Below are 230,686 nucleotides of genomic sequence, written 5' to 3'. Positions count from 1 at the left end.
TCGCCCCCGGGGAATTACAAGGTCAATCTCAATTTGATTTTTTCAACAACGACATGAGCAAACTAGCTAGTGCAATTAAAGAAAATGAATCAAACCCGAACTACTACGTTATGTTGGAAATTCTTTTCCCGCCACAACAGTCTGAAAGTGTGAATGTATTTGGCATTCATATTTTCGTATTAAACAATAAGGGTGAAAATGCATTCTCGTTTTTACTAAATGGTCATCATGACTATTTTTCATACAATAACCTGTTTGCTGAAAATTCTAACACAGAAAATTTAGAAAAATTGAAACTTAAATGTACGAGTGTTGCTATCGAAGCATTGAAAAAACAAATTAAATATGCAGAAAGTGAAATTGTAAAATAAGTACGGCAAACTCTGCTCCTAAATTCATTCATTGATAAAAAACTGGAGAAATTAACCATGGAAAAGAAAATTCTTTGGCATCGTATGTTATATCTAAGTGTAGGATTAATAACTGCAGTAGTACTTATTATTACCCTTGTGATAATCCCCATAATTTTATTCAACCATTCACAAAATACAGAACCGGCATCGGCTATCGTAGGATTTTCCTTAAATATAGTTTTTCAGCTACTAATTGCATATGGATTAATTTGGATTGTTAGAATTTACAAGCGTACCAAGGAAGAAAAAAAAGAACTACTCATCATTTTGGGAGTTGGTGCCCTGATTATGGGTCTCTTTTTGTCGGATGCAGCTTTCGCATTTATCGATGACTCTGATATGTTTTTTGCAAGTGTTGTAATCTTTATATGTGTTGCACTCGATTTTCTTGCCAGCTTGTTTGTTTTTATAGCACGCATTTTGTGGAAACGTAAACTGCGTTAAAACAAAAAAACAGGACAACTGACTATTTTTTGTTCCCACGAAAGAAAAAGAAACAAAGAAAAGTATCGGAATATTTAAATTCATCTTTATAATAATTATCTCAACGGTTAAGGTTCATCGTTATTTTGATTGTCTTTAATGCAATTTAGTGAGTGCTTTTAAAATTTTAACTGTATTTATTAAAAGGACTAATAACTAGATGCGACAGTTGATGAGCACTCCAAAATCCAAATAGGCTCGAACACTGAATATGAAACTTCAATAAATAAGAACTATAAAGAATTAATAAAATGAAATCTCTTATTATCTATTCCATCATTTTGTTCTGCGCAATGAATCTGACAGCGCAGGAAAAGCAAGAACTATTTTTTGCAGACCCAACAATCTATGTTGAAAATGGCACCTACTATTTGACTGGTACAGGAGGACAAAGAGGGGGACCATCTGGTTTTTCTGTTCTGGAATCTACTGATCTGAAAACATGGGCTCCACCTGCCGGGGCTAATGAATCAGTATATATGATATTGACAAAGGGGGATCATACATATGGTGACCGGGGCTTTTGGGCACCACAAATTTTCAAGGTAGATCATACTTATTATTTTACACATACGGCTAATGAACAAACCGTATTGACTGAATCAAATTCGTTATTGGGTCCATACAGACAAAAGGAAGTTGCCCCAATTGATGGCTCAGAGAAAAATATTGACTCATTTGTTTTCAAAGATGATGATGGCAAATATTACCTCTATCACGTTCGATTTAACGATGGAAACTACTTATGGGTAGCAGAATTTGATATGGGAAAAGGTAAAATCAAGCCAGAAACGCTAACAAAATGCTTCGATCAAACAGAGCCATGGGAAGCAACTCCTAATTATAAGTCAGCTCCAATCATGGAAGGCCCGACAGTTATCAAATTAAAGGATAAATACTATCTTTTCTATTCAGCCAACCATTTCATGAATATTGACTATTCTGTTGGCTATGCAGTTGCTGATTCCCCCTACGGTCCTTGGGTAAAACAAAAAGACAGCCCAATCATTCATCGTTCAATCGTTGGCGAAAATGGTTCCGGCCATGGAGATTTATTTACTGGACTGGACGGTCAATTGTACTATGTGTACCATATTCACTATGACCAGGAGAAAGTGAGTCCCAGGAAAACACGAATTGTTCCGGTAATAAAAGAGTGGAATCCTGAAACAGGCCTTTATAAATTCAGCGTAAATAAGAATAAGGTTATTGTTCCGGTAATGTCCGAATAACGAAAACCTGAATAAAAAAAACGACCAAAATACCGCATACAATACAAAAGGAGGCACTCGCCTCCTTTTGTTATATAGATATGTTCAAAAACAAACTTAATCCAATGGGCATTTAATCCTCTTAAAAAATGGTACCGGTTCGCTGCTATTTTCATCATTAACTTCCCAGGTATTCCCTGACTTCAATAAATCCTCAACTTTTGAAACCTTGCGATTTGCCTGAACAGCCTCGATCTGCTTGGTCATTTCTTCATCATAAATAGGGGCGTCAACACTCCTGATAACACCCATAGCTACTGGCAAATCAGGCAACGACATATTTATCAGAGAAAGATGCAAACTAGGGTCAAGTTCTTTGGCATCATGCACCAAAACATCATCCATCTTGTAGCCATCCTGACCAATAGTAACAGCTTTTAATCTGCCCTTCTCCATCACGATTCCCTTTTCATTCTCTTGTCCAAAAATCATTGGCTTGCCATGCTCCAGGAATAATTGACGTTCTGCTCTGAACTTTGGATCTGCAATCTCAGCATGAATTCCTTGATTGTAAATCACACAGTTTTGAAGTACTTCAACCAACGATGTACCTTTATGCTTTGTGGCTTCAATCATTACCTGCTGCGTATGCTTCACATTGGAGTCAACTGCTCGGGCAAAGAATGTTCCACGGGCGCCAATCACTAATTGACCAGGTACAAACGAATCTTCGATGGTTCCGAAAGGTGAAGTTTTTGTCACCTTACCTCTGTCAGATGTTGGGGAATATTGTCCCTTCGTAAGACCGTAAATTTTATTATTGAAAAGAACGACGTTTAAATCGATATTACGACGAACCAAGTGAATAAAATGGTTTCCTCCAATTGCCATTGCATCACCATCACCAGTGATCACCCATACATTTAAATCTGGGTTCGCAGTTTTAACACCTGATGCGATTGCACTTGCACGACCATGAATAGTATGAAATCCATAGGTACTCATATAATATGGGAAACGCGATGAACAACCAATACCGGAAATAACGGCAAACTTCTCGTGTGGAATATTCAATTCGGCCATTGCACGCTGCACGGAATTCATAATGGCATAATCACCACATCCCGGACACCAGCGAACTTCGTTTTCGCTCTTAAAATCTTTTGCTGTATATGTAAATTCTGTCATGATTAGTCCTCCAATAATTTTTCAAAGTTCTCTTTCAATTCAAGCACTGTAAAAGGAAGTCCTTTTACTTTATTTACCTGGTGGTACGTAAACTCAGGCAACTTATCGCGCAAGTATGAAGCAAATTGTCCAAGGTTGAGTTCGCAAACCACAATCTTTTTGAATTTACTGAAAACTTCTTTTGTATTTTTAGGAAGAGGCTTAATGAAGTTGAAATGAGCCAAACTCACTTTCTTACCTTCTTTACGCATCTCACGAACCACGCTGATCATGTGTCCATAAGTACCACCCCAACCAACAACTAATAAATCACCATCTTCATCGCCACAAACTTCCAATTCAGGAATCATATTTGAAACCCTCTCTACTTTTTCAGCTCTGATCTCACAGTTTCTTTGGTGATTTTCCGGATCGTGACTCACCGTTCCCTGAATATTTTTCTCCAACCCACCAATACGGTGTTGGAAACCTTCCATTCCAGGGAATGCCCATTCACGAGCTAAAGTCTCAGGATCGCGTGCATAGGCATTAAAACCTTCACTGTTCTTTGCAACTCTTGGAGTGATTGATGGCAGTTCATCCATTGATGGAACACGCCATGGTTCGCTACCATTTCCTAAGAAACCATCAGTAAGTAATACAACCGGAACCATACGTTCCAGAGCTATTTTTGCGGATAAATATGCATAGTAGAAACAATCTGAAGGAGTACTTGCAGCTAATACAACCACAGGGCTTTCACCATTTCTTCCGTATAATGTTTGAAGCAAATCAGACTGCTCAGTCTTCGTAGGAAGACCAGTAGAAGGACCACCACGTTGTACATTCACAACAACTAATGGAAGCTCAGTCATAACAGATAAACCAAGTGCTTCCGACTTCAATGCAAAACCAGGACCGGATGTATTTGTGATTGCTAAATCACCAGCAAAAGCGGCTCCAATAGCAGTACAAATACCGGCAATCTCATCTTCTGCCTGAAAGGTTTTAACCCCTAAATCCTTACGTTCTGAAAGTGCTGAAAGAATATCTGTAGCAGGAGTGATAGGATATGACCCAAGGAAAAGCTCCAAGCCCGCTTTTTCTGCCGCAGCTAAAAATCCCCAAGCTGTTGCATGGTTACCATTAACGTTGCGATAAATACCTTTTTCGATAGCAGCAGGATGAACAATGTATTGCGGCGTCATGTGCTGCATGTTCATTCCATAATTATAACCATCGTGTAATACCTTTAGGTTGGTTTCAACAACAATCGGTTTTTTGGCAAATTTAGTTTTTATAAAATTCTCGATATAGTCAAGTGGACGACCAAACATCCAACAAACCAATCCTAAAGCAAACATATTCTTGCTTCGGAGTACTGATTTGTTATCCAATCCATATTCTTTAAGACTTTCACGTGTTAAATTTGTAATCGGAACAGGAATCTTAAAAAAATCTTCCAAATTACATTCCGCAAAAGGATCATCGGTTGTAAATTTTGCCTTTTCAAGATTCTTTTCGGTGAAGGAGTCCACATCATAAATAATCGTTCCCCCTGGCTTCATAAATGTTGAATTAGCCTTTACAGCTGCTGGATTCATCGCAACCAATACATGGGCATAATCACCCGGAGTATTAATTTGCTTGTGTCCAAACTGCACCTGAAACCCTGATACTCCACCTACGGTACCTTGAGGGGCACGTATTTCTGATGGGTAATCGGGGAAGGTTGAAATATCATTTCCAAACAAAGCAGAAGCATCAGAAAATAAAGTTCCTGTCAACTGCATACCATCTCCTGAATCACCGGAAAACCGAATGGCTACCTCTTCAAGTTCAATTACTTTAGCATCTTTCATGTAACATATATTTTTATTACCTACAATTTCGTTGATAATTTTCCCTGAAATCGATTCCAAAAATAACGAATTATAATTTTGAATTCATTTTTTACTAAATGATCCAACAACCTAAACAAACAAAAATAACCATTTATTAATAAGGTTTCCATGACTCATTTACATTATTTAAAGCTTTTAATATCTTTGCGAATAATTTATAAAGAATACAGATAATGGCTATTATAAAAACACTAAACGGGAAAACTCCTGAGATTGGCGAGAACTGCTTTTTGGCGGAAAATTCGGTAGTTATCGGAGATGTTATCATGGGAAAAGATTGCAGTGTTTGGTACAGTGCAGTTTTACGCGGTGATGTTCACTACATAAAAATCGGAAATAATACCAATATACAGGATTGCGCAGTTATTCATGCTACCTATAAAAAATCACCTACAAATATTGGCAGCAACGTAACCATTGCCCATGGTGCAATTGTTCATGGATGTACCATAAAGGATAATGTGATGATTGGAATGAATGCAGTTGTGCTTGACGATGCAGTTATAGAAAGTAATACCATTATTGCAGCTGGGTCTGTTGTAACAAAGGGTACGAAAGTTGAATCTGGAAGCGTGTATGCAGGTATTCCCGCTAAAAAAGTAAAATCCATCAGTACCGAACTACTGGAAGGAGAAATTAACAGAATTGCCAACTCATACGGGATGTATGCTGGCTGGTATAAAGAATAGATAGCCTGAATTTAAAATTAGAAATTACAAAAATCGATATAGATATGAAACCAACCCTATTAATATTAGCTGCAGGAATGGGAAGTCGTTACGGCGGACTTAAACAAATAGAGCCTGTTGGCCCAAATGGAGAAACAATCATTGAGTACTCAGTTTTTGACGCGATAAGGGCTGGTTTTGGAAAGGTGGTTTTTGTGATCAGAAAAAGCTTTGCAGATGAGTTTAAGGCTATTTTTGATGAGCGATTGAGCGGTAAAATTGAGGTAGAGTATGTTTACCAGGAGTTAGATAAATTACCTGATGGATATACCTTACCAGAAGGGCGTGAAAAACCGTGGGGAACTGGCCATGCTATCTTAATGGCAAAAGATGTGATTAATGAGCCTTTTGCTGCTATTAATGCTGACGATTTTTATGGAGCCGCAGCTTTTCAGGCAATTGCCGATTTTTTCAAAAATGAAGTATCTGCAAACCAATATGGAATGGTTGGATACCAACTAAAAAATACTTTGTCAGACTTCGGGACAGTATCACGTGGTGTTTGCAAAACAGATGGTAACGACAATTTAATCGAAATCACCGAACGCACCAAGATTGCACGTGAAGACAGTGGAATTTACTTCACCGATAAAGATGAAAGTAAAACAAGTTTGGAAGAAAATGAAAAGGTGTCCATGAACTTCTGGGGTTTTCACCCGACCCTATTTGCCCATCTGGAAAATCAGTTTAAGACTTTTCTGAATGAACAGATCCACCTGCCAAAGTCTGAGTTTTACATTCCTTCAGTAGTTTTTGAACTTATAAAGACTGGTGAAGCACAATCAAAAGTTATTCAGGCAGATTCACCCTGGTTTGGAGTAACCTACCCCGAAGACAAAGAGTACGTAGTAGCACAAATTCAAAAATTAACTGAGGCTGGAGTTTACCCTGAGAATCTTTGGTAAAAGTCAAAAATGCATTTTTATTGACTTGATCTCTTCTTCTAAAAACTGCTGGGCACGAGAATCAAACAACTCGGGCTGCTCTGTAGTAAAATATTGAATAGTTCCGTTTTTCGTGCAATTTGCATCTATCTCGGGATGTCGCTGAAGGTAATCCTGTAATTTCCCTGCAACAATTTTCCCTTGCTCAATAATTTTTATTGACTGATTTGGCAAAAAATCTCGGATACTATCAATTAAAAGAGGGTAATGCGTACATCCCAATATCAGGCTGTCTATTTCAGAATCTGAATCAAAAAGCTGCCTGATATTCTTTTCCACAAAATAGTTGGCTCCAGGAGTTCCAATTTCATTGTTTTCAACAATTGGAACCCACATCGGACACGCTTGCTGAGTAGTTACTTTCACTTTGCCTTCGGACCATTTTTGAAGCTCAACAGGATACGATTCAGATGACACCGTTCCATTGGTTCCAAGGACGCCAACATGACCATTATTTGTCATTTCAGCTGCTGCTTCAATACTAGGTCGAATCACTCCAAGCACTCTCCTATCTGGAGCAATTAGAGGCAAATCCTTTTGTTGAATGTTTCTCAACGCTTTTGCGGATGCAGTATTACAGGCAAGAATCACCAGGTGGCAATCCATTTCAAATAACCGCTTAACTGCTTCCAGAGTATATTCATATACGACATCAAACGATCTCGTTCCATATGGAGTGCGTGCATTATCTCCAAGGTAAACAAAATCGTAATCCGGCAATGCCTTAACAATTTCCTTTAAAACGGTTAATCCGCCATAACCAGAATCAAAAACTCCTATAGGCTTTATCTTCGACATGAATTACATTTTACACAAAGGTAAAAAAAAGCCATCTGTCAAATGACAAATGGCTTCCCTTGAAACATAATTTCAGTATTATTGAATTCCTAATTTTGCTTTTACCAAAGGAAGCAAATCAGTACTTTCTGTAGCTTTATAAAGCAATGCATTTGCATCGAAAACATAAGTTACACCTTGTTCTTTTGCAACTGCTTCAATCGCATCATTTGCTTTTTTCAATATTGGCTGCATTAACTCACCTTGCTTTTGTTGCAATTTTTGAGATGCAGTTTGTTGAAAATTACGAATACGCTGTTCCAAATTTTGTAGGTCTTCAATTTTTGCCTGACGTACAATCTCTGACAATGAATCTCCTTTTTGAGTAAACTCGGCAAGTTTTGTTTGATACTCTGTTTGCATAGTTCCCATCAACTCTTCCATATTACCAGCTTCTTTTTCAACTGCAGTTTGTGCGGTTGCTGTTTCTGGCATCACTGCAATTAATGCTTGTGAATCAATATGCGCAAATTTTTGTGCTTGAGCACCTGTAAAACCGGCAGCAACTACGAATATGGCTAATAAGCAAATTTTTAAAGCACGTTTCATGATCTTTCTCGGATTTTAAATTTTGTGTGACAAATATAGAACATTAATTCTTATAACCAAGCTTTTCAAGCACCTGATCACTAAGATCGAATTTGGGGTTTGTATAAAGCATTGTAAGCCCTCCGGCTTTATCAAAAATAACAGCGTAACTGCCATCATTAGCAATCTCCTGCACTGCATTAAAAATGTCATCCTGAATTGGTTTCACCAATCCCTGACGCTTTTTAAACAAGTCTCCATCAGGTCCAAAATATTTCCGTTGAAGTCCTTTGTATTCTTTCTCTTTGGAGATAATAACATCTTCACGTTTCCTTTTCATATCTTCTGAGAGCAATACTGCTTCAGCCTGAAAATCATTATACATCTGCTCAATCTCAGCATGCATTGTTTCAAGCTCTTTCTGATATTGTCGGGAAATTTGATCCAACTGCTCCTGTGCTGCATTGTAAGCAGGAATATTATCTAATATATATTCGGTGTCAACAAATGCATACTTTTGTGCCATTGCTATTGAAACGGCAAAAAACAACGCTGCGATTAATACTATTCTCTTCATGGCATTTATTTTAAAAGTTTTTACTGATTTCAGTTTAAACAAATACTAAGCCAAATTTATAACTATCAGAACTGCTGGCCGATAACGAAGTGGAATTGACTTCCTCCAACCGATGCATCTCCGTTAACTTCATCAAATCCATATCCCCAATCGATTCCCATCAGCCCAAACATTGGCAGGAAGATGCGAACACCTAAACCAGCAGAACGTTTCAAATCAAAAGGATTGTAATCTTGAAATTCATCCCAGGCATTACCAGCTTCCATGAATCCAAGCACATAAATCGTAGCTGAAGGTTTCAATGTTACCGGATAACGTAATTCCATCGTCAATTTGTTATACATGTCAGAGCCAGTTGTCCGGCTCAGACTATAATCCTTATAACCTCTCAATGAAACGATATCTGCCCCGTAAAAATTATATCCTGACATACCGGATCCACCAACACGGAATTTTTCGAATGGTGAACGACGGTTCTTATCAAAATATCCTAAGAAACCATACTCAACTTTGGTATGAAGTACCAGGTTATTATTTTTAGAAACAGGAGTAAATAATGCTCCCTTAAATTTCCATTTGTGGTATTCAATCCATTTATATTTTTCCTGATTTGAGATATCCGGATCACTATAATCAATGTCATTAAATAATGAGAATGGAGGCGTAAATTGAAGTGCCAATGAAAACTCTGAACCAGTTCTTGAATACAAAGGATTATCAACTGAGTTTCTTCCAAAAACGGTTTTGAAACTTAAGTTGTTAAAACCACCATTACCACTACTATTTTCGCCATCACTTAAAAAGTAATAGTAACTGGCCATGTTTTGCAGTTTATAGTGTTCCAATGATGCTTCATGATATACAGTAAAGTAGTCATCAGGCCAAGATAAACGATAACCATAACCTAAAGCTACCGCAGTTGTAATCTGTATTTGGTCTTGTTCCGGATCACCAGTGTCATACTGGTAATAATCTCCCGGATCATAACCACCATAACCGTAAGGTGAATAGCCACCATAGCCATAAGGAGAGTAACCATATGGGGAATAACCACCATAGCCACCACCATAACCTCCATAGCCATATGAGCTGCCATAAGGAGAATAACCGTAACCAGAGCCATAAGGACTGGAATAGTTGTTATAATAATTATTTGCTGAATAATTTACTTTTGAATGTGAGAATGAAAGTGAGAACGAATTCGGTTTCTTTCCACCCAACCATGGTTCAACAAATGAGAAACTATATGATTGATAAAACTTACCACTTGTTTGCGCCCTCACACTTAAAGTCTGTCCATCACCTGTTGGTAAAGGCCTCCAGGCTTCTTTATTCATGATATTTCGCACTGAGAAATTTGAGAATTTCAAACCGACAGTACCAACAAACATATTTGCTCCCCAACCACCTGATAGCTCAATCTGGTCGTTTGCTTTTTCCTGTAATTCGTACTTAATATCTACCGTTCCATCCTCAGGGTGTGGTATTGGCACAGGGTTAATTGCTTCCGGATCAAAGTGTCCAAGTTGAGAAAGCTCCCTCACAGAACGAATAATATTAGTTTTGCTGAATAAGTCACCTGGCAATGTGCGAAGTTCCCTTCTTGCAACATGCTCATGTGTTTTGGTATTTCCTTCAATAATTACCTTGTTAATGGTTGCCTGACTTCCTTCAAAAAGTCTCATCTCGTAATCGATCGAGTCTGTGGTCACATTTACCTCAACAGGGTTCAAGTTAAAAAACAGATAACCCTTATCCAGGTATAAATTACTTACGGCATCATCGTCCTCATTCAAACGTTTATCAAGCAATTTCTGATCAAACACATCACCTTTCTTAATTCCTAAAACAGCTTCAAGAAATGATTCAGGATATACTGTGTTTCCGATCCAATCAATATCTCTGAAATAATACTTATTTCCTTCATCTACCCATATATCAATACGTACACGATCGTCTTCCAAACTCGTCACAGAATCTGCAACGATCGTAGCATCCCGGTATCCTTTTTCATTGTATTTTTTAACGACGTTGATTTTGTCCTCGTCAAACTTATCTTCCAGGAACTTTTTGGTTTGAAAGAAGTTTCTCAGCTTACGGGCATTCGTTTTCTTCATGGCACGGTCGAGCATTTTAGGTTTTACTTTTTCGACACCATGGTAAACTATTTCCTCAACTTTAACTTTCTCTTTCTTATCAACATAAATATCAAGAATCACACTATTATCCTGTATAGTATCATCCTTTTGTACAATATTCACATCGGTATTCAAGAAACCTTTTTCAAGAAAGATGCCTTTAATAATACGCTCTGCATTATTAAGTTGGTTTTCAGTAACCTGACTTCCTTTCAATAAAAGAACCTTTTCCGTTATATCATCTTTTTCTGATTTACTGACCCCATAAAAGTTTACATCGGCCAATCGGGGCATCTCCTGCAAATGGATATTTAACCAGATTTTGTCCCCTACAATTTTTTGCGCCTCAATTTTCACATCGGAAAACATTTGGTGGCTCCAAAGTTTTTTAATGGCACCAGAGATTTCATCTCCGGGAACACTAACTTCATCTCCAACACTCAGTCCTGAAATTTGAATCAAAACATCAGTATCCAAATAGCGGATTCCCACTACTTTAATACCGGCTATCTCATATTTCTTCGGACTAGAATAATAAATTGAGAAATTAGTACTGTCTGCAACCTGCGCAAAGGCACCCACACTTACTAAGATCAGAATAAAAAAAAGTTTCAGTTTACGCATTTTCTACGAATTGTTTAGCTCACTAATTGTTGACTGGTTTTACCAAACCGACGTTCTCTACTTTGAAAATCACAGATAGCTTCAAATAAATCTTCTTTTCTAAAGTCAGGCCATAATTTTGGCGTGAAAAAAAGTTCTGAGTAAGCGATCTGCCATAATAAAAAATTGCTTATCCTACTTTCCCCACTGGTTCGAATAAGCAACTCTGGGTCTGGTATTCCTGCGGTGGCAAGGTGTTTATCAATTAGTTCTTTGGTAATTTCTTCCGGTTTCAATTCGCCGCTTTGTATTTTACGGCCTATTTTTTTCATTGCTTCACTAATCTCCCAGCGTGCGCTGTAGCTTAAAGCAAGTATTAATGTTAATCCATCACATTCTTTCAATTCATTGATTGACCAATCCAGTTTTTTCTGGACATCGGCAGGCAAGCTCTCGTAATCACCAATCATCTGCAACCTCACATTTTTCTCTTTAAGCTTGTCTGTTTCATCATTGATTGCCTGCACCAACAACCCCATCAATGCATCAATCTCTTCTTTTGGTCGACTCCAGTTTTCAGTTGAAAAAGCATAAAGGGTTAGATATTTAACACCAACCTCGCCTGCTCCTTCCACAACAGAACGAACTGATTCAACGCCATGCTCATGGCCGAAAATCCGCTCGTTGCCGTGCTGGGCTGCCCAGCGCCCATTTCCATCCATAATGATGGCTATGTGGCTTGGTAACTTACTTGCAATGATATTATCTTTTGTAATCGACATTAATCTAATTTATACTTTCATAAACGGGGCATGATTTGTTCTTCATGTAAAATTTATAGGTCACATGAACTCCCCAATAAACAGTCCAATCGTTGTTATGCCATTTTTCGGTGTACATTGTCCAATTTAACATTGTTGGATCAACTTCATCCCTGACATAACTTTTTCTTGGATCATCCAAATTATCCAGCTTATCGTTGTAATATTTCCTTAGTTGCCCTTCAAATCCAACACCCATCCGTTCTCCAATATTAAACTTGAATCCGAATCCTAAATTCGTATTAAAAGCAAACAGGTTTTCCTCATACGGAATGAATAAATTCTGAACAGGATCGGCTGCATTTGGCAAAGTTACCACTGAGCCCGGTATTTCATTCAGATATCCAACCCTACGATACAACATACTTGGCATGTAATTGTATTTATAGATACTTCCTCCAATTCCACCTAACAAATAGGTTGTGATACTATTCTTCGGGTCACCGATTGTATATTTAAAGAAGTTAAACTCACCCATTAGATATAAGTCAGTTACTGCTTTCTGAAACAACCAGGCTTTTCCTTCAAATTCACCATCACCTCGAATATCACCTGTCAAAAATCCTCCCCGCAAACTTGCTCGCGGATTGAAATTGTATCTTACAAATCCACCAATTGCTGGCTTCAAAGAACGTTGCATTTCAATTTGTGTCATGTCTCCAAAATAACTACCAACGCCTGCCCAGATTCCAATATCAGCAGACTCCTGTGCACGTGTCTGACTAAAAACCAGCAAACTAAATGCAATAAGCACTATTTGTTTCATTGACTATCTTTTTTCGTGAAACCATTTTTACAAAAGACAGCCCGGCAATTAATTCTGAAATAATAAATTATATTCCTAAACATAACACCTTTCAAGAGCTACAAAAGTAATATAATTCTCAAAACATCGTACCGACTGCCTATTATAAAACCGAAATAGAGGTTAAAAATTGTTAAGCAGAATTGATTAATTTCTCTTGTCAGCGCCCCACATCAATTTATTGCGCAAGGTACTGAAAAAGCTGTGCTCTTCAAGCTTTAATGTTTTAACATGAAAGTCAGCTTTATAAATCATCAATTCGCCAGGAAAGTTCATCGCTTTTGACCGAGAATCCAAAGAGGCCAAAAACTGAGTACCGCGACCTTCTACACGCAATTTTAAGCGATAATGATCAGGCACCACAATTGGACGAACGGTCAGGTTGTGCGGAGCAATTGGGCTAATCACAAAATTTTGTGAATCGGGAGTAAGAATTGGCCCTCCAACACTCAAGGAATATGCTGTTGATCCGGTTGGCGTTGAAATAATGATTCCATCAGCCCAGTAGGTATTTAAAAATTCATCATCCACATAAGTGTGAATATTGATCATCGCTGATGTATCTAATTTAGTTACCGTAATTTCGTTTAAAGCATAGTTGAAATCACCAAATAGTCCGTTTTGCCCTTCAACTTTTAATACTGATCGTTTTTCGATCTCGTATTTTTCATTTAAGATCAAGTCGATAGCATCGTCCATTCCATCGCGAGAAATGTCAGACAAGAAACCAAGCCGTCCCAGATTAATCCCAACAACCGGAATTGATTTATTTTTTAAAGACATTACAGATTTTAGAAAAGTTCCGTCTCCACCAATACTAAAAAGCAAACGCACACGATCCGGCAAATCATCACCAGAAGTAAAAAATCCATCCAAATCCGGTTGAATATGGCAGTTCCTTTTTACAAAGTCGTAAAACGGACGATACATAAAAACTTTAATTTTCCGTTCTTTTAGTGCTAAAAAGATTCGGCCTAAATCGGTAGAAAAACCGGGATCTATACTTGTTCCAAAAATGGCAATTATCATATTTTTCTTCTAAATGTCCATGTACTTTAACAACTGATTCAGTCGGTCATCATACATATTATTAAGGATCGATTCATCCATAAATACAGCAGCAATGGAATAATCGTACCTGACAAAGGTTTGGATGATTGGTGACAAATCAATCTTATTAACTTTTAGGGTGACGATCATTTTTTTTGAATCTTTATCGCGATAGACATACAAACTCAAAATCTTGGCATCATTCCCTTCCACAATTTGCGCAATCTCGGCAAGTGAGTATTCAAGTGGCGTAAGCTCCAAAAGAATAACGCCGCCGGGCTCATGAACGGCTACCAGGTCTGCAAATTTTTGTGCCAAATCTGATACCGTAATTACCCCCATGTACTGATGATGCAAATCAAGTACAGGAACGATACTAATTTTCAATTCTGAAATGACTGATACAACTTCGTAAATATGCTGATTAGTGTGGACGTGAGGGGTCATCATATGTTCCCGGCAATCATCCATGATTTTTTCTGTCAGATTCAGATCATAAATACTTTTATCTGCAATCAAACCGATATACTCATGTTCATTCACCACCGGCAAATGTGATATCCGGAAAACCTCCATCCAATTCAACGCCTTTTGCCCGGTATCATTGAGTCTTAGAGATGGAATCACTTCTGATATGAGTTGTTTTGCTATCAAAACTTTTCAATTCGTTTACGATTGTTTCAATTCTAAGTTGTAACTTGCAGCCCAATTTATGAGAACATGACCAGACTTAGTGTAAATATAAATAAAATAGCAACATTAAGAAACTCTCGTGGAGGTAATATCCCGAACGTTATGGAGGCTGCTATCAACTGTCAAAAATTTGGTGCTGAAGGCATTACTGTTCATCCCCGCCCTGATGAAAGACATATTCGCAGGCAAGATGTTTATGACATTAAACCACACATTCGCACCGAGTTAAATATTGAAGGATACCCCAGTGAAGATTTTTTAAATTTGGTGACTGAAGTGAATGCTGATCAGGCAACATTGGTTCCCGATGGGCCAGGACAATTAACTTCGGATCATGGGTGGAATACCTGGGAGCACGCTGATTTTTTAAGAGATGTTATCTCCAGATTACATCAGGCTGGAATTCGCACTTCTGTTTTTGTTGATCCCGACTTAAAAGCGATTGAAGGAGCAAAATTGGCTGGGGCCGATCGAATTGAGCTCTACACAGAACCCTACGCAACTATTTATCCGACAAACCCTGAAAAGGCAATAGCTCCGTTTGTTGAAGCTGCCGAATTTGCCAAGGAATTAGGATTGGGAATCAACGCAGGGCACGACCTCAGTTTAAAGAATTTGAAATACCTGATTGATAAGATTCCTTACATTGAGGAAGTTTCAATTGGCCATGCGTTAATTGCTGATGCTCTTTACCTAGGACTTCGAAATACGATTCATGAATACCTTGAATGTATAAAACCCTGATGAGGGATTGAAAGATTCAAGGACTGAAGGATTGAATAAATAAAGGATTGTTTGAGTCACAGCAATTTTACAATACCCCAAATATACCTTAACATGAAACTCTTTTTTCGGGAAGAAGGTAAAGAAAATAAATCAACCATTGTGATTGTCCATGGTCTGTACGGATCATCTGACAACTGGCTGACGGTTGGAAAAAAATTGGGGCAAAATTTTCATGTTTACATGGTTGATCAACGCAATCATGGTCGATCTCCGAATGCCGACTCTCACACCTACGAAGATATGACTGAAGATTTGGCCTCCTTTTTTGAGGAGCATCATATCGAAAAAGCGACAATTGTCGGGCACTCCATGGGCGGAAAAACGGCGATGGCATTTGCTGCAGATTATCCCGAAAAAGTCAATAAATTAATCGTAGCTGACATTTCACCAAAAAACTATTTTGAACTGGAAGAAAAAAGCCAATATTATTTGCATCAATATATTTTGGAATCCTTAAAAGAAGTGAGGAACCAGCAATTTGAAAGTCGGGAAGAAATAGCTGATTTTTTGAAGCTGAAGCTTGATGTCGACAACCTGGTTTTATTCTTATTAAAGAACGTTTACAGAAACAAGGAAACTAAAAAATTCGACTGCCGAATTAATGTTGATGTATTATTTGATTACCTCGATGAGATAATTAGTGGCGTAAATTATCGATGGTTTGAAGACAGAATGCCCATTTTCAATTATCCCACTTTATTTATCAAAGGAGCCGATTCTGAATACATTACAGATACGGACATTATTAAAATCAAAGAAATTTATCCTGAAGTTCAGATTTCCACGATCCCCAACGCAGGACATTGGCTTCATGCCGAGCAACCAAAGCTTTTTATGGAAGCTCTCGAAAGATTTATATAATCAGAAAACAAGCAGAGCTAAGATTCAACTTATTGGAATGGCAGGAAGCGAACAAGTTGCTTTTTCAAAAAAAGCATAGTACATTCAATCGCACTAACTAAATCTGCAATATGAAGCGAATAATTCTGCCCATCGTTACTGTTATCTTTCTAACAATTAGTCTTTTTGCTCAAGACAGAATCAACGGAAAACTTTTTGCAACCCGATCAGAAGTTATTGCCCAAAATGGAATGGTAGCAACCAGTCATCCATTGGCAACACAAATAGGGCTGGATATTCTCAAAAAAGGCGGAAATGCAGTTGACGCAGCCATTGCAGCCAACGCAGCACTTGGACTAATGGAACCGACCGGAAGTGGCATTGGTGGCGATTTGTTCGCGATTATTTGGGATGCTAAAACCCAAAAACTTTATGGATTAAATGCAAGTGGACGCTCACCTCAAAAACTTACGCTTGAATATTTTGAAGAAAAAGGGATGGATAAGATTCCTGCATACGGCCCACTTCCTATAAGTGTTCCAGGTGCCGTTGACGGCTGGTTTGAGCTAAACAAAAAGTTTGGTTCTTTAAAAATGAGCGAACTTCTGGAACCTGCAATTGAATATGCCGAGAAAGGATTTCCGCTAACACAACTCATTAGTTATTACCTTGAAATTGGCACGAGAGTTCATAAAAAGTTTCCCAATGTAATTGACACCTATATCAATCAAAATGGAGGAACTCTCCCAAAGGAAGGGGAAATTTACAAGAATCCTTACCTTGCTGAAACTTATCGACTTATTGCAAATAAAGGACGAGATGGCTTTTATAAAGGTGAAATAGCCAGCACAATTGCGGATTTTATACAAAGTCAAGGTGGATTTTTATCAAAGTCAGATTTCGGTAATCACCATTCAGAATGGGTTGAACCAGTATCTATTAACTATCGGGGATATGATATTTGGGAGCTCCCACCCAATGGTCAGGGAATAGCTGCCTTGCAAATGTTGCAGATTCTTGAAGAATTTGATCTTTCAGAAATCGATTTTGGAAGCACTCAACATCTCCATTTGTTTACCGAGGCTAAAAAACTTGCTTTTGAAGATCGGGCAAAATATTATGCAGATATGGATTTTGCGAAGGTACCCGTATCTGAATTAATCTCAGACCAATATACAAAAGAGAGAAAGATGCTTATAACCAACCGCGCAGGAAAGTACAATGCCGGAGAAATTAGTACTGGAGAAACTATTTATCTAACAACTGCTGATCAATATGGGAATATGGTTTCCCTAATTCAAAGTAATTACAGGGGCATGGGTTCTGGCATGGTGCCACCTAAACTTGGTTTTATGCTGCAGGATCGGGGCGAATTGTTCAGTTTAAAGAGAGGACAGGCAAACACTTACGAGCCGGGTAAAAGACCATTTCACACGATCATTCCTGCATTCATTACAAAAAACGGAGAACCATTTGTGAGCTTCGGTGTCATGGGGGGAGATTTTCAACCACAGGGCCACACGCAAATCATTATGAATTTAATTGACTTCGGTATGAACCTACAAGAAGCTGGTGATGCTCCAAGATGGGAACATACCGGCTCATCTACTCCGACAGGTGAAAATCATTCGAATTCAGGCGAAATAAAAGTTGAATCAGGTATCCCTTTTGAAACCGTCCACGAATTAGTTTCGAGAGGACACAAGGTTGGATTCGGAGGCTATTATGGTGGTTACCAAGCCATCATGTGGGATGCAAAGAACAAAGTCTACAGGGGCGCCTCAGAAAGTAGAAAAGACGGACAAGCTGCAGGATATTAAGTTGTTTTTTATTGATTGCACCTCCCAAAAAATTGATGCTAAAAACTTTATGCTATATCAGATCATTCACTTCTAAATGACGAAAGCAGGAAACTAAATGATCATTAACCATCCCAGTGGCCTGCATATGTGCATAAATCACCGTTGAGCCTACAAACTTAAAACCTCTCTTTTTTAAGTCTGCTGAAATAGTATCTGACAAGGGAGTTTTTGCAGGCAATTGATCCAGAGAAGTGAACTTATTTACAATCGGCTTATAATCTACAAATGACCAAATGTATTTATCAAAGCTTCCAAACTCTTTTTGCACCTCCAAAAAACGTTGAGCATTATTGATGCACGCAGCTATTTTAGCTTTATTTCTGATTATTCCTGCATCACTAATCAGTTCGTTGTACTTTTTCTCATCGTATGCAGCAACTTTTACAGGATCAAAATTATCAAATGCCTTCCTGAAATTTTCCCGTTTATTTAAAACGATTTGCCAACTTAGGCCCGCTTGAAAACCTTCCAATACAAAAAATTCAAATAACTTTTGATCATCATGTAGAGGTACACCCCACTCTTCATCATGGTACTTTATCATTAGGGAGTTTGAAGTACTCCAATTGCATCGTTCTGTCATTGGTTCAATTTTTGTTAAAAAATCAAAATTTCAATAAAATTACGAAAAACTAATCCATCCCAGCTAAAATATTATTTTTGCTCTTTGTAAATTGCGCCTCATGAAAATTAAACTAGCTCTCATTTTGTTACTGATTGGCAGTGTCGCACATGCCCAGTTAAATATAAGTCACTATATGCGTGTGGGGCGTACCCGCATTCAAATTGGAAACTATGTTGGAGCCATTGAGAATTTCAACATTGTCATCAAATTTAAACCGCAATTACCGGAGCCTTATTTTTATCGTGGAGCTGCTAAACATCAGCTGGAAGATTTTCGTGGTGCCATTGAGGATTACAACAAAGCTATCAGCATAAAACCCTATTATCCTGATGCTTTCATGTACAGAGGCTTGGCTTTCCTAGAGTTGAACAACTATGAAGAAGCAATTTCAGATTATAACAAAGCATTGGATTTAGATCCGTCAAACCCGGCAATTTATAACAATCGGGGTATTGCCAAGTTTTCACAAAAAGACGTTGAAGGTGCAATAGCTGACTACAACAAAGCATTGGAGATCAATCCTCAGTTTATAAATGCTTTGATAAACCGAAGCAATGCAAATATTTTGAAAGGCGATACCAAAGAAGGTATTCGTGATTTAAATCGGGCAATTATCATTCGCCCGCACTTTGCCAATGCTTATTTACTGAGAGGATTAGCACGTTTTGAATTGGAAGACTACGCGGCTGCCTTGCGCGATTTTGACCAGACACTTAAACTTGATCCGCAAAATGCATACGCATTCAACAACCGGGGAATTGTGAAGCAAAAGCTGGAAGATTATGAAGGTGCTATTATGGATTACAACATGGCACTTGATCTGAATCCAACGCTGCCGAATGCCTATTTCAACAGGGGAATTGCTAAGGAAATACTAAAAATCCCCGGCTTTGAAAAAGACTATGAATATGCAGCTAAGCTGGATCCTAAATTGGACATCAGGCAACGTATGATTGACGAAGATGCGTTAGCACAACAACAACAACAACAACAACAACAACAACAACAACAACAACAACAACAACAACAAGCTGGATCAAACACACAAAATCAGAATACCCAAAACCAACAACAAGCGCAAAACACACAACAGAAGCCACCAGCTCAAACGCAAAACCGTCCTTCAACACAGAAAAAAGAACCACAGGAAGAGACAAAGGAACAACGTGATCGTCGCAGGTTCAGGCTTTCATTGGCGGACACCCGTAATTTACCAACAGATGATACCGAAGAATCGGAAGATGGCCGAATTCAAAACCGAAACATTGTTATTGATTTGCAAGACATCTTTGTAATATCCTCCTTCAGTTCGAGTATTGTTGATTTTGATCGACTGCAATATTACAACCTGGCTTTGGAACGCCTGAACAGTTTCAACAACTACACCCCTACCATGACCATTTCCAACCAGGAAGAAAAACAATATCAAAGCGAATTCAATAACAACATTCTGTATTTCAATGCCAAAATTGAACAAAACAAAGTAACTGAAAACTACCTGAGTAGAGGTATTTTTAAATTACTCACAAACGAATATAACGATGCTTTGATTGACTTTAACAAAGCAATTGAGCTCGACGAAAAAAATACGCTGGCACACTTTAGTCGTGCAAATTGCCGGGTAAAAATGGTCGAGCTACTTGAATCGTTACCAGACTATTCTGAAGACATTACAATTCCAGTTGGTAGCTCTCAGCAAGATCAGAAAAAGCAGGTTAAAATTATAACTGACTACCAAGATATATTGAATGATTACCAGGTTTGTATTTCAATCAATCCAAAATTTCCTTTCGCATATTTTAATCAAGCCTACATTCTTTGTAAATTAGAACGTTATCAGGAAGCAATCACTCATCTAAATAAAGCAATTGAATATCAGCCAGATTTTGCAGAAGCATATTTTAATCGTGGATTGACAAAAATTTACCTGGATGATGTTGAAGGTGGAGCGATCGATTTAAGCCGGGCCGGAGAGCTTGGAATTCAAGATGCATATAATATTATTAAACGTTACTGTAACTGATATGAAAAAAGTTAAAGAAATGACCAATGATGAGCTGATGAAAAGCATGGCCTGGTACCGACCAATAATTATTTTTTTGGTTGTACTGATGTTTTTAACATTGATAACGCTAATGCTACTTCACATCAACCATCTTCTTACCCTTTTTATCCTTATTCCTTTTACTCCGGTTTATATCCGGTTTAATAAGCTATACAAGGAAAGTAGAAATAGAAATATCTAACAATGAGTTCGATTCCATTAGCAGAACGGCTTCGTCCAAAAACACTGGACGATTACATTGGACAGGAACATCTGGTCGGAGTAGGTGCTGTTTTGCGCAAAATGATCGAATCCGGTAATATTTCATCCCTTATTTTATGGGGCCCTCCCGGCGTTGGAAAGACAACTTTAGCAAAGATTATTGCCAATACGCTCGAAAGACCGTTTTATATTCTTAGCGCCATAAGTTCGGGCGTGAAAGATGTGCGCGAAGTTATTGACAAAGCAAAAAAGCAGCAGTTTTTCAATAACCCCAACCCAATCCTGTTTATTGACGAGATTCACCGTTTTAGCAAAGCTCAACAGGATTCGTTGTTGGGTGCTGTGGAACAAGGCTTAGTGACCTTAATAGGCGCTACTACAGAAAATCCATCCTTTGAGGTAATTTCGCCCCTCCTCTCCCGCTGTCAAGTATACGTACTTAAACATTTGGAGAAAGATAGTTTATTGAAAATCCTTGATCTGGCCGTTAATAAAGATATCGATCTTAAAGAGAAAAAAATCGTATTCAAGGAACATGAATCATTGCTTCGTTTTTCAGGTGGAGATGCCCGTAAATTGCTAAATGTATTGGAGTTGGTCGTTCATGCGGAGGAAAAAGAAAAGATAGTAATAACCAACGAGATTGTAACTGAACGCCTGCAAAATAACCTGGCGATCTACGACAAAAACGGGGAAATGCATTACGACATCATTTCTGCATTTATTAAAAGTATTCGCGGAGGAGATCCGGATGGTGCGGTCTATTGGCTGGCTCGCATGATTGAAGGTGGTGAGGATGTGAAATTCATTTCCAGAAGGCTTGTTATTCTGGCTGCGGAGGATATTGGGCTGGCAAATCCAAACGCCTTGTTACTGGCTCAAAGTACTTTTGATGCCGTGCATCAAATTGGTCCACCAGAGTCAAGAATAATTTTGTCCGAGTGCACAATCTATTTGGCAACTTCTCCGAAAAGTAATTCGGCTTACGAAGCCATTAATAAAGCTCAACAATTAGTGAAGGAAACCGGCAACCTTCCAGTTCCTTTGCACATTAGAAATGCACCAACCAAATTGATGAAAGATTTGGGCTATTCGAAAGATTATAAATATGCCCATGCGTACAGCGGTAATTTTGTTGAACAGGATTTCCTTCCAGAGAAAATTAAAAAAGTGCGTTTTTACACTCCTCAAAACAATGCTGGCGAGCTAAAAATAAAGGAGCGCCTTAAAGCTTGGTGGGGTAAACGATTTGAAAAGTAAACAAAGTTTGACGCTAGACGCTGGATGTTTTATTCTCTCACTCTCTCATTTTCACACCTTCACACCTTCACACCCTCCCGATTTCTCAAAAACTATATCCATGCCCGCAATTTATAATAAGACATTGCCACTATTTCTCTGGCAACCATAATTTCATATTTCAAGTGATTCCAGAATTGGTACCGAATTGAAATGTTACTTCCAACATCAGGAACCAAAAACCTATTTCCACCCAATTTGTCATCCGTAAATACCAAATTGGCTTCCAATGCATTTTCAAACGCAGGCAAAGCATTTACCCGTTCAAATCCGGCCTTCTGAAAACTCAACACAGCCCTTCTCAGATGTTCGGGAGAAGACACCAACAAGATCGATTTATTTACCATCACCTCTCCATTAAACATCCGCAAATTCAATGCTTGAGAACGAGTATTGGTGCCATTGGCTTCAAATACGATGCGAGCTGAATCCACGCCATGAACCTGCAGTTCCTTTCCGACCAAAACAGGTGTACTTTTCTCATCCCACAACTTTCCGGGTATGCTAACAATCACTTTACTTTCAGGAAATATTTCAGCGGCATGTGCCGTATAATATATCCGCATTAAGTTCGATTCGCTTGGCATTCCACCACCTCCCAACAAAACAATATATTCAGGTTTTTCAGCAATCTCAGACACACTTGTTCCCAGCCAATGGTAAGCATAATAAGGAATTGTAGTGAAACTCAATATCAGTGACACAACAAATACAAAACCGAATGTTACCAATAGTACATGAAAAGTCGCAATTAATCGGTGATAAAACACTTTCATAATGAAGTCCTTATTTTTTGATAAATATAGAAAAACACTCAGGTATTATCACAATAGTCCAAAAATGTTTTCTGTAAAGCCTGTATTTTTCTTTTATCTTTGTTTCTCATCAAAAATACGGACCGTTTTGGAACTAAAAATAAAAGAAGAATTAATTAAACTTTATGAAAGTCATTTTAATGAAGAAATGACTGCATTTGAGTTACTGCCACCTTCTGGCTCATATCGCGAATATTGCAGAATAAAAAGCAATCATCATAAAGCAATTGGTGCTTACAACCAAGACATTAAAGAAAATATTGCTTTCATTGAGTTTTCAACTCATTTTAAAAAGAATAACATTCCTGTACCCGAAATATTTGAAGTTAACCAAACCAAAACATGCTATTTGCAGGAGGATTTAGGCTCGACTACCTTATTTGACTTTTTAAGTAAAACACGCGAACTGGAGGAGTTTTCTCCCACCATTGTGAATGAATACAAAAAAGTACTCAAAGAACTTCCGCGTATTCAAATATTGGCTGGTAAGGATTTGAATTACGAGGTTTGTTATCCTCGTTCTGCCTTTGACAAGCAATCCATGATGTGGGATTTGAATTACTTCAAATACTACTTTCTTAAGCTCGCAAAAATTGCATTTGACGAGCAAGCTTTAGAAGACGATTTTCAAGCTTTTAGTGACTACTTGCTGGCAGCCGATAAGGACTTTTTCCTATTCCGAGATTTTCAATCCCGCAACATCATGCTAAAAGGAGGGAAAGTCTATTTTATTGATTACCAAGGAGGACGAAAAGGTGCGCTTCAATATGACCTTGCGTCTTTATTGTATGATGCAAAAGCAGATATTCCTCAAGCGGTAAGAAATGAATTACTCGAGTTTTATCTGGATGAACTAGAAAACTACCAGGAAACTGACCGGGAGGAATTTAAAGCATATTTCACCGGTTACGTTCTTATTCGGATCATGCAAGCGATGGGCGCTTATGGATTTCGTGGATTCTATGAAAAGAAAGAGCATTTCCTTAAAAGTATTCCATTTGCGTTATACAACCTGGCATGGCTACTTGAGAACAATAATATCCCAATTGAGTTACCCGAACTTTTCAATGTACTAAAAAAGGTTTGTCAATCAGAGTTTCTCAAATCCATTAGCACACAGAAAGGCTCTTTAACTGTTACAATTACCAGCTTCTCTTATAAAAAAGGAATTCCGGAAGACACCTCTGGCAATGGTGGAGGATATGTGTTTGACTGTAGGTCCATTCATAACCCCGGACGGTATGAAGAATACAAACAACTTACAGGTAGAGACCAACCAGTAATTGACTTCCTGGAAGAAAAATCAGGCGTCAGCTCGTTTCTTCTACCAGTTTTTTCTTTAGTTGATCAATCTGTAGAAAAATATCTTTCAAGAGGTTTTTCACATCTTAGTGTAAGCTTCGGATGCACTGGCGGTCAGCACCGTTCAGTATACTCAGCAGAGCAGTTGGCAGCTCACCTGAAAAACAAATATCCGGTAAATGTTGTTCTAAGCCACAGAGAACAACATTTCAAATAAAATGAGTAAGACAGCTTGCAAAAAGAAAGACTATAAAACTCCTGAGAATCCGAAGTATTATTGCAAAAAATGTGAGGCAACTGCGAAGAAAGAAGATAAACTTTGTAAGCCCAAAAAGATAAAATAACCGATTTGGAAATGCTATGAAAAAACTTTTCCCGGTTCTGCTTTTTTGTTTATGCCTTTTCAATTCGGCAATAGGGCAAGATCTAACTGAGAAATCAGTATCAGACTCTGTTACTATTGATGAGATAACAGTAAGTGCCTTTAGGTTTGAAAAGAAATTACTGGAAACGCCAGGTGCAATATCGCTTATCACCCTGCAACAAATTCAATTGAATTCAGAAGTTTCTATTGATCAATTAATCAATCAAACGTCCGGGGTTTATATGCAAAGTGGCACGATGAACACAAACCGTTTAACAATTCGTGGAATTGGCAGCCGATCACCCTACTCGACCAACAAGATAAGGGCATATTTTGAAGGAATTCCGCTTACCAATGGAGTCGGTGAAACAAGCATCGAAGATCTGAATTTACTTACCTTTTCAAAGGTTGAAATAATCAAAGGGCCTGCATCTGGTTATTATGGGAGCGGATTAGGCGGCACGCTGCTTTTTGCTGCAAGACGGCAGCAAGGTGATGTGGCTGAAGGTTCTGCAAGTTATGGCTCATTTAATACATCAAGGCAACGAATTTCATTACAGCTTGATCGGGACGCTTTTAAACATGGATTGTATTACGAGAATTTCACATCAGATGGGTTTCGTGATAATAATCAAACGGATCGATCAAACCTCAGCTATATCGGACGACTTGACAAGGATAAACATCATTTCAACTTACTCATCAATCATACAGGAATGATGGCCTATATTCCAAGTTCCATCGATAAAGACACTTATCAGAATAGCCCGGAAAAAGCCGCTGCCAACTGGGCTGCAACAGAAGGTTTTGAAGATTATCAAAAGCTGTTGGGTGGTTTTTCAGTTTCATCTGAATGGAAAAGAAACAAAAGTAGCCAAATCAGTCTTTTTGCGAATCAATACAAAAACTACGAACTGCGCCCTTTTAATATATTGAAGGAAGATAGTTACTATTGGGGCGGACGGTTTATCTTCGAAAAACTGCTTATTAATCAGAAAGCGGAGTGGAAATTCACCATAGGAAATGAAAGCTTTTTTGAAAAGTACAATTGGCTCACATTTGAAAATAATGATCGACAACAAGGTTTGCTACTTTCCAAAAACCGGGAAAACCGGAACTATCTCAATAATTTCGTGCAGATAACTTTGACAGCTAATCAAAAATTGATTGCCTCGTTTGGAACTAACTTAAATACGACAAACTACAAGTATACGGACAACTATCTAACTGATGGAGATCAATCCGGCCAGCATCAATTTAAAACGATTGTTTCACCCCGATTGGCAGTAAGCTATCCGTTAACAATCAACCAGCGAATTTACACAACAATAAGCCATGGTTTCTCGCCACCAAGCTTGGAAGAAACACTGCTTCCAGATGGACAGCGAAACAATGACATACAACCGGAAAGTGGCTGGAGTTATGAACTGGGGAGTCGCGGAACACTTTTCCCCGGAATGTATTATGACATTTCTGCTTATTATATGGATATCAGAAATTTATTAGTGGCCAGACGCGTTTCGGAAGATGCCTATTTGGGAATAAATGCAGGGCAAACCGCCCACCCGGGATTTGAATATTCATTAAAATCAAATTTCTTAAATTCGTCTGAAATTAAGGCAGACATTTCGCACAGCGGGAGCTTTTCGCCATATTATTTTGTAGACTTTATAGATGGTGACGAGGACTACTCCGGTAACGAACTAACCGGCTCACCTCGCTTTAGCTGCAACTCAGCGTTATCATTTCTGGTTAAACGCAAATATACATTATCCCTAAATCACCGATACACAGGCAGTATGCCTTTACGTGATGATAATTCTATATATAGCGAATCTTCTTCTGTTCTCAATTTCATAGGAAGATATCAAAAACAATATGGCAAAGTGTTATTTGATTTTGGCGTAGTTGTGAATAATATAACCAATGAGAAGTATGCATCAATGTATGCAATAAATGCCTCTTCTTTTGGAGGTAGTTTACCCAGATACTATTATCCGGGAATGCCCAGAAATTTTAATCTTTCGCTTAAAGCCTATTACAAATTTTAAGGGAAGTCTGTCTGTTAAATAGAAAAGGTCATATTCAATCCAAGTATGTCAGCGGTAATCCAATCGTCACGTTTTAATTTCTGCCATGCGTAATACATATCCAAACCAAACCAGTTATTTTCCCAAATATGCATTCCTCCATAAATTCGTCCCAGATGCATACCAACACTATTCAATTTGGTAAATACTTCTTCTCCAACATAGGTTTTTGGTACCACACCAAATAACGCTGGAAAATCAACAAAGAGATTGTGATAATATCTGAAATGCCCATCTTGGCTATTAAAAAACCGATACTCCAGGCGATTGGTTGAATGATATTTTATCCCATTTTTCTCCAGAGAAAAATTAACGAAACTTTGAGGCCGGTACTCCATTACCTTTTCAACTGAAGAAACAAGCTGTGCTCCACGAAACGCAACTCCCAACTTCATCCAGCTATTCATTTTTCTGGATACACTCAAGTCCACATAACTCATATCACGCATTTCGTTTGTTACCAGGTAATGAGTTTTTGTGCTGACTTTCAAATTCATTTTCTCCGACAACCCAACGTTTACGGCTGAAGTGTTCCACAAGTAAAACTCTCGCTCACTCTGTCCTGAAGCGTAAAACACCGCCACAACAGCAAAGAATATAACTAAAACCAGATTCTTCATGTAGCCTTTATGACCATTTTTTGATCGAACAAAGTTAAAAATTGATCTGTTAAAAATTAAATTTTAATACCTTAGCACTCAAACCTTAACAAACTATTCCAATTAATCATGAAAAAAATAAAAGTACATTACCTGTTTTCATTTTTTCTAATATTTGTCTCCGGAACAGCTATCTCACAATCAAACAGCTCTTTAAAAAACATACTGAAAAAGGATGCTGAAATAACTATGATTCAAACTGGCTTCTCATTTACTGAAGGTCCAGCTGTGGCTCCGGACGGCCGCATATTTTTCACAGACCAACCGAATGATCGCATTTACATTTGGAATGAAAATGACGAAATCACTGAATTTGATGTCGATGGAGAACGATCAAACGGCTTATACTTTGGAATTGACGGAGAATTAATTTCGTGTGCCGACTATCGAAATAAGCTTATCAAAATTGACATGAACGGTACAAAAACGGTATTGGTAGATAATTACAAGGATATGCATCTAAATGGCCCCAACGATCTTTGGCAACATCCAAATGGCAATATATATTTTACTGACAGCTATTATCATCGTCCTTGGTGGCCGGAGGGGCAAAAGCAAGTGCAAGACGAGCGAGCGGTATATTGCTATACGACCGACGGAAATTTGATCAGAGTTGCTGATGGCTATAAAATGCCGAATGGCATCATCGGATCACCTGATGGCAAAAACTTATATGTTGCTGACATCAATGATGGCAAAACCTGGAAATACAATATTCAGGCTGATGGGACTCTTACTGACAAAACCTTTTTTGCACCTGAAGGATCGGACGGGATGACCATTGATAAAAAAGGGAATGTGTATCTAACCAACAATGGAGTATCCATCTTTGATAAATCCGGCAGTAAAGTGGGTGTAATCGAAGTACCTGAGCGCCCTGCCAATGTATGTTTTGGTGGAAAAAAAAGGAATATACTTTTTATTACCGCTCGCAAATCAGTCTACAAAATCGAAACAAAAGTAAAAGGAGTTCAATAATCACTCACAAAAAAAAGCTGCTCCCTTGAGCAGCTTTTTTCATATAATTTGATTGAGTTCTATCCATTAATTGCTTGCGTGCAGGCATCTTTCAATTGCTTAGCAGTAGCATCAGTAGGATCAATTTCCAATGCTTTTTCAAACAATGGCAATGCCTTCTTAAATTCTACTTTTGCATTTGCAGTAGCTTGCTTGTACTGGTCGTCTGTTGTTTTGTATTTCCCAGCTGTTACGTCAGCTGCTGCCTGAGAAAGAATTGCTGCACCTTTTTTATAAAATGCATTACCTTCCTTCAAATAATATTTAGTCAAACGATCTTTAAATTTAGCATCATTCGGGCTTTTCGCCAACCCATCATTCAAAGTTGCAACATAGGCTTCCTCATTTCCTAACTTCAATTGCGCATTCGCTTTATACAACAATGCAGTTGAAGTTTTATAGTTAGTTGCTATCGACATATCAAAATACTTAACAGCCTTGTCATACGCCTTCACTTTATAAGCACAGTATCCTGCGTTATAAATCATTGCATTATCAGCTTCATTATCGCCCCAATTCGCAACAGCTTTGTCAAACAATTCAAGGGCCTTTTTATAATCTTTTGCCCTTAAGGCTTCATTTCCATCATTTTTTAATTGAACAGCATCAATTGCATCTTGCGCAAAACCAGCTACCATCCCAAAACAAAATGCAATCACTAAAAAAAATCGCTTCATAACTTACAAGTTTATCAGTTTTATATTTAAAAAAGTTAAAATTCTTATCGTTTTTTTCCGATGAACCCCAAAAATAACAATAATGATTTAAAAAACTATAAGAAAAACAATTTTGTACCCTCCTTATCGAATATATCTGAGGATGTGTAACTTGAACCTAGTAAATTATAAAACTTTAACGGTTAAAAAATTCACAAAAAAAATAATTGTGAAAAAGTGGTAGATGTCAGCCAAGTTAACACGCTAAAACACTTATTTCTGTTAACAAGTTAATGACTAGCGTATTCGATCAATTGAACGAACCAATGCTTCGTCCTTACCAATATTTCGAATAGCTAAATAATCTAAAACAATGGCTACCAAAGGAAAAGAAACTGTAACATTAAAACTTACATCAGCTCCGCTAAAACTATAAAAAGTGAAGAAGTAGAACATACCAAACAAACCTACCAGCAATAAAATCGCAAATACCAGAAAACGTATTTGACGAATTCTCTTTTTATAAAGAAAGATTGCTACCAGGTGTATTAGTAGAATAATTCCAACAAAAACGGCAATGGGGATGCCACTATCGACAATTTCATTATTTCGAACAATACCTCTGATATCAAATAAGAAAAATTGATTGTCACTTGCTATTTCAGCGAAGGGCAATGCAAATAATAAACCAATAAGAATGGCAGAAATTAGTATGTAAACTGTTTGTATTCTTTGTATCATGACTGTATTTTTTTGAAGCAAAATTACATTTTTGACAAGAAGTAACAAGTCAATTTCTTAAAAACAAGCAAAGATTATCCATCAATTTTGACTCGTTTATTCGACTTGGTATACCAGATACATCCGCTAACATTTTTAAAACCACAAGCTTTCAATGCTCGAATATAAGATCTGAGTTGGTAAGTATATTTTTCCAATTCAGTATCACCAGACTTATAATCAACAACTATCGTTTCACTTTCCCCAATCATAATCCGATCTGGCCGCTTAATTCCTTTTTGCCCCGTCAAAATTGATCGCTCATTCACGACCTCAAAGCTTCCATCAAACCAATGATTAATAGCCGGGTCTTTAATCATTGTTTCAAGCTGATTGCGTATTTCTTCACCTTGCTTTTCACTAACGACTCCCTGCAATATCAGCTCCTTTACTGCAAAAGGTAATTCTTCGGTATTTCTAATTTTCGCTAAAACTTCGTGAATAATTTTTCCCAAATTGATCTTAACTTCATAGTCCTTCTGCTCAATAAAGAAATTTTCATTGCGCTTTTTTAGATGAAGAAACTTATTGAAATCGGTGAAACGAAATTCATCAAGAAAGATACCACCGTCATTTTCGTTTCTTTGGTCACTCTCAATTGACAGTTCGCCATATTGAAACAATTCATTTTCTTCGTCAAAATTCTCGACCAGATTAACATCCAAACCACTAACCATAGTTGATCCACCACCCTCAACAGTGACACTATGCCGGAGTAAGTCTCCAACCGTATTCATTTTCCCTGTGTAAACCGACCATGTATAAAGTACTGATCTGGCACGGGTAAATGCCACATAGAGCATATTCAAGCTATCGATATACGAACTGATCTTTTCCTCAAAATATTCTCGCTTAAACTCTGAATCGGCCATGGATGCTTCATACTTTACGGGAACCAATTCCAATTGCTTAAAAGGTTCGGTTGTTGGTTTGCACCAAATTATTGGAGCATGCTGAGCCGATGAAATTCCAATTTGCCAATCGCAAAACGGGATCATCACATATTTATATTCAAGCCCTTTTGCTTTATGAATGGTTTGTATTCTGATGGCGTCAAAATCTTCCGACACTGCGATCGTTTTCTTTTGTCCCTGCACGTTCCACCATTCCAAGAATGAAGAAAGACCAGCTGATTTTGATTTCATAAAACCTCCCACCTGATCAATAAAAGCCTGAAGATAAGCTTGTTCATCCTTCAACTCAAACAAGTTGAAAATATCACACAATCGAAAAATGACTTCCTGAACATTTCGGAAGGATAATTCCTCCTGATAAAAGTCGCTTTTCAGAAATGTCGTAAATTCATTTTCCTCAGACTTCGCCTCTTCAAACTGCTCATCATTTGTCGGTTGATAGACCTCTTTAAACAGCATCTCTAGTTGACCTTCACTTGTATATGAACTGAAGTTTGGCTCAAAGCCAACTTTTTTCACTAGTGGTTGAATATCATTATAAAACAAATAATTTGCTGTGGCTATCAATAAATCATCCTCAGGAGTTAAAACCAATTCCAACAAAGCAATTAGAAAACTAACTAAAGACGAACTTTTCACATAAAGTGACTCACTGGACAAAACATTAAAATTGAAACTAGAGTCAGCGAGCTTTTTCTCTTCCAGCAAACGATCAGCAATAATCTTGGCCTCATCCTTTTTTCGCACCAGAATCGCAATTTCATTGGCTCTCGCTCCTTTGCTCTGAACTCCTTTTATAGTGTCAATTAACTCCCCTAACACTTTTTCGTCTGTAGCATCAGCCAAATCCTTTTCTTTCACCAAGAAGCGCATTTGAACAAATCCTTTATCGGCTAATTCGGCCTTCCCGATTTTCTGAATGCTTTCCTTATAAATATTTTCAAATGTTGGGAATTCAGTGTCATCCTCAAAAGCCTGCTCAGTTTCTCCAGCAAAGTGATTATCCATAACTTCCGGAACTACTTGAAAAATCCGGTTATTAAATCGGATAATGTTTCCATCGCTTCGCCAATTTTTATCTAAAACCTGGTCATTCACTCCATTGAACGGAAAATGATCATTGATTTTACCGGCAAGCAGTCGCCAGTCACCATTTCGCCATCTATAAATAGCTTGCTTCACATCTCCAACCAGCAAGCTAAAGTTATCTTCAGACAAGGAATTATTAATTAGAGGAAGAAAGTTATTCCATTGCAAACCTGAAGTGTCCTGAAACTCATCAATCATGAAGTGATTATAGAAGACACCTGTTTTCTCATATATAAAGGGGGCATCGGCATCTGAAATAATTTCTTTCAATAAATAACCCGACTCTGAAATCAGAATAACACCTTTTTCCCGAACCAGCTTTCTCATAGTTGACTGCAAATCAACAAGAATCGCCAGTGTATAAAGTTGCTTATTAATCAATTTTGCTGTATTGTATTCCGACAATTTCTTTTGGTAGAAATCCACCGCTTCAACCAATAAAGGATGGAGTTTCAATGCTGTTGGTTCAACGCTATTTTTATCAGGTTGCTTATATAAATTACCAACATCCTCAACAACAGCTAAAAGTCTGGCCCCTATTTTAAATTGTCCTTGCAGCAATATATTGAAAGTGTTTGCCGCACCACTTTTCCCATACTTAAAATCAGCAACAGTTAGCCCGGCATTACTCATCACGTTTAGTCCGGCTTGTCCTAAATGCTTTAATTTATTTTCAAACTGAAAAATAATCTGCTGAAGTTCTCTCCGATAATTCCGGATAAAAACCCGGTCATTTAATTTTTGATAAAGTTGCTCGTTCTGGTCTTTAAAAGTTTCATTATAAATCTGCCTCCCCAAGTTTAAAATATCCCTTTTCAGATTCCAACCATCACCTTCCAAAATTTTATCTCGGGCAAATTGCTTCAGCCATTCCAATAAATCAGGATTTTCATCAATTGACAACAAAAGCTGGTCAACAGCTTCTTCCAGAATTAAATCTTCCTCAAGATCAACCTGATAGGCTGTATTAATGCCCAGCTCTCGATTAAAAGCCTTAATTACCCGTTGAAAAAAGCTATCGATTGTGCTAACCGAAAACCTGGAATAGTCATGCAGAATATGCTTCAAGCTTTTCTTTGCCCGGTTTGCAATTTCCATCTCTTGTAAATTCAGCTCATCTACAAGTACGTCCAAATAAGCAGTTTTTTTACCATTGGCCAGTTCATAAAGCTCCTGAACAACGCGTTGCTTCATCTCAGCAGTTGCTTTATTGGTAAAAGTAACCGCCAAAACATTCTTATAATTCCATTCTCCTGAAAGAATAATTTTAAGATATTCAACTGCTAATCGAAAGGTTTTTCCGGAACCGGCAGATGCTTTATAAACCTGGAGCTGCGACATGAAATTCTTTTTGTTAAAAATAGGAAAAATGATCAGACAGCTCGCCAGCTTTTGTCGTGTTTTTTTGATTTGAAAAGCCCTTTACCGTTTGTACCTTTGCAAACACCACTAACTCAATAGTTATGATTCTTCAGGTTTTATTGGTCGTCACAATTATCCTTCAATTTTTTGCTGTCGGGGTCGCAATTAAGCTTACTAAGGTAACCAAGTTTAACTTTTCGTGGATACTACTCACCATTGGATTTGTTTTAATGGCAATACGAGGATTGGCTGAATTTCTTCCATTCATCAGTAACCTTAACCGGCAGGAGCTTGGCGACTTTTACGTATGGATAGGGGTGATTATTTCCTTGTCTTTTGCAATTGGGGTATTTATGATTCAACGTATTTTTAAGTACATGAAAAGGGTAGAAGATTCCAGAAGGCTTACCGAAAAAATGTTCTTAAATGCAATTATACAAGCTGAAGAAAAAGAACGTAAACGCTTTGCCAAAGACCTTCATGACGGTTTGGGGCCACTACTTTCTACCGTAAAAATGTCTGTTTCGGCGCTTGCCCAAATCGAACATGATAAAAATTCAAAAGAGATTGTAACAAACACCGAAATGGTTATTAATGAAGCTATAAAATCACTGAAAGAAATCTCGGATAATTTAAGCCCACACGTATTAAATAACTTTGGATTAATTCGGGCACTAAGAAACTTTACCAATAAAATAAATACTACGAAAGCGATTCACATTTCTTTGGATTCAAATTTGGGAAATGATCGTTTCAACCAAAATATCGAAGTGGTGTTATATCGGGTGGTTTGTGAACTGATCAACAATACGATTAAACATTCTGGTGCAAAACAAATACAGATTAGTCTCAATCAGTTGGAAGACAAACTAAGAATCTCGTATCATGATGATGGAAAAGGATTTGATAAAAAGATACTCATGGAACAACCGAGCAGTGGCGGTATGGGATTTTCAAATATTTTTTCAAGAATTAATTCGCTAAAGGGAGATATTCAGGTTGAGACAGAACAAGGAAAAGGAACAATGGTATACATTAAAGTAAACACGAACGATGAATAATAATAAACGATCCATAATTATAGTTGACGATCACACCTTGTTTAGGAACGGATTGCGGATGTTAATAAACAACCTGCCAAACTACCAGGTAATTGCTGAAGCTGCAAATGGTGAAGAGTTTCTTGATCTACTGAAAATTCAGCTGCCTGATCTGGTATTATTGGACATTGAAATGCCCGTAATGAACGGTTTTGACGCAGCCAAACAGGCTACCTCAACTTATCCCGATATAAAAATCATTACTTTATCAATGTATGGTGAAGAAGACTATTATTACAAAATGGTTGATGCCGGTGTAAAAGGATTTGTTTTAAAAGATTCAGATATCACCGAGGTGAAATCTGCCCTGGAAACTGTTTTTGAAGGGGGAAGTTATTTTTCTTCTGAATTACTACAGACACTTGTTAGCAGTTTAAAAACCCGTCCATCCAGTGCTGAAAAACAAAACCTACTATCTGAACGGGAAACCGAAATTCTTATACTAATCTGTCAGGGATTTTCAAACCAGGAAATTGCGGATCAGCTGTTTATATCAAAACGTACGGTTGATAAACACAGAGCTAATATTCTCGAAAAAAGTGAATGCAAAAACACGGCTCAATTGGTCATGTATGCAATAAAAAACCAATTGGTGGAAATTTAAGATGTTACCCTTGTAACTTTACTTCCAATTTCGAAAGGATTGCTAATTCGTTGTCTGCGAGCCATCCAGGCAGCAGCAACAAACAATGGAATTGATACCGTAAAAGGACTTAGTTTTTCTGGTAGCCTATTCTCATTTATCTCAAAACAGGCTGCACCCACCTGCTCAATCTTCTGTCGAAGTTTCTGAACACGCTCATTTTGTTTTCCGTCCGGATTAATGAAAACAACCACAGACTTTGCGGCTGATTCCTTCGGGCCATGATCATATTGAGACAATGACATACCGGTAAATGGGATTTTGGTACTTTCCGTCATTACCAGGGCAGCTTGTAAAGCTGTTCCTAGATTTGGGCCACTCCCAATTATAAAAAACCCTTTATATCTGCTTCGTTTAGACAAGCGATATAATTTTCTCCCAAGCATTTCTCCCTCAGCAATCAAGCTGGAAAACTTCTCATTCAAGACATCAAAAGCAGGTTGTGGACTTATGCCAAGGCCAGTATACAATACAACTAGGGTATTAATAAATGTTTTTGTGGAAGAAAAAATTTCAACCCCTGCACCAACATCAACAACAAAATCGGTTTTTGGATGCTTTGCCAAAGAAGATGCCGTATCGTTTGTAATGGAAACAAACTGCTCAAAACGATCAGCACACCACAAAGTCTCGGAACTCATCCCTGACTGGGAAATTAAAACTGCTCGTTCAAATTGCTTTGTTTTCTCCAGGTAATTGAAATATTCTGAAGCCAGTTCCGGATATATTTTAACTCCTTGATAGCGCAGCGAAATTGCTGCATAATAAGATGATCCCATACCGATATATGGAATTTTCTCAGGCAGAACCAAACCTTTGTTTTTTTCGAAACAAGTTCTGGCTAAATGCGGGATTTCAAGAATCTCTGTGTACAAATCCATCTAATTTATTGCTTCCTATCAATAATACGAATATTCTACGGATTTAGAGATATGTTACACGAACTTTTTTGCGATTGAAAAGGCCTGATTTCCGTATGAACCGCCGAATAAATGATAGTGATTTAACACATGATAAATTTGGTATAATTGCACCCGTTCTTCCCAACCTTTTTCAAATGGAAAAGTATACTGATAAGCATTCCATGTCGTTTGCGAAAATCCACCAAACATGGTCATAATTGAAAATTCCATTTCCCGATCCGCATAATAAGTTGCAGGATCGATAATTGCCGGACCATTGGTTGTATACATGTAATTACCCGACCATAAATCGCCATGAATAAGCGATGGTTTATGGTCTTCACCAATTAAGTTCGGTAAGCGATCAATCAAACGGTGGTAGGTATTCAGCTCTTTTTCAGACAAATGTCTATTCTTCTGAATTTCCTGAATTAGAAATAATATTCTCTTTTGCCCAAAAAACTCAATCCAACTATCAGTCCAACCATTTAATTGCAGTGTAGAACCACAGTAGTTGTCATTGTAAAATCCGAAACGATCAGCCGATTTTTTGTGCAGCAAAGCAAGACCAATGCCCAAGTTTTCATCCTCATTTGAAGTATGTCCGGAAGGTAGAAAATTCATTAAAATATATCCCGGATGGTTATCAACATCCCTGGAAAGCACCACTTTTGGAACTGTTAAATAAGCATTGGTTACCGAAGCCATTTCATTTAACGATTCGGCCTCACGAATGAAAAGATCGGGTTCAACAAACCTATTCCACTTAAGAAAATACTCTCCCTGATTGGTCAATAACTTTAAGGAATGACTTATACATCCACCTCCAACAGGTCTTTTTTGTTGAATAATCAATTCATCTCCAAATTTGTTTTGATAGTCATCACATACAATTTGAATCACCTTTTTTTCCATACGATTAAAGTTCCGTAATCATTCATAAAAATACAATATATCACTTTTGGAATTTTAGAGATATAATCTGCGCATGTAATTGTTCAATAATAAAAGTTCTATTTTTACATTTATGAGATTGATTTTAACCATTGTATTTGTTGCTCAGCTTGTTACTGTTTCATATCCACAAGAGATCTATTTTCCTCCCCAAAATGGTGATGAATGGCAAACTCTTTCTCTCGAAGATTTGGGATGGTGCAACTCCGAAGTTGATGAACTTTATCAGCTTCTGGAAAACAACTCTACCAAATCATTCATGCTTCTGAAAGATGGGAAGATTGTCCTTGAAAAATATTTTGGCACCTATACAAAAGACAGCAGCTGGGTGTGGTTTTCTGCAGGAAAAAGCCTTACGTCCATGTTGGTAGGAATTGCTCAACAAGAAGGATACTTGGACATTGACGAATCATCTTCCACCTACCTTGGAAATGGATGGACAAGCATGAGTTCGGAACAAGAGCGTGCTATAAAAATCAAACACCAACTTACGATGAGCACAGGGCTGAACGAAACTGATATGTTTTGTACCGATCCGGAATGTCTCACTTATAAAGCTGATCCGGGAACCCGCTGGTTTTATCACAATGCTCCCTATTCATTACTTCGGAATGTCGTTGAAAATGCAACAGGCAAAGGGCTGAATATATTTACTTATGAAGCGATCAATAATAAAACAGGCATGAAGGGACTTTGGGTTCCGGTTGGTTATAACAATTTTTATTTCAGCACAGCGCGAGACATGGCTCGCTACGGATTGCTCATTCTAAATCGGGGAGTTTGGCAAATTGACTCAGTGTTAAAAGATGAAGAATACTTTGGGGCGATGACAAACAGCTCGCAGGAAATGAATCCGTCTTATGGCTATTTATGGTGGCTAAACGGCAAAGAATCATATATTCCTCCGGGAGTTGCGGACTCTTTTCCCGGATCAATTGCACCAAATGCACCTGACGATTTGATTCTTGCCGCCGGAGCACAAGGCCAGTTTATTGCTATTTCACCTAAAGAGAAACTAATAATGATTAGGCAGGGGACTCTTAGAAGTCAGGAAAATGTTCCGATAGATTTTCATAATGAAATCTGGGGGAAGATCAATCAATTAATGTGCCCAACATCTTCTCCTTCAATTGAAAGCAATAAATTCCGAGTATTCCCAAATCCGGCCACTGATTATATCCGTATTGAAACGAGCAATCAAAAGTCATTTCAACTTGAGATATATTCCTCAAATGGCAACTTAGTCCTTCATGTAAAAAACAATAGAAATATTGATATAAATGATCTTCCTGCAGGCATTTACTTCATTAAAATGCAAACAGGAAATAATTCAGAATATCAGAAATTGATAATTAAATGATCAGTGTAGTTTTTTATTTCAACTCTGCTTCCTCAACAATTAAATCATAGAAATAACCAGCTCCAAAATCTTTATCGATGGCTACAATTCCCTCAAATGTTACAATGTCATTTACATTCACATCAGCTTGAGTTGTCACTGTTAAATCATAGTGGCTTTCATCACCGCTGCCATCTTGAATATGCACCCAATTGCGACTCATGATCCCTTTGTTCACTTTCACAACTTTACCACGAACGAGCACCTTTTTACCGCTATAATCACTTTTGCTATTGTATAAATCTGCAATTGAGATTCCGCCTTCAGCTGGTGCTATGTCAATATCATCCTTCACCTCTACTGACTTTTTGCCAGCATGAGCATGGGGATCCATTCCCATCATCGAACCTTTTTCAGCAATAGGGACATCACTAAATTCGCTGATAAATAAAACCGATTCAAATTCGCGATCAAGATCTTTACTTTTAAAGTTCTTCATCTCCATCGCACCTTTATAATAGTAATTTTCGCCTTCCTTTGCATCAAGCTTTGTTACAGCTACCCAATAATCAGATCCATTTTCAGCAACACGCAAATAGGTGTATTGATTTGCCTGTAAAACCTCCAAAACTTTCACCTGATGTTGATCCACGAGTGTTGCCGTATCAATAGGTTGAACCGTTTCTTTTGGTTTGCGAATACAAGATGTCATCAACCCAATTGCTAAAATAAATATCAAACTTGATCTCATAATTTCCCCTTTTTATCTTTTACATTAAACAACTATTCAAATATAACTAAAACAATCACAAACCTGCATGTATCTACATAAGTATAAAACGATAAACATTAAGAATATTGTGGCCAAACCCGATAAGCCAACACTCCCCCGCAAACCATCAGCAAAACCTGGTATCCGGTACCAAGTTCAACCGGAATAAGCTGCCCCAATGCAAAGAGCAAAATAACCATCATCATAAACGCAATGAAACCGGAAAGTTCTTTTGCCTTTATATCAACCCGTCTGTTAAAAAATACTTTAGCCATCAGCCCTCCATAAAAGAAGCTGAACCAGATCAATTCAGTACGATTATCTCTGATCACCTTGCTAAATGTAGGAAAACCCTTCCCTTCCAAATTGACTAAAACAATATCAATAATAATCATCAAACCAAACAAGATACCTGCTATGGTGCGTATTATTCGAATTGTCCTTCGGTTTCGCTGTAAAAAGGCTTTCATAACAATTAGCTTTGATAATTCATTGACCAAAATAAATGCCCATATAAAAACCCAGCTAACAAGAGCGTGCTCAGCAGAAATTTTGATTTTTTAAATGAAACCAGGTAGGTCAAAACGACCATTAATGCAGCCACCCCAAAAAGGATTATCACCGGATACAAGCTGCTGCTCATTTGAAAAAAATCATTTTTGGTTCCCAAAAAAAGATGGCCTCCAATTGCTCCAAGTGCAAAAGGAATAAACACCAATCGCCCCTTTGACCATTCCAAAAGAAAAACATTTGAGGTATCGTTATCGATGTCATTTACGTTTAGCACAATCTCAAAAATGAAGTAGATCGCCGCAAACGAAACCATTATTATTGTCACAATTCTATAATATTCGGGATTCATATAAGAATACTAGATTATTGCAAAACAAAACATTAACTATCGAAACAACATTTACGGCTGGGATTTTGTTGCCTTGATATTGAAATCCCTGATTCAATTAAAAACGTTTAACTAAATTCAGATACACCGTGTTATAGAGAGAAGAGTTCTCGAAACTACCTTCATAACTGCCCGACACTGACCACTTTTTACTAATTCTCCATGTGAGGTCGAGTTCGGCAATGTGCTGTTTCATAGTCGAAGAATTTACAAAATCATAGTCAACATAGCGATACCCGACACTACTGTATAATTTGCCATCCCATAAATCTTTATAAAACGTCGCTCCGAAAATCTTCCCATCCAGATAGCTGGTTTGAAGCATGTTCGCAGAAAATGTTACGCTGGAGTTTAAACCTGGAATTTGATTTACAGATACAAATCCCCGAAAAGTTTTGGATGGACGCGCATCACCGTCCCTGTTGCGATAACTCACATTTGCACCAACATTCACCAGTTTTACCGGACGGTAGTTCACTCGAAAATGCACCCCCTGACGGGTTGCTTCCTCCAATAATCGGTCAGCTAAATTCTTGAAAGTTTCAAAGTAAATAACATTTTTGCGGGCATCATAGGAGGCATAAACTGACAGTTGTTTTAAAATCCTATATCGAAGTGAAAGATACAAACTAGTCAAGCTGGCAGAACCGGAATAAACGCCATTTTCCAATTTATACAGATCAATTTCACTGGAAACAAAAAAGAACAGATCATTCAGCAAGTTATTGCTGTGCTGAAAATATAGGAACCTTCGATCAATATTTCCATTGTTTTGCTGTTCAAAAAAAGCCAGCGAACTTCTTACACTTCCTGTTTTAGAATGGTATTCATGGGCAAAATACGCTCCATACTCCAGTAAATTTGCATTAAAACCATAATCTCCATAATCCGGGCGAAAGCCCAGGGCAGCGCCAACACTAAAATTCTTAAACCCAGTCTCAAACTGCACACCGTCAATTGCTCCAATATTTGAAAGGTTCGGATTTATTTTTCGTCCTACCCATAATGAAGATCGATCTCCCGGTTGATACCTGACAACCAGACTATAAATTTTAAGTGCATCAAATAGCTTGTCCTCCCCCCCATTTTCTTTTTCCAACCGATGATTATAATTGATATATGCATCAGCGGAAAAACGGCTATCACTAATATGATCGGCTTTCAATGAAAACGAGTACCTCATTCTGTTATAATCGTTCGTAGTTTCATTGGAGAATGCTGAATATGATGATGCCGAGACTCTCCCTTTTATCTTTTCCTTAAATGGGTTTTCAGTTTTTTCTTTTTTCTCCGTTTCGTTTTCCCTACGTTTTTCCGCTTCAGCAATGGAAACTTCTTTTGGAGTGGATTTTTGAACGGCCACTGCCTGTGCGAACACTTCTTCTCCAACAGATACCTCTATTCCCGGGAATGGCTTTCCCATGCATGAAATAGATGATTTCGATTCTACAATCAACAAAGGTTTTATTTGCTCATCTTGATTTATAAAAATGGTATCGCCTTCCTGCACGTTATTTGTTCCATCAAAACGAACGTAAATATTTTGAGCCGTCAGATAAGACACCTTTCCAGTTACTTTCTCTTTTCCTGTTTGGGCAAAGCCAAAGCCAACAAGCACTATCAAAATCAATGTAAAAACAATCTTTTTCATCCCTTTAACTTTAATCATCTTCTGCGCGGCCGCTTGGATGACATTCGAAACAAGAAACGCCATTGTATACGTAATTTCTCACTTCGTTATGCCTTCCGTCAGTGTTTGACTGACTGTGTTCATGGCAGGTAATACAACTGAAAACACTGTAATTCCCGGCGTTCGTATGGCAATCTGCACAATCATTCCACTCATTCCGATGTCGCCCGCTATAAATTGGGAAATACTGGTTATCATGATCAAAAGTGGCCGGCTTCCATCCCGGATTCAACTTATGACATTCTGCACAATCATTGGAGAAATTTTGTTGCTGATGATTCGGACTCGTTGTTGAGTTATAATCCGACTGATGACATGAAATACAATCACTGGCGATTTTGCCAAAGGTACCAGATGTGTGACATTGGGTACAGCTAATGGAATGTCCTCCTGTCAGTGGGAAGAAATCATGTTCAAAATTCGCAGATGACCAGCCAACTGACCTCACACCATGGCACTCCAAACAGTCTGTTGAATATCCAGACTCCTGATGATTTGGAGATGTAGTCGCCAGATAATCTGCCTGATGACAATCCACACATTCAACACTGAGTGGTTCAAATTGCAGGGAACTGGCATCTTCATGACATGAAAAACAATCAGCAGTTGCATGAGCCCCAATCAAAGGAAAGCGTGTTTGTCGATGCATCTGTATCGGATTCTTTACAATCCAGGAATTCGGAGTGTGACAGCGCTCGCAATCTGTCCCCACCGAATTTTGATGCATATCCAAATGGCAGGAGACACATTCGTCTTTTGCAGCTGCAAAATTCAAATTGGTATGGCAGCTTCTGCAATCAACAAACTGGTGCTGCCCTTTCAAATCAAAACCAGTCTCAGAATGAAAAAAGCTCATTTCTTTTTGAAGCAATTCCCAGCTTTCTTCGGAGTGACATTTGGCACAGTCCATTTCAAAATCATCGCCATGAGGCGATTGTCCCATCAACTGAAAAACGGATAAACTTAAAATAATCAGGAATGACAATTTGCGCATTTAATTTGCTTAAAAAGTTTATACTTCACATACGTGCCCTGCTTATCGTCAACAGGTTTATGACACTTTTCACAGTTCACCTCAACATGGGCCCCTTCCAACTTGAAACGGGTTTTATCGTGATCAAATTGCCCAATTTCCCAATTATCAAAGCTATGGCAACGATCACATTCGGTTTGAGATTTCACTTCAAATTGCTTACGATGTACATCTGCGTGGCAGGATTCACATTTCACAGAAAGGTCTTTGAATTTTTGAGAGAAGTTCATCTCATCAATCAGAGCAAAGTGACACTCCCGGCAATTAGTCTCAGCATGTTTCCCTGTTAAATTGAAATTCGTTTTCCGGTGATCGAAACTCACCTGGTTCCACGCTTCAATGTTGTGACAGGTTTCACATCGATTCTCCGGAATGTATTTTTCGGAAATAAAACCCTGGTGGATATTTTCATGGCAATCCACACATTGCTTGCCAACATTTCTGAATTCCCATCTTTCATTTTCTTTTTGATGACAGGCAAAACATGGGGTCGCCAGATGTGACGCTTCTAGCTTAAAATTACCCTTATTATGCTTTTCAACGGTAAAGAATGAAGGAGTAAACCCATCTACCGTATGGCACTCTTCACAATCGGGCTTTACGCCATTTTCAATGAATTGCCCTTTGTGGTAATCGGCATGGCAGCTTGAGCATCGGTTATGAGCAATTGGTTCCGTATACGATCCTTTGTGACATCTTCTACAATCCACCTTCTGATGTTTTCCTTTTAGCGGATATCCCGTTTGATTGTGATTAAAATCTGCTAATCCCGCTACCTGGTGAAACGACTGTTCGCTGTGACACTGCCTGCAATCCTGACCAAATTTATTGTCGTGCACATCTTTATGACATGCTGTACAGTTGGCAAATTCCAAGTCTGAAAACTGTTGAAACTTCTGCCCATTTTGTTGCCCAATTTTATGACATTTACTGCAATCCACTTTCTGATGCTGACCAATTAGAGGATACTCCGTTTGCTGATGGTCAAACTTAATCGCCGGAGCAAAAGAATCAAATCCATGGCAGGAAGTACATTTTTGATCCATGGTTTTTTGGTGGTAGTCATCATGGCAAGAAAGACAGCTAGTTTCCAATCCCAGAAATGTGTCGCCTTTCTTTTGGGAGATTTTATTATCGATATTCGCCGATTGGTGACATTTCATGCAATCTGTTTTTGCATGTTTACCTTCTAAAATATACCCGGTTATGGCGTGGTTAAAATTGCTGGTATCCAATCGGGTTATCTGAAATTTCCTTCCATGATGCTCACTGTGACATGCAAAACAATCTTTGCCCTCAACTTCATTTGAGGCATGATATCCCTTGCTTTTCTTAATTAAGGCATCAATTTCAGTATGACAAGCCAGGCATTTCTGATTAGTTACCTTTTCTCCTAAAACGTGGCATTCAGTGCAATTGGAAAGTCCTTCCAAATGCTGATGAGCCTGCGTAAGATCACCAGGAGAAAGCTGTGCCATGGTTGACAATGACCACAATAACAAGCAAATTATTTGAAAAAGGTTTTTCAATTGCGAATTTGATTTACTAACTAAATTAACGAATTTGATGATTACATTCCTTAATCGATACCCGATCCGTTTCTAATGTTTCAAAACGGCTTCCCCAAACTTCCTGGTAATGCGGATTCCTGCTTTCTCCAGAAACTGAACCGGTAGTTCCCCTCCGGCAAACACATACACCAAATCATTTTCAAGTTCCGTATTTTCACCGCCCACGTTTATATGCACCTGGCCACTTTCTATTTTTGTAAGTTTGGAATTAAATAAAACCTTCAGCTCATTGGCTTGAATCGCTGATTCTATCTTCTGCCTATTCTTCGGTTTTAAGCGGCTAAAAACATCCTTTCGATAAGACAGACAAACTTCATTTTGATCTTTCAAAAGCAAGGCTGCTTCAACAGCCGAATCGCCCCCTCCTACTACCACTATTTTCTTATTTAGTATGTTTTCCGGCTCCAGTAAACGATAAGCGACTTTTATACTCTCTTCGCCTGTAACACCCAATTTACGGGGTGTTCCTCTCCGTCCTATGCTCAATAAAACCTTCCTTGACCGATACACATCTCCGGTATTCGTAATCGTTTCAAAATGCCCGTTCACGCGGGTGATTGATTCTACTTTCTGACGTTCCTTGATTGATATTTCGTTTTTCGTTAACACATCATTCCATAAATCCAGCAGTTCGGACTTACTGGTTTCAAATAATTTCACTTTGCCATAAAGTGGCAAATCCATTGGCGAAGTCATCACAATTTTGGCTCGTGGAAAAGTATAAACCGTTCCTCCCAACGAATCCTGCTCTAAAGTAATGGTCGAGAGCTTTAGTTTCTTTGCCGTCAATGTTGCTGAAATTCCGGCTGGCCCAGCTCCAACTATTAACAAATCACAATCGGCCTCCACTTCTTTATCTATTGTTTTTGACAAATTTTCAACAGCCTGCTTGCCCTGTTCCACGGCATTCCGAATTAATCCCATCCCTCCAATTTCACCCGCAATGTATATTCCGGGCACATTGGTTTCGAAAAATTCATTCACATGAGGAAGATCCACCCCACGCTTTTCAGTACCAATAAACAAACTAATAGCATGTGTCGGACAAGCATGGAAGCAGGCTCCATGCCCCACACATTGCGATGCATTAATTGTAGTTGCCTGTCCGCTGCGAATTCCTAAAATATCTTTCTCCGGGCAAGCCGTAATGCAGGCTCCTGTTTGAATGCATGAATTTGGATCAACCACCGGATGAAGGGAAACCGGCTCGTGCAATCCCTCCTCTTTTGCCAGCTTTATTTTTTCTTCGACAATTTGTGAATTTCGTCGCATCTTTCTCAAATAGAACCACACGATCATCAAGAACAGTAGTCCGACCGTTGAATAAATGACGATATTTTCAATCAGTACTTCCATGGTTTAAAAGATCCATTTGTAGCCAAAGACTAAAGTAACTGCAACATGCACCAGCATAATGACAAGCATCACCAGAGCAAAAGGCAAATGGGCAACGTGCCAATAACGAAAAAGGTTTTGCATGTTCCTCAGTCGATCAATCTTTCGATTTAGGTTGATTTCTGATACCAAAATCTTCTTTATCTCACGTGAGTTTTCCTTTGAAAGTTGCTGAGTCTTTAATTCATATTTTATGCGACGCTGAAGAGCCATTTCAAACTTAAATTTCACCCAAAACCTCATTGCCATATTTTTATCAGCCGAATCCGGACGTTCTTTCACTGCATCCAACAACTTTCGTAAAACCAATTCATCCAAATTGTATTTTTCTTTTAATACTCGATGAAGTTCGTCTTTCTTTTCATCCAATTCATTCAAGCTTAATTCACGACCTTCAATAGACCGTGGAATTTGGAGGTATATATAACGACCAATCACACCACTTAGAACCACCGCTACCATACTCCAAAAACTAATGGCAACCAAGCCGCCAAACTTAAATGCAGTGTGTAAAAGAACCAACGCAGGCCCCAAAGTGCATAGGAAAATATGAAACTCCAACCAATACTTTAGCACGCCAATTCGTGAAAATCGTCTCACTCTTTTTCTCAACATATAAAGAGAAACACCAACCAACATCATTAGCGAGCCAATTATGCCAAATCCATGTCCCCACGAGCCACTAGGTTTTAGTGACTGATGTTGATCGTGAAAAAAGCGATCTTCAAGTTGCAATTGGTAGTAAGAAAATCCTGAATAGGAAAGATAAGCAACCACGAAAAAGACAGCGATTACCATTATCGAAAGATATATTTTGTGTGTAATCGGCCTCATCTTCAATCGTTTTTCTAATAACGAAAAATAGTGATTTTATTGCGTTAAAAAGCTCTTTATATTTTGTGATCACATTTCCTTTTGTCAGATCCTGAAGCAGGTTCAGGATGACTTCATGGGCTTTACAGACATCTCCAGTCCATCTTTTTACTCCCGACTCGAATAGAACCGCTTTAAAATAGAGCCATCATTTGCTTCTTTTGACAAGGATTCAATGGTGTTTTTAGGAACATCATAAACATCCAGTAGAATCAGTCCATCCAGGCAATTATTGAATTTCGGGTCCACATTGAAACCAATGATCTTCGCATTCAGCTTAATGTATTTTTTTAATAAGACAGGTAATCCGCTGTTCATTTCATCAGCATCTCCAATAAAGCGATCCAGTTTGTTAATATCATCCATATTTTCCAGAATCACATTCATATTTGGATCCTGACTTTTGAATTTATAGGATTTTCGTGGACGGATGTTTTTAGCCTGATCCCAGTCAAAATGCTGCGACATGATGAATTTTATGATTAACTCTTTGGAGGTTTTTGAATAATTATCGCTGATACTAACCGGACCAATCAAATATCGATACTCCGGATTTTTCAGCAAGAAATAGAGAATGCCTTTCCAAAGCAGAAACAAGGACATGGGTTGACGCTGATATTCCTTGATAATAAAGGAACGCCCCAGTTCCAGCGATTGCTCCAGAATAGGTTCAAAGCCCTCCTTAATTCGAAATAAACTCTGCGTGTAAAAACCGCGAACTCCAAACTCGTGCAAAATATCAGCCCCTTTACCTATTCGGTATGCTCCAACCAGTCGTTGTTCGGCATCATCCCAAATAAAAAGCTGGTTATAGTATAAATCAAACTCATCCAGATCGATGCTGCGATTGGTTCCCTCTCCTACTTCGCGGAAAGTAATTTCCCGTTGACGCCCAATTTCAGTAAGTATATTTGGAATTTCGTTGGAAGGAGCGCAATAAATAGCAAAGTTCTTCAACTTAAATACCAGGCGATTTTCAGTAAGTCCACCAATCTCAGCCACTAAACTTTCGCTTGGTACCGGTGGTGCTATTAACTCAACTTTCTTCTGCCGCTTAAGCGAGTAATTAAAGAACCGTCGCACTTCAATGGGACTTTCCAAACTATAGGTTTTGGCACGCAAATAACGACCAAATTGATATACCTCCGGAAAGCTTTCCTGCTCTTTAACTGAAATGGCTGAACCCAACCGAACTTTAACGACCTTCTTCTTCTTATTTAGAAACTCTGAAGGAAGCTTCACCGTTTGCAAATTTGGATGAATACGACCAATCAAATGAAACAAGCGGCTGTTTTTTCCAATAAAATGAACGGGGATTACCGAAACTTCCGAGCGTTTAATGAATTTCAATATGGAATATTGCCACTGCCTGTCGGTAATTTTGTTGTGTGCACCATAACCAGAAACTTCACCCGCAGGAAAAATACACAGAGCACCTCCACCTTGAATATGCTTCATCGCATTCTTCATTTCTCCAAACCCCGGAGATGTGTCTTTTCTGCCTTCCAGAGGATTTGCATCGAGAAAAAACTGGCTGATCGGATCAATCTTCTTCAATAGAAAATTGGCCATCACCTTTACATCAGGACGAATCTTGCTTAAAATTTTAATGAGCAAAATGCCATCCAGCCCGCCAAAGGGGTGATTGGAGACGACTATAAAAGGTCCTTGCTTTGGAATTTTCCGAAGTTCTCCCTCATCAAACTCAAAATTGATTTCCAGAATCTTTATCAATTCATCAATAAACTCAACACCTTCCTTATCGGCAATTTGCCCGTAGATTTTATTAAGCTTATTAAAACGAAGTACATACATGATAAATTTGGCGAGGTTTTCACCGCCCAGAAACGCCAGGTAAGGATTGGCCTTGAGAATATCCTTGGGTTTTACGATATCCATATTTTTCGAATCTATATGATGTTAAAAATATAAAACCAATACATACCATTTACAGAAACCAGTGTTTTTTTTAACATTTGAAGAAATATGCAAACTTTTAAACAAAAAAGACCCGAAAGTCTTTTTAATTCATAAAAGCTAAATACCTTTGTACCTGAATATTGATTTGATTGACGAAGCATGAATTTTTTATACCAGAAATATAAACCAACAGACTGGTTACCAACCACAAAAAAGGAAGTTGAACAACGAGGCTGGGATCAGCTGGATGTGATTTTATTTACAGGTGACGCCTATGTAGATCATCCCTCGTTTGGCGCAGCTGTAATCGGACGCATATTGGAAGCAGAAGGACTCAGGGTTGCTATTGTTCCGCAGCCCAATTGGCAGGATGACTTGCGTGATTTCAAAAAGTTGGGTGAGCCAAGATTATATTTCGCGGTAACGTCCGGCAACATGGACTCCATGGTCAATCATTACACGGCCAACAAACGCAAACGTTCCAACGATGCCTATACTCCCGGTGGACAAAGTGACAAACGCCCCGATTACGCAGCCACCGTCTATTGTAACATCCTGAAGAAATTATATCCGGATGTGCCATTGGTAGTCGGAGGAATTGAAGCTTCTTTGCGCAGGGTAACGCATTACGATTACTGGCAGGATCAATTAAAACCTTCCATTTTAAAAGAAGCACAGGCCGATTTGCTTTTCTATGGAATGGGTGAAAAATCAATCCTTGATTATACTCATTTAGTACAAAAAGGTGTTGATCCAAAAAGCATCACCAACCTTCCACAAACGGCTTTTCTGGTTGATCAAAACGAAAAGTTTGCCACCCAGAAGAAATGGAATAGTTTGGATTTGTATTCGCATGAAGAATGCCTGAGCGATAAGAAAAAGTTTGCCAAAAACTTTATGCACATCGAGGAAGAATCCAATAAGTCAGAGGCAAATGTTATTGTTCAAAAAATTGGGAAACAGCAGGTAGTTGTTAACCCGCCATGGCCACCTCTGGAGGAAAAGGAAATCGACAGCTATTATGATTTGCCGTTTACACGACTTCCTCATCCAAAATATAAAAACAAGGAAACGATTCCTGCATACGAGATGATTCGCCACTCCATCAATATTCACCGTGGGTGTTTTGGCGGCTGTACTTTTTGCACCATCTCGGCGCACCAGGGAAAATTTATTGCCAGTCGTTCTCAAAAGTCAGTTCTAAAGGAAGTGGAGCAGGTAACACAAATGCCCGACTTCAAAGGATATATTTCTGATCTGGGAGGCCCATCGGCAAACATGTACAAGATGAAAGGCATCCACGAGGAGATTTGCCGAAAGTGTAAACGCCCGTCCTGTATTTTCCCGGATGTGTGTAAAAACCTGAATATTGACCACCAGCCGATGCTCGACCTGTACCGGGAAGTGCGCAAAAACCCAAAGATCAAAAAGGCATTTATTGGCAGCGGTATCCGTTACGATATGATCTTGCATAAAACAAAAGACGAACAGGTCAATAAGAATAATATGACCTACCTGCGTGAGGTTGTCAAGCATCATGTTTCGGGACGTTTAAAAGTTGCGCCGGAGCATACTTCCGATGATGTTTTAAACATCATGAGAAAACCTTCGTTTTCACTTTTCTTTAAATTGAACAAGGTTTTTCAAGAGATCAATAAACAGGAAGGACTCAATCAGCAATTGATTCCGTACTTTATTTCGAGTCACCCGGGATGTAAGAATGTGGATATGGCCAACCTGGCTGCCGACACAAAAAAACTGGATTTCCGCCTGGAGCAGGTGCAGGATTTCACACCCACACCAATGACTTTGGCAACCGTGATTTTCTACACCGGATTTCATCCTTATACCATGGAGCCCGTGTTTACCGCCAAGTCGAAAAAGGAAAAGCTGGCCCAGCGCAAGTTCTTCTTTTGGTACAAACGCGAATATCGCCAGCAAATCAAACAGGAACTGCAAAAGCTAAAGCGGAAGGATTTGATTGAAAAAATACTTGGGTAGCTGTGAGCTGATAGCTATTAGCCATTAGCTTTTAGCTTTTAGTAAAGGAGAACGGAATAAGGAAACAGGAGACGGGTGAACGGAGACCGTCAATCGATAATTCGGTCATTCAGTATTTCAATCCTTCAGTAATTCAATCCTTCAGTAATTCAAAGAGAGTGAGCGCTGTGCTCTGCGAGCCGTGAGCTGTTAGTAAAGCAGAACGGCAAAAACAGAAGTTTAGGTTTAACTTGCCTTCGCTTTTAGAAACGTGAAAGACAACTTTATCATTTATCAGGATTTAAAAAACAGGACGCATAAAAAAGCAGTAATTAAAATCTTATTAGATTTGAAAACCAGTAAATGAGAAAATAAGCATTTACATCCTATTAAATTAAGTATAAATCTGTCAAGCTATTTTAGGAAAGGTCAAAAAGGGAGACGGGATTCTGTCAAGCTATTTTAGGAAAAGTCACTCTGTTGTATTTTTTTCACTTTCTGCCATAATTTTCAAACTTCAGTCTCATTTTTGGACATTTCTGCTGCAATTTTCAAGATCCTGTCTTATTTTTTCGCATTTCTGCCGTCTTTTTTTGTGTCCTGTTTCAAATTTATTGCGCCCTGTCCAACAGAAATCCGAAAATTTTAAACTGGAAAGGGAAGAAACAAACTGGACGACAAAATACCTTGCAGGGAAAGTAAAAGGTCAGCAGGATTCTGGGTATGGGTTGCAGAGTAATAGCTTTAGGTCTTAGATTTGAAAAACAACGCTAGGATTGCAAAGCTGTGCTAACGGGGGATTTCCAATAGAGATCCTGTCTGACTCGCAAGAATTGACAGTACCGGTTCGATTTGTCAAACCGAGAGGAACCCCGCCTGCCATATACAAATTGTAGTGTTTTCGTGCTTTTTCACTCAATACATTTTCATTTTTCTTGCTAGTATATAGCTTGTAACCATTACAATAAACAGTATTGAGGTTTTGACGAGAATCCAAATATTGGATGTATTTCCTTCCAAGTATCCAATAAGGGCCACAATGAACAGCCCAAATACTACAGGAAATGCTGTTATAAGGATTACAACTCTTCGCTCAATTGGTTCTTTAACAGCCCATAAAAGAAGAAAAGTCCAGCCTGTCATCAAAGTCCCACCAATTGCCATTATAAGCCTTGTTTGTATATCGGGATTGTAATTTGGTATTCCTACCATTGTACCGAACAATTTAGGGGATAGAAGTACAATTGCCCATAGCAAATCTGCACCGATACCCAACCAATATGCAATTTTTATCAAGAATAAATTTTTATTTTGTCCATTCATTATAAATGATTTTAGATTAGTAAGTTCTACAGTCGCATATTTTGTCGTTTTTGCATGACGGTCACTTGTAAGTTGTCGTTGCGGATTTCGGAGCTCGTTCCTATCCGGCAGGACGGAACGATGTTGCGAGAATCCAGCATACGATACACCACGAACCCCGCAATGCAATTCACAATTTGTTACAGGCAGTTTTTTATTCATTTTTTTGTTCTTCATCATGGACTATTTCCTGAGTTTCAGCTATAACTTTTTCAACCGTCTCTGTTTTCTCATCTTTTGTCCCTAATGACTTTTTATATGCTCTGTAATCTTCGCTTACCCAAATTTTATCTAATTCTAATTCAAGAATTTCGGTCAACTGTAGGCATGCTTCATAAGTTTGAAGAAAATATTGAATATCAACAGGTAGAAACTCGCCATTTTTTACTCTTGCAAGTGTTGCAGCCTTAGTAAGATAAATCTCATTTGCAATTCCGCTATTATGGATATGGATGTCTCTTGTTGCTTTTAATTCAATATATTTATGAAACGGAGGATGTTCAAGTAAATTTACGCCTACATATTTGTTAAATTCTTCCGAATAATCTTTAGGTGATTTATATGCTAATTCATTAAGGATATTATTTACAATTGAAATTTTAATTTCTTCAAGAGATTTTGCGCCAAGCGCAACTTCTACATCAACTTTTCTTTTGTTTGATATTTTATTAGGAAACTCCATTAAAATATTTCTAAATATTTCATTTTGTAAAGTATCCATAATTGTTACAAGTTGATAAATTCCATCCACAGGTAATTTTATTAAACTCAAATGCTTATACCTATTAATCAATTCATCTTTTGTGAAATCCCTTGTTGAATTTATTGGTGTATTGTCTGCTCTATAACCAACAGGATAAGTTATTGGTATTTTTTCTGCTTTCTCTTCATTTACCAATTCAATGAATTTTTCATATGCGATAAATGTCAATTGAGCCATTTCTCCTTGCAGAAAAAGCAAACTTCTTGAATCTGAAATTGATTTAAATAATCTGTCACCAAAACTTTTCATTTGTTTTCGTTTTTAAAATTGCCTGTAACTAGTTTATCTGTATACTAAAGGTTTACAATACTTCTTCGTGAGGGAAATATTGTAACCCTCCGGTATATTATATTTAAAAACTATCAAATGGATTTTAGCTCTTATTGCTAGCATCGATGTATGTTTCAGTTGTTTTAGTCAGGGCATGTTGTTGTAACCAAAAATCAGTTTCCTAATTTACAAAAACGATCAGAAATAATAGTTATGTACAGCTAATTTGGATTGGTTATAAATGGGGAAAGGAAACTCGAAGACAGAAGAAAGGAAAACGGAGACTGGAGACCGGAAGGTCAGTAGTTCAGTAATTCGGTCATTCTGTATTTCAGTAATTCAATTCTTCGGTAATTCAAAGAGGGTGAGCACTGAGCACCGGGCGCTGAGTGTGTAGAGGAGAAAGGAGACCGGAGGTAGCTTATTAGCTCTCCAATCAGTCATTCAGTATTTCGGTAATTCAATCAATCAGTGATTCAGTATTTCAGTCCTTCAATTAGTGAAACGCATAGCCGGCAGCCAATCCAATCCAATATTGAAACTCGTCATCGGAAAATACATTGGGCGCTGAGTAGTTTATAATTGGTCCCATGTTGAATTTAAACATAAAGCCATCGGTTTTAGGCTGAAACCGCATTCCAACCGGCAGATAGGAGACCACAAAATTTCCCGACTCTTCGGTGTAGGTATAATCGGAATTGAAAAAACGAAATTTTCTATTTTCAGTTTCGGAGGCATAGGTCAGGGAAAAACCAATTTCAAATTTCGTGTTTCTTTTACCCAACAGGTAATTTATTTCAAGAGGCACGGAAAACAGCTTGGTTTTTGTATATCCTTCACCTAAAAAAGGTTCCGTTTGTAAGGACTCCCAGCCAATCCCAATTCGCATCCCCAGTCCATCAGTTCGTCCTTTACGAAACCGAAAATCGTAATTTGCCGAGGTAACAGCTAAACCGGCACCTCCAAATTCAATAAAGACGCTCTTGTTAACGGTGTTTATGGTATCGTTTTCCTGCGAACTGGCAGTTACTGCCACTAGCATTGCCAAAATGAACGACAGCAGGTAGGAAGTAAAATTTCGTTTCATTGCCTGAATGTTAACTGGTATGATTGAATGCTGATTTTAAATACCGGGAACCTGATATTTTAGTAATTATCTACATTGGTTTTGTAGATGTGTTAAAAGAGAGTCTTGATCTACAAGACGATAAGGGGTCTGCTTTTTCGTTGTGTCACTAACTGTAAAAATGCAAAAACCGGCTTAGAATTTTTGCAATTTCAATTTACGAAAGTTATCAGAATAATTTTTACGAACTAATGATTTTGATTGGTTAAAAATGGGAAACACGGAGATGGGAGAAGGGAGCAAGGAAAACGTCATTCTGTAATTCGGTCATTCAGTAATTCAGTATCTCAGTATTTCAATCCTTCGGTAATTCAAAGAGAGTGAGCGCTGGGTAATGGGCATAGAGCAATGAGCATGGGGCGCTGGGCACTGAGTATGCACTGGAGAAAGGAAAAGGGAGAATGAAAAAGGGAAAGCGGGAGTAGCTTATTAGCTCTCCAATCAGTCCTTCAGTAATTCAATCAATCAGTCCTTCAGACACGAGTGATTGTTTTTCGATTTACCCCCAAAACCAGCATCCGTAAAATAAATAAGCCTGAAATTCTCAGTTACAGCTTATGCGTGCATAAAAATCGGCTCCGTGGTTGTTGACAATTTTGCCAAGGTTTTCTCTTCTTTTTCAGTAATCGGTTCAAAGTTATTCATAAACTCAAGAGCCTTTAAAAATAAGGTATTCTTTCCTGGAGGAACAGCCGCAGTAATATCTTTTGAAAGCGTAAACTTTAAGGCCATTTTCATAATTTCCTCATCCTGGATAGGGCGATACCAAACATTTTTAAATAGTTTTTCTTCACCTTCTTTCAGTCGGGTAAGCGCCATGGCTTTTAGGGCAAGAACACCCATTCCACGACTTATTGCCTCATCAAAAACCTGTGGGCCAAAATTTCCGGCATTCCAACAAGCAAAATTTAATGGAAAAAGAATGGAATCGAAATCGTAGTTTTTCATTGCGAGCATTGCTGCGTCAACCGAGTGAGCCGAAAATCCAACATGTTTTATTTTACCATCCTTTTTTGCTTTTACAACGGTTTCCATTGCACCTCCGGGGCCAAATACTTTTTCAACTTCCTCAACAGAAGTCAACGCATGTAATTGGTACAAATCGAAATAATCGGTTTTCAATAATCGAAATGATTCTTCCAGGTTTTTCTGTGCACCCACCGCATCGCGCTCATGAGTTTTACAGGCAAGAAAACAGTTTTTACGGTAAGCTTTCAATGCTGGCCCGAGCTTCTCCTGCGCATTTCCATAATTCGGTGCGACATCGTAATAATTAACACCTAAATCGTATGCCTTGGCAACAAGTTCATTGGCAAAATCCTGAGGATTATCGTTCAGCATGATTCCACCAAATCCAATAATAGAAAGCTTTTCGCCTGTTTTTCCGAGCTTTCTTCTAGGAATTTTATAATCGGGTGAGAAATTGTTCCCAAAACTCCTAATCGTGGGAATGCTAAGTGCCAGTCCGCTTAAAGCACTGTTTCTGATAAAAGATCTACGTTTCATTTTTTGTGTTTTTAGATTTGTTTCAAGTTGGCTCTTACTAAGTTAGTGATAATCTGAAACAAATAAAACCATTGATTTTACGCCTCGAATTAGCAATTGAGAAGCGCGATCTCATCATACATGAGTAGCCATTGTGCTTAAATTTTCAGAGTCTCAATATTCGAATTGCACCCTGTATAACCAACACGAAAACGATGGTTCCGATAATCAAGTCAGGTTTGTTTGAGTTGAGCCAGTTAACCAGCAAACCGGCTACAATCACTCCAAGGTTAATAATCACATCATTGGAGGTGAAAATCATGCTGGCTTTCATATGTGCCTCCTTGCTTTTGGATTTTTGCAGCAAATAAAGGCAAATGCCGTTTGCAATAAGTGCAAATATTGAGATGACAATCATGGTGGTAAAATCGGGTAATTCCTCCGCTCCGAAGAATCGCCTCAACACCTCCACAAACCCGATGACGGCCAGTGTTATTTGAAAATATCCAGCGAGCCTTGCAATCCGCTTTTTTCGTATCAACGTGCCACCAACCGCAAAAAGGCTGATACCGTAAACAAACGAGTCGGCCAGCATATCCAGACTATCCGCAACCAATCCCATTGATTTTGAAAACAGCCCGGTTGTCATTTCAATGATGAAGAAAGCGAAGTTAATCGCCAGTACCGACCACAAAAGCTTCCTTTGTTGTGAATTCTCTTCAAAATCAACCGGATCAGCGTGATCGGTTGTCAGCTTTTTGCCACCCAAATTGAGCTCGTAAATGGACTTTTCAATCTGCTCAATTTCGCCACTGTGAAAGACAGTTAATTTTCTATTCGGAATGTCGAATTCAAGGTTTTTAATACCTGCAATTCCGTCCAGTTTCATTCGGATCAGGTTTTCTTCCGATGGACAATCCATTTTAGTGATTTCAAATATGGTCTTTTCCATATACGTTTTGTTTTCTTGTGTTGGCAATCGCATGAGCATCAACGCTTTTTTCTTTAACAAGACTAATTAGGTTTGGTTCTAAATGAGCAAAGCGCGGAGAAAGGAGAAGGAAGAACGGAGAACGGAGGCGGGAAAACGGAATAAGCAATTTAGGACTACAGTGATTCAGTAAATCAATAAATCCTTCCTTCAGTTATTAACCAATCGACTGTTCAATCAGACAGGTAAATACTGTGAAATGAAATTTTGATGACTAGATATTAAGACTGCTAACTCAAGATTCGGCACTCTCCTCCTCTTGCACTCCTTTGCAGCTTTTACTGGCAAAGAAAGCAATCACAATAAAACTAACGATGAGGACGATGCGATATTCTTTTAATGGATTATTGGCGATAAAGTTAGTGAGGGCAATCACTAACGCAACAAAGTTGATGACTAATACGATGAGCAAAATTTTACGAATACAAGTCTTTTTCATAAAAGCGAAATAATCAATTAGCGACAATCGGTATTTAGTGATTTAATTTTCATTTTTCAACAAGTGACTAAATTACGAATTATCCAAGATCTTAACTGTTAAATTCAAAGTTTTATTATCAATTTCCCATCTCAAACAATCCTCAGGCATCGCATGTTTATAATTCTTAGATCATTAAAACTTTTATCATGGCCACAGTAAATATTTATCTGACTTTTAACGGGAACTGCAGAGAGGCATTCAATTTTTACCAATCGGTTTTTGGTGGTGAATTTCCATATGTTGGAACTTATGGGGAAATGCCACCCCAGGAAGGAATGCCGCCACTTCCCGAAGATCAAAAAGATCGTATTATGCATATCTCTCTCCCAATTAGTAAAGAAACCTCCCTCATGGGAAGTGATACCGGAGGTGAATGGGCTGCAAATTATAAAGAAGGGAACAACTTTTCGATTTCAGTGAATGCCGAAAGCAAAGAAGAAGCCGATCGTATTTTTGGTGCATTAGCGAAAGGCGGAGAAGTAAGCATGCCAATGGATAAAACCTTTTGGGGCTCCTACTTTGGAATGCTTACCGATCCTTTTGGAATTAATTGGATGGTTAGCTTTGAACTATCTAACCCGCAATAGGTAATTCGCCGAAATTGTAAAAAATGGTCATTCAGTTATTTGCCCGCTAACAAAAATGGGCAAACAATATTTTCTTGTATCTTGTCGAAAAAAAGATGAAGTTTAAATTATCCATATTCGCACTGGTTTTAACATTGTTCGCCAGTTGTGCCGAAATGCAGCAACTAGCAAAAACAATTTACGACGAGCAACAACCCCTCAGTCAGTCTGAAATTATTGCCGGACTTAAACAGGCTTTGGTGGTTGGAACTGACAGTTCGGTTGCTAAACTTTCAGTTGTTGATGGCTACTTAAAAGACGAAGCTGTAAAAATTTCACTTCCTCCCGAGGCGGATGCAATAACCAATAACCTAAGCAAGCTTCCGGGTGGGCAGGCATTGGTTGACAAAGTAATTACCAACATTAACCACGCAGCATCGGATGCGGCCAAAGAGGCAGCACCAATCATTATCAACAGCATTAAATCGATGACTATTCAGGATGCTGCAGGGATCTTAACTGGAGGAGATTATGCTGCCACTGAATACCTGAAAAAAACCAACTACGATGCGTTGGCAAACCTTTACGCACCTAAAATAAAAGTTTCGCTGGAGAAAAAATTGGTTGGCAATATTTCAGCACAACAATCATGGGATGAAATGACGGGAAAGTGGAATCAAGTTGCTGGTTCATTCGTTGGCCAAATAGCAAATCTCGAAAAAGTTGAAACGGACCTTAGCGCCTATCTCACGCAAAAAGCACTGGACGGACTTTTCCTAAAAATCGCCGAAGCTGAAAAAGATATCCGACAAGATCCGGCAGCCCGTGTAACCGATTTATTAAAAAGGGTGTTCGGGCGGTAAATTATCGTAAGATTGATTGATTGATTGAGATACGATCGTATTGGATGCATTGTTGGATGAACGATTTTTAGTTTCTGTTTCTTTTCATCGGAAAAGAGATGAAAGACTAAACCTAAAAACTACTAAACGTTCAAAGATGCGGTGCATGAATTGATTTCCATTTAATTAATCTATGCAAATGCACCTAATAATAACATTTTAACTTCTATCTCAGGGGTTTCATTAGATTCCACCCCGGGCTATTAATGGATCACTCCTTCAGAGTTACTTCCCATCGGCTATTATTTCATTTGAATCGTAAAAATCAAGAATGAATTGGCTGGGTTAACTCTTTCAGAAAGGTCTTTTTCTTATCATCCAGCAATGGAGATAATTCATCGAAAACCCGTTGGTGATACTGATTAAGCCAATCAATTTCGAAGGAGTCCATTAATGAAATAGTTATTGCTTTTTGATCAATCGGACAAAGTGTGAGCGTTTCGAACCCAAGGAACTTCCCAAAACCAAGCTCCCCCTTTTCCACACAAACAATTAAATTCTCGATGCGAATGCCATATTCACCATCCCGATATAAGCCAGGTTCGTTTGAAATCACCATTCCCGACTGAATAGCATACTCGTTAAACTCCTGCCGAATACTCATGGGACCTTCATGCACATTCAGAAAATAGCCAACTCCATGGCCCGTTCCATGACCATAGTTCAAACCATGCTGCCACAGTGCTTTTCGTGCCAACAAATCTAAATTACACCCTTTGGTTCCCTCAGGAAACTTAGCAGTTGCCAAGGCAATCATTCCTTTTAAAACAAGGGTGAAATCTTTCTTTTCCTGCTCCGTAGGTTCCGATAAAGCGATGGTTCGGGTAATATCGGTAGTCCCATCAAAGTATTGACCACCCGAATCAACTAGCAAAAAGCCATTTGGCTGAATATTCTTGGCAGTTTCATCAGTTACATGATAATGAACTACCGCCCCATGCTCACGATAACCGACAATTGGGAAAAAGCTGTCGCCAAAGAAATTGGCTTGCTTCGAACGAAAGTCATGCAGTTTCCGAGCAACATCCAATTCAGTAATTTCTTCGTTTCCAACGGTTTGATTTAACCAATATAGGAATTCAACCATCGCCACACCATCTCTTCGCATGGCATGGTGAATGTGATCAATTTCTATACCCATTTTTTTTGCTTTCAACTCGGTAGGAATTGAATTTCTATAAACCGGATGACACTTATCTGATAAATTATTAAACAACTGCTGATTGGTCTTTGACGGATCAATGAGCATTTGCGAGCTAACGGAGATTTCATTTAAAAATGAATTGACTTCATTATATGGTTTGAGAAGGATTTTCTCATAGGTCAACTTTTCTCTCAAAGGTTTCTCCAGCTTAACTTCATCAACAAAAAGCCAAACTTTTTCTAAGCCAATAACTCCATAGCCAAGAAATACCGGGTTAAAATCGACATCAGTTCCACGAAGGTTTAATGTCCATGCTAAATCATCTAACGCCGTAATCAGCAGATAGTCTGCCCCACTCTTTTTCATCTCTTGGCGAAGATGCTCAATCTTGTCACGCCGGGTTTGACCAACAAATTTTTCATCGTGCTCGAATATTTTGTCAACAGGAATTGTCGGACGATTCTCCCAAACGTTCATTAGCAAATCCTCAACAGGAGATACTTCAATTTGAAATTTTGAAAGCTCCTTTTGAAAGCTATTGAATTGATTAATTGATAGACAACTTGCATCAACACCCAACTTTTCGCCCTTGAACAATTGATTGCCAATCCACTCAACAGGTGATGGAGTTTCTGCCATACCAAGTTTCATTAACTGTATGCCTGTGCCCTCCAATTCTCTTTCAGCTTGTAAAAAATAGCGTGAATCCGTCCACAGAGCAGCTTCATTTTGTGAAACTAACACGGTTCCTGCAGAACCGGTAAAACCAGAAATAAACGCCCTACCCTGCCAATGATCAGGAACATATTCGCTTTGGTGAGGATCTGTTCCTGAAATATAAAAAGCCTGAACTCCCGCAGCTTTCATTTCTGTTCGCAATGATTCAATTCCTTTAGCTATTTTGTTCATCTTGAATTAACTTTTTAATTACTTGCTGAATAGAATAAGAAGGTATTTTTTCGACATCAATTTCATGGGGATGGTAAAACTCAAATCCGGAAATATCATCCATTGCCTTCAACCCTTCTATAGTTTCGAGTTCCACTTTGAATATTAAATCGAGTGTAAAAACAGAAAAGCCTGAAAATGGATATTCGTTTGGAAATGAGCACCAGTAGGAAAGGTTTTTCACTCCCACTCCCAATTCTTCTTTTATCTCCCGGGCAATCGCTTGTTCTGCAGTTTCCATAGGTTCAATAAAACCACCGGGCAAATCCAGCATTCCAAAATGAGGTTCAATGGCGCGACGAGTGAAAAGTAGTTTTCCTTCGTCATTGAAAATCAAACCAGCAGCAGCTGCCGACGTATTAAAGAAATAATGAAAGTCGCACTCCTTGCACTTTTTAGAGCGATCACCAGTTGCAATAAAATTAGCTGATCCACAACGTGGGCAAAATTGAAAAACATGAACTGGCAGAGTATCTGAAAACATAGATAAGTTTTACTTAGTAATTTCCATTGATTGTAGCCATTCTTTAAATAATTCGGGCCACTGTATTACGGGCAAATTTGAATCTTTTTTCATCCCAAAACCATGACTTCCCTTATGAAAGATGTGTAACTCTGCCGGAATATCGTACTTTTTTAATGCCATGTAAAACTCAATAGAATTTTGTGGTGGCACCGCTTTATCATCATCTGCTAAGATGAAAAAGGTTGGTGGTGTGTTTTTATCGACCCATAACTCGTTGGAATATTTTTTTGCCAGATTCCAATCATTGGTTTTGCCTATCAGATTGATGCGAGATCCCATGTGACCTACTTTTTCGTCGAAACTGATCACAGGATACAACAAGAGCATAAAATCAGGACGGCTACTCAATTTGGCCAGCTCATTATCAGCATCCGGATTTCCCATATCAAAATGAGTTCCAATGGTAGATGCCAAATGCCCACCAGCCGATGAACCTGCCACGCCGATTTTATTTATATCAAGGTTCCATTCCTTCGCTTTTGACCGCACCACACGCATGGCCTGCAATCCATCAGTGACAGGTATTTCGTGATTTCCATAGGGTAAGCGATATTTTAAAACGATACCGGCGACACCAATCGATTTTAAATATTCAGCAATATCAAATCCCTCATGTTCAATTGCCTCAATCCAATAACCGCCACCGGGGCAAATAACAACCGCTGCACCTGTGCTTTTTTCTTTTTCAGGAAGGTACACAAACAGTTCTGCTTCTGTTATATTCTCAACCCGGGTTATTCCGTCGTGGGTATACTCTTCCTTTCCCGGTGCTTCATTTTTATTTGGCGCGCCATTTGGCCAAAGTTTTAATGTTAAATCTTGCGCCATAACTTGTGAAATAAATAGTAAGCTAAATAATGCGAAAGTGATTTTCTTCATTTCTGGATTTTTTGTGGAAGAGTAAAAGTACAAATAAATCAAATTACCGTTATTCATTCGATAAGTTTATATATTAATTTTGAACGCTAACAATGAATTTCTTTATTTTGCATCATGTTTCTTTCACTATTTATTGAGGGATTTATCGTTGGATTTGCGGTCTCGGTACCGATTGGACCGATTGGCGTATTAGTGTTACAGCGAACTGTGAATAAGAACCGTTTATCCGGTTTCTTTTCAGGGATTGGTGCCGCTACATCGGATACTATTTATGCCGTTATAGCTGGATTTAGTCTTTCATATGTTATTAATTTCATTAAACAATACCAGTTCACATTTCAACTTGTTGGGACATTGATGCTTTTGATACTGGGTATCTTTATTTTTACGAAAAATCCGGTTAAAGACCTGCGGAATTATAGACGAAAAGGTAGCTCTCACTTTCAGGACATGATGTCCACGTTTCTTGTTACCTTTACGAATCCATTGGTTGCTTTAGTATTTCTGGCAGTTTTCACAGGTTCAGGAATTGTTTTGGATATCGCAAAACCCTATCAGGCTTTATTTATGCTTTCAGGCGTATTTCTGGGAGCCAATTTCTGGTGGTTCATTTTGACAAGTCTTGCCGACCTGTTTAAACACAAGTTTAACCTGAGAGTGCTTTGGTGGTTTAATAAAATTGCGGGAGCAATGGTTTTGGTATTTGTACTGGTAAGCCTTATAATAACGCTCACCTCACACTTTATGAATTAAAATTCTTTTCAATTGCAGAAAGAAACGCGTCAGGTATTCTGCATGGTTTATTTGTATTACCATCAAAAAAGACAAGGACCACTTCACCTTCATTAATTAGCTCCCCGGCTTGATTATATATTTCCGTTTTTATTGGAAATTTCACCTTGGGTATTTGATCAACAATTGTACGAACGGTTAATAAATCATCGTAATAAGCAGACTTTAGGTAGTTTATTTTAAGACTTCGAGCCGGAAGCAGAATATTACTATCCTCAATTTCCTTATAGGTCACGCCGAGTTCACGAATCATCTCTGTTCGTCCAATTTCGTAGTAACGTGGATACACTCCATAATAGACAACACCCATCTTATCGGTGTCTTCGTAGTAAACTCTAATTTTTGTTTCGCTAATCAACATAGAAATTACTTAAATGGAGAATCCGGTTCTTTGGCCATATGATTATAGGTAAGTTTGTCCAATAATTTAGGCATGAATTTACCAAGAAATACAGTAACCTTTCCTTCCACAAAAGTTAGTATTAAATGGCGCTTCCTTTTTTCAACTGCCTTCCCAATTAATCTGGCACATTCTTCAGCAGTCATCATACTACCTTCATTGCGAGGAGTTTTTCCTTGCTGAGAGCCATCTCCTATTAGCGCAGATTCTCGAACCTCAGATGCCGTAAATCCAGGTGCTGCAACCAGTACATGCAATCCTTTTTTAAGATTCTCTATTCGAAGTGCATCCAGGAAACCACGGATCGCATATTTTGATGCAGAATAACCGGTACGACCGGGCAACCCGACATAACCGGCGATTGAAATAACTCCGACCAGTGATCCTTTGGTTTTTAATAAATACGGCAAAGCATATTTTGAACAATAAACAGTTCCCCAGAAATTGACATCCATTAATCGTTTAATAACATTTAGGTCCGTTTCTTCAAATATCGAACGCATAGAAATACCAGCATTATTAATCAAAATATCGATCTGCCCAAACTCCTTAACCGCAGCTTCAATCAATTGCTCGCAATCTTTTTCCTGGCTAACATCAACTTTTACAGCGAGTATTTCAACATCAGGAAGCTCTTCTTTCAATTGCTCCAAACGCTCTAGCCGTCGAGCAGCTAAAACTAAACTGGCTCCCTTTTTTGCAAACTCAATTGCCAAAGCTTTACCTATTCCTGAAGATGCCCCGGTAATTATTACAACCTTTTTATCCATATCTACGTTATTTCAAAAACAAAAATAGTTCTTTTTTAGAGTGATCGGCAAAGAAGCATTTAACATCGGGTTGTTAATAAGTAACAATGAAGAAAATCCGATTATTTTTTGTGATAATTTGCAATTAAAAATAGAGTTTTTACCTTTGCACCGCCTTTAAACAAAAAGGCTACATACGAGGATGACTCAGTAGCTCAGCTGGTAGAGCACATCCCTTTTAAGGATGGGGTCCTGGGTTCGAGCCCCAGCTGAGTCACCAAGAAATTTCAAAAGCCTTACAAGCACAAAACTTGTAAGGCTTTTTCTTTTTTAATCATGCAGACATTATTTTGATATTTTATCGATGATAAATTAATTCTGAACGAAATAGAAGTGCACCACCATCATAACGATTCTCATTCACTGCCATCCAACATATTTTTCAAAAAGTTCCATCTCTCGCATATTTACTTGCCCTTTTATTGCGATTTTCTAATTTTATGCTGAAATTGAAATGTAATAAGAGACAGAGCTAATGCCTAAAAGTGATTTAATCATATGGAATAAATTTAAAAATGGTGACGATTTTTGTCTATCACTTATATATTCAGAACATGTAAAATCACTATATATCTATGGTCTGAAATTTACAACCAACAGTGATCTTGTAGAAGATGCAATTCAAGACCTGTTTCTTGATTTGATAAAAAATCGCAAAACCATTGGAACAACAGACAATATTCAATTTTATCTTATCAAATCATTTCGAAGAAAACTAATTAGACGACTTAAAAGAGAACTTCGGTACAGCGATAACAAAATAGATGATTTTTTCTTTGAGTTAAATTACTCGCTGGAAACTAATTTGATTCAGGAGGAAACTTTAAACAATAAAAAAAGACGACTGACCGAGGCTATAAAGAAATTAAGTCCACGACAAAAAGAGGCTATTTATTTAAAATTCGAAAAAGATCTGGATTATAAAGAAATTTCTGAAATACTTGGAACCGGGATTGAAGGCGCCAGAAACCTAATTTACAGATCCATCAAATCCCTGAAAAAACTATTCAAGCAAGATAGCATCTCATCCGTACTACTGCACATTTTTAAAAACTCATCAAACTTTTTTGAAAAAAATCTAATTTAGTTGATGATGTTTTTCATTTGCCTGCCTTTCTATATTGAAAGCAAATTAAAATGGAAACGTATCAATATTTCACATTAGAAGATTTTGTTTTGGATGATGATTTCAGAAAGTGGGTCCTGTCCCCTACTACAACTTCTGAAGAATCATGGAATAATTTCATAAAAAACCACCCGGAAAAAGAAAAAACACTTGATCAGGCAAGATCTATCATTCTATCTTTAAAACCAGTTGAAGAAGACGTACCAAGCCAAAGAATAGATCATTTATGGCAAAGAATCAATAGAAACCGGAACAAAAAACTCTATGGATTTTCAAGTCAATTAATAAAAATTGCTGCTGTTTTTGTATTAGCATTTCTACTGGGTGCTGGTACCCTGTTTATCGTGAATCAATCGAGCAACAATTATTCAGAGATTTACACTGAAGTTAATGTTCCTTTTGGGGAGAAATCTGAAATTACTCTTTATGACGGAACAACAGTTTGGTTAAACTCAGGGACCAAACTTCGCTTCCCTGTCGTGTTTAATTCCAATATCCGAAAAGTATATGTCGAAGGAGAAGCTTTCTTTGATGTCGCAAAAAATAAGAAAAAACCTTTTGTGGTCGTTACTGGTGATTATGGAGTTGAAGTATTGGGAACTCGATTTAACATATGCGCATATCCTCAAGACAATGAATATTACGCAACCTTGGAAGAGGGTAAGATAAAAGCTTACAACCTCACATCCAGCAAGATGACCGAATTAAATCCGAGTGAACAAGCAGTAATAAACCTGCAAACAAAAAACATAAATCTTCGTAAAGTTAATCCAGAGCTATATACATCATGGAAAGACAACATATTAAGATTTGAAGATGCCGAATTCTCTGATCTCATAAAGAAAATGGAGCGTTGGTACGATGTAAAAATAGAAGTTAAAGATATTGAATCATACACGAAGAAGTATAACATGTCGATAAAGACAGAAAGTCTTAGAGAAATGCTAAAATTAATTTCATTAACAACACCAATAAACTATGAAATAAACGAGAACAAAGTATTCATTACCAGACAGTGAAAATAGGAAAGTGCTGGGAACACTTTCCTGTGATTCTTCATGCTGCGCATGAATTAAGATAACTAATCCCTCGCATGGGAAAAAATTAACCTTAGAAACGCAAATCTATGAAAAAAAAATGGTTTAATGATTGGAGAGTCACATCTCCAATTCAAAAATGGTTACGAATTATGAAACTGACCTTGCTTATTTTTTTAGCGACATTCATGCATCTAAGTGCCAGTGTCTACTCTCAACAAACCAAGCTAGACCTAACACTGCAAAATGCAACGATCCGGGAAGCTCTTCGCTCCATAGAGGATCAAAGTGGATATTACTTTCTGTATACCAACGAAGATGTTGAGATAAACAGAAAAGTAAACATCGATTTAAAGAAGATGTCCATTGAAGATGTGCTTGATAATTTATTCAAAGGAACAGATGTTGTATACAAAATTGCTGATCGTCAGGTTGTATTATTAAAAGAAAACCAGACAAACGCTAATGTTAATCAACAAACCTCTGTTTCCGGAAAAGTAACCGATGTTTCCGGAGCACCTCTACCTGGAGTTACAGTAATTATCAAAGGTACTACTCAAGGTACAATTACGGATTTTGAAGGAAACTACACCATCTCCAATGTCCCGGGAGATGCAACCTTAATTATTTCTTTTGTAGGTATGAGGACTCAAGAAATTCTTGTTGGTGGAAGGTCTAATATAAACGTTAAACTGGAAGAGGAAACAGTTGGTATTGAGGAGGTCGTAGCCGTAGGATATGGTACGTTGACCAAACGAGAATTAACAGCTGCTGTTAGTTCGGTAAAGAGTGAGGATCTGGTTGACAGAACCAATGCCTTCAACGTTATGGAGAGTCTTGCAGGAAAGGTAGCCGGGGTGAAAAATATATCCTTCTCGGGTAAGCCAGGTGGAGCTTCTTCATTAAGAATTCGTGGTATGGGATCGATTAATGCCGATAGTAATCCGATATACGTTTTGGACGGTGTTGTTGGTGTGGATCCTCAAATTATCAATGCCTCGAATATCGAATCTATTGACGTATTGAAAGACGCTGCCGCTACAGCAATGTACGGGGCTCAAGGATCGAATGGTGTTGTTATTATTACGACTAAAAGTGGAAAGAAAGATCAGGGAACTTTAACCTACAGCGGAAAATTAGGTGTGGGTTATCTAGGTCGAAAAATAGATGTTTTGGATGCAGACGGATTCATGGAAGTCCAAAAACGCGCTTATGGATATAGTGGAAAAGTGATGCCCCATTTGATTAATCCAATGGAAAACCTTTTCTACTATTCAAAGGACGCATCTGGAAATTTTTTAAGAGATGACGCAGGAAATTTAATTGCTTCACCCAAATACGACACTGACTGGCAGGATGCAATTACTCAAAATGCAATTACAGAAGACCATAATCTTGCCTTTTCAACCAGAAACGATAAAACAGCTGTTTATGCAAGTTTAGGTTATCAGGATTTCCGGGGATTGGTTAAATACACGTATTCAGAACGTTTTTCAGGAACCGTGAATTTACAGAGTGAAATTAATGATTGGCTGAATATACAAGCTGTGGTCACTACAGGTTCTCGTAAAAGTAACGACATGGAAGGTGGTTTTGGTCAAGGTCCAATCCGAAATATGATTGAAATGCCGCCTATTGTTCCCGTACAATATGAAGATGGCACATGGGGACGTAAGAGCGATTATCCACTCGGAGAATCCGGAGAAAGTCCGATTCGTTTATTGCAGAACCAAAAAAATATTCAGGAGAGAAATTTCACGGTATTCAACTTAGTATCAACATTTAAGTTGCATGACAACCTTTATTTTACTGCCAAAGGTGATATGCAAACCACTAACGGACGAAATATCAGGTATGCAAAAGCTGGACTGTTAGACGTTAGTGAAACCAATAACGGTTTTGCTGATATCTATAATTCTGTTAGCAGAAAAATGTCGAATGAGGATTATTTCACCTACAGCAACAGCTTCTTTGACGACCAGATAAAGTCAAATTTTGTGTTAGGTGCCAGTTGGTACTATTATCGCAGTGAAAGCTCCTCAAGTGGTTCAGAAGATTACTTTGATGATTATTTCCAATATTACAATTTAGGAGCAGGTACTACCTACCATGCACCATCATCAGGCATGACTCAAAATACCATCAGTTCCTTTTATTTTAGGATGAACCATAGTTTTAAAGACAGGTACTATCTTGGAATAACATTAAGGGCAGACGGAGCATCCAATTTCGGTGCAAATAATAAGTATGGGTATTTCCCATCTGCTTCTGCTGCTTGGGTTATTTCTGATGAAGACTTTTTCGGTTCTGCTAAAAATGTATTTAATAATATGAAATTAAGGTTGAGTTATGGCGCTGTAGGAAATGCGTCAATACCAAACTACCGAACTATTTCTTCTTACAGCAATAATTCGTTGATTTTCAATAAAGTTCTGCAGCCATATGTTATTCTTGGAAATCTTGGGAATGCAGATTTAAAATGGGAGACTTCAAAACAGTTTAACCTTGGGTTGGACATGGGACTTTATGATAACCGTTTCGAACTATTGGTTGATCTCTATCATAAATCAACTCAGGATTTATTGTTCTCAAAACAGGTACCATATACAACAGGTTATGCAAGTACATGGACCAACCTTGGCGAGATCGTAAACGAAGGACTTGAAGTAACTCTAACATCAAGAAATATTGCTACCAGAAACTTCAACTGGACAACAAATCTTATTTTTTCCAATAATAAATTAGTTGTTAAAGATGTAGGTGGCGAGACAATTAACACTGGTAATAACACCGTTGCAAAAGAAGGTGAAGAGTGGGCGACTTACTACGTATACAAGCGAATTGGAACTTGGGGATTAGATGAGATCGAGGAAGCTGCCGTTTTTGGCAAAAAACCTGGAGACTTAAAATATGAAGATGTAGATGGTGACGGTGTAATTAATGATAACGACCGACAGCCTTTTGGCAATGGACTTCCAAAAGGGGACTTCAATATGGTAAATACCCTTAGCTACAAAGGATTATCTCTTATGGTTGATTTAAACCTTAGCTATGGAGCTAAATTGATGGGGATCACAACAACAATGATGGAGAACCGCCAGATTTATGGAAACTCGATGGTTTCAGTTTTAGATGCATGGACACCTGAGAATCAAAACTCTATGATTTCAGCGATTCGCCTCCCTTCTGATGTTTATTTTGGAGAAAATGAGAAGGATAGCCGGATGTTATATAATGGTGATTTTCTCAGAATAAGAAATATTGCATTGACTTATGATTTTAATTCTAAGACTCTCAATAAGATCGGGTTTATTAAAGGATTAAGTGTAGGAGTTAATATTGAAAATGCATACGTATTTACCAGTTTCCCGGGATTCGATCCAGAAATTGGAGCTTTTTCAACTGATTCAGGTCAGGGAATAGAATTCTATTCTTATCCAAGGCCTACTACGGTTTCTGCAAATCTCAATGTTACATTTTAAAATCTTCAGAAATTATGAAAAGATATATATTTAATATAAGTTGGCTAATTGCATTAATCGTTATTTGCACTTCGTGCGATGACTTTTTAACAGAAGAGCCAAAAACATTTTTGTCTCCTGATTTTTACTACCAATCAGAAGCACAGGTGCAAGCTGCAGTAAACGGGCTTTATACATACTTAGATGACCGTTTCTCTTCAGACATTGGACCAGGAACTCAAACCTATCTGTTTTTAGAATATCTACATGGATATGCCGTTAGACCTTACACTTCAAGTAGTCAAGATCTTAATCAGGCGGTTAATTTAAATGTAAAAGAAGATAATGGGTATGCGCAAAAACTATGGTCAACTCATTATGTCGCCATTGAAAACTGCAACAGTGTACTTGAAGGAATAAAGGACGTTACCACCGAAATCATTGCTGACAATACAAAAAACGTCCTATGGGGAGAAGCCTATTTTTTACGTGCTTACAATTACTTCAATCTAGTTCGGTTATTTGGAGAAATTCCATTAAAACTGGAAAGCACCAAAAGTCTGGCAGATACTGAAATCGAACTATCATCTGTGGATGCGGTATATACACAAATAGAAAAGGATCTTCTAAAAGCAGATTCATTAATGGTCAATAACTCATGGACTAGTGTAGAAGGTCGTGTTGCTAAAGGAGCTGTAAAATCCATGCTTGCCAAGGTATACTTAACAATGGCTGGTTATCCGCTTCAAAAAGGCAATACCTATTACCAGAAAGCATTTGATCAAGCAAAAGCTGTTGTAGCAAGTTCAAAATATTACCTGTTTGACAACTATGCAGCTTTGAGAGATCCCGCGAACGAAAACACAGGCGAATATATTTGGATGATTCAACGTCAAAGCCAATATGCAGGTTCGCCAGTACATTTTAACTTACTACCTTATCCTGAGCCAGAAAAACCAATTTCTTCTGCCGGGGCAAACGGAGGAGCTTTGGCACCTGCACAAGCATTCTACGATTCCTATACTCCAGGAGATAAAAGGTTAGAAGAAAAAGGATTTTATTACACGCAACACGAAGCATTGGGTGATCCTGGTACGATCGTACAACTCGCACAACCGTATATTTATAAATTTTGGGATAGCGCTGCTGCTCAATCAGGAAACTCAGGTAAAAATTTTCCTTTAATTACTTATGCAGATGTATTACTAACGCTAGCCGAAGCAAAAACTCAAGTAGATGGTGGTAATACCAACAATGCAGAGGCTATTGACGCATATTTTGAAGTAAGAAGCAGAGCAAATCCTGTTGAGACAAAACCCTCGCTCCTTTCTGTGGATGACATTTTAAAAGAAAGATTCTGGGAACTTTGTTTTGAAGGACACACTTGGTTCGACATGCTGAGGACAAGAAGAGCACTGAATGTCACTTCCAGAAATATGGTGAACATGATTGGGTATAATGCACCTGCTCATCCTGAAGGACACCAATTTGCTGAAGACGATTTGTATTTCCCTTATCCAATCAGAGAAAAGCGGTTGAATCCAAATCTGGTACGAAATTAATACGTACAACTATCAGCAACATGGTTGTTTGATGAGTTCATCCTGACATAGCAAAAAGATTTGAAGCATTTTGCATTAATTATTGAAACAGTTACTTAATGAATTTACAAATAAAATCAATGATTCTCCTAGGTATAATATTATCGATGCTTATATCCTGTAAGGATGATGATGGTACCAATTTGAGACCAAATATTTTTAACGAGGATAATGAGAATAGTACCTTATTAAGCGTAAAGTACACATCAAATGCAGATTCTGTTATTCTTACATGGGAACTATTAACTGATACAGTAACATTTGATCATTTTCAGGTTTCTGAAGAGAAGTCAAACAAAATTGTACAGCTTGGTCATGATGATACTAAATGCATCTTGACTCATTTTCCCTACCAGGAACTGGTCCCAATATCCATTTCCTTTATGAAGAATGAAAAGGCCATTAATACATACACGCTAAATGTAATGATAGATGGACTGGATACTATTTTTGCCCACACATTGATCCCTGACAGAGGGAGTGTTACAGGTGGAGATGGTACATATTCCATTGCATTGCCAGATGGTCGATCTATTTTTCTAATGGGTGATTCCTTTATAGGACCTGTTACCGATGGAGCACGCTCCATGCAGGATCATATGTTTCGGAATACATATATCTTATATGACGAGGGTCAGGTAAGTGGAATATACAATGCAAATGGAGATAAAACTTCTGCTGCCGTACCACCAGGTGTAACCGACGAAGGTCAAAAATGGTACTGGCCCGGACATGGTTTTGTAAATGACAACAAACTGTACATTTTCCAAACATTAATGTACCAGGGAGAAGCAGGAATGTGGGGATTTCGGTATGAAAAGACAGATATATTGGAATATAATTTACCCAATATTGAACTCGTTCAAACGGTCGATATTCCATTTCAAGGTTCACCAGATATCCACTATGGAATGGCCGCCTTAAAAGAAGATGACTATGTATACATCTACGCCCAAGTGGACATTGAAAATGGATTGAATACAATTTCAGATGTATTAGTTGCACGAACTACCATGGAAGATCTCTACACCAAGTGGGAATATTTTGACGGTTCCGGCTGGAGCCAGAATTCCTCTGATGCAGTGAAACTGGAAGGCCTTTCAAGCGTTCCTGTCTCTTCTCAATTTAATGTTTTTAAACTCAATGGGAAATACGTTCTGTTGACTCAGAAAAAACAATTTTTATCTGGAGAGATTTACACTTTTATCGCAGATAGTCCGCAAGGACCATGGTACAATAAGCAACTGATCTATAATACTCAGGAACAAAACACTCCTGATATATTTACCTATAATGCTATGGCACATCCTCAATTCACAAAAGATGGAATGATATTGATTAGTTACAATATCAACAACGGAGATTTTGTGAAACAACATGAGGATGTCTCTACTTATCGACCCAAGTTTTTTTGGGTAGAAATTGATAAGATACTTAACAATTAAAGTAGTTGGTGAAAATGCGTAAACTAATTACAAACTTTTAAAACATTCAATTATGAAAAATAAAATAATAAAAATATCGATTGTATTGTTGATTTTTTCACTCTTTGCCTGTGACGAAGAAATTTCAAACAAGATGACAATGGATTATCCGCTGAATTATGACATCGAATATGGCATAAGGCAGGTCTTACAATACGATCCAATGAATATCAACGGGATCAACGTCTCTGATAAATTAGATTTCTTCAGTACGATAAAGTTTACATTGCATTACAATGATGGCAAACTTACAGGATTAACTTATTCTAATGGCGATGTTCCTTTTTCTCCTTTCGGTTTTGAAGGTGGTGAAGAACTTGATGTTGACTGTGAACTGGATTATGACGTTTTCCCAAATGAACTACGCATCCTTGGCACGAACCAGGTAGTAGCGTATTTCCAAAATGGAGAATTTATAATGCCATTCCAATTGGACTGTGACTTATTGAGTTACAAATACACATTCAAGAATATTGAATAGTTTGGATATTAATGAAGTTTAATTTTAAAAAGTACAAAAATGAAATACTTGAAAAAATATAGAGCCTTGATGATGATTTTCATCTTTCCATTACTAGCAATAATGTGTATGACCATTGAGAATATCATTTATCCTGATGATCCACAGGTTAACAGTGACATTCAAATTGGAGTCGACATAAAACTGGTACCGGAAAATGATGACAATACTCAATTGACTTTTGCAGTACTGGCACCAAAAAGCTGGAATCTTGCTGATAATGCCGAGTTATTTATAACCACTACTGGTTATACAAAAGGAGATATTTCAAATGAAAAAATGGTTTTAATGCCAGAATCAGAGATTGAACCAACAACCGCCCTTCCCTGGTCAACTGCTTTACAAAGTGAAATTGGACTAATGGGCAACTTAGGGCCAGTTGAGTGGGTTGTCTTTCATACTCAAACAACCTTTATTATCACCGATGAAGATGAAAAACTCATCACTGCAAACGTAAAAATCAATCTGACCACAGGTAGCGAGAATATTAAGCTGTTCATGGGGTACTTCTTTTGTGGAAAAAACAGAGGTCTTCATGACGAATATTACGAACCAAACGCAAAAACAAAAGTGCTGACAGTTATGGGTGGTTCAAATCCATTGTTAGATTACACAACTGTAAGTTTGGTATCAACAGTTCCCGCAAGCTATGGCTGGGGAGATATCTTTTCCTTGAAATTTGAAACTGTTGCCGGTGCAGTGGAAACTCCATTAAAGGATGCTGCAAAGGTTTATCTTTATGGAAAAGTTTTTTATGCTGATGGAAATGACTCTACCGTTGTAGATGTTATAAGTGATAAAACACTGATGGAAAAGGTTGGAGAAACTACCTGGCAAAAATACATTTATCCTAAAGATTTCTTCAACTTACCGGATGATGCAGTTATAACAGAGGCAAAGTTCCATTTTTCAAACGAAGACCAAAGTATAATTGTTAAGCAAGCTTCCGGAGATGATTTTGTAATCATGGAAACCTGTAATTAACCTGATTAGTTAAGGGTATTTAAATTAACTAAATCAGTGAAGTTTTACTTTGAAAAACTTAATTATTCAATCAACCCTGTGCCTTTTAGGGCATAGGAAAACTTAAAGACTAACCGGGGTGTCTCATGGATTATACTTGCCTGACTAAAGGCAGGCTTATTGTTCCACAAAACAATTTGAAAAATTTTTCCATAGAGATACCCCGGAAGCTTGAGATCTGGAATTTCATTGATCACATTGAAAGGTGGCGAATGAATTTGAAGGTGACTGTCTTAAAAAATAAACCTAACAATGAAATTTTATATTCTGATAGTAGTATTAAGCTTCACCTTTTGTATAGCGTGCAAAAAGGAAGAAGCACAAAAAAGTGATCAGGCAGAAATAGTCAGTTTTTCTATTGGATCATTTCAGGATGGTGAAGCTGAATTTAGCTTTGAAAATGACTCTGCTAAAATAAAACTGTGGGCAAATGACGGAATTGACCTTTCGACACTAAAACCTACTATTGTCGTTTCAGATTTCGCCACAATAACTCCTGCCTCTGGCGAAGTAGTGAATTTTTTGTTGGATAATGGAAAATACGTTTATCGGGTAATCTCCGAATCCGGGCTAGTCAAACAATGGTATATTCAAATTATTTATAATTCTTCATTGGTTTTAATTCCCAACAATGGGGAATGGGACTCCAATGTTAAAGTTTACGAAGCTACTGAATACAACGATTTCTTAACCAGATATGAAGGTTGGAATGGAGGAGACGGATGCTATTCCGTTTTACTTCCAAATGGTGATATTCTATGGACCTTTCAAGATAGCTTTTTTGGGCACATAGAGAGCAACAGATCAAGAGTTGACAACACTTTTGTGCGCAACGCAGCATTCATTCAACAGGACATGTCCCTTGATGATATTGTCCAGTTAAATCCGGGACAGGGCAATCAAGCTGAAACCTGGACAAAATATGCCGGATCTGCTGATGATGAAGATTGGTATTGGACAGGTGACTCACACGTACATAATGGAAAACTACAAGTGTTGATGGGACATATTACAACAACAGGGAACGGTGCATGGGACTTCAAGCAAGTTTCAACGGATGTAGGTGTATTCTCATTGCCCGATCTTACGCTTGAAAAGATTGTTAAAGACGTTGATAAAAGTAGCGTGCCTTATAGCTCTGGACTGTTTGACGCTTCCGATGGTTATACCTATTTGTATGGGAATGAAAATGGTTATTTAACTTCTTATTTGCGAATAGCCAGGGTTCAAGCTGGAGACCTGACAAGTCCTTGGGAATACCTTACGAAGAGTGGATGGTCGCAAGTCCGCGATGATCATTACATCCTACAAAATGTTACCGTACCTAATGTCTTTGAGAAGGATGGAAAGTATTATTTGGTTTCCCAGGAGATTATTTTTGGTAGGGACATTTATATTTGGGAAGCCCCCAGCCCGATTGGACCGTGGACAAACAAGCGAACAATCTATAAAATTCCGGAGAAATATACCCATCCGGAGTTTATCACCTATAATTCTACGATTCACGCGCATTTGTCAAAAGAAGGTGAGTTAGTCCTTGCTTACAATATTAACCCAACAGATTTCTGGTCAAATTTCAATAATCCAGGAAGTGCCGACCGATACCGACCGTATTTTGTTCGAATCTATAATTGGGAGTAAGAGGAACAATTATTGCTTTAAAATAACCTAGAAAAAACAACATGAACTTGAAGAAGTATATTCGTGTAGTCATTGCCTGGATTGGGATTTTATCCATTCAGGCTCAAAATAGTATTTCAATTTTAAAAAAAGGAGAACGAGCAGTTTTTATTGGAAACAGTGTCACACATGGCTGCCATTACCATTCATTTATATGGTTATACTGCATGACCCGATTCTTTCAATAATAAAGTTAAATTATACGGTTTTCGAACGAAGGATTATTGTTCAATTTTAAAAGTTGCAGATAATATCACGATTTCATAGATCCAATTAAATTTAATAAAATTGTGAATCTTTGAAGAGACCGAATGAATAACTCGACGCAGACAAATTTGATTTTGACTAATGTTTCTTCTTTTGAGAACTTTTTCAAAAGAAATTATGCTTTAGCCTGTCTGGTTGCCATGAAATATTTAAAAGATGAGCAAAAAGCTGAAGACATCGTGCAAGAGGTTTTTATAAATCTATGGCAAAAAAGAGATGAATTGAATATTCATTCCAACCTTAAACAATATCTGCTGAATGCAGTACGAAACAAAAGTCTGAATCTATTGCAAAGAGAACATAAATTTGACGATTTAACTTCTCAAAATATGGATGGTGCTATCCTGGAAGAACCAGATCTCAAATTTTCAGATGAAGAATTATCAGTCAAAATTTCGGAGTCGATCGATTTGCTACCCCCACAATGCAGAAAGATATTCATGATGGCTTATTTAGATAATTTGACTTATAAAGAGATTGCAAATACTTTGAACCTTTCTAAAAACACGATAAAGACACAAATGGGAATTGCTTATAAAATTTTAAGGGAAAACTTAAAAAATTATTTCATTGCCCAACTTATTGTATTATTCAGAAAATTAGACAGATAATCCTGCGACAACTACTCTTTTAAAGACATCTATCAAAAAATGAATAAAAATTTTAAGTTTCTATTCACCCTACCTGATAAAATCTGTGTCTAAAGGATAAAATGAAACAAGAAGAACAAAATAAATGGGAACATTGGGCGTCTATTCTTCATAACGAAGAGAAGGTAGATCCCGATCTACAAAATGAAGTTGATAGAAAAGACTTTGAAGCAGCTCAAAATATTTTTGACGTTAGAGAGAAAGTCAAACAATCATCCAAATTTAGATCGGCTGACACCGTTTGGAATGAAATAAATCTTCAGATTCAAACAAAAACCAGAAGACTGGAATTCATAAAATATGCTGCTGTTTTTCTTTTTTCAATCCTGCTCACAAGTGCCACATTCTGGTTTGTAAACAGTCGAGATTCCTACCAGAACGAATATGCGACCATCGTTTCTCCAAAAGGTCAAATCTCAAATATTACTTTATTTGATGGAACCAACATTTGGCTAAATGCCGGATCAAAAATCAAATACAAACACTCCTTCAATCAAAACAACAGAGAGATCATCCTGGAAGGAGAAGCCTTATTTTCTGTTACCAAGAATAAAAAACTGCCTTTTATTGTCCACGCAGGAAAATCGCAGATAAAAGTGTATGGAACTGAATTCAATGTAAAAGCATACAAAGAAGACTCAAAGATTGAGACCGTCTTAATTGAAGGGAAAGTTCAATTTTCTGCCGATAAAAAATTAGTCATGATGACTCCGGGAGAACAAGTGGTATTCTCGGAGACGAGTGGACAAATAACCCGACGAAACGTTAATCCAAATGACTATACCTCATGGAAAGGCGGAAAGATATACTTTAACAACGAGCCGCTGTTGGATTTGGTGCATCAACTGGAACGCTGGTATGAAGTGAAATTTTCTTTTGAAAATGATAAAATAAAATCATACCGCTTTTCAGGAGTAATTAATAAAGAGAAATCAATCGCTTATACGCTAAATATTATTCAGGAAATAAATAAAGTCGAATTTAAAATTGAAAAAGAACAAATTAAGATTATGGATAAATAAAAAAAGGCCGGATTATGCTGGTAACATAGTCCGACCCCTAAATAATCTAATACCATTTCTAACACAAAGGTATTAGTAAGTTTAACACTCAAATACAAACTTATGAAAAAAAAACAATTCTTTCCGCGAAAGCGGTGGTGGAATTTTTCACCCAAACTTGTGTTGTGTATGAAACTAACAGTCTTTTTATTTTTGATTGGAATTTTTGCTGCATCAGGGAAATCATTTTCGCAGCAGACAAGGTTTGATCTTGATTATGTTGATGTTACGATTAAAGATGTTTTTAATCAAATTAAATCTCAAAGTGATGTCCAATTCTTCTACAGCAATGATGATTTTGATGTCAACCGAAAGGTAAATCTTAAAGTTTTAGATGCAAGTATCGAAGATGTACTCGATAGGATACTTGACTCATCAAATGTGAAATATAAAATCGTAGACAATGTCGTTATCATATCCAAGGCAGATGTAACTTGGTCGTTTGATAAGACACAGCAACAAAAGAGTCTATCCGGGATAGTTACCGATACCTCCGGCGCTCCTTTACCGGGAGTTACTGTCGTTATCAAAGGTACAACCAACGGTGCAATTACTGATATGGATGGTAATTATAATCTGGGACAAGTACCCGTTGATGCCACGGTCATTTTTTCATTTATCGGAATGAGAACTCAGGAAATACCAGTTAACGGTCAGTCAAAAATCAGCGTTACGATGGAGGAAGAGACTGTAGGTATTGAAGAGGTGGTTGCTATTGGTTATGGTACCATGAAAAAAAGTGACTTAACTGGTTCTGTAGCGCAGGTAAAAGGAGATCAATTGCAATCACGTACAGCTGAAACTGTAGCTCAAGCGTTACAGGGTAAAGCAGCAGGTGTTGTGGTTATGAATTCATCAGGTGCACCAGGAGCTGGTTCTTCCATTCGTGTGCGCGGTTTTAGTTCAAACTCTACTTCTGCATCTGAACCGTTGTATATCGTCGATGGTTTAAAAGTGTCGAATATTGATTACCTGGATCCGAACTTGATTTCATCACTTGAGATTCTAAAGGATGCTGCATCAGCTGCTATTTATGGTGCTGAGGCCGGTAACGGTGTTATTCTTATCACTACCAAACAAGGAAGTAAACAAGATGGAAAAATATTCTATAACCTGAACTATGGTGTAACTTCGGTAGCGCATGGTGCAGATTATATGAATGCAGAGGAATATGTTGCTTATCAGAATGCATCCGGGTACGAAACACTGATGTCTCAGTGGGACGGTGTTACCGATACTGACTGGTTAAGTGAATTATATAAAACAGGTACCTTCCAACGACATACAGTCGGTTTTGAAGGAGGAAATGAAAAAGGTTCGGTTTATACGTCAATTTCCTACTTGAACAACGATGGTATGTATGTAAGTGATCGCGATTATATGAAACGTTTAACGTTCCAGGTTAATGCGTCTTACAAGGTCAAAGAGTGGTTAGAGATCTCAACAAATAATTCAATAGAAAAATCGGACTATCAAGCTGAGAGTGGTTCACCTTACCACCAGGATCCTTTAAGTCCTATTTCTTACCCTGCAGACAATTTACCAGAGTATATGCAGTCACTGATTACTGCCTGGGGTATTGATATGTTTATGAAAGATAGCCAGGGAAATTTGTATTCTATCCCTCGTTACACAACCGATTCTGTAAATCCATTTACTACGCTTTACAGGAACGAGGATAAAACTCAGAAATTCAACATTCGAGGTGTTGCATCTGCAAACTTAACACCAATTAAGGATCTTGTGTTTACATCACGATTTGGGTACCGTATTGGTTCAGAAGATTTCGGTTATTATGGTGTTCCTTACTATGCCGCAGTTGGAAAACAACTTAAGATAGATTTGAATTCAAAAACAACTGTAAGGCATTTTTACAACTGGGAAAACTTTGCCAATTACATGAAGTCAATCGGCAAACACAATTTATCATTGATGGCTGGTATGTCGTATCAAGAGTCTTATGCGAATTTTACCGAAGGCAGAACAGATGAATTGTCCAATGAGGCTTATAATTTCCGATATCTTGATTATTCAACAACTGGTGCAACCGATGCAATTGGCGGTATCGTTAGTGAAAATTCAAGTATCAGTTACTTCGGACGTTTCAATTATTCATATGACAATCGATATAATTTGCAGGTTAATTTCCGTGCTGATGCATTCGATTCATCTAAATTATCCACCACTTCACGTTGGGGTTATTTTCCTTCAGTATCATTAGGATGGACTCCTACCAACGAAGCATTTATGCAGGGTATTAATAAGGAAGTTTTGTCATCCTTAAAAATACGGACTTCGTACGGTACCAATGGTAACGTTAATGTATTGAGCGGTTATGCTTATGCAGCGACAATGAGTTCTGGTGATTTATACCCTATCAATGGCAACCTTATCACTTCTTTGAGACCTTCAGATGTACTGGCAAATCCAGCTCTACAATGGGAAAAATCAAAACAGGTTGATGTTGGCATAGACGCAGCAATGCTTAAAAACCGTTTGACTGTTGCAATTGACTATTACGATAAAAACACAACTGGTTTGTTAGTTGAAGCTACTCCAACTTTAGCAACAGGAGCAACTAAGGTTTTCAAAAATGTTGGTAAGATTAACAATCATGGTTTTGAATTTGAATTAGGATGGAAAGACAAAATCGGTGATTTTTCATATGGCATTAATGCAAACCTTGCAACTCTTAAAAATGAAGTGGTTGATTTAGGTGGTGTAGCACGTATTGGTGGTTCTCAAATTCAAGGTGCTTATATAACTTATTTTGACGAAGGACAATCTATCTGGAGTTATTATGGTTGGGACTATTTAGGTGTTGCTGATGATGGAAGTGCTATTTACCGCGATGTAAATGATGACAAACTGATTACTGAAGCTGATAAATCATATTTTGGAAGCGCGATACCTGACTTCACTTACGGTATTACTCTAACAGCAGAATACAAGAACTTTGATTTAACAATTTTTGGTAACGGAACAAACGGTGGTCAACAGTATTTGACATCAAGCCGTCCTCACTGGAACCGCTTGTCAACATACTGGAATGACAGTTATGCTGTAAAAGGAGCAGATGCAAAATGGCCTTATCCTGATCTTGGAGATACTAACATGCTACATTCTTCGATGTTCTTGTTTAACTCCTCTTATTTTAAAATCAAACAACTTCAACTGGGCTATACAGTTCCTGAAATCCTAACTAAGAAATTTGCTATCGCAAACTTCAGAGCGTATGTATCTCTTGAAAATTATTGGACTATAACTAAGTATCCTGGAATGGATCCGGAAACAATTAGTTCAAATAATTCAATGGGGCTTGATGGTGGTGCTTTCCCAGTGCCAAAGACCTTGTCATTTGGCTGTAATATTACGTTCTAACCCTTAAAATTGAATGATTATGAAAAAATATATAATTATATTATTTACAGGTTTGATAATCTTTTCTTGTTCGGAAAGTTACCTTGACATTCCACAGAAAGGTGTAATGGATCTTGAAACGACCTATGCTAATGCTGACGATGAGCAAGCAGAACAGTTAATTGCAAATGTATATGCATACTTTAAATTAATGATTGGTGATTGGGGTGCTGATTATTTTATTGGAATGAGTACCAAAGGTGGAGATTTTTGGAGTGGTGGATCTGATTCAGGTGATGGTCCTCAATATCAGGCTATGATGATGATGACTGATGACTCATCCAATAAAATGTATAAAGAGATGTATTCCAAGTTCTACCAGATTATTTATAAAAGTAATGCGATCGTTGAGAAGCTTCCAGCAGATACTCCACTAAAACAGCGAGTAATTGCAGAGGCTAGAGCTTGTCGTGCCTGGGCGATGATGTACCTTGTTCAGTTATGGGGCACTCCTCCCTTAGTAAGTCACACTCTTAATGGCTCTGCAGAATATCCATACGAGCCTATGAACACGTCAAAAGAAGAAAGTTGGGCATGGGTAATGAACGAATACGAAGAAGCTGCCAAAGGTCTTCCTTCTAAAAGTGGATTAGGTGGTCAACAAGCCATTGGTGGGCGCTTTACAGCTGAAGCCTGTTACGGTTTCATGGGAAAAGGTTATGCATGGCAAGGAGATTGGGATAATGCCAAGAAATACCTGGCTATGGTAATTAACTCAGGAAAGTATGCTTTGTGGAATGGAACCACAACTCTTGGAACCTATGGACCTAATGTTGCCGACTCCAAAGCAATTGCACTTGCTGAAGGAAAAAATTGGATTGACGGAAGTGATGAGTATGAATATTCAACACTGTTCAGGGCAGCAGCTGACTTCTGTGATGAAAACCTGCTAGAAACGGATGTTGATGGCGATGCCACAACAGTAACCAATACGGAACCTTGGTGGTTCTATGCTTATACAGGTTGGCGTAATGATGAAGTATATCTACCCGGCAACTCTGTTAATGGTGCTAGTTGGGGCTTCCTGAATCCAACTGGAAACTTTGGTCAGGCTTTTTGCAAACACGATGGAAATGGAATCAGAAGACGAGGTTCAATGGCTACTTATGACGAAGTTTACTATGACTTCCCATATTCAGATAGCGCTGTAAGAGGTATCATGTCGGGTAAAAGATTGTATGGTAACCAGGGATTCTTCCGCCTGAAATTTTACAACTGGGCTGATGATATTGATCAAGACCGTTGGGCTGCCGGAAATAAAACAGAAGGTAATCACACTAATTTCAAGTGGTTGAGATATGCAGATATTCTTTTGCTTTATGCAGAGGCTGTACAACAATCGTCTGAAGGAACTGCTAACATCACTGGGTTACAGGCATTGAATATGGTGCGTGATAGAGCCGGTTTAGATCCAGCTCCTTCATTATCAGCAGACGATTCTAATTATGGAATCAAAGCTGAAAGACGTTTTGAGCTTTGTGCTGAAGGTTGTGACCGTTACATTGACCTCGTTCGTTGGGGAGATTACAAATCAACATGGACAGACCCAACCGAGACCGGAGTAGGTCCTGACTGGGGTAAACGTCATCCATGGCTTGGTGGATTCATTGATCCTGACAAAGGAAGAGGAACTGATCCTGCAGATGTAAGCAATTACAACGTCACCTATGATGTAATCCCATCGCAAGGTAGTTGGAATGATAAATTCCTAGTATTCCCATTCCCATACGATGAGATGACCAACAACAGGAATCTTGTCCAAAACACGGGATGGTAGAAGTTGTTCTTTGAATTTCAATAGATAAATGATAATAATTCCTCAGGTAGGTTGTCACTCAATACATTGTTCGCTCAGAGTGCACACCTGCCAGAGGTTTTACAAATAGCCAACATCATTTTTCATACTGACGATTTGCGCCTTTCCCTGACAATAAATAGCTGACCAATTAAATTCAAATAAAAATGAAGCAGTAAAGACCATCATGAGAAATTAAGCCTAACTAACGAATAACCAACCAACTATAATTCATGCGAAATATAACTCTACTCCTCCTATTTGTTTTGGCAACATCTTTAGCTTTTGCCCAAACAAAGTCTATTCAAAAATCTCCGCCTCTTACTCTTTCTACCCCTGAAAGCGTTGGAATGAGTTCTGAACGTTTGAAAAGGATTGATACCCTGCTCGAAAATGCAATTGAATCCGATGAAATTCCCGGAGCTGTTTCTCTAATAGCAAGAAATGGCAAGATAGTTTACTTCAAAGCATTCGGAAAAGCCGAAAATAAAACACAAAGAAATTTTGAAACAGACGATATTTTTAGAATTGCGTCACAATCAAAAGCAATTACTTCCACCGCAGTTATGATGCTGTGGGAGGAGGGTCTTTTTAATCTTGACGATCCAATATCAAAATACATCCCCGAATTTAAAAATCCCAAAGTTTTGGATACATTTAATGAAACGGACTCTTCATATACATACAAACCTGCTGACAAAGAAATTACCATTCGTCATTTATTAACCCATACTTCCGGAATTGGATATGGATTTATCGATGACGAACGATTTCAAAAAATATACAAGAAAGCTGGAATCATCGAAGCATTTACTACCGAACCGGTTTTAATCAAGGACAATATCAAAAAACTGTCAAAATTACCTCTACATCATAATCCGGGTGAAAAATATACCTATAGCATGGGACTGGATGTTCTGGGGTATTTCATCGAGGTAATATCCGGAATACCATTCGACAAGTTTTTAACCGAGAGAATATTCAAACCTCTTGGAATGAATGATACGTATTTCTATCTGCCCGTAAATAAAAGCAATCGCCTGGTTCCCGTTCAAACGCAAAAAGACGGTGATTGGGTAAAATACACAACGGATCATTACGATATAGATTACCCGATTAATGGCGCTAAAATGTTATTCTCAGGAGGCGGTGGACTATCGAGTACAGCAAAAGATTATGCAACATTCTTGCAAATGTATTTAAACGAAGGAGAATTGAATGGAATTCGCCTGCTAAGCAGAACTACAGTCAATTTGATTAAAAGTGCCCAGGTAGTCAATTTTCTGGATTTCTGGGGCATTAACTACGGTTTAGCCTTTGGAATAGTTAGTGACAAAGGAATGAAAATGGGATACAAAGGAAGCGAAGGAACTATTGAATGGAGCGGATATTTCAACACTCAATATTTTGCTGATCCAAATGAGCATCTCATTGGGATTTTAATGAAACAAACACTGAATATTAAAAATGATAGCACAAGCAAGAAATTCCGACACCTTGTAGAACAGGCAATTGACGATTAGCGTATAAAAATTAACGAACCAGTTTTACACGAATATTTCTCAGCTAATGTACTGGTTAATACGCAAAATGAATGGTAACTTTAGAATAAGCTAAGCAATTCTCAATGAAAAACTTAGAGATGTGATGGAATAATTTTTTATAAAAAACATTCAACAAATGAATTTTAAAGAACTCTTTCTCTTCATATTTTCTTGTGTACTTTCTGAATTGTCACAGGCTAAACAGACAATACCTGCCTTAAAAAAAGGTGAACGAGCTCTATTTATTGGAAACACTATCACTTATGGCGGCCATTACAAATCATCTATATGGTTATACCGCTTGGATTCAATTGTCAAAACGATTTACGAAATAAACCGACCAATGACTCATAGATTCACCCTGGTAAAGATTCATTAACGATTTCAACTTTAAAAAAATGAAAAAACCTAAGCTGTATCAAAAAATTCTTTTGCTTTTTATTCTTCTAGTTGGGGGAACAACATTACATGCTCAAAAAACATGGTTTGTTGATGGCTATCATGGAGGTGTTTACGGACATTACCCCGAGTGGCAGGCTCGTTTCATGGTAGATAAGCTTACCGATATTCCTGATTGGAAAATCTGCCTTGAAATTGAACCGGAAACCTGGGATACTGTAAGTGTTAGTGATGCTGAAAACTTCAAAGCACTTCAAGAATATTATGCGAATACTGGAAGATTTGGAAGAATTGAATTTGTCAATCCGACCTGGGCTCAACCCTATTGTTACAATATTTCCGGAGAAAGTATTATCCGCCAGTTCGGTTATGGGATAGCAAAAATTATAGAATACTTTCCTGATGCAACATTTACAACTTACTCAGTTGAGGAACCTTGCTTTACCAGCAGCCTACCAATAATTTTGAAAAACTTTGGATACAAATATGCGGTTTTAAGAAATCCGAATACCTGCTGGGGAGGATATACAAGTGCATTTGGAAAAGATCTTGTTAATTGGATTGGCCCTGACGGTACTTCGATGCCTGCTGTGCCAAGATATGCATGTGAGGGATTATCAACAATCAATTGCTATGCAACAAATTCAAATGCAAACTCCGAAGAATTTATTGCCGCCAGTTTTGATGATGGAGTTAAATATCCTGTTGGTATGACTTTTCAGGATGCTGGTTGGAGACACGGACCATGGCTGGGAAATGCGGTTAAAGAATATTACAAGCCTTCGATTTTCGCTACGTGGACTGAATACATCGAAATGGTTAAAGATAAAGTGGAACACACCGACTGGGCTTTTTCTTTAGAAGATGTTAAACCCGGCTTGGTTTGGGGTTCACAAGTTCTGCAAAAGCTTGCACAAGAAGTACGAGTAAGTGAGAACAGAATGATAATGGCAGAAAAAATGGCTTCGTTAAATTACTTGTATACAGGTGAAAATTGGCCAGCTCAAGACTTTGCCGAAGCATGGAGAACTTTGATGCTCGCGCAACACCACGATTGCTGGATTGTACCTTACAACGGAAGACCCGGGCATACATGGGCTAACAATGTAACTCGATGGACAAACTCTTCAAACCAGATTGCCGATGAAAAAATTGACAAGCTGTTTTCATCAAATGGAAATTCAAACAACAAATTTATCCGGGTTTTCAATACCTTAGGCTCAATTAGAACTGACTGGGTTGCAATTTCTCTACCTGAGAACCTAAAAGGTAAAGATTTAAGCGTTCTAAACAAGCTTGGCAAGGAGCTTCCATCCCAATTGTCAACGGATGCCAATGGAAATTCCATCTTTCAATTTGAAGCCACTGTTCCAGGAATGGGATATGCTACATTTCTTCTGAAAAAAGGTAAAAACATCAAATCAAGTGCAAATAAGCTTTCAGATAGAATAATAAAAGTTGAAACTGATTTCTATGTTGCAAAAATTGATCCTTCAAAAGGTGGAACAATAACCAGCCTAATTGATAAAAAACACGGGAACAAACAGTTGGTGGAAGAAGGAAAATATTTAAACGATCTTCGTGGATATTTTTACCAGGAAAAACAATTTCACCAGGGATCTGATTCCAACGCAAAAATCTCGATCATTGAAGACGGTGAGCTTTTTACCCAAATAAAGGTTGAAAATGAAATTGCCGGACAGCCTTACTATCAGTTAATCACTTTTGCAAAAAACAGTCCTCGAATAGATTTTGAACTTCACATTGATTGGGATGGACAACCTGGTATTGGAGCATACGACCAAAGCAAAAACTACAAAGCCGAGGTACGTGCTAAAGCTTTCTACAACGATAATTACAAACTGCTCCTGCAATTTCCTTTAAAAGGGATGACTGATAAACTTTACAAGAATGGTCCATTTGATGTATGCGAAAGCCAATTGGAGAACACCCTCTATTCAAGTTGGGACAGCATTAAGCACAATGTGATTTTAAACTGGGTGGATGTTGAAAATGTAAGCGACAACTATGGTGTTGCACTTCTGGCAGATCATACAACAAGTTATCTTCAAACTGAAGATCTTCCATTGGGTTTAACTGTGCAATATGTTGGTAGAGCGCTATGGGGAAGGAATTATCGAATTCATGGACCAACGCACATGAGATACGCCCTGATTCCTCATGCGAATAATTGGGAAGAAGCCGAAATAGAATCAGAAAGTAGCAAGTGGAATGAGCCATTAATTGGACAAATTATTACCTCCTCCAATGAACCTGCTCAGCGATCTTTGTTAGATGTTGAAGACAAAAATTTGCATGTTTCGGCAACAACTGTTGATGGCAAAGATTTACTTGTTCGCTTTTACAACACTTCATCTGATAATAAGAAACAAAAAGTCACCTTGAATTGCAATGCTGATAAAATTGAACTCGTTGACCTAAACGGAAAAGTTATTGACTCAATTCAAGCTAAAAAAGAGGGAAATGGGAAATTGGTTACCACCCTATCAATGCCACAATTCGGATTTCAAACCTTAAGACTGGTAAATGCAAAACTATCAAACAATTAAACCCAATTTCAATATGAAAACGATCTTTTTAGCATTCACCTTACTCTTGTTTATTGGATCATCCTTTAAAAGTTGGTCACAAAGCGCTGAACTTTTGGAGGCTTACCAAGCCAACAATTTCATCAGTGAAAAAGGTGATACACTTCCTTATCGAATTCTCTACCCGGAAGGATATGCAGCTAATAATAAAGAGAAGTATCCTTTGATCCTGTTTTTGCACGGTGTTGGGGAACGTGGCAGTGATAATGCCAAACAGCTTGTACACATTGGCTCGTTCTTTACAAAGCCTGATGTCCGAAAAAATTATCCTGCAATTGTGGTTTTTCCACAATGCCCTGAGAGTAGCATGTGGGCTGATTACCGAAGAATTCTAAAACAGGAGGATAAAGACCCTCCCACGGCTGCTATGAGCTTATTGCTTGGTCTTCACAAACAACTAACGAAAAATTCGAAAGTGGATAAATCCCGCCAATATTTGATGGGGCTTTCTATGGGTGGATTTGGCACCTACGACATGCTATCCAGGTTACCTAAAACATTTGCTGCAGCAGTGCCTATTTGTGGAGGAGGTTATACGCAAGATGTTCCTAAATATGCATCATTTACTGCCATGTGGATTGCACACGGAGCCAGTGACAATGTGGTTCCCGTGGAGAATTCTCGGCGAATGGTTGAAGCACTAAGAAAACTTAAAGCAGATGTTCGCTACACGGAATTTCCGGGAGTCGGACATAATTCATGGGACGCTACTTTTAAAATACCAGAGCTAATGCCTTGGGTTTTTGAAAAAACTAAATAATCACAACCACTATTATTAAACCAACTAAACCGACAAATCATGAAAAAACTTAATTGTTTAACGGTACTTCTTGTGCTTTTACTTTCAGTTTCAGCATCTGCACAAACTGGAGGTAAAGTCTATGATAATCTTTCAGTTGAAAGTAAAATCTTAAAGATGGAACGAAAATATGCCATCTATCTTCCAGCAGATTATGAATATTCAGAAAGAAGCTATCCTGTTTTATATTTATTGCATGGAGGTGGGGATGATCAAACAGGTTGGGTGCAATTTGGAGAAGTAAAGCACATTGCTGACAAAGCTATTGCTGATGGAAAATCAACATCCATGATAATCGTGATGCCCGATGCAAATACGGGCCAACGAGGATATTTTAACAGCCCCAAAGGAGATTGGAATTATGAAGATTTCTTCTTTAAGGAGCTTATGCCACACGTTGAGAAAAACTACCGAATCAAAGGAGAAAAAAGATACCGGGCTGTTGCCGGTCTGTCAATGGGTGGTGGCGGAACTTTAATGTATGCCATGCATCACCCTGAATTGTTTTCAGCAGCCTGTCCTATCAGTGCAGGAACAGGGCCAATCTCGGAGGAAGATGCAGCCAAAAGATGGAAGAAACAATATCCCGGTATATCAGATTCTGAATTGAAAAAATATTACAAGACCCACAGTGCACTGGAGCTGGTAATAAATATGCCTGAAGAACAGAAAGGTGCTGTGCGCTGGTATATTGATTGCGGAGATGGTGATTTTACATACGAAGGAAATAGTTTGCTTCATATTGCCATGCATAAAAATGAAATCAAACATGAATTCCGTATTCGTGATGGTATCCACAACTGGGCATATTGGCGAAGCGCTTTACCTGAAATCCTGGATTTTGTATCACAGGGATTCCATCAATTTTAACAATTAAGCATTGATTAAAACAACGATACTCGATAGGACAGAATGTCCATAAAGGCAAATAATCTCAACAATTAGGAATAACACATCAGCATGAAAAAGAATCTGATTTTAATACTTCTAATATTTTGCTCAATTGTAAGTGTAAATGCAAAAGTTAAGTTACCGGCATTGGTTGGCGACAATATGGTTCTGCAACAAAATACCGATGTAAAAATCTGGGGATGGAGTGAACCAAAAGCGACAATTGAAATCGCACCATCATGGTGTGATGCTGTTAAAGTTAAAGCTGACAAAGAAGGTAACTGGAGTGCTATAGTAAAAACTCCGGCCGCATCTTTTGATGTTCAAACCATGACAATCAGTGATGGAGAAGCAGTTACTCTGAACAATATCTTGATAGGTGAAGTCTGGATCTGTTCAGGACAGTCAAACATGGATATTCCTGTACAAGGAGGGCGAGATTGTCCAATTGAACACTCACAGGAAATCATTGTGGAAAGCGCTCAATATCCCAATATAAGGCTATTCTTTGTGAAGATTGATGCAGCATTGGAAAAGAAATCAGATGTTACAGGAAACTGGAAATCCGCATCACCTTCTGTTGTGAAAAAATTTAGTGCGATTAGCTATTTGTATGGCCTTAATCTCCACAAGGCGCTGAATATTCCGATCGGAATTATCAATAGTAGTTGTGGTGGTACCTGGATAGAAGCCTGGTTTCCTGCAGAACTGCAAAAAGACTTTGAAGATTTCGATCCGGAATCAGTTGGTCGAAAAGAAATGAGTGGTTTCAACACTCTCGAAGTTCAGTACAATGCGATGATCTATCCACTGCATAACTACGCTATAAAAGGTTTCTGCTGGTACCAGGGTGAATCTAATGTTGGCCGAGGTAGCAGTAGTAGCAATTACGCTGACAAGATGGTTGCCATGATAAATAATTGGCGCAACATATGGGGTGGAGATAAAAAACCATTCTACTATGTTGAGATTGTTCCCTATGAGTATGGTGAAAACGATATCAATGGGGCATTACTTCGCGAGCAGCAGGCAAAAGTAATGTCCATGATCGATAATGTCGGAATGGTCTGCACCAACGATCTTATTTACGATTATGAAACCAGCAATATTCACCCCTCGCAAAAAGTTCCGGTTGCAAAACGATTGGCTTATTGGGCACTTAGCAAAGACTATGGCTATGGAGATGCGATCAAACCCATCGGCCCAACATTCAAATCAATGGAAGTTAACAATGGAGTCGTTAAAGTCTCTTTTGACGGAGGCGACTATGGTTTTGTTATTAAAGGAGAAATTCCGGGATTTGAACTTGCCGGAGCCGATAAAGTATTCCATCCGGCCAAAGCTGTTCGCATGCGACCCGATGCCACCGTGTTGTACTTGTCAACGTACGATGTTGCCAGGCCAATTGCTGTTCGTTACAATTTCAAAAACTGTAGTCCCGGAAAACTTTGGGATGCCTTTGGACAACCGGTAGTCCCCTTTAGAAGTGATGATTTTTAACCTAAACCAATAAAATAAAAAAGTAAATTATGAAAAGATATTTAACGCTGTTAGTAACACTATTTTTTGTGGGATATTCATACGCACAACAAGATCTTGTGCAATATGTAAACACCTTGCAAGGCTCACATAATACTTCTGATTTTTCACATGGCCGTTGCTCCCCTTTAGTTGGACTTCCTCAGGGTGCGAATTTTTGGTCGCCAAATGGATTTTCTATAATCAATAAAACAGTAAGAGGTGCAGGTGGTGGCGGATTCTCTTTGACTCCATTAGTGAGCAGAGCAGATTTGCAAGAAGGGAATTTCTCATCCGGATTTGATCCTGACCAGGTAGTAGGTAGTCCTCATTATTTCAAGGTAGCTACAGAAAACGGGGTAACTACAGAAATGACAACCACAGAGCGTTGTGGCTATTTCAAATTTACTTTTCCTCGGTCAAAAGAAGCATTCCTTTTATATGGAGGCGGCGGGAAAACCGATATTTGTATCAATCCTGAAAAACAACGAATAACAGGTTTTGTAACTAATCAATCGTGGCATTCACAGGCTCGTTATAAAACTTATTTTATTATGCAATTCAACCAACCATTTGTTGCATATGGGACCACACAAAATCAATCGAAAGTGATTTTGGATCAAAAGCAAATGGATAGTGGAAACGGGGTTGGAGCTTACCTAAAATTTAAAAATGGTGCGAGTGTTGAAGTTGTAACTTCTATATCTAAAATTAGCGCTGAGCAAGCACAAGTTACGCTCGATCGTGAAGTTGGAAGTAAACGTTTCAATGAAATAAAAGAGCAGTCTTATACTGTCTGGAATGATTTACTGAATAAAATCTTGGTTGAAGGTGGAACCGAAGAGCAACGAAAAACCTTCTATTCATGCATGTTCCGTGCAAATCTTCGTCCGGGGAAAGAATATGAAGTAGATAAAGAAGGCAATCCTCATTATTTCTACGGGGGCAAAATATATGATGGGAAATATCACTCAAATCCTATTTTGTGGGATGCCTACCGTTCGCTATTTGCTCTGCAAAACATTATCAATACAGAAGGAGAAAAAGAATATGTGCAATCTTTGATGAAGACAAAAGAGCTCAGCGGTTGGTGGCCAAGTGGCCATGTGATGATTGGCAACCATGCAATTTCAGTATTGGCTGACGCGTGGGCAAAAGGAATTCGCACATTTGATCCTGAAACAGCGCTGAAATATTATTACCACGAAATTACTCATTCGGTTCTCGATTCAATAAACAACAGTGCCTACAACATTGATCATGAAAGAGGATATGGAAGAATGGGCTTCGAAAATTATTTTTCACAGGGCTACATTCCATACCCACAAAATACAAACCGGGTCATGGAAACTACCTCCAAAACTATTGAGTACAATTATGACGATTTCTGTGCCTATAAACTGGCTCAAATGACGGGCAACAAATATTATGAAGATCTGTTCGCCAAGCACATTTTCAACTATAAAAATGTGTTCGATCCATCTGATGATTTCTTTAAAGGAAGGGATGTTGAAGGTAATTTTGATATAGATTTCAATCCTTACGAATGGGGTGGAGCTTTTGTTGAAGGTAATGGATGGCAATGGCGCTTTGCAGTTCAGCAGGATGCTCAGGGAATGATGGATCTGATGGGCGGTGAGAAAGAATTCATCGAGAACCTTGATGAGCTGTTCTCTGTTCGCTCTGATTCTGTTTTGCATGGAGGTTATGGTTATTGGATCCACGAGATCAATGAAGCGGTTGCCGGAGGTCAGGGACAATATGCTCAGGGAAATGAGCCTTGCTTCCACAACATCTATCTATACAACCATGCTGGCCAACCTTGGAAAGGTCAAAAGCTTCTTCGTGAGTCGTTGACAAAACTATACAATTCAGGCCCCAAAGGATTTCCTGGTGATGAAGATGGAGGTGCAATGTCATCGTGGTATGTATTCAGTGCAATGGGATTCTATACGGTAACTCCGGGAGTCGCTCAGTATTCATTAGGTAGTCCTCTGTTTAATAAAATCACGATAACCCTGGAGAGCGGTAAGAAATTTACCATTGTTGCAGATGATAACAGTGCGGATAATGTGTATATCAAATCAGCGACTTTGAACGGCAATTCCTACTCTAAAAACTGGATTACTCACGATGATATTATGAATGGTGGAGAACTTCATTTTGAAATGAGCAGTAAGCCAAACAAACAACGTGGAACTGGCGACCAAGACAAGCCTTACTCGTTAAGCAAGCACAATTAAACCAACCAGAATGAAACGATACATACTATTAATCGCAATAATATTTTCAATTAGCTATTTACGTGCTCAAGAGCAGGATCTTGTGCAATATGTAAATACATTGCAAGGATCTCACAATACTTTTGAGTTTTCTCATGGTCGTTGTTCTCCGATGGTAGGTATTCCTATGGGAATGAATTTTTGGGCACCGGAAGGATATCCATATAATTTAGATACCATCTATGGTTTTGGAAGCAGGGGTGGTTTTTCATTTGTCCCAATGGTTGGCAAATTGACCACTAATGGCAAACGATATGGTGCTGCTTTCAATCCCAATAAAGTAATTGCCAAACCGCATTATTACAAGGTTACATTTGAGGATGGCATTTCAACAGAGATAACCTCGACCGATCGGTGCGGCTATTTCAAATTGGAATATCCTCGTAGCAATCAGTCCTTTTTGGTGATAAAAGGAAATGCAAGCAACCTTAAAATTGATTCTGAAAAACGAACAATTACCAGTAATGGACGCAACTATTTTGTTGCTCAATTTGATCAGCCATTTGTAACATCCGGGAATATAGTTGGCAATCAGGGCAGTGGCGTTTATGTAGAATTTAAGAAAGGTGCCAAAGTACAGTTTAAAGTATCAACTTCTCGCATTAGTCTGGAGCAGGCACAAATTACGTTTGACAGAGAAATTGGGCCATTCAGCTTTAACGAGGTCAAAGATGCCTCTTTTAAAAAATGGAATGAATTATTAAATATGATTGTGGTTGAAGGCGGAACGTTGGAACAGAAAAAAACGTTTTATTCATGCTTGTTCCGGGCAAATACGCGTCCCTCAAAATTGTATGAAATAGATCGGGATGGAAACCCACATTTCTACTATAATGGTAAAGTGCATGAGGGGAAATACCACTCCCACCCTACTTTCTGGGATAATTTCAGATCTCAACTTCCATTGCAAAACATAATCAATACGGAAGGACAGAAAGAGTATTTGAAATCGCTTGAAATGTCCAAACCTCTCACTGGTTGGCTTCCAAATGGAATGATCGGAAACCATGCAATTTCTGTCTTTGCAGATGCTTGGGCAAAAGGAATTCGCACTTTCAATCCTGATAGTGCTTTAAGCTATTATTATCACGAAGTAACTCATTCCAGACTTGATGAATCCAATGGATATTTTATCGAACATCAAAGGGTGTCGGCCGATTTGGACACACTGACTATTTCGCCATGGGATTCATTCCATATCCTAAAAATTCAACCAAGGTAACAGAAAGCACTTCAAGAACACTGGAATATACCTATGATGATTTTTGTGCCTATAAACTGGCGCAAATGACCGGGAATAAATTCTATGAAGATCTGTTTGAAAAGCACATGTACAATTACAAAAATGTGTTTGATCCTTCCGATCATTTTATGAAAGCGCGCCATGCGGATGGAAGTTGGGATAAAAATTTCAATCCATATGAATGGGGTGGCGCATTTGTAGAAGGAAATCCGTGGCAATGGAAATGGACCGCTCAACATGACCCTCAAGGATTAATTGATTTAATCGGTGGAGATGAAGAGTTTATAAAAGAACTTGATGAGCTTTTCGAAGTGCCATCGGATTCTGCTCCTCCGGGAGGTTATGGTTTTAAAATCCATGAAATTGCGGAGGTTGAAGCAGGTGGACAAGGACAATATCAAGGTGGAAATGAGCCTTGTTTCCATGTACCTTATTTGTATGACTATGCGGGACAACCCTGGAAATGCCAAAAGCTTATTCGCGAAACTTTGACAAAGCTTTTTAACTCTGGACCTGACGGATTCCCCGGTGATGAAGATGGTGGATCAATGTCATCATGGTATGTTCTCAGCGCCATGGGATTTCATAGTGTTACGCCCGGAGTGGCTCAATACGCTTTGGGTACTCCTTTATTTGATAAAATCACTCTTACGCTGGAAAACGGAAACAAATTCATCATCGTTGCAGATGGCAATAGCGCAGATAACATGTACATCGATTCAGCAACACTCAATGGAAAAGCTTACTCAAAAAGCTGGATAAGCCATGATGATATAATGAATGGTGGCAAACTTCTTTTCAAAATGAGTGCTCAGCCCAATACGCAAAGGGGAATTGAGAAAGAAGATAGACCCTATTCTGTAAGTGTAAACAAATAGAAAAATAAAAATAACCAACACTAATAAATAAACTAATAACTATGAATAACAAGTCATTGTTCCTATCTCTAAGTCTTCTTTTGACAATTGTTTTTTCCTCTTGTCAGGTCAAAACAGAACAAACAAAATCGATTTATGAAGAACCAACTTCTGAAGTTCCAGCGTCACGCCTGTATCCAACGATTAAGGTACCAACAAAATCCCTTATTGTTGTCGATTTAAAAGATGACAAAGTTGAAGGACAAGTAGCAGCATGTGCATTGCAGGGTATTGTAAACCGCACCAGTGAGGAAAAAATATATGTGAAGAATACCATCTGTAATGATAACCATGGAGGCTGGTATCAGAATGATGCCAAAAGGTCTCCGCAAGCCCAAATGGGTGATCTGTGGTTGAAAGAAATATTCAGCGATATTCCACAAAAAGATCTCTCAATTAATTCTTCAGAGGTAAATCCGGGCTTTATGGCTTTGGTGGAACATGCTCTTTCGTATATCAAAGGGATTATTATTTGGGATCCAAAGCTCGAAGAAGCAACGATTGAGGCTGCAACAACTATTGCTGCCCAAACTGATGGGATTATCGTCTCGCCGGATATGGCAAAACAGTTAGAAAAATACAACTTCAAGGTAATTGAAGATTTACGTGGAAAATTCAGTTCTAACATGGATTGTCTGGATTGGTTGGTAGCCAACTATTTTGAAGGAGCAAACAAGCAGGTTGCTTTTACCTGGTCGCATATGACCACTGACCCAAAAGACACTTGGGGCGGTGCGAATAAAGACTATGTAGTTGCAAATAAATTGTTTACTTATTTTCTGGACATTCAAATCCCGGAAGAGTGTCATTATTACGAAACTGTAGTGAAGAAATACCCGGCAGGAACACCTATTATGGGGTGGACTGATGAACTGAAAGCAGATAAATTATTTGCTGATTACGGTTACATAATGGTTCCCTATATTTCCGTGGAAAACCTGACGGTGATGTCATCTTTCCCTTCAGTGAAAGGGAAAAAAGGAACTCCTAAAGCCTATCCGGTTGAGGATAATGCCGTTTATATTACACTGCATATTTCAGACGGAGACAACCTGTTGCATACAATGGTTTATGAGGCATATACGATTATGCATACGAAAGATTTAGATGCAATTCCAACCACCTGGGTGATTAACCCGGCCATTGTAGACCTTGCTCCACGTGTGTTTGAGTGGTACGAGAAAAAAATGCAAATGCATGAATTAGCAGGTATGATGGGAGATGGTTCTCCAATCCCGGAACGATTTGCAGGCTTTTCTTTCTATTGCGACTGGACCAAACATTACATGGATAAAGCAGGATTACTTACAATGAAACAAATGATTGGTGGCGAACCTGTTGCATGGAGAGTAAAACCATATTGCATCAATGGTGGATACGCGGGAACTGATTGGCGAGGCATTGGTCGCTATGAATACCACATGGATGATGAGACTTTCCACATCGGAACGACCCACAGTAGCGATCGATTCCTGAATCATGCACTTGATAATGCACCAGAGGGCGAGCCTCTATTCTTATCTGTATTTATTGGTGGAGCACATCACGATGCTCCTAAAATGATGAAAGAGTTGGCTGAAAATGTTAAAGCCCGCAATGATGGGAAAAAGTATTATTTCGTCCGCAGTATGGACTTAGCAGCAACTTATCGTGCATATAAAGGACTACCAATTGAATAACTAAAAAAAAAAATTGTTTTAAAATAGGGTATTTGGATGTTCATGTATTATCTAATTAAGAAAGCATTATGAAGAATATCTCAGAGATATTACAAATAATCCTTGGGAAGCTAGATAAATTGGAAATGGACAAAATATACCGAGAATCGGAAATGAATTTACTGAGTGTTTATAGTTCTGCCGGCAGTTTATTGTTGAAATACTGCCGGTAGATTTCCTAATTGAAAATTCGCTTATAAACGAAATAAAAACAACCTTCCAATACCTAAACTAAACCAAATGAAGAATCGAATATTACCATTGTTATTCTGGGGACTCGTAGCAATATTCCTGTTTAATTCCTGTGCAAGTAAATCAGTACAAAAAGCAACAGAAGAAAGCAGTCAGATGGAATACGACTGGATGATAGGTCCATTTGTAAAAAGACTAGATATTAATCCTTGTTTGAAACCTGACAAGAATGCGAAGTTCTTTGATCCAATCAGGAAAAAAGAAGTGCATTGGCAAAATGTAAATGCCTATAACCCTGCAGCAATTGTTAAGGATGGTAAAGTATATTTGCTTTTCCGTGCTGAAGATGATCTTGGGAAGTACAATGGCACATCACGTATCGGCCTTGCAATTAGTGAGGATGGCTATAATTTCGTTTGTGAACCCGAGCCTGTTATCTACCCGGACAATGATGAATTCAAATCCGTTGAATGGGAAGGTGGTTGTGAGGACCCTAGGGTTATCGAGTCAAGGGAAGGCAAGTATTACATTTATTATACAAGTTACGAAGGAACAACTGCCCTTCTGTGTTGTGCGGTAAGTGATGACCTGAAACAATGGAAAAAATACGGACCGATTTTCCGGAAAGCACTCAATGGAAAATATGCCAATTTGTGGTCAAAGTCAGGCGCTGTTGTTTGTAAACAGGAAGGCGAACATTTTTATCCGGTAAAAATCAGGGAGAAATACTGGATGTACTGGGGTGAAAGTAACATTTATGCCGCTACCTCAGACGATTTGATCAATTGGGAACCTGTTGAATACTTGGCAGACGGCACAGATTTAAATCGCAGTCGGAGAATTGTTGATGACCAAATTCCTGAAAACGCGACTGATGATCAGAAAGTGTTGATGCCGGTTATTACTCCCAGAACAGATGATTATGACGGATACCTTTGCGAGCCGGGCCCACAGGCGCTTTTAACCGATGATGGAATTGTACTTATTTATAACGGAAAGGGAGATAATCCTGATCGCGACGGTATTTTTTATGCAGGCGGACAGCTTCTTTTAGATCCCCAGAATCCAATTCATGTCATCATGCGCACTACGAAGCCTTTCATCTGGCCTACCGAGAGCTATGATATTTGGCGTTGGTCTCCCAATAAGAAATCAGGCAATTGCTTCCTGGAAAATCTGGTGTATTTCAAAGGAAAATACATCATGTACTATGGAGCTGCAGATCATGAGGTAGCTGTAGCAGAAGTACAGTAGCATAAATGACAATTTGAGGACGCCTGAATTTTCATGGATAAAATGTCCCTCAATTATTAACCTCACATAGATTTAAGTATTGCCCTACAAAAAATTATAACACTGTTTTAAATGGATATAGCAAAAAGATTTAGTCAGAACCCGTTATTGAGTCCGAATGATCTGGCTCCTGGGATTGAAGGGATGGAGATCACATGTTTACTTAATCCCGGAGTTTTTCAATTCAATAATAAAACCTGGTTGTTACTGCGTGTGGCAGAACGGCCAGCCCAACAGGAAAATGTGATCAGTTTTCCTGTTTATAATAAAGAAGGCAAAATAGAAGTTGTTTCGTTTCCTGAAAATGACCCTGAACTGGATGCTTCCGATCCCAGGGTAATTGGTTACAAAGGAAAAGACTACCTCACAACCATGTCTTATTTGAGGCTTGTATCAAGTGTTGACGGGATAAATTTTCAAGAAGATCTGGAGTTTCCGCCAATTTTTGGACAAGGAGAATTAGAATCATTTGGGATTGAAGATTGTCGGGTTGCAACGACTGAAGATGGATTCTACCTAACATTCACAGAGGTTTCATCAGTGGCCGTTGGAGTGGGATTGATGAAAACCCGCGACTGGAAGCATTTTGAAAGGCATGGTATGATTTTTCCTCCGCACAATAAAGATTGTGCTCTTTTCGAAGAAAAAATCAACGATAAATATTACGCATTGCATCGCCCAAGCAGCCCGGAGCTGGGAGGAAATTATATTTGGGTAGCCGAATCTCCTGATCGTTTACATTGGGGAAATCATCAATGTATTGCCACTACACGAGATGGAATGTGGGACTCAGCCAGAGTTGGTGCAGGAGCCTCTCCAATTAAAACAAAAGAAGGCTGGCTGGAAATCTATCACGGTGCTAATTCCGAAAATCGTTATTGCCTCGGTGCTCTTCTTCTTGATTTAGAAAATCCTTCAAAGGTAATTGCCCGAAGCAATGACCCGATTATGGAGCCAATTGCAGACTATGAAAAGACAGGTTTCTTCGGAAATGTTGTTTTCACCAATGGCCATTTAGTTGATGGAGACAAGGTAACCATCTATTACGGAGCAAGTGATGAAGTGATTTGTGGGGCTGAATTTTCCATTCAGGAAATATTGAATTCCCTCAAATAAATTTTAGGTGCTATGAATAAGTTGAGAAAAGAGTATGCTTTTTTTAAACAGCAGGAAAAAAACATGCGGGTTTTGTTGATGACCAACATGCTTTATGCGCTAATCCTTCCTGTTGTGGAAATATTTGTCGGAGCTTATGTAATGCGGTATACCAGTGATCCTGTTTCTGTCGCATTTTACCAGCTCTTTATGTACGTTGGAGTGGTTACTACTTCACTGGTCAATGGTTTTTTGTTGAGATACATCCATGTGAAGTCCCTTTATGCGGGGGGCATATTAGTGAGTGGTCTGTCTATGTTTGCGATGATGCTGGTAAAATCATTGGGGATAGTTGAGCTTGGGGTAACTGGTTTTGCGCTTGGTGCAGCTTCCGGTTTTTTCTGGACAAACAGGTACCTGCTAACTTTAAACAATACAACAGATGATAATCGCAACTACTTTTTTGGGCTAGAATCTTTCTTCTTTTCAATCGCATCCATTTCTGTACCTCTGGTTATTGGAGCTTTCATTAGTCAAATGGATGGAAAAGAAATTATGGGCTTTGTTATAGATATCACCCAAGCCTATCAAATGGTAACTATTGGAGTGATTGTTTTAACAATTGTTGCTGTATTGGTACTGTGGAGGGGTAAGTTTAAGAACCCTGTAAAAAAGGATTTCATCTATTTCCGCTTTACGTCCCTTTGGAAAAAATTACTACTTCTTTCATCATTAAAAGGAATGGTGCAAGGTTTTTTGGTTACAGCTCCGGCAATTCTTGTATTGAAATTGGTGGGTGATGAAGGAGCACTTGGCCTAATACAGGGGATTAGCGGAGCAATAACAGCTATCTTGGTTTATGTGCTGGGACGAATTGCGAAACCTGGTGATCGATTAAAAATTTTTGTAGCAGGTCTGCTGGTATTTTTCCTGGGAACACTGTTCAATGGTGTCCTGTTTTCAGCCACTGGAGTGGTTCTTTTTATTCTTTGTAAGGTGATTTTTCAGCCCTTGTTTGATTTAGCCTATTACCCAATTATGTTGCAGACAATCGACGCTGTGGTAAAGATTGAAAAGCGCAATGAATACACTTACATTTTGAGCCACGAAGTTGGTTTGTTCCTTGGCAGGGCATTTGGACTTGTCCTGTTTATAGCACTTGCCTATGGTTTGTCTCAGGATTTTGCATTGAAATATGCATTGGTCATCGTTGCAGGTCTACAACTATTGTCGTATCCATTGGCAAAAAATATTACTAAACAGACTGAATCGGTGAATAAGGAAGAGGGAATAGGGTCTGCACATGAAACGCTGGTTTTGGAAAAGGTTGATGATTCAGATCAAAAAGAAATGGTTTCCGAAGTTGTGTAATTCACTTTGGATTGGCAACTTTTATTCAGAGACTTAAACGATAAAATTATTAACCAAAAATAACATTAATGAAAAAAACATTCATAACCGGGATTATTCTTGCGCTGAGCTTATTCTCCTTTGCACAAGATTTATCATTTAGCGATGTGTTAAAAGATCACATGGTTGTTCAGCAGAATAAGCCATTTAAAGTGTGGGGAACTGCCTCTCCTGGAACTCAGGTGGAAATTAACGCCGATTGGATTGCAGCTCCTGTAGTTACAACGACTGATGCTAATGGAAATTTTATTGGTATTGTTCCTGTTCCAAAAGCTAAGGCGGGAGATTATTCCAAACACTGGATTAGTATTGCAGACAGTGAACAGGAACTGAAATTACAGGATGTATTAATTGGTGATGTTTGGTTTTGCAGCGGGCAGTCCAATATGCAATTCGGGATGGATGAAGTAATAAATTCAGAGGAAGAACTTAAAAAAGCCAATTATCCCAATATTAGATTGTTTTATGCCGGTTTGAATTTTAACAATGAACCCATTAATACGATTCGCGGAGAATGGAAAGTCTGTAATCCAAAATCAGCCTATAAATTCTCTGCAGTAGCTTTTTACTTCGGGAAAGAGATTCATGAAACGCTGGATATTCCTGTGGGAATAATCTTTACCGGAATCGGAGCTTCTTCTGCACAAGCTTATGTGTCTAGGGAAGTTTTAGCCTCTGATCCATTGTTGGATGAAACTTACCTGCAGCCTTATCTTCAATCAAAACGATCAAAGGAAAAGATTGATGGTGGTTTCTCATTTGAGAAAGTAATGAGACCTTACTTGTTGTACAATGCCATTATACACCCTTTTGTAAATCTGTCCATTAGTGGTGTTGCCTGGTACCAGGGCGAAGCTAATCGACATGAACGCGATAAATATACCCACTTAATGTATAAGATGATTGGAAGCTGGAGGGATGCTTTTGGGCAAGGTAATTTCCCTTTTTACTACGTACAGGTCGCTCCATTCTTTTACGATATTGAAGATCCTCTAATGGCTGACTATGCCTTTTTTAGGGAAGCTCAGGAGAAAATTTCATTGTTGGGAAATACTGAAATGGTGACAACAATGGATGTAGGAGAAGCAAAAGATCTTCATCCGAAAAATAAGAAACCAATAGGAAGTAGATTAGCAAAAACGGCACTAAACAGGCACTACGGATATCTGGATGTGAATTATCAAGGGCCAATCTTACATTCTGTTGACTTCGAAAAGAAGTATGCGATGGTAAATTATGTTCCGTCGTCAGTCGTAAGTGGGTTAAGAACAAATGATGGAGCTGCACCAAAGTTTTTTCAAATAGCCGGTGAAGATCAGATCTTTCATACGGCAGAGGCTGAGATTGTTGGCAACCAGGTAAAAGTTTGGTCTAAGAAGGTTAAGAATCTGGTGGCTGTTAGGTATGCATTTACAAACTACCCGGTTACAAATCTTGAAAATGGAGATGGGATTGCCGCTGTTGCATTCAGAACTGACCATTGGAAAGAGCCAATAATTGAGAAAAAATAATGAGGTTATTGACTAACAACTAAATCATAATATCATGAAAAAAATAATTCAAATCTCACTTATGCTTGTGACCGTTCTTTTTGTTGAAACGGGAATTGCTCAGCAAAATAATACGATTGCGGTTCAAACTAAAATTGAAAATGGTGTTATTGAAGGGGCCTATGACGTAACCACAAAACTACAGTGTTACTTCGGCATACCGTATGCATTGCCGCCGGTAGGTGAATTGCGTTGGAAAGCCCCGAAGCCCATGACAAACTGGTCCGGCGTGAAAGAAACCAAGAAGTTTGGACGACGTCCTGTTCAGGGCGAATTATGGTTTGATACCAGCACACGCTCGGAACTGGGCTTTAGTGAAGATTGCCTCTACCTGAACGTTTGGACACCTGCCAAAAAAGATGAAAAGGGACTTCCGGTGTATGTCTATTTCTATGGTGGAGGTTTCAATAGTGGTGATGGATCAGAACCCCGTTACGATGGGACAAAAATCGCACAGGAAGGCGTGGTGGTAGTTACCATCAATTACCGTTTGAATGTATTTGGTTTCTTTGCTCATCCAGAATTATCGGCTGAAGCGCCATATCATGCTTCAGGTAATTATGGACTTTTAGATCAAAACGCAGCCCTTAAATGGGTCAAAAATAATATTGCTGCTTTCGGAGGGGATCCAAACAGAGTAACTATTGGAGGGCAGTCGGCTGGTTCACTTTCGGTAAGTGTTCAGATGACATCACCGCTCTCAAAAGGATTGGTTCATGGAGCCATTGGGCAAAGTGGCGCAGCTATCATTCCTACTTTGGCACCAGTGCCACTAAAAGAAGGAGAAAAAACGGGATTGGAATTTGCCAAAATAGCAGGAGATCTTTCACTTAAAGAGCTGCGTGCACTTAGTACAAAAGACTTATGGGAAATCTACACAGAAAAAGCGAAAAGCATGCGATTTCCGCTTCTTGTTGATGGATATGTGTTGCCTGAAGATCTTGTAGGAATTTACAAGGCAAAGAAACAAGCTCAGATTCCGGTATTATTGGGTTGGAATTCTGCAGAAACACCCGGATTCTACTTTATGGGCGGAAAACCCTTTACACCTGAAAACTACAAAGCCAAATTGAAAGAAGCTTATCCGGAAATGTATGATGAAATGATCAAAGTTTATCCGGCACAAAACGATAAAGAAGCTGAGCAGTCAGCTACAGCAGTGGTTTCCGACCGCTTCATTGGTTTCTGTACCTGGAAATGGTTCGATCTTCAACGAAAATACAGCAACCAGCCTGTTTACAGATACCTGTTTAACCGAGTTCGGGAGGAAGATCAGGATTCGCGAATAGGTGCAGGACATTCCTCCGAATTGGAATATTTTTTTGGTAGCATGGATTTGGTTAAGAATATCAATTGGACTGATGATGATCGTAAGGTTTCCGAAACCATTCGCTCTTACCTGGTGAATTTTATTAAAACCGGGAATCCAAATGGCGAAGGTCTTGCCGAATGGAAAACATCGTCAACTGATGACTCTAACCCTCCGGTAATGATAATTGATGTGGACTCCAAGCTCATTGATACTCCCAACGATGATCGTTATCGCTTTTGGGATAAAGTGTTTTACAAGGGAAGATAAATCCAATACATTCATTATGAAATACATGCTATTACTCGTCTTTGTCATTGCAGCCAACGTTTCGTTTGGCCAAGTCATGTATCGCGACAGTATTTATTCCAAAGTCATAAAAACTACAAGTGAATATACCACTTACAATAATGAGAAGATTGGGTTCGATTATTATGTGGCTGAAGGTGCAAAAGGGAAGCGTCCTCTAATACTTTATATTCATGGAGGTGCATTTGCTGAAGGGATACGGGACTTCTTTACCATTGCAGATTTCGCCAATGATGCAGCTCATTTAGGCTACGCCGTTGCATCGATTTCATATCGTCTTAATTTGAAAGGTGTAGGCTTTGGCTGCGATGTGAGTAAAGAAATGAAAATAGGAGCCATTGATACTGCTTCGATTGATGCAAACCGGGCAATAAAACACATGCTTGATAATCCGCAAAAATACGCTGTAGATCCAGATAAAATCATCCTTATTGGGTCCAGCGCCGGGGCACTAACAGTGCTTAATATGGCCTATGCACACAAGGATAATGTTTTGCCAGCTGGTTTCAAATATGCAGGAGTCATATCAATGGCCGGGGCAGTAACAACACTCGATAATATAACCTTTGAAACAGCTATTCCCACCCAGCTATTTCATGGAACAGGAGATATACATGTTCCTTACTATACAGCTCCTAATGGCTATTGTAATTCAAGTAAGGAAAACTTTCTCATGCTGTATGGCCCGGCACCAATAGCAGAGCGATTAAAGGGACTTGGTAAAACGTACTATTTGTTTACTGCTCAGGGTGGCTCACATGCCTGGTGCGATATTCCTACCGTAAAATACTTCGGTGACATTGTAGATTTTATGTACAACGATTGCATAAAATCAGGGTCAATGCGGCAAACGGAGCGGATAATAAATAGTAATGAGTAAACAGTAACTGAGTCAGACAGTAGAAATATAAAATTCTAGTGGATGCTAGGTTAATACAATAGTTTAAATTAAAAATGAAATCTATGAATTTAATATCTAACCGGTCTTTTGTTCTTCCCAAAGGTATAATAGGTGTTGTAAAATTCATCATATTTATTTGCTACATACCAAGTGTCTGTGCCCAGTCGCTTGAACCTGTTGATTACGTGAATCCGCTTATTGGTACTGCTTCAATGGAAGATGTAGAATACCTTGGAAATAATCCGGCGCCGGGTGAAGAATTGTATTATGGCTGTTTAATTCCCGGAGCCATGGCTCCGGATGCATTGGTGAAACTAAGTCCGATAAGCGGCTGGCATGGTTGCTGCTTCCACGTACGGGGATCTGGTTATAAAAATACGGATTCGCTAATTATAGGATTTACTCATCGTAATCATGTGCATAACAGGTATGGAAATATTCTTTTTATTCCAACTGTAGGATCCATTTTTACATCTCCTAAAACCGAAACGAAGCAATGTAACAGCTATGGTTCATACAAAGATTTTCAGACTGAAAAAGCGACAGCGGGTTATTACACGGTTGATTTAGTTGACTACGGGATAAAGGTGGAGCTTACAGCAACGAAAAATTGTGGTTTCCATAGATACACATTTCCTCAGTCAAATCAGGCTAATATTCAAATAGATTTAGGGATTGCTGCTAAGATGGACAATTTCGAGCTATTAGAGAAAAATGGAAATTATGAAGCGAAAATTATTCCAAACCTGAATTCCCCTGTAAAAGATGCCAGGCTACAAATATTGGATAGTCACACACTTGCAGGATGGCAGTTATCTAATAATTCTGATACTATCTTTTTTTACGCAGAATTCAATAAAGCCTTTTTATCATCGGGTACCTGGAAAAATGATATAGTAGAGCCTTCTTCAAAATCAGAGTCCGGCTCCCAAATTGGTGCTTATGTCTCATTCAACACCTCTGAAAAGGAAGAAATCCTTGTAAAGGTCGGTGTTTCTTTGAATAGTGTTGATGATGCAAAAATTAATATGGAGAAAGAGTTGGCCGGATTGGATTTTGATACGGTCAGGAATGGGACTCAGCAAAAATGGAATAATATCTTGAATAATATCGAGGTTACCAGCAGTGATGAAAATGATCTGATTAACTTCTATACATCGCTTTATCGTGCTTACGATGGAGGTTTTTCATTAGGTTGGGCCCGCCCCATTGCTGTTGATATATTTCTTAGAGGTTCCAAATGGATTGAAGATTGGTTATGCCAGCATCCTATTTCCGGGAGAAGTGGATTTTGGGGACCAGGTGAGGCAGCCGGAGTAATGGGAATATATGCAAGGAGCTTTAAAAATTTTGATGTAGATGCTGCATACGCCTCCTTACGTGCAGGTGCGATGGAAAGATGGGTTGGGGCGGAGGACTACCGCAAATACGGATACTTACCAGGAATATACCCGACAGACAGTGAGTTTATTTCTGGCCGTGGACCTAATTGCGATATCGTTAACAGGACGCTTGGATATGCCTTTGATGATTTTGCTATCGGAACACTTGCCAAAATTCTTGGGAAGGAGGAGGATGCTGATTTTTTTATTAAAAGCTCCAAAAATTACAAGAATCTTTGGGATGACTCAACAAAGTTTTTTCGCCCTAAACGACAGGATGGTACATTTGTGGATCCTTTTGATCCGGCACAACCATTCGCTGAACAAAACTACCGTGAAGGAACAGCCTGGATTTATCGTTGGATGGTAATGCATAACGTTCCCGAACTTATCAATATGATGGGAGGTAACGACGCTTTTATCAGTGAGCTTGACAAATTCTTTTCAACTCCATACAATCCGAACCTAGCCTTGCGGGATATAACAGGAATGATTGGTCAATACTGCCATGGAAACGAGAATGACCGCTATGTCCCATACTATTATAATTATGCCGGAGCACCCTGGAAGACACAGGAAATTGTAAATAAGGTCATGACCCTTTTGCACAGACCTTCTCCGGATGGCCTTTGTGGAATGGATGACCCTGGATTTTTAACGGGATGGTATGCTTCAAGCGCTCTTGGATTCTATCATGTGAATCCCGCTACGGGATACTATGATATAGGCAGCCCGATTTTTCCAAAAGTAAAGATTCATCTGGATGGTCCGAGTGAAGGATTTTTTGTAATCGAGGCACACAACGTTTCGGACAAAAATATATATATCCAATCAGCAACACTCAATGGGAAAAACTTGAATGTTCCAAGATTTCATCATTCTGATATTAAACCCGGTGGTAACCTGATTTTTGAAATGGGCCCTTTACCGAATAAAGAATGGGGAACAGGGAAATAATGACTATGAATACTAATTAATCACATAACTAATTTATGACGATGAATAAACTTAAGATTTTAATTGCTCTCTTTCTGTATGCATCTTCTGGTGCATTGTTTGCGCAAAACGGTTCAAAAGCTACGATTGATGTTGATATGCAGGAAACAATTGGTGAAATCTCCCCTCTTGTTTACGGACAGTTTATTGAGCATCTCGGACGAGCTATTGATGGTGGTATTTACGAAGAAGATTCTCCGCTTAGTGATGAGAGAGGATTTCGAAAGGATGTTTTGGATAAGATGAAGCGACTTAATGCGCCGCTCTTGAGATATCCGGGAGGTACCTTTACCAAGATTTATCATTGGGAAGATGGGATTGGCCCCAAAAGCGACAGACCTGCTAAGAAGAATTTAATTTGGGGTGGAATAGAAGATAACCATTTTGGAACAGCAGAATTTATTGAATATTGCCGAGAGATCAATGCCGAACCATTCCTTGTGGTCAACATTGCAACCGGAACTCCGAAAGAAGCAGCAAACTGGGTTGAATATTGTAATGGAACCGGTGATACCTACTATGCCAACCTTAGAAGAAGTCATGGTTATGAACAACCTTTCAATGTGAAGTTCTGGGGAATTGGAAATGAAGAATCAGCTGATCCTGATTGCGGACGTCATCAGGATCCTGAGTTTTATGTGAAAGATACCTGGCAGTTTGTTAAGTTGATGAAACTTACTGCCCCTGATATTAAATTGGTAATGGTTGGGGACTACGATATGCACTGGGACAAAACAGTTCTGGATGGTATGAGTTCCGTTTGTGACTACCTGGCTGTGCATCATTATGCGAATTCACGAGATTACATTAGCCTTTTCGAAAATATTGAAGGATTCGAAAAAAGGGTTGTCATGATTGATTCGTTGATTCGGTCTTATCCTGATAAAGTGGAAAATTTCAATGGATGGTATCGATTCCCATCGAGGCAAGAGCCCATAAAAATAGCACTCGACGAATGGGGCATTTGGGAAGGTGGAGGCACCGGAACTTATGACCTTGAAGTAACCTATGAGTGGCGACATGCTCTCGGAACCGGGGTTTTTCTAAACATCATTCAAAGAAACTCTGATAAGATTGGTCTTGCTACCTGGGCGCAAACTACAAATGTATTGGCTCCAATCATGACGGATAAAGAAGGTTCTGTTTGTCAAACCGTCTTTTATCCGTTGGAATATTTTAGAAAGTATTGTGGTAATATTTCCCTGAAAACAAAAGTCGAGTCACCTGTTGTTGAAAATCAGATTAAATCGTTGGATGTCGCAACAAGTTTTGACGATGCTGAAGGCGTAATGACTTTTACAATAGTGAATAAAAACAAGGAGAAAAGCATTGAAACCAGCATTAATCTGAAGAATGCGAAAATTCAGAAAGGCTTAAAATTAATTACCATGTCTTCTGATTCGGTAGATGCCAAAAATGAATTAAGCAAAAAATCTGAAGATGTAGTAAAAATAAAGGAAGCAGAAAAAATATCTGATAAAAATAAGCTGGTAATTCCACCTGCTTCAATTGTAATTTATCAATGTAAAGTCAATTAATTCAATATTTAATAATTTTTAAAGGAGGTTATTCTGTCAAAATAGCCTCCTTTTTTAGTATAAGAAAGTTTCATAGATTCATGCTCTACCTGGAAACAGTTCCCTGAAAATTAGAATAATTATAAAGCGGATTACGTTTAGGTTCATACAATTCCTGGTTGTAAATTGGATTATCTTCCTGCGTATAAATCCAAACCTCATGTGGATCCCAAACAACAATTTCATCCCTTACATCACCAGTAATATCCATAACGGCAAAACACATATCCGGATGACCATCATCTGGAAATTCCAAAACTTTTCGTCCATAGCCATCCCAGGCTCCACCTTCTTTGGAATTCGCATTTAAAACAAAAAACTCTTCTGACTTTCCTGTCCAATTTAATGGTGAACAAACACTTCCGTATTGATTTGGCTCAAAAGTCTTATAAATATCTCCATTTTTATCAAAAAGGTGAATGACTCCCTGACTTCCCCAAAAGTTAATTGAAAGACTTTCAAGGCCAGGTAAATCATCCCTAAAATTGGCAATTATCGGATTTTGAACATGCCCTATATATTCTTGCTTCAGAATATTACCTTCCAGGTCTGCATAAAAAATTCCCTCATCACTTGCAGTACAAAGTATTTTGGCATTTTCGCCTTCATCAAATGGCGTAATCGCAACCGCATCAGCATGATCGTACAAAGTTTTATCCAGACTCCAAAGTACTTGTCCATCATCATCGATTAACGAATATCCTGCTAAAAGCTCATCTTTTCCATCGGCATCCGTGTCATAGGCGTATGGATAATGACCAGTCCGGCATTCTGTATCCCAACGTAATTTCAAATCCTTGTCATAAGCCCATAAATGAGTATATCGATCTTTCAAAATCAAATCCGAGGCATAGCCATCTCCAGCCAAATCAAGGAAGTAAATACAATCACCTAAAATTCGCTTAAACTTGTTATGTCCTGATTCCAGTGCTTTTCCTCCGGGAGTATGCGGATTGGAAATCTTTTTGATAGTTTTGCCGGTCCTACCATCAGCAATTATCAATTCCTGATTCATGCAATAAACAACTTCAGAAACTCCATTTTGATCAATATCGTGAATTTGAAATGCGACATCAGTTGTCACCATTGTTTTCCATGGATCAGGTTCACCTATCTGCCAAAGTATTTGGCCATCAAAAGTCATCGCTGTTAAACAACTTAACTCACTATTTCGATCCTTTGGGCCATGATGAACGACTTGTCCAAACAACATATCCACTCTCCCATCACCATCCAAGTCACCAAAACGAACGCTTCGGCCAACACCAAAGTTGCCTAATAGCATTTTGCGATGAACAGCCATTTTAGGATTCTGTGCAATCAGAGAATCCTGCTCCAGTTTCAAACTTTTCTCAAGTGTCACAGCGTTTTGATATGCTTTTTCGTCGCAAACGACACGTATGTAATGAAAACTGGTTTGACTATCGGATAATAGTCCAATTTTACCATTCTCAAATTCATTATCAGTTGCCGACATAATTTCAACATCTCGGGACTTCACAGTCATTTTATTCCCCTGAACATCAATGGTCAAATCAACTTGATCATTAGAATTAAAAATGAAAAAAGATTCCGCGAGTATGATTTCATTCGACTCTCTGAAACCAATGCCATTATTAACTTTCAACAAAACCAACTTCCCATTGTCAACACCCAGAAAATAGTATTGTTGATCATTTTGGTATCGAAAAACAATCCCATTTCTGCTATTTAAATTTTTTGAAGAAAAACTGACCTCAATCGTGTAATCACTCCAAAATTCAGACCCTGTAATTACCATTGGATGCCAATATGAATTTGCATTTTGACCAGTCTGAACCAATGAACTATCTCCTACTTCATGCCTAATCTCCCAGGATACAGGCAAATTATACCGATAAGTCGAAACAGCCCAATCTGAAAATGAACGAGCTTCAGGTAAATAGTGAAATTCGGCAAAGGCACCAACATCATTTGCTATCGGACCTTGAGAAATTTGTGAAAAATTTTCATCAACTAAAACTTTTACCTGACTTTCTGTTTTGCAGGAAATATAAATAATGGTAAATAAAAATAGGGGTAACAGATATAAATAACACTTTTGACTAAAGGTTTCCATTGGTTAGCTGTTATGTGATGGTTTTAAAGGTACAATTCTTGAAACCGAAAAAAAAGAAACTTTCCCAATTTTACAGGTGTTCTTTAACAATAAATCAGTTCATCCTTATTCCTAAAATGATCTAATACCAACATCAATTGAAATAAACATATGTCACTATTTCTATTCAAACAATTGAAAATCTATGCTAATTTCCAGCAGAATAATCTTAAATAATTCAATGGTCAGCATGATTCATGCAAAGGAAAGTAGATCTAATTAGTCCTAAAAAAAGAGCGATTGTTTCCAACCGCTCTTTCTACAATAATATATTGTTGAAATACTATTTCTGAACTTTAATAGCAAAAGCAGCATACATTAAATATAAAGCGCCTGCTAAAATAATAAGAACAGCTCCAACTTGAGAGCCAATAGCGTCAGAAGCGATACCCATAAAGAATGGAATTATCGCACCACCAAACACACCTGTAATCATCAATCCTGATATCTCGTTGGCTTTCTCCGGACGTTTTTGAATTGCCATTCCAAAGATGATCGGAAAAACATTTGCAATTGTAAAACCGATCACACCAAACAGGGCAAAGATCAAGAATTTCTCACCAGCAAAGATCAAAGCAACTAATGCAAAAACGGCAATAATTATATTCCACCGATAAAACTTTGATGATGATAATTTTGCCAATAAGAAGGCTCCTAAGAATGTACCCAAGGTACGCAGTGCAAAGTAAACACTTGGTCCATAACCAGCATCAATTGAGGTCATTCCGACACGTTCCATCAGAATTTTACTTGAAGTCGTATTAATACCAACATCAACACCAACGACAAATAAGATACCCAGGAACAGAAGAAAAATAGTTTTATCCTTCAAGAGTGCAAATACACTTCCGAAAGATGTTGCATTACCAACAATGGGTTCTTCTTCAATGGATGTAGCCAGCAACCAAACTGTTGAAATTAATGTAACTATCGCAAAGATTGGGAAAATATACTGCCAATTCCCAAACTGGGTGGCAGCAAAAGCAGCAATAAATGGTGCACTGAATGCCGTGATTGCCTTAACAAACTGCCCGGCAGTTAAACTACTGGTTAATAACTTCTCTCCCTTAACAACATTCGTCAGAAGCGGATTAAGTGATACTTGCAAAATCGTATTCGCAATTCCTAACAGGGCAAATGCGACCAAAGACATGATAAATGTGTATTCAATCAATGGAATAAACATCGCCACTATGGTGATTACATTACTCAAAATGACCGTTTTCTTTCTTCCTATCCGATTCATCAACATTCCTGTTGGAATAGAAAAGAGTAGGAACATAGAAAACAACACCACCGGAATTAGGTTGGATAAAGTGTCTCGAAACTCAGGGCTGTAAGCTCCCAATAAATCTTCTTTGACGTGTGCCGAGGTTATCCCAACAACATCACAAAATCCCATCACAAAGAATCCAAAAAGTACAGGAAGAACTTTTGATACAGATGTTTTATTTTCCATTCTTACTAGTTTAGGTTAGTATATTGATCACATATCTTTCAATAATGAATTTACTTTTACCCAATAAGATGACTCAATCAAACGTGCGCTACCAATAATCGACGCAGTTTCTTTCAACTCCGAAATTTCAACATTAACATTCAAGCCTTCTTTCTCCAAGGCGCTTTTCATTGATGGCCAGAACAAATCATAAGCTCTGCTAATATTTCCGCCAATTACCAAAGTCTCTACATCAAATTTATGAAACCATTCTTTCAATAAATCTACCAACTTAATACCGAAATCGATGAAAACTTCTTTTGCTGCGTCTTCTGTTTCAGCAGCCATTGCAACATCCTTTGCACCAGTGACAGAATTACCAGTTTTTTCATTGTAACGATTTACCACTCCACGGGTTGAGAAATAATCATCTGCAATTCCTGTTTCAAAAGGTAAATGCCACACACATCCTTGATCAGGCACTGTATCTCCTGATGCTACAGGAAGACTTTCCTTAATGAATGCTGAGCCAAAACCAGTACCCAATGTGATGGACAAAGATGCCTTTGAACCACTCGCTTTACCAATCCATTCTTCGCCAATAGCAAATGCCGTTGCATCATTTATAAACCGAACTGGAAAATCTGCAGGAAGATCAAGAAATTGACGCAATTTTTCCGGTACATTCAATCCATATATATTTTCATACTTGTTATTCTCTCCAGTGAAAAGAGGAATACCTTTTTCGTAATCAAAAGGTCCGGGCATCGCAAATCCAATTCCTACAACATTGTCTTTACCAATCTTCTCAATTGTTTCGCTGATTGGTTTCCCCCAAGATGCAATGACAACATCAGCCTCAGCATGGTTATCCAAATCAGTTTCTGAAAATGTATTTTCCAGGTATTTTTTTTCATTTAAATCAAACGCGGCACAGCTCACATGACTTCCGCCTACATCCACTCCAATAGCAAATTTAGTAGCCATTTATAATTCTTTTTAGGTTTTTTAATTAAAAAATTAAGTCGGTCCCAAAATGGTCCGACTCAATTTCACAATCTAGTCGTATTTTTAATACGACTAAGATAATCTATTTACTCAACTCCCCACGACTTATTTGCTTTCGATCCCATTTCAAACACCAATTTTCCACCATTCAGAATGGATTCATGTGAAATCCATGGTTGTGCAAGCGTTTCACCATTCAGAGTTGCTGATTGAATGTATTTATTTTCATCGGATGCGTTAGTTGCTTCTATCTCAAACGTTTTACCATTTTCTAAAGTAATTGACACATGCTCAAACATAGGACTTCCAATGGTATAATTCGGACTTCCCGGTGTTACCGGGTAAAATCCCATGGATGAGAATACAACGAATGAAGACATTCCGCCACCATCCTCATCTCCTGGAACGCCCATTAAATCGTTGCGGAACCATTCGTGCAATAATTTACGAAGACGTTTCTGAGTTTTCCATGGTTGACCGGCATAATTATACAAATATGGAATATGCAAAGACGGTTCATTAGCCATTGAAAACTGACCAACATTTCCGGTATGATCCGGCAATTGAGCATAAAATGCATACTTTCCACGCCCCAAAGGTTCAGTGAACATCGCATCCAGATTTTTCACAAACTCCTCATCTCCTCCCATCAAATTAATTAAATCGGGAATATTGTGCTGAACATCCCAACGGTAAACCCAGGCATTGTTTTCTCCATAATACTGACGGGCTCCCATGCCTCCTGAAAACTTATAGCTGAATGGTTCTATAAATTTTCCATTTTTATCTTTTGGATGAAAGAACTTTGTGTCCGCATTAAATATATTTCGGTAGTTGAATGAAGCCTTTTCAAAATATTCGGCATCATCCTTTTTTCCCAGCTCTTCAGCAATTTGAGACAAACACCATTCATCATACGAAGTTCCCAAAGTAACTGCCACCGGCTGACGACGTTCGAAAGAATGCACTTCAGGAATCGTTTCCTTTTCGTCTTCGTACAGCGCAGGAATGTAACCGTGATCTTTATAAAACTGATCCATTTTACCCGCAGGCATTCCCGACCACGGAGCTAAGGTTTTTTCAGTTATCGCACCTTTACAGGCCTCATAAGCTTTTTCCAAATCAAAGTTTCTCAGCCCTTTGCGATAAGCATCAATCACGGAAGCAACACCATGATTGGAGTTCATACGGCGGCTATCACCGGTTATCTCAGGGAAAGTTGGCCACCAGAAATTATCCATTTGCTCGGACATTTGTACAAATGAATTCAGAATATCCTCTTCCTTTTTAGAATCGATCAACACTCGTAATGGATGGTGTGCGCGGTATGAATCCCAAATCCAATCATCGGTATAAAACGGACGTCCATTATCTTCATGAACTGCTCCATCAAAAGCACTGTAATAACGGCCACCTTCTGAAATACAAACCGGGCGTTCGAAACAACGATACAACGAAGTATAAAAAACAGTTTGTTCATCATCACTTCCGCCATTCACCTTGATTTTACCAAGTGCCTCATTCCAAATTTCCCTTCCGGTTTCAACAAGCTCAGCAACCGATTTACCTGCAACTTCACGTTCCATATTAGCTTTGGCCTGATTTTCATCAATAAAGGAAATTCCATACTGGACTTTCAAACTGCCGGTTCCTTGCGGATATTTTAATACCAAACAAGCATTTTGCCCTTCAGCACTGGTTGACTCAGACAAAGTTCCAGCATCCAATTTAGAAACTTGCTGAGGTAATTCTTCGGGAACCAGGTACATGTAAACCCTGGTATTATTTTCAATTAGCTGATAACCGCTAATTGCTTTCCCGTCCCAGGTAAGTCCACCTCTTCTTGAATTCAAAATTAAATAAGCAGGTGCATTTTTTTCAAATTGTATTTCATATGCAGCAGCCTGATGCGAAAGTCCAAAATCAACCTGAATCTGCTGGTCATCCAGATATACGGAATAAGAATACGGCGTCAGTTTTTCCTGATCGTAGGCAAACTGAACAACTGGCTTCAACTGGCTTTCATCACCTTGGAAAGGACTCAGATTAAATGCCGAACTTCCGCGGTGACTGGTAACGATAAGTGGCAATCCGTTCAACTCTATTTCGGTATAATCGCGGCGCTCCGGATAAACGCGCAACAAGCTATTGGGTAAATGAATTGTTGGAAAAGTTGGAACCAATAAATGGCTGATGTTCCCCATGTATGGATTCACATAATCGACCGGTTCTTTTGTTGCTGTGCAGTTTTCAGTCTGTGTTGTTACGCAAGATGTAAACAAAACAACAGCAAGTGCGAATAATGTACTTCTTAGATTTAGTTGCATTTTATTTTTCGTTTAATGATTGATCCAAAATTATTATTTCATTCTTACTTGTCAATGTATTGTATTGATTTTTGCTATCAGATACATGTAATGGATTCCCGTTTTCTGATAGTATTTTCACATTAGTTACTTGTCCATCTTTCCAATCGATGTCTACCACAAATCCTCCCCTGGCTTTCAAACCTTTTACCGATCCATTTTCTAATGCAGAAGGCAGAGAAGGTAACAATTGCAAATTATAACTTCCATCTTCGTTTTGCGATTGGCTTTGCAGTAACATTTCAGCAATCGCTGCTGTTGCACCAAAGTTTCCATCAATCTGAAAAGGTGGGTGATTATCGAACAGGTTCGGCAATGTTTTCGATGCCAGTAGAACTGAAAGCAGTTTATAAGCATGATCGCCATCCTGCAAACGGTTCCACATGTTTATTTTCCAGGCCAGTCCCCAACCCGTTCCGTCATCGCCACGGGCAATTAATGTTTTGCGGGCAGCCTCTGCCAACTCCGGAGTTCCCAAAGTGGTGATCTGGTTTCCGGGATGTAATCCAAACAAATGTGAAGTATGACGATGATGCGGTTCAACTTCCTTGTAATCCTCTGCCCATTCCATAATTCGTCCTGTTTTTTCGCTGATGCGAATGGGTGCAAGGTTGGCCAGTGTCTCTTCGCATTGCCTTTTAAATTCCGGATCAATTCCTAAAATATCACAAGCTTTAATACAATGTGTAAGTAAGTCATGAATGATCTCCAAATCCATTGTTGCACCATAGGTAAAAACGGTAGTGCTCCCATCGGGTAAAAAGAATGCATTCTCAGGTGAATAAGAAGGATTGGTTACCAACTTTCCGGGACAAGCCGTTCCTTCGGGCGCTTCTATCAGAAAATCGAAAAAAAACTCAGCAGCACCTTTCATTAGTGGATAAGCACGATCTTTCAAAAATGCTTTATCTCCTGTGAAAGCATAATGTTCCCACGGATGTTGAGCCAACCAGGCAGCACCAACCGGCCAGATTCCCTGCGGACCATCAGCAGGAGTTGTGTATCCCCAAGGATCTGTCAGGTGATGCACCACCCAACCATCCGCGCCATAAAGTACTTTAGTTGTTTTCGATCCCGGGTCCACCAGTGCATCCATTAAATCGAACATCGGTAAGTGCAACTCGGAAAGGTTGGTGATTTCAGCCGGCCAATAATTCATCTGAAAATTGATATTGGTGTGATAATCAGCGTTCCATGGCGGGTTCATTTTCCAGGCCCAAATTCCCTGCAAATTCGCAGGCATAGTTCCCGGACGCGAGCTACTAATCAGTAAATATCTTCCGTATTGGAAAAAAGTCTCCACCAAACCGTTGTCTGGCGTGCCATTTTCTTTGGCCAATTCTAACCGTTTATCGGTTGGAAGAGCCAACGTTGATGCAGGTGTTTCTCCAAAATGAAGCTCGACCCTGTTAAACAAACGCTGGTGCTCTGCAATGTGATCAGCTTTTAGTTTTTTATAGCTTTTTGATTCAGCTTTAGCAATTGTTTCGGCACAAACAGCAGCCGGGTCAATAGACGAATCTGCACCATTTGCCATTTTATCCAAGCCCGGATAATTGGTAGCGCCACTTACAAACAAAGTAACTTCTTTGGCATCCGAAACTTTCAGAATATCATCTGCAACTTCTACTTTTCCGCCTTTTGCCACAGCCTTTACCTGGGCGGCAAAACTTAATCCGCGCTGCTTTCCGCTTTCGTCTTTGCGATCGATCTGACCTTTAAGTAACAATGAATTCGCATCGCCTGAAACAGCTTTACAAACCGCATCTTTTTGTCTTTTCAACGTGAGATTGAAACTAATCTTACCTTTTCCTGAAGCACTGAAATGAACAACCATCACTTGGTCGATTGGAGAAATAAAAACTTCTCGGGTATATTCTGACCCCTCACCAGAAAAACTGGTTGTTGTTATTGCTGTTGACAAATCCAAACTCCTGGCATAATCCGAAGCATTCAAAATTGGCGTATCAAACCAAAGTTCGCCCAATGATTGAAACGGTTTCACACCGCGTGGACGCCCCATCATATGTTGCTCGGCCAATTTGACTGCTTCGTTATTTTTACCTTCAAACAACAATCGTTGAACTTCGGGTAAATTTTCAAGCGAAGTTGGATCATTTGGATCGAGTGGGAAACCATCCCAAAGCGAACTTTCATTCAACTGAATACGCTCATCAGCCACTCCACCAAACACCATTGCACCCAGCTTGCCGTTTCCCAGAGGAAGTGCTTCTTCCCAAACTTTTGCAGGTTGTTGGTACCATAAAAGATATTGGCCGTCAAGTTTCGACGCACCGTTTGCAATTTCTGCACGATCAGTCCAGTTGGCAGAGATTTTGCCTTTCCGCTGACTGGCAGGCAACTCTGCATTCTGAGCACTTACGGCCCAGCTTATGAGCAAAAATGTAATGATGATTAGATTATTCTTCATTCTTATTTTTGATTTGGTTTCTCAATCGGTAAAGGTTGTTTGTCTTTCAGCATCTGTCCTGCTTTTCCGGTCAACCATAAATAGTGGTCAGTTGGAGTGTCTGCATCCATAGGAATGAAAACACTTTCACCAACAGGAACGCGATGGGCTGTTTTGAAAATGGCCGTCCCCTCATCAATTTCATCGAACATGGCTACATAAATCATTTCGGCACCTTCGTTGGCTGCTCCGCTCAACTGTTTCCAAAAGAACTTCCCTGAATTTCGTGGTATTGTGCTACTTGGAGCACCCGGTCTCATATTGTTCCAGCTAAAACCAGGAAAAACAACGGGCATATATTTTAATCCGTTTTCGTCGCACCATTTTTGATCTTCGCCGACCAAGGATTTGAATTTATCGTATCCATTTTCGTTAAAACGCCCTACAAACCAGGGATGCACCACATCAGCCATTTTAATCAGGGCATGTAACTTTTCGTCTTTTAGACAATCACGACCAAATTCTCTCCAGTATGTTGGCACTCCCAATAACACGGAACAATTACCTCCTTCGTCCGATTTCATAAAATTCACAAGCTTTTCAATGGCATCGAGATTATAACGACGGTTATCATTGAACCCAACACCCCAGATTGCGACCAATGGACGATCGTTACAGAACAGATAATTGCCATATTTCGAGCGTTTGTCGAACCCAAATTTTTTCAGCAAATTTTTCCAATCTTTGATAACAATATCCACTTCACCAGAAGTAATGCCTGACAAATCATACATTACAGCAATGGTTCGGTCGTATTCGAGTGCAGCTTTACTTGCTGATTCCAACACTCCTGTAAAATGATTCATTCCCGATTCATTGCGGATTTCAGAAACAAAACGCTGCATAAAAACACCATCAATTTTGTAATCTTTCATCCATTTAAAATGAAGGCGCACACTGCTTTCATCAGCCGACGAAAATACTGTTGCAGGTGTTCCGTCTTCAAATTTGAAAGCCGTTTCATATTGCTTTTCATATTCTCTCATATCCGGCCAAAAATCAATTGTACAGTAGCCGGGTTCAAACTTTCCACGACGCTCGTAATGGTGCCAACCGCGCCCTTCTCCGTCACTCGGTGTATTAAACCACCCCTGATAACCTGCCATCACCAACCCCGGAGAGATTGTATGCTTTTCAAATTGTCCCTTTTCTTTCTTTTCATCTGTCTCTCTGCCTGTTACTCCTGAATACACCTGCTGAGTAAAGAGCAAAATAATTACAGAGACCACTAAATATGGAATTACTTCTTTTCTCATAATTTCTAATTGTTTTATTTCTTTCTTACAATTAAGAACGTATTTAATTCCCGTTTAAAATTTCGAATATTTTAGTTCCTTTTTGGTTGAGATAAACTCAATGGTTTTTCTTTTCGCAACATTTTAGCAGCTTCACCTGTCAACCACAAATAATGATCTGAAGGCTTTCCATCTAAGCCAACAAACTCTAGATGATCACTTACCGGTGGGTTATCGGATACTTTAAAGATTGCTGTCCCCTCATTCACTTCGTCAAACATAGCTACATAGATCATTTCGGCCCCCGAACGAATAGCCGTTGACATTTGCTGCCAGTAAAAGCGTCCTCCCTGTCTTGGAATAGACCCCGAAGGTTTTATATCATCTGGAAATTCATGAATACTCAAATTATGCCAACTAAAACCTGGGCAAACACACGGTACATAATCGATTTTGTTCTCTTTACACCAAGTTATATCATCCAAAACAAGATCCCGAAATCGGTCCATATCGTTGTGTAAAAGTGGAGTAAAACGTTGCACCATCCAGGGTAAAACAATATCCACTTGCTTAATCAGCTCATGTAAATATGGATCATGAATACAATCAGCATTCAAATCGCGCCAAAAAGTAGGAACACCCATCATGATGCTACAACCACCATATTCAGGATCATTTTTTAGAAAATCGAAAAAACGCTCCAATCCAATATTGCGAATATCGTATGGACGATCTGGAAAACCTACTCCCCATATTGCCACTAAAGGTTTTCCATTGTGATGCAAATACGTTTTTGCCCCCTTTTGATCAGTAACTTTTAAGGAATCTACCAGGTACTTCCAGTCTTCTATTAATGAAGAACAATCTTCACCAGCCCCTTTTAAACCTGAGAGATCGTACATAATTGCAATGGCACGCTCATATTTGGAAGCGGCTTCAAAAGCATGGGTTAGCACATCTGTTGAATGTCCGCGTCTAGCACGTGGTTTAGCAGCATTGAAGAAACGTTGCATAAAAACTCCATCCAGTCCATATTCTTGCATCCAGCGAAAATGAGTGTCCACTGTACTTTGATCAGCTGAATTAAAAAACCGGGCAGTGCTTCCATCTTTGTGCTTCAATCCTGTTGGATACGTTTTTTTGTATTCACTTACGTCCGGCCACATATCAATGCGAACCTTATTCTCATCAGGATACATTACCTGATCTTTTGGCAAGCGGAACCATCCCTGATACCCTGCCATTACTAATCCTTTATAAGATTGATATTTTGTACTTTCTGTATGTTTCGATCCTGCAAAAAGAGAAGCAGTCAACAAAAAAAAGGTAATAAACAAAAGTGAAATCTTCTTTCTCATAGTTATCTAATTAAGTTGGTTGTCATTAGAATATTCAAATTATAGTAGTTTGTTACTTTTTGTCGCTGCTAATATGAAATCTATAATTGGCGAGGGATTTGGGAAGCTATGCGGATGATGCTTAAAACCTGGCTTATGTATCACCTTTATTTTTCCACCAGCGTCCAAAATTTTTTGCTCAAAGGGCAATGTATTTTCATCTGGCAAAGCTGCCTCATCTTCATCGGCACATAAAATCAAGATCGGATATTTACCCTTTACAATCTCCTGAATTTTGTCGATTGGACTGTTTTTAAATGCCTGCAACTGTTCGTTTGAAGTGACGTTATAATCATTTTTGAAAGCTTTAAATTCTGCGGGACTTGGATCACGTCGCCCTAATCCACACGGCCAACTTTTCATATCCAGCAATGGATTGTCAACATAAACGGCATTCACTGATTTTGGATTCCGTGCGGCCCAATTCAGGGCATAAACACCTCCCCTGCTCATTCCCTCCAAGGTAGCTTTGTTAGCCAACCCTCCCTTATTCAACAGGCTGTAAAAATCATTACAGATTTGGATACACTCCTCATTTCCAAAGAGCTCTGCCAGATCAATGTAAACCAAATGGAAACCTCTTTCCAACAATGCAATGTCTGTTTGTGGTTCATGCCCCCAAAATCGCATTCGCCACATCCATGGATGTCCCGGCGCTGACCATTTAGGTTTAACTACTTTTGCATTTTTTCCTCTGAAGCTGAAATCGATGCATTCATATCCCATGAAATTTTCAACTTCGCTTTCTGGAAGCTTTGAAAAAAGGTCAAATTTCTGATCACGTTTCTGAGAAATAAGTTCAAACAGGCGATTGGCCATAATTGCCGATCCCTCCTTATTCGGGTGAATTTTATCGGGCATCAGTTCTTCATGGTTAATCAATAAAGGATGCATATCCATCACTTCAACTCCTTTTTCATATGCTGCCTGCCTTAATCCGGGACTAATCGTCTTCAAAATTACCGGATCCCAAATACCGCTTGTATCCTTAACGAAAGAAACAACAGGCAACAACACAATCACCCGCGGATGCGAAGGCAATTGCTGAAAGGTCGCAATCATTTCCTGACAATCGGCATCAATTTCGTTTAAATACGGCCGGTTGATCAATTTGGCATCATTACCTCCAAAATCGATAAAAATGATATCGGGATTGCTGTCTAAAGCCTGCTGATATTGTTTGGTATTCCAATAAGGCAAATTGCCTTTTTTAATCATAGTGGTTCCACCCACACCCCAGTTGTCCACGGTGAAATCATCGCCTAACAACGTTTGTAACTGCCCAGGGAATGAAAAGTGCTTCTTATCCTCGATGAACGCTCCTTCTGTAATACTGGCACCAACACATGCAACACGAGTAATTGATTTTACCGACATTGTCGCAAAACACAATATCACCAGAGTATATAATTTCAGCAAGGATTTCATTTTATAGCTTATTTTTGATTAGTTAATTCTCTATGGAACTGGTCATCTCCATTTCCAGAACGCCCCCATTTACAATCTCATCATGCAGAATCCAAAATCGATTTAACGGTTTTCCATTCAACTTGATAGATTTGATGTAAACATTCTCTGGTGAATTATTATGGGCAATGACAGAAAAAGTTTTGCCAGAATAATAATCCGGATCGAGCTGAATATCAACGCTATTAAAAACTGGACTGGTAATTTCGTACTTGTTATCACCCGGACAAACTGGATGAATTCCTATTGCTGCCAACACATAGAATGCCGACATCTGTCCAACATCTTCATTTCCGCATAATCCGAAAGCATCGGTTCCATATGCTTTATCACAAATTTTACGAGTCCACTCTTGGGTTTCATGCGGCAAACCAACTTCGTTGAATAAAAATGGAATATGATGAACCGGCTCATTTGCATGGTTGTAGTAATCATTCCAAAGAAAATCATCAGGAGTATTGGAAAAGAAATTCAGCAACTCACTTTTAAAATTTTCTTTTCCTCCCAGAAGCTTCATCAAACCATCCATATCATGAGGAACAAACCATCCTTGTTGATAAGGATTGCTCTCAACACAACCTTGTCCATGAACCGTTTTCCCTTGCCAGGGAATCCAATTGCCATCTGCATCTTTTGCCCGGAACCAGTTCACATCCTTGTCCCAGATGTTTTTATAGTCTGTACTTCTATTGTAATACTCTTCAGCCAGATCATCTTTATTTAATGATTCAGCAAAACGTCCTACACACCAGTCAGTATAAGCATATTCCAAAGTATGTGAAAGGCTGTTAGGTGTATATCCCAAAGGTTGGTTTCCAAACTTGTCCACGCTGTTTTTAGCAAATTGAAAAGCCTTTTCTATATCATAATTTCGTATTCCTTTTTCGTAGGCATCCACCACTACAGAAACCGCCGGATTTCCGATCATACAACCAGAAAAGGCATTCAGTAATTCCCAACGCGGATAATAATTATTTCCGCTCAATTCAGCCAGTTGAATCAATGAATTTACTTCATCATTTACCAATGACGGATTGATAATTGTTTGCAATGGAAACTGGGAACGGAAAACATCCCAACCGCTAAAAATAGTACGGTAAGTAAAATCATCAGTAACATGCACCTGATTGTCGGCCCCAATATATTGCCCATTTACATCTGAGCTTGCGCGAGGATCAATCATTGTATGATAAAGAGAAGTATAAAATTTGATTTTATCCGCTTCCGTTCCACCAGTCACCTTAACCCGATCAATTGCATCGCGCCAAAGTCCACGCGCATCGGCCAACACCTGCTCAAAATTCCAGTCAGCAATATCGTGTTCCAGGTTTTCTTTAGCACCTTCGATACTAACAAATGAAATCCCACTCTTCAGTAAAATCTGTTCTCCGTCCTTGGTATTATAGTTGGCATAAAAACCAAGATGTTTTCCTTGCATTTCATTTTCCTGAGGAAGTAATTTCGCTTTTGAAATCACCTCTTGATATTCTGGACTTTGAACTTCCTCATTTTTACGCACCCAGTCTTCAGGAATCTCGGCACTCCATACTCCAAAATCTTCCAGTGGCTTGCTAAACTGACAATAGAAATAAACCGTGTAGTCTGCCTTTCCATCGCCATTTCCCCAACCACCACCTTCAGGTGGGCATTTCATCCACCCCTGAATTGTATAGTCGTCAACAACCTGAATAAACTGTTCGGTTGAGGTACCTCCCCGTCTCCGAGCTAAATCAATTTGAATATGAGACTGTTCATTCTCAGGGAAAGTAAACCTCATGATCCCCGCTCTTGGGGCTGTCGTTAATTCTGCACGAATATCATAATCTGTTAAATTAACTGCATAATATCCTGCTGATATTTCCTCCCCATCATGCGTAAAACGGGATCGACACCCCTGTTCGGGATGCTCATCGTCTCCTTTATTGGTATAAATTTCCCCCGTTGTGGGCATGACCAAAAAATTCCCCAAATCACCATACCAACCAACACCACTCATCGAAGTGAAACAAAAACCTTCAATGGTTGTGTGATTGTATGCATAGCCACTTTCATCACCACGAGTACGGGTTACGGGGCTAGGTTGAACCAAACCAAAAGGAGTAGTAGGTCCGGGAAACGTTTTCCCAAAACCATGAACATCATCCGACTGATCTGTATATTTTACAGCTCCAATCACCGGACGAATAAAATCAACATTATTGATCTCAGGTTGCTTTGCGCAACCAGTCATAGTTAACACTACTATTACAAATAATGAAATATGTTTCATGAGATTTAATCGTATGATAGTCAAGGTTAATTTACTATTTCAAATAAACCGTTTTCCCTATTTTAGCAGATTGCCTTGCAGCATCAAGAATCTCGACCACACGAACATTATTTTCCAAGGAATATAGGCCATAAGGCTCCACTTCAATTTTTCCGTTCAGTACATCTGCGAAATAGGCAAATGGGTCTTCATAAACAGCCACATCATCCGCTGTAACAGTTTCCTTCTTTTCTTCTCTCATTTCAGCTCCCCGAATTCTCATCACATGGTTATTATCTGCTTTTATGTAGCCGGTAGCTCCATAAATCTCCATGTCTTTTCGATTGAAAGGCCAATTCCAAGATGCTTGAATAATACATTGTGATTCCGGATAGGAAACGATAATGGTAGCGTCGTCATCAACCTTTGGATAAACATCCGGTTTATACTGCCGGGTTACAGCAGTAACAGAAATTGGTTTCTCTCCATTGGTCAATTTCGTCATTAAATTGGCTCCATAACATCCAAAATCAACAATGGCTCCTCCACCATTTAAAACCGGATCTGTCAACCAACCCAAAAAGTATTTGTCGCAACCAATTTCTTTTGGTCCTTTATGACCATCATGAATGACAACCTTTCGAAGTTTTCCTACAAAATTATCCTCATGCACCAATTTCATTGACTGAGCCGTTGTTGGATACCAGGAAGTTTCATAATCAGTTAAAAGTTGAATGTTATTCTTTTTGGCCAATTCTTGCATTCTGGATGCATGTTTCATACTTACAGCCAACGGTTTCTCAACCATAACATCAATACCGCGTGGAGCGCAAGCTTCAACTACCGACAAATGATCATAGATTGAGCCAAAAGCAACAACTGCATCTGGTTTTACCTCATCCAGCATCTTCTCTAAATCAGCATAAAATATTTCTGGATCCAGTTTATATCGACTGATAATCCTTTCTGTTAACTCCTGGTCAGGATCTGAAAGACCGACCAGCTTGAAATCACTTTTATCGGGTCTTCCCAAAATGAAACCAAGATGACCATGTGACATCCCGGCAACTGCCAACCGGATAGGTTCTTTTGCATTAGCAACTGTAGAAAAAATTGGAAGCAAAAGACAAACAACAACACTAATAATGATACTTTTTCTCATAACTTTTTTAAGACTAAGATACTTCTTTCAAGCCCAAAAACTTACTGAATAGCAGTTCTCTTTGACATCTTTTCAAAATTGGCATTTGGAGTTGCTCCCATTACAAACTTCAATGTTCCTCCATTTTGAATATCTTGATGGGTAATGAAATTCTTAGCATAAGTCTCACCATTCAACTCAACAGACTGGATGTAAATATTTTCATCGCTATTACCTTCCACCTCAACAACAAAATTTTTCCCCTCGGGTAATTTAATTTCAGCATGATCAAACAAGGGGCTTCCAAATACATATTCGCAAGATGCCGGAAATACAGGATAAAATCCGAGTGATGAGAAAACATACCATGCAGACATTTGACCACAGTCTTCATTCCCAATCACTCCATCCGGATCATCGTGGTAAAATTCGTCCATAATGTAGCGTACCTTTTCTGCCGTTTTCCATTGCTGGCCAGTGTAGCTGTATAAATATGTTATGTGGTGACTAGGCTCATTACCGTGAGCATACTGCCCAATTAGTCCTGTCAGGTCAACCAAAACCTCGGATTCATCTTCTGGTTTAAGTACGAAGAAACTATCCAGCCTCGCATTGAAGGTATCCTCTCCTCCCAACAACTCGACCAAACCGGGAACGTCTTGTGGAACCAACCACAAATACTGCCACGCATTTCCTTCAGCATAATCAGTTGCTTGGTTGTGTTTTGAAATTAACGGATCAAAAGGCCGACTCCAACTTCCATCTTTATTAATCCCGTGGAAAAATCCTACTGCTTTTTCATAAAACAACTTGTAATTTTGAGCCCGCTTTGTAAAATATTCATAATCCGCATTATGCCCCAACGCTTTTGCCATCAACGCAATACTCCCATCAGACATGGACAATTCCAAAGCCTGAGCGACTGCCCGATGAACACTTTTATCATCCGAAGGAATTGGCTTAAAATCACGTAAATAATTCAATCCTCTCAAATCAGAATTGGCTGTTTTCACAAGCGCTTCATAAGCCTTTTCCACATCGAAATCCCGATATCCTTTTAAATATGCTTCTGCAATTACCTGCATACTGCTAATTCCAACCATAGTGCCGGTTTCATACCCATTTAAATGCCAAATGGGCAAATGACCTTGTTGGTCATAAATTGCAAGCATCGAGCTGATAAAATCATTTACCCGCTCTGGTTGCGTGAGTGTATATAGAGGATGAGCAGCACGATAGGTATCCCACAAAGAGAAAATAGTATAATTAGAGAAGTCTGAATTTGTGTATATTTTATTATCTGTCCCCTGGTAATCGCCATTATTGTCATTAAACAAAGAAGGATGCATATAGGAATGGTACGCCGAAGTGTAAAAAATTCGCTTATCAGACTCATTACTGGTTTCAACAGTTATTTTACTTAACTCATTATTCCACTTTTCCCTTGCGGATTGAACAACCTTATCAAAATCCCAATCAGGTATTTCAAAATCAATATTGTTAAGCGCATTTACTGTACTTACAGGTGAAATACCAACTTTCCATTCAACTTTTTCAGGCGTCTCAACAAAACTGACAACCCCCTTCAATGCAACACCCTCAGCACTAATCCCATCCAATAATTCATCATTTTCAAACAATCGAAAACTTTCAATTGGTACAGAACTTCTGATTGCAAAATTAACTTGCTGCTCCTTTGCCCAACCGGAAGAAAAACGAGTTCCTACCAAAGTATACTCATTTATTTGTCTCAACGTAGTTTTAGTTGAACGGTCGTTAATTCCTTCTTTCAAATCGATGATGATGTTTGCTTCTTCGTTTTTAGGGAAATAATAGCGATGAAATCCTACACGCTCGGATGCCGTGAGTTCAACCTTTACTCCATTATCCATTTTAACAGAATAATACCCAGGCTTTGCCTCTTCATTTTCGTGGCTAAACGTTGACAAATAGCCTCCATGAGGATATTCCTGCTTCCCCTTATCGGTTCTAATTTCCCCGGTATAAGGCATAATTAACACGTCTGCCAAATCTCCAATACCGGTTCCACTTAAATGAAGTTGTGAAAAACCAATAATTAAGCTGTCAGAGTAATGATATCCGGAACACCAATCCCATCCTTTATAAATATTGTTTGGCCCAACCTGAACAGCTCCAAACGGCACATTTGCACCAACAAAAACATGTCCATGTCCGCCAGATCCAATCAATGGATCCACATAATCGACCGGTTGTTTTGTTTCCTGAGAAGTTTGCTTTGGGGAACAGCTGCTCAACGATATTGCAAATGAAAATGCAATAACCACTGCGTATAAACAATTTTTACAAATCTTTTGGTAGTCCATTTCTTCGGTTTTTCCGGGTATTATTCCTTTTTGTTTATGGTATTATTTAGTTTGAATAACGGTTTGAATTGTACCATCTTCGTTGAAGTACAGCTTATCCACACAAACGGAGCGCAGATTACCCTGCCCTGAAATTGATTTGTTGTGATAGAAAGCATACCATTGTCCTTTGTATTCCACAACAGAGCCATGGCTGGTGTCACATCCTGTTGGTTCAAGGTATATCCCCTTGTATTCCCATGGGCCCAATGGATTTTTACTCATCGCATAACGAAGTTGATTATTTCCTCGATTGTTATCGGCATAAGTCAAATAATAAATACCTTTTCTTTTGAATATCCATGCTGCTTCGTGGAAATCTTCCAATCCTTCCATCGGTTGCAGTTTGCCATCCAATTCCATCATATTGTCTTTCAACTTGGCAGCTTCACATTTACTTCCACCACCATAATAAAAGTAAGCCTGACCATCATCGTCAATAAATACACAAGGATCAATCATTGCAAAACCACCAACGCCTTCAATAAACCCTTGATCTTTAAAATTCTTAGCAGGTTTTTTACTGGTAGCGACACCAACTTTCCAGGTATTGTTCCAATCAGTTCCGCTGGGATGCGGATAGTAGAAATAGTAAACACCATCTTTATACGCACAGTCAGGGGCCCACATGAATCCTCCTTCCGGACGTCCCCATTCCACCTGCTCTGAACTTAAAATTTCACCATGGTCTTTCCAATTAACCATATCATCGGTTGAAAAAACATGGTATTTGTCCATCAAATCACATCCTCGAGGTGGATCAACATCATGTGATGCATATACAAACAAACGACCATCTTTCCACACATGCGCTGATGGATCAGCCGTGTACATGTGAGTAATAAAAGGATTCTCTTGCGCAAAAACGCCAATAGAAAAGATCATAAACAATGCTTGAATGCATACAGCTAACAGTCGGGAAATTTTATTCATCGGTTATTTAGTTTTATTAATTTCTGAAATAAAATACCAACTAAACCTGAAGCCTTATCCAACAGAGAAGCTTTTAAGTCTGGCTGGTGAGATTTACTATTTAGTTTGTTTTACCATTTTGATTGTTCCGTCCGGATTATAGTATAGTTTATCTACACAAATTGATCGCAACCAATCGTGATTTGAAAGAGAACTGTTGTGATAAAATGCATACCATTGTCCCTTGTATTCTACAATTGAGCCATGGTTGGTGTAACTATCTGTTGGTTCCATATAAATACCCTGAGGTTTCCATGGTCCCAGCGGACTATCACTGGTAGCATATCTCATTCGATTATCACCTTTTACACCTTCTTTGTCGTTACCTTCATCATGGTTATCTGAATACGACAAATAATAAACACCATCACGTTTATGCACCCAGCTTGCCTCATGAAAATCAACCAAGCCTTCCATCGGTTTCATCTCACCATCAACTTCCATCATGTTATCTTTCAATTTGCCACCTTCGCATTTACCGCCACCACCATAATATAGGTAAGCCTGACCATCATCGTCAATAAATACACAAGGATCAATCATTGATTTCAGCCCTTTGATGTATCCCATAACTTTAAATTTCTTAGCAGGGTGCTTACTAACCGCAACGCCTATTTTCCAGGAATCATTCCATTTAGAATCACTTGGATGAGGAAAATAGAAATAATACTTTCCATTCTTATATGCACAGTCAGGTGCCCACATAAATCCACCTTCTGGTCGTCCCCACTCCACATCATCGGAGCTTAAAAATTCACCATGATCTTTCCAGTTTACCATATCATCTGTAGAAAAAACATGGTATTTATCCATTAAATCACAACCACGAGGTGGATCAACATCATGAGATGCGTATACATATAAGCGACCATCTTTCCATACATGAGCAGAAGGATCGGCAGTATACATATGAGTGATAAATGGATTTTTCTGAGCGTATGAAGACAAGGCACTACATACTGAAATCAGTATAATAAAAATCACTGATTGTGTTTTTGAAATTTGATTAGTCATTTTAATAATTTTACAATTGAATAATTAATACTGAAAGACCACATTAATCAATCAACTTGATCAGTCAAAGTAAAGAGTAGCCGCTTAACAAGAGAATTAATTTTGACTAAATGCGGTCAAAATTTTGCACAAAATTTCAGGTCTATGGAATAATTAGCTTTTTAGAATAATTGGTTGTACCCAGTTTGGCTCGCAAAAAGTAAGTTCCGGTTTTTAATCCCTGAACATCGATTGATGCAGTTTCATTCCTGTCAATATTCATTTTTGAGAAACTGCGAACTTTCAATCCTGTTAGAGAATAGATATCTATCCATAATTTTCCCGAATCAGACGCTGGAAAATGAATCTGCACTACTTTCGTTGCTGGATTCGGATAAATACGAAAGTCCACTTTTGGATTGCTAAGTTCGTTGGACGAAACCGCACCTGTTTTTATAAAAGTCATTTTATCGGCATTGAATCCGCCGGTCTCTTCAAAAAACTGAATAATGTGCTTGCCTTCTTCTATTACAAATGAACCCGACGAAAAGGTTTGGTAAGTTTGCCAACCACCCGTAGCTGGAATAGAAATCGCCCCGGTAACATCTTCCCCATCTACTTTTAGGTGCACACTGCAATTGCCATCCGGTGATGCGGCAGCAAGCTGCATTTGATAGTTGGCTGTTTCTGCTACATTCACCGTATATTCCATCCACTCGCCTCCATTAGTAAAACCAATATTGTAATTTCCAGAGCTATTCTCTTCCACATCCACACCTTCAGATTCGCGATAAGAATTGCCAGCATTCTGCTCATCTTTATCACTATAAGCAATCCCCTGACCACCTACATCGAAATCTTCCAACTGAATTATTCCCGGAATGGAGTGAGCTTGATCTAAATATGCTGTACCATGCTCTCGGGTTTGTTCTACCATCTGAATTGTGCCGTCCTCGTTATAATACAACGAATCCACACAAATTGAACGCAGCCAATCATCCCCGGAAAGCAAACTATTGTGATAAAAAGCGTACCATTGTCCTTTGTATTCAACAATTGACCCGTGATCTGTCGAACTTCCGGTTGGTTCTATATATACTCCCAGAGATGTCCATGGGCCCAAAGGATGATCACTGGTTGCATAACGCATTTGGTTTCCACCACTTGAATTGTTATCCGCATATGACAGATAATAAACGCCGTCACGCTTATGCACCCAGGTTGCTTCATGAAAATCAACCAGTCCCTGCATTTCCTGCATTTGTCCGTCAATTTCCATCATATTCTCTTTGAGCTTCCCCCCTTCACAATGATTTCCACCACCATAATAGAAGTAGGCCTGCCCGTCATCATCCACAAACACACACGGATCAATCATCGATTTCAGTCCTTCAATATATCCCTGAACTGCGAAATTTGCAGCCGGCTCGCTACTGGTTGCAACACCAATCTTCCATGTACTATTCCATTCATCCCCGCTAGGATGCGGAAAATAGAAATAATAAGTTCCGTCTTTAAAAGCACAATCCGGTGCCCACATAAATCCACCTTCAGATCTTCCCCAATCCACATCCTCAGCCCTTAGGATTTCTCCATGATCAGTCCAGTTTTCCATATCGTCAGTTGAAAAAACATGATACTGATCCATTAAATCACAACCACGTGGTGGAGCAATATCATGAGATGGATACACATACAAACGGCCATCAGCCCAAACATGAGCCGATGGATCCGCTGTGTAAATGTTTCGCACAAATGGATTTTGTGCTTGAGAATAAATAACTAAAACTAAACATATCAAGGTCGTTCCCAATTTAATGGTTAACAGCCCTGAAAAACTAACCATATGATGTAATTTATTATGCAATTTCATTTTTAGTATCTCCTTTAAATCCTGCTACCTTACGACCAATCGCTTCGTTTGATTTCCATTTTCAGAAACTAAACTGACGAAATATACTCCAGGAGAAACTCCATCCATATTAAAGCCAATTTGATTAAAACCAGCATTTGCATTCACAGATTCGGACTTTATGCAAACACCATTCATATTCATCAAATTGAGCGAGATATTTTCTGTTGTTTCAAGATTGAAACTGAGATTTACATTAAACTCAGCAGGATTTGGATACAAGTTCAAACCAAAATCTGCTTCAGCCAACATACCTGCGGAAGTAGTTCCGTCCTCACTCACATAAGCTTGTAATGACGATTTTTTAATTCCATCCATTGTAATTGCAGTAATTTTTGCAGTCCCGGTCGAAACTCCTGTTACCAAACCAATCTCATCCACAGTAGCCACAGAATTATTACTGGATTTCCAGAAGATTGTTTTATTATCAGCATCTGCTGGCAGAATAGTCGGATTAATCTGATAAGTGCTGTCAAAAGCCAAGCTAATTTTATCCGTCTCCAAAGAGATGCCATCCAAGCTAATAGCAGATTCATCTCCAAAAGCGTTCACCTCATGCATGGACCACCAGTTACCTTTAGCTCCGGTTTGAACCACCCGCACATATTGAACCGTAGTTGTAGGAAAGCTAATGATTGTCATTACATCTGCACCAGATCCGGAAACAGCTGGCCCATACCAATCAGTTCCATTATCAGAAACTAAAAAGTCAAATTTCTGAGGTGAATCCGAAGGACTCGCAACCACATCCAGCAAGATTTGCTCAATTTTTTCAGGCTTTCCGAAATTAATAGTAAACCATTGCCCTGGTTGCTGTGATCCGTTGGTATCCCATCGACTGGAAGCAAAACCATCAACTGCATTATGAACAGCACTATTATTTGTTGACGCAGAAACCGTCCATGAATTCCGGCTAATTGCTGAAGCCGTTGAAACAACTGGTGCATTGCTCAAATTATTCTCCCATAATGCACAATTCCCTTTTGTTATTCCAGATGGATCAACGATCGAAGAATGAATAGACAAATGAGATTCTGTACCATAAGTAAGCAAATTATTAACTGGCCATACTGCTGAACTTTCAATATTCAGCGTTCCATTTGTAATCGTTGCCAGACGTTGTTGTCCCGGTTGGTTAAAATTAGCCTGCTGAAAATTCAAGGTTCCCCCTTCTTGCAGAATTCCCTGGGTTGGATTTCCCCATAAATCAAGATTGAAAAAATTAATTTCAGAACTAAATCCAGCTGTTGCATGAATATACTTGGTATTTTGATCACCAATAGAAACAATCTGTGAATTGATAAAATCAAATCCTCCATTGCCAACACCATCCACAATTAAGGCATTTCTTGAACCATCTATTCCATAACCAATGCTCATTCCTGAAGGACCAATACCATCTTCCGATGTTAACTCCAACCCATTATGTGATCCATAATGAAAGTCGTTGTATAAAAGCTGGTTTTGGCAATCACCTAAAATCATAAAATTGAAATGATCAAAGCCATAATCATAAGCCGCTGAATTTCCTGCATCTGGAGAGTTCGGCCAACCTCCATATTTCGACTCACTTCCACAAGCATAAGCAATCACGTTAAATTGAGTATTATAAATCTTACCATTCATGGTACCACCACCTACACGAATGCCAATATTGAAAGCATGCCCGGCAAGAAAATCGATATAATGATTATGACATGGATGTGTGAACAGATCAACTCCTTTATCAACACCACGCATCCCAATGTTAATCATATAAGTATCACTCCCGGTGGCCTGCACACAATACGGATACGTTGCAATATTTGGCAAATCGGTCGATACCTGTTCAGGATAGTTAAATACAATGCCCCGAACTCCACTATTTTCAGATAGCTTCATAAAAGGTTCTGCATCAGGGTTGTTTCTTCCATCATAAATTTCCAAAACACTTCCCGGGCCTGTTGGAGTCGTGCTAACATCCACCGCACCTTTCAATTCCACACCTGACGGGATTACTAAATTTCCAAGTACTTTATATTTTCCGGGAGGAAGAAAAACAATTCCTCCACCATCGGTTGCTGCCTGATCCAGTGCCAACTGGATTGCATCCGTGTCATCGGTATAACCATTTCCAGTTGCATTAAAAGGTGAGTCTGTTGCCAAATACAATTCCAGACGAAGGGGTTTATGTGTTTCTGGCTTCAGCTTAACGACTTCCGGCATCTGATTCATAGTAACCGGCGTATGATCAATAATATTTTCAAAAATTGAACCTTCTTCAATCTGTACCTCCTGTGCAAAGCGATTACCGGTAATAATGGCTTTTGCATTTTTCTTTATACTGATTTGGGGTGCCAGGTTATTAAAATCACAGTCAGTTACTGTAAATGTGCCACCTCTAACATCAACCGAGCCATTATTAATCTCAGATTGCAAAAACATTAAACGAGTGCTGGCCGCTTCATCTACAGCAATTGCATTTTTAGTAGCGTCCAACTCGCAAGTGTGAAATTGAGCCACGCCCGAAGCATCTTTTGCTATGCCTATTCCAGTTTCACAGTCCATTGTTTTAATTCCAGTAAACATCAAACCAACAGAGTTGGCGCCGCTAATTGCCACACCTGTCTTACAGTTGGTAAATGTCATGGAATAATTGTGCCCGTTGGGCTGGGCTCCCGGACTGGTAATTGACTCCACAGCATGAAAGCCTTTGTTATAACCACCAATATTGACAAAGCAAGTATATGACCAATCGTTGCGTCTCATCACGATGCCAGTGCCATTCTCATAAATCCAGTTTTCATGATCACCTCCTTTTGAAGGAGCATTCTCCAGTCCTGAACCGGACCAATAATCGGGAGAAAAATCAATCCATTCAATACGACCGACATCTACAATGTTGTCAATTTCAACTCCCCTAAACAAAGGCGTTCCGTAAACTCCATTTATTGTGGGACAGGTTCCTCCATTTTTACGAGAAAAAACGATGCCGGCATACGAATTTACCAGCGTTATATTTTTTGCATTACAAAATTCATTGCCAAAATAATTGGGTTTTCCAAAAACCACAGAGGGTGGATATGGAGTAATATTACCAGGGGTTTGTTCTGGATACCAAATAGCCAAATCCATGACAGCGGCAGAGGTTTCCATAGTAATGAAGGGCGTTCCGTCCTCTTGGCCCCTGCCTGCATAGGCCATCAAAATTGTACCAACAATTGGCTCACCCTTTACAGGTTTCTTCCACTCACCACGCAAGGTAATACCTTTAGGAAGCAACAAGTTTCCTTTTACAACATATTTTCCTTCGGGGACAAACAAAACGCCTCCCCCTATTTCACTCAGCTGGTTTAACAGATTCTGAAAATCCTGAGTCACATCTGTCACTCCATCGCCTGTAATTCCAAAATCGGCAACTGAATACGCGATTACAACATCATCAATTGTTGGATATTTAGGTTCTATTAATTGCCAATTTTGGGCAACTAAAGAACTATGAAGCAGCATTCCAAATATGAATGCTGTAAAAATTTTAAAGTGTTTTATATTTTTCGTCAATTCAGGTAGTATTGTTTTCATAGTAATTATAATCAGGAAAGTATTTCTGAACTCATTGCCAAACATAGTGGTTAAAGGTTTCTACAAAACCTTAAGAAAAAGTCATCGAAGAAAAAAGATAAAGCATGAACCCAACGGTTGTGTATTCATGCTTTATTCGATTTGAACTTAATCACTAAAACGATCTTAAATAGAATAAGGCCACCGGATAATTTTTCCAGTAGCCTCATTCTTATGTTCTAATCAAGCTTTTCGAGTTTAAGCCATGAAGGTCTCACATTTTGCTCTGTACCAGTAAAGCTGGCTACAAAACCAACAGAAACTTTGGCAGGAGCGTCTAAAGAGAATTCAATACTTCTTGATCCGTCGTTTCCAAGATCCTGGAACGATGCAGAAGCCAATGCAGAATCAATATTCTCAATGTCAGGAACTGTTTCCCCAACTGCAGCAACAATGTATCTTGGATCGTCACCATTATTGCTAATGATCGGATTCTCACCGGCCATACTCAAAGTAAACCTGAAATCACCAGCAGGGAGATCAATTGTTTGATACAATTTACCGTTTACAATAGCAGTTTCTCCTTCACCCCAACGTTCAAAACCAAGGCTTTGCTTGTCATTGTCCGGACCTTCCCAGCCACCATCATATCCACCTCTTCCATCACGGGTACGCATCGCTTCATTGGTAATCCATCCACCAGACAGGTTGCCCCAACGATTGCCATCCCATTCAGAACGAGCAAATGGCCATTGCGCATTGGAAAGATAGTTATCAGGAACTTCATTAGGATCATTCACCGCATCAGCAGGAACTTCAACCTTAATAATCTCTGAATAATTATATTTTCTGTTTGCGTCATTTACGTTAGCCCCCAAACGCACATAGTAGGTATACCCAGCTTTCACAGGCATAGGTCCAATGCGGTAAATATCACTCGACTCAACATCTCCAACTTCTTCGATCCATGATCTGTTGATCTGTTTCCGTTGGTTGTTATACTCACCAATATTAATGTAGTTTGTTGCTCCACAGAAAGTAGTAAGACTTAAAAAAGGTTTGATCTCAACAAGATTTGGAAGTCCTTCACGAATAGGCGCTTTTAAGCGACATTTCAATGTCAGTTTCAAACCATTCAATGATGTCTCGAAATCAGTTAATTGAAGATATGGAGTAACAGTAAAATCCTGTTGTGCACTTCCATCAAATACCACACCCTTAACTGTATCAACTGGCCAGAAAGGACCACCATATGGAAGCATGTCGTATGTTCCTGCAAACAACTTACTGTTATTGTATGAACCATCCTGTTTGACAGTCAGAGACTGATGATTTGGAACAGATTCCGTCCAGGTTCTTTCCCATACACGAATCCCCCAGTCGCCCTGTGATGAAAGTAAATTTTCGCCTGTATATGAGTCAATCACACGTCCGCTGACTTGTGCATCGGGCTCGTCCCAGTTGTCGATCTTCATACATGAAGTAACCGACACCAGTATTACTCCTAGAATTATATATAATATTTTCTTCATGATATTAGTATCAATGGTTAATAATTAATAAAGTGGATTCTGTGGTAAGAGATTTTCATTCTTGCCAATTTCTCCCCATGGAATCGGTTCGTAATAACACGACTTGGAAGCTGTCCAACTCCTGTTCCATCGGTTGGTTTCATCCAGGTAAATGTATTTTCCTTCATCTGCAACAAAGTAACAGCTAAGGACCCTGTGACGGAACTCATTCAACACCTGGTCTGCAGTTCTCCAACGACGAAGATCCCACCACCAATGATTCTCTCCATAAAGTTCACGTTCGCGTTCATCGCGAATGAATTGCAATGATGCTTCAATTTGATAACTGTAGTTTGCAGTATTTACCGTACCTATGTTTGAAGTAGTCACATCAATTGCAGGACGAACCACTTTTGCACCTGCACGTTCACGAATCATTTCAACATAGTTGAAAGCCTGGTCTCTGTTACCCAATTCGTAAAGCGCTTCTGCTGTGTTCAAATAGATTTCACCTAAACGGAATACTACCCAATGCTGACCACTTCTGTATTCGCGAACATCACTTGTAGCCATATCCGGATTTACATATTTCCGAACGAAAGCTGCTCCCCAGCAATTGTTTTCACCACCCTGATCATCGAAATGTCCATGAGCACCGGTAATATTATAGGTAACACCATCAATTTCTGTAGTCCAGCCTCTACCGCCTAAAATGCGATTATCCGCACTGTTCACAGGAGCCGCATTACTACCCATTTCTGCATCTGTTGCAGGCCCGTCAAAACTTCTGTAAATACCTTTTTGTATGCTGAATGTTTTGCCACGCAACTCATCACCGTCGAAATACATAGTACCTTTCATTCGAGGTTCCATATCATTTTTAATATCGCTGCGATTATCAAAACGTACCGGAGTTCCATCAGGATTCGTGATGGCTGGCATGTCATACAATTCCATGAAATCCAGCGGAGGATAGCTTTCAGCACCTACAAACGAAGACATATCTGGCTGTGGGCACATCAATGCATCGTAACTATGGCGTAAACGTGTATTATGAGGAACTGTCTGATCGTAATCTTTAATAAAAATGCTCTCAGAAGAATTAGGATCTAAAAAGAGTTTTGCAAAATTAGCGGCCTTATCCGGATAACCTGAAGTATACAAAGAATAAGGTCCTTGTTCAACAATGGTTCCTGCATCAACACAATACTGGAAAAATTCATTTGCCTGCGAAGGATCCATTCCGGCCAAACCAGCTTGCGTTGCAGCTTCTGTTTCAAATCCCAGAGATTGAGAATATTTTGCAATTGAACCAGCATAAAGCATAGCACGAGACATTAACGCCGCAGCAACATACTTGTTTGCACGGCCTGATTCACTTGTTCCGGTCATATTTTCAATGGCAAAATCCAGATCTTCATAGATAAATTTCCATGTCTCATATTCTGTATTACGAGGCACCTCAAGCTCTTCAACTTCAGCAAGTGGATCTTGAACGTCTTTAATAATAGGAACACCACCATAACGTTTAGCAAGTCCGAAATAAAAGAAGGCACGCAAGAAATAAGCTTCTCCCAGTAATTTATTATATACTTCTTCTGTATACTTTTCCTGATAATTAGGAAAATTTTGAATAAATGTATTTACATCACGGACGCGATCGTAGGGCCAGTAACCAAAACCATCGTTATCAACTCCTACCCATGAGTTAAAGAATTCCCCACTCATATTTCCCTGGCTGTTTTTACCTTGTTCCCAATAATTATCAGGTCGGTAAGCATTTCCAGAATTGGTTCCATAATAAAGAAAATCTTCTATTGGAAGGTAGTTGTAAAGTCCTGAAAAATATTTCTTTACACCAAACTCATTACCAAAAAGCTCAGGTTCTCCTAATATTCCTTTGGGCTCCAGACTCAACTCCTGGCATGAGAAAAGCATTGTTCCCAAAAGTGCTATGTATAATAAAAATTTCTTTTTCATAATTGTAATTTTTTAGAATTTAACGCTTGCACCAATTGTAAAGGTCCTGTTTACAGGATAATTGTAGAAGTCTATATAATTGGTTGAAGCACCACCAGATGCACCTGGACGTTCAGGATCAACATTTTCAAGTCCGGTAAACGTTAATAAGTTGTATCCACTCATGTATACCCTTAAATTCTTTACTCCAACTTTTGATACCAATTTCTTTGGTAATGTGTAACCAAGTTCAGCAGTTTTCAAACGCATGTACGATGCGTTCTGAACACCATTAGTACCTGTACGACGGCCGTCATGACCAGTAACAGGATAATGTCCAGGAATCCATTCTGTATTGGGATGGAAATAGTCTGCATTTGGATCTGCAGTACGCCATCTGTCAAGAAACCATGTTAGTGTATTTTGTCCTCCAAACGGTAAAGCCTCAGTAAGTACCTCAGCATATTGCACATACACACCATAAGCGCCTTGGAAATCCATTGTCAAATCAAATCCCTTATAAGAGGCACCAATCGAAAGACCATAGTTAAATACAGGTAAACCGTAAGAAGCAATAGGGTGATCGTCATTACCATTAATTACGCCATCTTCGTTCCAGTCAACCAACCACCAGTCTCCTGGTAATGAACCTTGTCCCATAGGAAGTTCAAATGTACGTATCTGATCCAATGTTGTAAACATACCACCGGATTCCTGTCCCCACCAGATATTGGAATAACGTCCGCTGGTACGATTTCTCCATTTGTCGTATGAATTGCTGGCTGGTGTTTCAAGCCATTCTGTGCGCTGATGTTTGGTAGCAGAAAGTTGTCCATTCACAAAATAGGAAACATCTCTGTAGCTGTTTCTGTAAATCATGGACATTTCATATCCCAGGTTACGGTCACTATTCAGGTTTTCCTGAGGTAAGCTGGCACCAACGGTTCCAGGGATAACTGCAGCACTTGTTGCCAACAATCCTGAACGATCGCGTCTGTATACGTCAAATGTACCACTTAGTTTATTGTCAAATAATCCAAAATCAACAGCCAAGTTATATGACTTAATCTTATACCAGGTTAGATCGAGGTTAGGAATACTTGAAGCAGATACACCACCATTTAAAGTACCATCAAAGAACCATCCTAACTCATTACCATTCAAATTATAACCAGTAGAAGGAGGATAGTTACCCGCAGAACTATCGTCACCCATTTCTCCGTATGATCCTCTTAGTTTTAAATTGGTAAGAAAGGCGAAGTTGTCCTTCATAAAATTCTCTTCGCTCATACGCCATCCAGCTGAAATTGCAGGAAAGAAACCAAAACGGCTTCCATCAGGAAAGCGTGAAGATCCATCGTAACGGAATTTAAAAGCAAATATATATTTACCACTGAAATCATAGTCTAATTGACCAACCAATGATTGGCTGGCACGGTCACCTACACCACCTCCAATAGCTCTTTGGTTTTTATCTTCACCTGCGAACAAGTACTCAGAATCAATCATCAACTCACGGTAGGCGCTGAAACTGTCCCAATTACTATATGTTTCTTCGTAAACAAGAAAACTATTGAAATTATGATCACCAAATGAATTCTCATAGAACATCCCCAACTGCATGTTGGTGTCGAAGTTGAAATTGATTCCTTTGGTGATATCTGAAGGAGTATTTCGTTGAATTGGTGAATAAGTATCCGTATCCTGATTATAACGATACAGGGTATATGAACGTTTATAGTTGTTGTAGTCTGGCATTCTTAATGCGTAGTCATATGATCCTTTCGCTTTCAGTCCTTCAATGCCGGGCACTTCATACTCCAGAGTCAAAGTACCATTAAATCTTCTATTTCGGTTTAAGTTGTAACCTACATAATCGGCATCGGTTTGTATAATCATATTGGCACCTTCATTTAGATATTGTGTATCACCATTAGGGTATTCCGGATTATCGTTTGCATAGAAAGCTGCATCAGGACGAACCAACCAAGAAAGTTTGTAAGTTGTCCAGCCTGTATTATTTGGCTGAGTGGTTTCAGTCATAATACCACCTAAAGAAACTCTGGCACTTAATCTTTTAGTAATTTGAGCATCCACATTGGTACGAAGGTTCCAGCGTTCTGATTCATAATCGCCACTTTTGTATGAACCTTCTTGTTTTGAATATCCCAAAGTAAAGTAGTAGCGCAATTTCTCACTACCACCATTCACACTCAAATTGTGCTCAAACTGGGGAGTTGTTTTATTGAACACTTCGTCCATCCAGTTGTACGACTTTTTCGTTCCATCAAGGTATGGTTGAAAATGCTCATCAGTAAACATTGCATTTGTGCGTACTAAATAGTTTTTCCCAAAGTCCTGCCAGTTTTGCTCATTCCTCAAAGTCATATAATCGATTGCACCAACGCCTTCTGGCACATACAGGAATTGCTGCATTGAACTGCTGGTATTAAAAGTGATATCCACTTTACCATCCTGAGCTACACCACTTTTTGTTGTAACAAGAATAACACCGTTCGCAGCACGCAAACCATAGATAGCAGCCGTACCATCTTTCAACACCGACACACTCTCAATTTCTTCAGCACTCATCCGTGAGAAATATTCCTGATCACGTGGAATACCATCAACCACAAATAATGGGTCACCCATACCACGGATATCAATTTTTGTATCATAAGCACCAGGTGCAGAACTCTTTTGTACTACACGAACCCCTGGCAACTTACCAGTCAACATGTTTACTACGTTTTCGTTTTTAGTAACGATAAGATCTTCATTTTTGATTGTTGACACAGCACCTGTGAGGGTTACTTTTTTCTGCGTACCATAACCAACAGCAACAACTTCTTCCAGTCCAAAAGACTCTTCAGCCATGGTAACATTTATCGTAGATTGGCTCCCAACCACCGTTTCCAGGGTTTTCATACCCATAAATGAAAACACCAAAGTAGTACCTTCCTTAACAGAGCTTAATTCATAAACTCCATCCGTGTTCGTTATCGAACCGTTGGTGGTACCTTTCACAATAACCGTTACACCGGGAAGTGGAACACCGCTATCGTCCGTTACAGTACCGGTAACTTTTTTTGACTGTTGACTTCCCACCGAACTATCATCTCCAAACAGAAGTATTTGTCGATCAACTATTTTATACGTGATATTCGTATCCTGAAATAACCTTTTCAAGACTGTATCAATTGACTTCTTAGAGATATCAATGTTTATAATGTCAGTGACATCAACTTTTGAATCGCTATACAGAAAGCGATATTCGGTTTGATCTTCAATTTGGCTAAGTACATCTTTAATGGTAACATCCTTCATTGTCAAGCTCAAATTGGTATTCTGTGCATACGAATTGGCCGAAACATGAACTACAAGCACCAGCATAATAAAGGTAAAAACTTTCATCCTCTTAATTATTTTGCCATAAAGGCATTGCCTTTCCCCTCTCCAAGGAAAGATTTCAAAATTTTTCATAGTTTTGTCTTAGGTTTTAATACTAGTTACCAATCTCTTAATTGGTAATTCAAAATCTACAGGGGTATGTTCCCGCATATCCCTGTTTTTTTTACAAATCATTATATCATAGGCATAAATAAATTTATTGGTAGGTCAGAAATACATTTTCTCCATCAATTTCATATTCAAATGGTGTAATGAATTTCATTAACTCCAGCATTTCACGTAAACTTTCTGTTTTAATTGATAATGTATATTTCAAATCTTTAAAGCGATTAAAATCTTCTACCTGAATTTTTACTCCATACCAGCGTTCCAAGCGAACTATCAAATCTTCAAGTCGCTCATTACTTAATCTCAATACATTGTCTTTCCAGCAGGAATACAGGTCTGTATCGACTTTCGTTATACTGTATTTGTTATTCTCGTTCAACAAAAACCGCTGACCAGGTACAATCTTCACTTCTTCCTTTTGATTATTGAAAAGAATGGAAACTGAACCCTCCTCCAATATTGTTTCACTGGTTTTATCCGAATCATAGGAATTGACATTGAACCGGGTTCCATAAACCTTTACCGTATAGTTTTTCGTTTCGACCAGAAATGGCTTTTTATCATCCTTACTAACATCGAAATATGCTTCACCAGACAAATGCACCTTTCGAACTGACGAATGATTGTCGATGATGTAATCCAACTTCGATCCCGAATTCAACCATACAAAAGTTCCATCAGCCAAAATAACTTTACTCTTCTCACCATTTGAAACCATATATTGCACCAACTTAGGCTTCGAAGCAATTTGCTCATCAACCGAAAGATAAATAACGCCTCCAATAATGAAAGGAATAATCAGAATAGCAGCCACCCGGCTCCACCAATTGATAGCAACATTTAAATAATTTACTTTGGAAGTTTTACTGCTGAGGTAATCTTTCAAAAAGACCAAGGAGTCAGTGTATTTTTCTTTGGGTACTTTTGCTTCTTCAAAATAAACCGTTTCAACAATTTCCCGAGCAATCCGAATGGTCTCTTTCAATTGTGGATTTGCTTGTATAAAATCATTCCAAAACCGATTGGATGATTGATCAGGCGCGGTAATCCACTTTCTGAATCCATCATCTTCGACGAAATCATTTACCTGAAATTCAATATATTTAGATTCTTGCAACATTATACAGTGATCGAAATTTTTAATTCTTTCTACTTAGTAATGGAGTATTGTCCATTTTTATACTACCTAACAAAACATGTTAAAAAACACATTTATAAAATAAGCTAGTACAAGAGTTTAGCTGAATTAAATTGAAAGGTTTAATGCGAACAATATCAATCCCTTATTAATCTTATCATCTTCAATATCTTCCCTAATAGAATTAATTGCACGGTTCATCAAATTGCGTACAGTTTGAATTTTTACTTCAAATAAGTCTGCAATTTCCTGATAAGGCATATTATTATAAAATCGTAAATAAATAATTTCCTGTTGCTTTTGAGAAAGTTTATTAATTGAGCTCAGAATACTTTTACGCTGAGCCTCTTCAATCTCTTTTTGAATCAATTGATTTTCAACAGATTCAAATAAACTAAAATCAGTATTGACAATATTTTTTGTGGAATTTTCTGCTAATAACTTTGCGCTTTGAAGATGCTTAATAAGTTTATTACGCATTGCCCGAAGAAGGTAAAATCGAATATTATTGGTGGGTGATAGTTTAGTGCCGGAGTTAATCAGTTCAACAAATAATTCCTGAATGATATCTTTGATTTCATGTTCATCAGGGGTAAATTTCATTCCATAATGAAAAAGAGACGAATAGTTCTCTTCATAAATAATTTCAAGTGCTTCTTTGCTGCCTTCCCTAAAATTATCCCAAATAACCCTATTTTTCAATGCTTCCGACACTTAGCTTCCTCAATTTAGGTTTATGAAATAAAAATCAAATATATAATTTTATCTAATTAGGTATCTATCAACCTGATTTACTCTCTAGAATATCATTAAATGAAATATTGAACTCGGTATCCAAAAGTCTTCTATATTCTTTGCAATAAGAATCATATACATGGCGAGCCATGCTTCCTTTCCCAATTTTATGAAGAGTCTTACATTTTACGATTAATGCATCTTCATTGATTGGATCAAGAACAAAAATATTCTCAGCAATTAGTAAACGAATTTTACTGTTATCAGCCAGATGTCTACTATCCAGTAAATTAACTAAACAATCGATCACTTCATTGGCATATTGTGCTTTAAAATGATCAATCCAATCCTCCTGAATGCTCGGAAGTAATTCCCCGTATTCCAACAGTCCGGTTAATGAAATAATTTCCTCCGGATTCAATTCCTCTTTTTTGGCCTTCGAAATAATATTTAATACGACGAAATAATCGCAATAAACATCAACTTTCAATTTCCAATACGAATTTTCATTAATAATTTCTATCCCATGCACTTCATCTAAAGCAGCTCTTAGCTTACTAATATTTACATTGCGATTGTTTCGTGCACTTTTCTCGGTTTTATCCGACCACAGAGTTTCTTCCAATTTTAAAGAAGAAATTCCTTTCCTATTATGAATGGTATTAAAGAAAATTAGCAAGAATAATTGTTTTAGTGTTGGAGAAAATCCAGATGTAATCTCAGTACCTGAGTCATTGAAAATTTGAAATCCGCCAAGAAATAGAATTGATGATTCTTGTTTGCGAGGTACTTTTTTAAATAATTGATCGTGAAAAGTGTTGCTATCAATATTACTTTCAGAAGCATCAGCCAAACTCTTTTTTTTCTTTAAGAAGAAGAAGAGTACTCCCCCAAAAAGAGAAAAAATCGCGATTATTGCGTAAAGTAAATAATCACTCCATTTTGCCCTTGGAATATCCTGATAAACGTCTGCCAGATTTAAGGGAGGATAAGCGATTGAATACAACGAGGTATTGGATTTATGATTTGTTAAAGCAATTAATTGATTCCTGCTATTATTTATATAAAGGTTCAACCAGGAATCTGTATCTAAAAATTCAAATGGAATGGTATCCTGATAAATAGTTTGAGTCGATTCATAAATGCCAAACTTTGCCAGTTGAATGCTTGTCTTATATTTTGAATTATCAAAAATCAAGGTATAAAACGAACTTGAATCTTCACTTAGAATTAATGATTCCCCAGGAACGAGTGGAGATTCCAATGTTTCATATGTTTGTTGTTTTCTGAATTCCAGATCTTTTAAATTGAACACGTATAGATCATTGAAATAACCTGGAGATAATTCCTGTCTGCCGCTTTTGCTACCGTACCCTCCAAATACTAACAAGTTCTCATGATTTAGCAAACCGGTTGCAGCCAGATATCGAGGTTCTATTTGGTCTCTTCGATCGATACGTTCCCAGGTACTGTTTGATGAATGATAATTAAAAACGGTGCTGTTGTATTTATGAAATCCATAGCCTAACAAAGTGATTAATGAACTATCAATTGGTGAGATAAGATTATTATGATGTGCAAAGCCTGATGCAGAATTTTCATCAGGGTTTTCTGACCATTGTTTTGTTTCAAAATTAAAGCGACTAATTTTTTCGTTTTCAAACTTGTACGACCATATTTCATTGGTATATGGATTATAAACCAAGTGCTTTTCCGTGAGTTGCTGATATGGATTTCCAACTGAATACGCAATAGTGTCTATTTGAGATGAATTCAAATTATATTTAAAAATCCGTTGATCATCAACAAAAAATAGGTTGCTGTTTTTTTCATCAAATACCGCCCCATAATAAGCATTGATATTCAGGTCTGTTATTTTCTCCCACGAAATATGTTTATCGATTAACCATTTCGGGTTTTCCACCAATGCATATGCATTTTCAATTTCGTCTAAAACTTTATTATCCAGGTGTTTTTCCAATTTCCATTTCCTTATGACTTTAAAATCCTGGTCCTGAATTTCAATATTTTTTAAAGTCATTGGACAAACATCTGTGCTTTGAAACGGAATATACTTTGAAACACCAAACAATAAATCAAAATCAGCCCTAATTGAAGGATAGTTTATGGAAGATGATTTCATGATCCCGTCAATCTCTAATTCCACAATTTGCTTTTTGAGGTCGATAGAAATAGAAATGTGAGCCCATCTATCATATACTAAATTCGGCAGATCGCTCCATTTGTAGGAACACAATATTTCATTTTTGAAAACCAAGGTGAAATTATCCTTGGGAGCAGCAAAATTCGCAATTAAATCAAAGTTATCCTGTCTATTGGAAATTGCTCTGAAAATGTAACCATAATAGCCGTCACCTTTCCGAAGTTTAATATCGAACTCAATTTTAAATCGATCAGATACTTTTATTGCTTTTTGAGGTGTAAGATTTAATGCTGTTCGCTGGTCCTGCACTACTTCCGTTGAAGCAAAGTACAAGCCTGATAATAAGTCGGATTGTCCGTGTCCCTTAAATGCTGATAATAAAATTAAAATACTGATACAGAGAAGTGATCGCACAATTTCTTTTATTTAGAACATCCAAAGTTATCAAAATGCATTAAAATTCATTATTCGAAAATAAAGAATCAAAGTTCAATATTCTCAAAACTCTTATAATCGAATATTCCCCAAAATACAGATATCGCTTAATAGAATCTGTATCAACGTCCCCAGCCTACTGCATATTTGCAACTACTCTTTCATCCAAATTCTTTTAATTGTTTCTTCTTGTGAATAACCAATTGGACATGCTTCGCTTTTGGTGTTTGCACGATAGCTTCCTGCTGTTTCATTAGGGCATGAAATCATGCGACTTACCGGCATCTGCAAGTGTCCATTCGAATCTGTTTCCTTTAACCAATTAAAAGCATACTCCAGCCATTCGTTCCGATAGCTTTCTTCCTGTTGGGTAAACCATGATATTTCATCCCATCCCCAAACAAAATGAGAAGTGGTGTCTGCTACATTAGGCTCTTTACCTCGGCCATAATTGTCAAACTCAACCAAATACGGAAGGCTCTCACATGTCCACCCAGTTGGGGAAACACAAGCTTTACTTTTTAGATAAAGTGCATCCAGATAACTTACTTCCAGCTTACATTCATATGGTTTTTCTGGAGTTTCCTTAATCCGAAGTGGAAATGAATTGAAATCAATTAAGCTGACTCCATCTTTAATCATATCCCCTTTGGGAACATGTGCATCCAAGATTACCCAATTACGACGGGCATGCTTTTTTGCATAATTTCTGATCTTTGCCAAAACACCTGCCCATGCTTCTCTTTTCGGATCATTCATACCTATTAATTCAACCTGCCCTAAATGGAAAGCCTCGCAGCCAATATTCATATAAGCACCAGCCAGATAATAAAACCAAAGCTGCGATTCCAATCTGCTAATATCAGGCACACTGCTTCGTGAACGCCAGTGATCCACAAAAACACTATCTTCATTCAGCATTGCTTCGTACGAAAAATTCCTATCTTCAACAGGCATTCCAAAATCGGCAAAAACCCAATCCGGAATTTTCACATTGTTAACATCTTCCGTTATAATTTCAAACAAACATCCCTGAAAAATAATTTCCGGATCAAAAGCATGTAAGGTATCAATCAGAGATTTTGCCTTTTCCCAAAACTCGGGTTCATTCAGTCTACTTTCACCGCCCCAACGATAAATTGACCGTCCTATAAACTTCGCCCCAATATTCTTTATCAATCGAATATCATCTCCATGATATGGATAAGTTCTTCGTCCTTCCGGTTTTTCGGGAACCAGAAAAAATGCCATTGTTACGGACCGATCCAGATAATTACTCAAAACTTCACGAGAAATTCCACTTTCATCAAAAAAATGGGATTTTTGAACTTCCGGCTGCTGGCAACTCGATAAGAAAATCCCGCCTACAAGAAGTATAAAACAAGTTATCTTATTCATGTTATTTAGGTTTCAAGGTTATTAGTCTGCTTTTAAAAGAACATTGCTTTTTGAAATTCCATTTTCATTAAAAGCCTGAATCGAAAAGAAATACGACTTATTTACATTCAAACTATTAATAATCACTGAAGTGTCGCTATAAATCTGGTAATTTTGATACAGCTTCTCTGGCGACACACCATAGTTTATGTGATAACCAAGAGCGTCTTTTGATTTGCTCCAACTCAATTTTACACTTCTGCGATTTTCAGCATCTCGTTCTATAGCTAATTTCTCCACAATTTCTGGCTTATTTCCATTGCCAACTCCAAAAACACGCAATCCACAAAGCGCAAAATTACCTGTCGGCATTTCCAGATTCCGAATGCGAATGTATCGGCAATTTTCTATAGTATTTAATGCTGTATAATCATGCGAATAATCAGAATTAGCAGCTGATTTATCGATAATAGTTTTCCAGTTCTCTGCGTCGGAAGAGACCTCTACGATGTAACGATATCTAAGTCCTACTTGCCTTCCAAACACTTGCGCATTGTGCTCGGCAAAATTAACCTGAATAGCATGAACATCGCATTGCTGCTCCAAATCAATCATTGCCCATTCAGTATCGCTACTTCCTTCGGCGGCCCAATAAGTCCGGATATCTTCATCATTCAAATTTTCTTTTTGAAAGTCTTTCAGCTCTGATGAAACGAGCACTGGTTTATTGTAAGAAAGTAACATCCAATTGGGAAAAAGCTCATCCACATTTTTTATCATTCTATTCGGGATGATCATCGGGAAATCGCCAAAGCAGGTACGGGAGTATAATTCTCCATCATCATCGAAAAAAGTTGGAAACAGAGCCAAACGCCTTTCAAACATGTGCTTCTGCGAAATGGTTACCGTCCCTATATGCCAATAATTTCCATATAAATCTTGAAATGTGCTTCCATGTCCAGCCCCTGTTGCAAAGCCTTCCGGTCGATAGGCAAAAGGATTGTTTTCTGCTAATTGATAAGGACCAAGCGGATTCTCAGAGGTATATACACCATCAGAGTAACTTTTAAACTGAGTTCCGGGACCAGCATACTGCAAATAATATTTCCCATCATGCTTGTTCATCCAGGCGCCCTCTATCCATGGTGCATTTGAAAGTTGTGTATTATAATCTCCCGGTACTTCCCATCCATGATTTCTCGTATCTGCATAAATCAATTCTACTCTTTCTCCAATAGGCTTAAAATTATGGTGGTAGTCAAGTTCAATTCCATAGATCGGATCTTTATCGGAACATCCCCAATAAAAATACAAGCGTCCATCATCATCCAGAAACAGAGCTGGATCAACCACCGAAAATGGTATTGTCGCTGCCAACTCCCATTTTCCAGCATTTAAATCTATGGCCTTGTAAATTGAATTTGACGAAGCCATGAAGTACATCGTGTCCTGAATTACTAACGCGGTTGGCGCATATTGTTCGGTAGGAATTTCATCAGTTTCAATAAAGGTCCAATCAACCAAATCTGGTGAATGCCAGTAACCACCCGATTTCGACGCAAACAAATAATACTCGTTTTTAAACACAACAACGGTTGGATCAGCAGCCTCCCTCCTCGAAGCTTCATCCAATTGAAAGCGATAGCTCAAATTAAGTGGATTACAAATGGTTTTGATATTGTTATTCGTAGCAACTTCCTTTTGATCACAAGAGGTCACAAATAAAATCAGCACGATAAATATTGAGAAGATTTTCATATCCAATAAACTTAAGTTTCTTAATTATTCGTTGGCGGAATTTCAACGGTTTTCCATTGTGAACCAGCTTTAAAGCCAACGGGGCCATACTCATTTCTCATCAATCCATTCACTCGCAAATAATTTTCAAAATGCTTATTCATAATCGATTCGCCCGCTCCAACTGCAATTGGTTCAGGCCAACTTTGATCGGCCCCGTATCCTCCTCTGGCTGCCGATAAAATATCAGGAATGTAGTTCGGCCAGGTGCCTTCATACCAGGTATAGCCAAATAGAAATGGCACTCCTCCAGCTTTTCGTACTTTATCTTTCAATTCCAGCTGAAGTCTGATAAAAGGCTCTCCAGGACAAGTGGCAATCAAAATATTATTATTGAATAGAATTGTTGAAATATGAATATTGTACTTTTCGTCTGTTTTAAAACGACCTGAAAATTGAAGTGAGTCATTCATTAACTTAAAAGATGATCCCATCTTTTTCGAAGCATCCAATGAATTTGCAAGTTTTACCGTTTCATATGCCAGCAATTCTCCTACCCTTTCAATGGTTCGGTAATCTGACTTGAAAGAATCGTCTGGTCCCTTACGTCGCGAACTAATAATCAACGATTCGATATCTCCACCACCACCTTGCACAAACAGACAAGTCATATCTTTACCAAATGCTTCTTCAACTTTTCGACAGGCTACTCCCGGATAATCAGCCGAGATTTCGTAATTGCTGCAAACAATATCCGAATGCATGGCATAATTCATAATGATTGCTCGTGGCTTACCGCTTTCATCCTCAACTTTTATTACCCCAACTTCTGGATCCACCGGACCAAACGGAATACGTTCAGGGTTCTCAGAAGTATAATGATCATCTGAAAACCATGACTCGCGAGAATGTCCGTCTTCGCGAACAATTAGCCGGTTAAATCCTAATTGAGGGAATGTTTTGTGACCTGCAATAATATAAGCAGGAAACATAGACTTCTCTGCCTTTTGTATCGCAGAAATAATTTGAGAGTTGATATATTCGGCATCACGTTTACCACTGGAATGCGTATGTGAAGAAGCTATTAAGACTTGAGATAACCCCAATTTTTCTTTGCATTCCCGTATCAACTCTTCACTAAAAAAAATTCCTTGATCGACAGAAATGAACGCTAATTTTTGCTCAGCAGTTTCCAGTAGGAGAATCCGAGCATATAAAGAATCATGCAAGGGCATTTCAATTTTTGGGGTTATATTAATTTTTGAAGTTCCTGCAAGAAGAGCAGTTTCAGCACTAAACATTTTTTTTGATTGCACCAATAAACAGATAACAATCAGCATTGTAAACAAAAGTCTGGTTTTAATCATCATGGTTTAATTTGGTTTAAATAATTCATCAGGACAACACAGGATGTTCTGTGTTGGTCTGTTCTGCTATCTTGTGCAAATTAATGTATTTAATTTGAAATAATTGCAATTTCATTCTCATTTAACAATTCTTTTTTAATAAGACTATCTGAAGAAAAGCTCTCTAATGCCAATAGTTAAAGAGTAAACAGCTAGAGACAAGTATTTTCTTTAAACATACTATTCGTACCACCCAGCAAGGTAATACCCTGCTTAAAGTTGAATAGTCTTCATTCATGCTATCTAATCTTAAAAGCTTCGCGATATGCCAAAGGAGAAAACTTACTAAGTCCTTTAAAACTTTGATTAAAATAGGCTACTGAACTAAACCCACATTCATAGGCTATCTGGCTAGACGAAAGATTGGTATTAATTAATAATTGCTGAGCAAAATCAATTCGTATTTCCTTTAAGTATTGTGAAAACGTTTTATTGGTAACTGATTTAAAATACCGGCAAAATGAACTAACATTCATACCTACCAAGGCGGCAACATCTTGAAGACTCACATCTTCCATGTAGTAATTCATTACATATTCATGAACCTTTTTTATTCGTTCTGATTTTGTAAAATAAGCACCATCATTATAGTCTGCATGAACAATCGGTTGATAGCTTCCACATTTAAACAACTCTAAAATCTTTATCAGTGATAATAACCGGTCAATCCCATCTATATTTGGCAGGTCAATTAACAACGGCCGAATTTTATTAGATGGATCATCAATTAGCCGCAATCCGAGTTTTGCTTCCAACAACAACTCAGCAACCGGATTCATTTCAGGTAAATTGATAAACCTATTCCCAAATATAGATCGTTCAAACTGGACATAAACTGAAGAGCATATTTTTTTACTCTCCGGATCGAAGTATTTTGAATCGGAAAACCAAGCATGAGGAATATTGCCTGCCAATAGAACCAGATCCCCTTTTTCAAAATGACTTCTGTCATTACCAATAATTCTGGTTCCGTCTCCGCTCGTTATCATCAAAAGTTCGAACTCAGGATGATAATGCCAAACTCTTTCAAACCACTTATTAGAATATTTTCCAACAAAAAAAGACTCAGACTCATTCTTAGAAATCCGTTCAACGTGAGGAATCATATTGTTTGCATTTATAACACTTATTGCAAAAATAACTAAACCTTTGAAAATTTACAGAAATACTTTTTCACGCACTCTTACTTACTTTGTAAACATCAGATAATCAAACAAAACAAATTAAATAGATACAATTATTTTGAATGTATTTTATTAAAACTCCTAATACTAAATCATGAATAAAAGAGAAGTTATAAAAACTGTTCTGGATGGTAAAAAACCTCCATATGTTCCATGGTCGTTCAAATTTACGATTGAACCGAAAGAGCAACTCCAAAGCTATTTCAATACAGTCGATTTAGACATTCCATTGAATAATCATATTCTGAACTTAGGTAGCGATATCGGTTTTTTCGATGAAATAGAACCCAATATGTTTCAAGACGTCTTTAAAGTTGTTTGGGACAGGTCAGTAGATAAAGATATTGGAATGCCGGTTGAGCCTCTAATCAAGGAACCATGCATGGAAGGTGTTTACTTCCCCGATCCACACGATCCACGATTTTACGCCAATATTGAACCTGAGATCGCAAAAAAACCAGATATGTTTCGGGTTTTTCAAATTGGATTTTCTCTGTATGAAAGAGCCTGGACCATGCGAGGAATGGAAAACTTGCTCATGGATTTCATGATCAATCCGGATTTTGTGCATCAATTAATGGAAAAGATTGCCGACTATAATATCGCCATGATTGAAAAAGCTTTAACCTACGATATTGATGCAGTTTATTTTGGCGATGATTGGGGACAGCAGCATGGTTTGATTATGGGAATTGACACCTGGCAAGAATTTTTATATCCGCAAATTCAACGCATGTATAAAAAAGTTCGCGATGCAGGTAAATATGTGATGATCCATAGTTGCGGCGATGTTGACGAACTTTTCCCGTTGCTGGTTGATGCAGGTTTAAATTGTTTTAACCCCTTCCAGCCTGAAGTGATGGATTTGGAAGAAATACTTCCGATGTATAGAGGGAAATTAGCATTTCATGGTGGACTTTCTATGCAAAAAACATTGCCTTTTGGAACACCCGAAGATGTGCGTAGCGAGTCTGAAAAGCTAATTGAATTAGGAAAACAAGGAGGGTATATCTTCTCACCTTCTCATTCTGTTGAAAGTGACACCACTTTAGAAAATATTTTAACTTTTATTGAAGTCGCTCAAAATCAGAAAGATTTCAAGAATGAATCCGTAAAATTAACAGTTTAATTTTCATTTTATTTGAATTGATGTAAACAAAGAAAAAAATGGATTGAGAATATTCAATCCATTTTTTTCAACATCCAAATAAACTATTTCCCTCTCCAAAGTTCTTTTAAAGATTCTTCAGCATTAGCAAATGCTTTCTATTTGAGATTCCAATAGATAACGTAGCGCTGATTATTGATTTGATAATAAGGAATCATCTTGATTTCATTCTTTGATACGTTTGATGTTTTAAAAACTAAACTTTCACCGTCCACCAAATTAAGCCACTCATTGATATTTCTTCCATCAATACACAGTGTATCTGTAATATTTTCAGGTATCGGAATATCTTTAAAATCAAGAGAATTATTTGCAAAAGGAGCCGGAGGTTCAATTCCCGCTGTTCCCATATCACCAGCCAGCACAATTGGTCCAAATACCGCAGCTGCCATATTCGGATTATCATTTGTTGCTTCCAGATGCAAAGACATCGGGTATGAAATTTCAATTTTATCTCCTGGGTTCCACCTACGCTTCAAAACAATATAACTGCCCGGCTTATTCTTTATGACTTCCTTTTTTCCATTTATTCTAACAGTCGCTCCCGAAATTGCCCACGATGGATAACGAAGATAAATAGGCATCGCATTCTTCCCAGCTTCTTTTACTGTGAGGTGAATTACCGATTCCTCCGGAAAATTTGTTTCCTGAATCAAGCTAAATTCCTTTTCTTTCCACGACAATTCGGAAGGGATAAAAAGATTTACAAATACCCCGTTCTCATCATGATAATAGATCGCTTCACCATACTTTGCATGATTTTCGAATCCGGTTCCAACACAACACCAAAACGAATTTTCCTTTGCACTAAAAGTTTTAAACGTTCCCGGCAAGTAGGACAAATAATAAGTCACCATTCCCGTTTGCTGCTCCTGAGACGCAAGAATATGATTATACAAAGCCCTCTCATAATAATCAGCATATTTCACATCGGTTGTCCAACAAAACAAATGACGTGTCAGTTTCAACATGTTGTATGTGTTGCAAGTTTCCGTTGTCGAGTGAGATAAATGCCCGGATATTTGATCTGGTTCAGAAAAAATTTCATGATCACTATTTCCACCTGTAACGTAAGTATGATGATTAACCACGGTCTCCCAAAAAAAATCTGCAATCGCCTTTTTCTGTTGATCACCAGTTAATTCATAGCCTCTCGCCTCACCTATTATTTTGGGTATTTGGGTGTTCGCATGAAGCGTTGTCAGCTGATCTTCCTTTTGCCTCAGCGGATCAAGTATTAAATGATGATAAAAAAGCTCTCCAAGTTTCTTATAATTAGCATTCCCTGTTAATGCATAAAGATTATAAGCAGCCTCAGATATTCCTCCAAATTCTGATTTGAGCATATTTTCTAGTTGCTTTGATGATAAAACCTCAACTTTGTAGTACGCCCAATCAGCCATTTTCTTTGCAATTTCAAGTGCTTTCCCGTTCCCGGCATATTGATACATGTCGATCAATCCCTCCAATATTTTATGCAGGGTGTACCATGGAGCCCAAACCTGTTCATCATTTATTGCCCGGTTAATCAAATTTTGTGGGAAAGCGCTTAAATACCCTTCCTGATTTAGTACCTGCTGTATTTCTGACAGAGCGTTCACCAACGAATCGGCTTTGCTTCTATATGAACTTTCACCGGTTGATGCATACATCAGTGCCAACCCTGAAAGTACATGCCCCAAAGTATGTCCGCGCAGTTCGCAATCCAGACCTTCCCATCCGCCAAACGGACGACTATATGATTGTATCCCCGCATTCACCCGCCAACTATGCAACAATCGGTTGTTGTCGATACTCAACAACCACTTCCCGTCACGTTCCATGTTATCCTTAAAACGACTTTCCAAAAGTTTCACATCTCTTAGATTAAAACTGAGTGCTTTTACCGAAACAGGTGATTTTACACGCTCAATATTTGAAAACTGACCAATATACTGAGAGTAAACTTCCGGAGAATAAAACCAACAAATGGCTATTATAAAGAAACTAGTGAGATACTTCTTCATTACAATTCTTCTAAATGATGAAATTTTTAATGCATAAAATGAAAAGTGATACCCAAATATTTAGAAATTCGGACTTAAACTAAATCGACAATAAACCTGTATTTAAGAGTCAAATTAATTAGTACTCGTTCCTGATGGTTTCTTCAGAATTTGAGATGTTGGTAAAGGAGTTCCAAATATTGGATAATCATTCACATCCCACTGTATTTTCTGAGCTCTTGGCGATCGCGTATCGCCCATTCCAGGAGGATCAACTTCGGTATCCCTTGCATGATAAAGGATATAATCCTCGGTTCCGTCGGGCGATTTAAAAAAGCTGTTATGCCCTGTCCCATAAACACCATTCTCGGGAGATTGCCTAAAAACAGGTTCTGCTGATTTAATCCACGAATTTGGATCGAGCAGATTTGCATCTGCCGGAATAGTAAGCATTCCTAGTGCATAATAGGGAGTCCAGCATCCACTTGCCGAATAAACCATATGAATGTACTTCCCACCAGGACTTTTCAAGGGTTGTGGACCTTCATTTACAAAAACAGCATAATCAGGTGTCCATCCTTTTTCATTGATGTAATGCCTTTCCCATTCCAACTCAGGCTTTGATATTAAGACCCGCTCCGAGCCCAAAGTCCATGGATTTTCCATTTCGGCAATATATATACACTGAGTTTCCTCTTCAATTCGACGCGTTTGCCAGCCAGACCATACCATGTATAGTTTGTTTTGGTGCTCAAATAAAGAACCGTCGATGGCCCAGTTATTATCCGCATCAGTACTGATTCGTCCTTTCATAACAAACTGACCATCAAACGGGTCTTGAGCTGAATTTTCGAGAACATACAGTTGATGATTATCGGTATTTCCATCATCTGCAGTATAATATACATACCACTTCCCATTCAGGTAATGTATTTCGGGAGCCCATAAATTTTTTGAGTTAGATGGATCTGTTGGCAACCAAATCGTTTTGCTTTCAGCATTTTTCAAGTCGGTTACATCCTTCGTTTTCCAAAGAACCAAACTATCAATCATGGTGTGCATATAATAATACTGACCGTCATGACAAAGTGCCCATGGATCAGGCCCATATGGAAGGATTGGATTGGTGAAACTAATTACTTCAGTGTCGTCAGCTGTAATCGAATGATTATTTTTCCTGCTTATGTTTCCGCATGAAACAACAATCAAAACTAACAGAGCAACTTCTAAAATTCGAATTCTGTTTTTATATATCATAGCATCATATTTTACAATTCACTTAAAATGTGGATGTAATACCAATGATTATTTCTCCCCGGTTAGGGTCTTGATTAATTTAATTTCAGAGGCTTTATATGGCACAAATTCACCTGTAAATAAATCATGCTGCCATTCACCTGTATAAGGCAAATTCTCCGGACGATGCCCCCATGACAAGTGAGTTTGCGTTTTCCCATTTACCAGCCCCCATACCATCGATCCAACATTATATTCGTAAAACAAGGGTAAAATATCTTCCACCTTTGATTTTGCTACCCGGTTCATCCATTCGGTACAAATTACAGGACGATTGTACGTCAATTTTTCTTTCATTACCTCTTCTGTCTGATCTTTTGGAGCATAACAGTGAAATGTGATTACGTCGGAATTTGCGACAATGAGATCATTCAGTTCGCTATTGCCATTCCACATACCCACAGATATTGGTTGCAAAGGATCCATTTCTTTTGCCCACGCAAATACCTTTTTCAATAATGGCATACTTCTTTCCGGCATAGTTGTATTGGTGGGTTCGTTGTATAAATCCCACAATAAAATGCGCTCATCATTTTTGAAATGATTCAACATGTCTTTCACATAAACTTCCAGCTTTTTATGCTCCCGTTCATCTACAACCATGGTATAACCCGGTGAAGGAGACCATGCCCAGGCATACCATCCTTCAAGTGGTTCGGGCTGAACACCGATTTTAGTATCCGTATTAGTACCAAAAGTACAATCATCGAAAAAACAAGGCATTACTTTTACTCCATGCTTATTACAAATCGATAAAAATTTATCAAATGTTTTGATGAAATATTTTGGATCATCTTCGTAAACAGCATATTGAAGTACGACCCGCGCGCAATTTAAACCTATGCTTTCCGCTAATTTCATTTCCTTTTCAATTAAATCAGGCGAAAAACTGGTTTTATCCCACATTGCTGTATAATTGATGGCATTTGACGGAATGTAATTCATTCCACAAAACCATTTATTTTGCGTTTGCCATTCCTTTGCTTTCTCAATAGACCAACGCTGATTCTGAGCCAACAAACTAAGATTTACTGATAACAGTATGATCAGGACTAGATATCTTTTCATAACGATATTTTTTTATTATTTTTTTCAATTTACAAAACTTGAACAACTGATTTTCAACACCATTGATACGATCAATCTAGATTTGGAAGGAAAAAATCAAACGGTTTATCCCGGTCACAAGTCAAGGTTTCCCCATCAAATTCCAATTCGCCAACCTGAATACTTGACCGACGATTTGAGTAGGAGTAACATCCATCCTCATCCATTTCTCCCGCAAAATGCTTTGTCCTTCCGGGATGAGTAAAGTAAAAAATGTAGGCTTTCCCATCTACTACTACTACATCGCCATGCGCTCCACTTGGAGAATCTTCCTTTCGCAAACTTGGCTTATCCAAAATTAAGCCATGCCTTTCCCAATTATTCAAATCGTTGGATTTATATACACGCATCCCCTGCCACTCGTCAGTGAGCATCCAATAATATCCTTTAAACTCGAAAACTTTAGGTCCTTCATGCGCTCGTCCTCCAATTGCAGGCTCATCATTGTTTGTCCAATTATAAAGATCATCACTTTCCGACATCATGGTAATTGCTCCCCGCGTTTCATCTTTATACCACATGCGGAATTTTCCATTTTTCATTTTAAAAAGAGTTGCATCAATCACACTATTAGAAGAGAGTTTTAATGGTCCAATATGATTCCAGTCCCACATATCTTTGCTTACATAGTGATGAATAACGGGATTCCCTCCCCAATGACTTCGAACTCCTCGATAATAAACGACAAACATATGATATTCACCATTGTGATAAATTACGTCGGGAGCCCAAAAAGTGTTCGTACCTCTTTCAAAATCCAAATCCAATTCACCTCGGTATACCCATGTTTTCCCATTGTCATCAGAAGATGCAATACCTACATTATTTCCATAACAAAACGCAACATCGGGTATCATTTGATTTGCTCTGCGCGCCGAATAAAGCATCCACCAATTTTTCTCCGTTTTATTCCATATTACAACCGGATCAGCAGCCCCATCGTAAACCGGATCCCTGAACAAAGGAGCTGATGGTTGTTGACAAAAACCGGATACAACAACGAAACCTAACAGAGCAAACAATAACCAAACTTTCTTCATCTTAAAACACATCTTAAAACAGTTAATCAATTAATAAGGGCAGAAAATTATTCTGCCCTTAATCCATCAAATTTTTATTGAGGCAGGCCTTCTACCTTTTTTGTATCCGAGAAAAGATAATAATTCGGAATATTTTCCAATTCAATAGCTACCCTGCAAAAAGCATAGTCTCTAAAGTTATTTACGTACATTCTACGATACGAATCATTCCCCTCAGAGATACTTACTGTAATTTCCACACTTCCCTGGTCTGAAATATTTACATCCATGGATTTTGTGCATGAAGTTTTGCTATTTACAATTGCCGAAGTTCCAACATAACAACGGGCTTTTACAACTCTGGGAGCTGGTTTAACAGTTCCCGTATTATTGGCTACATCAAACTTCAAAACGATATTTCCACCTTCAACTGAAGTTGAAAAATTATTGATTGTGTAGTAAGGAACCACCTCAATGTTTTTCTCAAAATCAGATTTAAGATTTACATACAAACTGTCATATCCTAAACCAGCACCATAGGAGTCAAACTCACTAAATTCAAAAGGATATTGATTGTTATTTGGTGTAAGCCAATATTCTCCGGAGAATAAAAGCTGTTGGAAAGAACCATCTTCACATACTTTAATGGCAGTTCCAATATCAACTTTACCAAAACCTTTCTGAAAAACACTTAATAAGCCACGATCAGGATTACCATCGAATAAGAAATTTTGGCCGTTATAAGTCAAATTTCCGCTGAGTAGTAAAGATGGGGAATCATAATTATCATACTCACAAGATGAGGAGATAATTGCCAGAATTATAAAACTGAGATATATTATTCTTTTCATTGTATTCTATTTTTATTAATGATTTGGGTTTTTCTCAATTTTCGGATTTCCTTCATTGATCGGATAAGTTGCATAAAACATGGTGCGGTCAAAATTTAATGGATCACCTAGTTTTTCGGTAGATCCTCTATGCTCTAATCTCACTTTTCTATAGATCCATTTTCCATCATCGGGATCACCAGGAGCATAGATCTTATATGGCCAAAGACCAGTCATTATTGAAGTTGAATTATTGGGATCATACGCCCAAACATCGTCCGCAATTCTCCATCTTTTTAAATCGTTATAACGATGATCTTCAAATGCCAACTCCACTCTTCTTTCATTGATGATTCGATCAAAATCAAGCTCACTCATCTCAATCTCAAACTCAGTACCACCGGCTCTATTTCTAACATTATTGATCAATTCAAGAGCAAGGCCACGAGTATCGGCTCCACCATAGCTTCCTACTCCATCCTCAGCCAAACAATAAGCAGCCTCAGCAGCATTTAGCAATACTTCACCATAACGAAATACGATGTATGGCACATCACTGGCTCCTTCTGCTTCTGTTCCTGCATCAACATCGGTAAATTTTCTCATTAAAAACCCGGTATGAGAAATATAGGTGCTCGTACGATGTGGCCCTTCTGTTCCTGTTATTCTTTGCCCTTCGTATACATTTGCTGAAGAGTTTAAATTCTCAATTAAATCGACCGTCTTAAACTCATAACCACTTGCAGTTCTTATTGCCAGACCAGCCTGAAAATCAAGATCAATTCCTCGAAATGAAGATCCCGGATAAATAACGGTTCCGCTTAAACGAGGGTCTTTCCCTGCAAAAATATCACCTGGATTATCGTACACTTTATAACTTAAGGTTGACTGTCCATCTTCCATTCGTTCGACCTGGGCTGTACCATTATACGGATTGATCGTTGCCAATGTATGAGAATCAATATCTTCATAACTATTAACAAGATTGAATACCGGGTTTATTTCACAGCCTGTTTTTAAACCAGCCCGTAATTGAGTACATATAGCCTTGCTGGTAAAATCATTTTTGTATGTAGTTCCATCGTAATCTCTGCTAAAAATGACTTCCGGATTATTCGTACTGCTTTGGAAAAGATTACAATAATTCTTTGCCAAATCACTTTCAGCCTGGTACAATGAATATTTGCCAGAATTCTTTAGTTCGGTATATGCATCCAAACATTTTTGGAAATACTCATCAGCCTTTGCTTTTTCAATACCCGTTGCGCCGCTAGGCAGAATTAATCCTTTTTCAACATTCTTGTCATAATTGTACGCAATGGAACCGGCATACAGCATAGCACGGCATTTTAAAGCCAGCGCACTTCCTTTAGTGGCCCGTGTTTTAACCGATGCTGGAGCTAAACTTAAATCTTCGGTAATCTCATCCAGCTCACTTGCGATATAATCATACACTTCTGATTCTTTATTTCTTGGAAGAGCTAAATCTAAAGGAGTTTCAGTATAATCAGCGGGGTCTTCAATAATAGGAACTCCCCCCATTCTCGAAACCATTGTGAAATAGGTGAATGCTCTTAAGTATCTTGCTTCTGCCAGAAAATATCGCTGCTTTTCTACAGGTACATCCGAACTCACATCATTCGTTAATGCCTGAATATGAATATTAATATCACGTATTAACCCAAAGTCATAATATTGACGATAGTTACGGTCAACGTTCCCTGAAAATACCCAATAAGCACTGTTGTGCGACGCTTCATCCCATCTTGCCAAATCATGTAAATCAGCTCCGGTATTAGCACCTCCATATGGATCATAGTCTTCACCAAAGTCTTGCTGATAGCGCAAGCGGGAATATAAATTTGCTGCAACACTACTTATTCCCTCTTCGGAAGAATAAGCTTGATTTACTGATAATCCTGTTGTATCATCTTGTGTTAGCCAACTTTCGCAGGAATAGAATACTAATAGAAAAGCGGCTAGAAATATATTTATAATTTTTTTCATAACTACTTACACTTTAAAAAGTTAAATTAAGACCAAGGGTGAAAACCCGGTGCTGTGGATAATCGGCACCTTGAACTCCAGAAACTTCAGGATCAATTTTGTAGTCCTTCATATTATCTACTGTGAGTAGGTTTGTTCCTTCAAAATAGAACCTAAGCTTTTCAATATCTACCCTATTTGTCCAACGTTTAGGTAAGGTATATCCGAACTCAAGATTTCTCAAACGTAAATAGTTTACATTCTTGTTATAGAAACTATTTGAATACCATGTTGATGGATTATTTAACCCACGAAGTGCAGGAAAAGTGCCTGGAATCCATGGAGATGTTGGATCAAAAATATCCTCATGTTTCCATACATTTAAACTATTAAATGCGTAACCATTGGCAATAAATTCGGTACTTGTTCCCCAAACTGTGAACCAGGCTGGAATGTATGTGTTCATGAATCCACCAGCCAGATCAGCCGCAAAATCAATACCTTTCCATTCAAAACCGAAATTAAAGCCTAAAGATAAAAGTGGATTCTTATTCCCCTGTGCAGAGTTCACTTCCCAAGGCCAGTCACCAGCGGCATATCCCAATGGCCTTCTGTCGTAGTTATTAATGACTTTATCTCCGTTTACATCCTTAAATATCAAGTCACCTGGAAGTAAGTTTTTATTGTTCTGACCATCAATATTAACAGGATAGTTATCAATTTCTTCTTGTGTTTGGAATACCCCAATAACCTCAACCATCCACACATCGCCGTTCACGACATTTGCCCATCGATCATTTTTGCTATACCAGTATTGATCTATGGCATTGAAGAATTGCTCTCCATAACTTTTCCCATTTTTTTGCCTTGCAAGGGTAACATTCGCACCAACGTAATATTTTACCTCCCCAATCTTATCGTTCCATTTTACAAATCCGTCAACACCCACATTTTCATCAGAATTCAAATTCTGCGGCAATGCGCTAATTCCACTTTCCAGCGGGAAGATAAGATCATCGGGACGAGCTGCAATACCATCTCTTTTTCGTTTAAACGCATCAAACTCAAACGTCAGTTTATTTTTGATAAATCCAAGATCAAAACCGACGTCAAAAATGGACGTTGTCATCCATGTTAAACCGGTAATTGGAATTCCTTTTACTCCAGATCCAACCACATTCTTATTATCACCACTCAATTGAAATGGATCCAGCGGCATATTGGCACTTCCCGATTGATAGTTATAACCAGACAAATACGCGAAATCAGGATAAAATCCGCCCAGATTATCATCTCCCATTTCACCATAAGAAACTCTCAATTTGAAATTAGTCATCCAATCCGAAATCTTCAGACTTTTAAAGAATTCCTCTTCGGAAACACGCCAGGCTGTTGATACTGAAGGGAAAAATCCCCAACGGTTGTTTTCCGGGAATTTCCAGGATCCATCATACCTGCCAGCGAAATCGACAATGTATTTTTGCCCAAATTCATATCCGGCTCTCAGCACAAGACTAGCGGTAGAATAAGTACCAGTAACTTCGCCAACAGCGTTGTTCTCGCTGGTTCCAATCAAATCAATAAATGGATTTTCCACAGGCCGCTGCTCAATTGATAAATAATTTCTCTGGCGCTCATAAAATTCAAAACCAGCAGTACCGGTTATATGATGTTTTTCGCCAAACATATTATCGTATTTCATTAAAAATTGCCCGGTTATATCCTGAATATTCTCTCTCGCACGAGCAAGTCTTGTATCACCAGAAGCCGCCTTATCAAATTTTATTAGATATGAATCAGTTGCCTCATCATACGTATATTCCTGCCAGCCTTTTTCATTTCTATTGCTATTGTTATTCGCATAGAAATACGAAAGTAGACCATTAAAAACCAAACCTTTCACAGGTGTCTTATACTCCAGGTTTATATTATTTCGTATAGTTCGCCATTTTGAGTCGTAACTCCCTGCATGCTCTTTTGTAAATGCAGCGATATTTCTGGAGTCGTGAGCAACCAAGTAATTTAAATAAAATGGATCATCGTTCGCGTAAGGGCGATAAGTTGGTAACAAGCCAAATAATGAATTCCGAATGAGTTGATAATCACCGGCAGCGGCATCAACCCTTGGAAGAGATGGCCCTGTGGAGTTTTCAATTTTACCTGACATTTGATAACCAATTTTTAATCGGTCACTTAACTGCATATCAAAATTTGCCTGAAGATTAGTTCTATTGAAATTATAATCCTCAAAAACGGCATCCTGATCAACATGAGAAACAGACAAATAACCCTGAGTCTTCTCTCCTCCACCAGTAATACTTGCATTGATATATTTTTGAGGTGCAGCATTGCTCACATAGGCATCTTTCCAATCAAAGCTTCTATAATCTTCACCGGTTGATGGAATATAAGTTCCTGCTTTCCATTTTTCCAATTCCGCTTGTGTCTGCGCAATTGCCGTCGGATCAGTTAGAATTCCACGGTTGACTTTGTTCATCGCGAGCGCATAGTTATACTGGTATGCATCCATTAAATCTGGATAGGTAGTCCACTGTTGCCATCCCATGTAGGTATTTAAACTGAGGGTTGGTTTACTATCCTTTTTCCCTCTTTTGGTAGTAACCAGAATAACTCCGTTAGCGGCTTTTACACCATAAATTGCAGCAGCCCCATCTTTCAACACCGATATATTATCAATATCATTTATGTCCAGGTTATTAAAAGACCCTTCATCCGACATTATTCCGTCAATAACATATAATGGTGTCCCCATGTTACGAATCTGGATTCTGGCAGAAGCACCCGGAGCTCCGGACTTTTGCCTCGCAGTAATACCTGAAATTTTCCCAACAAGAGCACCTGACGTTGTTGTAGATGTTGAGCGCTGGATATCTTCGCTGTTTACAGTACTAATTGCAGCAGAAACCGAACCTTTGCGGGTTACACCATAACCAACAACAACGACTTCATCCAGTCCCTGCATTTCTTCCTGCAGGCTAACATTTATAACTTCTTTCCCTTCTAATGGAACTTCAAGCGTTTCCATTCCAATGAAAGAGAATATAAGAGCACCGGTACTTGGAACATCAGGAATACTATAATTCCCATCAATATCGGTAATCGATCCATTGGTGGTTCCCTTTACAACTACCGTAACTCCGGGAAGTGCTACACCGGAAGAATCAAATACTTTTCCGGTTACTTTTTTACTGTCTTGTTCTGCGATATTCTCTGTTACTGAAGAAAGAATTATCTGCCTCCCGGTCAATTCATATTTAATACCTGTATCAACTAAAGCTTTATCCAATACTTCGTTAATTAGCTTCCCATTAAAATCACCGGATATTCGTTGATCAACATCAATTTTTCCACTATAAAAAAATCTGTATTCACTCTGATTTTCAATGAATCGCAAAAAATATTCAATACTGACATCCCGGACGTTAATCGTCAATTTTGTAGTTTGAGAATAACTCTCAGTGGCAAGCACACCCATAACTGAGAGTAGCACAACAAAGATTGTTAGTTTCATTTTTAGTAATGTTTGGTACGCACATGACTTTAGGTCATGAAAACCTGATTTTTTTTTCATAAGTTTGTAATGATTGGTTTATGAACTCGTTAATTAAATCAATGGTCAAGGAGCAGGAAGTGCCATTTCTTGCTCCTTTCATTTTTTAGTTATTCATCATTTATTCAATTTTTAGGTTAAAATTTTATTGGGCTGATATGGTTACTTTTCTATCCTGAGTGCTATAAGAATATTTTACGGGTGCAGCCTTACATATCATCTCCATCACTTCTGTCAATGTTTCATTTTCAATCGTTCCAGAAAACCACAATCCATTAAAGTCTGTCGCTGAATATTTAACTTTTACGTTGTAGTAGCGTTCTAATCGCCGAATCATATCAGGAAATGGTTCCCTGGAGAATATGAGTTTACCATCTTTCCATGAGGTGAATAGTTCAGTATCAACTTTCTCCTTTACAAACTTTTTATTGTACCATTTTACCTGCTCGCCCGGTTCAACAACAGAAACTTCAGCATCCTCACTATCAAGCACTTTAATCTTTCCTCGTTCAAGAGTCGTCTCAAATTCTTTATTGTCAAACGCTTTAACATTAAAAGCAGTTCCTAACACGCTCACTTTTGCCAGGCTGGTTTTCACCTGAAAGGGAACCTTACTTTTCACGACATCAAAAAAAGCTTCACCCTCTAAATTTACATCCCGATTCTCTGTGAAGTCGGATGAATAGCTTAAGGTGGAACCCGAATTAAGCCAAACTTTTGAGCCATCTGGCAATGCGAATTGAGTTTTCGCCCCATACGGAATAGTGATAGTTTGCAGTGTTGACTCTGAAAAGAATGATTGTTTCTGATTATAAAACCAGACACTTGAAAGTATAATTCCAACCAATAAAACAGCAGCCACGCGTGAACTGATTACATAAATCCGCAATTTCTTAGCCACCAAAGCTTGCTCTTTTGCTACTATGATTTCCTTTATTTTATTAATTAGCGCTGGATTTTCGCGAGGGTGTTCCTCCTCCTGGAGGACATTTTCCCATTCTGATTTCATTCCGTCCGTTATCAGAGGTTCATTTTCGGAGCGGTTAAGGTTTGTATGAAACTGTTCAAACTCCTTCGGAGATAAAACAGATTGGATGTATTTCTTTAATAAACTTTTCATTCTGTGTGTTCTAACATTAGTTATACACAGCAAAAAGGTTCATCCCTAATGAAAAATCAAAATAATTATAAAAAAAGATAAAGATAAAGCGCAGAAATCAATCCTACCGTGCGATATTTTTTCCGTAACTGACTAATAGCCTGCCCGATATGATACTCAACCGTTTTTGTTGAAATATTTAATCTCTCTGCAATTTCTTTATGAGACAATCCTTCTACCCTGCTCAATTTAAATATTTCTTTTTGTTTTACTGGTAGCTCCTCTATAAATTCCACAGTCTTTACCCGAAGCTCTTCATATTCAAAGCTTTCAAAAGAATGATATTCTTGCGCAATAGAAGCTCGTAAAATCTGGTCTTTTATTTTTTGATTGTTTAATCTTCGTCGCAGTTCATTTAATAGAAGATTCTGGGTAATCGTGAATATGTAGGAATTGAATGAAGTATTTGTTTTAATATTCTGACGATTATCCCATATTTTTATAAATACTTCCTGGAGGATATCATCAATTCCATCATCAAATTTCAAAAATGTCTTGGAGAATCGGAATAAACGGGGATAATAATAATTAAACAAATCTTCCAAAGCAGTTTTATCATTACTCATAAGATTAGCTAATATTTCTTCCTGTTTAAACAGTTTCTCCATTCATGCAAACTTAAAAAAAAAGAGAAAAATCTAATTCAATAAATAAGAACTTCTCTTCAATCAAGTAAATAAAATATTGAAAATCGCTAAAACACCCTGTATATAATCTACAAACGAAATAGTCCGAAAGCCTATATACATTAAGAATCACCTAGTAGAATAGATAATTTGGAAATGCTTTGGGATTCGATGTAATTTTCACACCAAACACATGCCCTGTATTCATTCCTTCAGGTGCTTTAAACTGCACAGTGACTTCATCCTTATCCTCAATTAACTCCTCTGTTAGCTCATAGGTTTCCTCGTAATAAGTTAATGGCCATCGATTATATAGATTTTCTGATTTTATCGTTTTGCCGTTTACAATTACTTCAACCGCCTGGTTTTTAAAGGCACCACCCCAGTAGGTTACAACAAGATAATTTCTATCAAATTCCGGATTAATTTTCAGATCATAGGAAAACCAACCTCCATCTTCGGCAAATCGTCCAATCCGATTGTTTTCCCAGAAATGGCGGTCATCTTTAATTGCGGAAGTTTTCATCTTTTCCCCTTCTAAATTATGCGCTTTCTCATCTATTTCCAGAGCCGGATTTACTTCATCCTGCACGACTTTCTTTCGGAAAGCAATTTCATTAGGAGAGTAGATTTTCCAATACACTGAATAGCGTTGATGATGCATTTGGTAAAATGGAATCAAGCTAATATCGTTGGATTTTCCATTTAATATGCCGGCATTCTTTGTTTTAAATTTTAATAGATTCTTTTCATCCTGAATTAACCAGCTTTCCAAATCTATTTTGTTTGCAACAAAAACCGGTATATCGGTTGTTTCTGTCACCCAATTTTTATATTCCAGCGCAACACGAACCAAATCGCTACCAGGCATTTTATCAGCACCAAGTTCACCTGCCAACACCAATGGTCCATAAAAAACGGAACTCATATACGGATCATCATTGGCTTCTTCCAGATGCAAATCCAGTGGTATTTCAACCCGAATCACATCACCTTGCTTCCATTTATGTGAAAGACGAATGTACCCACCGGAACTAAGTTCGACTTTTACTGGTTGCTCGTTGATCCATATTTTGGGTGATCTTTTTAACCACGAAGGATAACGTAAATAAATCTGGTCATTAAAAGGCTGGTTTTCATCGATTCGTATGTTGATAATTTCATCTTCCGGAAAATTCGTTTCCATTGTGCACTTAAACCCTTCTTCTTTCCAATTTAGTTCAGATGGTATAAACAGATTTACATACAAATCCTTATTATTGTGGAAATAAATAGCCTTTCCATACTTAGAATGATTCTCCATACCAGTTCCCACACAACACCAAACGCCGTCCAGATCAAACACTTTGCTGTACGATTTAAATGATCCGGGACGCAAAGCAGTATAATAAGTAACTCCCCCACTATTTGGATCCTGTGAGGCCAAAATGTGGTTATACAATGTCTTTTCATAATAGTCCATATAATGGAGATCACCAGTCGATTCGAAATAATTAAGTGCAACCTTCAGCATGTTGTACGAATTACAGGTTTCACAAGACGTAAATCCCAGGCGCTTTGTAATTTCTCCCGGGCGGCCAAAACGCTCGTAACAACCATTGCCACCAATGCAGGTCGTGTGATCATGAAAAACTATGTCCAGAAAATTCTCTGTTGCCTTCCGACTGACCTCGTCACCGGTAAGTTGATATTGGCGCGCAGTTCCAGCGAAAATTGGAATTTGAGCATTGGCATGCCTCCCATAAAGGATATCATTTCCATCAGCAATATTTAGCACCACCTTTTGATGGTTAAATTTCATAGAAACATCCATGTATCTCTGGTCGCCGGTTAGTGCATACAGGTCTGCAAACACCTCATTCATTCCACCATGTTCCAAATCAAGCATGTCATCAAATAAATCCGGATTTACCTTCAACACAAAATCCGCAATTTCGTCCGCTTCTCCAATATATAGTTTTAGAGCTTTTTCATTATCGGTATACAAATAGGCATCCCTGAAAGCAGCTAATTCTTTATGTGTCCCATACCAAAAATTCCCAGACGTACCTCCCCAAGGATATCCAAACTCATCCGGTCCATCAACCGTAATTTTTCCGGCTAATATTGTATCGAAAGCCTTTGTTCTCCATGCTCTGCGATCTTTATTCTTAGCATGCATTTTTTCATGGCATTGATCGATCACATCAATCATATAATTTACCCGCTCCAAAAAACGGTGATCACCACTTTGAGCATACATTAACGAAATTCCAGATAAATAATGGTCCCAATATGCAGGCCGCGTTCCTTCTGTTTGATTAGAGCCAGGATATGCCCCAAGTTCTTCGATTCCAGCTTGTCTGCGCTGCCAGTTGAGCATGCGTTCGACATCGGCATCCAGCAAGTATTGTTGAGAAATTTTCATCGCCTTATAAAAAGGACTTTCGGGAAGCAAGCGCACATCAGACAATGAAAATGCCTGCCATAATTTAGGTTGAGCAGGAAATACAACAGCTTTATCATCTAACTCATCAGCTTGAACTGAATGGTAAATATTTAGTGTACAAATAGCTTGTAGTAAAATTGCTATTAAGATTGAGTTGATCCTAAATAAATTCATGGTTGTTCGATCCAAATTAGTTAGTTAATAAAGACTGGAAGAAAAGTAAAAGCCACCGAAAATCCGATGGCTTTTATGTATTAATTAAGCGCTGTAATATTATTCCAATGTAAGACTCTTAATCAAGTCTACTTCTTCTTGCTTGTATGGAGTTCCATCTTTTCTGAATATTTCGTGGAACCAAAGTGCAGGTTCCGCTCCATCAGGAATTGGCTCATCCCAAGCATACTTGGTATTTGATTTTCCATCAACCAATCCCCAGTTGATTGCACCAATATTTTCCTTCTTCAAAATAGGCATGATATTCGTGAACAAACTGTTGTTTCTTCTAGCCATGTACTCTGTACAAACCATAGGACGTCCAATTGTTTTCAATGTATCAATAGCTGCCTGATGCTTATCTGGTCCCTCATAATTGTGATAAGTGATAATATCAGAATTCTCAACCTGAAATTTATTCAAGTCTGATAATGATAAGTTCCACACACCAGTTGACAAAGGCTGTGATGGGCGAACTTCCCATCCCCATTCATATACTTTTTTCAATAAAGGCATAGAACGGTTTCCATAACCTGAATTTCCTGGTTCATTGTACAAGTCCCAGATAGCAATGCGCTGATCATCTTTGAACGTAGTCATAACATCTTTCACATATGCTTCAAGCGTTGCCACCAAGGTAGAATCTTCATATAACAAATCACCCGGATCACGAACCCAACCTGAGTTGTGAACACCTGGTTTTGGATCGGGTTGCGTGCCTGCCTGGTAAGTTGCATTCCAACAGTCATCAAAAAACACAAAAATGGTTTTGATTCCGTGACTGTCAGCAATATCCAAATACTTGCCCATGCGCTCTTTGAAGCCTTCTTTGTCAACTTCCCAAGCCACATGGTGTAAATAAACACGCATGCAATTCATTCCAATACCTTCGGCCCAACCCAATTCGCGGTCAATGGTCTCAGGATCAAAAGACTCGGCTTGCCAGGTTTCCAACTGGTTAATAGCCGTACTTGGATTGAAATTACAACCACGCAACCAGCCATGCTCTTCGCCCCATGCTTTTGCCTGCTCCGCAGTCCAGATATTTACAACTGCTTCTTTTTCTGCAGATTTCGTCTCTGCCTTCTTCGAACTATTTTGACACGCTGTAAATACAACAACAGCTATCAACAGTAAAAAAAATCCTCTTTTCATTTTAATTTGATTTATAATTATTGATTGTTTCTAATTAAATTTCAACGGACTCCAAGTATACGGTTTTTCTGAATCATTTGTTGACAGTGATTCACTAAGTACAGATCCTAGATTTGTTTGAAACTTCAAATTGAAGTTCACTCCCATATTAGTTTTAACCGATAACATCTGCAATGGAATTGCCAACTCTAATTGGTGCAAATTATTCACCTTTTTAACTTGATATTTTATTTCTGCACTTGCAGCCTGTTCTTCCCATTCTCCATAACTTCCTTCCAGCATTATAATCGTTCCGTCAAACCCACATTCAAAAGCAAAAATTCCATTGTGAGGTTTCTCATAACCTTTACGCTCTGTGTCTAACTGAAAAGTAAGCTGCCCATTATTCTCAAAACCGGAGGGTGCATTTTCAATCACTGCGCAGACGTACAAATAAGAGGCATCTTTAACCAACGATGCACTCATGTTTATTTCACTTTTGTGACCAACGAAATATGGCCACTCGGTCTGCCAGCAATCATCTGTAAGTTGACCATCCACAACGGCAGTCCCATTCGGAACAGAAAGTTCCGGAATCACATCTCCTTTAATCATCCATACTTCCGTTGAATTATTTGAATATGCATTCGTTGATGTAACTGCAACCGGAGTATTTCCATCGATAACTGCAATAGAATTCCACAATCCACTCTTAGTTATTGGGATGTTAAACGGTACAGAACGATTACTAAACAGGGTTCCTGAATCATCACCAATCTCAACCATCATTGCTGAAAGATTCCAACGGCTATCTCGGTTCCAGTTTGCTTGATAAGAAAGAAGCACTTCTCCCGATTCCAGCCTTGCCAAATAGGGCGCACCAGCATAGGTTTCGTTCGAAAATGGTTCTGCTAAAGGGTGATAAGTTCTTCGAGAATCTGTACCCGAAATCGTACCATCATTCCAATTATCAGCAATTTTTTCCCGGTAAATAGTGGGTTTAAATTCACCAACCTTGTTGTCTTCAACTGCCACCAACAACTCTCCTTTTTCCGGCAATAGTAAAGGAACGGGCATTCCATCGCGACGTCCCTGTCGAAAACCAACGGTTACAGGCTGTTCAGACCAACTCTCACCGAAATCAGTTGACCTCAACATCGATATATTTTGCTCATTTGAACTGGTGTATTCGCCTTCATTTGCAAAAAACAACTGTACTTCTCCTGATGGAAGCTGCACAAAAGACGGTTCCCAACATCCATCTTCAAAGGTTGATTTTGCCTGGTATACCGTTTGTTCTGACGACCAGGAAACTCCCCCATCGATGCTTTTACGAACTTTAATACCAAACAATCTATCTTCGGTATACGGTTCGCGAGGTCGCGGATTACAAGCTACAAGTATGGAATTATCGCTAAGTTCTGTGATTTCAGGAACTGCCATTGATATGTTATTTTTAGTCTCAAAAACAACTTGAGGTAAAGTCCAGCTAATCCCCAAATCATCACTAAACACAATTTCGGTATTTCCGGGTGTTGCTTCATAAACACATGCCAATCGGTTATCATGTAGCTGCACCATTCGTGCATAACCATAATATCCTGCAGGTTTTCCTGCCGCAGGTGCTATCTTCGCCATGGAGCTATAATCCCACGATATTCTAATACCATCAATATTCTCAGTTATTGCCGGTACTTCCTTTTCAATAATTGTTTCACTTTCCTTATTACAAGCAGTCAGACTTATAAAACAAGTAAAAAGAAAAGTAATCGCACTCATCATATTCATTCTCATAAATTAAGTTTATCCTTCACACTTTATTCCAAGCTATTAATCTCACATATATATACAGAAAGCTAATTTTCCTGACTCATTTCCGGAGTCATGAAATTTGAATCGATTAACATGACTTCCTGCCCACCAATATTTTTAAAATCCACCGTGCTGATGTACATATGGCGCGGATGAATTTTAGTTTTACTATTATGCGCGTGAAAAACAATTCGCAGATTTCCATCTTTATCAGTAAACATGGCACTGTGTCCAACACCAACCAAATCTCCCGGCTTTTGAAAAATAGGATTGTTTTCATATTTCACCCAAGGGCCTTTTACATCACTGGCAGTGGCCACCCCAATTCCATAAAACTGGCTTTCATAACTATTTGCTGAATAAGTCATGTAATAAATGCCATCATGCTTTGTGATGAATGAACCTTCGTTTACCCGTGGCCAGACCTCTTCCCAAGCTTGTGAAACATTAATACACTTAGTCATTGTTTCCATTTTGATAGTCATCAGATCGTCTTCCAATTCAGCAATCCAAATATTCAATCCGTCGTTGAACCGATCAAATAACAGATATGGTTTTCCATCATCCATAAACAATGAATTATCGATACATTTTTCATCTTCAATCATCGGCTTAAACACATCTTGTTTGAATGGTCCCAAAGGACTGTCACTGGTTGCCACGCAGATATGCTCGTCTGCAGAATAGTACATGTAAAACTTACCGTTTACATGGTAAACTTCAGGAGCCCAAAACCAACGATCTGCCCAAACGTCCTTTTTATTGAGCGCGAGACCAGCTGGTGCTCCAGACGGAACACTCCATGTTTGGAGGTCATCAGAAACAAAAACAGCGATCCCATCACCTGCCAATGTTCCATAAGCATAATAAGTATCTTCCCAAAGCAAAATAAACGGGTCTCCCAACGGTACTTTTTGAATCGTTGGAGTAGTATCATCCGAGATAACCGGATCTACCTCATTATCCTTGCAGGAAGAAATATTTATTATTAGTGATAATACTAAAACTGTCAGAGCTAATTTTTTCATAATTAAACATTTTAAATGTCAGAACATTCTATTATTTCTTAATCAATCGGCAGCCAAATAAACCGCCGGCCGTTTTTTCAGGATGCGCCTGAAATGTAATCTTCACCTTACTTTTCCCTTTCACATATTCAGCGGGAATCGAATATCGTACATCAAAAAAACTATCGGGCTTATTTCTATTAAGTGTCTGTGTGGCTAATTTCTTATCATCAACCATAATATCAAACTCACGATTTCCGCCGTCATTTCCCCAATAGGTGCAAATCAATTCCAATGGAAACTGATCAGTCACTTTCATTTCAATAGCAAACCAGCCACCATTTCGTGCATCTCTCCATTTTCTTCCAAAAGCTTCCCCTGTTGAAGTCTGGTCTCCAGAAAAATTATGATCTCTTTCTGGTTGCATTTCTCCAATTGCCATTAAGTCAATCGTATTCTTTCGAATTAATTCTTTCCGCGCCAACTCTTCCAAATACTCCTTCTCTTTTAATTTCCATTCGCCATCGGTGTATAAATCAAAATAGACCATATGCTTTTCATGATGCATTCGATAAAATGGAATTAATTCGATATCGTGTGGTTGCCCGACATTTAACGTTTGAAATAATAATGGTGTCTCCTGTGACTTGACCATCCATTGATCAACAGGTCGTTCATTCGTAATTAATACTGGAATATCCAAAATCGGATCAATGTTCTTTTCACCTAACTTTCCAGACAAAACCAATGGACCATATAGAAATGCAACCCGGCTTTCATTATCCGGCATCGACTCCATGGTAAGAGTCATTGGTATATCCAGCATAATCTGATCGCCATTTTCCCAAACTTTATTTACGACAATGTACCTGTTCTCGCTATTTAAAGATTCGTAAGTTTCTCCATTTATAGCAACACTCATCCCTTTTTTAGCCCACCATGGAAGACGAAATTTCAATTCCATTTCAGCACCCGGTGCCTTATCAATTGTAAATTGAATAGTGCTTTCTTCCGGATATTTGCTTTCTTGCCGAATAACGAACCCTTTTTCTTCCCAGTTTAAAACAGATGGAATATAAAGGTTGACCATCAAATTTTGATTATTCTCCTTAAAATAGATAGCTTCACCATACTTCACATGATTTTCCATACCCGTTCCTGTGCAGCACCAAAACGATTCGAATGGAGTTCCGTACTTCTTAATTGATCCGGAAGACAATGGAACCATGTAACAAACCATTCCATCGTCAGGATTTTGTGATGACAAAATATGATTGTACAAAGCGCGTTCATAATAGTCGGCATATTTCACCAGCGGCTTTTGACTAAACAAATGCTTGGTCAACTTCAGCATATTGTAGGTGTTGCAGGTCTCGGTAGTTTCTGTACTTAAGTGATTATTCAACTCATCAGGAAGTCCCAAATGTTCCCGCTCACTATTTCCTCCGGTAACATAGGAATGATGATTCGTAATTGTTTCCCAAAAGAATGACGCGATTGTACTGTCTTGCAGGTCACCCGTCAATTCATACAAACGAGAACAACCAATAATTTTAGGTATCTGGGTATTAGCATGCTTTCCAGCCAATTCATCCTTCTCTGCTGCAAGGGGATCTAGTATCGCATTATGATGAAAACGCGTTGAAAGATCCAGGTATTTAATCTCCCCCGTTAAAGCATATACTTCCGCAAGCGACTCATTCATCCCTCCATGCTCGCAAGCCAACATTTGCTGAAATTTATCTTCCGGTAGATTCAAGAAATTTTCACACGCCCAATCAGATAATTTAATAACAATAGTTTTTGCCAATTCATTGTCGCAATAGACATAAGCATCAATTAATCCTGCCCAAATTTTATGCTGAGTATACCATGGAACCCATCCTCCATTCAAATCGAACCCCTGTGATCGGATATCACCGCGACTCACTTCCGAGAATATTTTATCTTCATCCGGAATTCCACCAACATAACCAGTTTCCCTGGCATCCTGACATTTTTTCAATTCTTCAACGACGTATTCAACACGCTGTTTAAATTGCTCGTCACCTGACGAGGCAAACATCATCGAACAAGCAGACAAATAATGTCCCAAAGAATGTCCGGCAACACCACGGCTTTCCCATCCACCATAGATTTCACCTTTTACGGGCAACCCGGCATTCAGATGAAAATTATGAAGCAATCTATCAGGTTCGAGACTCAACAGATATTCCGCCTCAACTTCCATGGCATGTTTAAACGGACCATCCAACAATCTCACCTCTGACAAACTAAATGGTTCAGCTTGTAAGTTTATTTGATTATCAACAATATACTTTTTCTCACGATTTGAAGTACACGAAAATAGCGTCCCTAAAATAAATAGTAGAATGAAAGGTAATTTGATATTTCGCTTACAGTTTTCAGTCATAGTTTTGATAGTTTGTGCATTCTATTAGTTAGTTCTACTATTATAATACACTTTAACACGCCAAATCCCTTAAAAAAATTTGAACTTTTTCACCAACGAATTCAAATTCTCAATGATATATTTTAATTAAATCTCGTTGTTCAGTTTTGAATACCTTTAATTCAAATTCTTAATATGAATGACTCACCTGTTACCTTCTGGGTGTTGATATTCTGGAAAACTGGAAAGACTTGATCTGCTTTTCAGGTATTTCTTCTCTCCCATTATACCAGTAAACTTTATTTTTGGAGAACAACTCTAAAGTAGACTCAATATCAGAATCATTGGGTGCATCCCAATTGGAACAAACGACTGGTCGTCCATATCGATTGGCAATATTTAATAACCATCCTGTTTCCGGCATCGGCATATCACTTTCAAATGAAATAATATCTGAAAGGCTCCATACGTAATTACACAATTCAGCATCGGATGAACCTACAAATTCTACCTGTCGCCATCCGTTTCTGTGCCCATGTATCAGTTCGTCATGATATTTAAAATCCGGGGCAAATTTCTGCACTTTCGCAACAGGGGTGGCGGTTAATGGTTGGTTGGGAAATTCAAATCTTGCAACTCTAAATACCAGGCTCAACAGGCTTTTAACTTTTTCCTGCTCCAATCCTGATTTGCCCGGTTTATTATATAATTCCCATGCAATTACACGCGTGTCAAACCCATAATTCGCAACCAACCTGCTAACGTAGACATCAATATCCTGCGTCGGCATATCTGCATCCTGATCGGTCAGAAGAGTGGGCATCACATCAATCCCATTTTTATCTGCATAACTTAATAATGACTCAACTTTGGCGTAATAATTAGCGGTATCTTTCTTCCATTCGTTGATGTCTAATTTGACTTTTATGCTGTTGTAACCTTTAGCAGCTGCAATGTCTATTTTTTCCTGCAAATCGTCAGTACCAGTTATATCCATACAAAATCCTTTGACAGGTCCTGTTGCCATCCACTTCCATGCTCTCCATTTATTCCAACGTTCCGTTATCTCAGCTCCCGGATCTGCTTGTTCTCCCTTTTTCACAAAATGAAAGGTTCTTACCCATTCAAGATCCCTCCAGTCATATGGATAACCATCTGGGTGAAGGACATCGTGAAACCATGGTTCATAGGGTTCAAAAGAACTTAAATCCCAGGCAACGTCCCAGTTCGCATCACTGGTGTACATTCCCCAGTTATAAAAATGAATATGATATTTTGAACAGGCGGTTAAGCTCCTTGCAAAAGTACCTCCTCTTGTTCTGCCAACAATTTCAGTACAAGTTATTGGCCGGTCCCCAAGACTTTTAAGCAGTGCGACCATATCATCAAGGGCTTTCATTCTGTTCACACTTAAGTCATAGAGATGAAAATTGTGAATATCGCTCATCGAAGCCAGCTCTTTTAATGCGCTGTGCACCTTGTTGTCTTCGTAAACATGCTCTGTCAGAAAAAGTGCAGATGAGGTAACAGGTTGTGCCGGATTAAGCTCTCTTGTCCATCTCACGATGTTTTGAACCAACTCGATTTCTTCCAATCCTTCTTTTTCCCAAGCTTTGCCGTCGAATGAATACCTTAAAGCCGGCTCATTGGCCACATCCCAAAATATAATCCGCGGGTCATCTTTAAATCTACCAACAGTGTTTATCAGGTAATCTTTTATTTCCTTTTCTGCTTCAGCCCTATTATCACCATCAAAGTAGCTCTTAAAATAACTATTCGTTCGGAGTACTGGTGAAACAGTCATGTGATATTTTGAAGCTTCGTCAACAATCCCCTGGAGAAAATCTCCACTCCTTTCTGTTCCCGGTGGAATCCAAATCCTTACACTATTGTACCCGAGGCTGGCAGCCTTTTCTAAAATTGCACTCCGGTCCATTCCGGGATAGGGTACACTTGGCGCATTAAAGCCCTTTATTATACCTACTTTACTCTCCCACTCCCATGCTTGCGTCTCTGACCATTGATCCCGTCCTTCAGCTCTCCCATTAATCGAATAGGAGAATGTAAAAAAGGCTATTAAAATCAATACCGGATTTCGCATGGTGGATTTATTTTACGATACCAAAATGATCAACCAAACGATCATATTCTTCCTTTGAAATTGTAATCATGCAACCATGTCTCACGGATGATGGAAAGCTATATTTATCCCAGTCGCTATAGAATGTATATCCCGAAGCCTGAAACCATGGCCCGTTCATATTATCAGCTATTGAAAGGCCATATGAAACGCCCGGGTATTGCTCGTAATACAGGTACCAGATTTTTCCATCCGGTGATGGGATAAGCATAGGCGCTTCCCTAAAGTTTGGACTGATTGAGGGACCCGGTTCAGAATATGGCCCTAGTAAAGCCGGAGCCTTTGCAATGCGAATGGTTTTACCCGTCGTCCAGTAAAGTGTTGGGTAGGTTTCGTCTTTTATAACAGCATAATAATTCTGACCGATCTTTCGAATGAAAACATCAATGGTACCCATATCCCAATCGAACAAACGTGTTGGATGATCTGAAAACGTTTTTAAGTCTTTTGATAAAACATACAAGGTTCGCTGGCTTGCCCAGTAAATCTCACCACCTTCTTTGTGCGGGGTGTGCCAGGTCACCACATATTGCTTTGAATCCTGGTCAAAATAAACTTTAGGTGCTCCTATTCGCTGCAATGCATATGAATAATCAGGGGTGCTTTTCAAATCAGGTGTAAAGGTGCTGTGTTTTTCCCATTTAATCAGATCCTCCGAAACCCAGAAGTTAATATCAGGCGATCCATCACTTCTGTTACCGGCAATGTAATAACGCCCATCGTGCCCTTTACAAATATCAGGATGACCATGGTAATCATCAAACACCCGTTTTCTGTCATTCAACGCATACCAATGCAGGCCATCCAAACTTACCGAATAATAAAGCTCTCCATAATCTTGATGGGTCATATGAGCAAACAAATAGGCTTGATTAACAGCATCTTCGGGACTTTCCACCTGCCCTGGCGGATCAGGTTGCTGGGCACTTAAGTTAAAAACTATTAGAATAAAAAAAGAAAGTAAATAAATTGGTTTGAAATGGATTGTTTTCATAGTTGGGTTAGATTTATTAGAGGATCATTAAAAAAGAATCTACAAGGTCTTCCGAAAGAAAGACCTTGTAGATTCGATAACCAAATATATATTAGTACATTGGATTTTGGTCTAAGTTCGGGTTGTTGTCCACCTCGACTTGAGGAATTGGCATCCTGCTTGTCTTTCCTACAACAAAATTACCAAAGTCAGGATCACGACTTGTCAATTCGTTCAATCCTTCACTGGTTTCCCATAGATTCCATCTCTTTAAGTCGGCCCAACGCACACCTTCCAAACATAGTTCAAGAGAACGTTCCATCTGCAGACGCTTCAAGAATGCTTCTTTTGAATTTACTACTGAAGAATACAAGGTACTGTTTTCCAATTTTGGCAATCCAACCCTTTCTCGAACGCGGTCAACCAATTCCACTGCTAATGCTGGTGGAGTACCGCCACCCAATTCTGCTAAACATTCTGAATACAGCAGTAAAACATCGGCATAACGGATCACCCTGAAGTTAATTGGTGAATAATAATCTTCACGATTCCGATAGTAATCGCCCTGGTATTTTCTAAAGAAACAATCGCTTCCCCATCCTGCTTCCCAGTCACGACCATAAATTTTTTCGCCCGGATAATCAGTTTGCAGTTCCGGATAGAAAATACTTGCGCGCAAACGTGGGTCAATCTGTCCATCTGTTGTTGGTTCTTTTTTATACTCATCCACTAACCATCTTCTAGGTTGTCCGTCACACCAGCCTATACCACGTGGAGCGAAGAACTGAGCACGGTTTGAGCCCACATTCTGATTTGCAACATCACCATCTCCAGCGGGATTAACGTCTGAAAACTGGATTTCATACACTGATTCCATGTTATTTTCAGTGGTATGCATGAAGTTATCCTTGTAATTTGAAACCAATCCATAATATGAAGCACCCGCTCCTTCAACTAACCAAGACAATGCATCTTTAGCTTGCTGCCACTCATGCAATTGCATATGCACTTTTCCAAGAAGTGCCAATGCAGCACCTTTTGTTGGACGTCCGAGATTAGCATCATCCCATTGGTCAGGCAAACTATTCACTGCATCATTCAGATCAAGTTTAATCTGGGCAAAAACTTCTGCTTCTGAGCTTTGCTCAGGCGTATCATCTGGTTGAGAAGCATTTAGCACTAAAGGTACATTATCGAACATGAGTGCCAAATTGTAGTAATAGAATGCTCTTAAAAATTTAGCTTGACCGAGAATTCTATTTTTATTATTCTGGTCGCTAAATTCTATTTCCGGAACATAGTCCAATACCTGGTTGCACCTGAAAATAGCTTTGTAATGGTCACGCCACATCCAACGGTTACCTTCCCAGAAATTATAGTTAAAGTAGATAAAACGGGTCCATTCCTTTAACTCATTCCATGGACTTTGACTATACCCCTCGTCTGAAGTTAAATCGTAACGGAAGTAGATCCAACGGGTCCAGCTTCCTGGCTTATAAAACATTGTATAAACGGCATCTATACCTAATTGGGCGTCATCCGGACTTTTCCAAAACGTATCGGTTGTCGGGAAGTTTGGGTTCGGAATATCGATCAGGTCTTCAGAACAAGACATTACCGATAACATTATTGCTAATAAGCTATATATTAGTATCTTTTTCATAGTATTTCTGAATTAGAATTGAAATGAAAGTGAAAAAACAACTGATTTAGGAGAAGGATATGCCGCATCATCCTGACCTTTTACAAAGATACCTGGCGATTTAAATTCAGGATCAAGACCAGCATATTTTGTGAGTGTAATGAGATTTTGACCAGTTACTGAAACTCTCATATTATCAAAGACATCTAGTAGCTGAGACTTTGCAAAAGTATACCCCAAGGTCATTTGTCTGATTTTGAAGTAAGATCCTTTTTCAATATAGCGATCCTGATCACCTCGGGCATTACGGTTGTCTGCATAAATTACTCTTGGATTATCGGTATTTGGGTCTGCCGCTGTCCAGGCTTTATACCCTGAAATGTGGTTGGTATTATCTGAAAAACCACCCATCCAGCTAGCTGCACCATTGTATACATCTTGTCCAAATGAACCGAAACCAGCAAAACTAAAATCAAAGTTTTTGTACGATACTTGTCCATTCAATCCTATTTCGAATTTTGGCCATGGGTTACCGGTAATTGTCCGGTCCTCATTATTAATCTGACCATCGTCATTTACGTCTACATAACGGATATCACCAGGCTTCGCATTTGGCTGAATTACTGTTCCTGAGGAACTTTTATGAGCCAGTACTTCTGCTTCATTCTGAAACAGACCGTCTGTTTTAATGGTATAAAACATGGCCAATGGTTCACCAATTTCCGTTTTTGTTATCCAGGTGTATTGCTCAACTTTACCATACCCAAATTCCAATACTTCATTTCTCAAGCGTGTAAAAGTTGCTCCAACTGAATAGTCGAAATCACCTTTAGTATCTCTCCAGTTTCCGGTAAATTCAATGCCCGTATTTTTCAAACTAGCTGCATTCACAAAGGGATCTCCCCCATCATTACCTGTTGTTAACAGAATAGGCATTTCTGTTAGGACATCTTTGGTAGTAGAAACGAAATATTCTGCACTCATTTGCAGCTTATTATCCAAAAATGCCACATCAAGACCATAGTTCTCCTGGGTTTGTTCTTCCCATTTCAAATCCCTGTTCACCAATTTAATTTGGGTCATACCTGGATTCAAGTGTTGATCGGTTCCAAAAACTGCTATTGGGAACGAGTTAAGAACTGCCACATAATCCCAGTTTCCGATATTCACATTACCCAAAGTACCGTGGCTATAACGCAATTTCATATCACTTATCCAAGGTACATTAAAGAAATTTTCCTTGCTAATTCTCCAACCTGCAGAAACTGATGGGAAGAATCCCCATTTGTTTCCCGGTGCAAACTTGGAAGAACCATCATAGCGGAAAGTGGCACTTAACAAATATTTTTCTGCATAAGTGTAATTTAATCGTCCGAAATACGAAATCAATGATGATTCATTAATAAACCCTCCTGCAAATGCATCAGTTGTTCCAGCATCGATCACATCAAAGTAATGATCACCCACCTGAACAAGGTTTTTCTTCCGGGCTTGAATCCTTTCATAATAGGTACTCTGGTAGGAATTACCTACAACTGCATTAATATCATGAGGTCCAAATTGCTTTTTATAAGTTAAGGTATTTTCAATCAAGCGATTGACATATTTGGCTTTATTCTCATCTTTAGTTGAAGGATCATAAGGTAAGTTCAAAGTATAATTACCTTCTTTTCTTAAATACTTATGATTATCCTGACTAGTTTCATAACCCAGATTTAGCTTGTACTGAAGACCATCCATCAAATCCAGAGTAGTATACAAATTTCCACGGATTCTTAAATTCTCATTAGTTGTTATCCTTAAATCTTCGCTAGCAATTGGATTTGAACCAAATGTCCGGGCAGTCGCTTCATTACCATAACCATATCCTCCAAAATTATTTTCATCATAAATTGGAATAATTGGAAGCATTCTCATTACATCAATATGTTTTGAGAATATTGCATTCTGTTCTTCAACAAACGTGTTACTTATTGCCAGGTTTTCACCAATAGTGAAGATTCCTTTCTTACCCTCAGTATTCACCCTGAAGCTATAACGCTCCATAGAAGTACCATACACTGTACCCGGATTGTCATAATAATTGGTTGAAACCAGGTATCGGCCATCTTCACTTCCTCCAGAAAAAGACAGGTTATGGTCCTGAATCACGGCAGTTCTGAAGACGGCATCGTTCCAATCTGTATTTCCATCCATCCAGTTTGGTACTGCACTCACATCAGGTACTCCGTCAGCAATAGCGGTTTGGTAAGCCTGAGTAGTAATATCTATCCACTCTTCACGGCCCATAAGGTCCATCATCGGAAGGTTGTCAATACTCAGTTTTCCAGCGTAATTAACTTTCATTTCGCCAGCTTTCCCTTTTTTGGTCTCAATAATGATCACACCATTTGCAGCTCTCGATCCATAAATAGCAGCTGCAGACGCATCTTTCAAAACCTGTATAGACTCGATATCATTTACGTTGAAGTCGCGGTTTCCTGAAGTTGGCAATCCGTCAATAATATATAGAGGATTATTGTTAGTGAAGTTGCCCAATCCCCTGATTTCCACAGTAGGCTCACTACCAATACCACCACTTGATCGGATATTAACACCAGCAACAAGACCTTGAATAGCATCACCCACGTTCAAAGCTGTAACGTTTTTAAAATCATCTGCTTTAACAACGGACACTGCTCCTGTAAGGTCAGCTTTCTTTATGGTACCATAACCGATAGCAACAACTTCTTCCAACCCAATTGCTGATTCTTCCAAAACAACATTGATCAGCTCATCACCGGCAACTGGCCTCTCGACAGTTGTCATTCCAACGAAGGAGAAAACTAAAACGGCGTCAGCTTCAATATTAGGAATACTATATTCACCGTCAATATTCGAGATGGTACCTCTTGTTGTACCTTTTACCGCAATGGTAACTCCAACAATTGGTTCTCCATCCTCACTGGTTACGATTCCTCTAACAGTAATGGGAGATTGCATAAGATTCACATTTTCAACGGAATCTTTCTTAGTAATAACAATGTACCTATCAACGACCTTATAGCTAAGATCAGTATCAGAAAAGATTTGATTTAAGACTGTCTCTATTTCTGCTCCTGCGAGTTCAAGATTGACCGTTTTGGAACTTAATTCATCTTTGTTGTAAAAGAAATAGTATTCGGATTGATTTTCTATTTCAGTAAGTACTTCCTGGATAGTGGCCTCTTTTAGATTGAGGTTTACCCTTGCATTTTGCGAGTAACTGCTGGCACTTGCAGTAATAATCCCAACAAGCATAAAGAAAGATAGGAATTTCATAGCCAGTACTAGTTTTTTAAGCGATCCATAGGGATCACCTTTAATTTGTTTTTTTTTCATAAATTTGTCGACTTAAGTGTTAATGCATTAGAAAATTAACTCTTGTTAGGCGATGAAAATGTGAGCGCATCTTCATCGCCGTTTTTTTAGCTCGTATTGGTTCTATTCATAGATTTGTTTTTCTGTTAGCTTTTCTTCTTTAACGTAATAATATTACGATCGTTAGGTACAAGCTCCATCTCAAACTTCATATTCTCACGAATTGTAAGAATTTCAAGTATTTGGTCGACAGGCTTATATTTTAGAACAGTTCCTGATATATTTCGAGTTTTTAATTCTTCATCAACAATATTAATCTTTACATTATACCATCTTTCCAACATATGGGACAAATCGAGTAACGATATATTGTCGACAAATAATTTTCCTTCTTTCCACATAGTCAGATATTTGGTATCAATATTATAAACATCAAGCTCGTTGTGCTGATCAAACACTGCACTTTGACTAGGCTTTAGATATAAAAGAAGTTTTTTATTCTTATTTAATAACCGAACCTTTCCTTCAACTAAAGTCGTTATTTCGTTTTCACCATTATACGCTCTAACATTCAAAGAAGTTCCAGTTACCTGAACCACAGACTTATTGGTAGAAATATTGAATGGTTTATCCGGGTTAGTGTGTACATTAAAATAGGCCTCACCAACCAATTCAACATCTCGGGTATCATCGTTAAAGGCTGTAGGATATTTAAATGTAGTTTCAGAGTTTAGCCAAACTTCTGTGCCATCTGGTAATTCGAGTTGAGCCATCTGCCCCCGTGGAACAGTAAGTGTCGCGTAAGCGATTTCTGGATTCAATAATCCGGACTGGGCAAAATAAGAAACTAAGGTTCCGATTGCCAAGGATATAATCACAATAGCGGCATATTTGCTCCAGACTCTAAATAATCTTACAGGACTAATACGTTTATCAATTTGAGTCCACAATTCATCCTCAGAACTCAACGCCAGAAGTTCCTTTATCTGTTCTTGAGCTTCAAAGATTTTTTTAGACTCGATAAAATCTTTCGAGTTTCTTAGCTCCGAAGAAATATCTTCTACTGTATCAGTCCCTTCATGAAAGTGAGATACAATTTTCTCTTCATCAATATTTTTCTTGTTTTCCATCTATGTTCTTATAACGCATAGATGCAATGGGAGGGTGAAAAATTATTAAGCTTTTTTTAGATTTCTGATCCTAAAGGGAAAATCAAAAGGCATACATTATTATAAATATCAGGCTTTTATCCATCTAGAGAAGGTAAAAAACAAGTTTAAATAAGCCTCTCTAAGCTCACTACGAAGAATTCGATAAGCAATAACCATCTGGGTTTTTACCGTATTTTTTGAAATTGATAATTTTTGAGCAATATCCTGGTAACTTAATTCGTCGATATAAGCAAGCAGGAAGACTTGTTTGCACTTTCTGGGCAATTTAGAAATCGCTTTGGAAATTCGAAAAGTAATCTCTTCTTTGTTATCCAGGACAATTTCTTCCTGCTCAATTTTCAATAAACTTGCTTCCAACTCAACCTGTTTTATTTTAATCGTTCTCAGGTAGCTAATAGTACGGTTCTTAATTGCTACTAATAAGTAATGCTTTAATTCTTCAGGACCGCGATAAATTTTTTCTCGCTTTTCCCATAAGGTTATAAACGTTTCCTGAACAATATCCTCAACAATGTGTGGGTCATTAAGGTAACGAAATGCAACTATTGAAGCAGCATAATAATTATCCCTAAAGAATTTTTCAAATTCTTTTAAACTTAAAGGCTGTCGGATACTTATTTTCTTCATTTAAATCCTTTGGATTTGAAAACAAAGATTATTTATTTTTTGTTCTTTTCAAATTGTCATAATAATTCATCTAGACATTTCAATCCCTAAAATGTGCTTCACCATCAATTACAAAAAAAACTCTTACCACACGAAATAACAGCCACTTACCCAACAAAGAAACAAATCAAATTTTATAAACTTAACCTACCTTATTTCTATTTCTTTTAACTCTTTAAAAATTTCTTTTCAACACCTGAAACCAATACTTTTTGAATATCAATTTCGCCAAAGTAGCATTTTACGAAAGGTTGACCTCCTTTTAATCCAACATTTCCAAATCCTGTTTGAGTTGAAATGAAACTGGTAAAATCGCCAATTTTGGAATCGATGTGCAAGGCCCGATCAACCGCATCGTAACGCACTCCAGTCAATCCTTCCAACATTCCATAGCTTGACATTGCCCGCGCATACCAGTGCCCACATTCGTACTCATCAAACGGATTTCGTATAAAACCATCGTACCTCAATCGGCATTCCCTTACAACATCCAGTCCCTTCTGCACTTCTCCCTTAAACATTAAATGACTGGCAACCTGGTATTCAATTCCCGTCCAGACTTCGTTGCTATAAACAAACGGAAGCGACAATTTTCCACCTTTTGGCCAGGTGCATAGTAGTAGTCCTCCATCTTCACCACAGGCATACGTTGGGCGTTGTGGATTATCATGATCGATAAGGGTATCCTTCAAATTATATTTATGAATTGAATTCAAATGACTGGTAACTTTCTCATTATCCAGAGCTTCTTTCAAACCACAAACCGATGCCATCCACATACCTAAAATTCCATCCGACAAGCACCCTTTCCCATACTGGTATTTGGGACCTTCCTTTTTCAGGATTTCCAATGCCTCGGCTGAATATTTTGTATTAAACGACTGTGCTTCCACAGGATTGGGCGCCACCAAACCAGTCCATTTGATTTTTTGGATGAAGTATTCTCCATCGAACAACTCCGTTTCCATGTAGTTTTTACCACTTGCAACCAACGTCTCGTATCGCTCGCAAGGCTTCTCTAGGGCTTTGCTCATTTCAATAAAAGCTGTTAACGCGCCGATATAAAAACTGGTACACATTCCATCCGGCCCCCAAAACTCAATATCGTAGGTATTGTGATGGGGTTCTTCCAAAAATCCCTGGTGTTTTGGATCCCAGGTTTCAATGCAATAATCCAGGCTTTGCTTCACTTTCGGATATAATTTTTTCAACCAAGAGCTATCACCGCTGATACGCCAATCACGATAAATCTTCATAATTCCCCCAAGCTGTCCATCAGCTGCTGAATGGAAATTATGAATGGTTGTGGTAATTGGTAAATTGCTCCGGAATACCTGATGACCTTCCTCATTTTGATTTACTTCAAACTCCGTTTCACGAAACGTACGTTCAAGATTTGGGAATAAATGAGGAATAGTCTGCGCATAATTCCAAACATGTGTGCAACTACCATGACAGCATCCAGCATTATCGCTGCATCCTTCCCATCCCCATAGACGCCCGTCATATTGACGCAAAACTGTTGGAGATTTTAAAATCGTAAGATTGGCTGCCACAGCTTCAACGACTTCTACAGGCAAAGTTGTATTATAAAATGCGTCGCGAAATAGCTCACTTTTCTTTTTCAAATCTTTGATGTGCGTCTTCCAGTAGACTATAAATTCATCCAAACTTTTAAATCGACTGGTGTACCATGGCTTATAAAATGGTTCTGTTTCTTCTAATTCAGGCGACTCTTGACTATCCTGAATCTTCTTCCATCCATTATAGTTGTCATTTTCAAAATCTGCTACCAAAATGGCATCGTCAGATAAATTGGAAAGATTTTCATTTGGATTATCAGTCAGCACAAACTGATCAGCCAAAATGTGTCCCCATGGATAGGTGTCCTGATCCACGATTTGAATAGTCGCTTCTTTTCCAGCAAATGCCTCAAGATCCCATGTCTTCTCAAGCAATCTCTCCGATTGCAAACCTGTGGCGACTTCAACTACTTTGTCATCAACAATCAGTTTGACCGCAGTTGTTTCCGGATTACTTCCACCTCCGATCAAAAATTTGAGATAACGCTTGCTGATTTTTAACACCGGAGACTGCAATATTCCAGTTTGACCATCACCTTTTGGATCAAACGTATTTACCAATCGCTTTCCGGCAAAGCCGGACACTTCCATTTGATTTGGAGCAGTTCCACGTGAAGGGCTTTCTCTAAAAGCAGGGCCGGCATTTAGCAATGCTCCGGCTGAAAGCTTTGAATTCGGCAAATACCAATTAAAATTGACCGAGATAACCTTCTCCTCGCCGGGGAGAACAGAAATAGGAACAAAAATTGAAGCTCCGGGTGCTGAACCTTCCACCGGGGGGTTACTTACCAGTTCACCATTTCGAATCTGTTTCCACAAGATTGTCTGAGGATCAAACCAACCTCCCCTAAACCAACAATAATCGACTACCGCATTGTCCTGATCAACAAAAATCGAAAAGCCTGATTCCTTTTTACTATTTGCCTTTGTCACCCTGAAGCCATTCTTTTCTTCCAGAATTTGCCCGTTTTCATCAATAAAATTTCGTGCGTTGTATGAAAAAACAGCCTCAACCTTTTTGCCTGAATTATTTTTGAAATGGTACTCCATCACCCCTCCGGGCAAACTGGAATTATCTTCATCTCCGGGAATAAACGGACTCCAACCAACGACCTTTACCTGCAAAGGAATATCGTTATCCCCCAACTCAAGAGTTGCAAACGGGAAGCGAGGCAGAAAATTACCACTCTCAAAACGAGGCAATCCATAACTTCGATTTCCACTTCCATTGCCCGACCCGGCCGGGCCAAACAACTTCCATCCCGGTACAGGTGCTTCCAAAACCTTCGCACCATTGGATACACCTTTAACACTTACAGCCGCAAAAGCATACGGCTCGTTATACATTTCGGGCCGGTTGTTTACTGAAAGATGAGAAATGGCCCCAGTTCCTTCCATGCAAAACATACCGGCTCCTATTCCACCAATTGGGAACGCAATGTGATTGAGATAACTTCCGGTATATTGGCCATTAAACGAGTGGCCGCCTTCATTTCTTCTGTCAGCAATTAAATAAGAACTAGCACGATTAGCTTTTGCTTGCCCGGGAGTATATTGCATACCTGCAAAAAGACCGGCTGGCATAGCCGATAATCCAGCTCCGGCCCCCAATTTTTTCAAGAAAGAACGGCGGTTATTATTGTCATTCATAATTTCAGGTTTAGTTGGTTAAAATCAGTTCTTTTACTTCATCCTCTTCAAATAGACACGGTGCAATAAAAAATTCGTTCTTTGATCTGCACCCGCCTTCGCTTTTGTAAATATGGTGATGGTGTTGGTTCCTTTTTTGATGTTCAGAGTTCCGATCAGTTCCTTTTCTATAAAAGTTGTTTCTTCCGAATATTCGCTGACGTTTGTTTTGATCGGAATCTGACGTTGACTGACGTCAAAATTTCCAGATTGAGGCCCTTTCAAATAAGACAAATACAATTCATATTCGCCTTCTGATGGTACATCCAATTCAAACTTTGCAAACCCATGACCATTAACCTTCAATTCCATCACGCCAAATGACTTCCCATCCGGCGTTTTTTCATTCTTATAGGAAATAGATGAACCATGACTTAACGCTTTCACAGGAAGCAATTGAAGCCAGTACTCCAACAAATCCGGCGACTCAATTTTCGCAAGAAGCTCCGATTCAGGCGTCTTATTTTCAAGTGGAGGCCTGTCGCAATAATAAAATGCCACAGACGCATAATTGACCGGAATATTATTGTTTTCAGGCCCATGTTCAATCGTTTGTAAAATCTCCCTGTTAAATGGAATTTTGTCTGAAACCAGAAGTCGGTACCCACCTGTCCTTGCCATTGGTATCGAATAATCCAAACACCCGTGAAGTGGTAAACTGAATGCCTGATCCCAGCGATCAGCAAGCGCATACCAGCCACCATTAAAATAATCTTCGGAGCCAGTTCCATGGAGTTGCAACTCGCCATCCACATAGCATTCATCATCCCCCTCAAAAAAGATGGTCATCCCTGAATTTCGCCCCTGTGCCTGAAGTAAAGTGCCGACATAATGTCCTTTCCCTTCTTTCTTCAATATTTGATACGATTGTCCCAGTGGAGGATTCAATTCGTGTCTCCAACTTGCATAAAACTTGCCTTCACTTTTTAACCGTTTTTCTGAGCTATAAAATACTTTTATCTCAAGTGGCAGTTGGTCGTGCAAATTTTTATCGTGCTTTAAGTATTCAAGTTCCAAAACCGCATGTTTATCAAACGGCATTGGGAAATAGCAATAATGTTTATTGCCATTTACCCCAGCCAATAACGACTGCATGGAAGGTTTACCAAATGCATAGCCAAAGAAATCAATCAAAGGACAATTAATAGCAGTCACCTGCTCATCGTCCCACCTGGCACGAAAAATAAGATCCTTGTAGTCAGTATTTAAACCAACCTTGGGAATGATTTCAAGACCGCAAATCCGACCTCCATTAGTTAACTCAAAAACTTGAATTTTTTCTCCGGGTTTGATGGTAATATTTTTGGTTTCCTCTTCAATCGCGCTTTTTAAACCAGGTATTTCTGGCAAGATGCAACTGCCTGATTTTTTCCAAAATGAAACGACTTCTTCCAGGGCTTTTTCGTCACCCGGTGATAGCTTTTCGGGAAAAGTTTCTACCTCAACGCCTTCCTTGAGCTCGCGATATTGGATTTGAAAGAACATCATCCGTTCCCCTTTGAAAACGATCTTGCACGATTTCTTGTAAGGGATTGGCAGGTAACAATAGTACCCCCCCACTTCGTTTCCAACGACAGGCCGTTCGAATGGATAGTTTTTCCCCGAAAACAAGTCGATAAACTTACAGGAGATTCGAGGCGTGGTTTCACCGTCAAAATAAAACTGAATGGTATCGCTGGTTGGCGTTGGTGTCCAAATTCGCTGAATAACTCCTGAACCTTTCAGATCAGCAATCACAAGGTTGCCGTTTTCCTTCCGCAAATAGGAATATTTGCCCGAAAAACCATCGTCGTTTCCTCCTGTGCGGTCGTAACTTGAAAGTTGCTTCACCGCAGCATCGTCATCATACAGAGCTAGCTGATCAACTCTTGCCAGCTTCAATATTTCGTTGGAATATTGCGCACTAGCGTGTGTATATACAAATACCAGAAAAAGCAGTGTAATTTTTGAATATAGAGACATGTTACATTTGATTTAGCACATAACTATTTATCCTTCTTTTCATTCCCCCACAGCGTTGATTTTTCTCCGTGCTCCCTTCTCCATGAATCTCTCCAAAGATGGATTTGCGCAGGAGCAATAGCTGGCATAGGTTTTCTTTCTTCTTTTGAGAATGATCGTGGCAGCGGCGATGCATTTTGTTGATACCAGTAGGCAACAGAAGCCAAATCCAGTGTCAAGGCATTGTTATGCCCATGCTCAATGGTGAACCGGCAGGATTTACTAAAATAAAACGGATCGTTTATCATAAAACGGTAGACATGTGTTCTGCCCAACCACCCCGTTTCATTGTTTACTCTTGGATAGCCAAAGTACGGATGTTCAAATATCTCTTTTGGACACCACGAAGTGTTAAAGAAATCTTCGGTTCCGGTTCCCACAATAGACGGTGTTTTTTCACCATCAATGAAAACCATTTCATCTCCTTCGCCATACCACATGGTTGTCGGGCAATTCACATAATAGTTCACTCCAACAAAATGGCCTTTCCCTTTAATATCAGCAAACAGGTAATTCCCTTTTCCATCCAGATTTTTACCTTGTTCACCAAGTACTCCCCACTCGTTTTCACCATCCGGTAAAGCCTCGGTTAATTCGTGGTTGTACCATGCATGAAAACGGCCACAATCCGAATCAATTTCTTTTAATTCGAGATAGTCAATATTAAAATAGAATGCGCTGATATCAACCCCTGACTGATTCTCAATTTCAATTTTAGCACCGTTTGCAAAAGGCATGGCGAAATAACTGACGTATGATTTTCCCCAACCAGGAGAAACTGCCAGTGGAGCACTCACAAAATTGTAGGTTTCATCCCAACCGTTTCCAAAGAAAGGCCCAATTGGTGATTCTACCGATGGATAGGAATTTCCATCCCAAAACATTCGTATTACTATATCATTGCGGTTTAAAACATCTGCTCCCGGTGCTATGGTTATCCAAATGTGGTTGATAACTCCGGCACCTTCCACATCCATAATTGTCACCTTGTCTCCATCTTTAATATCTTTAAGGCAATCGGCATTACCGCCTGCTTGATCCCAACTACCGACTCGTTTAGACTTGACATCCTCTTTTATTTTTGTGAGAGAAAAGAACTCGTTATTAACCTGCTGAGAAAATAAGAATCCAGCATGAAATACAATGATAAGTAATACTACTATTTTTTTCATTTGATAGATTTAGTTAAGGTTTAGACTAATTAAGATGTTCCTAAAAAAAAGACTGGCTACCATTACTGGCAGCCAGTCCAGTAACTATAGTTCAATGGTTTCCCCTTCGGAGTAACGTAAATCAGAAAAATTCGGATCATCCGTATCAACGTTTGCACGGACTTTCACGGTAAAACGATATACGTGTCCTGACTCATACGCATCGTAAACAAAAGTGTTTGGGTTATTATTCAAAACCTGACTGCCTGCATTATTTCCATCTTTTGTAACCTTAATATATACCGACACAGGTTGAATGATATCGGATGGATATGAAGAAGGCAAATTCCAATTCAGTGCTACTGAATTACCTGAAATTGAAGAAGTCAGATTTGTTACCGGAGCAATCGGCTCTCCCGGTTTCGAGTCAATTATTTCATATTCACATGATGACATTATAAATAAAAATGCCAGTATAATTAAAAACGTTATTCTTTTCATCTCGTAAATTTTAAATTAGTATCCCGGATTTTGCTTATAAACACCTTGAGACCAGTTCATCTGAGCCTGAGGTATTGGTAGATATTCATCACGCCCTTTGGTAAAGAATGCAACATTCATCCAATAGCGCCGATTCTTTTCTTTTTCGAAATAAGCATTCATTACATCTCCGGCAATTCCCCACCGAACCAAATCATAAAAACGCCTTCCTTCCATTGCAAATTCAAGCCTTTTTTCCCACATCAGCGCTTCCCAGGCGTTCTCTTTTGTCCAACTAATATTCACACCGTCTTCATATTGAGCAATATTATAGGTCGTCGGGTAGTTTCCATTTGAAAGTTTTAACATCCCAGTACTATTTGCTGCACGTTCACGAATTTGATTAATTATTGGCAAAGCCTCGTCTTCCCGATTCAATTGAATTAAAATTTCAGCTTTCCACAGCATTACTTCAGCCAAACGAACTTCCTGCTGGTTTTTAGAATTGAACATCCAGAATGCATCAAACAAACCAGGGCTATCGGTTTTCACCTGTTCTTTCATTGAATGAAAATATCCGTAATCGGCTGGTACCCTTGTACCGGTGCTATCGTATTGAAACTCCTGATACTTCCAAGGGAACCCAGGAATTCCGACAGTATGCCCCATACGTGGATCAAAGCTGTTATCAGCGAAATAGGCATTCTTATCAACAATTTCCTCGTCGTTAAACGTATTGAAAAGAGGTAAACCGTCAGCATCTACTTTAAAGGCATTAACCATATTAACCGATGCCTTATGAAAGTCGCAACAACTATAAAATGGTGTCCACCAAGGGGCTGTTAATCCATTCCCCTCGTTTAGCTGTCCTCTTGGTGTTCCATCGTCAATTGTAAACTGCAGCTCCCATATGGACTCGGGAGAACGGTTGTCCCAATCGAGTAAAAAATTGTAGGCAAAATCACTGGCCAGACTGAAATTACCGGAATTAATAATAAAATCGCAATAGCCCAGAGCTTCTTCTAACTTTGCATTATCGATACTCGTTACCTGATGTTGAGCATCTTGAGGATAGGCCATCCATAAGCAAGTATGTGCAAGGAATGCCTTTGCTGCATATTGATTAGCCCGGCCAACTTCCGGTTGTGTTGGAGGCAAATTATCTGATGCAAACTTAAAATCGTCGTAAATTTTCTTCCACAAAGGAAGGTCACTATCCATCCCATCAGGATGATTTGAAATCTGGTAGATACTATCAGACGTTGCATTTTCATCAATATATGGTATCCATTTCCAACGTTCTTTCATTTTGAAGTGCATCCATCCACGCAAGAAACGCATTTCAGCTAGTCTGGTCGTCTTTTCAGGATATTCGTCATCCTCCATCCTTTTGATCGCATTAATTGCCGTGTTTATACGAGAAATGGCAATGTAGCCCAGATACCAGGTTCCATCATTGTTGCCCACGTTTGGATTCACCAATGAGAAAACCTCCATTTGATACCATGCAGGCTGGTCATCCAAACCGCCACCGCCTTTGTAAGCATCATCCGAACGCAGACTTGGAATCCATGGATTTAAAGTTTCAAATGCACCAGTTCGCCCGTACATCGCATATGCGGCGGTAACCAACCCATCAACATGTTTGGGTTCATTCAGTTGATTTTCTGTAATAATACCCTTCGGGGTAACATCCAGAACATCCTGACATCCCGAAAATATGGATGCTCCGAATCCCATTAATAGTAATATATATAATAAGTTTTTCATAAATACTTTTTTAAACGTTCTTAAAATGAAACATCAACTCCAATCAAGAATATTTGTGGCCTTACATAAGGACTGGAATACTCACCTGCTTTTGATGGATTTTCCGGATCAATACTTGTATAAGCATTATCACCCCACGATTTTTTGAAATTGATTATATTTTGTGCATTTAGATTAATGCGACACTTCTGTATCCCAATTTTCGAAGTCAATGCATTAGGAAGTGTATAACCCAGCTCAATGTGTCTCAACTTCAAATAAGCACCGGATTCCATAAAGTAGGTAGACAATCTTCTTTCATCATTCGGATTCTGCATAGATAGTGCAGGAATATCTGAATCATAATTATCAGGGGTCCAGGCATCAAGCAGTCGCGTTGCGTGGTTAAAACCTTGCTGTGTCCAAACGGCCCAGAAATCGCTGTAAGTTTTCCAATCGTTACGAACTTCATTTCCAGCTACACCTTGCCAGAACATACTGAAATCAAAACTTTTATACTTTGCGTCAAAATTAACTCCGTAGATAAAATCAGGATCACTGCAGCCAATCCAGGTACGATCATGTTCCCAGGTAATGCGTCCATCTCCATCGAGGTCTTTGTATTTGATCCTTCCTAAGCCTTTACCCGGTTGTTCCGGTGAATTATCTACTTCATCCTGCGACTTAAACAATCCATCAGTTATAAACCCATAAAATGAATGCAATGGTCTTCCCAAAATATCATCATCCAATCCGTTACCTCCATAAGAATATCGAACAGACTCTGGAAGGTTATCAATTTTATTTTTAAACGAACTGATATTTCCTGTAACAGAGTATGTAAAGTCTCCACTGGTCTTTCCGAAATAGGTTAGCAAAAACTCGAAACCTTTATTTGACATATCTGCGGCATTTACCCAACGATAACCTCCTTCTCCAATAGCCCCGATATATGGAGGTTCATACAACATACCTTCCGTATTCTTGATGAAATAATCAAATGATCCTGTCAACGCACCTTCCAGCAATCCAAAATCTACACCAAGGTCAATTTGCTCGGTAGCTTCCCATTTCAAATTTGGATTTCCGGTGTGTACTTTACGAAATCCGGAATAAAGCATTCCTGTTTCATTTCCAGCTAATCCATAAGCAGTGTTATTGTAATTCGCATCGTAATAATTCACTAAAGCATTTGTAGGAATATTGGAGTTACCATTCATACCCCAGCTAGCTCTCAACTTTAGATCGTAAATAACAGGATTGTCTTCTAAAAATGACTCTTTGCTTAAGCGCCAACCAGTGGATACTGCCGGGAAAAAACCATATTGATTATTCTTACCAAATTTAGACGAACCATCATAACGCAATGTGGCAGATAACAAATATTTGTCATCATAAACATAGTTGAATTTCGAAAAATAGGAGAACAAACTCCACTCATCTCCACCACCATAAACTTCCTGAGTTCCTGTTGCTGCACTCAAATACGCATAATCATAATCTTCCAGTTCGATATCTTTACGATATCCTCTGAGGTCTTCAAATTCATATTGAACCAATTCTGTTCCTAATAGCGCATCCAAACGACTTTTACCTTTCTCTAATTTATAGCTTAAAGTATTAGACCAGGTTGTCGTCAGATTATTTGAACGATACGTATTTACACCATTATTTACATTCTGCTTTCCACCAGCTTCACGCCATGTAAAATCAATCTTACGGTATTTGTGGGCAGTATAATCAATTCCATACAAGGTTTTAATAGTTAATCCTTTGTATAACTTCAATGAAGCATAAATACTTCCCACCACCTTATCAAAATAATCGTAATTATCTTTTCCAAGGGTCAACATTCGAACGGGATTATTGTAGTCGTCCATCCCCATCGAATAAGCTGTTCCTCCCCAACTTCCATCTTCTGCATAAACAGGTATAATTGAAGGAAGTGTCAAAAATGAGTGACTGTGGTTTTGATTGTTCATCTTAATGTTACCCAGTGATATATTTTCACCAACAGTCAGGCGATCCTTTATCAAATTATACTCTGAATTCAACCGAAGTGTATACCTGCGGAACATCGTATGAATCTGAGTTCCCTGATTTTCATAATAGTTTAATGAAAACAAAGTTTTAGATTTTTCATTTCCATTCGAAACTGTAAGCTGGTGATTGTTTTGCATCCCAAGCTGAGAACCTTCCTTAAACCAATCAGTATCAGCCGAACGCTGTGTTTGTTCAGGATTTAGCCATTCAACAGGTGTCACTTTATTCAACACCGCATTACCGTTCTGGGAAGACCAGTCATAATCATAAATCTGTGTAACCAGATTCGGATCTCTTCCGTCGTTGATAGCAGCTTGCCATAAAGCTTCTCCATACTGTTGAGTGTTCATCATATCAATCCGGTTCATGAAGCTTGAAATACCAAATGATCCATTATAAGTAATATTTGTTTTCCCTTCTTTACCTTTTTTTGTTTCAATAATAATTACACCGCTGGCAGCACGTGAACCGTAAATACTTGCAGAAGCAGCATCTTTTAACACCTGGATTGAAGCAATATCCTGTGGATTAATGTCTCGCAAATTCATGGTAGTAGGTAAGTCGTCAATAATAATAAGCGGTGGAGCCGAACGCAATGAAGTTAGACCACGAATTTGTATGTTTACATCTCCAACCGGATTTCCATCACCAGTAATAAAAACACCGGGAATACGACCTTGTAGCCCCTGCATGACGTTTGCATAACTATTTTTTTCAACGTCTTCTTCGGAAACTGTAGCTACAGAACCTGTTAAATCTGCTTTCCTTATTGTTCCATATCCAATAGCAACTACTTCCTCCAGACCGATAGTTTCCTCTTCCATAGTAACATTGATAACAGGCCTACCTGTAACCACTATTTCCTGTGACTTCATTCCAACGAACGAAAATACCAGAATAGCATTAGCAGGTACTTCAGCCAATGAATATGTCCCATCGACACCAGTAATAGCCCCTTTAGTTGTCCCCTTAACGACTACGGTCACTCCAGGTAACGGCCGTCCCTTGACATCAGTTATCAGACCTGAAATACGAATGACATCGTCAGCCTGATATTGAATGGAATCATTTATTGAAATCACAATTGTCCGATCAATAAGTTTATAGGAATATTGGTGGCTATCTAAAACTTGGCTAAGGACCTTATCAATATTCACATTTTTCAGATCAAGCGTATACTGTTTATTCGCATCAAGCTGATCGGTTTTAAACAGAAAACCATAATCAGTTATCCGCTCAATCTCGTCAAACAACTCTATAATAGTCACATTTCTCACATTCAAATCAAACCTCATATTTTGAGAGTATGACCTGGCACCAATAGCCATAATCGAGAGAAATAATAAAAAGGTTGTTAATTTCATAACTAACAATAGTTTTTTAATCCCAGACCTTGCTTTGTCTGGTAATAATCGATTTTTCTTCATAATTTTGGGTGTTCTTTGTTAAACAATAGGTCAAGCTAAACGGCAAATTTTTCCTGGCCTTGAATTTTCAAAAACATGAACCGGGCGAGTCTTCAGCTTCCCGGTTTTTCATTTTAAAGTTTCGTCATTTCATAAGTTAAGTTTGTTTGATTTAAATTTTTTTTTCTAATAAATAATTATTTCATCTGGACCAACCGATTTTTCAATGATCCGGTAGTTAAAGTCAGTGGTTACTTTTAACATTTTGAGTACATGCTGAGCTGTCGTAGATTTTTTAATAGTTCCTGTAAATCTGAAATCCTTGTATCGTTGCGTCTCAAAAGTGAACTCAACATTGTACCATCTGCTTAATTCTATGAATATATCTTCGAGACGTTGATCGCGAATAACAAATTTTCCATCTCGCCACGCTGAGATGACATTAGCTGCAATCTGTCGAACTTCTAATTGATTATTTGATTTTTGATAATAGGCACTTTCTCCAGGGTTAAGAGAAAGAAGTTTTTTCCCGTTCGGAGCCTGTATTTCTGCTTTTCCTTCAACTAATGAAGTTTCGATATAATTATCGTTTTCATATGCTTTTACATTAAAAGTTGTTCCTAAATCATATACCACCAATTTCCCGGTATTCACTACAAAAGGCATTTTTTCATTATGAACAACATCGAAATAAGCCTCTCCTCTTAAATCCACTTTTCGTTGATTACGAAATCGGTCTTCCTGATAGGTGATTTCTGATCCGGAATTTAGCCACACACGAGTTCCATCAGGAAATTCCACAACGCTTACACTTCCCTTTAAGGCTGTATATTTTTGTATACCAAACTCCTGTTGACTTGAATGGAAAATAAAGTAACCTGCTAGTCCTCCCAAGGAAAAGATCAATACAAAAACTGCGGCGATCTTTGCAATATTATTAATAATACGAAGCTCTTTCCGTCGTTTCTTATAGTCAATTTTTCTTAAAAGTTCTTCAAGCTCTGCCGGGGAACTACTATTTTCTTTTCCAACGGCAGACTTAACCCACAAACTTTTAATTTCATAAAAACGTTCCTGATCCTCTCGCCTATTCTCCAGCGAATTATAAAATTCTGCCCTTTCTTCTTCGGTTGCCTCTCCGTTTAAAATTTTAGCAAGTAACTGGTCTTTCATCAATTTGTTGTTTTTGTATAAACAACTCACCCGACCGATACCCTAATCAAAAAGTTAAAAAAATCAATTGTAAGATTTTAGTTTAGGAAGTCTATCAAAATAGGAATTATAGGTAAGTACTGTTTTAATTCAATTCTTAGGATTTTTAGGGCTTTTGTCAGATGGGCTTCAACTGTCTTCTGACTCACTTCAAGCTTTTCTGCAATTTCCCGATTTTTGAGATCCTGGCTTCTGCTCATTTCAAAAACAACCCGACAATGTTTGGGTAATCTTTCAACTGCCAGATTAAGGTTCTCCTTCAATTCGTTGTATTCAAGGAACCCGTCAGTTAACCGGGATAAACTCTCAAATTGGTACTTCATTTCCAACCATCTGATCTGGTCGTGATGTTTTAACCTTACCTGCCGTTGCTTTAGGATATTTAAGCAGCGGTTTTTTACCAGAGTGAACAGAAAATTACTGATGTTTGAGTCAGGAGATAATTCATCGCGTAGCTCCCACAATTTTAAATACGCATCCTGAACCACTTCTTTTGCTTCCTCCCGGTCATCCAGATACTGATAACCAAGATTGCTAAGTGGCTGAAAGTACAAATGGAATAAATCCTTGAAAGTATTCCTGTCGATTTTAAAAAAGCTTGTTGCTTTTTCAGGCATATTTCAACATTCAAAAATTGTACAGAACAACGCGTTATTTTTTATAATTCAAAAGATCGCTCTATGCACGAATCTCTTTCTTAATCCAGATATCGTGCATAGAGCAATCTCAAGGACTCTAATTATTATGTGAAAAAACTTTATTTCACAAGTGATTTTTTTGCAATAAAGGCTCCATAATACCCCACAACGATAAAGGCAAAAGCTGGAACCCAGTAAGCAAACTCGATACTTCCTGACTGATCGGAAATTATTCCTTGAACCTGAGTCAATACAGCAGCTCCTGCAATGGCCATAACCATACCAGCACCACCAATTTTCGTATCTTCACCAAGTCCTGCAATACCGAGGCCATATATAGTTGGAAACATCAAAGACATACATCCGGAGATACCCACCAAGGCATAAACGCCAATTGCTCCCTCTCCGTAAACCGTGGTTATGCTACAAACCACAGCCAATGCAGAAAGGATAACCAATAAAATTCGGGGCTTTACAAACTTCATGATACTTGTACTAATGAACCTGGCCAGCACAAACAATATCAAGGAGATGATATAATAAGTAGCTCCTGCCTGCTCTGCTGTTCGCGGTAATAGTGAATCTAATCCAATTGCATCAAAGAAATTGTAAAAGGCGGCAGCCATTGGTTCCAGATTTCTCAAACGATCGATAATCATCTCCGTTGAAGCATCTTTCCCCAATTCCGCTACCACTGCATCCAAATGTAGTTGCTGCATCACATACCGAATGATAAAAGACCAAACAGCAATTTGAGCTCCTACATAAAAAAACTGTGCAACTACGGCCCATACGTAATTCTTGTTCTTCATTAAACGCCGAAATGTTCCAAGAAAATCGAGTCTCTTGTCGTCTTCTTTCAGGCTAGGCATTTTGGTAAAATAGATTGCGAGCAGTAAACCAACGATTACCAAGCCCACCGTCATGTAAGCCATTGTTACAGCATTCAACTCAGCACCTTGAATTTTAACCAGTTCACCCGGTGGCAATAATGACCTCTCTCCCGCACTCATGGTACTTAATTGTGATAAAATAAATACCTGGCTGATTACAACCCCGGTAATCGCACCAAATGGATTGAAGGATTGAGCGAAATTTAACCGTTGAGTAGCCGTTTCGTCCGGACCGATTGCACAGACATATGAATTAGTTGATGTTTCAAGAATAGATAAACCTGCAAAAAGAATTAGTATAGCCAGTAAAAACATCAGAAAACTGATGTTAATATTCCAACCAGCAACTAACATGGCCGGATAAAATAAAAATGTTCCGGTTGCATACATTCCCAAACCCAGCATTACCCCAGATTTATAAGTAAACCGTTTGATAAATAATGCTGCAGGAATAGCAAAACAACCATATCCGAGTAAGTAGCATGCAACTTGAATCCAGGCTGTTTTTGAATCCGTTAAGCTCATGATCCTTTTGAAGGCTGCAAGCATTGTATCTGTCAAGTTATTTGGCAATGCCCAGGCAAAAAATAATGATGTCAGCAAAATAAAGGGTAAAACAATCCCCCGGGGAATAACAGCTTTCTTTTCCATGTTAGTTCTTTTTGAATTTAGTTTCAATAGAATATAAATTCAGGTCAAATAGAGAATTTACAATTTTTGCCAACTCCACTTTTTCACCTTGAATATGTACCACACGTTGTACATGAGTTAACGATTCTCCAGGCTCTAAAGAAGCTGCAGGAGATGAGGTTTCAATTTCATAGAAGGGTCCCATAATTTTGCCGTCCACTGGCCCATCGTTGTACGAGTTAATTGCATCTCCGGCATATGGATCATCCTGTTCTCCCCAGTTAGAATTTACGTAATCAGCAGGTTCTTCAGGAAGCGAACACCAAAGCAATGTCAAAACATTGGTACTTGAATCAAAGCTTCCGCACAGGTTCTTCGCTCTTGCCGGTGGTATACCTATTTTACTCCGATACTTACCATCAATCTTGAAGAATACAGTCCCACTATCCACCAACAGTCGGTCGGATGGCACTTTGCCAAAATATTCATCATTCACAATAGTACCTTCAGCTTCAGTCTCATATGGAATAAAAACAGTGGTTTCTGGTGATGGATTAAACATGCACAACAACCAAATCGAAGGTAATCCACTTTCTTTCACCCATGGATTTTCTCCATTGTTAGTGATAGTATTTTCCGATTGATAAGCAGTCACATCAAAAAATCCTTCTGGTAAATCAACATAAAGCATTGAATACAAATCTTCGCGGCCAATTAAAGATACCTTGCGTTTGATTCCAATATTGAACTCTGATCCGGATGCATTCTTTAGTACCGTATTCTTTTCAAATGAGACAGAAGTTGAACTTACCTGGCTGATATCGTAGCTTTCCGTATCCAGAACAGCAGGAACTGCCCAATTTTCGAACACCTGTTCGTCACCTTCTTTAAAATAAAGTGAAAAAGGTCCTCCTTCCGGTCCCAGCCAAAAGCGCTCTTCTCCACCGAATGGATTGAACTGATTATTCTTCTCACCAGACTTGATGAGATCGTAATTTATCCAGCCAAAACTCAATCCTTCATTTCCATTTGCCGACGAAGTCATTACCCTCCCCTGAAGGCTTGGTATAACCATGACTTTTGCCATATCATTGACATCAGCCAATTCCACAAAATCGATGTTGTTAGCTTTTAAGAATGCGGCATCATAACCATAAGAGCCAATCTTATAACCATTCAATTTCATCTCATCAGTTTTTTGCTTATTAGAAGAGGAAGAACAGGAAACCAATCCTAATAATCCAACTCCAGCTATCATTGAAAATAAAATTCGTAACATAGTTTTAAAATTAATTCACTTCAATTTCCTGCCATGATGGTAACTTAGGAAAATTTGTGTGTGGCTCGGACTGATACCAATAGCTTACCGAAATAATATCTGATTGCTGAGGAAGATAACGATGACCATGACGCCATCCTAAATCCTGAATGGTCACTTTCAATCCCTTCTTAAATCGGATTGGATCAAGAATATGCCAACGATATAAACCAAAACGCTGCTGAGCTTTATAGGATCCGTTAGGCCGGATTACCTGATGCAAACCAGCATATGGTGTGCAAAATTCTTTGTATTGACCATCCCTGTCAAAATTGTATGATCCACAGAAATAGTCTTCAGTTCCTGTTCCGCAAATCGTTGGAAATTCAGAATCTCCATCCATAAAGAACTTGATTTCGCCTTCTCCCCACCAACCGTTATTATTTACTCCCCAGCCAATGTAGGTTCCAACGTATTGTCCTTTACCTTTAATGCCATCAACCAACGTATGAACAGAACCTGTATTTGGATTACTTCTGCGGTACTGAGCATGGAAGTAAGCCGCATCATTAGGAACATCAGTCAATGTATAATCAATTTGATAGTACAACCTCATTTCATCCTGATCATTGATATTCTCCATGGTGATCTTGCACTTCTTGCGAAATGGCATTGGCCAATAGCAGTTAAAAGCACTACCCGGGTTTACACAAATTGCCTGTGAAGAAAGCAGCGCATACTCGTTCCATCCCATAGCAAAAAAATCACCTACAGGGCATTCAACAGAAGGCTCGGGTTCATCATCCCAATACATGCGGATGATCGAAAATTTCCAGTTCCCTGTTGGCGTCATCCAAATGTGTTGAATTGCACCTGAACCATCAATTTCAGCCAGGGTAAAGGTTTCACCCGGCTTGATAATTATGAAAGGATTCACTTTCCAACCTTGTCCTAAGTCACGTGCCACATCTGCCGCATTTGCCTTATTCCGGGTTCCTTTGTCTTCAAGAGACGCCATACCTCCTTTACCTTTCTCTCCTGTAAAATTTTCAGGACTGATAGACCGGGTTTCAGCATCTGACATGCGATAAATGTTTCCCATATTCATATTAAGACCATTAAACTCTGATTGCGAATAAGCCAATCCTGCAATAATGATCGCTACAAATGATAATAATAATCTTTTCATCTTCTTTTTTATTTTGGTTTAATTAGTTAATATTCTATTTCTTAACAAGACCCTCTTACTACTAATTGGGAGTCCAACTTTAGGTTTTGCAACTCTTTTTTGCCTTTCATCTGTTCTATTAAAATGCGCACAGACTCATGCCCTAACTTTACCATTGGTTGCTGAATAAACGTTAGTGGCGGATTGAAAAAATCAAATGCTTCATTTCCATCAAAACCAACTAATGCTAATTCATCGGGAACCTGTATTTGTAAATTCCTTATGGCATACAATCCGGCAAGTGCTAATGCATTGGTGGCAAAGACTACAGCATCACATTTCTTGTTTTTGTAAATATCGTCGATAACCCGATCCATCTCTTTTCTGTCAAAATGATAGGGTAACTCCGTTATACAGATTTCGTTTTCACGTTCTGCATCTTTCATTGCCTGCATATACCCCTTCGTTCGTTCTTCCATATGCACCAGTGAGTTTTGATATGCTACCATTCCAACCCGTTTGTAACCATTCTCCAAAAGATGTTCAACTGAATTATAAACTGCAGAAAAGTTATCAAGCACTACAAAATTTGATTTTACCTCAGGTAAGTAGCGGTCAATTAACACCAGAGGAACTTCCTTTTCAATCAAAGATGCTATCTGTTCTTGACTGCCCTCCGTAGGCACAATGATGAACCCATCAACCTGCCGATTAAGGAATGTATCAACCAGTGATTGTGATTTTTTACAATTTTCATCTGAACTACCGAAAATGACAGTGTAACCATTTCTAATCGATTCGTCTTCTATAATTCTTGCCAATTGTCCAAAAAACGGGTTAGCAATATCTGCGACTATTAATCCGATTGTATTGGTTGAACCTTTGCGAAGGCTGCGCGCAATTTGATTTGGCTTGTAGTTTAATTCTTTTGCCGCAGCCCTGATTTTTTTCACCACTTCCGGCCCAACACGCTTTTCTTTTTCCAATCCATTAAGGACATAAGAAACCAATGCAGTGGAAACTCCCACCTTATTTGCAATATCTTTTAATGATACTTTTTTTGCCATCTGCATTAAAAATTATTCACCAACAAAAGTATGCTTAATCGTTTAAACATAAACTCAAATTAATGATGTTTAATAACATTCCAGTGTGAATTATCAACTATAAATTACTGTTTCTCTTCAAATTACACTCATCACAAAACCCTAGTTTCAATAACCAACTTGGCAAAAATTAGTGAACGCTATCATAGCCTATAAGATAGCTCCATGACAATAATATATTAATCATTAATTTCTGTTTCAAGCTGGCCCCATAGCTTTAAAATTAGCAGCCACTTTACAAGATCCATTGTTTGTTCCTAATAAACTGAGTCCACCATTAAGTCAAATGCTGTAAACTCAATTTTCGAGGTATTCAATTTTGAAACGCCAGGCAAGGCTCCCTTCCCACCATGCCGGAAAGTTTGTTGTCCACAAATTATTGAACAAACAAAAATGGATACCACCGTTCAGATCGGGCATATTGAACGAATAATTCAAAGCACTGCGCTCACCAATGGAAGCAACAGGAGCATCCAAACTTGTTATGCGGATTGTTCCCTTTCCGCAAACGATGTCAAAATAATCTTCGATACCGTGCATTTGTCGGTTTCCTGCCTTTACTACATCCAAGACATCAACTGGCATTCCTACCTTATCCGCAAATACTGAGACTACATCTGCCGGGAAAAACGATACCCAATACGCTTCGGGCAATCGAACTGCTGGTTTGTTTAATAAAGAAACTGTCATTTCCAAACTACGACCATCCGGAGAAGTGCGATACTGAGTATGTACCTGTTCTGGTAACACTCTCGAATCTATACGGGAATCATCCGGAAATTTTAACGTACATTCTATAACATCCTTTTTCCCAACTCCATGCACAGTAGCTTTGTCTTTACGGGCGACAATTGTTGCACTTTGGGCTTTGCTATTTTCCAGTCCTGGCTTGGTAAAATAATATTTTAATCCGCCACAATAGTCCCTTACATAATCAATAACAAACTGGTCATAATCGTCAGAAGAATAGGTTTGATAAGAGACCTCGCCTAGATTGCATTCGACACCTTTGTACGAAAAACTGTAAGATCCATCCCAGTTCAGTTGTTCAACATTCTTTTCCTTTGCTATTTCCAATGGGCTTACCTTACCGATTTTTGCAACTGCCTCGTTTGCTTCTTCTTGCAAGCCAGGAGGTAATATAGCAATCGCTTCTTCGACACGATTATCTTTCTCCTCCCAGGAAAGTTCTGCCCTCCTGAATTCAAATAGATTGCGGAAATCATTAAATACATCCACATCATATTTGTCCCAATTTTTAATATGAACCAAATGGTCTACCCCCCATGTATGTTCGGCAAATAATCCGAGGTGAATGGCAAAATTAATGGCAAGATCACTACCCTGATCCAATTTTCCATTCCTCAACCATTCAGAATATAAACGCATTAACGCCCTGTAACGCGACATAGCAACCGGCGAACTAACATAACCAAAAATCCATGTATCTCCAATTTCAGAAGTTAATACCGGAAGTTGGTCTGAGATTTTTAGCAGTTCTTCTGCAACATCGTTTAATGTAGCTGCCACAATTTCGGCGTTTGGATAGCTTTCATGAAGCGAGGCAAAAATGGCTTTAACATGTTCCGCAGCATGTGGCCCATGATTATCAGGGGTAAAACTAACTGAAACAACAGTTTCTCCGTCTGGCAGCAGTTCATCACCACCATAGTCTTTCTGATACATTAAAACAATCTCCTTACCATCGGTGTTTCTCCATCTGCAAAAAGGAGGAACTTCCGGGACTGCACTGCAATTATTCACGCCTACATTCAAAAAACGGATTCCGGCGTCATACAAAGGTGTAATGATGCTGCGTGTATGTCCAGGTACATCAGTCATTTTAGCAGCAATCGTCTTTTTGCCATACTTCAAATCTAAACGTTGAGATAAATTCAACATGGACTCAAATATATCTTTGCTCACCGATTCGGACTGGATGGTGTAAGGTGCAGCATTCCAAACAATGTCCCCCTTTTTAATGGCCATATCAAGTTTCTTCTTTGCCTCAGGAGAAGCCTGACGCATATAAGCATCAATTAACCATGTGCCGGTTGTCCACACATATCTCGCATCACCTCCTTCTTCACGCAGTTGCTCAGCAAGATCAATGGCTTTAGGAATAAAATTGTCGATATATTTCTTCTCAATTTCAGAAGAAAGCCCGGTGTAGCCCAAATCAAAATGCGTTTTAAAAATAACATACACCTTCTTAACCGGCTTTTCCTGCGCTAATCCAGCTAAGACATATATCACAAAAAGTAACAATAGTACTGGTCTTTTCATATATCTCAATTTTTATCGGGTAACGCCTTGGTAACGATAAAAAGCAAAACTTTCATTCTTTTCTGCGTTTTAAAAAGTTCAAACTGTAAACATCGGCAACCGATCTTCTCCGATTGTCTTTATTTATCTATATTCTCAGTGAATGCTTTTGGTGAAACAGGTGTGACACAAAATATATATCTTGCTCCATTTCGGAATGGTTCTTTTAGTTCAAAGTTTTCATATGCAATTCCACCGGGAATGGGTGATTTACTAGCCCAATAAGCATATCTACCATTTACTAAACCATTCAAATTTTTACCGGGATTTGGACAATACCAATATTGTGTTGCAACATCTCCATAATATTTCCAAAAATTATTGGTATCAGAAGCATACTGTACGTTCTGTGGACTTTTCTCATTCGGTGCCGCTATAAAATAAGCTCCCCCATTCTTGTCTTTTATCATATCAGAGACGGGCGTTATATCATGCGGCGTAAAATTACTTTCCTTATAATCCGGCCAAAGAGCAAATGAAGATTTTGATTTATCTTTCAGATATAGCGTTCGCAGTCGGGCATAGTTGCCCATAGTGGCTGTCACAATAAAATAATCCAATTCTCTGGATTCTTTTGTAGAATAAGTTGTTAACTCAACTTCATATGGCATATTCTCATAAAATCTCAACCGTACATATACCTTCGCTCCATTATCAAATGGCTCTGAAAAGATATAGACACTAAGTGTCTCAACTCCTCCTATTTTTTTTAAAATACCACTGGCAGGTCTTGTTTCTGAAAGTGGAGTATCGCTCAATGAATCATTTGCACTCCAAAACCGTTTCCCTCTCACTCCATCAAGCGAACTGATTTCCAACTCCGACAGCCCCCGATGTTCTGTTCCTTTGGGAATCGGTTCAAAAGCAATAAAGTTGATCATTTTCCCTTTCTGATGCCCCAGATAAGGGCAATATACCCGTAACAATCCCCTAGGCCCGGGTAGTGGTCCAAGGCCAATCTGGATGCCATCTGAAAATCCCCAAATTGGCTCAGCATTCTCTCCTTGGGAAGGTTGCAACCAAATACCATTTTTCTCCGGCGTTTTTAGTTCCTGATTGGGTTGTGCAAATATTTGAATTCCAAAGCAAAATATAAATGCAAAAACGCAGCACTTTCTAATAAAATATTTCATGATCTAAAAGTTAAATTATTCACTGCTCAAAAGTCTGCTTTCTTTTTCGATACCACAGCTCGTTTTTCATCAACCTTTGAGCTAAGCGTTTTTTTCTAATCGATTAAGAATATAGAAAATAATGAAGTAGACACATCCACCATATTTTCAATACAATTCTGGATTTTATTTCCCCATCGTAGGCCCGTCAGTATTTAGAACTGCCGGAATTCTCTCATCTACAACAGGAAAATCAGGGAACGCTTTGTGCTCACCAGTCTGATACCAATAACCTACGGTATAATAGTTATCGGAACGATGATTGGCATGCCCGTGCTCAATAGTTACTTTTATTGACTTTTTGAAGGTCAAAGGTGATTCTGTATGGAATCGGTACACCATCCACTCAGCTCCACGATTATCTCCTCCATTTTGAGGGTTCCCGTAATTACTGTATGCAAATTCTGGTTTCTGGTGACCAAAAGGATTGATTCCACAACCTCCATAACACCATGCACCAAGGTAATAGTCTTCCGCACCTGTTCCTTTGATAGTAGCATCTTCTTCACCATCTATAAAAATCATTTCATCTCCTTCTCCCCACCAGTCTCCCTGGTTCTGAATAATGCTGTGAGTTACTCCAACAAAATGGCCTTCTCCTTCAGCTTCCATGATTACATAGTTCCCATCCCCTAACTTATTCTGATGATTATTGATATCCGGATCACCGTTTAGCTTCCAGTCACTTGTCCATCCATCAGTTGGCACAGACTGCCTGTATTGAGCATGAAAGTATGCTGTATTCTCTGGAAGAGAAGAATGTTTCTCCCAATCAATGTTGTAATAAAATGCATCAATCTCCTCGCTCCCATCATTGGTAACTGTAATTTTTGCAGATTTTTTAAATGGCATTGGAAAAAAGCAATTTAAAGCCCGCTGAGAACCAACTGAAAGAAATTGAGATTCATACAGAAAATACTTTCCTAATCCCAATCCAAAAAAGTCGCCAATTGGTGCTTCCACGCTTGGAGTATCTTCTCCATCCCAGTACATACGCAGTACTATTTTTTTAAGATGATAGGGTTCTGAACTCGCGATAGTAATCCAAATATGTTTGATAATTCCAGGGCCCTCAACTTCTCCAATCACCCGGGTTTCGCATGGTTTGATTTTGTCTTTCCAGTTTCCATCATCGTTAGCACCGGTTACATCGTAACTCGAAATTCTTACAGGAACATAATCGCGAAGCTGCCACAGTTCCTTCTTACTTTCTATCTGTGCGTTAGATTGAACTGCAAAAAATATTAAACTTATTAAGGTAAATACAATTTTAAGATTCTTCATTTCACAAGTATTTAAAATTTAGTTTTTCTCATTCCAAGTCAATCACGAAACAACTGATTAACTACACATTAAAACATCAATATTTATTCTTCCAATAAATTTAGAATAGCTCACCATATACCCCAACCTAATCCATCGTGAGTTCTGCAGCCATTAAATAAACATTATACGGCAACCACATAGACATTGTAAAATACAATGTATCACCCTCAAGAGAACGTGGATGAATGTATGATCCATACAACTGTGGAAATTCGAAGCCACTAGCTAATTGAGCAGGATTACTCCAAGGTCCAGTGATATTATCTGCTGTTCTGTAAGAAATTTCATACCTGGGTCCATTGAAATACAGCAAAATCCATTTATCATACTTTTCATGGTAGGCTATAGACAATTCACCTGCCGCATCCTCAAAAAGAGCAGTTGCTGCATTTTCATTGCCTTTTTCCCATTTTTTATTATTCCCATCCCAAAATTCGTATTCCGATTGTCGTTCGATGTCCTTTTCAATAAATCGAGCCAGATGAGGTTTATTATCCCTTCCGGTAACTGTACCTACCATATATACATAACCATCCTTTTTAAAATAACCAGCCTGCCCGAAATTACTATTGGTTCCAAATAACACATCCCAGCACCGAGACCAGCTGTCTCCATTATTCACGGATTTATAAAGGCTTGAATAATTTGTAATCCACCCAGCCCATGCCCGGATATTCATGTAGTGGACGTAATCAACACCATTCGCCCTCACTGCTGCTGTTGGAATGGAGGTCCAATCTCCCGTTCCACTTACATCTTTTCCCCCGGCAACTACTTCCCGTGCGTTACCGTTGCTGTCAGTAGTAGCTCCGTTAATGACCAAGCCATCATCCAGATTCGTATCCTCGGAAAACAGTAATACATTGCTTCTCCAACTTCCTCCATTTGGCCCTGGGGTTCCGGGATTCGGACGAAAATCTGATCCAAAGGTATCTCCAAAAAACAAGCCATATTTACCCGGATTCATCTCCCATATTATGCCCAAATCAGTACCGCCAACATTGTACTTTTGATCAGTTTCATTATTGACTTCAAAATTAACTTCGGGAAGCCCCCCATCATTAAGTTCGGCGCCAGTTATTCTCGATATGCAATCTATGTTATTGATAACAAGACTCTCCCTCCTGTCTATTATCAAGGTCTGTGGATCAGAACACCAACCACTTTTATCAACAGCAACAAACTCAAACGTAAAAAAGTACGAATCATCTTCGTCAATGGTGTATTCAAATTCGTATTCTGATGTGACATCTGTTTCCTGAATCTTTTGACTACTGATTATTCCTCGATCTATTTTTTTGATGAATAGAAAATCAAGCTGATCAACTGGACTGATTGCAAGCGTTGTTGATATTATTCCTGTTTGCTTGTCGAAATGGTCATTTGAAACATCGCGTGAAAGGCTTACATTACCCAGAGGTTTCAGTATTGTTAATACCTTGGTTTCTGACAAGGTTTTGTCTTTCCCTACAGCTAGAAATTCTATGGTTATTGAGTTAGAATCGAATGAATTGACTTCATACTCAAAATCATAATACACTGTTAGCTGTGACTGGTTAATGATCTCTGTTGAAACGGAGAAACCATCAACTTTCGTCACTTCAAGATAATCAAGCTGATCAAAGCCAGTGATAGTTACTCCAGCCAATGCCATTCCGGTTGATGCATCTGCAGTAATTATATCATCAGATAATTCAATACCCAATGAAATATCCTGAACTTTAGTCTCAGTTTTACTGCAACCTGAATATGCCAGAAGTAAAAAACATGAGGTAAGCAATGTGAAAATTCTATTCTGTATAAATCTTTTGTATAATTCAACTACTTTCCGTCGATCTTCCATACTCGTTTTGAGTTAGTTTAATGACTAATTTATTCTTCCTTTATTTCACAATCATATAACTAGATATTATATGCGCGTTCTTAAGAATCAAATCCTTAGGTATAAACATCTCTAGTAACTTATACCCTAATAAAAAATATGAATTTCTGATATCAATGATCAGCTCGGGAGGGTGAAAATATTGGTAATCTGAACTTACCTCAATCCCCACCCTTCAACTTTTCATAATTGATTGATATTATTCGATTTCAATTTTTCGAATATGAATTGCAGCCCCACCATCAGAAGCTAATGGTAACTCGATAACATCATTTAGATCGACCTCCAACTCTTGAAAGTTCAAATGATTGGCATCAACATCTACATCATCCGCATCCGTATAAATTTCTGCAATGTATTTCTCCCCTTTTTCAAGAAATTGAAGTGGAAGTTTAAGCTTCCGTTCGGTGCTATTGTTCAAAGTGCCAATCCACCAGTCATTTCCCTTCCGACGGGCAATGGTAAGGTATTCATTAATCTTTGCATGTGGAACTTTAATTTCATCCCACCCCGCAGGAACTTTGCGCAAAAACTCAAATCCTGCTTGTCCTTCATATGCCTTTGGTTTATCGCATAATAAAGTGAGGTAATTTTCAAGAACCACGTACATTGCCAACATATGGCACCTTGTACTTGTAACTAATGGATTGGTGTATTGAATTTTAAATTTGGATCTTGGCACAGCTCTAAATCCTCCAAGATGATAGTCAGTACTGCCCGCCAACATTCTGGTAAATGGAATTGAAATGTCATGATCTGCATTAATTACTGTATCCCATTTGTATACTTCATAATTCAGCGTTCCTTCCCTTGTGAATTCATTGGGATAGGTTCTAATTAATCCGGATGGTTTACTTGCCCCATGAAACTGAACAAACAAATGATATTTCGCTGCCACCTTCAGAAACTCCTCCTGAATCAAAATCATCTCCTGGTCATTCCTATCCAAGAAATCAATCATTAACCCTTTAATTCCCCATTGTTGATATTTGGCAAATGCTTCTTCAAGCTTAGGATAAAGTGCTTTCCAATGTACCCAAACATGAAGTCCCACTCCCTGAGACTGAGCGTAATTGATAATGCGTGGCAAATTTAGACAAGGTATAGGCTTGGTGACATCAACATTTTCCCCGGGCCAGCCAAAATTAAAATTATCATCGTAATACCAGGGTGTTTCGGCATACCCATAAATTCCATGAAGATCAATTCCATTTCTTGCAGCAAAATCGATATAATATTTATTGGTTTCAAAATTGTTACCTGGTGAAAAAGTTGAATCAGGAACTACATTCCCATTCCACCAGGTAAAAGTTGTTTTATATGGCCTGATCCAGGATGTATCCTCAAGCTTACACGGTTCATTTAAATTTGTAAGAATATTCGTTTCAAACAATGTTTCAAGATGATCACTTATCGACATCACGCGCCATGGTGTTTGATGTGGAAATTCATTGATAACCACCTTTATTTTTTCCTGACCTAATTTGGGTGATAATTTACCTTCTAAAACATTCGAAGATTTGGTAAGATAAATTCCGGCATAATTCCGGATTGCAGCCTCCGTAATTGACATATAAACACCTTCAGAATATTCGAATGTGATTGGCATTTCAATCAGCTTTCCTTCTTCAATATCTTCATAACCTATATGAGTATACAAAGCTTCATGTGAATTTATATAACCTGGCAAATACATAAAAAGGCTTTGGGGGTTTCCTGTTAAATGAAATTGTGTTTTCTCATCGTACATAACATACGAGTTCCAGTTTTCCTGCTCCGGAAATACATATCTAAAAGCGATACCGTCGTTGTATGCTCTCACTACCAGGTTTATGATTCTTCCTGATTTTGATTTCTCCTCAAGTGGAATCGTCACCTGATTACAATAATCCCTAGCATTCCTAACTTTTCCAATTACCAATTCATAAGTTTCATCTATTTCCTGTTCTATTATTTTGCCAATTTTCAAATCACTTCCAAATTCACCACTTTGAAAATTAAATCCTAAGCGGGAATCTTCAATCAAATCTTTCCCTTTATATGAAACACTATATTTGATTTCTTCCTTAGTTACATTCAACCTATATTTCAACAAGCCATCAGGTGAGGAAACGGTAATTGGTTTCTGACCAAACAATGAAGAACAAAATAATAACAGGATGATGAAAATACTTTTCTTTGTCATAATAAGCTGTTTACAAAAATCCCTCTTGAAACAGGTATATTTCAAGAGGGATTCACTTAATTAATTTACTTCGGATTTTGAACTAAGTTTTCGTTACTCTGTATTTGATCGAATGGGATCAAGCATAGATCTCTCTTGGGATCATTGGTTGGAGTATGGAATGTCCAATAACCTTTTACAAAATTATTGTCAAAGCGAATAAGCTGGCTCCTTCTAAGCCCTTCCAATGCAAATTCTACACCCAATTCCTGTAACAGGCGTCCATATTGAACCGGCACTCCATTGTAGTCAATGGTAGCTTGAAGTTCGGCTCCAGTTAAGAGGTTGCTTTCATCAAATGCGCGACTCCTCACCTGATTAACTAAATTCGCAGCCTCATTGGCATCTCCGTTTGTGCGAAGTATACATTCAGCTTTCATCATGAGTATCTCGGCAAATCTCATAATCACATAGTCATTATCAGGTGCACTGGTTCCACCAACCTTAATTTCGTATTTTCCAAATCGCCAGCCTTCAACCATTGTAGCCGGACCATCAATAGCGACAACATCTCTGGTATAATTTACCAACTGATTGATTCCATCAACCCAGCCACCTGTCCATAACTCCGATCCATCCAATGCATATTGCTGCCCCATCACCCACGTTTTCTCCAATCGCTTATCACCTTCAACGTAATTATCAAAAAACGATGGCACACCAACGCAACCACTATCAAACCATGTATTTGAAAGGTTGTAAGTTGCAATTTGTGCTATATGTCTTGTCTTACGAGCCAACATGTATATCTGGTTATTCGGAGTTTTAGTTTCATCAAATGGGATAACAAACATTGTCTCATTACTAAGTGAATTACTAACAGAGAAAGGCATGGAATAATCGTCATCAAGCCAATACTTTCCAGATGAAATAATTTCATCGCATATATCCTCACACTCGCTGTACATATCTTCACCTATCCATGATTCAGCATTCAAATACAAACGGGCAAGCAGTCCGCGGGCATTCCATTTGTTAAATCGACCATAACTGGCTAAAGATTTGTCATCCAGATTATCCATATTTTCTTTAAGTTCAGATTCGATAAATCTAAAAACTTCTTCTCTGGATTTTGTTTCCGGCAAGTAACCTTCCGGTACATCAAACCGATCCACAATCGGCACATTACCAAAAGTCTCAGCCAAAAGGTAATAGTAAAATGCACGGGCAACTTTAAGCTCCGAGATAAATTTTTCTTTACCCTCCATGTCAATGGTTGAATTTTCAAACTGATATAAAACACGATTGGCACTATTCACTCCAGCAAAAAGTTGCAACCAAATATCGTTAAAGTGAGGATCTTCCTCCACCCATGAATGTTGATGCAATCGGATATAAATTCCACCATCAAACCAAGCCCAGTAAGCTTTTACCGGGGTAAAACAAATATCGGTTGTCTCTTCCAAGTCCCACCATTTCCGCCAATCAGTCATCGTACGCATATTAGCATACACAGGTACCATCGCCGACATAAATTCGGCCTCTGTTTTGTAAAATTCGCTCTCGGGTATACTGCTAAAAACTTGTTCGTCCAAATTGGTACATCCAACAAATGAGCTAATTATTACGAATACAGCAACTATTCTATATATCTTTCTTGACATTGTTCTGAATATTAAAGGTTAAAATGAAAGGTTAACTCCAAACGTAATCAGGCTAGTTGTTGGATAGGTATTACCTGTACCAGATCCATCGACACCTGGAGCAAGTCCTTTTACGCTAACTTCCGGGTCAAGCCCCTTGTACTTAGTGAAAGTATGTAGATTGGTTCCTGCAACATATACTCTCATCTTCTGAATAACATTTTGTCCTTTGAAGTCAAATGAATACCCAAGGTTAATATTATCAATCTTCAGGTAGTCCCCATCTTCCACATAATAGCTTTGCATGGATGGGCTATCTGTCACAAATGAGCTACTTCCAAATGGCTTATCCAGTACAGATCTTGGTAGGTTTCCTTCACCAATTCGCTTGGTTGTTTCAAAGTGCATTCTTTGAGTATTTAATATTTGGTAATCGAAAGCACCGCGCAACATCAAAGAAAAATCAAATTTTTTGTAACCAAGAGAAAGAGTTAAGCTGGCATAGGTTGATGGTATTCCGTTTCCAATCACTTTCTTATCTCCATCAGCACCTTCCGAAAGTAACTTAGGATTTCCATCAGCTCCATATATCTGCCACAAACCATCGTCGGTAAGCCCATAGGTTTCATAGCCGTGGAAGTTACCAACAGCTTCTCCCTGTTTTACAATATGCGTATGAGTCTGAATTGGAGAGCCTGTCCAACCTTCATACCAATAATCTCTTTGATATTGATCGTCTGAAAGCGACTTAATCTTATTCTCATTATAGGCTATGGTTCCTGTAATATCGAAGGTGAAATTTTGTCTTTTAACTACGTTTCCATTAAGCAACAATTCAACCCCCTTATTTTCAATCTCACCCACATTCGCAGTCATCGAAGAAATAATATTTGGAGGTGTAGGTACCACATAATTAGCAAGCAAATCTGAAGTCACCCTTCTATAGATATCCAAAGATCCAGATAAACGCTGATTTAGCACGGTAAAATCAAGCCCCATATTAAGTTCCTTTTTAGTCTCCCAACGAAGATCCGGATTTGGATTTTGATAAGGTGCTGATCCTTGTACCCATCGACCATTCAGATAAGAAAACCCACTATAGTTTAATAAGTACAATGACAAGTAATTCTGGGTAACTTCATTTCCTGTTACACCATAACCAACACGCAGCTTTAAATCGTCAAAGAATCTGACATCTTGCATAAAAGCTTCTTTTGAAATTCTCCAACCTGCAGAAAGTGCTGGAAATACGCCCCATTTGTGATTTGCTCCAAATCGTGTTGATCCTTCGCGCCTAACACTAGCCATGAATAAGTATTTATCTGCATAATTGTAAGTAGCCCTACCAAAAAAGGATATCAATCGGTGACCGTTACGATAACTGCTCATATCTGCTTTGTCATCCTTCATTTCATTAAGTGATCCAATATTCCATGGTCCAAATATATCTGTTGGAAAATCCTTTGCCCATTGATAAATACCTTTGGCATCGTCTTCGATAAAGCTATAACCAACCATAGCTGTAACATTATGGTTTTGAAAAGATTTTGTATAGTCTCCAACAACTTCCAAGGTCTTTTCAAAACTATTGTCTGCCCAATTCCAAACGTTACCAAAGGTATTATTGACTACAGTAGACATATGCTTGAACGTATTGCTTTTGTTCTCCATTCTGTCGAAACGTTGAAGAGCCCCCATCACACTTAAATTGATTTCAGAAATTGGCGAAAACGTTATTTTACCATTCATCATCAATTGGTTATATCCTTCTTTGTCATACTCCTCGTTAATCATCGAAACCGGATTAAATGGTTTCAGGTTTATTCTATATTCTGTGTAATCGCCATTTTCGTCATAAATAGGATTCGTTGGATTTTGTAATAAAGCATGTAAATATGCAGCATACCAAACCCGTTGCTGTGTCACATAACTATCGTTTATGTTTGCACTAATACGAATTTTATTATCAAACATGACATGATTGATTCCCAGCTTTGCTGTGAGAGACTCCCGATCTGTTTTATTTATTACCCCTTCCCTGTCTTTATACTCTATAGAAGCGATATAGCTTGACTGTTCTGATCCTCCTCTAAGGGATAAAAAATGATTATGGCTAATGGCTGTTCGTGAAATTGCATCCACCCAATCTGTAGTTGATCCTTCATCAATCATTCCAACAAATGCAGGATCATCTTTGTACTGGCGATAATCATCAGCAGTCAACATATCGGCATGTTTCGAAATTGATTCAATCGATACTGATGTATTGTACTCTGCAGTAGGAGCTGTTGCTTTTGCCCTGTTGGTCGTAATAATAACTACACCATTAGTCCCCCTGGTGCCGTAAATCGCAGCAGCAGAACCATCTTTTAATACATCAACAGATTCAATATCCTCACTCGATATTGCGGCAAGACTTCCTCCTGGAATTCCATCAATAACAATCAAAGGTGAAGTACTTCCAGACAATGAATTTACTCCCCTAATAGTCATTTGCAAGCCCAAAACCGGGTCACCGGAAAAATTTGTTATTTGTAAACCTGCGACCTTTCCCTGTAGAAGCTGCTCGGGACTCTTAACCATTCCTTTTACAAATTTTTCCTTTTCGACAGAAGCAACCGCACTCGTCACTTCTCCTTTTTTCATTGAGCCGTACCCAATGGCAACAACCTCATCAATCCCAACAACTTCCTCTTCCATCATAACATCAATCTGCCCCTGGCCTAACACAGGTAGTTCCTGCATCTTCATCCCCACAAAAGAAAAGATAAGAATTGCATCTGCACTAACTTTAGGTATAGAATAGTTACCATCAGCATCCGTAATTGTTCCCTGAGATGTGCCTTCGATAACAACCGTTACACCAGGCAATGGTAATCCGGAACCATCTGTCACCTTTCCCGTAACAGTTAGTTCTTGAGGCTGTTGCTGATAGCCGGGACTTAGTGCAATCTGATTATTTATAATTCGATATTCAACACCAGTACCACTAAAGATATGTTTTAAAGCGTCTTCAACATCCACGTTTTTAAGCTGAACGTCGACCCTGCGTTTCACATCAATCATATCTTTATTGTACAAAAAAACATACCTGCTCTGTTCTTCTATATTTAGAAGTACATTCTCAATACTCGTATTTTTTACTTCCAAAGTTAGGTTTGCACTTTGGGAGTAACTTCTCCCCGCGAAAACCTGAAGGACACAGATCACTGTTAAAATGATTGTTAGTTTCATGATTCTAAAAATCTTGTGCATGCCGGATATTAATATCGGCTCTGCCATTTTGTTTTTTTTCATAAATTTGTACTGATTAATTACTACACTAATTAATTAACTCAAAAATTAGATGCGGGGATGTTTGCAGCATTAACCGCATCTATTGTTTTATATCATAGGCCTTATTTTAGTGGTTTACTACTCTTTCATTATCTTTCCATAATCTCACCTCTGCTTTAGTATAACTACCATCAGCTTTTATCTGACGCTTTTTGTACTCATATTTAACCGGTGCTGAGAATGATAATAGTTCTAATATCTCTTCCAGAGGTTCCCCATTTATTGTCGCATCATAAGTAAATTGATTCATGGTGGAGTCCTCCAGATAAATTTTTACATTATAATTTCGTTCCAGAGTCTTCAATATAGACTCCAATGTGGCATTCCTAAATATATACTTTCCTTCCCGCCATGATGTGTAAGGATAAACATCAGATTTATCTTTTTTAAGACTTCCGGAGGCTACATCATAAAACGCAACCTCTCCTTCATTCATCATCAATTCTTTCCCATTTTCATCCAAAGAAATTATACCTTCTGCTAAAGCTATTGTAATATTATTTTCATCGGGGTAAGCATGAACATTAAATTCAGTTCCATGAACCGTAATAGAAGGTCCCGGGTTCCTCACTACAAAAACCTCCTCACTTTTCACTACTTTAAAATAAATTTCACCGGTCATTTCTACTTCCCTGATATTTTCTGCAAAGGATGCCGGATAACGAAGTTCAGATCCTGAATTTAGCCATGCCTGTGAACCATCAGGAAGTTCCACTTGAAGCTGACCCCCTAAAGGAGCAACAACACGAATGCTTTTTTTCTGATGATATTCACTAATGTTATTAAGCTCGTATTTTAGTTGATAGTGGGTATAAAAAAACCAGACTGAGAATAACAATATTGGAATAATAAGGATTCCAGCTATTCGCTGATACCAATGAACCGTTTTTCTGAAGCTTGGCAAATGCCGAACCTTCATTTTTGATTTCGACTTCAGCCAATATTCCGCCACTTCTTCAGTAGAAATGTCCGGAGATTTAAACTTGAACAACTGAACTGTTTCGAACGCTTGATCAAACTCTTCCAAGGACTCAGAGTTCTTATCTTTCCATAATTCCCAATACTTTGAGTCTTCTTCACTTTTCCCCAAAGCCCACATTAAAAACCGATTATCGGCAAGTAACTTTTCGCAAATATTTTGTTTTCTTCTATTCATCTTCCAACGTTTCTATTTAAAAGATGGAATAAAGAGTATTTTATACTCAGGGAAAAATAAAAATTATTAGAAAAATTTTTAAATAGGATTTTAAATTGGAGAGTTTACGCATAATCCATTGAACTCTGAAGCAGATTGAATAAAATTAATTCAATATTACCGGACTGTTGTATATCGCTATCTTCGATTTCTCCCCGTATTTTTTCAAGAGTCCGAAAAAGTAAGTTACGCACAGATTGAATATTCATATGCATAACTTCTGCCAATTGTGGAAATTGGAGATTTAAATAAAATCGTAAATAAACTATTTCTCTTTGCCGGTCTGTCAATTTTTCAAGACAAGAAGCCACTTTTCCAGCCAATTCAAACTCCTGCTCTTTTTCAATGATAAAATCTTCTATAGAAATAACAAAAGGGCTATTATGAACTGTTAAATCAAGTTTATCATGTTTCACTGACTTTAAGGTTTGCAACAGATCATTCTTAAGGCAAATCAGTAAATAAACCCTAACATTCTTAACTTCCGGCAGCTTCAAGCGGCGTTCCCACAAATAGACAAACAACTCCTGAATACGATCTTTTACCAAATCTTCAGACTTAATTATTTTCAAGCCATAAGCAACAAGATCCAGAAAATATTCACGAAAGATATTCCCTAAAGCATCTCTGTCTCCACTTATGAACTTTAACCAATAGCCGGAGGCAACAATTTCCTTTTGTTTAAACCTATTCATTCAAATGTCAAAATGAATCTTACTAAATACTAAAAGATTCTTTTGATTGATTTTTTTGTTTTTGAAGATAGAATATTTTGATGTGCAATAACAAAATTAACGATTGCAAATTTTAAAACAATGTATTTTCAAACATGCAAACAAAAACGACCAAACACAAAAATGCAACTTCATAGTATAAACAACTAAACTCCCCTATACCCTATTGGCTAAAGGCTTTCGTCCCTTCTGTTATATATCAGCCCTAACAAATAAAAAATCTATTCTAAATTATTTCGTAAATTGATCTACAAGAAAATAAACTGATAACTAAATCGATAACTATACTAAAGGATGAAAATCAGAATCGTCAATTACCTATTCCTGATCCTAGTAACTCTACTTCTTTTTAGTTGTAAAAAAAACAATGGAGATACAGAAACGATATACGCCAATAGCTATTACAACCTCACTTTAAGCAATCTAAATGGAGCTATAAAATCGATTGAAAAAAATGGCAGACAAATGATTGACATTGACAATGCCAAAAGAGCCTTATTTGAAATATGTTTTCGAGATACAGCAAAAAAGGGTGAGGTAGTCAGAATAAATAGTGATTTTGCAGGGAAATGTGAAATCAATCAATCAGAAGATAGGATAACAATTTCGTTTAGTCAGTTTGAGGATATAGATCTCTTTGCAATTGTAACAGTTGATGTTTCAAAAGACTCTCCATTTATGAATTGGAACATAATTGTTGACAATAATTCTCCTTACTTAATGGATTATATTGATTTCCCAAATGTTGTTGTGCCAAATGACTTGATTGGAAATGGAGGCGACTCCCGAATTTTCTGGCCAGCCCAGGAAGGTGTTGTTATTGAGGATATCAATATAAGGGAAGAAGGTATCCGAAAATACCAACCTATAGAATACCCAAATCTGCTTGGGTGGATTGGTATGTATCCTTCTTCTGCACAAACACAGTTTATGGCCTATTATTCGTCGCAAGGTGGTTTATATATGGCGACACATGACGATCAATGCCATCCCAAAGGAATTGAGTATTGTAAGACAGGCAGAAACGGGATAAAAATGGAATATCATCTCTTCACAACAGGAGCTGGTAAAGGAAAACATAAGCTTCCTTACAATATGGTAATTGGAACCTTTGAAGGTGACTGGTATGATGCAGCTGACATCTACCGAAATTGGGTTGAATCATCCAAAATATCTTATCCTAAAAAAATATCAGAAAATGAAAATCTACCTCTTTGGTACTTTGAATCTCCGGTTGTAGTAACCTACCCAATTCGAGGGCAAAAAGATATGGGAGATATGACTCTAAATGAATTGTATCCTTATACCAATGCGTTGCCAATAATAGACAAACTGGGAAAGGCCTTCGACAGCAAAATATTATCTCTATTAATGCACTGGGAAGGTTCTGCACCATGGGCTCCACCTTATGCCTGGCCTCCATATGGTAGCATAACGAATTTCAATCAATTTGTAGAGAATTTACACGACAATGGAAATTATATTGGATTATATGCCAGTGGAATAGGTTATACTTTGCGCAGTAATACTGACACTACATTTAACAAATATGACGAGTTTGAGAAATTAGGATTGGAAAAAATTATGAAGAAAGCTCCAGATGGTGGATTTTCTTCAAATAATGTATGTGCTGCTCCCCATGCACAGCGTCTTGGATATGATATGTGTCCAACCAACAGGTTTGTAAAGGATGTTGTGGTCAGTCAGGTTTCTCAAATGGTAAGTGAGGGCAACGTTGATTACATTCAGTATTTCGACCAAAATCTGGGAGGAGCATGTTACGGTTGTTACAGTAATAATCATGGGCATGGCTATGGTCCGGGGACGTGGCAAAATGAAGCTATGGAAGATATATACAAAACATTAATGCCTATCTTAAATTCGTCTAAACGCAGGCCTCTGCTCGGTTGCGAAGCCGCTGCAGCTGAACCATTCTACCAATACTTGCTATTTAATGATAACCGCTCAACTATTAATTTGGGTTTTGGGACACCAGTTCCTGCCTATCAATACATTAACCACGAATATATAAATGGTTTTATGGGGAACCAAAACTCACTTGGCTCAACTATTAATATTGCTAAAAGTCCGCTGAATATGCTTCAACGCTTAGCGTATTCATTTACGGCAGGTGATATGTTTACTGTCATATTACGTGGAAATGGAGATATGATCCAGGCATGGGGAGCTTTATGGGAAGAAAAAATTCCTGACCAAGACCACATGAAAACGCTAATCAAAAACCTAAATGCGTGGCGATTACACAATGGGAAAGACTTTCTCGTTACAGGACGAATGTTAAAACCTCTACCCTTTGAAGGAGCATACAATATCCCCATGGTTAGCAAAAGTAATGGCCTACCCATAAATTTCCCGTCTGTGTTAACTTCGAACTGGCAAAGTCAAGATAAACGGTATGGGCAGATTTTTGTGAATTACTTACCCGATCAACAGGAAATCGCAATAGACATGAAGAAAATGAAGGATATCTGGATCATGCATAATGCTACAGAAAAAGCCATACAGGCAAATGCATCAAAGTTGTTAAAAATAGCTGTTGACCCCTTAAGCGCAGTAATGGTACTGTATTCTAATTAAGCAATATATTTTAAATAAGTCGGGATGATCCGACTCGAACGGACGACCCCCACGTCCCGAACGTGGTACGCTACCAACTGCGCTACATCCCGATCTTAAATATTTGAGGAGTAAAAATAATACTTCATTTTATTTGATACAATCAAATTCTACACAGAGAACAATTTTTGCATCATCACTCTTTCATTTTGATTTAAATAAAATATGCTGAATCCTTCCAAAAGCCCTTTATTTAACTTCTCACAATAACTTATTTCAGTTCAACTCCCATCAATAAAAACTCGCAACAGACTGAATTGCAGCAGATATAAAAGCATTGTAATCTAACTTAATTTTAATATATTTATCAAAACTACAATAATCACCCTATGATAATAAAAAACTTAATCCGGGAATTGCCCTGGCATCCTAACCGAATCTGGGGAAAACGTGAACTCCGGCAAATTAAAAAAATTATTATTCACCAGGAGATGGGTGAAAGCTCTATTGAACAGGTAAACAAGTATCACACTAAACCTGGTGTTCAAAACCACATTTCAGAAAAAGGATGTCCTCATTTTTGCTATCACTATGGAATTCGTAAAAATGGAGAGATCGTTCAGGCAAACGAATTATCGGATATTGTTTGGCACTGCAGCGGTCAAAACACTTCGGCAGTTGGAATTATGCTGGAAGGAAATTTTGCTGGTCCCGGGCATGAACTTGGAACTAGCGCCCCTACTGGAGAACAACTTAAGGCAATTGAAAACCTGGTTAACTTCCTTTTAAAAAGCCTACAGTTATCAAATTACGATGTATTTGGACACTATCACTTTGGGAAGCCAGCATGCCCGGGATATATCATACAGGAATGGATCGAAAAGAAACGACCTGAGACTAATTTCATGAATAAAGTTGAAGTAGAAAAATCCGCTACAAACGTTCAAAAACTGCTCAAAAAATTAGATTATGCTGTAGGAAAGGCAGATGGGATTATGGGTGTAAAAACACTTGCTGCAATTAAGAACTTTCAAGCCGACCATCAACTGGAAGTCGATGGAATTGTTGGCCCACAAACCTGGAATACATTAACAAAATTAACTTCATTGTCATGACCAATACAAAAAGCAATATCAATCCTGATGAATTTTACACCATCTCACAAAAGGAGTTTTGGTTGAAATGGTTTTCTAAATTAATGTTCACCTTAATTTCAGTAAAACTATGGGGTCTAATTGCCGGAACCTGGGTTTCAACCTATTTACTCATCTGTCATAAGATGGTGGTAATTGGTGAAAACTCTTACGAATTAGGAATTAATGGAACGCAATGGGTGACTTTCAATACAACTATTTGGGGTTTAATTTTTGGTATGAAGGAAATATTCCGAGTAATGGAAAAGAAAGATAAAAATGACGAAAAAATAATTTTTGAGGACAATCGTACCCGAGAACAAATAGCCAGGATAAATGCCAGCACGACACAACAGACTTCCTATTCATCGAAACAACCAAGTTATACAGCAGAAGGAAAAGAAATAGTAGGAACTGAACCTCATTAGACCAGAGCATGGAAAAGAATATAAAATTAATCATCAATGGAATAATTATCCTCACCTTGATAGGCTTACTCATTTTTGTAAGTTTTGATGTTTCTGGTCCAGGTAGTTTAATTGGCGGATTAACCATTCTTTGGGCCACTATCAAATCAAAGATTTTTGGAATTAAGAGCTCTGAAGAACGAATTGACCAAATTAAGAGCGAACACCAACAGAAACGTGAAGACTGGCAAAAAGTAAAAGAAGAATATGAAAGCAGGTTCCGCTCATTAAAAGCCCAAATGGAATATCTCGATTATAAATCTGCTCTTGTTGCAGAAAAAATAAATAACCTTGACGACTATCAACGGCAAAAGCTAAATGAAATCGAAAAATCCTCTCCCGACGAATTAGTAAAAATGATTAATGAACGATACAAATAATCACCTCAAATGAAAAATATAGTATTGGTTTTCTGTTTATCAATTGCATCTCTTGTTTCATTTTCTCAAAACAAAACATTGAAACCCGGCGAAACCTTCACCAATCAATCGAAAGATACCTTGATCGTTCTCAAATCACGAGTAATAAAATCGCTAATGAAAGACGCTAAAAGCAATGATATCAACCTTGAAAAAGTTAAACTATACGAAAAACAACTAGAGTTAAAAGAAAAACGAATTATGTTGGCTGATAGCGCGGCAACCATTAAACGATTGGAAGCAGACTATTGGAGACAGCAGTTATTACAAAATGATAGCCAATTAGAAACTCAACAACTTGAAAATATCAGATTAATTGACGACCGAAACCGGATTCGTCAATCACGAGTTTATTATCTAATAGCTGGATTTATTGGTGGAGCCGTCCTTATTTCCCTATAATTTAACCTTCCAGAAAATCTTTTAAGTAACTATATGACTCTGTTAATTTTCCACCTTTTAAGATAGTCGCACGTTCTATAATTCCATGCTCATCTTTTCCAAATAATGATGAAAATACCTGGTAATAAAGGTCACGGGCAAAAGTTCTTGAGGCATCTACCGGAAGTGCTGTTGGTAAATTATCGACCGCCATCACTGTAACATTCTTCGACGAAGAAAAAGCTTCGCATTCTTTCAGTGAAGCTGGCTCAATATCGTAGAAAGGCTTGTCAATAGTTGAACTGCGAATAGTAGTAGGTATTGGCCCAGGCACATCACAACTGATATCTGCAATTATTGAAATGGCAAAATCCTTTTCTCTTAATTCTTCTTTGGTGAAAAATACCGGCGATTCCGGATTCCAAAAGTGACAAGGAATAAAAACATCGGCTGCTTTGGTATATGGTAAAAATGCAGAACGATACCCTTTCGGATTTTTAAAGAATGCTTCCCGATCAAAATTACCTTCTATTGGTTCTACATATTCTTCCGGATCAAGTCTTATAAAAACAGGATGCTCAAATTCTTTGTATAAAAAATCACGGGGAAGAACCTCCTGAATTCCCAGTTCCCGTATTATTTCTAAAGACCCACTTGCGACCCGGCCTCCACCAGTAACTACAATTTTAATCGGAGGCACTTCAAACTGTCTTAACTGATGGTGCAGATCATTTAAATCCAGGCATTTATCCGGCCCTGGGATTTCAATTTTAGCAAACCGTTTGGCGATCCCCTTAAATGCATAATATGTACCAACAACGCCTGCCCAAAATCCGAAAGCGACCACCCTCTTTTCATCGGTATCAGTCAAATATTCATAGTCGATTAATGTAATTCTCTTCCGCGACATTTCTTTTAAAAATTGCCTATTATGCTCTTGTTCTTTTGCCACATGCGAGAACATAAAATAGGTTTTACCCTCAATAAGTGCATCGTCACTAACCTCCTTAACACCAATCAATACATCACAATCAGAAACATCATCTACTACCGAAATTCCAATTTCCCGATATTCATCATCTCGATGTATTCTAATCTCAGAAGCTTGAACAACCAGTTCCACATCCGGAAAGTTCTGATGAATTAATTTTGCTGTTTCTGGAGTAATGGCGACCCTGCGATCATCCCAACGGCGAGTCTCTCTTAAAATGCCAACTTTCATTTTAAATTACGATTTTGATTCCTTTGTTTTTAAAGATAAGAATATTTGCAACACGTGTAACTTTCATCCATATTGAGATAACACTCATTGCAACACTCCACATATCTTCATGAAAAATTAATATTTAACAGAACACCCCTGCAGCAAAGGGGTATGATTCAAAATATAATATCTTCTATTTAAAAAGAATATATATTACAAAAGGGGGGACTTCCCGTAAACACATTTTTTCTATTTTTGACCCGGCTGAAAATAATTATTAATTGTAAGACTTATGATTGACAAAGGATTAACTACGTTTATGATTTTGGCGACTAGCCTGGTTATGCTTATGACACCAGGGCTCGCCTTTTTTTATGGAGGTTTAGGAAATAAGAAGAACATTTTGAATATCATGATGCAAAGTTTTGTATCACTTGGTATTACTACTGTTCTTTGGTTTAGTTTCGGATATTCACTCTGTTTTAGTGGGACACTGGCTGAAGGAACCGATTTTCTCGGGATTTTCGGGAATTTTGATAAAGCCTTTCTAAATGGGATCACATTAAACACCATGTTTCCGGGACATGATTTCCCCGAATTGATTTTTATCGCTTACCAAATGATGTTTGCCATCATAACGCCGGCATTGATCACTGGTGCTTTCATCAACAGGGTGACATTCAAATCCTATGTTTTCTTTTTAATCCTATGGCAAATATTTGTTTATTACCCATTTGTACACATGGTTTGGGGCGGAGGTATCCTTGCCGAATGGGGAGTTTTTGACTTTGCAGGTGGTATAGTTGTACATGCAACTGCTGGTTTTGCTGCCTTAGCTGCTGTAATATTTGTTGGAAAACGTCAGGTTTGGATTACAGAACCCAATAATATTCCATTGGTAGCTATTGGAACTGCATTACTTTGGTTCGGTTGGTATGGCTTTAATGCCGGTAGTGAACTTGATGTGAATGGAATTACTGTTATGGCCTTTTTCAACACTGACTTATCTGCCTCATTTGCAGCTGTTACCTGGCTTGTAATAGAATGGACACGTGGAAATAAACGACCAACATTCATCGGGTTGATGACTGGAGCTGTTGCCGGACTGGCGACGATTACCCCAGCTGCCGGTTTTGTTTCGATGCCTACTGCTGCTATGATCGGAATTTTCGCATCACTTGGCTGTTACGCTGCAGTGAAATTCAAAGATCGTCTGGGCTGGGATGATGCCCTTGATGTTTGGGGAGTTCACGGAATGGGTGGAGTTTTTGGGACATTGCTCCTTGGAATCTTTGCTAATAATTCCATCAACCCAAATATTCCAAATGGATTATTGAATGGAGGAGGTTTCTCTTTATTGTTAAAAGAAGCATTAGCGCTGGGACTTGCTATTGTTTGGGCGTTTTCATTCACCTATGGAATGCTTATCTTAATTAATAAATTCGTTAAAGTGAAAGTTACTCATAACGAAGAATTTAAAGGTCTTGACATTACGACACACGGCGAGGTTGCCCGTCAGATATAAGAATTCAAAATTCAACAATACTTCCCCTTCATCTATTCATTTAGATGAGGGGTTTTATTTTATTGAAAATGCTGAAAATTATTGTAATTTTGTCATCCCTTAATACCGGGGCTGACTGGTTTTGACAGCGGGTAGAAGAGGTATGTAAGCATGTCGAGCGTTGGTTGTTTGCTCGTGAATCTCAATAATCAAACTTATAATTGGCGAAAATAACTACGCTCTTGCTGCGTAATTCTACTAAGTAGATTACACTTTATTCCGGCACTAGGTGCTGGGACGAGACATCGCCCGGATGCTATTGCCTTAAGGCTATCCGATTCGGCGGTGCAATAAATTGAGGCTAGTTGATTAGAGACTCCGGTTAATCAGCAAAATTAAGGAGATAAGGTAGTGGTCGGTGGCCTTGATCCAGCTACTACTCGAAAATTAAGTCAGGGCTACACATGTAGAAAGCGTATTGCTTCCTCGTTTGGACGCGGGTTCGACTCCCGCCAGCTCCACTTTTTTCTTATGTGTACGCGAGTGCGTACACATAAGAAACTCTCCCACTGACATTTAAACCTCACATCAAATTGTCAAATAATTGTAAATTCCATTCAAAAAACATTCGTATATTGATGTATCATTCAAAATCCATTCAAAAAAATGGCACATCCAAGGTTATACATCAATGAAAAAACGGTTAAAAAGAATGGGACTGTTGCTGTTTATGCTCTAGTTCATTTGAATAATAAAACCGTCAAAATAAATACTGGCATTTCTGTTCTTGTTGAGAAATTCGATAAGATAAAGGGAAGAATAAGAGGAAACTCAAAGGAGGTCAAGGATGGCAATTTGATTATTGATAGCTGCCTTTCAAAAATCAATGAAATATTCGTACGTTATCGACTACAGCAGAAGGAACTAACTGCAGATTTACTAAGAAGAGAATACAAGAATCCAACATACTATGTTGATTTCTATGAATTCCTTGATAATAAAATTACCGAACGGGTTACAAATAAAGATATAGGGACAATTTCAGCAAAACATCACAGGGTACTTCTAAATAAACTAAAGGATTTTAAACCAAAATTAAGTTTCTCTGAAATCGATTTAAAACTAATCACCCAATTCAGAAATTATTGCCGAGTTACTAGAAAAAACGATATAAATACGATACACAAGATGCTTTCATATTGGCAAACCTATATAAATATTGCCATCCGAGAAGAAATAATAACATCAAATCCTTTTGACAATTTTCGGTTTAAAAGAATTGAACCGCAAAGAGTTTATTTAACTGAACAGGAGTTGAAAAATCTAATTGAACTTTATGAGGCTGGTAGATTACCTGATCACCTACAGCGAACTTTAAGACATTTTTTATTTATGTGCTGTAAGTCTTCAGCCTAATTTGGACAGATGGGTATAAAAATTAAGAGATGGTTTTCTTAATTTAATAACCATAAAAG

The 230,686-nt window shown here is 38.5% G+C and carries 164 protein-coding genes, 2 tRNA genes and 1 other RNA gene (1 of these 167 cut by a window edge); 61 read left to right on the top strand and 106 right to left on the bottom strand.

From position 1 onward, the window contains the following. The 3 genes from ACUNWD_RS00835 to ACUNWD_RS00825 form a co-directional block, all read left to right on the top strand. Nucleotides 1-371, top strand: the end of a protein-coding gene (locus tag ACUNWD_RS00835; protein ID WP_445585863.1) for a LamG-like jellyroll fold domain-containing protein. It extends 1,018 nt beyond the left edge of the window; the window shows 371 of its 1,389 coding nt (coding positions 1,019-1,389); its start codon lies off the left edge, out of view; the stop codon is at nucleotides 369-371. 57 nt (nucleotides 372-428) lie between these two features. Next, complete coding sequence (locus ACUNWD_RS00830) at nucleotides 429-857, top strand: hypothetical protein (RefSeq protein ID WP_445585862.1); 429 nt, start codon at nucleotides 429-431, stop codon at nucleotides 855-857. A gap of 290 nt (nucleotides 858-1,147) precedes the next feature. After that, entirely contained in the window at nucleotides 1,148-2,128 is a 981-nt protein-coding gene (locus ACUNWD_RS00825) for a glycoside hydrolase family 43 protein (protein ID WP_445585861.1), read from the top strand. Between the two features lie 96 nt (nucleotides 2,129-2,224). Here the strand turns inward: ACUNWD_RS00825 and ACUNWD_RS00820 are convergent, their stop codons facing one another. Together ACUNWD_RS00820 and ACUNWD_RS00815 are read right to left on the bottom strand one after the other, a co-directional pair. After that, nucleotides 2,225-3,295, bottom strand: coding sequence for a 2-oxoacid:ferredoxin oxidoreductase subunit beta (locus tag ACUNWD_RS00820; protein ID WP_445585860.1), 1,071 nt, complete (start codon nucleotides 3,293-3,295; stop codon nucleotides 2,225-2,227). Between the two features lie 2 nt (nucleotides 3,296-3,297). Beyond that, nucleotides 3,298-5,136, bottom strand: a complete 1,839-nt coding sequence (locus ACUNWD_RS00815) for a 2-oxoacid:acceptor oxidoreductase subunit alpha (protein WP_445585859.1) — start codon at nucleotides 5,134-5,136, stop codon at nucleotides 3,298-3,300. Between the two features lie 215 nt (nucleotides 5,137-5,351). On the opposite strand from ACUNWD_RS00815, the gene ACUNWD_RS00810 reads away from it, so the two are divergent. After that, nucleotides 5,352-5,867, top strand: coding sequence for a gamma carbonic anhydrase family protein (locus ACUNWD_RS00810; RefSeq protein ID WP_445585858.1), 516 nt, complete (start codon nucleotides 5,352-5,354; stop codon nucleotides 5,865-5,867). Between the two features lie 44 nt (nucleotides 5,868-5,911). Then, nucleotides 5,912-6,811 carry a nucleotidyltransferase family protein gene (locus ACUNWD_RS00805; RefSeq protein WP_445585857.1) on the top strand — a complete coding sequence of 300 codons (900 nt, stop codon included), beginning with the start codon at nucleotides 5,912-5,914 and terminating at the stop codon, nucleotides 6,809-6,811. A 3-nt stretch (nucleotides 6,812-6,814) separates the two neighbouring features. On the opposite strand, the gene murI is transcribed toward ACUNWD_RS00805, so the two are convergent. From murI to ACUNWD_RS00765, 8 genes are all read right to left on the bottom strand, one after another. Beyond that, nucleotides 6,815-7,648 (bottom strand): glutamate racemase, encoded by an 834-nt coding sequence (gene murI / locus ACUNWD_RS00800; RefSeq protein ID WP_445585856.1) that lies wholly within the window; start codon nucleotides 7,646-7,648, stop codon nucleotides 6,815-6,817. A gap of 78 nt (nucleotides 7,649-7,726) precedes the next feature. Continuing rightward, complete coding sequence (locus ACUNWD_RS00795; protein WP_445585855.1) at nucleotides 7,727-8,236, bottom strand: OmpH family outer membrane protein; 510 nt, start codon at nucleotides 8,234-8,236, stop codon at nucleotides 7,727-7,729. Nucleotides 8,237-8,279: 43 nt separating this feature from the next. Then, the gene (locus tag ACUNWD_RS00790; RefSeq protein WP_445585854.1) at nucleotides 8,280-8,792 is read right to left on the bottom strand and encodes an OmpH family outer membrane protein; all 513 of its coding nucleotides are present in this window, start codon (nucleotides 8,790-8,792) and stop codon (nucleotides 8,280-8,282) included. Nucleotides 8,793-8,857: 65 nt separating this feature from the next. Next, on the bottom strand, nucleotides 8,858-11,554 hold the full coding sequence (locus ACUNWD_RS00785; protein ID WP_445585853.1) for a BamA/OMP85 family outer membrane protein: 2,697 nt from the start codon (nucleotides 11,552-11,554) through the stop codon (nucleotides 8,858-8,860). 14 nt (nucleotides 11,555-11,568) lie between these two features. Further along, a complete protein-coding gene (locus ACUNWD_RS00780; RefSeq protein ID WP_445585852.1) occupies nucleotides 11,569-12,315 on the bottom strand; it encodes an isoprenyl transferase in 747 nt (248 codons plus the stop codon). Nucleotides 12,316-12,319: 4 nt separating this feature from the next. Then, complete coding sequence (locus ACUNWD_RS00775; protein WP_445585851.1) at nucleotides 12,320-13,120, bottom strand: DUF6089 family protein; 801 nt, start codon at nucleotides 13,118-13,120, stop codon at nucleotides 12,320-12,322. 186 nt (nucleotides 13,121-13,306) lie between these two features. Continuing rightward, nucleotides 13,307-14,188, bottom strand: a complete 882-nt coding sequence (locus ACUNWD_RS00770; RefSeq protein ID WP_445585850.1) for an NAD kinase — start codon at nucleotides 14,186-14,188, stop codon at nucleotides 13,307-13,309. Nucleotides 14,189-14,197: 9 nt separating this feature from the next. Then, a complete protein-coding gene (locus ACUNWD_RS00765; RefSeq protein ID WP_445585849.1) occupies nucleotides 14,198-14,863 on the bottom strand; it encodes a CBS domain-containing protein in 666 nt (221 codons plus the stop codon). 66 nt (nucleotides 14,864-14,929) lie between these two features. Between ACUNWD_RS00765 and ACUNWD_RS00760 the strand changes: the two genes are divergently transcribed. The 3 genes from ACUNWD_RS00760 (at nucleotide 14,930) to ggt (ending at nucleotide 18,348) form a co-directional block, all read left to right on the top strand. Beyond that, complete coding sequence (locus ACUNWD_RS00760; protein ID WP_445585848.1) at nucleotides 14,930-15,646, top strand: pyridoxine 5'-phosphate synthase; 717 nt, start codon at nucleotides 14,930-14,932, stop codon at nucleotides 15,644-15,646. A gap of 93 nt (nucleotides 15,647-15,739) precedes the next feature. Continuing rightward, nucleotides 15,740-16,549, top strand: a complete 810-nt coding sequence (locus ACUNWD_RS00755; protein WP_445585847.1) for an alpha/beta fold hydrolase — start codon at nucleotides 15,740-15,742, stop codon at nucleotides 16,547-16,549. Nucleotides 16,550-16,659: 110 nt separating this feature from the next. Further along, nucleotides 16,660-18,348, top strand: a complete 1,689-nt coding sequence (gene ggt, locus ACUNWD_RS00750; RefSeq protein WP_445585846.1) for a gamma-glutamyltransferase — start codon at nucleotides 16,660-16,662, stop codon at nucleotides 18,346-18,348. 52 nt (nucleotides 18,349-18,400) lie between these two features. On the opposite strand, the gene ACUNWD_RS00745 is transcribed toward ggt, so the two are convergent. Continuing rightward, nucleotides 18,401-18,973, bottom strand: a complete 573-nt coding sequence (locus ACUNWD_RS00745; protein WP_445585845.1) for a DNA-3-methyladenine glycosylase I — start codon at nucleotides 18,971-18,973, stop codon at nucleotides 18,401-18,403. Between the two features lie 100 nt (nucleotides 18,974-19,073). On the opposite strand from ACUNWD_RS00745, the gene ACUNWD_RS00740 reads away from it, so the two are divergent. The 3 genes from ACUNWD_RS00740 to ACUNWD_RS00730 are packed head-to-tail and all read left to right on the top strand — an operon-like array spanning nucleotide 19,074 to nucleotide 22,541. After that, nucleotides 19,074-21,038, top strand: a complete 1,965-nt coding sequence (locus tag ACUNWD_RS00740) for a tetratricopeptide repeat protein (protein ID WP_445585844.1) — start codon at nucleotides 19,074-19,076, stop codon at nucleotides 21,036-21,038. 1 nt (nucleotide 21,039) lies between these two features. Further along, nucleotides 21,040-21,261: a hypothetical protein gene (locus ACUNWD_RS00735; RefSeq protein WP_445585843.1), complete on the top strand. Its 222-nt coding sequence runs from the start codon at nucleotides 21,040-21,042 to the stop codon at nucleotides 21,259-21,261. Between the two features lie 2 nt (nucleotides 21,262-21,263). After that, a complete protein-coding gene (locus ACUNWD_RS00730; RefSeq protein ID WP_445585842.1) occupies nucleotides 21,264-22,541 on the top strand; it encodes a replication-associated recombination protein A in 1,278 nt (425 codons plus the stop codon). Between the two features lie 92 nt (nucleotides 22,542-22,633). On the opposite strand, the gene ACUNWD_RS00725 is transcribed toward ACUNWD_RS00730, so the two are convergent. Continuing rightward, nucleotides 22,634-23,356 carry a YdcF family protein gene (locus ACUNWD_RS00725; RefSeq protein WP_445585841.1) on the bottom strand — a complete coding sequence of 241 codons (723 nt, stop codon included), beginning with the start codon at nucleotides 23,354-23,356 and terminating at the stop codon, nucleotides 22,634-22,636. A 1-nt stretch (nucleotide 23,357) separates the two neighbouring features. Between ACUNWD_RS00725 and ACUNWD_RS00720 the strand changes: the two genes are divergently transcribed. Together ACUNWD_RS00720 and ACUNWD_RS00715 are read left to right on the top strand one after the other, a co-directional pair. Continuing rightward, nucleotides 23,358-24,914, top strand: a complete 1,557-nt coding sequence (locus ACUNWD_RS00720) for a RapZ C-terminal domain-containing protein (protein WP_445585840.1) — start codon at nucleotides 23,358-23,360, stop codon at nucleotides 24,912-24,914. A gap of 143 nt (nucleotides 24,915-25,057) precedes the next feature. Continuing rightward, nucleotides 25,058-27,112, top strand: a complete 2,055-nt coding sequence (locus tag ACUNWD_RS00715) for a TonB-dependent receptor (RefSeq protein WP_445585839.1) — start codon at nucleotides 25,058-25,060, stop codon at nucleotides 27,110-27,112. A 14-nt stretch (nucleotides 27,113-27,126) separates the two neighbouring features. Here ACUNWD_RS00715 and ACUNWD_RS00710 read toward each other — a convergent pair whose 3' ends face one another. Then, on the bottom strand, nucleotides 27,127-27,771 hold the full coding sequence (locus ACUNWD_RS00710; protein WP_445585838.1) for a DUF2490 domain-containing protein: 645 nt from the start codon (nucleotides 27,769-27,771) through the stop codon (nucleotides 27,127-27,129). A 108-nt stretch (nucleotides 27,772-27,879) separates the two neighbouring features. On the opposite strand from ACUNWD_RS00710, the gene ACUNWD_RS00705 reads away from it, so the two are divergent. Then, a complete protein-coding gene (locus ACUNWD_RS00705; protein ID WP_445585837.1) occupies nucleotides 27,880-28,788 on the top strand; it encodes an SMP-30/gluconolactonase/LRE family protein in 909 nt (302 codons plus the stop codon). Nucleotides 28,789-28,847: 59 nt separating this feature from the next. On the opposite strand, the gene ACUNWD_RS00700 is transcribed toward ACUNWD_RS00705, so the two are convergent. The 3 genes from ACUNWD_RS00700 to ACUNWD_RS00690 all read right to left on the bottom strand — a co-directional run bounded on the left by ACUNWD_RS00700 (nucleotide 28,848) and on the right by ACUNWD_RS00690 (nucleotide 33,607). Beyond that, nucleotides 28,848-29,504 carry a tetratricopeptide repeat protein gene (locus ACUNWD_RS00700; protein WP_445585836.1) on the bottom strand — a complete coding sequence of 219 codons (657 nt, stop codon included), beginning with the start codon at nucleotides 29,502-29,504 and terminating at the stop codon, nucleotides 28,848-28,850. A gap of 276 nt (nucleotides 29,505-29,780) precedes the next feature. Next, nucleotides 29,781-30,224: a DUF4293 domain-containing protein gene (locus ACUNWD_RS00695; protein WP_445585835.1), complete on the bottom strand. Its 444-nt coding sequence runs from the start codon at nucleotides 30,222-30,224 to the stop codon at nucleotides 29,781-29,783. Between the two features lie 74 nt (nucleotides 30,225-30,298). Further along, nucleotides 30,299-33,607, bottom strand: a complete 3,309-nt coding sequence (locus tag ACUNWD_RS00690; RefSeq protein ID WP_445585834.1) for a UvrD-helicase domain-containing protein — start codon at nucleotides 33,605-33,607, stop codon at nucleotides 30,299-30,301. A 122-nt stretch (nucleotides 33,608-33,729) separates the two neighbouring features. Between ACUNWD_RS00690 and ACUNWD_RS00685 the strand changes: the two genes are divergently transcribed. After that, on the top strand, nucleotides 33,730-34,689 hold the full coding sequence (locus ACUNWD_RS00685) for a sensor histidine kinase (protein ID WP_445585833.1): 960 nt from the start codon (nucleotides 33,730-33,732) through the stop codon (nucleotides 34,687-34,689). Further along, the gene (locus tag ACUNWD_RS00680) at nucleotides 34,682-35,332 is read left to right on the top strand and encodes a response regulator (RefSeq protein WP_445585832.1); all 651 of its coding nucleotides are present in this window, start codon (nucleotides 34,682-34,684) and stop codon (nucleotides 35,330-35,332) included. Before ACUNWD_RS00685 ends, ACUNWD_RS00680 begins: the two co-directional genes overlap by 8 nt. Here ACUNWD_RS00680 and ACUNWD_RS00675 read toward each other — a convergent pair. Together ACUNWD_RS00675 and ACUNWD_RS00670 are read right to left on the bottom strand one after the other, a co-directional pair. Beyond that, a complete protein-coding gene (locus tag ACUNWD_RS00675; protein ID WP_445585831.1) occupies nucleotides 35,329-36,252 on the bottom strand; it encodes an SIS domain-containing protein in 924 nt (307 codons plus the stop codon). The two genes, ACUNWD_RS00680 and ACUNWD_RS00675, sit on opposite strands and share 4 nt — an antisense overlap. A 54-nt stretch (nucleotides 36,253-36,306) precedes the next feature. Further along, complete coding sequence (locus tag ACUNWD_RS00670) at nucleotides 36,307-37,188, bottom strand: fructosamine kinase family protein (protein WP_445585830.1); 882 nt, start codon at nucleotides 37,186-37,188, stop codon at nucleotides 36,307-36,309. A 112-nt stretch (nucleotides 37,189-37,300) separates the two neighbouring features. Here ACUNWD_RS00670 and ACUNWD_RS00665 point away from each other — a divergent pair, with 112 nt between their 5' ends. Continuing rightward, nucleotides 37,301-38,587, top strand: a complete 1,287-nt coding sequence (locus ACUNWD_RS00665; protein WP_445585829.1) for a serine hydrolase — start codon at nucleotides 37,301-37,303, stop codon at nucleotides 38,585-38,587. A 13-nt stretch (nucleotides 38,588-38,600) separates the two neighbouring features. Here the strand turns inward: ACUNWD_RS00665 and ACUNWD_RS00660 are convergent, their stop codons facing one another. The 9 genes from ACUNWD_RS00660 to ACUNWD_RS00620 all read right to left on the bottom strand — a co-directional run bounded on the left by ACUNWD_RS00660 (nucleotide 38,601) and on the right by ACUNWD_RS00620 (nucleotide 48,700). After that, nucleotides 38,601-39,317, bottom strand: coding sequence for a GW dipeptide domain-containing protein (locus tag ACUNWD_RS00660; protein ID WP_445585828.1), 717 nt, complete (start codon nucleotides 39,315-39,317; stop codon nucleotides 38,601-38,603). A gap of 98 nt (nucleotides 39,318-39,415) precedes the next feature. Beyond that, complete coding sequence (locus ACUNWD_RS00655) at nucleotides 39,416-39,808, bottom strand: hypothetical protein (protein ID WP_445585827.1); 393 nt, start codon at nucleotides 39,806-39,808, stop codon at nucleotides 39,416-39,418. Nucleotides 39,809-39,813: 5 nt separating this feature from the next. Then, entirely contained in the window at nucleotides 39,814-40,176 is a 363-nt protein-coding gene (locus ACUNWD_RS00650) for a hypothetical protein (RefSeq protein ID WP_445585826.1), read from the bottom strand. 121 nt (nucleotides 40,177-40,297) lie between these two features. Then, nucleotides 40,298-41,890 carry a hypothetical protein gene (locus tag ACUNWD_RS00645; RefSeq protein WP_445585825.1) on the bottom strand — a complete coding sequence of 531 codons (1,593 nt, stop codon included), beginning with the start codon at nucleotides 41,888-41,890 and terminating at the stop codon, nucleotides 40,298-40,300. A gap of 10 nt (nucleotides 41,891-41,900) precedes the next feature. Further along, nucleotides 41,901-42,923 (bottom strand): hypothetical protein, encoded by a 1,023-nt coding sequence (locus ACUNWD_RS00640; RefSeq protein ID WP_445585824.1) that lies wholly within the window; start codon nucleotides 42,921-42,923, stop codon nucleotides 41,901-41,903. Beyond that, on the bottom strand, nucleotides 42,902-44,440 hold the full coding sequence (locus ACUNWD_RS00635) for a hypothetical protein (protein ID WP_445585823.1): 1,539 nt from the start codon (nucleotides 44,438-44,440) through the stop codon (nucleotides 42,902-42,904). Before ACUNWD_RS00635 ends, ACUNWD_RS00640 begins: the two co-directional genes overlap by 22 nt. 123 nt (nucleotides 44,441-44,563) lie before the next feature. Continuing rightward, nucleotides 44,564-45,889 carry an NAD(P)-binding domain-containing protein gene (locus ACUNWD_RS00630; protein ID WP_445585822.1) on the bottom strand — a complete coding sequence of 442 codons (1,326 nt, stop codon included), beginning with the start codon at nucleotides 45,887-45,889 and terminating at the stop codon, nucleotides 44,564-44,566. A 3-nt stretch (nucleotides 45,890-45,892) separates the two neighbouring features. Beyond that, nucleotides 45,893-46,762 (bottom strand): hypothetical protein, encoded by an 870-nt coding sequence (locus tag ACUNWD_RS00625; RefSeq protein WP_445585821.1) that lies wholly within the window; start codon nucleotides 46,760-46,762, stop codon nucleotides 45,893-45,895. Nucleotides 46,763-46,909: 147 nt separating this feature from the next. Beyond that, a complete protein-coding gene (locus tag ACUNWD_RS00620) occupies nucleotides 46,910-48,700 on the bottom strand; it encodes a GNAT family N-acyltransferase (protein WP_445585820.1) in 1,791 nt (596 codons plus the stop codon). Nucleotides 48,701-48,880: 180 nt separating this feature from the next. Here ACUNWD_RS00620 and ACUNWD_RS00615 point away from each other — a divergent pair, with 180 nt between their 5' ends. Continuing rightward, nucleotides 48,881-50,722 (top strand): YgiQ family radical SAM protein, encoded by a 1,842-nt coding sequence (locus tag ACUNWD_RS00615; RefSeq protein WP_445585819.1) that lies wholly within the window; start codon nucleotides 48,881-48,883, stop codon nucleotides 50,720-50,722. Between the two features lie 894 nt (nucleotides 50,723-51,616). Here ACUNWD_RS00615 and ACUNWD_RS00610 read toward each other — a convergent pair. The 6 genes from ACUNWD_RS00610 to ACUNWD_RS00585 form a co-directional block, all read right to left on the bottom strand. Then, nucleotides 51,617-52,225, bottom strand: a complete 609-nt coding sequence (locus ACUNWD_RS00610; protein WP_445585818.1) for a hypothetical protein — start codon at nucleotides 52,223-52,225, stop codon at nucleotides 51,617-51,619. Further along, nucleotides 52,218-53,075 (bottom strand): hypothetical protein, encoded by an 858-nt coding sequence (locus ACUNWD_RS00605; protein WP_445585817.1) that lies wholly within the window; start codon nucleotides 53,073-53,075, stop codon nucleotides 52,218-52,220. The genes ACUNWD_RS00610 and ACUNWD_RS00605 overlap by 8 nt, the downstream gene beginning before the upstream one ends. A 517-nt stretch (nucleotides 53,076-53,592) precedes the next feature. After that, on the bottom strand, nucleotides 53,593-54,183 hold the full coding sequence (locus tag ACUNWD_RS00600; protein WP_445585816.1) for a hypothetical protein: 591 nt from the start codon (nucleotides 54,181-54,183) through the stop codon (nucleotides 53,593-53,595). 594 nt (nucleotides 54,184-54,777) lie between these two features. Further along, nucleotides 54,778-55,728 (bottom strand): aldo/keto reductase, encoded by a 951-nt coding sequence (locus ACUNWD_RS00595; protein WP_445585815.1) that lies wholly within the window; start codon nucleotides 55,726-55,728, stop codon nucleotides 54,778-54,780. Between the two features lie 145 nt (nucleotides 55,729-55,873). Further along, a complete protein-coding gene (locus tag ACUNWD_RS00590; protein ID WP_445585814.1) occupies nucleotides 55,874-56,659 on the bottom strand; it encodes a cation transporter in 786 nt (261 codons plus the stop codon). A gap of 274 nt (nucleotides 56,660-56,933) precedes the next feature. Then, on the bottom strand, nucleotides 56,934-57,137 hold the full coding sequence (locus ACUNWD_RS00585) for a hypothetical protein (RefSeq protein WP_445585813.1): 204 nt from the start codon (nucleotides 57,135-57,137) through the stop codon (nucleotides 56,934-56,936). A gap of 188 nt (nucleotides 57,138-57,325) precedes the next feature. On the opposite strand from ACUNWD_RS00585, the gene ACUNWD_RS00580 reads away from it, so the two are divergent. Both ACUNWD_RS00580 and ACUNWD_RS00575 read left to right on the top strand, forming a co-directional pair. Then, complete coding sequence (locus ACUNWD_RS00580; RefSeq protein WP_445585812.1) at nucleotides 57,326-57,766, top strand: VOC family protein; 441 nt, start codon at nucleotides 57,326-57,328, stop codon at nucleotides 57,764-57,766. A 95-nt stretch (nucleotides 57,767-57,861) separates the two neighbouring features. Then, entirely contained in the window at nucleotides 57,862-58,608 is a 747-nt protein-coding gene (locus ACUNWD_RS00575; protein ID WP_445585811.1) for a DUF4197 domain-containing protein, read from the top strand. Nucleotides 58,609-58,912: 304 nt separating this feature from the next. Here ACUNWD_RS00575 and ACUNWD_RS00570 read toward each other — a convergent pair whose 3' ends face one another. From ACUNWD_RS00570 to ACUNWD_RS00560, 3 genes are read right to left on the bottom strand one after another with little or no spacing between them, the layout of a single operon-like run. After that, on the bottom strand, nucleotides 58,913-60,700 hold the full coding sequence (locus tag ACUNWD_RS00570; RefSeq protein WP_445585810.1) for an aminopeptidase P family protein: 1,788 nt from the start codon (nucleotides 60,698-60,700) through the stop codon (nucleotides 58,913-58,915). Continuing rightward, nucleotides 60,684-61,223, bottom strand: coding sequence for an NUDIX domain-containing protein (locus ACUNWD_RS00565; RefSeq protein ID WP_445585809.1), 540 nt, complete (start codon nucleotides 61,221-61,223; stop codon nucleotides 60,684-60,686). Before ACUNWD_RS00565 ends, ACUNWD_RS00570 begins: the two co-directional genes overlap by 17 nt. A gap of 9 nt (nucleotides 61,224-61,232) precedes the next feature. Further along, nucleotides 61,233-62,144 (bottom strand): alpha/beta hydrolase, encoded by a 912-nt coding sequence (locus ACUNWD_RS00560; protein WP_445585808.1) that lies wholly within the window; start codon nucleotides 62,142-62,144, stop codon nucleotides 61,233-61,235. A gap of 114 nt (nucleotides 62,145-62,258) precedes the next feature. On the opposite strand from ACUNWD_RS00560, the gene ACUNWD_RS00555 reads away from it, so the two are divergent. After that, a complete protein-coding gene (locus ACUNWD_RS00555) occupies nucleotides 62,259-62,897 on the top strand; it encodes a LysE family translocator (RefSeq protein ID WP_445585807.1) in 639 nt (212 codons plus the stop codon). Here ACUNWD_RS00555 and ACUNWD_RS00550 read toward each other — a convergent pair. Both ACUNWD_RS00550 and ACUNWD_RS00545 read right to left on the bottom strand, forming a co-directional pair. Continuing rightward, the gene (locus tag ACUNWD_RS00550; protein WP_445585806.1) at nucleotides 62,887-63,297 is read right to left on the bottom strand and encodes an acyl-CoA thioesterase; all 411 of its coding nucleotides are present in this window, start codon (nucleotides 63,295-63,297) and stop codon (nucleotides 62,887-62,889) included. The two genes, ACUNWD_RS00555 and ACUNWD_RS00550, sit on opposite strands and share 11 nt — an antisense overlap. Before the next feature lie 5 nt (nucleotides 63,298-63,302). Then, complete coding sequence (locus tag ACUNWD_RS00545; RefSeq protein ID WP_445585805.1) at nucleotides 63,303-64,106, bottom strand: SDR family oxidoreductase; 804 nt, start codon at nucleotides 64,104-64,106, stop codon at nucleotides 63,303-63,305. A 183-nt stretch (nucleotides 64,107-64,289) separates the two neighbouring features. Between ACUNWD_RS00545 and ACUNWD_RS00540 the strand changes: the two genes are divergently transcribed. The 31 genes from ACUNWD_RS00540 to ACUNWD_RS00390 all read left to right on the top strand — a co-directional run bounded on the left by ACUNWD_RS00540 (nucleotide 64,290) and on the right by ACUNWD_RS00390 (nucleotide 109,165). Beyond that, nucleotides 64,290-64,365, top strand: a tRNA-Lys gene (locus ACUNWD_RS00540). 255 nt (nucleotides 64,366-64,620) lie between these two features. Beyond that, a complete protein-coding gene (locus ACUNWD_RS00535) occupies nucleotides 64,621-65,232 on the top strand; it encodes an RNA polymerase sigma factor (protein WP_445585804.1) in 612 nt (203 codons plus the stop codon). Nucleotides 65,233-65,282: 50 nt separating this feature from the next. Next, nucleotides 65,283-66,290, top strand: a complete 1,008-nt coding sequence (locus tag ACUNWD_RS00530; protein WP_445585803.1) for a FecR family protein — start codon at nucleotides 65,283-65,285, stop codon at nucleotides 66,288-66,290. 107 nt (nucleotides 66,291-66,397) lie between these two features. Further along, the gene (locus ACUNWD_RS00525; RefSeq protein WP_445585802.1) at nucleotides 66,398-69,790 is read left to right on the top strand and encodes a TonB-dependent receptor; all 3,393 of its coding nucleotides are present in this window, start codon (nucleotides 66,398-66,400) and stop codon (nucleotides 69,788-69,790) included. Nucleotides 69,791-69,804: 14 nt separating this feature from the next. After that, on the top strand, nucleotides 69,805-71,331 hold the full coding sequence (locus ACUNWD_RS00520; RefSeq protein WP_445585801.1) for a RagB/SusD family nutrient uptake outer membrane protein: 1,527 nt from the start codon (nucleotides 69,805-69,807) through the stop codon (nucleotides 71,329-71,331). A 98-nt stretch (nucleotides 71,332-71,429) separates the two neighbouring features. Next, nucleotides 71,430-72,815, top strand: coding sequence for a DUF5005 domain-containing protein (locus ACUNWD_RS00515; protein WP_445585800.1), 1,386 nt, complete (start codon nucleotides 71,430-71,432; stop codon nucleotides 72,813-72,815). A 52-nt stretch (nucleotides 72,816-72,867) separates the two neighbouring features. Then, complete coding sequence (locus ACUNWD_RS00510; protein WP_445585799.1) at nucleotides 72,868-73,335, top strand: hypothetical protein; 468 nt, start codon at nucleotides 72,868-72,870, stop codon at nucleotides 73,333-73,335. 39 nt (nucleotides 73,336-73,374) lie between these two features. Beyond that, nucleotides 73,375-74,358: a DUF4961 domain-containing protein gene (locus ACUNWD_RS00505; RefSeq protein WP_445585798.1), complete on the top strand. Its 984-nt coding sequence runs from the start codon at nucleotides 73,375-73,377 to the stop codon at nucleotides 74,356-74,358. Nucleotides 74,359-74,649: 291 nt separating this feature from the next. Continuing rightward, nucleotides 74,650-76,038: a DUF5005 domain-containing protein gene (locus ACUNWD_RS00500; RefSeq protein WP_445585797.1), complete on the top strand. Its 1,389-nt coding sequence runs from the start codon at nucleotides 74,650-74,652 to the stop codon at nucleotides 76,036-76,038. A gap of 41 nt (nucleotides 76,039-76,079) precedes the next feature. Then, nucleotides 76,080-76,265 (top strand): hypothetical protein, encoded by a 186-nt coding sequence (locus ACUNWD_RS00495; RefSeq protein ID WP_445585796.1) that lies wholly within the window; start codon nucleotides 76,080-76,082, stop codon nucleotides 76,263-76,265. 123 nt (nucleotides 76,266-76,388) lie between these two features. Then, the gene (locus ACUNWD_RS00490; protein ID WP_445585795.1) at nucleotides 76,389-76,955 is read left to right on the top strand and encodes an RNA polymerase sigma-70 factor; all 567 of its coding nucleotides are present in this window, start codon (nucleotides 76,389-76,391) and stop codon (nucleotides 76,953-76,955) included. 101 nt (nucleotides 76,956-77,056) lie between these two features. Beyond that, a complete protein-coding gene (locus tag ACUNWD_RS00485; protein WP_445585794.1) occupies nucleotides 77,057-78,016 on the top strand; it encodes a FecR family protein in 960 nt (319 codons plus the stop codon). Nucleotides 78,017-78,118: 102 nt separating this feature from the next. Continuing rightward, nucleotides 78,119-81,436 carry a TonB-dependent receptor gene (locus tag ACUNWD_RS00480; protein ID WP_445585793.1) on the top strand — a complete coding sequence of 1,106 codons (3,318 nt, stop codon included), beginning with the start codon at nucleotides 78,119-78,121 and terminating at the stop codon, nucleotides 81,434-81,436. A gap of 19 nt (nucleotides 81,437-81,455) precedes the next feature. Further along, nucleotides 81,456-83,252: a RagB/SusD family nutrient uptake outer membrane protein gene (locus ACUNWD_RS00475; protein ID WP_445585792.1), complete on the top strand. Its 1,797-nt coding sequence runs from the start codon at nucleotides 81,456-81,458 to the stop codon at nucleotides 83,250-83,252. Between the two features lie 251 nt (nucleotides 83,253-83,503). Then, a complete protein-coding gene (locus ACUNWD_RS00470) occupies nucleotides 83,504-84,793 on the top strand; it encodes a serine hydrolase domain-containing protein (RefSeq protein WP_445585791.1) in 1,290 nt (429 codons plus the stop codon). 419 nt (nucleotides 84,794-85,212) lie between these two features. After that, nucleotides 85,213-87,783 (top strand): glycoside hydrolase family 38 C-terminal domain-containing protein, encoded by a 2,571-nt coding sequence (locus ACUNWD_RS00465; RefSeq protein WP_445585790.1) that lies wholly within the window; start codon nucleotides 85,213-85,215, stop codon nucleotides 87,781-87,783. 13 nt (nucleotides 87,784-87,796) lie between these two features. Further along, nucleotides 87,797-88,582, top strand: a complete 786-nt coding sequence (locus tag ACUNWD_RS00460; RefSeq protein WP_445585789.1) for a carboxylesterase family protein — start codon at nucleotides 87,797-87,799, stop codon at nucleotides 88,580-88,582. Nucleotides 88,583-88,621: 39 nt separating this feature from the next. Then, nucleotides 88,622-89,491 (top strand): alpha/beta hydrolase, encoded by an 870-nt coding sequence (locus ACUNWD_RS00455; protein WP_445585788.1) that lies wholly within the window; start codon nucleotides 88,622-88,624, stop codon nucleotides 89,489-89,491. Between the two features lie 90 nt (nucleotides 89,492-89,581). Continuing rightward, on the top strand, nucleotides 89,582-91,012 hold the full coding sequence (locus tag ACUNWD_RS00450) for a sialate O-acetylesterase (RefSeq protein WP_445585787.1): 1,431 nt from the start codon (nucleotides 89,582-89,584) through the stop codon (nucleotides 91,010-91,012). Nucleotides 91,013-91,041: 29 nt separating this feature from the next. Beyond that, complete coding sequence (locus tag ACUNWD_RS00445; protein ID WP_445585786.1) at nucleotides 91,042-93,273, top strand: GH92 family glycosyl hydrolase; 2,232 nt, start codon at nucleotides 91,042-91,044, stop codon at nucleotides 93,271-93,273. Nucleotides 93,274-93,283: 10 nt separating this feature from the next. After that, nucleotides 93,284-94,534 carry a glycoside hydrolase domain-containing protein gene (locus ACUNWD_RS00440; RefSeq protein ID WP_445585785.1) on the top strand — a complete coding sequence of 417 codons (1,251 nt, stop codon included), beginning with the start codon at nucleotides 93,284-93,286 and terminating at the stop codon, nucleotides 94,532-94,534. Next, nucleotides 94,495-95,433: a GH92 family glycosyl hydrolase gene (locus ACUNWD_RS00435; RefSeq protein WP_445585784.1), complete on the top strand. Its 939-nt coding sequence runs from the start codon at nucleotides 94,495-94,497 to the stop codon at nucleotides 95,431-95,433. The genes ACUNWD_RS00440 and ACUNWD_RS00435 overlap by 40 nt, the downstream gene beginning before the upstream one ends. Before the next feature lie 41 nt (nucleotides 95,434-95,474). Continuing rightward, a complete protein-coding gene (locus ACUNWD_RS00430) occupies nucleotides 95,475-97,151 on the top strand; it encodes a hypothetical protein (RefSeq protein ID WP_445585783.1) in 1,677 nt (558 codons plus the stop codon). 279 nt (nucleotides 97,152-97,430) lie between these two features. Then, the gene (locus tag ACUNWD_RS00425; RefSeq protein ID WP_445585782.1) at nucleotides 97,431-98,636 is read left to right on the top strand and encodes a glycoside hydrolase family 130 protein; all 1,206 of its coding nucleotides are present in this window, start codon (nucleotides 97,431-97,433) and stop codon (nucleotides 98,634-98,636) included. Nucleotides 98,637-98,747: 111 nt separating this feature from the next. Beyond that, a complete protein-coding gene (locus ACUNWD_RS00420) occupies nucleotides 98,748-99,791 on the top strand; it encodes a glycoside hydrolase family 130 protein (protein WP_445585781.1) in 1,044 nt (347 codons plus the stop codon). Between the two features lie 12 nt (nucleotides 99,792-99,803). Then, nucleotides 99,804-101,141, top strand: a complete 1,338-nt coding sequence (locus tag ACUNWD_RS00415) for an MFS transporter (RefSeq protein WP_445585780.1) — start codon at nucleotides 99,804-99,806, stop codon at nucleotides 101,139-101,141. Nucleotides 101,142-101,209: 68 nt separating this feature from the next. Then, nucleotides 101,210-102,691 carry a sialate O-acetylesterase gene (locus ACUNWD_RS00410; protein ID WP_445585779.1) on the top strand — a complete coding sequence of 494 codons (1,482 nt, stop codon included), beginning with the start codon at nucleotides 101,210-101,212 and terminating at the stop codon, nucleotides 102,689-102,691. 34 nt (nucleotides 102,692-102,725) lie between these two features. Next, nucleotides 102,726-104,309 carry a carboxylesterase/lipase family protein gene (locus ACUNWD_RS00405; RefSeq protein ID WP_445585778.1) on the top strand — a complete coding sequence of 528 codons (1,584 nt, stop codon included), beginning with the start codon at nucleotides 102,726-102,728 and terminating at the stop codon, nucleotides 104,307-104,309. A 16-nt stretch (nucleotides 104,310-104,325) separates the two neighbouring features. Then, complete coding sequence (locus ACUNWD_RS00400) at nucleotides 104,326-105,228, top strand: alpha/beta hydrolase (RefSeq protein ID WP_445585777.1); 903 nt, start codon at nucleotides 104,326-104,328, stop codon at nucleotides 105,226-105,228. A gap of 83 nt (nucleotides 105,229-105,311) precedes the next feature. Further along, complete coding sequence (locus tag ACUNWD_RS00395; RefSeq protein ID WP_445585776.1) at nucleotides 105,312-107,588, top strand: GH92 family glycosyl hydrolase; 2,277 nt, start codon at nucleotides 105,312-105,314, stop codon at nucleotides 107,586-107,588. Nucleotides 107,589-107,629: 41 nt separating this feature from the next. Then, nucleotides 107,630-109,165 (top strand): alpha-N-arabinofuranosidase, encoded by a 1,536-nt coding sequence (locus ACUNWD_RS00390; RefSeq protein ID WP_445585775.1) that lies wholly within the window; start codon nucleotides 107,630-107,632, stop codon nucleotides 109,163-109,165. Nucleotides 109,166-109,250: 85 nt separating this feature from the next. Here the strand turns inward: ACUNWD_RS00390 and ACUNWD_RS00385 are convergent, their stop codons facing one another. The 25 genes from ACUNWD_RS00385 to ACUNWD_RS00265 form a co-directional block, all read right to left on the bottom strand. Beyond that, entirely contained in the window at nucleotides 109,251-111,302 is a 2,052-nt protein-coding gene (locus tag ACUNWD_RS00385) for a rhamnogalacturonan lyase family protein (RefSeq protein WP_445585774.1), read from the bottom strand. A 322-nt stretch (nucleotides 111,303-111,624) separates the two neighbouring features. After that, complete coding sequence (locus ACUNWD_RS00380) at nucleotides 111,625-112,800, bottom strand: MFS transporter (protein WP_445585773.1); 1,176 nt, start codon at nucleotides 112,798-112,800, stop codon at nucleotides 111,625-111,627. 27 nt (nucleotides 112,801-112,827) lie between these two features. Then, on the bottom strand, nucleotides 112,828-113,766 hold the full coding sequence (locus ACUNWD_RS00375; protein ID WP_445585772.1) for an ROK family protein: 939 nt from the start codon (nucleotides 113,764-113,766) through the stop codon (nucleotides 112,828-112,830). A 107-nt stretch (nucleotides 113,767-113,873) separates the two neighbouring features. Then, nucleotides 113,874-116,114 carry a GH92 family glycosyl hydrolase gene (locus tag ACUNWD_RS00370; RefSeq protein ID WP_445585771.1) on the bottom strand — a complete coding sequence of 747 codons (2,241 nt, stop codon included), beginning with the start codon at nucleotides 116,112-116,114 and terminating at the stop codon, nucleotides 113,874-113,876. 1 nt (nucleotide 116,115) lies between these two features. Beyond that, the gene (locus tag ACUNWD_RS00365; RefSeq protein WP_445585770.1) at nucleotides 116,116-118,584 is read right to left on the bottom strand and encodes a glycoside hydrolase family 95 protein; all 2,469 of its coding nucleotides are present in this window, start codon (nucleotides 118,582-118,584) and stop codon (nucleotides 116,116-116,118) included. A gap of 2 nt (nucleotides 118,585-118,586) precedes the next feature. Further along, nucleotides 118,587-119,879 (bottom strand): glycoside hydrolase family 71/99-like protein, encoded by a 1,293-nt coding sequence (locus ACUNWD_RS00360; RefSeq protein WP_445585769.1) that lies wholly within the window; start codon nucleotides 119,877-119,879, stop codon nucleotides 118,587-118,589. A 71-nt stretch (nucleotides 119,880-119,950) separates the two neighbouring features. Then, on the bottom strand, nucleotides 119,951-121,216 hold the full coding sequence (locus tag ACUNWD_RS00355; RefSeq protein ID WP_445585768.1) for a glycoside hydrolase family 71/99-like protein: 1,266 nt from the start codon (nucleotides 121,214-121,216) through the stop codon (nucleotides 119,951-119,953). Between the two features lie 39 nt (nucleotides 121,217-121,255). Next, the gene (locus ACUNWD_RS00350; protein ID WP_445585767.1) at nucleotides 121,256-122,683 is read right to left on the bottom strand and encodes a GDSL-type esterase/lipase family protein; all 1,428 of its coding nucleotides are present in this window, start codon (nucleotides 122,681-122,683) and stop codon (nucleotides 121,256-121,258) included. Between the two features lie 22 nt (nucleotides 122,684-122,705). After that, on the bottom strand, nucleotides 122,706-124,991 hold the full coding sequence (locus ACUNWD_RS00345) for a GH92 family glycosyl hydrolase (RefSeq protein WP_445585766.1): 2,286 nt from the start codon (nucleotides 124,989-124,991) through the stop codon (nucleotides 122,706-122,708). A gap of 34 nt (nucleotides 124,992-125,025) precedes the next feature. Continuing rightward, on the bottom strand, nucleotides 125,026-126,132 hold the full coding sequence (locus ACUNWD_RS00340; RefSeq protein ID WP_445585765.1) for a Gfo/Idh/MocA family protein: 1,107 nt from the start codon (nucleotides 126,130-126,132) through the stop codon (nucleotides 125,026-125,028). A gap of 41 nt (nucleotides 126,133-126,173) precedes the next feature. Next, a complete protein-coding gene (locus ACUNWD_RS00335; RefSeq protein WP_445585764.1) occupies nucleotides 126,174-128,456 on the bottom strand; it encodes a GH92 family glycosyl hydrolase in 2,283 nt (760 codons plus the stop codon). Between the two features lie 42 nt (nucleotides 128,457-128,498). After that, nucleotides 128,499-129,428: a family 43 glycosylhydrolase gene (locus tag ACUNWD_RS00330; RefSeq protein WP_445585763.1), complete on the bottom strand. Its 930-nt coding sequence runs from the start codon at nucleotides 129,426-129,428 to the stop codon at nucleotides 128,499-128,501. Between the two features lie 96 nt (nucleotides 129,429-129,524). Further along, the gene (locus ACUNWD_RS00325; RefSeq protein ID WP_445585762.1) at nucleotides 129,525-130,481 is read right to left on the bottom strand and encodes a family 43 glycosylhydrolase; all 957 of its coding nucleotides are present in this window, start codon (nucleotides 130,479-130,481) and stop codon (nucleotides 129,525-129,527) included. Nucleotides 130,482-130,623: 142 nt separating this feature from the next. Further along, nucleotides 130,624-132,306 (bottom strand): family 43 glycosylhydrolase, encoded by a 1,683-nt coding sequence (locus tag ACUNWD_RS00320; RefSeq protein ID WP_445585761.1) that lies wholly within the window; start codon nucleotides 132,304-132,306, stop codon nucleotides 130,624-130,626. A gap of 51 nt (nucleotides 132,307-132,357) precedes the next feature. Further along, nucleotides 132,358-135,933 carry a glycosyl hydrolase family 28-related protein gene (locus ACUNWD_RS00315; protein WP_445585760.1) on the bottom strand — a complete coding sequence of 1,192 codons (3,576 nt, stop codon included), beginning with the start codon at nucleotides 135,931-135,933 and terminating at the stop codon, nucleotides 132,358-132,360. A 218-nt stretch (nucleotides 135,934-136,151) separates the two neighbouring features. Beyond that, a complete protein-coding gene (locus ACUNWD_RS00310) occupies nucleotides 136,152-137,444 on the bottom strand; it encodes a DUF5013 domain-containing protein (RefSeq protein ID WP_445585759.1) in 1,293 nt (430 codons plus the stop codon). A gap of 24 nt (nucleotides 137,445-137,468) precedes the next feature. Continuing rightward, nucleotides 137,469-139,403: a RagB/SusD family nutrient uptake outer membrane protein gene (locus ACUNWD_RS00305; RefSeq protein ID WP_445585758.1), complete on the bottom strand. Its 1,935-nt coding sequence runs from the start codon at nucleotides 139,401-139,403 to the stop codon at nucleotides 137,469-137,471. 12 nt (nucleotides 139,404-139,415) lie between these two features. Continuing rightward, nucleotides 139,416-142,796, bottom strand: coding sequence for a TonB-dependent receptor (locus ACUNWD_RS00300; protein WP_445585757.1), 3,381 nt, complete (start codon nucleotides 142,794-142,796; stop codon nucleotides 139,416-139,418). 193 nt (nucleotides 142,797-142,989) lie between these two features. Beyond that, nucleotides 142,990-144,021, bottom strand: a complete 1,032-nt coding sequence (locus tag ACUNWD_RS00295; protein ID WP_445585756.1) for a FecR family protein — start codon at nucleotides 144,019-144,021, stop codon at nucleotides 142,990-142,992. Nucleotides 144,022-144,147: 126 nt separating this feature from the next. Then, nucleotides 144,148-144,753, bottom strand: coding sequence for an RNA polymerase sigma factor (locus tag ACUNWD_RS00290; RefSeq protein ID WP_445585755.1), 606 nt, complete (start codon nucleotides 144,751-144,753; stop codon nucleotides 144,148-144,150). Nucleotides 144,754-144,820: 67 nt separating this feature from the next. Continuing rightward, nucleotides 144,821-147,352, bottom strand: a complete 2,532-nt coding sequence (locus ACUNWD_RS00285) for a kelch repeat-containing protein (RefSeq protein WP_445585754.1) — start codon at nucleotides 147,350-147,352, stop codon at nucleotides 144,821-144,823. A gap of 174 nt (nucleotides 147,353-147,526) precedes the next feature. Continuing rightward, nucleotides 147,527-148,771, bottom strand: a complete 1,245-nt coding sequence (locus ACUNWD_RS00280) for a hypothetical protein (protein ID WP_445585753.1) — start codon at nucleotides 148,769-148,771, stop codon at nucleotides 147,527-147,529. A gap of 21 nt (nucleotides 148,772-148,792) precedes the next feature. Next, entirely contained in the window at nucleotides 148,793-150,508 is a 1,716-nt protein-coding gene (locus tag ACUNWD_RS00275; protein ID WP_445585752.1) for a family 43 glycosylhydrolase, read from the bottom strand. Nucleotides 150,509-150,528: 20 nt separating this feature from the next. Continuing rightward, nucleotides 150,529-151,857 carry a hypothetical protein gene (locus tag ACUNWD_RS00270; protein WP_445585751.1) on the bottom strand — a complete coding sequence of 443 codons (1,329 nt, stop codon included), beginning with the start codon at nucleotides 151,855-151,857 and terminating at the stop codon, nucleotides 150,529-150,531. Between the two features lie 275 nt (nucleotides 151,858-152,132). Continuing rightward, on the bottom strand, nucleotides 152,133-152,999 hold the full coding sequence (locus tag ACUNWD_RS00265; protein WP_445585750.1) for an AraC family transcriptional regulator: 867 nt from the start codon (nucleotides 152,997-152,999) through the stop codon (nucleotides 152,133-152,135). 172 nt (nucleotides 153,000-153,171) lie between these two features. On the opposite strand from ACUNWD_RS00265, the gene ACUNWD_RS00260 reads away from it, so the two are divergent. Continuing rightward, nucleotides 153,172-154,206 carry a uroporphyrinogen decarboxylase family protein gene (locus ACUNWD_RS00260; protein WP_445585749.1) on the top strand — a complete coding sequence of 345 codons (1,035 nt, stop codon included), beginning with the start codon at nucleotides 153,172-153,174 and terminating at the stop codon, nucleotides 154,204-154,206. A 137-nt stretch (nucleotides 154,207-154,343) separates the two neighbouring features. Here ACUNWD_RS00260 and ACUNWD_RS00255 read toward each other — a convergent pair whose 3' ends face one another. The 41 genes from ACUNWD_RS00255 to ACUNWD_RS00055 form a co-directional block, all read right to left on the bottom strand. After that, nucleotides 154,344-156,251, bottom strand: coding sequence for a beta-L-arabinofuranosidase domain-containing protein (locus ACUNWD_RS00255; RefSeq protein WP_445585748.1), 1,908 nt, complete (start codon nucleotides 156,249-156,251; stop codon nucleotides 154,344-154,346). A gap of 114 nt (nucleotides 156,252-156,365) precedes the next feature. Then, a complete protein-coding gene (locus ACUNWD_RS00250) occupies nucleotides 156,366-157,487 on the bottom strand; it encodes a glycoside hydrolase family 43 protein (RefSeq protein WP_445585747.1) in 1,122 nt (373 codons plus the stop codon). A 48-nt stretch (nucleotides 157,488-157,535) separates the two neighbouring features. Further along, entirely contained in the window at nucleotides 157,536-158,594 is a 1,059-nt protein-coding gene (locus tag ACUNWD_RS00245) for a glycoside hydrolase family 2 TIM barrel-domain containing protein (protein WP_445585746.1), read from the bottom strand. A gap of 71 nt (nucleotides 158,595-158,665) precedes the next feature. Next, a complete protein-coding gene (locus ACUNWD_RS00240; RefSeq protein WP_445585745.1) occupies nucleotides 158,666-159,673 on the bottom strand; it encodes a family 43 glycosylhydrolase in 1,008 nt (335 codons plus the stop codon). A gap of 74 nt (nucleotides 159,674-159,747) precedes the next feature. After that, complete coding sequence (locus tag ACUNWD_RS00235) at nucleotides 159,748-160,503, bottom strand: DUF3823 domain-containing protein (RefSeq protein ID WP_445585744.1); 756 nt, start codon at nucleotides 160,501-160,503, stop codon at nucleotides 159,748-159,750. Nucleotides 160,504-160,518: 15 nt separating this feature from the next. Beyond that, complete coding sequence (locus ACUNWD_RS00230) at nucleotides 160,519-162,489, bottom strand: RagB/SusD family nutrient uptake outer membrane protein (protein ID WP_445585743.1); 1,971 nt, start codon at nucleotides 162,487-162,489, stop codon at nucleotides 160,519-160,521. A 13-nt stretch (nucleotides 162,490-162,502) separates the two neighbouring features. Beyond that, nucleotides 162,503-166,000 carry a SusC/RagA family TonB-linked outer membrane protein gene (locus tag ACUNWD_RS00225; RefSeq protein ID WP_445585742.1) on the bottom strand — a complete coding sequence of 1,166 codons (3,498 nt, stop codon included), beginning with the start codon at nucleotides 165,998-166,000 and terminating at the stop codon, nucleotides 162,503-162,505. A gap of 184 nt (nucleotides 166,001-166,184) precedes the next feature. Next, on the bottom strand, nucleotides 166,185-167,159 hold the full coding sequence (locus ACUNWD_RS00220) for a FecR family protein (RefSeq protein ID WP_445585741.1): 975 nt from the start codon (nucleotides 167,157-167,159) through the stop codon (nucleotides 166,185-166,187). A 65-nt stretch (nucleotides 167,160-167,224) separates the two neighbouring features. Next, nucleotides 167,225-167,806, bottom strand: a complete 582-nt coding sequence (locus tag ACUNWD_RS00215; protein WP_445585740.1) for an RNA polymerase sigma-70 factor — start codon at nucleotides 167,804-167,806, stop codon at nucleotides 167,225-167,227. A gap of 151 nt (nucleotides 167,807-167,957) precedes the next feature. Then, nucleotides 167,958-170,426 carry a beta-L-arabinofuranosidase domain-containing protein gene (locus ACUNWD_RS00210; protein WP_445585739.1) on the bottom strand — a complete coding sequence of 823 codons (2,469 nt, stop codon included), beginning with the start codon at nucleotides 170,424-170,426 and terminating at the stop codon, nucleotides 167,958-167,960. Nucleotides 170,427-170,525: 99 nt separating this feature from the next. Beyond that, on the bottom strand, nucleotides 170,526-171,620 hold the full coding sequence (locus ACUNWD_RS00205; protein ID WP_445585738.1) for a hypothetical protein: 1,095 nt from the start codon (nucleotides 171,618-171,620) through the stop codon (nucleotides 170,526-170,528). Nucleotides 171,621-171,650: 30 nt separating this feature from the next. After that, the gene (locus tag ACUNWD_RS00200; protein ID WP_445585737.1) at nucleotides 171,651-173,393 is read right to left on the bottom strand and encodes a sialidase family protein; all 1,743 of its coding nucleotides are present in this window, start codon (nucleotides 173,391-173,393) and stop codon (nucleotides 171,651-171,653) included. Nucleotides 173,394-173,455: 62 nt separating this feature from the next. Beyond that, on the bottom strand, nucleotides 173,456-174,439 hold the full coding sequence (locus ACUNWD_RS00195; protein ID WP_445585736.1) for a glycoside hydrolase family 43 protein: 984 nt from the start codon (nucleotides 174,437-174,439) through the stop codon (nucleotides 173,456-173,458). 31 nt (nucleotides 174,440-174,470) lie between these two features. Beyond that, on the bottom strand, nucleotides 174,471-176,831 hold the full coding sequence (locus tag ACUNWD_RS00190; RefSeq protein ID WP_445585735.1) for a beta-L-arabinofuranosidase domain-containing protein: 2,361 nt from the start codon (nucleotides 176,829-176,831) through the stop codon (nucleotides 174,471-174,473). Between the two features lie 190 nt (nucleotides 176,832-177,021). Beyond that, nucleotides 177,022-178,911 (bottom strand): hypothetical protein, encoded by a 1,890-nt coding sequence (locus ACUNWD_RS00185; protein ID WP_445585734.1) that lies wholly within the window; start codon nucleotides 178,909-178,911, stop codon nucleotides 177,022-177,024. Between the two features lie 7 nt (nucleotides 178,912-178,918). Continuing rightward, on the bottom strand, nucleotides 178,919-179,944 hold the full coding sequence (locus tag ACUNWD_RS00180) for a glycoside hydrolase family 43 protein (RefSeq protein ID WP_445585733.1): 1,026 nt from the start codon (nucleotides 179,942-179,944) through the stop codon (nucleotides 178,919-178,921). Nucleotides 179,945-180,035: 91 nt separating this feature from the next. Further along, a complete protein-coding gene (locus ACUNWD_RS00175; RefSeq protein WP_445585732.1) occupies nucleotides 180,036-181,586 on the bottom strand; it encodes a RagB/SusD family nutrient uptake outer membrane protein in 1,551 nt (516 codons plus the stop codon). A 12-nt stretch (nucleotides 181,587-181,598) separates the two neighbouring features. Beyond that, entirely contained in the window at nucleotides 181,599-184,925 is a 3,327-nt protein-coding gene (locus tag ACUNWD_RS00170; RefSeq protein WP_445585731.1) for a TonB-dependent receptor, read from the bottom strand. 125 nt (nucleotides 184,926-185,050) lie between these two features. Next, nucleotides 185,051-186,034, bottom strand: a complete 984-nt coding sequence (locus tag ACUNWD_RS00165) for a FecR family protein (RefSeq protein ID WP_445585730.1) — start codon at nucleotides 186,032-186,034, stop codon at nucleotides 185,051-185,053. Between the two features lie 108 nt (nucleotides 186,035-186,142). Beyond that, on the bottom strand, nucleotides 186,143-186,703 hold the full coding sequence (locus ACUNWD_RS00160) for an RNA polymerase sigma factor (protein ID WP_445585729.1): 561 nt from the start codon (nucleotides 186,701-186,703) through the stop codon (nucleotides 186,143-186,145). A gap of 206 nt (nucleotides 186,704-186,909) precedes the next feature. Continuing rightward, the gene (locus ACUNWD_RS00155) at nucleotides 186,910-189,975 is read right to left on the bottom strand and encodes a GH116 family glycosyl hydrolase (RefSeq protein WP_445585728.1); all 3,066 of its coding nucleotides are present in this window, start codon (nucleotides 189,973-189,975) and stop codon (nucleotides 186,910-186,912) included. A 33-nt stretch (nucleotides 189,976-190,008) separates the two neighbouring features. After that, on the bottom strand, nucleotides 190,009-191,976 hold the full coding sequence (locus ACUNWD_RS00150) for a glycoside hydrolase family 172 protein (RefSeq protein ID WP_445585727.1): 1,968 nt from the start codon (nucleotides 191,974-191,976) through the stop codon (nucleotides 190,009-190,011). A gap of 23 nt (nucleotides 191,977-191,999) precedes the next feature. Then, entirely contained in the window at nucleotides 192,000-193,187 is a 1,188-nt protein-coding gene (locus tag ACUNWD_RS00145; RefSeq protein WP_445585726.1) for a glycoside hydrolase family 172 protein, read from the bottom strand. Between the two features lie 84 nt (nucleotides 193,188-193,271). Further along, entirely contained in the window at nucleotides 193,272-193,667 is a 396-nt protein-coding gene (locus ACUNWD_RS00140) for a DUF4945 domain-containing protein (RefSeq protein WP_445585725.1), read from the bottom strand. A 15-nt stretch (nucleotides 193,668-193,682) separates the two neighbouring features. Then, a complete protein-coding gene (locus tag ACUNWD_RS00135) occupies nucleotides 193,683-195,416 on the bottom strand; it encodes a RagB/SusD family nutrient uptake outer membrane protein (protein WP_445585724.1) in 1,734 nt (577 codons plus the stop codon). 20 nt (nucleotides 195,417-195,436) lie between these two features. Beyond that, nucleotides 195,437-198,865 (bottom strand): TonB-dependent receptor, encoded by a 3,429-nt coding sequence (locus tag ACUNWD_RS00130; protein ID WP_445585723.1) that lies wholly within the window; start codon nucleotides 198,863-198,865, stop codon nucleotides 195,437-195,439. A 165-nt stretch (nucleotides 198,866-199,030) separates the two neighbouring features. After that, nucleotides 199,031-200,017: a FecR family protein gene (locus tag ACUNWD_RS00125; protein ID WP_445585722.1), complete on the bottom strand. Its 987-nt coding sequence runs from the start codon at nucleotides 200,015-200,017 to the stop codon at nucleotides 199,031-199,033. Nucleotides 200,018-200,094: 77 nt separating this feature from the next. After that, entirely contained in the window at nucleotides 200,095-200,673 is a 579-nt protein-coding gene (locus tag ACUNWD_RS00120) for an RNA polymerase sigma-70 factor (RefSeq protein WP_445585721.1), read from the bottom strand. Nucleotides 200,674-200,813: 140 nt separating this feature from the next. Next, nucleotides 200,814-202,238, bottom strand: a complete 1,425-nt coding sequence (gene fucP / locus ACUNWD_RS00115) for an L-fucose:H+ symporter permease (protein ID WP_445585720.1) — start codon at nucleotides 202,236-202,238, stop codon at nucleotides 200,814-200,816. A 1-nt stretch (nucleotide 202,239) separates the two neighbouring features. Next, nucleotides 202,240-203,496: a DUF6786 family protein gene (locus tag ACUNWD_RS00110; RefSeq protein ID WP_445585719.1), complete on the bottom strand. Its 1,257-nt coding sequence runs from the start codon at nucleotides 203,494-203,496 to the stop codon at nucleotides 202,240-202,242. Nucleotides 203,497-203,506: 10 nt separating this feature from the next. Continuing rightward, on the bottom strand, nucleotides 203,507-204,664 hold the full coding sequence (locus ACUNWD_RS00105; RefSeq protein WP_445585718.1) for a glycoside hydrolase family 172 protein: 1,158 nt from the start codon (nucleotides 204,662-204,664) through the stop codon (nucleotides 203,507-203,509). Nucleotides 204,665-204,705: 41 nt separating this feature from the next. Continuing rightward, nucleotides 204,706-205,710 (bottom strand): LacI family DNA-binding transcriptional regulator, encoded by a 1,005-nt coding sequence (locus ACUNWD_RS00100; protein WP_445585717.1) that lies wholly within the window; start codon nucleotides 205,708-205,710, stop codon nucleotides 204,706-204,708. A gap of 336 nt (nucleotides 205,711-206,046) precedes the next feature. Beyond that, complete coding sequence (locus ACUNWD_RS00095) at nucleotides 206,047-208,035, bottom strand: DUF5054 domain-containing protein (RefSeq protein ID WP_445585716.1); 1,989 nt, start codon at nucleotides 208,033-208,035, stop codon at nucleotides 206,047-206,049. A gap of 119 nt (nucleotides 208,036-208,154) precedes the next feature. Further along, entirely contained in the window at nucleotides 208,155-209,207 is a 1,053-nt protein-coding gene (locus ACUNWD_RS00090; RefSeq protein WP_445585715.1) for a hypothetical protein, read from the bottom strand. 165 nt (nucleotides 209,208-209,372) lie between these two features. Continuing rightward, nucleotides 209,373-210,530 (bottom strand): glycoside hydrolase family 172 protein, encoded by a 1,158-nt coding sequence (locus ACUNWD_RS00085; RefSeq protein ID WP_445585714.1) that lies wholly within the window; start codon nucleotides 210,528-210,530, stop codon nucleotides 209,373-209,375. Between the two features lie 127 nt (nucleotides 210,531-210,657). Further along, complete coding sequence (locus ACUNWD_RS00080) at nucleotides 210,658-212,415, bottom strand: DUF4185 domain-containing protein (RefSeq protein ID WP_445585713.1); 1,758 nt, start codon at nucleotides 212,413-212,415, stop codon at nucleotides 210,658-210,660. A gap of 238 nt (nucleotides 212,416-212,653) precedes the next feature. After that, entirely contained in the window at nucleotides 212,654-214,639 is a 1,986-nt protein-coding gene (locus ACUNWD_RS00075; protein ID WP_445585712.1) for a glycoside hydrolase family 97 protein, read from the bottom strand. A 65-nt stretch (nucleotides 214,640-214,704) separates the two neighbouring features. After that, nucleotides 214,705-216,282, bottom strand: a complete 1,578-nt coding sequence (locus tag ACUNWD_RS00070; RefSeq protein WP_445585711.1) for a RagB/SusD family nutrient uptake outer membrane protein — start codon at nucleotides 216,280-216,282, stop codon at nucleotides 214,705-214,707. Nucleotides 216,283-216,300: 18 nt separating this feature from the next. Continuing rightward, nucleotides 216,301-219,558 carry a TonB-dependent receptor gene (locus ACUNWD_RS00065; RefSeq protein ID WP_445585710.1) on the bottom strand — a complete coding sequence of 1,086 codons (3,258 nt, stop codon included), beginning with the start codon at nucleotides 219,556-219,558 and terminating at the stop codon, nucleotides 216,301-216,303. Nucleotides 219,559-219,664: 106 nt separating this feature from the next. After that, nucleotides 219,665-220,753: a FecR family protein gene (locus ACUNWD_RS00060; protein WP_445585709.1), complete on the bottom strand. Its 1,089-nt coding sequence runs from the start codon at nucleotides 220,751-220,753 to the stop codon at nucleotides 219,665-219,667. A gap of 104 nt (nucleotides 220,754-220,857) precedes the next feature. Then, a complete protein-coding gene (locus ACUNWD_RS00055; protein ID WP_445585708.1) occupies nucleotides 220,858-221,487 on the bottom strand; it encodes an RNA polymerase sigma factor in 630 nt (209 codons plus the stop codon). A 333-nt stretch (nucleotides 221,488-221,820) separates the two neighbouring features. Between ACUNWD_RS00055 and ACUNWD_RS00050 the strand changes: the two genes are divergently transcribed. Next, the gene (locus tag ACUNWD_RS00050) at nucleotides 221,821-224,124 is read left to right on the top strand and encodes a DUF6259 domain-containing protein (RefSeq protein ID WP_445585707.1); all 2,304 of its coding nucleotides are present in this window, start codon (nucleotides 221,821-221,823) and stop codon (nucleotides 224,122-224,124) included. 19 nt (nucleotides 224,125-224,143) lie between these two features. Here the strand turns inward: ACUNWD_RS00050 and ACUNWD_RS00045 are convergent. Beyond that, a tRNA-Pro gene (locus ACUNWD_RS00045) sits at nucleotides 224,144-224,216 on the bottom strand. A 276-nt stretch (nucleotides 224,217-224,492) separates the two neighbouring features. Here ACUNWD_RS00045 and ACUNWD_RS00040 point away from each other — a divergent pair. Genes ACUNWD_RS00040 through ACUNWD_RS00025 form a run of 4 tightly spaced genes read left to right on the top strand, consistent with a single transcriptional unit; the run spans nucleotide 224,493 to nucleotide 226,524 of the window. Further along, complete coding sequence (locus ACUNWD_RS00040; RefSeq protein ID WP_445585706.1) at nucleotides 224,493-225,218, top strand: peptidoglycan recognition protein family protein; 726 nt, start codon at nucleotides 224,493-224,495, stop codon at nucleotides 225,216-225,218. Further along, nucleotides 225,215-225,664 (top strand): hypothetical protein, encoded by a 450-nt coding sequence (locus ACUNWD_RS00035; protein WP_445585705.1) that lies wholly within the window; start codon nucleotides 225,215-225,217, stop codon nucleotides 225,662-225,664. Before ACUNWD_RS00040 ends, ACUNWD_RS00035 begins: the two co-directional genes overlap by 4 nt. Nucleotides 225,665-225,672: 8 nt before the next feature. After that, nucleotides 225,673-226,083 carry a hypothetical protein gene (locus ACUNWD_RS00030; RefSeq protein ID WP_445585704.1) on the top strand — a complete coding sequence of 137 codons (411 nt, stop codon included), beginning with the start codon at nucleotides 225,673-225,675 and terminating at the stop codon, nucleotides 226,081-226,083. Nucleotides 226,084-226,092: 9 nt separating this feature from the next. Next, complete coding sequence (locus ACUNWD_RS00025) at nucleotides 226,093-226,524, top strand: hypothetical protein (RefSeq protein WP_445585703.1); 432 nt, start codon at nucleotides 226,093-226,095, stop codon at nucleotides 226,522-226,524. A gap of 1 nt (nucleotide 226,525) precedes the next feature. Here ACUNWD_RS00025 and ACUNWD_RS00020 read toward each other — a convergent pair whose 3' ends face one another. Then, nucleotides 226,526-227,725: an NAD(P)-dependent oxidoreductase gene (locus ACUNWD_RS00020; protein WP_445585702.1), complete on the bottom strand. Its 1,200-nt coding sequence runs from the start codon at nucleotides 227,723-227,725 to the stop codon at nucleotides 226,526-226,528. A 274-nt stretch (nucleotides 227,726-227,999) separates the two neighbouring features. Between ACUNWD_RS00020 and ACUNWD_RS00015 the strand changes: the two genes are divergently transcribed. From ACUNWD_RS00015 to ACUNWD_RS00005, 3 genes are all read left to right on the top strand, one after another. Then, nucleotides 228,000-229,232: an ammonium transporter gene (locus ACUNWD_RS00015; protein WP_445585701.1), complete on the top strand. Its 1,233-nt coding sequence runs from the start codon at nucleotides 228,000-228,002 to the stop codon at nucleotides 229,230-229,232. Between the two features lie 107 nt (nucleotides 229,233-229,339). Further along, nucleotides 229,340-229,735, top strand: a transfer-messenger RNA (tmRNA) gene (gene ssrA, locus ACUNWD_RS00010). Nucleotides 229,736-229,877: 142 nt separating this feature from the next. Further along, nucleotides 229,878-230,627 carry a phage integrase SAM-like domain and Arm DNA-binding domain-containing protein gene (locus ACUNWD_RS00005; RefSeq protein ID WP_445585700.1) on the top strand — a complete coding sequence of 250 codons (750 nt, stop codon included), beginning with the start codon at nucleotides 229,878-229,880 and terminating at the stop codon, nucleotides 230,625-230,627. The last annotated feature ends 59 nt before the right edge of the window (nucleotides 230,628-230,686 follow it).

This window comes from Sunxiuqinia sp. A32 (assembly GCF_052690465.1).
The sequence above is the reverse complement of the archived record's forward strand: the minus strand, read 5'-3'. Positions and strand labels throughout refer to the sequence as shown.

Coding starts and splice junctions, on each gene's coding strand:
- ACUNWD_RS00410 (WP_445585779.1), top strand. CDS start 101,210: ATGAAAAAAACATTCATAACCGGGATTATTCTTGCGCTGAGCTTATTC.
- ACUNWD_RS00170 (WP_445585731.1), bottom strand. CDS start 184,925: ATGAAAAAAAAACAAATTAAAGGTGATCCCTATGGATCGCTTAAAAAA.
- ACUNWD_RS00485 (WP_445585794.1), top strand. CDS start 77,057: ATGAAACAAGAAGAACAAAATAAATGGGAACATTGGGCGTCTATTCTT.
- ACUNWD_RS00100 (WP_445585717.1), bottom strand. CDS start 205,710: ATGGCAAAAAAAGTATCATTAAAAGATATTGCAAATAAGGTGGGAGTT.
- ACUNWD_RS00065 (WP_445585710.1), bottom strand. CDS start 219,558: ATGAAAAAAAACAAAATGGCAGAGCCGATATTAATATCCGGCATGCAC.
- ACUNWD_RS00510 (WP_445585799.1), top strand. CDS start 72,868: ATGAAAAATAAAATAATAAAAATATCGATTGTATTGTTGATTTTTTCA.
- ACUNWD_RS00120 (WP_445585721.1), bottom strand. CDS start 200,673: ATGCCTGAAAAAGCAACAAGCTTTTTTAAAATCGACAGGAATACTTTC.
- ACUNWD_RS00590 (WP_445585814.1), bottom strand. CDS start 56,659: ATGGAAAAGACCATATTTGAAATCACTAAAATGGATTGTCCATCGGAA.
- ACUNWD_RS00445 (WP_445585786.1), top strand. CDS start 91,042: ATGAAAAGATATTTAACGCTGTTAGTAACACTATTTTTTGTGGGATAT.
- ACUNWD_RS00315 (WP_445585760.1), bottom strand. CDS start 135,933: ATGAAAACAATACTACCTGAATTGACGAAAAATATAAAACACTTTAAA.
- ACUNWD_RS00390 (WP_445585775.1), top strand. CDS start 107,630: ATGAATAAACTTAAGATTTTAATTGCTCTCTTTCTGTATGCATCTTCT.
- ACUNWD_RS00155 (WP_445585728.1), bottom strand. CDS start 189,975: ATGAATGACAATAATAACCGCCGTTCTTTCTTGAAAAAATTGGGGGCC.
- ACUNWD_RS00670 (WP_445585830.1), bottom strand. CDS start 37,188: ATGGAAAAAAAGGTGATTCAAATTGTATGTGATGACTATCAAAACAAA.
- ACUNWD_RS00070 (WP_445585711.1), bottom strand. CDS start 216,282: ATGTCAAGAAAGATATATAGAATAGTTGCTGTATTCGTAATAATTAGC.
- ACUNWD_RS00260 (WP_445585749.1), top strand. CDS start 153,172: ATGAATAAAAGAGAAGTTATAAAAACTGTTCTGGATGGTAAAAAACCT.
- ACUNWD_RS00600 (WP_445585816.1), bottom strand. CDS start 54,183: ATGAAACGAAATTTTACTTCCTACCTGCTGTCGTTCATTTTGGCAATG.
- ACUNWD_RS00190 (WP_445585735.1), bottom strand. CDS start 176,831: ATGACTGAAAACTGTAAGCGAAATATCAAATTACCTTTCATTCTACTA.
- ACUNWD_RS00015 (WP_445585701.1), top strand. CDS start 228,000: ATGATTGACAAAGGATTAACTACGTTTATGATTTTGGCGACTAGCCTG.
- ACUNWD_RS00605 (WP_445585817.1), bottom strand. CDS start 53,075: ATGAAAAGTTTTGGTGACAGATTATTTAAATCAATTTCAGATTCAAGA.
- ACUNWD_RS00365 (WP_445585770.1), bottom strand. CDS start 118,584: ATGAAGAATAATCTAATCATCATTACATTTTTGCTCATAAGCTGGGCC.
- ACUNWD_RS00460 (WP_445585789.1), top strand. CDS start 87,797: ATGAAAACGATCTTTTTAGCATTCACCTTACTCTTGTTTATTGGATCA.
- ACUNWD_RS00165 (WP_445585730.1), bottom strand. CDS start 186,034: ATGGAAAACAAGAAAAATATTGATGAAGAGAAAATTGTATCTCACTTT.
- ACUNWD_RS00615 (WP_445585819.1), top strand. CDS start 48,881: ATGAATTTTTTATACCAGAAATATAAACCAACAGACTGGTTACCAACC.
- ACUNWD_RS00050 (WP_445585707.1), top strand. CDS start 221,821: ATGAAAATCAGAATCGTCAATTACCTATTCCTGATCCTAGTAACTCTA.
- ACUNWD_RS00515 (WP_445585800.1), top strand. CDS start 71,430: ATGAATTTACAAATAAAATCAATGATTCTCCTAGGTATAATATTATCG.
- ACUNWD_RS00805 (WP_445585857.1), top strand. CDS start 5,912: ATGAAACCAACCCTATTAATATTAGCTGCAGGAATGGGAAGTCGTTAC.
- ACUNWD_RS00375 (WP_445585772.1), bottom strand. CDS start 113,766: ATGGCTACTAAATTTGCTATTGGAGTGGATGTAGGCGGAAGTCATGTG.
- ACUNWD_RS00370 (WP_445585771.1), bottom strand. CDS start 116,114: ATGCAACTAAATCTAAGAAGTACATTATTCGCACTTGCTGTTGTTTTG.
- ACUNWD_RS00525 (WP_445585802.1), top strand. CDS start 66,398: ATGAAAAAAAAATGGTTTAATGATTGGAGAGTCACATCTCCAATTCAA.
- ACUNWD_RS00780 (WP_445585852.1), bottom strand. CDS start 12,315: ATGTCGATTACAAAAGATAATATCATTGCAAGTAAGTTACCAAGCCAC.
- ACUNWD_RS00565 (WP_445585809.1), bottom strand. CDS start 61,223: ATGTTTTCAGATACTCTGCCAGTTCATGTTTTTCAATTTTGCCCACGT.
- ACUNWD_RS00200 (WP_445585737.1), bottom strand. CDS start 173,393: ATGAGAATGAATATGATGAGTGCGATTACTTTTCTTTTTACTTGTTTT.
- ACUNWD_RS00145 (WP_445585726.1), bottom strand. CDS start 193,187: ATGAAAAAAATAGTAGTATTACTTATCATTGTATTTCATGCTGGATTC.
- ACUNWD_RS00490 (WP_445585795.1), top strand. CDS start 76,389: ATGAATAACTCGACGCAGACAAATTTGATTTTGACTAATGTTTCTTCT.
- ACUNWD_RS00640 (WP_445585824.1), bottom strand. CDS start 42,923: ATGCGCAAATTGTCATTCCTGATTATTTTAAGTTTATCCGTTTTTCAG.
- ACUNWD_RS00355 (WP_445585768.1), bottom strand. CDS start 121,216: ATGAGAAAGAAGATTTCACTTTTGTTTATTACCTTTTTTTTGTTGACT.
- ACUNWD_RS00005 (WP_445585700.1), top strand. CDS start 229,878: ATGGCACATCCAAGGTTATACATCAATGAAAAAACGGTTAAAAAGAAT.
- murI (WP_445585856.1), bottom strand. CDS start 7,648: ATGTCGAAGATAAAGCCTATAGGAGTTTTTGATTCTGGTTATGGCGGA.
- ACUNWD_RS00240 (WP_445585745.1), bottom strand. CDS start 159,673: ATGAAGAAAGTTTGGTTATTGTTTGCTCTGTTAGGTTTCGTTGTTGTA.
- ACUNWD_RS00450 (WP_445585787.1), top strand. CDS start 89,582: ATGAAAAAGAATCTGATTTTAATACTTCTAATATTTTGCTCAATTGTA.
- ACUNWD_RS00585 (WP_445585813.1), bottom strand. CDS start 57,137: ATGAAAAAGACTTGTATTCGTAAAATTTTGCTCATCGTATTAGTCATC.
- ACUNWD_RS00395 (WP_445585776.1), top strand. CDS start 105,312: ATGAATTTAATATCTAACCGGTCTTTTGTTCTTCCCAAAGGTATAATA.
- ACUNWD_RS00465 (WP_445585790.1), top strand. CDS start 85,213: ATGAAAAAACCTAAGCTGTATCAAAAAATTCTTTTGCTTTTTATTCTT.
- ACUNWD_RS00300 (WP_445585757.1), bottom strand. CDS start 142,796: ATGAAAGTTTTTACCTTTATTATGCTGGTGCTTGTAGTTCATGTTTCG.
- ACUNWD_RS00595 (WP_445585815.1), bottom strand. CDS start 55,728: ATGAAACGTAGATCTTTTATCAGAAACAGTGCTTTAAGCGGACTGGCA.
- ACUNWD_RS00230 (WP_445585743.1), bottom strand. CDS start 162,489: ATGAAAAAAATTATAAATATATTTCTAGCCGCTTTTCTATTAGTATTC.
- ACUNWD_RS00295 (WP_445585756.1), bottom strand. CDS start 144,021: ATGTTGCAAGAATCTAAATATATTGAATTTCAGGTAAATGATTTCGTC.
- ACUNWD_RS00095 (WP_445585716.1), bottom strand. CDS start 208,035: ATGAAAAGACCAGTACTATTGTTACTTTTTGTGATATATGTCTTAGCT.
- ACUNWD_RS00825 (WP_445585861.1), top strand. CDS start 1,148: ATGAAATCTCTTATTATCTATTCCATCATTTTGTTCTGCGCAATGAAT.
- ACUNWD_RS00135 (WP_445585724.1), bottom strand. CDS start 195,416: ATGAAAAACTTATTATATATATTACTATTAATGGGATTCGGAGCATCC.
- ACUNWD_RS00830 (WP_445585862.1), top strand. CDS start 429: ATGGAAAAGAAAATTCTTTGGCATCGTATGTTATATCTAAGTGTAGGA.
- ACUNWD_RS00735 (WP_445585843.1), top strand. CDS start 21,040: ATGAAAAAAGTTAAAGAAATGACCAATGATGAGCTGATGAAAAGCATG.
- ACUNWD_RS00265 (WP_445585750.1), bottom strand. CDS start 152,999: ATGATTCCTCACGTTGAACGGATTTCTAAGAATGAGTCTGAGTCTTTT.
- ACUNWD_RS00350 (WP_445585767.1), bottom strand. CDS start 122,683: ATGAAATCCTTGCTGAAATTATATACTCTGGTGATATTGTGTTTTGCG.
- ACUNWD_RS00530 (WP_445585803.1), top strand. CDS start 65,283: ATGGAAACGTATCAATATTTCACATTAGAAGATTTTGTTTTGGATGAT.
- ACUNWD_RS00060 (WP_445585709.1), bottom strand. CDS start 220,753: ATGAATAGAAGAAAACAAAATATTTGCGAAAAGTTACTTGCCGATAAT.
- ACUNWD_RS00675 (WP_445585831.1), bottom strand. CDS start 36,252: ATGGATTTGTACACAGAGATTCTTGAAATCCCGCATTTAGCCAGAACT.
- ACUNWD_RS00080 (WP_445585713.1), bottom strand. CDS start 212,415: ATGGAAGATCGACGGAAAGTAGTTGAATTATACAAAAGATTTATACAG.
- ACUNWD_RS00325 (WP_445585762.1), bottom strand. CDS start 130,481: ATGACTAATCAAATTTCAAAAACACAATCAGTGATTTTTATTATACTG.
- ACUNWD_RS00665 (WP_445585829.1), top strand. CDS start 37,301: ATGAGATTGATTTTAACCATTGTATTTGTTGCTCAGCTTGTTACTGTT.
- ACUNWD_RS00470 (WP_445585791.1), top strand. CDS start 83,504: ATGCGAAATATAACTCTACTCCTCCTATTTGTTTTGGCAACATCTTTA.
- fucP (WP_445585720.1), bottom strand. CDS start 202,238: ATGGAAAAGAAAGCTGTTATTCCCCGGGGGATTGTTTTACCCTTTATT.
- ACUNWD_RS00475 (WP_445585792.1), top strand. CDS start 81,456: ATGAAAAAATATATAATTATATTATTTACAGGTTTGATAATCTTTTCT.
- ACUNWD_RS00420 (WP_445585781.1), top strand. CDS start 98,748: ATGGATATAGCAAAAAGATTTAGTCAGAACCCGTTATTGAGTCCGAAT.
- ACUNWD_RS00795 (WP_445585855.1), bottom strand. CDS start 8,236: ATGAAACGTGCTTTAAAAATTTGCTTATTAGCCATATTCGTAGTTGCT.
- ACUNWD_RS00620 (WP_445585820.1), bottom strand. CDS start 48,700: ATGGATATCGTAAAACCCAAGGATATTCTCAAGGCCAATCCTTACCTG.
- ACUNWD_RS00380 (WP_445585773.1), bottom strand. CDS start 112,800: ATGGAAAATAAAACATCTGTATCAAAAGTTCTTCCTGTACTTTTTGGA.
- ACUNWD_RS00225 (WP_445585742.1), bottom strand. CDS start 166,000: ATGAAACTAACAATCTTTGTTGTGCTACTCTCAGTTATGGGTGTGCTT.
- ACUNWD_RS00235 (WP_445585744.1), bottom strand. CDS start 160,503: ATGAAAAGAATAATATATCTCAGTTTTATAATTCTGGCAATTATCTCC.
- ACUNWD_RS00400 (WP_445585777.1), top strand. CDS start 104,326: ATGAAATACATGCTATTACTCGTCTTTGTCATTGCAGCCAACGTTTCG.
- ACUNWD_RS00345 (WP_445585766.1), bottom strand. CDS start 124,991: ATGAAACATATTTCATTATTTGTAATAGTAGTGTTAACTATGACTGGT.
- ACUNWD_RS00535 (WP_445585804.1), top strand. CDS start 64,621: ATGCCTAAAAGTGATTTAATCATATGGAATAAATTTAAAAATGGTGAC.
- ACUNWD_RS00505 (WP_445585798.1), top strand. CDS start 73,375: ATGAAATACTTGAAAAAATATAGAGCCTTGATGATGATTTTCATCTTT.
- ACUNWD_RS00305 (WP_445585758.1), bottom strand. CDS start 139,403: ATGAAAAAGAAATTTTTATTATACATAGCACTTTTGGGAACAATGCTT.
- ACUNWD_RS00185 (WP_445585734.1), bottom strand. CDS start 178,911: ATGCGAAATCCGGTATTGATTTTAATAGCCTTTTTTACATTCTCCTAT.
- ACUNWD_RS00385 (WP_445585774.1), bottom strand. CDS start 111,302: ATGGAAACCTTTAGTCAAAAGTGTTATTTATATCTGTTACCCCTATTT.
- ACUNWD_RS00725 (WP_445585841.1), bottom strand. CDS start 23,356: ATGAAAGTGTTTTATCACCGATTAATTGCGACTTTTCATGTACTATTG.
- ACUNWD_RS00435 (WP_445585784.1), top strand. CDS start 94,495: ATGGGATTCATTCCATATCCTAAAAATTCAACCAAGGTAACAGAAAGC.
- ACUNWD_RS00020 (WP_445585702.1), bottom strand. CDS start 227,725: ATGAAAGTTGGCATTTTAAGAGAGACTCGCCGTTGGGATGATCGCAGG.
- ACUNWD_RS00700 (WP_445585836.1), bottom strand. CDS start 29,504: ATGAAGCGATTTTTTTTAGTGATTGCATTTTGTTTTGGGATGGTAGCT.
- ACUNWD_RS00105 (WP_445585718.1), bottom strand. CDS start 204,664: ATGAAAAGATTATTATTATCATTTGTAGCGATCATTATTGCAGGATTG.
- ACUNWD_RS00570 (WP_445585810.1), bottom strand. CDS start 60,700: ATGAACAAAATAGCTAAAGGAATTGAATCATTGCGAACAGAAATGAAA.
- ACUNWD_RS00480 (WP_445585793.1), top strand. CDS start 78,119: ATGAAAAAAAAACAATTCTTTCCGCGAAAGCGGTGGTGGAATTTTTCA.
- ACUNWD_RS00695 (WP_445585835.1), bottom strand. CDS start 30,224: ATGATACAAAGAATACAAACAGTTTACATACTAATTTCTGCCATTCTT.
- ACUNWD_RS00635 (WP_445585823.1), bottom strand. CDS start 44,440: ATGGCACAGCTTTCTCCTGGTGATCTTACGCAGGCTCATCAGCATTTG.
- ACUNWD_RS00575 (WP_445585811.1), top strand. CDS start 57,862: ATGAAGTTTAAATTATCCATATTCGCACTGGTTTTAACATTGTTCGCC.
- ACUNWD_RS00160 (WP_445585729.1), bottom strand. CDS start 186,703: ATGAAGAAAATAAGTATCCGACAGCCTTTAAGTTTAAAAGAATTTGAA.
- ACUNWD_RS00195 (WP_445585736.1), bottom strand. CDS start 174,439: ATGAAAAAATTAGCTCTGACAGTTTTAGTATTATCACTAATAATAAAT.
- ACUNWD_RS00740 (WP_445585844.1), top strand. CDS start 19,074: ATGAAAATTAAACTAGCTCTCATTTTGTTACTGATTGGCAGTGTCGCA.
- ACUNWD_RS00555 (WP_445585807.1), top strand. CDS start 62,259: ATGTTTCTTTCACTATTTATTGAGGGATTTATCGTTGGATTTGCGGTC.
- ACUNWD_RS00090 (WP_445585715.1), bottom strand. CDS start 209,207: ATGAAATATTTTATTAGAAAGTGCTGCGTTTTTGCATTTATATTTTGC.
- ACUNWD_RS00405 (WP_445585778.1), top strand. CDS start 102,726: ATGAAAAAAATAATTCAAATCTCACTTATGCTTGTGACCGTTCTTTTT.
- ACUNWD_RS00755 (WP_445585847.1), top strand. CDS start 15,740: ATGAAACTCTTTTTTCGGGAAGAAGGTAAAGAAAATAAATCAACCATT.
- ACUNWD_RS00770 (WP_445585850.1), bottom strand. CDS start 14,188: ATGATAATTGCCATTTTTGGAACAAGTATAGATCCCGGTTTTTCTACC.
- ACUNWD_RS00175 (WP_445585732.1), bottom strand. CDS start 181,586: ATGAAAAAGATACTAATATATAGCTTATTAGCAATAATGTTATCGGTA.
- ACUNWD_RS00205 (WP_445585738.1), bottom strand. CDS start 171,620: ATGAAAAGAGGATTTTTTTTACTGTTGATAGCTGTTGTTGTATTTACA.
- ACUNWD_RS00030 (WP_445585704.1), top strand. CDS start 225,673: ATGGAAAAGAATATAAAATTAATCATCAATGGAATAATTATCCTCACC.
- ACUNWD_RS00075 (WP_445585712.1), bottom strand. CDS start 214,639: ATGACAAAGAAAAGTATTTTCATCATCCTGTTATTATTTTGTTCTTCA.
- ACUNWD_RS00415 (WP_445585780.1), top strand. CDS start 99,804: ATGAATAAGTTGAGAAAAGAGTATGCTTTTTTTAAACAGCAGGAAAAA.
- ACUNWD_RS00580 (WP_445585812.1), top strand. CDS start 57,326: ATGGCCACAGTAAATATTTATCTGACTTTTAACGGGAACTGCAGAGAG.
- ACUNWD_RS00215 (WP_445585740.1), bottom strand. CDS start 167,806: ATGGAGAAACTGTTTAAACAGGAAGAAATATTAGCTAATCTTATGAGT.
- ACUNWD_RS00055 (WP_445585708.1), bottom strand. CDS start 221,487: ATGAATAGGTTTAAACAAAAGGAAATTGTTGCCTCCGGCTATTGGTTA.
- ACUNWD_RS00130 (WP_445585723.1), bottom strand. CDS start 198,865: ATGAAGAAAAATCGATTATTACCAGACAAAGCAAGGTCTGGGATTAAA.
- ACUNWD_RS00310 (WP_445585759.1), bottom strand. CDS start 137,444: ATGAAGAAAATATTATATATAATTCTAGGAGTAATACTGGTGTCGGTT.
- ACUNWD_RS00210 (WP_445585739.1), bottom strand. CDS start 170,426: ATGAATTTATTTAGGATCAACTCAATCTTAATAGCAATTTTACTACAA.
- ACUNWD_RS00335 (WP_445585764.1), bottom strand. CDS start 128,456: ATGGACTACCAAAAGATTTGTAAAAATTGTTTATACGCAGTGGTTATT.
- ACUNWD_RS00520 (WP_445585801.1), top strand. CDS start 69,805: ATGAAAAGATATATATTTAATATAAGTTGGCTAATTGCATTAATCGTT.
- ACUNWD_RS00685 (WP_445585833.1), top strand. CDS start 33,730: ATGATTCTTCAGGTTTTATTGGTCGTCACAATTATCCTTCAATTTTTT.
- ACUNWD_RS00360 (WP_445585769.1), bottom strand. CDS start 119,879: ATGAGAAAAGAAGTAATTCCATATTTAGTGGTCTCTGTAATTATTTTG.
- ACUNWD_RS00025 (WP_445585703.1), top strand. CDS start 226,093: ATGAAAAATATAGTATTGGTTTTCTGTTTATCAATTGCATCTCTTGTT.
- ACUNWD_RS00500 (WP_445585797.1), top strand. CDS start 74,650: ATGAAATTTTATATTCTGATAGTAGTATTAAGCTTCACCTTTTGTATA.
- ACUNWD_RS00630 (WP_445585822.1), bottom strand. CDS start 45,889: ATGGAAGTACTGATTGAAAATATCGTCATTTATTCAACGGTCGGACTA.
- ACUNWD_RS00790 (WP_445585854.1), bottom strand. CDS start 8,792: ATGAAGAGAATAGTATTAATCGCAGCGTTGTTTTTTGCCGTTTCAATA.
- ACUNWD_RS00270 (WP_445585751.1), bottom strand. CDS start 151,857: ATGATGATTAAAACCAGACTTTTGTTTACAATGCTGATTGTTATCTGT.
- ACUNWD_RS00340 (WP_445585765.1), bottom strand. CDS start 126,132: ATGAGAAAAAGTATCATTATTAGTGTTGTTGTTTGTCTTTTGCTTCCA.
- ACUNWD_RS00220 (WP_445585741.1), bottom strand. CDS start 167,159: ATGAAAAGTTTATTAAAGAAATACATCCAATCTGTTTTATCTCCGAAG.
- ACUNWD_RS00125 (WP_445585722.1), bottom strand. CDS start 200,017: ATGAAAGACCAGTTACTTGCTAAAATTTTAAACGGAGAGGCAACCGAA.
- ACUNWD_RS00150 (WP_445585727.1), bottom strand. CDS start 191,976: ATGTCTCTATATTCAAAAATTACACTGCTTTTTCTGGTATTTGTATAT.
- ACUNWD_RS00810 (WP_445585858.1), top strand. CDS start 5,352: ATGGCTATTATAAAAACACTAAACGGGAAAACTCCTGAGATTGGCGAG.
- ACUNWD_RS00140 (WP_445585725.1), bottom strand. CDS start 193,667: ATGAAAAGAATAACGTTTTTAATTATACTGGCATTTTTATTTATAATG.
- ACUNWD_RS00545 (WP_445585805.1), bottom strand. CDS start 64,106: ATGGATAAAAAGGTTGTAATAATTACCGGGGCATCTTCAGGAATAGGT.
- ACUNWD_RS00760 (WP_445585848.1), top strand. CDS start 14,930: ATGACCAGACTTAGTGTAAATATAAATAAAATAGCAACATTAAGAAAC.
- ACUNWD_RS00280 (WP_445585753.1), bottom strand. CDS start 148,771: ATGAATAAGATAACTTGTTTTATACTTCTTGTAGGCGGGATTTTCTTA.
- ACUNWD_RS00035 (WP_445585705.1), top strand. CDS start 225,215: ATGACCAATACAAAAAGCAATATCAATCCTGATGAATTTTACACCATC.
- ACUNWD_RS00625 (WP_445585821.1), bottom strand. CDS start 46,762: ATGAGGCCGATTACACACAAAATATATCTTTCGATAATGGTAATCGCT.
- ACUNWD_RS00705 (WP_445585837.1), top strand. CDS start 27,880: ATGAAAAAAATAAAAGTACATTACCTGTTTTCATTTTTTCTAATATTT.
- ACUNWD_RS00425 (WP_445585782.1), top strand. CDS start 97,431: ATGAAGAATCGAATATTACCATTGTTATTCTGGGGACTCGTAGCAATA.
- ACUNWD_RS00320 (WP_445585761.1), bottom strand. CDS start 132,306: ATGGTTAGTTTTTCAGGGCTGTTAACCATTAAATTGGGAACGACCTTG.
- ACUNWD_RS00815 (WP_445585859.1), bottom strand. CDS start 5,136: ATGAAAGATGCTAAAGTAATTGAACTTGAAGAGGTAGCCATTCGGTTT.
- ACUNWD_RS00720 (WP_445585840.1), top strand. CDS start 23,358: ATGAAGTCCTTATTTTTTGATAAATATAGAAAAACACTCAGGTATTAT.
- ACUNWD_RS00040 (WP_445585706.1), top strand. CDS start 224,493: ATGATAATAAAAAACTTAATCCGGGAATTGCCCTGGCATCCTAACCGA.
- ACUNWD_RS00495 (WP_445585796.1), top strand. CDS start 76,080: ATGAACTTGAAGAAGTATATTCGTGTAGTCATTGCCTGGATTGGGATT.
- ACUNWD_RS00645 (WP_445585825.1), bottom strand. CDS start 41,890: ATGAAAAAGATTGTTTTTACATTGATTTTGATAGTGCTTGTTGGCTTT.
- ACUNWD_RS00745 (WP_445585845.1), bottom strand. CDS start 18,973: ATGACAGAACGATGCAATTGGAGTACTTCAAACTCCCTAATGATAAAG.
- ACUNWD_RS00690 (WP_445585834.1), bottom strand. CDS start 33,607: ATGTCGCAGCTCCAGGTTTATAAAGCATCTGCCGGTTCCGGAAAAACC.
- ACUNWD_RS00560 (WP_445585808.1), bottom strand. CDS start 62,144: ATGAAGAAAATCACTTTCGCATTATTTAGCTTACTATTTATTTCACAA.
- ACUNWD_RS00180 (WP_445585733.1), bottom strand. CDS start 179,944: ATGAAAACAATCCATTTCAAACCAATTTATTTACTTTCTTTTTTTATT.
- ACUNWD_RS00820 (WP_445585860.1), bottom strand. CDS start 3,295: ATGACAGAATTTACATATACAGCAAAAGATTTTAAGAGCGAAAACGAA.
- ggt (WP_445585846.1), top strand. CDS start 16,660: ATGAAGCGAATAATTCTGCCCATCGTTACTGTTATCTTTCTAACAATT.
- ACUNWD_RS00730 (WP_445585842.1), top strand. CDS start 21,264: ATGAGTTCGATTCCATTAGCAGAACGGCTTCGTCCAAAAACACTGGAC.
- ACUNWD_RS00550 (WP_445585806.1), bottom strand. CDS start 63,297: ATGTTGATTAGCGAAACAAAAATTAGAGTTTACTACGAAGACACCGAT.
- ACUNWD_RS00250 (WP_445585747.1), bottom strand. CDS start 157,487: ATGATATATAAAAACAGAATTCGAATTTTAGAAGTTGCTCTGTTAGTT.
- ACUNWD_RS00245 (WP_445585746.1), bottom strand. CDS start 158,594: ATGAAAAGATATCTAGTCCTGATCATACTGTTATCAGTAAATCTTAGT.
- ACUNWD_RS00660 (WP_445585828.1), bottom strand. CDS start 39,317: ATGAGATCAAGTTTGATATTTATTTTAGCAATTGGGTTGATGACATCT.
- ACUNWD_RS00275 (WP_445585752.1), bottom strand. CDS start 150,508: ATGAAAATCTTCTCAATATTTATCGTGCTGATTTTATTTGTGACCTCT.
- ACUNWD_RS00255 (WP_445585748.1), bottom strand. CDS start 156,251: ATGAAGAAGTATCTCACTAGTTTCTTTATAATAGCCATTTGTTGGTTT.
- ACUNWD_RS00430 (WP_445585783.1), top strand. CDS start 95,475: ATGAATAACAAGTCATTGTTCCTATCTCTAAGTCTTCTTTTGACAATT.
- ACUNWD_RS00085 (WP_445585714.1), bottom strand. CDS start 210,530: ATGAAGAATCTTAAAATTGTATTTACCTTAATAAGTTTAATATTTTTT.
- ACUNWD_RS00710 (WP_445585838.1), bottom strand. CDS start 27,771: ATGAAGAATCTGGTTTTAGTTATATTCTTTGCTGTTGTGGCGGTGTTT.
- ACUNWD_RS00455 (WP_445585788.1), top strand. CDS start 88,622: ATGAAAAAACTTAATTGTTTAACGGTACTTCTTGTGCTTTTACTTTCA.
- ACUNWD_RS00680 (WP_445585832.1), top strand. CDS start 34,682: ATGAATAATAATAAACGATCCATAATTATAGTTGACGATCACACCTTG.
- ACUNWD_RS00610 (WP_445585818.1), bottom strand. CDS start 52,225: ATGAATAAAAAACTGCCTGTAACAAATTGTGAATTGCATTGCGGGGTT.
- ACUNWD_RS00110 (WP_445585719.1), bottom strand. CDS start 203,496: ATGTTACGAATTTTATTTTCAATGATAGCTGGAGTTGGATTATTAGGA.
- ACUNWD_RS00655 (WP_445585827.1), bottom strand. CDS start 39,808: ATGAAAGCCTTTTTACAGCGAAACCGAAGGACAATTCGAATAATACGC.
- ACUNWD_RS00785 (WP_445585853.1), bottom strand. CDS start 11,554: ATGCGTAAACTGAAACTTTTTTTTATTCTGATCTTAGTAAGTGTGGGT.
- ACUNWD_RS00715 (WP_445585839.1), top strand. CDS start 25,058: ATGAAAAAACTTTTCCCGGTTCTGCTTTTTTGTTTATGCCTTTTCAAT.
- ACUNWD_RS00330 (WP_445585763.1), bottom strand. CDS start 129,428: ATGAATAAAATTTCCCGACTGTTAGCTGTATGCATTCAAGCATTGTTT.
- ACUNWD_RS00440 (WP_445585785.1), top strand. CDS start 93,284: ATGAAACGATACATACTATTAATCGCAATAATATTTTCAATTAGCTAT.
- ACUNWD_RS00775 (WP_445585851.1), bottom strand. CDS start 13,120: ATGAAACAAATAGTGCTTATTGCATTTAGTTTGCTGGTTTTTAGTCAG.